This window comes from Arthrobacter sp. ISL-5 (genome assembly GCF_018613835.1).
GTDB lineage: Bacteria > Actinomycetota > Actinomycetes > Actinomycetales > Micrococcaceae > Arthrobacter.
Genome location: NZ_JAGGPM010000035.1, coordinates 1 through 230686 on the forward strand (window position 1 = coordinate 1; position 230686 = coordinate 230686).

Below are 230686 nucleotides of genomic sequence, written 5' to 3' on the forward strand. Positions count from 1 at the left end.
CCAACCACCACACGCTCTCCCAGCACCTGCGACTACTTTCCGGACGCTCTCTCACCACCCGCGGGTTCTGGCGTGACGCTCTCTCACCACCCGCCGCGCAGGACCGCACGCTCTCTCACATCCTGCCGCCCGGAACGTGACGCGCTCCCACCACCCCCAACGCCGGCGCGCCCCCAGACCGGCACCCCGCCGTCGTCACCGGCCAAACCGAGAGAGCGTCCGCGATGATCCCGCAGGGAGTGAGAGAGCGTCCGCGATGATCCCGCAGGGAGTGAGAGAGCTCCCGCGCCAATCCCGCAGGGAGTGAGAGAGCTCCCGCGCTAATCCGGCAGGAAGGGAGAGAGCGTCCGTGATGAACCGGCAGGAAGTGAGAGAGCGTCGCCGTGGGAAGTGCAGGAGGTGAGAGATGGTTCCGACAAGCTCAACCAATGGGCGGTCGCTGATCGAGCTCGTCGAGATCCAGGTACCGGAACACAACGAGGCCTAAGGGCGTTGTCCCTTTGCGGCTGGTTTTGGTTTCGACAGGCTCAACCGGCAGAGCGCATACCAGCCCAAACCAGCGACTCCTATCAAAGGACACACTTCATGCCCCAGCGCACCATCGTCATCACCGGAGCCAGCGACGGCATAGGTGCAGCAGCCGCGCGGAACCTGGCGAAGGCAGGGGAGCGGATCGTCGTCGTCGGGCGTTCCCCGCTGAAGACCGCAGCGGTGGCCGCGGAGCTGGGTGCCGACTCCTTCGTCAGTGATTTCGCCGAGCTGGCGCAGGTGCGCGAGCTGGCTGTGGCGCTGAAGGAAAAGTACCCGCGGATTGATGTCCTGGTGAACAACGCCGGCGGCATCATGGGCGCGCACGAGCTCACTGTGGACGGCTACGAGAAGACTTTCCAGATCAACCATCTGGCACCCTTCCTGCTCACCACCGAGCTGATGGGTATCCTCACGGCAGGCCGCGCCACGGTCATCAACACCGCCAGTGCGGCCAACGGGTTCGGGAGGCTGGAACTGGACGACCTCAATTCGGCCCGGACGTACTCAACCAACCGTGCGTATGGAACTGCCAAGCTGGCGAACATCCTGTTCACCTCGGAGCTGCAGAACCGCTTCGGCGGCGCGGGAATTGCAACGGCGGCCTTCCACCCCGGCGTTGTGGCCACGAACTTCGCGGCCGAGTCCACCAGCTGGATGCGCCACGCATACAAGACGGTCATCAATCGATTCCTGCTGACCCCGGAGCAGGGCGCCGACACGCTGGTGTGGCTCGCGACGTCCCCACCGGGACAGGACTGGGTGCCCGGTGCCTACTACGCGAAGCGCGCCCTGGCCAAGGCCAACAAGCAGGCTTACGACGCTGATCTCGCGCGGGAGCTGTGGGACAGGAGCGAGGAGATGGTGAACGCCGGCGAGCCGGCGGAAAGGCCTGAGCTGGACAACGTCTGACAGGCTCAACCAGCGGAGGCCCTCACCGCTTCAGCCGCAGCTCCTCCAGGGCGTCGATGGCGTCCGCTGAGCGCAGGATGGCCAGCTCCAGCCCGGACTCGGGCTCCGGATGGGAGAACAGATAGCCCTGCAGCGAATCGCACTGCATATCGGTCAGGTAGGCGGCCTGGGCTGCGGTCTCGACGCCCTCCGCCGTGACCCGCAGGCCAAGGCTATGCGCCATGTTGATCATGGAACTGAGGATGGGCAGCTTCTCCGCGCCCGTGCGGACCATCGAAATAAAGGACTGGTCGATCTTCACGGCGTCCACAGGCAGGTCCTGAAGCCGGCCCAGCGATGAATAGCCGGTGCCGAAATCGTCGAGCGCAACCCGCGCGCCGGCGTGACGCAGGCTTTCCAGCTGTCGGGTCACGTGGGCGTCGGGGTCGAGGAAGACACTCTCGGTCACCTCGAGCACGAGTTGCCGAAGATCCATCCCGCACGACTCTGCCAGGTGCAGCACGGAGTCGGCGAAATCGCGCTCCCTCAACTGCACGCCAGAGACGTTCACCGCGACTGAGCGTTCCATACTGCCGGCGAGCCACGGACGCAGCTGGGTGAAACTCTCCCGCATCATGTGCATGCCCATCGTGGAGATCAGCCCGCTGCGCTCCGCCGTCGGAATGAACTGCGACGGCGGGATCCTCTCGCCGTCCCGGTCCCAGCGGGCCAGCGCCTCGAACTGGGTCACCTCACCCAGCCGCGGCGAAACGATCGGCTGGAAATTGACGGTGATCTCGCCGTCGTCGACGGCGAGCCTCAGGCCGGCTTCCATGTCAGTGCGCTGCACGAGCGCGGTCATCATCTCAGGCTGGAAGCGCATGTACCGGTTCTTGCCCGCCGCCTTCGCCGCGTACATCGCCACGTCCGCGCGGCGCAGCAGTTCCGACGCCGCCAAGGCGTCCTCGTTCATCGAGGCAAGCCCCAGGCTCAGGCTGGGCCGCAGCATGGATCCTTCGATCCACACGGGCACATTCAGGGACTCCACAATGCGTTCAGCCACGATCTCCGCATCCGTGGATCCCGTCAGGAGCACCACGAACTCATCACCGCCGAGCCGGGCCACCGTATCGTTGGGCCGGACGCAGGACCTGAGGCGGCGTGCCACTTCGACCAGCATCTGGTCCCCGGCATGGTGGCCCAGGATGTCGTTGACCTCCTTGAAATCGTCCAAGTCCAGGAGGAGGACGTCGACGGCGGCACTGCAGTCGCCGTGGAGCGCTTCCGTCAGCTGGTCGTGGAACAGCTTGCGGTTGGCCAGCCCGGTCAGCGGGTCCTGGAAGGCCATCGCCTTGAGCTGCGCCGCCTGCTCGGCAAGCTCCGCCATCGCCTGCTTGGCCTGCTCCTGGGCCCGGCGCCGCGGCGTGACATCGCGGAAGCTCCAGACCCGGCCCACCACGGTGTCGCCCACCTTCTGCGGCCGCGAGTAACGCTCGAAGGTGCGGCCGTCAATGAAGTCCAGGACGTCGTGGCTCTCCGCGGTGGGATCGGCATACAGCTCTTGAACCTTCTCCAGGAAGCTGGCCGGGTCCGAAAGCTGCCCCAGCACGTAGCCCATGAGGGCGGCGTCGTCGTGCATAGCCAGAAGTTCGCGGGGGATACCCCACATGGAGGTGAACTGATCGTTGAGCCCGGCGATGTTGCCGTCACTGCCGACCACCAGAATGCCGTCCGCCGTCGACTCCAACGTGGCGCTGAGCAGCGACATCGCCTCCCGCAGGCCGGCGTCGGACTCCTGCCGGTGGGTCGTGGCGCGGACTGAAGCCACCACGGAGGTGCCCCGGTCCGAGTGCAGCAGCGAGCAGGCCACTTCGCCCTGGAACTCGGTGCCGTCGCTGCGCAGTCCGTAGGATTCGAACGGGTCCAGCGCTGTGTCATCGCTGCCGGGTACCCGGGCGCGGCGGAGCTTGGCGAGGAGCCGATCAAAACCGTTGCGGTAACCCTCGGCCAGGACCATGCGGTAATCCTGACCAACAAGCTGGTGCCGTTCGTACCCGAACAGCCGTTCCGCGGCGGCATTGACGTGGCTGATGACGCCGGCGTCGCTGACCACCAGGACGGCGTCCGGCAGTGCCTCGAAGAGTGAAGCGCACTCGAAGCCCGTTTCCAACGGCTGACCGGCGCGTGAAGGCGCGGCCATTATCCGACCACCAAATGAGACCACAAACTATTCATTGCACTTCCCCCCTCTGGAAATCATAGAGGTTAGGTGCCGCCGGAACGACCCACGGGGATATGGCAGGCTCGACCAATCGGTGGACTTGGTTTCGGCTGGCTGAACCCGCGGGGTCCGGGTTTCGGCAGGCTCAACCCGCGCAGGCGGGCTCTACCTGCGGACGGTCCGGGTTTCGGCAGGCTCAACCGGCGCGGCAGGCTCAGCCTGCGGAACCTCAGCCAGCGGATTCGTCCCGAGCCCGCGGATCGTCCAGCCTTCCGCCTGCCATGCCGAAGCGTCCAGCACGTTCCGTGCGTCCAGCATCGCCCGCCGTCGTACGAGCCGTCCGACGGCGGCAGGCGACAGATCGCGGTACTCGTCCCATTCGGTGAGCAGCAGCACCAGTTCGGCGCCTTCCAGGGCCCGCTGAGTGGAGGTCTCGAAGCGCAGCTGCGGGTAGCGCATCCACGCGTTGTTGATGGCCTTCGGATCCGTCACCGTCACGTGCGCGCCCGCAGCGGCGAGCTGGAGGGAAACGTCGAGGGCGGGCGAGTCGCGGATGTCGTCAGTGTCCGGCTTGAAGGCGGCGCCCAGCACGGTCACGGTCCGGCCGGCGAGGTAACCTCCGCAGAGCTCCTGGGCCATCTCCACGGTCCGGGCCCGCTGGCCGAGGTTGATCGCGTCCACCACACCCATCCAGTCGTCAACGGACCGGACGTCCAGCGCCTGCGCCTGCGCGCGGAAGCTGCGGATGTCCTTGGGCAGGCAGCCGCCGCCGAAGCCCAGCCCGGCATGCAGGTACCGGTTGCCGATGCGCGGGTCCATGCCCATCGCCTCGCTCAGCTCGGTCACGTCAGCGCCGGAGGCGTCGCACAGTTCCGCCATCGCGTTGATGAAGCTGACCTTCGTGGCAAGGTACGCGTTCGACGCCGACTTGATCAGTTCCGCCGTGGCGAAATTGCACACCAGCCGGGGAATGCCGGCGCGCAGCAGGGGCTCGTAGACGGCGTCGAGCACCGCCGTCACGCCCCGCGCCAGGCCGCTCCCGCGCTCAAAGGCGGCGTCCCTGCCGTCCCGCACGCCGTACACCAGCCGGTCCGGCACCAGCGTGTCCTTTACCGCGGTGCCCTGCCGCAGGAACTCCGGGTTCCAGCCCAGCAGCACGTCCGGACGGGCGGCCAGCATCCCTCCGAGCATGTCCACCGTGCCCACCGGCACCGTTGATTTGCCGACGACGGCGGACCCCCGGCTTAGGTGCGGAAGGAGACTTTCGGTGGCGGTGACCAGGTAGCTGAGGTCGGCGCCGTCGGACGTCTTGGACTGCGGAGTGCCCACGCACAGGAAGTGGATCTGGGCGCGCGCGGCGTCCGCAAAATCCGTGGAGAAGGTGAGACGGCCGGTGGCGCGGCCGTCACGGAGAAGCTCATCCAGGCCTGGTTCGAAGAACGGGGCGAACCCGCGGGCCAGGTGGTCCACCTTGGCGGGATCGACGTCGATCCCCACCACCGGGTGGCCCATGGACGCGAGGGTGGCGGCATGGACGGCGCCGAGGTAGCCGCAGCCGATCACGGAAATCTTCACAGGGGGACTCCTTCGGCGGTGCGGGCTTTGGTTTCGCGGACGGACTCGGTTTCGGCGAGCTCAGCGAGCGGATGTGCGGTGGTGGTTTCGCTCCCCACCGGCACCCTCACCTCGCAAGCTCGGCCAGGGAACCCTGCCGGCGTGGGCCCAGGCTCAACCACCGGGGTTCCGGCGATCACGGCCTTGTAGTGCCGGACCAGCTCCGCGCTCAGGGCCGGCCACGTCCGGCCCTGTACCGAAGCGTGGGCTGCCGCCGCGAACGCCCGGCGCTTGGCGTCGTCGCCCATCAGGTCCATGACGTGTCGGCGAAGGCCGGCCAGGTCACCCGGCTCGTACAGCCACCCGGTGCGGGAGTTCTCCACGAGATCCAGCGGGCCGCCGCGGCCTGTGGCCACCACCGGCACGCCCGATGCCATGGCCTCCTGGATGGTCTGGCAGAAGGTCTCGAACGCGCCCGGATGCACGAAGAGGTCGAAGGACGCCACGGCCCGGGCCAGCTCCTCGCCGCCGAGGAAACCGGCAAACACCGCGTTGGGAAGGGCCTCCTCCAGCGCGGCGCGCTGCGGCCCGTCGCCCACGATCACCAGTCGCGTGCCGGGAACGTCGGCCAGCACGGCCAGGTCCTCCACCTGTTTTTCGATCGCCAGCCGGCCCACATAGCCGATGATCCGCTCACCGCCGGGCGCCACGGAAGCCCGCCAGCCGTCGTCGCGCTTTTCCGGCGAAAAACGCGCGGTGTCCACACCGCGCCGCCACATGTCCACCCGCAGAATGCCGCGGCCGCGCAGCTGGTTCAGCGCGAAAGTGGACGGCACCAGTGTCCGGGAGGCCAGCAGATGGATGTTCTCCACGCGGTTCCAGGCCCAGTTCTCCAGGAACGGCACACCGTACCGTGCGGCGTAGCTGGGAACCTCGGTCTGGTAGATGGCCACGGTGGGGATGCCCAGCTGATGCGCCGCCTGGGCCGCCCGCCAGCCGAGGACGAACGGCGATGCAAGGTGGACCACGTCCGGTGCGTAATCGGCAAGGATTCGCTTGACCCGGTACACACCGCCCATCGCCACCCGCACGTTCGTGTACCCGGCCAGGGGCACGGAGGGGAGCCGGTGCACGAAGGCCCCGTGCACGACGTCCAGAACATCAGTGTCCGACGTCGACGGCGCAATCACCAGCACTTCATCGCCCCGTTCCTGCAGATGCTCCAGCACCCGCAGGATGGAGTGCGTAACCCCGTTCATCAGCGGCAGGAATGATTCAGCAACGATTGCGATCCTCACACCTCCACGGTGTGCCCGCCGTCTGACACTGCGGGGGAGCAGGCGTTACCGGGAGGGGAAGGTTGGGTTAACACGAAGGCGGCGGGGATGGATACGCCGGTCCCCTGTGGTGTCGTCACCGGGCTGAAGCCCCTGGTGGCTCGACCAGCGCGGTCGGTTCGCCTGCTTTCGGCGGGCTCAACCGTCGTCCGGCCGGAGGATGTCCGGCAGCTGATCCACGTAGACGGTCTGGGGCGGTTCGAAGTAGATCACCAGCACCTTTTCTCCGACCGCGAAAACGCTGACTTTGTCGAACGGGTGGGCATGGAAGGCGCTGGTTCCACCCCGGTACGGAAGCATGACCTCGCCGATGGTTCCCGGGCCGATTAAACCGGTGACCCTGCCGATCTTTCCGGTCAGGCTCCGGTCCACATTCCTATGCACCGGGAGTCTTCGGGGGCCGTTTGGCCGGATCCTGCCCGTTCTTGAGCGCGGACGATATGCGGGGCAGGAAGGTGCCGGCCTGGGAGAGGATTCCGCCGACCATGCTGTTGAGGCCATCGGCGCCGTTCAGGACGGTTAGCTGGTCCACATGGCCGAAAGGCTCCGCGGCCGCCGCCACGATGGCCGGCATGTTCTCGGCCAGCTGCTGGGCGATGACGGCATCCTGGTTGCTTTCGAGTGCTTCGCCGCGGGCCTTGATGCCGTCGGCCTCCGCCAGCGCCTTGGCCTTGATCGCGGAGGCGGCGGCATCACCGCGTGCCTTCGTCGCGGCTGCTTCAGCTTCACCTGTCACGCGGGTGGCTCCGGCGATGGCTGCCGCCGCAGTGGCGCTGGCCTGCGCCTCGACTTCCACCCGCCGGGCGTTGGCCTGAGCTTCGAGCTCGGTGCGCTTGGCCCTCGCTTCGGCGGCGCTGATGTCGGCGGCCTTCTGCGCTTCCGCCTCGGTCCGCTGCGCGTAGGCCTTGGCGTCGGCGGGCTTGCGGATGGTGGTCTGGAGTTTTTGCTCCTCACGGTCCGCCTCGAGTTTGGCCACCTCAGTCTCCTGGACCACCACCTGCTGGCGCGCTGTTGCGTCTGCCAGGGGGCCGGCCTGTGCCGCGTTGGCCCGTGCCCGTTCGGCATTGGCCTGCGCCACGGATTGCTTGATGGCGGAGACGCTCTGCGCGTCGGCAATCTGCGCCGCGGCCTCGGCTTCCTTTTCCGCCGCTTCGCGGTTCCTGGTGGCCTCGGCGATGCGGGCCTCCATCTTGACCTGCGCAATGTGCGGCTTGGCGATGTTTTGAATGTATCCGGTGGGATCCTGAAGGTCCTTGATTTGCAGTGAATCAACCACCAGGCCGAGCTTCTCCATTTCCACGCCGCTCGCGCCGCGGACCTGCGACGCCAGTTTGTCGCGCTCGCGGATAATTTCTTCAACTGTCATGCTGCCAATAATTGACCGCAGGTGGCCCTCGAAGACGTTGTACACCTGGCTTTCCATTTTCGGCTGCTGGCCGAGGAATCTTCTCGCTGCATTGGCGATAAAGGCGGGGGCATCCCCGATTTTGTAAATAACCACGCCGTCCACGATTACCTGGATGCCCTGGGACGTGACACAGGAGACTTTGAGTTCCGTCTCATTCAGCGTCAGGGAGAGGGTCCTGACCGTCTGCAGCCCGGGGACCACCAGGGCGCCTTTGCCCGTGACGATCTTGAAGTCCATCCCGTCGGTGTTCTCAAGGGTTCCGCGGGTCAGCCCGGAAATAATGAGTGCTTCGTTTGGTTCAGCCACCTTCCACATCAGCTTTACCGCCAGCCAAACAACCGCAATTCCCCCGAGCACCGCCGCGATGGTGGCAATGAGGGGAAGGAAGGCTGCCAGGTTCTCCATGGCCGTGTCCTTTCAAAGCAATCAAAAAGGCCTAACGGGAGACCCCCAAAGCCGGAAGCTGAATCCTGCGGAATAGAGTGCGGGAACAGCAGCGCTGGTGAACCTCAAGCTGCGGGATTCCCAGCTGTAATAGACAGTTTGAGCAGGTCAGAGCGCAGAAGTCCAGCAATTCGGCCATCCTGAATCCGGGTATGTACCCGGCAGTAGCCTGCGGCGGGGCTCGGCTCGAGCGCGTCCACTTCCCTGTCAGCGGCTGGAACCCGATACTGAGGGGGCGTGTGGGACTAGCCCGTGGCGGCAGCCGGAACGGCGGGCGCGAAAACGGCCGCCCTGCCCGGAGGCGAGGCGGCCGTCGTCGTGGGTGACTCAGGTGTTCCGGACGTGGTCCGTGGCGTCCGTGGCGCTGCCCTTGACGTCGGAGACGGCCGCCTGGCCCTCTCCCTTGACGTGCTCGGCGGCGTCAGCGGCCGTGGCTTTGACGTTTTCCATGGCTTCCTGAGCGGGTTCCTTGAGCCCCTGGGCAACGTCCTTTGCGGCCTCGGTGAGTTGCGTAGTTACCGGTTCGGCCGCGGTCTTCAGGGCGTCGGCGGCCTCCCGCTCCTTCTGGCTCGGCGGGATCAGCGACGAGACGAGAAGCCCGGCGCCAAAGGCGATCAGCCCCGCAGCAAGGGGATTGCCCTGCGTTTTCACGGCTGCCTTGTGCGGCGCATCGCCGATAGCTGAGCCGGCGTCGCTGATGGTTGATCCGGCTGAGCCGGTGGCCGAGTGGACGTTGCCTGAAGCGTGGTCCGCTGCTCCCATGACTTTCTCCTTCACTCCGAAGACGGCTTCCTTGACCTTGTCAGTCTGCCTGTGGACGATGTTGGACGGAGTCACTTTGTCAGCGACGGCGTCCACGTTGGTGCCGAGGCGTTCACGGGTTGCTTCGATGTCGGCGCGGATGGCGTCCGGGTTTTCACTCATCGGTGGTCTCCATTGGGTTTCAGGGTGGGCGGGATTTCCTGGACGGTCTCGACCGTCTGGGGCATGCCCTTGATGGCCTTGAGTTCCTTGCGTCCGATCGACGCCAGAACTGCGGCAATGATGCCCCAGATAGCTGCCACGACGACGGCGGACCAGCCAAGGCCCATCAGCTCGCCCAGCGCGTACCAGAGCGCAACGGACAGGAACAGGAGCACGAAGTGCCCGGCCACGCCGGCGCCGGCGAGCATGCCGCCGCCCTTGCCGGCCTTGGTTGCGGACTCCTTCGCTTCGGCTTTAGCGAGTTCCAGTTCCTGGCGCATCAGCGTGGAGATGTCCCGGGAAACCTCGGCGAGGAGATCGCCCAGGGAGGTGGAGTCCGCCTTGGCATGTGCGGGTGTGGAAGGAATTTCGCTGCTCACAGGTGTCGTCCTTCGCCCTCGGCATGGGGGTCATCATCGCGCAGCGGAACGCCGGATGCGGAGCTCCCCGGCAGAGTCTGGCCAGGCGCCGGACCGGTGCCGCTGGTCCGCCGCGGTTCGCCATAGCCCGGCTCCCCATAGGCCGGCTCGCCAGGTGCGGGTTCGCCCGGGGCGGGTTCGCCGAACGGCGGCTCAGCATAGGCCGGTTCCGCGCTGGCGGGTTCACCGTAAGCGGGGACGGTGTAGGCCGGCTCTCCGAGTTCTGCGTGGTCATACAACGGCTCTCCGGCGCCCGCACCGAGAGTGCCTTCGGCGACGGGCGGCTGGATCGGCTGACGCGGCACGGATGTGCCCGTTGCCGAACCGGTGGCCGGGGCTCCGGCCTGCAGGCTCCTGCCCAGCCGGCCCGCCAGGACGCCCGCGCCGGCAGCGATGAGCAGGAATGCACCGGGGCGCTGGCGCGCAAAGGACTTAACCTCGTCCAGCAGTGATCCCGGGTCCCGGTTGTCCAGCCAGGATGCAATTGCCTGTGAGCGATCGGCGGCCTGGCGAACCAGGTCCGATGCGACACCGGGCTGGTCCGAGGCGCTGGCCATGCTGCTCAGTTCGCCGGAGATGTTCCGGAGTCCCTGGGCGACTTTCTGCTGTTGCGTGCCCGCCTGGCTGGTGAGGTCCGATTTCGCCTGGTACAGAAGATCCCGGGCGTTGGTCTTCACTTCGGATGCAACATTCGCTGCCTCCGCCTTGGCCGTTCCTGCCACGTTCTGGGCGGCCCCTGCTGCCTGGCCGGCCACGATTGCGGCTTCTTCTTTGGCTGTGTCGGTCTTCGAGGCTGACGCCGGGCTCCCGGAGACGCCCGAGCCGTATGCCGTTGAGTTCTGCGTAGCCGGGGGGACCGTGAGGCTCCCGTCCTGCGGCCATTGGTTCTCTGTCATCTTCGCTCTCTTTCCGAAAAGGTCAGCTGCTGTTTCAGGAACCAGCGTTGCTGGCATGCAATAGTAAGCATGATTACTAATAAATAGTAAGCACCCTTTGCAATTTTAGCGAAAAAATCTGGGGGAGGCTTGCCCAGTGGATGGTAAGCATGCTTATGGTGGAGGGAGCCGACACGGACGGCGTCGACGGTACCTGTCGCTGACATCCCAGAACCCCGGCGGTCGAGTCGCTTAGGCTTGCTTCCAAGGTGAAACGGGCGCTTCCCGGCGACCAGTGCCGGGCTCCCGACCGACTCAGACTTGAGAAAGAAGGACGACGCCGATGGTCCCGAACGCTGACGCTGAGCCGTGGGGCCCCCATCAGTTGCTGTCCATGGCCGCCCGCCTCATCCAGCGCCGCCAGGATCAGGCGCTCGCGGACCTGGGGCTCACCCACGCTGCCGTAATCGCCCTTCAGGGGCTCACAGCGGGGCCCCTCAATCAGGAGCATCTGGCCGCCGAGATCAAAGTCCGCAGCCAATCGCTCGGCAGGGTGCTGGCGCGGCTTGAAGGTGCGGGCCTTGTTACCCGCACCTCGAGTTCCCGCGACAGGCGCAGCAATGATGTGGCCATCACGGACGCAGGGCTTGACGCGTTGGCGGCAGCCCGCGAGGTAGAAAAAGATGCACTGCCCTCAAACCTGGCCGAGGGGGCAATCCTGAGCCGCGAGTTGGCACGGGTGATTAGTTATTTTCCGGGTCCGCACAAGGCCCGTGCGGCGGGCAGGGAGAGGTCGGAGACGGTGGCGCCAACGGACGCGGACCGCTCAACGGGCACGGAGAACCCGGGTGACACCGCGCCCACGGGCGCGGCGGAAGAGCACGCTGACGGGACGCCGGACACGACGGACTGAGCCCTCAGGCGCTATGCCTCAAGCGGGTTGACGGAGTTCCACGTTGTGCCCGCGCCGCCGCTGGGCAGCGCGGGTACAGCGTCTTTCGTGTTTGTGATCTGAGTGATTCTGCTTTGCGTGGTCTTGCTCTGCCTGTGTGTGGGTTGCCTAGGACCGCCGGGCCATCGAGTGGGGCCACCAGCCGATGAATCCCGACATGGGATCGGGCCAGTTGCCGATGTGGCCCCGCATGGGATCCGGCCAGTTGCCGATGCCCGACCGGGCCTGGGCTGAGCGGCCGCGAACGGCTCCGGATGATTGCAGGGCAGGACGCGGGGCAGCGGGCAGTTGGGTGTGTGTAGACATGACATTTTCTCCTGACTGAACTTTTGAGCCGTACGCCGATGGCGCAGGTGGTCATTTCTGCTGTGATGAGGGCAGAGCTGACCTGTTCAGTCGGGGGAAGACCCCGGATCGAAGGCAGGGCTGGCAGGAACGGATTGGTTGGCGTCATGGGTCCGTGCACCGGCACCGAGGTGCATGCCGCTCCAAGATCCTGCAACATCGGCAGCCTGGGCGCCGGAGCCTTCCGATCCCGAGGACGACGATCCGGACGGGCCCTTGGCAAGGGACGCGAGGGGTTCCTGATGCGGCGTGGTGTGGGGCAGGCCCACGGGCGCCGCCTGGACCGCTCTGGCTGTCGCGGGGCGATGGGGCGTGGTCATCTGCAGCTGTGCCAGCGACGGGCCGGTCGCATCCAGCGGCTGCCCGCCTGTGGCTCGAGCGAGTGACGTGCCTTCTGATTTATTGTCGGCTCCCAGGGATGGCGCGGCTTGCGCCGGATCTGTTCCTGGGACGGTCACTCCAGGCTGCGGCGTGGGAACGGCCGGAAGCAGCACGCCCGGCACTGATATCACCGGGTGCACAGCGTGGACGGCGCCTTCTACGACGTCAATGACTTTGTCCACCTCGGCCAGCACCGGGGCCGCCGTCTCGGTCACCGTTGTTACGACGGCGTCCGCCTCGCCGATGACGGCATCGGCGGTGCTGGCCACGGTGCCCAGTGTGGCGTTGGTGGTTCCGGTCACTATGCCCGGCGTGGCGTCGGCCGTGCCGGCCGCGGAGTCTGCGTCGCCGGCCGTGGTGGCTGCCACAGTCGAGACGGTGGTGGTGACGGAGGCCGTGAGGTTGGGGATGCTCGGAACAACTCGTGCGGCCAGCAACGGCTTTGTGGCCCGCGATGTTGTGAGGTCTGAAGCGGCGCTGGGAGCACCGGAGGCTGACGCGGTGCCGGCGATTGCGGCGGGTTTGGCGTCCAAAGCCGATGCCTCCGCGGCGGCTGCTCCCCAGATGAGCCATGCCAAGGCAACGATCGCGGGTACCAGAACGGCGCGCACGGCAGCGGAGCAAACGAGACGCATGCTGCTGCCGCCCATTCGATACACCCCCCAGAGGCAATGGAAGACCAGAATATGCCCGGGTCCCGGTTCCGTCCAGACCAAAAATGTTCGAACGCCGTTTGGCCCGCTGATTTATGGCCTGCCGACAGCGATCCGCCGGCTCCTCCGCCGTAAAATTAATACAAGAGGTGTTGGAGGAATGTCCGGTTCGATCGTCCTAGTCCTGGTTATCCTGGCCGTAATTGCCGTTGTGGCCATCGCCGCCACGGTGAGGGAAGTCCTGCGCGAGGGACGCGGCCACGTGCCTGCCGAACCGTCGCAGCGCCCTTGGACGGCGGGCAATCTGCCGAGCCAGCCGTACTCCTTGATCCGCTTCTAGGACGCGTCGAGTGGACGTAGTTCCCGGACAAAGACGCAAAAGCGGATGCCGCCGTCGTGATTAATTCACGACGACGGCATCCGCCTTTTACGTGCCGCCTCCCCAGTTGGGGCTCTGAGGAAGCGGCGGCTCATGGGGTTTCGGCAAGCTCAACCAGCAGCGGTTCCGCCCCTATCACCGCGTGGTCCCGGCCCAAGTTTCCGAGGCCGGCGGCGCCCTGCGGGGAGCCGATCGTTCGCCCTCGTAGATGCAGTCCACGGGGCATTCGTCGATGCACGCCTTGTCCTTCACATCCACGCAGGGCTGCGCGATGACATACGTCACGGCCCTACACACCGGTGTAGACGGTCTTGCCCCAGGTGAAGAAGTCCAGTGCGGAACTGCCGGCTCACCACGGCGTCCATCTTGGCGCCGTCGAGGCCGTCACCGGCGGTGTAGGCGGCGGCTCCCTCGGTGAGGAACGCGGACCGGATGCCGGGGGAGAGGTAGACGCGGGACGTCGCGGTGCAGGCCTGGCCGCAGAGCCAGCCACCTTGGTGGAGCCGGTGAGGTGCCCGTCCGGCACGTCCCGGACACAGAGCTGGTGCAGCTGCCCACGAATCTGCGCGGGTCACCTGCACCAACCGGTAGTACGAATATTCAGATTAGATATCTACTCATTCGCGGCTCCTAGTTCCCGGCGTTCGCGTTCCGGGTTTATTTCCTGTCCTCGGCCAGATGCCGCGAGAACATCCAGCCGGCGGCAATCATCAGTACACCCACCACCAGCAGGGTCCAGCTGTCCGTCATGTTCAGCGACAGGAAATTGGCCGCCGAATCAACTCCGACACTGAGCCCGTAGATGCTGAGGATGATGTACAGCGCACCGGCGCCCATGAGGAACCTGCGCGCACCCATTTCACTGCGGGACATGGCCCAGCCGGTTCCGCCGATAACCAACTGCACAATGTTGAGCAGAATGGATACCTGGAACAGGCCAAACAACATGGCGTGCGAATCAGGCCCAAGGAACATCAGTTCGCCATACCGTGCGGTGATGCCCGGGATAAAAGCCAGTACACCAGCCACCAACGCGACAATACCAACACCCATGCCGACGTTCTGGACATCTGTCCTACCAAAGTGAACGCCATGTGCATGTGGGGATGCGGTAGTCATTTTCTGCCTCCAACCACTGATTGCGGACACCATAATTTTACGTCGGTACTCTCGAAAAAGCGCTGACGGTTGCAGGCCTGGTGGCCGTCCCGATTTCCCTCACCATGCCGTCTTCTCAGGGGATTGAGCCTGTCGGAACGGTCGGGCGAGGCCGCCCGTGGCACGATGGAACACGATGAAACTGCGCGCTGATCAGACCGGAGACCGTGGCCTTCCCATGCCCCTGTGGCTGCAGGGCGGGCTGGAGTCAGCCCAGGCGGCAATAATTTCCGCTCTGGCGGTCATTGCGCCCATCGCGGCAGTGTGGGCAACGTCCGGTTTCCGGGACACTCATCTCGACGTCTTGGCGCGCCTGGCCGGCCAGGCGTGGCTGGTCATCCACGGCGTGCCCCTGTACCTGACCACCGTTGCCGAAGGCGCCGCGGCCCGGCCGGAAACGGGAACGCTCTCGCTCATCCCGCTGGGCCTGACACTCATACCGTTCCTGCTGGCCTGGCGCGCCGGCCGGCGCCTCGCCCGTGCCTCTTATACGGACCAGCTGTGGCAGGCGCTGCTGGGTTCGTGGCTCGTCTATGCAGCTTTCGGCATCAGCACCGGCTTCGTCTGCAGGACGGACGAGGTCGAGGTGTTCCTTTGGTGGGCCGCCCTGCTGCCCCTGGTCCCGTTTGCCCTGGGCATGGTGATCGGCGCACGGCGCGAGGCCGGATCCTGGAGCCGGCTGATCGGCGTCGACGCCGTCGACTGGATTGCCCGCACCAGCCAGCACTCGCGCTGGGCCGGATCCTATCTGGCCTCCTCCGCGAAGGCGGGGTTCGTGGCGGTCATGGCGGCGCTGGCGATTTCCTCGGTGCTGCTGGCGGTGGACCTCCTCATCCACTGGAACCTCGTGGTGGCGGTTTATGAAGGACTCGACGCCGGAGCCATGGGGGGCGCCGTCCTCACCATTGCCCAGCTCGGCTTCATCCCCAACCTGGCCGTGTTCGCGCTCGCCTGGGTGTCCGGCTCGGGCTTTGCGCTCGGCGCAGGATCGCAGGTGGGTCCGCTCGGCACGGCCGTTGGGCCGCTGCCCTCCGTGCCGGTGTTTGCCGCCATCCCCGCCGGGCCGCTGGACTTCGGGTTCGTGGCCCTCGTGGTGCCCGTGCTCGCCGGCGTCCTGGCCGGCTGGTGGTTCCTGCGCGAAGGCGAAAACCACTTCGACGAATGGCTGTCCATCAAGGTCCGCACGCGCTGGTTCACCGCAGCCGCGTCCACGCTGGCCCTGGGCATCATCATCGGCGCGGCAGCAGGCCTGCTGGCGGGAGCCCTGGCCTGGATCGCGCGTGGATCGGCCGGGATCGGCCGCCTCACGGACATCGGCCCCGCCCCGTTGTGGACGGCAGTCTGGCTGGCAGCGGAAGTGGGCATCGGCGTCGTCGTCGGATACGCGGCGGGGCCGTGGCTGGAACGCCGGCAGCAGCAGCGCGAAGCGGACCTCGGGGCCGTGCAGGGCAAGTAGCCCGGCGCAGGGTTAGCGGGACGGCCGCCCGGTGAGGGTTACGGGCGGAACTGGCTGGGCAGCGAGTTCTCCAGCTGGACCCGGCAATCTGTGCTGGCCTTGCTGGTCAGGGCATGCCGGGCGCAATGCTGGTAGTCACGGACCTGGTTATAGAACAGCGCCGAGCTCAGCACGATCAGGACCATCACGGCGGACACCACCAGGCCGGAGATGGTGCCGAAGAGCACCAGCCTGGACTCCTTGAGCTTGATGGCGCGGATGAGCACGATGATTCCCAGGACAATGCCGGCTGCCGTCAGGATGGCCGTGAGCCACAGGTAGGCGATGTCCAGCTGAAAGACGAAGAACGAGCCAATCACCGCCACAATGAACATGCGGAACAGTGTGTGCGTCTTCAGCAGCGACGATTTTGCGGCATCGCTGAGCTGATGCCTGGTCCGCTGGGACCCGCTCGGGCCCGGGGTGGGGTTCATGTTTTCCAGCCTACGCGAGCAGCCGCCTAAGCTGGACCAATGCGCATAGTAGTCCTCGTATCCGGAACCGGCTCCAACCTCCAGGCGGTCATCGACGCCGTGCAAGCCGGGGAACTGGACGTGGAGATCGCCGCGGTGGGCGCGGACCGGCCGGGGACGTTCGGCGTGGACCGTTCCGCCGCCGCCGGAATTCCCACGTTCGTGGTGGACTTCAAGGCCTATGCGGACCGCGCGGAGTGGAACGCGGCGCTGACCGAAGCGGTGCAGGCATACCAGCCGGACGTGGTGGTGTCCTCCGGCTTCATGCGGATTGTGAGCCCGGAATTCATCGACGCGTTCGACGGCAAATACCTCAACACCCACCCTGCCCTCCTGCCTTCCTTCCCCGGTGCCCACGGCGTCCGCGATGCCATGGCCTATGGCGTGAAGGTCACCGGCTGCACCGTGCACTGGGCCGACGCCGGAGTGGACACCGGGCCCATCATCGCCCAGGAGGCGGTGGCCATCGAGGACGGCGACACCGAGGAAACCCTGCACGAACGGATCAAGGTGGTGGAACGCCGGCTGCTGGTGTCCACGCTCGGGTCCCTGGCTGCCGCGCACTCTCCCAACTAGCTCGCATTTAACGTCGTTTTGAGCCCTCAAAACGACCACAACTGCCAGTCAGTTGGGTTCGCTGCGGATTGCCCTGTGGATAACTGCTGAGGCGGGTTCCAGGTTTGCAACGATGGTGCGGTGAAGACCCCTCGACCGCTGCCGGAGCCGTTTGCGTTGGTGCCGTTTACTTGTCAGCAGGCTGTCGACGTCGGAGTCAGCCGACGGCGGCTGCGGCACCGGGCGCTGTACTCGCCCAGCCGGGGCATACGGGCGCCCGGCGTCATCTCGCCGCGCCCGTTCGGCATCAGCCTTCCGGACGAGGTCCGGCCCTTCACACTTGTCACGGAATTTTCGGCCGCCTCACACGCCACGGCCTTCACCTTCTGGTCGTTCCCGGGATTCCTGCCCGGACAGGGCGATGCCCGGATTCACATATCGCGTCCGGACACCATGGCCATTCCTCGCCGTACCGGGGTGGTAGGCCATGTGGGGCAGTTCTCCGAGGACGAGATAGTCTGCGTCGACGGGCTGCTGGTCACCAGCCGTACGCGGACGTGGCTGGATGTCGCCAGGAAAATGAGCGTTGACGAGCTAACCGTCGTGGCGGACCACCTCCTTCGGATTCCCCGGCCGGACTTCGAAGGCAGAGCGGAGCCGCACGCCACGCCCGCACAGCTGGCAGACATGTTGGACAGGCACAAAGGAACACCGGGAATCCGGAAGGCGAGGCTTGCCCTTGAGCTGGCACGCATCGGCGCGGATTCGGCACCGGAAACGCGGCTTCGGCTGGCACTGGAGCGGGCGGGCCTGCCGGAAGCGCAACTCAATGTGCGCACGCAACTGCGGGACGGCGTCGAACGCCAACCTGATCTGGCGTACCCCAAGCACCGCGTGGCGGTGGAATACGACGGCGAAGGCCATTCCGAGGCCGGGCAGATCGTCAGGGACATCGCCCGCGAAGAGGATTTCAGCCGCGCAGGCTGGCTGCTGGTCAGGATCTCGAAGCGACACATGGAGAACGACGCACGGTTGGCCGTGGCAAAGGTCCGTTCCGCGCTCCGAGACCGCGGCTGGACACCCAACTAGCTCGCAATAGGTGTCGTTTTGAGGCCTCAAAACGACATTAAATGCGAGCTAGTTGGGAAGGGAGGGACAGGCGTTACTCGAGGCGGCGCTGACGGGTCTCGGGGGAGAAGAACATCATCCACAGCACGGCCAGCACCACCAGGCCGCCGGCCAGCGCGAAGGACGTTGCCAGCCCGAGCTGGGGCCAGAAGTAGTTCGCGAAGATCAGCGGGCCAAAGCCTGCACCCAGCCGCGAGAACGTTGACGCCCAGCCAAAGCCCGATCCCCTCAGCTCGGTGGGGTAAAGCTCGGACACGTACGTGTACAGGACGGGAATGGCCACCTGCACCACGAACCCGAAGACCAGCAGCCAGAACACGGCCGCCGTCGGAATGTCCACCACGAACGCCACGATCACCAGGATCAGGGCGGACAGCGGTCCGGTAATGGCCAGCAGCCACTTGCGGCCCACGCGCTCCACCAGCAGCGCCGCCGCCACCACGCCAAGTAGCCCGACGGCGGCCATTCCCGCCGTCGTCAGGAACGCCTTGTACTCGGCGAACCCGGCGCCGATCAGGATCCGAGGCATCCACGTGAGTGACAGATAGTAGACCAGCAGGATGCTCAAGAAGAGCGACCAGGACGCCGCCGTGATTTTCCAGTTGAACTGCCAGACGCCGCGCAGCTGCTGCCACGCGCTGCCGGGCGAAAGCCGCGGGACGGCCTGCGGATCGGGCAGGCTGTAGGCGCGCGGCTCTGCTCCCGTGGCCAGGACCAGATCGTCGATCACCTTGGCGGCTTCCTCGCGGCGGCCCTTGCGGATCAGGAACAGCGGAGACTCGGGCACGCTGCGGCGCACCCAGAACACGAGCAGGGCCGGCAGCACCATCACCAGCATGGTGAGGCGCCAGTCAGCGAAGGCCGCCACCAGCCCGGCGGACACGAAGCCGCACAGCGCGGCGCCCACCGGCCACCAGCCGTCCATCGCTGTGAGGACCTTGCCGCGCTGTTTCCTGGGCGTGAATTCACCCACCAGCGCGTAGTCCACCGGGATGCAGCCGCCCAGGCCGAAGCCGGCCACGAACCGGAACACGCAGAACCAGGTGAAATCGGGGGAGAATGCGCCGAGCACCGTGAAGAGCGAGAAGATCAGCAGCGTGGCGGTGAAGGCCTTCTTCCGGCCGATCGTGTCCGCGATGGTGCCCCAGATGAACGCGCCGAGGGCCATGCCGATCAGGTTGGCCGTGCCGATCCAGCCGGCCTCACCGGGGGTGAGCTGCCAGTGGTTCGACAGCAGGGGGATCAGGATGCCGTTGAGGGTCACGTCCCACGCATCGAACATGAATCCCAGGCCGCCGATCACGAAGATCTTGCCCTGCACCTTCCAGCGCCACGGCAATTCCTGGACCACCTGTTCGCCGCTGGGCACAGTGGTGTAAATGTTCATCTCGGCCTCCTGTTTAAACCTTACGTTGCGGCGTGCCCGGGGTGCGCCGCCTTCACACTCCGGCCGGCAGGGGGCCCGCAGGGAGACCAGTGCCGGCGACGCGATAAACTGGCGGTATCCCCACCAGCCGCGGCCCCAACCGTGTACAACGACGGAGACTTTTGTGAGCTTGACTCAGCTTGACCGTGTTCCCATCCGCCGAGCCCTGATCTCGGTCTACGACAAAACCGGTCTGGAGGAGCTCGCGAAGGGCCTGCACGCAGCGGGCGTCAGGATCGTTTCCACCGGTTCCACGGCCAAGAAGATCGCCGCCGCCGGCATCCCGGTCCAGGAAGTCGAGGAAGTCACCGGCTCCCCGGAAATGCTGGACGGCCGCGTCAAGACCCTCCACCCGCGGGTCCACGGCGGCATCCTCGCGGACCGCCGCGTGCCGGCCCACATGGAAACCCTCGCCAGCATGGACATCGAGCCGTTCGACCTCGTCGTGGTGAACCTGTACCCGTTCGTGGAGACCGTGAAATCCGGTGCCGCGCAGGATGACGTGGTGGAACAGATCGACATCGGAGGCCCCGCTATGGTGCGGTCCGCCGCGAAGAACCATGCCGCCGTCGCGATTGTGGTTGACCCGAACTTCTACGGCGAGGTTGTCCGCGCCGCGGCGGAGGGCGGCTTCGACCTGAAGACCCGCCGCAGGCTCGCTGCCCGTGCCTTCGCGCACACGGCCACGTACGACAACGCCGTTGCCACCTGGACCGCGAGCCAGTTCCTCGACGAAGACGGCGATGGCGTGATCGACTGGCCCGCCTACGCCGGCCTGGCGCTGGAACGCTCCGAGGTGCTCCGCTACGGCGAAAACCCGCACCAGCAGGCCGCCCTGTACGTGGACAAGGCCGCCCCCGCGGGCATCGCCCAGGCCGACCAGCTGCACGGCAAGGCCATGAGCTACAACAACTTCGTGGACGCCGACGCCGCCCTGCGTGCCGCCTATGACTTCGCCGAGCCGGCCGTCGCGATCATCAAGCACGCCAACCCGTGCGGTGTGGCCGTGGGCTCCGCCGACGCCGCCGATCCGATCGCGGACGCCCACGCGAAGGCGCACGCCTGTGACCCCGTCTCCGCGTTCGGCGGCGTCATCGCAGCCAACCGCACCGTGACCGCCGACATGGCCCGCACCGTTGCCGGCATCTTCACCGAGGTCGTCATCGGGCCGGGCTTCGAGCCCGAGGCCGTGGAAATCCTCTCCAAGAAGAAGAACATCCGCCTCCTGGCGCTGCCCGAGGGCTACGACCGCTACCCGGCTGAAATCCGCCAGGTCTCCGGCGGCGTGCTCGTCCAGATCTCCGACAAGGTGGACGCCGACGGCGACAACCCGGCCAACTGGACCCTCGCCGCCGGTGAAGCCGCCGACGACGCCACGCTGGCGGACCTCGCCTTCGCCTGGACCGCCTGCCGCGCCGCCAAGTCCAACGCCATCCTGCTGGCCGATCACGGGGCCGCAGTCGGCATCGGCATGGGCCAGGTCAACCGGCTCGATTCCTGCAAGCTGGCCGTCGAGCGCGCCAACACGCTGGGCGTGAACGTGCAGTCCGACGTCGATGGAGCCGGCGGTGCCTCGAATGCCGACGCGAGCGGCGCACCGGAGCGTGCCCGCGGCGCTGTTGCAGCCTCCGACGCGTTCTTCCCGTTCGCCGACGGCCTGCAGATCCTGATCGACGCCGGCGTCCGCGCCGTCGTGCAGCCCGGCGGTTCCGTCCGGGACGAGGAAGTCATCGCCGCAGCCAACGCGGCGGGCATCACCATGTACTTCACCGGAGCGCGCCACTTCTTCCACTAACGAGCAACGCCCGACGGCGGTCGCCCCCCTAAGGGGACGGCCGCCGTCGGGCGTTAACTTGATTCAGTTGTCCTCGGGCTGGCCTTCCGCCTCGGCGTCGCTATCCGCCCCAGGGAGCCGGATCTCCCGAGGCTTTGCCTGGGCCATCCGCTCGGGCGTCCAGTACGCCAGGACCTCCTCCGGCGTCTGGCCCACATCGGAGTGGCTCACGGCTTCATCCCGTTCATCATGGGGCAGCGATTCAGCCGGCCCGGTGCCGTCAGCCGGCGGACGAGGCATTCTTGTAGACCTTCTCTATGGTCTGACCCCAGTACGGTCCGAACATCGTGGTGGACCGCGTGCCGTAGCCGTAGCTGTTGATGGAGTTCTGGTAGCCGTTGGAGTCGCGCTCGGCGTCGGTGGCGCCCTGGATGAACCATGGGCCGCCTGAAGAACCTCCGGTCATGTCGCACGGAATGCCCTGGGTTTTGAACTGGGGATTGATGGCGTCAGTGCCGGCCTTGCCCGTGCAGCTGACCAGGGTCTGTCCCGTGAACGGGACCGCAGCCGGGTATCCGTACGAGGTATAGGTCATCCCGCGCGGCTGGTTGAACTGAACGCCAGACGCGCCTACTACGTCGGCCAGACTCTGGCCGTCGAGCTGGGCGACCACGGCGAATCCCGTGTCGTACTGAATGTTCCCCAACTTGCTCCACTGTGACGGGGCGTAGAGCTTCTTGGCAGGCCATTTTCCGAGTGGCGCTGTACCGTCGACGTAACCCGGAACGAAGACGAAGTTCTTGGCGAAGGCGCCGGGGCCGTCGTTGACGCAGTGGCCGGCCGTGGCGACGGTGCTCTTGTTCTCGGAGACCACCGAATTTCCGGAGCACACGTAATTGGCGCCGGCCATAGTAAAGAAAACCTTGCCGATGTGGTTAATCGGGGCAACGTCGGTGTGCAGCGCCTGCTGCGTGACCATTGCTGGGGTGCCCGCAATCTTTGTGCTGGAGCCCCTTTCCGCGATGTCGGAAGTGGCGGAAAGGCCTGTGTTGATCTGACGGGCAACCGCCTTGTCAGCCAGGACATCGCCGGGAACGGCGGCCCGCATCCGCTCGGGCGTCCAGTATTGGTCCGTCGGTGAATTGGAAACTGCGGTGCTGGTGACCTGCGGCTGGCCGGAGTCCTGCGTCTTTGCAGGAGCAGCGGTTGCGCCGCCGGCTGCGGACAGCGCCAGCATCAAGCCAGTCGACAGGCTCAGGAGGCTGGTCGCCAGAGTCTTCTTCCTCGTCATTGCGGTCCTACCTATCGGGGTGGAAGGCGGGCGGTGGTGGTGCCTGCCGAGTGTAGGGGTGGTGCCGATATTTCCCCGCCGCAAGGGGTTCGCTGGTTACGTTCAGCCGCCGAAGCGGTTTTCCTTCATGAGCTAAAGATAGGGCTCCGCAGGGTTTCGGACAATGGATCAGCCGCCCCAGTAACAGCTGGTGGAGGTCACGGAGGTGATCCGGGCCACCTTCGTAGGGTCCTGCACGGTGTCCTCAGGTAAGTTAGAGGTTGGTGAAATAGACCGGATTCCACATACAGCCGACCTCCAGGGAGACGCCCGAGCATGGCCAAAATTATCTATACCCACACCGACGAAGCGCCGATGCTGGCCACATATTCGTTCCTGCCCATCGTCGAGGCGTTCGCTTCCACCGCAGGCGTGCAGGTGGAAACCCGCGACATTTCCCTGGCCGGCCGCATCATCGCCGTGTTCGGCGACTACCTCACCGAAGAGCAGCGGATCAGCGACGCCCTGGCTGAACTCGGTGAACTGGCGAAGAAGCCGGAAGCCAACATCATCAAGCTGCCCAACATCTCTGCCTCCGTGCCGCAGCTGAAGGCGGCCATTGCGGAGCTGCAGGCCCAGGGCTACAAGCTGCCCGACTACCCGGACAACCCGTCGTCGGACGAAGAGACTGTCATCCGCTCCCGCTACGACAAGATCAAGGGCTCCGCCGTGAACCCCGTCTTGCGCGAGGGCAACTCGGACCGCCGAGCACCGCTGTCCGTGAAGAACTACGCCCGCCAGAACCCGCATTCCATGGGGGCATGGTCCTCAGACTCCAAGACCAACGTGGCGCACATGGACGCCGATGACTTCCGCTCCAACGAAAAGTCCGTGGTGGTCCCGGCCGACGGCACCATCGAAGTCCAGCTGGTCCGCGAAGACGGCACCGTCAAGGTCCTGAAGAAGGCCTTCCCTGTTCTCGCCGGCGAAGTGATCGACGGCACCGTGATGCGCGCCGCAGCGCTGGACGAGTTCCTCGCCGCCCAGGTTGCCCGGGCGAAGGACGAGGGCGTGCTCTTCTCCGCGCACCTGAAGGCCACCATGATGAAGGTCTCGGACCCCATCATCTTCGGCCACGTGGTCAAGGCGTACTTCTCCGAACTGTTCGACACCTACGGCAAGCAGCTTGCCGCTGCCGGCATCAGCCCCAACAACGGCCTCGCCGCCATTGTGAGCGGACTGGACGACCTGCCCGAGGATGTCCGCGAAGGCGTCCAGGCCGCCATCAAGAAGGGCCTGGAAGAAGGCCCCGCCCTGGCCATGGTCGACTCGGACAAGGGCATCACCAGCCTGAACGTCCCGAGCGACATCATCGTGGACGCCTCCATGCCGGCCATGATCCGCAGCTCCGGCCACATGTGGGGCCCGAACGGCAAGGAAGCCGACACCCTCGCGGTGCTTCCGGACAGCTCCTACGCCGGCATCTACCAGGTGGTCGTCGACGACTGCCGCGCCAACGGCGCCTTCGATCCCACCACCATGGGTACCGTGCCGAACGTCGGCCTCATGGCTCAGGCCGCGGAGGAGTACGGCAGCCACGACAAGACCTTCGAAATCCAGGCTCCCGGCAAGGTGCAGATCGTGGATGGCTCCGGTGCTGTCCTGATCGAACACGAAGTGACGCCCGGCGACATCTGGCGTGCCTGCCAGACCAAGGACCTGCCGATCCGCGACTGGGTCAAGCTGGCCGTCACCCGCGCCCGCGCCTCGAAGACTCCTGCCGTGTTCTGGCTTGACGAGACCCGCGCACACGACGCCAAGCTGATCGAAAAGGTCCGCGAATACCTCAAGGAACACGACACCGAGGGCCTGCAGATCGAAATCATGTCCCCGGAGAAGGCCACGGCATTCACCCTGGAGCGCATCCGCAAGGGCGAGGACACCATCTCCGTCACCGGCAACGTGCTCCGCGACTACCTGACGGACCTGTTCCCGATCCTCGAACTCGGCACCAGCGCCAAGATGCTGTCCGTCGTTCCGCTGATCAACGGCGGCGGGCTCTTCGAGACCGGCGCCGGCGGATCCGCCCCCAAACATGTCCAGCAGCTGCTGCAGGAAAACCACCTCCGCTGGGACAGCCTGGGTGAGTTCCTGGCCCTGGCGGTCAGCTTCGAGCACCTCGCCAACACCACGGACAACGCCCGGGCCCAGGTCCTGGCCGACACCCTGGACCGCGCCACCGGCACCTTCCTGCTGGAAAACAAGTCCCCGAAGCGCAAGGTCGGCGAGCTCGACAACCGCGGCAGCCACTACTACCTGGCGCTCTACTGGGCCCAGGAGCTGGCCAAGCAGACCGCGGACGCCGAGCTGGCATCGTCCTTCGCCGAGGTCGCCGAGGCTCTGGCGTCCAACGAAGAGGCTATCGTTTCCGAGCTGCTGGAGGTCCAGGGCTCGCCCGTCGACGTCGGGGGCTACTACCGGCCCGACGCCGCCAAGGCCGCCGCTGTCATGCGGCCGTCGGCAACGCTCAACAAGGTTGTTTCCAGCCTGAGCTGACCCCAGGCAGCTTGCCCTGGTTTGACCACCGAAGCGCCCCGCCACTCGAACGAGTGGCGGGGCGCTTTGGTCTATTTGCCGTCAGCCCGGACGGCAGGATGGCTGCCCGTCCCGGCGGGCTGTTCCTAACGGTCGGGCGTCTCGTCGCGGCGGGTGTCCGTATGCCGAGTATCTATCCGCGGTTCACCTGTTTCCGTGTCGCCGTAGGGCGCGTCGACGGCGAGATCCGGGTCCGCTTCGACGGGCCGTTCGGTGGCGGCGGCGTCGTAGGTGTCGCCCGACTCGTAGGTGCGGCCGGGGACGGCGTCCATGCCGGATCCGGACGCGTAGCCCGTGCCGTCGTCGGCAGCTCCGTAGCCGGTGCCCGCTCCAGCAGTACCGGATACCCCGGCTTGGCCCTCCACGTCGCCCTCGTTGACGCTTTCACGCCAGGCGCCGGTTTCAGAGTCGCGGCTCTCAATGAATTTCTTGAACTTCTTCAGGTCAGACGCAACCTGGCGCGAGTCGAGGCCAACGGCGGCGCCGATTTTCTCCACCGCTGATTCCGGCTCCCAGGTCAGCTCGACGTTCACCTTGGTTTCGTCCGGCCCCAGGGACTCGAACCAGACGGTGCCGGCGTTGCGGGGCTCGTTCAGGCTCTCCCACGTCACGCGCTGGTCGGGTTCCTGAACGGTGATCTGGGCGTCGTATTCGCGCTTGACGCCGGCGATGCTGGTCTCGAAATGAACAGTGGTGTCATCGAGCTGGCGCACGGCGTCGACGCCGCTCATGAAACGTGGGAAGTCCTCGAACTGGGTCCATTGGTTGTAGGCCTGGCGAACCGGGACATTGACGTCGATGGATTCCTGAACAGTTGCCATGCGTAGTTCACTCCTTCAGCGTGCGGGCGGTCAGCCCGTGGTTCTGATACCTGCGTGTTCGGATGGAACACCACCAACGTATCGGGAACCGGACAGCAATTGAAGACAGAAAGTAAGTTTACTGACGAAAACTAACTGAGGCCCACATATCGAATTCCTTTCACCGCTGAAACTAGTCCTTGCCGTTGTCGGAGTCCGCCCCGTACTCGTCGTCCCTGGCATTCCCCTTTCCGGAGTTCCCGGATGCCGGCGCAACAGTCTGCGGTGTGGTCGGAGCAGGAGTTGGTGCTGCCGGCTTCTCGGCTGCCTTCTTGGCCGCAGCCGTGAGGTCGGCACGCACGGCGTTGATGGCCACGGTGATGCTCTGATGCCGCCGGAAGGAAACCTGGCCGGCGGCAGCGGCGGCGTCGAGCTCTGACGCCAGCCCGTCCAGCGACTTGAGGGCCGTGGCGGGGTCGCTGCCGGCGGCAGCACTGGTGACGGCCAGAACGCGCTGCTGGAGCTCGGCCGCCGCGTTCCCCTCCAGCTCCGGGGCCGGCCCCGCGCAGCCGGCGAGCCCCGCGGCGAGGAGGCAGCCCGCCAGAGCGGCAGACGCGCGGATCCCCGGGGCTCGCCGCCGCCCGGCACTGGCGCGCCGGATCACGGCTCCACGCTTTTTTGCAGCTCGACGAGGTGGTCGCCCAGCGTTCCCGTCACGGTGGGGTACGTGACGACGTCGGGCGTTGTAGGCGAAGTCACGGCGGCCGTCACCGCGGCCACTCCGCCGAGCAGCGCCGCCGCGCCCAGCGCCGAAGCCAGCAGGAAGCGCCGGCTGCGCCACTGCACGCCGGCCGGACGTGAGCGGCCCTGCATGTTTGCGGTGCCGGAGTCATCGGCAGGCTGTTGCGCCGCGCTATAACCGGCGGGAAGCACGGAGGACGGCGGCCGCGACGGCAGGGCGGGCAGGACCTTGGTATGTTCCTCGACCAATTCCCCGGGTGCCGATTCCGGTGAAATCAGGGCTTGGCGGAGGGCAATCTCCAACTCGGCGGCCGTCGGCCTGTCCGCCGGTTCGATGACCGTCATGGAGGCCAGGAGATGCGCCCACTCCGCAGGGAGGTCCTCGGGAATTTCCGGCGCGCGGTGCAGGCGGGCCACTGCCGATTCCACAGCGCCGCCGGGGTATTCGACTGTTCCCTTGATGCATTCCAGCAGCACGAGGCCCAGTGAGTAGATGTCCGTGGCCGGTGAGAGCGGCGAGCCCATGGCCTGTTCGGGGCTAAGGTACGCTGCGGTGCCCACCATGGTCCCGGTTGCGGTAAGCCGGGTGGCGTCCACGATGCGGGCGATGCCGAAGTCGGTCAGCTTGGGGCGAAGGGGTTCCCCCGGCCGGACCTGGACGAGGAGGATGTTGGCCGGCTTGATGTCGCGGTGGATGATCCCCAGCCCGTGGACATAGGCGAGGGCGTCGGCGATCCCGGCGCCGATCACCGCGAGCTCGTCGAGTGGGACGCGGCTGTGCCGCAGGCGGCCGCGCAGGTCCTGGCCCTCGACGAGCTCCATGGTGAGGAACGGCCTTGGCTGGTCCGGGATGCGAGTGTCAACGCCGGCGTCGAACAGCGTCACCAGGCTCGGGTGGTTCAGCGTGGCCAGCAGCTCGATCTCGGCTTCCTGCCGCTTGAGTTCATCGGCGTCCGCCGCCTGGGGTGCGAACAGCTTCAGGGCAACGTCCCTGCCGAGGTTCTCATCCCGGGCTGTGTAGACCGAGGACATGCCTCCGCGGCCGATGACTTCTCCGAGCCTGTAGCGTCCGCCCAGTACTTCAACTGTCACCCCGCCGGGCGAATCTTCCAACACTTTGCCGTCCTTATCCGCAGTGGCTCCGGTTGAGGGTAATACGCTCATGCAAGTGCGGAGACCGCCAGCGGATTCGCAGGATGATTCGCGGTGAACATGGCCGTGCCGGCGGCCCGGCTCCGGAGCGTCCAAAGACCAGTCGGAGCCGGACCGTCGACTGCGGTCCTGTGTTCGCCCGGGCCTGAAGCCCGGGCCGTGCCTGTGTGGCTAGGCCTTCTTCCCCCGGAGAACCATCAGCATGCCGGCGGCGAGGAGGACCAGCGCCAGCGGCAACAGATCAGCGTTCGCACCGGTGTTGGCGAGCGACTGCTTGCCGCCTGCCGTCTGGGCCGAGGTCGCCGCCGATGCCGAGGCGCCGGTTGTCATCGAACCTGCGGGCAGAATTGCGATTCCCGAGGCTGCCCCGGAAGCCGTGCCGGTGCCGGTACCGGTCTCGCCGGTGCCCGTCCCGGTTCCGGTTCCGTAGGTGCCGGTACCGGTCTCGCCGGTGCCCGTCCCGGTTCCGGTTCCGTAGGTGCCGGTACCGGTCTCGCCGGTGCCCGTCCCGGTTCCGGTTCCGTCGGTGCCGGTTCCATCCGTGGTGCCGGTTCCGTCAGTCGTGCCCGTTCCGTCGGTGGCTCCGTCACCGGGATCCGTGCCCGTTCCTGTCCCGTCACCGGGATCCGTCGAAGGAGGCGTGACTACGGACCCTCCGCCGAGGCCGACACCCAGATCGATGCCGAGATTGACGGAAGAATCCGTACCGGTGCCGAGCCCCAGGTTGATTGCACCTTCGGCAGCCGCGCCTGCATCATCCAAGAGACCAGAGCCTCCGAGGTTGACGTCGACGACGGCGGACGCGTCGGTGACCGGTGCCGTGGTGGTGCCGGTGCCTGCGTTGTTGCCGAGGTTGACGTCGACGAGGGCGTCGGCGGTTGTGCCGGTTCCTGTGTTGTTGCCGAGGTTGACGTCGACGACGGCGGTCGCGTCGGTTACCGGTGCCGTGGCGGTGCCGCTTCCCGCGGTGTTGCCGAGGTTGACGTCGACGAGGGCCGCGGCGGCGGTGCCGCTTCCCGCGGTGTTGCCAAGGGTGACGTCGACGAGGCCGGCAGCAGTCGTGCCGGTTCCTGTGGTGTTGCCGAGGTTGACGTCGACGACGGCTGCGGCGTTAGTTACCGGTGCCGTGCTGGTGCCTGTTCCTGTGTTGTTGCCGAGGTTGACGTCGACGACGGCGGTCGCGTCGGTTACCGGTGCCGTGGCGGTGCCGCTTCCCGCGGTGTTGCCGAGGTTGACGTCGACGAGGGCGGCGGCGGCGGTGCCGCTTCCCGCGGTGTTGCCAAGGTTGACGTCGACGAGGCCGGCAGCGGTCGTGCCGGTGCCGCTTCCCGCGGTATTGCCGAGGTTGACGTCGACCAGTGCCGTGTCATCAGCACCGGCCAGGGAAGTATTCGACGGCGTTGGGCCACCCAGCAGGCCCAACGACGCCGAAGCAGTGAGGTCCGCCGTGGCGGAATCATGCGCGACCGTGACCGCGCCCGTGATGGTTGTGTCCGCGTTTGCCGCGGTTGCGCCTAGGGCCAAGAGCCCGCCCGCAAACAGGGTGCCCAGTAGGCCCCTGCGAAGATTCTGGTGCATTTTGATGTCTCCTGAAGAGTTGTTGTCAGGCGCTCAAGGCAGCCCGATTGGCCGTATCTCTGCACAAGGAATGGCAGAAAGGGCCCAACTAGTCAGGAGAAGAGCCGGGGTCAATGGCCACCGGCGAGGGGATGTGCTGAAGGGGTCCGCTCACCGGGACAATGCCGGTAAGGGGGAGGTACTCAAAAGGGCTGGTCAGCCAGGCTGCCGATGGCGCCGGGCCGCCCGAGGACTGTCCGCTGCCCGAACCTGAGGGCGCAGCCGGAAGCAGGGCTTCGGGAGACGGCGGGCCTTCGTCCGCTGACGACCCTTTGCCGGCGGGGGGAGCAGTGGAAGACCCCGGACTGTCGCCGGAGCCCGAGGAACCCGAAGCGCCCGAATAAGACGCGGGCGCTCGGCTGGCACCGGTGGCGGCCAAAAGGGAAGCTGCCGGGGAGTATGCCGCGCCAACACCTGTGCCGCCAGTCCTGGCCAGGGGAGCATTCCCGGGAGCAGGCGGTGCCGGAACCCGATCAGTTACCGCCGCGACGTCGTCGAGGACGTCCAGGACGTCGGTAATTGGCGTGACAACGGGAGTAATCAGGGGCGGCGTACCTGTCAGGAGGTCTGAAAGTGGCTCGACCGGCAGGTCAATGGGCAGCGTGTCCGTCACGGGTTGAACAACGGTTTCGGCGATGTCAGCAACCGCTGTGTCCGCCAGGGCAACGACTGGGTCTGTCACGGAAGCCGCGGGGTCCGGGGGAAGGACGCCAGGCGCTGGCAGCTCGCCGAGGACTGTGTCCACCGGCCCGGTGATCTCGGTAACGACTGGCACAAGCACGGTCTCAGGCTTAGCAGTGATGGGCGCCGCCACGGGCTCGGTGTTCACCGGCACGGCGTTCACGGGCTCGGCGTGCGGCGCAGGAACGCGTGCCGGTTGCGGGGCGGCGGAATGGTCCGGGGCATGGGCTGCGGACGCTCCGCCGGCCACGTTGCCCACGGCGTTGCCCACGCCGTTGCCGACGGAGGACACCGTCGAAGCAATTCCGCCAAGAAGGGAAGACTGATCATGCGGATTGTTTGCGTCGGCGGCCGGTGCTGAGAAAGCCAGCCACGCCATGGCGGCGGCTCCAGCCAGGAAGACCGAGCGCAGGGGGCGGAGCGCAGACCAGGACAACCCAGCATTGGCCATGCTCTAACACCCCCCAGTCACCGAATAATTCGACGATCCTTTAGAGCCTAAGCCTGCTGCAAACCGAGAGTCCAGACCCAGAGAGATCAAATCTCTCGAATCGATAAAGCCGCGGCGAGGCCCCCGGAGAGCGTCAGTGGGCATCATTCGGATAACTGACGCCCAGCTGGGCGCGGACGCCGTCGAACAGCCGCATGGTGTTCACGGAGTCTTCCAGCGGCATGACCGGGCTCTCCGTCAGGCCCTGCTGGATGCACCTCGTTACCTCACGAAGTTCGTAGCTGTAGCCTTGGCCGGCAACCTCGAAGTGCTCGGTCCGGGGAGCCTCCCGGCCGATTCCGATCACGAGCTGCCTGGGATTGTTGATGGAGCCGAGCGACTGCAGGTAGCCAAGGCTGCCGGCAACCGTCGCAGCCCGCGGGCCGTACGCCAGCAATGACGACGTGAGCTGCGCCTGTGCGCCGTCATGGTAGCCGAGCGTCAGCGCATTCTGGGCATCGACGCCGTCGTCATTGAGCGTGCCCATGGCACTGACCGCCTGCGGGAACCCCAAGGTGCCCAGTGCCCACAGCAGCGGGTAGACAGTCAGATCGAGGAGTGCCCCGCCGCCGTCCTTGACGGCCCAGAGTCGGGCGGTCGGGGAGTACGGCGCGGGGAACCCCAAGTCGGCAGTGACCCACTGCACGGTCCCCAGTTCGCCGGAACCGGCGATCTCGAATGCCCGCTGCATGCTGGGGAGGAAGCGGCTCCAAACGGCTTCCATGAGGAAGAGATTTTTTTCGCGGGCCACTGCAACCAGATTGGCTGCCTCGCGGGCATTGATGGTGAAGGCCTTCTCGCAAAGGACGTGCTTTCCGGCGTTGAGGGCCGCCAGCACCATCTGGTGGTGTTGGGCGTGGGGGGTGGCCACATAGACGACGTCCACGGAATCGTCGGCGAGGAGCCGCTCGTAACCTTCCCGGCCGCCGTCGTCCCCGTACGCCGTGGTGAAGCCGAACTCGGCGGCGAACGCGTCAGCGGTGTGCTGCTTGCGGGAGCTGACGGCGTAAAGCTCTGCGTCGGCAAGCAGCGCCAGATCCCGTGAAACGAGTGAAGCGATGCGCCCCGTGGCGATGATTCCCCACTTCAGCGGGTCTCCGGTGGCGGCTCGGGGATCCTGATTGGGCTGGCTGAACAGCCACGGCTTGGCGATAGGCGACGTCATGACGCCATCCTCTCACCCGAGTGAGAGAGCGTTGGGGAATTTCCTGTAGGAAGTGAGAGAGCGTCCGAATATTTTCCGCCGGTAGTGAGAGAGCGTTGGGGAATTGCCGGTAGGAAGTGAGAGAGCGTTGGGGAATTGGGCGGCGGGAGGTGCGGGAGGGTTGGGACCTCCCGCACAGCCCGCCGCGTGAACCTACACCGCCGCCGGCACTGCAGCGCGGTTGCGGGCAGGCTCTTCCGTCAGTTTGCCCTGCTGCAGCCTGAACCGGCGGTCCGTCTTGTTGGCGAGCGAGCGGTCGTGCGTGACCACCAGGATGGTGGTGTTGTGGTCCCGGCTGAGCGAACTGAGCAGCTCGATGATGTGCTCGCCGGTCTGCTCGTCCAGGTTGCCCGTGGGCTCATCGGCCAGGATCAGCTTGGGCTCGTTGGCCAGCGCCCGGGCAATGGCGACCCGCTGCTGCTCGCCGCCCGAGAGCCGGTTGATGCGCCGCACGTGCTTGTCCGGGTCGAGCTGCACCTGCTCGAGCAATTCCCGTGCCCGCTGGGCCCGGGCGGACTTCCGCATTCCGGCGAACTCCATCGGAAGCATGACGTTGTCCAGGGCGGACAGGTTGGGGATCAGGTTGAACTGCTGGAACACGAAGCCGATGTCGCGGCGCCGGTATTCGGTCAGCTTGCCGTCCGGCATGCCCGCCAGGCTTACGCCGTTGACGACGACGTCTCCGCTGGTGGGTTTGTCCAGCGCGCCCAAGAGGGACAGCAGGGTACTCTTGCCGCTGCCGCTCTTGCCCACGATGGACGCCAGCGTGCCCTGTTCCAGCTCGAAGCTGACGTCATTGACGGGCTTGATGGTGCGGTCGCCGGACTTGAAGGCGCGGACGAGGTTCTTGACTTCAATCATGGCTATTCTCCTCGGAGGACTTCGATAGGACGGATGCGGGCGGTCAGCAGCGCCGGAACCAGCGCACCGATGATGGCGACGCCGAACACCGCGGCGATGCCGGCGGCAATGACGCCGGGGGACGCACTCGCCGTGACGGAGGTGAGCAGCTGGGAGGCGCCGCCCAAGGGTCCGCCCTGGCCTGGAACGCCGCCGGGGAAGCCGCCGGCAGCGCCAGCGAGTCCGGGGCCGCGCTGGCCGGTGGCGGCCGTCGTCGTGCTGGTGCTCGAGCTGACCAGCGCGGAGGCGATGCCGCCGCTGGCGAATGACGCGATCGCCGCGCCGACGACGCTGCCGAGCGCCACCAGGACCAGGGCCTCGAGCACGAACTGCAGGCCGATGGTCAGGTTCGGTGCGCCGATGGCCTTCAGCACGCCGATTTCGCGGCGGCGCTCGCGGACCAGCATGACCATGATCAGCAGGATGATCAGTCCGGCCGTGCCCAGCGCCGCGACGAACGCAACCAGGGAGATGTTCTTGACGCTGTCCAGCGAGCTGACGGCGGTTTCGAGGTTGCGCTGGCCCTGGGTGACATCGGCTTTGTCGGTGCCGAGCGCGGCCTGGAGGGCGGTCTTGGTGGAGTCGACGTTCTCCATGCTGTTGACCGTGACAATCATGGTGGAGAGCTCGCCGGGCAGCTCGGCCAGGGTCTGGGCCGCCGGGAGGGTGACGTACAGGGCGTTGTTGCCGAACGTGGTTCCGGCGTCGAACAGGCCGGCCACGGTGAAGGTCTTGCTGTTGATGGTGAACGTGGAGCCGACCTTGAGGTTGTTCTTTTCGGCGAGCGTGGTGCCGAGCAGGGCCTTGGTGGAGTCCGCGGTGTAGTCGCCGAGGCCGGTGCCCTCCGTCAGCTCGAGGGCCTTGCCGGCGCTGTCCACTTCAGCGCCGATGCCGGTGGCCGTGATCGGCAGGGTCCGCGCCGGCTGCGTGGTGCCGGTTGCGCCGGTGGTTCCTTCACTGGCCTGGTTGCGGTTGCCGAGGGTTCCGGCGTCGACGGCGGCGGTGAGGCTGGTGGTGAGCGTCGTGGTGGACTGTCCGCCCGGACCGCCCTGGCCGCCGCCCGGGCCGCCTGCCTGGCCGGCTGCCGCCTGCGCGGCCGCTTCGGCGGCGTTGCGGAGACGCAGGGCCTTTGTTCCGACGACGGCGGTCACGTTGGGAACGCCGGCGGCGGTCGCCGCCTGCTCGGAGCTCAGCGGCTCGCCGCCGCCTTCGAATCCCTGGCCGCCGGCCGGGTTGACCGTCAGGACGGTCCCCACCGAAGCGTTCAGCTCCTGGACTTTGGCTCCCACGGCCTGGTTGGCCACGAGCATGGCCAGCGCGAGTCCGATCGCTACGGCCAGCACGGCCACCACGGCCGCCGTTCTGACCTTGTTTCTAAAGGCATTGCCTACACTTCGGGCGAGGACGCTCACTGCACTCCTTGGGATCACGTGCCGGCGGAATGGCCGGCTTCGGATCCCACATTGCTGCCCGCTGCTGTGTAGGAAACCGGCCCAAGCTATGTTTGCGCTGTGAAGGCCCCGGAGAAACAGGCCCCGGAGAAACGCCCCGGAGAAACAGGCCCAAGACGCCAAGAGCCCCGGCCCTCCCTCGCGGGGGAGCCGGGGCTCTTGGATGTTGGCGTCTGGAACGCTACTTGGTGATCGGTCCGAGTACCGGATCGTCCACGTAGGCCGTCTTGACGTTTTCCTTGGTCACGATGACCGGCTCCAGCAGGTAGGCCGGAACGGTCTTGACCTTGTTGTTGTAGGACTTGTCGTCGTTGATCTCAGGCTTCTTGCCGGCCTGGATGTCCTTGACCATGGTGATCGAGTGCTCGACGAGCTTGCGGGTGTCCTTGTTGATGGTGGAGTACTGCTCACCCGCCATGATGGACTTGACCGACTCGACTTCCGAGTCCTGGCCGGTGATCACCGGGACCGGTTTGCCGGCAGCCTTGACTGCGGTCAGGATAGCGCGTGCCAACAGATCATTCGGGGACAGGACGCCGTCCAGCGGAGCGCTGCCATAGGAGCCGCTGAGCAGGGTGTCGGCGCGGCGCTGGGCGTTTTCTGCCTTCCAGCCCTGGGTGACGGCCTGTTCGAATGAGGTCTGGCGTGAGAGCACCTTGAGGGTGTCGTCGTCGATCTTCGGCTGGAGCACCTTCATGGCGCCGTCGAAGAAGACCTTCGCGTTGGCGTCGTCGGGGGAACCGGCGAAGAGTTCGATGTTGTACGGGCCTTCGGGCTTCTTGGCCTTCATGCCCTCGAGGAGTGCCTGGCCCTGAAGCTCGCCCACCTTGAAGTTGTCGTAGGCCACGTAGTAGTCCACGTTCTCGGTGTTCAGCAGGAGACGGTCGTACGCGATGATGGTCGCGCCGGCGTCCTTAGCCTGCTTGAGCTGGGTGCCGAGCTGGGCGCCGTCGATGGCACCTACGATGATGACCTTGGCGCCCTTGGTGATCATGGCGCTGATCTGGTTCTGCTGCTCCGAGACGCCGCCGTTGGCGAACTGAACGTCCGCCTTGAAGCCGGCCTCCTTGAGGCCGTCGTTGAACAGCTTCTCCGCCAGGACCCAGTTTTCGCTGGTCTTCTGGGGGAGTGCGACGCCGATCGAGGAGTCCTTGGGGAATGCCTCGCCGCCCGCGGTGCCACCGCCCGTTGTACCGGAGTCGGTACGGCCGCAGGCTGTCAGCGCCAGTGCCGCAATGGCGGCGATTGCTGCCGCCTTTCCTGCTTTACCAATCATTCGCATTGCTTGGTTCACTTTCTATAGGGGTGGGAAATGCATCCGGGAGAGGTGCGTGCTCAGGACTCCCGGGAGATGGTTGCTTTGGTCGAGGTGACCTCGTCCGGCTGGAGCGGTGTGCCTCCGGTGGGGCGGTTGAAGCTCTGGGTCAGCATGCCGATGATGGACCTCTTGCCCTGGGACTTGTTGTAGACGTCGAAGGCCACGGCGATCAGCAGGACCAGGCCCTTGATGATCTGGGTGAGGTCGGCGCCGACGCCGAGCAGCTGCAGGCCGTTGTTCAGCACGGCCATCACCAGGCCGCCGACGATCGAGCCGATCACGGTGCCCACGCCGCCGGTCACGGCGGCGCCGCCGATGAACACGGCTGCGATGGCGTCCAGTTCCCAGCCCACGCCGTCGAACGGGCCGGAGGCAGTGGACCGGCCGACGAAGATCATGCCGGCCAGGCCGGAAAGGATGGCCATGTTCATCATGACCAGGAAGTTGACCTTCTTGGACTGGACGCCGGAGAGCTCTGCAGCGTGGCGGTTTCCGCCCACTGCATAGACGTGGCGGCCCACGACGGTCTTGGAGGAGATGAAGCCGTAGATCAGGACCAGCACGGCCAGGATGAGGCCGGGGATCGGGAAGGAGGTCCCGGGGCGGCCCGTGGCGAAGAGGTACGTCGCGTAGAGGATGGCGCCGCAGATCAGCACCAGCTTGGTGACGACCACCCACCCCTCGGGAACCTCGGCGCCGAGCGCCTTGGCGGTGCGGCGGGAGCGGAGTTCACTGAAGACCACGAAGGCGACGCCCAGCAGGCCGAGCAGCAGTGTGAGGTTGTTGAAGCCGGTGTTCGGGCCCACCTCGGGAAGGTAGCCGGAGCCGATGTACTGGAAGTCCGCGGGGACGGGGATGGTGTTGGACTTGCCGACGAACTGGTTGAATCCGCGGAACAGCAGCATGCCGGCGAGCGTCACGATGAACGCGGGGATTCCCACGTACGCCGTCCAGAACCCTTGCCAGACGCCGATCAGGGCTCCAAGCGCAAGTCCGAGCAGAATGCCCGCCCACCAGGGGATACCCCAGTCCCTGATGGCCAGCGCCACCGTCACGCCGACGAACGCCGCCACGGAGCCGACCGAGAGGTCGATGTGCCCGGCGATGATGACCAGCACCATGCCGATGGCCAGGATCAGGATGTAGGAGTTGCCGTTGAAGAGGTTGATGACGTTGCCGGGGGTGAGGGTGCGGCCCTCGGTGGCGATTTGGAAGAAAACGATCAGTGCAACCAGGGCGAAGATCATGCCGAATTGGCGGGTGTTGCCGCCAAAGAGCTTCTTGAGCGCGTTCATTGTGTCAGTCCTTGTTCTGGAAGGTTCTGGAGGATTCCAGAGGGTCAGGCGGTTTTTCGGGCGGAAGTCATAAGTTTCATGAGGCTTTCCTGGCTGGCTTCGTCCTTGTCCACGACGCCGGTGATGGCGCCTTCGAAGATGGTGTAGATGCGGTCGGACAGGCCGAGCAGCTCAGGGAGTTCGGAGGAGATGACGATGACGGCCTTGCCCTGGTTGGCCAGCTGCTGGATGATGCCGTAGATCTCGTACTTGGCGCCGACGTCGATGCCGCGGGTGGGTTCGTCCAGGATCAACAGGTCAGGATCCGTGAACATCCACTTGGCCAGGACCACCTTCTGCTGGTTGCCGCCGGAAAGCTTGGCCACGCCTTCCTCCACTGACGGCGTCTTGGTCCGCAGCGACTTGCGGTACTGCTCGGCCACCGTGAATTCCTTGTTGGCATCCACCACGAAGTGCTTGCTGATCTTGTGCAGCGCCGCTGAGACGGTGGTGGTCTTGATGTCATCCAGGAGGTTCAGGCCCAGTGACTTCCGGTCTTCGGTGACGTAGCCGAGGCCGGCGTCGATGGCCTGCTTGACGCTCTTGAGGTGGAGTTCCTTGCCGTTCTTGTAGATGCTGCCGGTGATGAACCGGCCGTAGGAACGGCCGAACACGGAGCGTGCAAGTTCGGTGCGGCCGGCTCCCATGAGCCCGGCGAAGCCCACGATCTCGCCGCGGCGGACGAAGAAGTTGGAGCCTTTGCAGACCAGGCGGTCCTGCACCTGCGGATGCCCGACGGTCCAGTTCTTGACCTCGAACAGCACCTCGCCGATTTTGGGCTCGTGGTCCGGGAACCGGGACTCCAGCGTGCGCCCCACCATGCCCTTGATGATGCGGTCCTCGTCAACGCCGTCGGCCTTCACATCGAGGGTCTCAATGGACTTGCCGTCGCGGATGATGGTGATGGAATCCGCGATCTGTTCGATCTCGTTGAGCTTGTGGGAAATGATGATGGACGTGATGCCGCGGCCCTTGAGCCCCAGCATGAGGTCCAGCAGGTGCTGGGAATCGGATTCGTTGAGGGCGGCCGTGGGCTCGTCCAGAATCAGCAGTTTTACCGACTTGCTCAGTGCCTTGGCGATCTCCACGAGCTGCTGCTTGCCGACGCCGATTTCCTTCACGGGGGTATCCGGGTTCTCCCGCAATCCCACCCGGGCGAGCAGCTCGCGGGTCCGGGTGCGGGCCTCGGCCCAGTCGATCACGCCCCGCTTGACGGGCTCGTTGCCCAGGAAGATGTTCTCGGTGATGGACAGTTCCGGGATCAGCGCGAGTTCCTGGTGGATGATCACGATGCCCGCATGCTCGCTGGCCCGGATGTCCTTGAACTGCTGGACCTCGGCCTGGTACACGATGTCGCCCGTGTAGGTGCCGTACGGGTAGACACCCGAGAGGACCTTCATCAAGGTGGACTTTCCTGCGCCGTTCTCCCCGCAGATCGCGTGGATCTCGCCGGCCTTCACCCGGAGGTTCACATCGGCCAATGCTTTAACGCCGGGGAATTCCTTGGTGATGGAACGCATCTCGAGGATTACCGGATCGCCTTGCGTGTCGAGGGACGTCATTTGCCCTTACGCCTCCAATGCGTGACTTCGTTGTCCGCCCTGCAATCCGCAGGGCCGTCTGATGAAAAAGTAAACTGGATCACAACCCTTGTCGTCAAGTCTTTAACGCAACAGGCACATAACGAAAAGCTTACGAGCGCCGGATTCCGGCATGTTGGAAGACCAGGGCTGCGGCGCCCAGGGCCTCGGCACGGTCGCCCAAAGAGGACATTGTCAGGGTCGTGGTTTCCCCGATGACGGGCACTGCATGCCGCACGAGACCCCGGCGGACGGGGTCCAGCAGAAGCTCGCCCAGTCCGGCAAGCGGACCGCCCACCACGATCACTTCCGGGTTGATCAGGTTGGCCACATTGCCCAGCGCCCGGCCCACCGCCAGCCCGGCGTCATCCACGACACGCAGCGTCGCGGAGTCCCGTGCCAGCGCCTTGCGGACAATGTCCGCGGGCGTCAGCGGCCGTTCCTCGCCCCGGCTCAGCAGTTCGATCATGGTGGTGGTGGAGGCGATGGTCTCGAGGCAGCCCCTGTTGCCGCAGCGGCAGATCAGGCCGTGTTCATGGATTGTGGCGTGGCCGATTTCGCCCGTGATCCCCACGCTGCCGTAGTACGGGGCGCCGTTGAGGATCAGGCCGGCGCCAATGCCCGAACCGATCTTGAGGAACATCAGGTTGCTGACGCCGCTGTGCGGGCCCCACGTGACCTCGGACAGCGCCCCCAGATTGGCGTCATTGTCAATGAATACGGGGAACTGCAGGGTGTTCTCGAGGTGCTCCAGGATGTTGATGCCCACCCACTCGGGGAGGATGGCGCCCTGCGCCACGGTGCCCGTCCGGCGGTCGATGGGCCCGGGAATTCCGACGCCGGCACCCACCACGGCGCTGCGCTCCACGCCGCTGTCGGCGAGCAGTTTGGCCAGCAGCGTGACGGCGGCCTCAATGCCTTGGTCGGCATGGTGCCCGAGCGGAAGCAGGACGGATTCCTCGGCGATGATGTGGTAGCTGAGCGAGGCGAGCACCACGCGGAGGTGCCTGCGGCCGAAGTCGATGCCGACGGCCACGGCGCCGTTGCTGTTCAGGCGGACGTTCAGCGCCCGCCGCCCGGAGCTGGTGATCGGTTCGGTGGACGCCAGGCCGGAGTCCTGCATGATTTTGACGATGTTGGACACCGTTGCAGTGGACAGTCCGGTTTGCCGGGCGAGCTCCGCCTGGGTGGAGGGGCCGTTGAGCAGGCATTCGATGATCCGCTGCTGGTTGAGGTGCCTAAGCGCGGACTGCGATCCGGGGTTTTTGGTTCGGCTCCTCGTTGAGCGCGATGTTGAGGGCATGCTATGAAGATTGCACCATCCGCACCTTGTAGTCAAGAAGTTAACGCAACGGGAGCATGCTTGCGGTTTTGGACTCCCCGGACGATCCGTCCCGCAGGCCGGGCCGGCAGGTGCAAATACACCGGCGCGCCCGGCTGTCACCGCGGATACGCTGAGGAGACGGCCCGGCGTTGGGCGGGCGTTCACGAGGACTCGAGGTGATCATGGTGCTGCTGGCACTGTTGCAGGCAAACGCCGCTGTTTTGGATATCGAACGGAACTGCCGGGCCATTGACGAGGCCGCCCGGAAGGCCGCGGAAGCCGGAGCCGGCGTGCTGCTGACTCCCGAGCTCTTTCCCGTGGGGTATGCGCCGCTGCGGATCCGCACGGAGCTGGATCCGGCCCTCATCCCGGACATCTGCGGCACGTTGGCGGAAATCGCCGCCCGTCACCGGATCGCGCTGGTCTACAGCCTGCCGGCCGTCACGCCCGGTGGGCAGTGGCAGATCACCGCGACGCTTCTCGGCGATCGGGGGGAGGAGCTCCTCACGTACGCCAAGGTCCACTTGTTCGGGCCGGAGGAGCGCAAGGCGTTCAGCCCCGCAGAAGCAGCCCCCGCCGTCGTCGATCTAGGCGGTATCAGGGCGTCGCTGGCCATTTGCTATGACGTGGAATTTCCCGAGATTGTGCGCGCAGCCGCCGCCCGCGGCGCCGAACTGCTCCTGGCTCCCACCGCGCTGGCGCACGGATTCGACGCCGTTCCCCAGGTCCTCCTGCGCGCCCGGGCACTGGAGAGTCAGCTGACGGTGGCCTACGCCAACCATTCGGGCGCGGAGGACGGCTGCCAGTTCCTGGGCGGGAGCGTCATCGCCGCTCCGGACGGGTCGCTGCTGGCGGCAGCGGGCACCGGCCCGGAGCTGCTGTTCGCCGAGGTCAGCGCGGACGCTGCCCGGAACGCCAGGGCGGTTGTGCCCTACCTCGAGGACCGGCGTCCCGCTGTTTACCGGTCCTGGGAAGACGGCCTGGCCGAGGACGGCTCCGCCGGGGGCTGAGCCGCCTCCGGCAGCTCATCCACGTACTGCAGCGCAATCCACAGCTCGGCCCGCACCTGTGCCTCGTTGAGGTCCATGTCCAGCAGCTCAGCCACCGCGTTGATCTGGCGCCGGACGCTGTTGCGGTGCAGCCCGAGGACCTTGGCCGTGGCGTCCCAGTTGCCGTTTTCGCCCAGCCAGGATTTCAGCACCGAGAGCTGGGCGCGGCGGCGGTCGGCGTCCTGGCTGAGCAGCGGCTCCAGGAGCCGGCCCGCCAGCATGGTGCCGGCCTCGCGTCCCAGCAGCCCTGTCACGGTCCAGCTGACTTCGCCCACCCGCGCACTTTTGCCGGTGCTCTGGACGCGGGAGCGCAGGGACGTCACGCGCTGGTAGGCGCCGCTCAGGCCGGCCAGTTCGGTGGCATCGCCGATCACCAGGCGCCAGCCGAGCTTTTCGATTTCGGCCAGCAACGCATCGTCCGCTTTCAGCCTGGTGATGGCCGCGAAGCCGTAGTCGGTGATTTCCACGAGCTTGGTGTCGAACAGCCGCCGCCACTGCAGCAGCTCGCGCACCGGGCTGTCGCCGGCCGGCCACGTTGCCGGGTCCGCCTTGATGCCCTGGACCACCCGAAGCGGGGCCGTGCGGGTGGACGAGGTGCTCTGGGCCAGCAGGTCCCGGAGCCCGTTGATGTGCCGCGTTCCGCCGCTGGCCAGGCTGTCCGGGTGGAGCAGCAGTGCCGTGGCCAGCTGGCTTGGCGCCAGGGAACCGCTGGTCCGCTGCCGTACCAGGAGTTCCAGGAGGCCGACGGCGGATGACACCACGCTGTTCTGCGCCGGAGTCAGCGGTGCGTCGGTACCCAGGACCAGCGCCCCAAGGTTGGCATCGCGGGTGCTGCGCAGCGGATGCCCGAAGACCAGCGCCGACCCCGCGACGTCGAAGGAGTCCATTTCCACCCGGGGCCCGCTCCCGCCCAGAAGGCGGTCCAGGATCGGCTGGAGCGCGGGAAGCTCGACGCCGGAGCCCGCCCGGGCGCGGACCCGTCCGTCCGCGCCCACCAGCACGGCCCACACGGGGACCCGCTGGGTCAGCGCTGCCAGGAGTTCGTGCTCGGGCCGGGCGGACAGGACGGCACGCATCAGCTGCCTGTTGGTGTCCGCCAGGTGCCGGAACAATTTGGCGTTGTCCGACTCCAGGAGCTGGGAGAACTCGAGCCCGATCGCCGCGAACGGAACCGTGCTGGGCACCTCCACGAGGGTCAGGTTGTGCCTGACGCAGGCCTCCACCAAGGTGTCCGGCACGGCGTCGAAGTACGGTTCCAGCCCGAATCCGAGTGCCCCGACCCGGGCCCGGACCAGCCGCCGCACGTAGGCGTCAACCCGGTCCGCGTCGCCGGCCTCGCCCACGAAAGGCAGCCCGGCTGTGAGGAGGAACTCGCCGTCGAGCAGGTAGGGGGTCGGGTCCTCCAGCTCGCTGGGTTCCACCCACCGCAACAGGCCGGAACCGTTGCCGCCGTCGTGAATCACCTTCAACTCCGGCGGCAACTTCGCCAGGAACTGTTCCAGCGTGACGACGCTCAGCCGCTCGGCGCCGGTTGTGGCCTCAGGCGACACGCGGCACACCGTCCCGGGGACCTTCGTAATCCGGGCATTCGTAGGCCCGGGGGAGGCGCGGGGCAATCCTGTTGATGATTTCGTCGCCGTGGCTGCCGATCGCCGCGCCCCATTCGTCCGCGCTGGCCGCACCGGTGCCCGGATCACCGAACAGGACAGCTGTGTCGCCAACGCAGACGCCGCCCGATTCCGGCCCCAGGTCCACCATGAACTGGTCCATGCACACCTTGCCGATCACGGGAACCCGCCTGCCCCCGATCCGGACGATGCTGCGGCCGGAAATGCCCTTCGGAATGCCGTCCGCGTAGCCGAGCGGGATCAGCCCCAGGAACCGCGCCTCGTGGGTGATGGCCTGGTGCTCATAGCTCACCCCGGTTCCCGCCGGGACTTTCTTCACCAGCACCACGGGAGCCGTCACTGTCAGGGCCGGGCGAAGCCCGTAATCCGCCGGATCAAGGTGGTCGGCCGGGGCCAGGCCGTAGATGGCCAGGCCCGCCCGGACCATGTCGAACGCAAATTCGGGGCGGTCCAGGATGTTGGCGGAACTGGAAACATGCCTCAGCTGCGGGTCCAGTCCGGCTTCCCGGGCCTGGCGGACGGCTTCCTCGAACACCGCCACGGCCGCGGCGTTGCCCGGGTGGGCGGGAACATCGGCCCAGGCCAGGTGGGTCCAGACGCCTCTCACGGTAAGGGTTCCGGCAACCTCGGCCACGCGTGCGGCGGCCACGAGGTCCGGCCAGTCCTCGGCCCGTGCGCCGCCCCGGCTCAGGCCGCTGTCCAGCTCGAGGTGGACAGCAGCCGGCCGTCCCAGCGACCGGGCAATGCCCGCCACCACATCCAGCTGGGCGGTGCTGCCGAGCGACATGTCGACGTCGTTGTCCACCGCTTCGCGGATCATGTCGCTGGACGCCGTGGCGAGGTACAGCCAGGACAGAACCGGGGCTGTGATGCCGGCGCGGCGCAAGGCGAGGGCCTCGGTGAGCTGGGCGGTCCCGAGCCAGTCGGCGCCGGCCGCAAGGGCTGCCTGCGCCACGTCCACGAGCCCGTGGCCGTAGGCGTTGCCTTTCACCACGGCCATGAAATGCGCTGCGGAAGTAAGTGCCCGGAGGGCCCGGACATTGTCGGAAATCGCGGACAGATCAACGCTGACCTGGCCGGAAAGCACCGCGCTTGCAGTGCCTGTCTGTTGTGCATTACGTCTCATGCCATAACACTATAGGTCATTTTGCACACCGGTGAGAGGTGGCTCACACGCCTAGTCTGAGGTGAGGGGAATCGACAACTACTCACGAACGGACGTCAACGATGACTGTGCCCACGTACACAGAACAGCGGCCGGCAGCGCCGGCCGGCCGGCCCGGCCTGGCCGCGCAGCTGCTGCGCCGCAAGCCAATCGGACAGATGGTCAATGAAGCCGAAACAGGCCACGGCGGAACCCGCCTGGTCCGCAGCTTCGGCGTCATGCAGCTGACGATGATCAGCGTAGGCGCCACCCTGGGAACCGGCATCCTGGTGATCCTGGGCGAATCGGTTCCGCTGGCCGGGCCCGCCATCTGGATCTCCTTCGCCATCGCCGGCTTCGCGGCCCTGCTCTCCGCGGTGTCCTACGCCGAGATGGCCGGCCTGGTGCCGGTGGCGGGCTCCAGCTATTCCTACAGCTATGCCACCCTGGGTGAGGGCATGGCCTGGATCTGCGGCTGGTGCCTCGTGCTGGAGTACGCCGTCTCGGTGGCGGCCGTCGCCGTCGGGGCCGGACAATACGTCAACGAGACGCTCGCGGTGTTCGGCCAAGTCCTGCCGGATGCCATCTCCCAGCCGCCCGGTGACGGGGGCGGCATCATGAACATCCCGGCCATGGTCATTGTCCTGCTGGCCATGATCCTGCTGGTGCGCGGTGCCAAGGAAAGCGCCTGGGTCAACACCGCCATCGTTGTGGTGAAGGTTGGAATCCTGATCTTCTTCTGCGCCGTGGCCTTCACTGCCTTCAACGCCGGCAACTTCGAGCCTCTCCTGCCCATGGGGGCTGCCGGCGTTTCCGCCGCCGCCTCCAGCGTCTTCTTCTCCTACATCGGCTTCGACGCCGCCTCCACCGCCGGTGAGGAAGCCCGCAACCCCAAGCGGGACCTGCCCCGCGCCATCATGATCTCCATGCTGATCGTCACGACCATCTACGTCCTGGTAGCCGTCGCCGCTGTCGGCGCCCGTCCCTGGGGATGGTTCGACGGCAACGAAGCAGCCCTCGTCAAGATCCTCGAGGAAACCACCGGGCAGCCCTGGATCGCCCTGGTCTTCGCCGTGGGTGCAGTCCTTGCCATCGCCAGCATCGTGCTGACCGTCCTGTACGGGCAGACCCGCATCCTTCTCTCCATGGCCCGCGACGGCCTCATTCCCAAGGTCTTCGGCCGCGTCTCCAAGAGGACCGGCACCCCTGTTGCCGGCACCCTGATCGTCGGCGTGCTCGTGGCCCTGACGGCCGGCCTGGTTCCCCTGGGCGCCCTGGCCGATGCCACGAGCATCGGCACGCTCTTCGCCTTCGCCCTGGTGAACGTCGCCGTCATCTACCTGCGCCGCACCCGCCCGGAACTCAAGCGGACCTTCCGCGTCCCCCTGTTCCCGCTGACCCCCATCCTGGGCGCGCTGATGTGCGCGTACCTGATGGCCAACCTCGGTGCCGACACGTGGGTGACCTTCGGGATCTGGATGCTCGTGGGGCTCGCAGCCTACTTCGGCTACGGGCGCCGCCATTCAAGGGTGGCCGCGCTCAGCCAGGAGGAATACCGTGAACTATCCAGCCGTGAACTTTCCAGCACTCCGTCAGTCCCCGAACCGTCAAAGGCAGACCTTTCATGACCATCGCTACCGAACTTCCGGCCTTCGATCCGTCCAGCACCTCGACTGGACCTTCACCGGCGGCCGCCGGCACGGCGGACCTTGCCCCCATCACCATGCTGAATCCGGACTTCCCGTTCAGCTATGACCATTACCTGTCCCACCCGGACGGGCTGGGTTCCCTTCCGCCGGAACTGTACGGAACCGAAGTCGCGGTGGTGGGTGCGGGTCTGTCCGGGCTGGTCACGGCCTACGAGCTCATGAAGCTGGGGCTGCGGCCTGTCGTCTACGAGGCTGACCAGATCGGCGGCCGCCTGCGCACGGCGAGCTTCCCGTCGGCCCCCGGCGTGGTGGCAGACCTGGGCGGCATGCGTTTCCCGGTATCCGGCAAGGCGTTCTACCACTACGTCGACCTGCTGGGACTCGACACCCAGGAGTTCCCCAACCCGCTGGCGCCCGCAACGTCCAGCACGGTGATCGAGCTCGCCGGGGAGAAACACTACGCGACCACCTCCGCCGACCTTCCGCCGTTCTTCCGCGAAGTGGCCGAAGCCTGGAAGGCTGCCGTGAACGACGGCGCCAGGTTCAGCGAGATGCAGGACGCCATCCGGGCACGGGACACCGCCCGGATCAAGAACCTCTGGAATGAACTCCTGCCGCTGCTGGACGAACAGACGTTCTACGGCTTCATTGCCGGCAGCGAGTCCTTCAAGGAAGCGGGCTTTGCCCACCGCGAGGCGTTCGGCCAGGTGGGCTTCGGCACCGGCGGCTGGGACACGGACTTCCCCAACTCCATCCTTGAGATCCTGCGCGTCGTATATACCGACGCCGATGACCAGCACCGCCTCATCGCCGGGGGAGCGCAACGGCTCCCGGAGGCACTGTGGCACCACGCGCCGTCGGGCATGGCCCACTGGCCGGAAGGGACGTCTCTGGCGTCCCTGCACTCCGGCTCCCCGCGGGGAGCAGTGGACCGGATCAGCCGGGACGCCAACGGCGACCTGCGCCTCCGCGAGCGGTGGGGCCGCGAATCGTCCTACCCGGCAGTGGTCACCACCTGCCAGTCGTGGCTGCTGTCCACGCGAATCCACACCGAGGAGGCGCTGTTCCCCGCGGAGCTGTGGACGGCGATCGAACGCTCGCACTACATGCAGTCCTCCAAGACGTTCGTCATGGTGGACCGGCCGTTCTGGAAGGACATCGACCCGGAAACCGGCCGCGAGGTGCTGTCCATGACCCTGACCGACCGGCTCAACCGCGCCACCTATCTCCTGGATAACGGCCCGGACCAGCCAGCGGTGATCCTGCTGTCCTACACGTGGAACGATGACGCGCTGAAGTGGCTCGCCCTCGACGCCGACCAGCGGGTGGAGCTCATGCTGCACTCGCTCGAGCAGATCTATCCGGGCGTGGACATCGCCAGCCACATCGTGGGCCAGCCCATCACGGTCTCCTGGGAAGCGGACCCCAACTTCATGGGCGCCTTCAAGGCAAACCTGCCCGGGCACTACCGCTACCAGCAGCGCCTCTTCACCCATTTCAAGCAGGACCACCTGCCGGAAGGCCAGCGCGGCATCTTCCTCGCCGGCGACGACGTTTCCTTCACCGCCGGCTGGGCCGAGGGCGCCGTGACCACGGGCCTGAATGCGGTGTGGGGCGTCGTGAACCACCTCGGCGGGTCGTCCGCCGCCGCGAACCCCGGCCCCGGTGACCTGCTCGACGCGCTGGGACCCATCAGTCTGGACTAGGTCAGGCCGCGTGGACCTCGCGGTGTGCCTGCGCGAGCTCGCGGTAGTGTGCCGCGTTGCGCTTCACGCCGTCGAACTCCTCATCGGTGAGTTCCCGGCGCACCTTGGCGGGGACCCCGGCCACGAGGGAGCGCGGCGGAACCACCGTGCCTTCCAGCACGACGGCGCCGGCCGCCACGAGCGAGCCGGCGCCGATCACCGCGCCGTTGAGGATGGTGGCGCTCATGCCGATGAGGCAGTCATCCTCGACGGTGCAGCCGTGCACGACGGCGCTGTGCCCGACGCTGACCCGGGCCCCGACGCTGCAGGGGAAGCCCGGGTCGGCATGCAGCACCACGTTGTCCTGCAGGTTGCTGCCGGCGCCGACGGTGATCGCTGCCGTGTCCGCCCGCACCGAAACACCGTAAAAGGCGCTCGCGTCCTCGGCGAGCGTGGCCCGGCCGATGACGGACGCCGTCGGCGCCACGAAAACTGAGGGATGGATGTCCGGGGTGTCGCCGGCGAAAGAGTAGATGGGAGCCATGCCCCCAAGCCTAGGACACCTCCACCCCCAACTGGGTAGCAGCTCGCGTCGTTTTCAGGGCTCAGAACGGCGCGAGCTGCTACCTAGTTGGGTGGGGCGGACGTCAGGGGAGGACGACGGCGATCGGCGCGCCTGGCTCTGCCACCCGCTCGAGTTCACGCACGACGTCGTCCGCCTCCTCGGCGGTGAGCCCCGCCAATGCCTGCACCGCCCAAACGGCCGGAAAGACATTGTCCGCAAACGGCAGGCGTGCGGGCTCCGCCACCGAGACGCTCAGCCGGCGGGAAACGGCGTAGCGGACGTTCCCGTCGAAAGGATCCACGCCCGTGTAATGGATACCCGCCCGGACGAACCTGATTCCGTCGTCGCCCGGGCCGCAGCACACCTCCAGCACGGCGCGGCGCCCCTGCGCCTTGAGCAGCGCGATGAAAGCTTCCAGCGAGGTTTCCGTGAGCAAGGTCATCGTATTAACCAGTCTCAGTTAATACAGCCCGGGTTGGAAGCCGGTGCGGCAGGGCCGGATCAGATGATGACCGGCTCAGGGGCGGCTCAGTTAAAGACGACGGTCCGGTTGCCGTCCAGCAGCACCCGGTGCTCGGCATGCCACTGCACCGCCTGGGCGAGCGTGCGGCCTTCCACATCGCGGCCCATCTGGACAAACTGCTGCGGAGTGCGCGCGTGGTCCACGCGGATCACTTCCTGCTCGATGATGGGGCCTTCGTCCAGTGCCGCGGTGACGTAATGCGCGGTGGCGCCGATCAGCTTCACTCCGCGGGCGTGGGCCTGGTGGTAGGGCTTCGCACCCTTGAAGGACGGCAGGAAGGAATGGTGGATGTTGATGGCCTTGCCGGTCAGTTCAGCGCACAGATCGTCGGAGATGATCTGCATGTAGCGCGCCAGCACTGTCAGTTCGATGCCTTCCTCAGCGATGATCTTCCGCAGTTGGTCCTCGGCCTGCACCTTCGTGTCCGCGGTGACCGGGATGTAGTGGAACGGAATGCCGTAGAACTCGGCCAGTCCGGCGAGGTCGCGGTGGTTGGAGACGATCGCAGGGACCTCGATGGGCAGGGTGCCGGAGCGCTGCAGGAACAGGAGGTCGTTGAGGCAGTGTGCGGATTTGCTGGCCATGAGCAGCGTGCGGACCTTCTGGCCCACCGGGTGGAGGCTCCACTGCATGCCGAACGCCTCGGCCACCGGCTCCAGGGCGGCCTGGACCTCGGCCCGGGAAGCGGCGGTGGTGGCTTCCACGCGCATGAAGAACGTGCCGGTGGACTGGCTGCCGTACTGCTGCGAGTCCGTAATATTGCAGCCGGCCACCAGCAGGGCGCCGGCCACGGCGTGGACGATCCCGGGGCGGTCGGGGCAGGACAGAGTTACTACGTACGCTTTGGCGAGCTGCTCATCAATCACGAAGAACAGCCTACCCGCGCGCACGCCGGGTATTTGGTAGTCTAAGGGGGTCGCAACTGGCGTTGGGTGGCTAACCACCAGGGAGCGGCATTCACGAAGACCACGGATCGTACGCCTGGGCCGAGGGTCATGTTATGCCGGCAGAGCGCTGCGCTTCCCCAAGTGCGCGTTTCCCCGGTGCGTTGCAGCGCCCTTGCGGACTAGTGTCCGGGACCGGTCCTTGGACTTGTCATCAAGGGGCGGAGCAACGCCCGCAGCCGGTAGCCTGACCTTAGCAGCGCCCATCCCTAGCCAGGAGTTCCTCGTGACTACTTCACCGACTTCCGTCAGCACTTCCTCCACCGTCAGCAACCAGCCGCTGGCTGAGCTCGATCCCGAGATCGCCGCAGTCCTGGACCAGGAGCTCGGCCGCCAGCGCGGCACCCTGGAAATGATCGCCTCCGAAAACTTCGCGCCGCGCGCCGTGATGGAAGCCCAGGGCTCGGTCCTGACCAACAAGTACGCCGAGGGCTACCCGGGCCGCCGCTACTACGGCGGCTGCGAGTACGTCGACATCGCCGAGCAGCTCGCAATCGACCGCGTCAAGGCCCTGTTCGGTGCGGAATACGCCAACGTCCAGCCGCACTCCGGCGCGCAGGCCAACGCCGCCGCACTCTCCGCCATGATCACCCCCGGTGACAAGATCCTCGGCCTGTCCCTCGCGCACGGCGGCCACCTCACCCACGGCATGAAGCTCAACTTCTCCGGCAAGCTCTACAAGGTGGCTGCCTACCAGGTTGAGCAGGACAACTTCCGCATCGACATGGACAAGCTGCGCGAACAGGCCATCGCCGAAAAGCCGCAGGTGATCATCGCCGGCTGGTCCGCCTACCCGCGCCACCTCGACTTCGCCGCCTTCCGCTCCATCGCCGATGAAGTGGGCGCCCTCCTCTGGACCGACATGGCGCACTTCGCCGGCCTCGTGGCAGCAGGCCTGCACCCGAGCCCGGTGCCGCACTCCGACGTCGTCACCTCCACCGTGCACAAGACCCTCGCCGGCCCGCGCTCCGGTGTGATCCTGGCCAAGCAGGAGTGGGCCAAGAAGCTCAACTCCAACGTCTTCCCGGGACAGCAGGGCGGCCCGCTCATGCACGTCATCGCGGCGAAGGCCGTGGCCTTCAAGATCGCCGGCACCGCGGAGTTCAAGGAGCGCCAGGAGCGCGTCCTCGAAGGCGCCAAGATCATCGCCGACCGCCTCAACCAGTCCGATGTTGCCGAGGCCGGCGTCTCCGTCCTCACCGGCGGCACCGACGTGCACCTGGTCCTGGTGGACCTGCGCAACTCGCAGCTGGACGGCCAGCAGGCCGAAGACCTCCTGCACTCCGTGGGCATCACCGTCAACCGCAACGCCGTGCCGTTCGACCCCCGCCCGCCGATGGTCACCTCCGGCCTGCGCATCGGTACCCCTGCGCTGGCTACCCGCGGCTTCGGCGCGCGGGAATTCACCGAGGTCGCGGAGATCATCGCCACCGCGCTGAAGGCCGGCTCCGGCACCGACGTCGAAGCCCTGCAGGCCCGCGTGGACAAGCTCGCCGCCGACTTCCCGCTGTACCCGCAGCACGAGCAGTGGTGAACCCATCCATGGCGCAGACCGCGAAGATCCTTGATGGCAAGGCAGCCGCTGCCGCCATCAAATCCGAGCTGGCTGAGCGTGTCGCGGCCCTAAAGGCCCGCGGCGTCACCCCTGGGATTGCCACCGTGCTCGTGGGCGCAGACCCGGCGTCGCAGCTGTACGTGTCCATGAAGCACAAGCAGTCTGTGGAGATCGGGATGAACTCGATCCAGCGTGAGCTTCCGGCGGATGCCACCCAGGCCCAGGTTGAGGCCCTCATTGACGAACTCAATGCGGACCCCGCCTGCCACGGTTACATCGTGCAGCTGCCGCTGCCCAAGCACCTGGACACCGACGCCATCCTCGAGCGGATCGACCCCGCCAAGGATGCCGACGGCCTGCACCCGACCAACCTTGGCCGGCTGGTGCTCAACGTCAACGGCGAGATCACCTCGCCGCTGCCGTGCACGCCCCGCGGCGTCATCGAGCTCCTGGAGCGCAACGGCTACAGCCTCGCGGGCAAGCACGTCGTGGTGGTCGGCCGCGGCGTCACGATCGGCCGCTCGATCGGCCTGCTGCTCACCCGACGGGCCGTGAACGCCACTGTGACGCTCACTCACACCGGCACCAAGAACCTCTCGGAGCTGCTGCGGCAGGCGGACGTCATTGTGGGCGCGGCGGGTGCCAAGCACATCGTCAAGGCTGCGGACGTGAAGCCCGGCGCTGCCTTGCTCGACGTCGGTGTCACCCGTGAAACGGACCCCGAGACGGGAAAGAGCAAGGTCCAGGGCGACATTGATCCCGCCGCTGCCGAGGTGGCCGGCTGGATTTCGCCGAACCCCGGTGGCGTCGGCCCCATGACCGTGGCGCTGCTTATGACCAACGTGGTCGAAGCCGCGGAACGCAAAGCGGGCCTGGCCTAGGTTGCCCCAAGCTCAACCAGCGACACCGTAGGGCGCCTACTCCTCTGGGAGTAGGCGCCCTACGCCGTTAAGCAGACGACGGCCGGCACCTCCGCGGCTAGGCTCGGACTATGCAGCGCCGTTTCCGTGGACCGCCCACCGCCGTCATCGTGATCGCGGTGGCCATGGTCCAGGTTGTCGGCACGGTCTTCGCCTCCGCGAGGCAGCCGGACCACCGGCCGCTGGACGCCGTGGCATTCGCCCTGCTGCTGCTGGGGCCGGCCGCATTGTCACTCCGGCGGCGTGCCCCGCTGGTCATGCTTCCCACCGCGGCAGCGGCCGTGGCGGCATATCTGGCGTTCGGTTACGCATGGGGTCCGGTGTTCCTGTCGCTGGCGCTGGCCATCGTGTTCTCCGCGGCAGCCGGCAAGCGCTGGCAAACCTGGGCCGTGGCGGGAGCATGTGGGGCGGCGCTGGTGGCCGTGTCATTCTCACGCGGTGACGAGGCCGGGTTGCTCCGGGCCTTCGCCGGCACCGCGTGGCTGGCCATCCTGGTGCTCCTGGGGGAGGGCGCAAGGCTCCGGGGCGAACGCGTGGCCGAACGGCGCCGGCAGCGGGAGGCCCGGGAGCAGGCGGCCCGCGACGAGTACCGCCTCACCCTCGCCCGCGACATCCATGACGTCGTAGCGCATTCGCTGTCCCTGATCAATGTCCGAGCGTCGGTGGCTCTCCATCTGGGCGAGAAGGATCCCGAGCAGTTCCGCCCGGCGCTGGAAGCCATCAAAGCCGCAAGCAAGGATTCGCTCGCCGAGATCCGGCAGCTCCTCGGCGTCCTCCGCGACGACGCCCCGCTCAGCCCGGCGCCTCCGCCGCGGCTGTCGCGGATCCCCGAGCTAACGGACAATGCCCGGCGCGCGGGGCTGGAGGTCAGCCTGAGCCAGCCGGATCCCGAGGTCGCCTCGAAGCTGCCCGACGTGGTCCAGGAGGCGGCCTACCGGATTGTCCAGGAGGCCCTGACGAACGTGGTGCGGCACGCCGGAGCCCGGCAGGCCGCCGTCGTCCTCGCCGTTCAGGCCGCCGCAACAGCGCCGGCCACCGGCGCCGGACTGCTCACCGTGACTATTGACGACGACGGCGCCGGCGCGGCCGGAGTGCCGGACGGCAACGGCGTGACGGGGATGCGCGAACGGACATCCGCTTTGGGCGGCACGCTGGAGCTGGCTCCGCTGGATCCGGGCTGGCGGGTCCGGGCCGTGATCCTGCTGCCGGATGTGAACGCCGCGGAGGCCTCCCGGACCTTGGACGGCCGGCCATGATCCGCATCCTGCTGGCGGACGACCAGACCCTCATCCGCGCCGGCTTCCGCGCCCTGCTGAACGCGGAGCCGGACATGACGGTGGTGGCCGAGTGCGGCACCGGCCGCGATGCCGTGCGGCTGGCGGCCCGTGAGCATCCCGACGTGGTGCTGATGGATATCCGCATGCCGGACGGCGACGGGCTCGAGGCCACACGGCAGATCATGGCCGGCACGGACCTCGCCGGCACGCGGATCATCATCCTGACCACGTTTGAACTCGACGAATACATCGCGGAGGCCGTGCGCGCCGGAGCGGCCGGGTTCCTGGTGAAGGACACCGAGCCCGAGGAGCTGCTCCGTGCCGTGCGGGTGGTCCACGACGGCGACGCGCTGCTGTCGCCGTCGGTCACCCGCCGCATCATGGCCCAGCTCGCGGTGCAGTCGCGGGCGGCGGCACAGCCGGCCTCCCTGGACCAGATCACGGAGCGCGAACGCGAGGTCCTGCGGCTCGTGGGCGAAGGCCTGAACAACGCCGAGATCGCCGAGCGGCTGTTCATCACACCGCTCACGGCCAAGACCCACGTCTCCCGGATCATGACCAAGTTGCTGGTCCGGGACCGGGCGCAGCTGGTGGTGCTGGCCTACGAATCCGGGCTGGTGCGTCCGGGCTGGGCCGGCTGACGGCGGCACCGCCGGAGGGCGCAGGCGCGGGCCTCCCGCCGGAGTACGCGGACCGCCGAAGGTGACTCCCGGCGGCGGACGCCAGGCGGGCGCGGCGCGGCCAGACTCGATGCAGAGCCGAAATACGGCCCTGTACTGAGAGTTTGGACGATTGAAATGCTTACCGACCTTGCCACCACCGTTACGGCAGCGGCCTCCCGGCTTCCTGCCGACCTCGCAGCCCACGGACCTTGGGACGGCGCCGGCGGATTCTCGCCGTGGTTCCTGCTGTTCCCGCTGTTCTGGATCCTGGTCATTGGGCTGTTTATCTTCATAGCCCGGCGTACCTGGCGGCGGAACCACGAATGGGCCACTGCCCGGGGCGGGGAAAGCCTCCTGCGGGAGCGCTACGCACGCGGTGAAATCAATGAATCGGAGTACCGCGAGCGGCTTCAGGTGCTGCGCGGCGACCAAAAATAGGACCGGTTCAGGGGCGCCTGGCGGGGCTACGGACAACGAATGGATTTTTCGAGACCGGGCTATTCCTTTGACCTCCTGCGCGTACTAGCTTAGGGGGGTGCCCGAACTCCATTCCGCTCAAGAAACGTCCAAGAAGCCTGTGCCCGCCAAAGCCGCCGGAGCCGCTCCGCCGCAGTACGTGATCACCGCGGAAAACCTGACCAAGACCTACGGCGACGTCACCGCCGTCGACGGTATTTCCTTCAGCGTTCCCGCGGGGGAGTCGTTCGGGCTGCTCGGCCCGAACGGTGCCGGCAAGTCCACCACCATGAAGATGATCGGCGGGGTGGCCCAGCGCACCTCGGGCAGCCTGACCATCATGGGCCTTGACCCCGAACAGCACGGGCCGGAGGTCCGCGCCCACCTGGGCGTGGTGCCGCAGCAGGACAACCTGGACGAGGAACTCAAGGTCCGGGACAACCTCCTGGTCTACGGGCGCTATTTCGGCCTGCCGATGAGCTACCTCAGGCCCAAGGCGGACGAGCTCCTGGAATTCGCGCAGCTCACGGACAAGGCCAAATCCAAGGTGGACGCGCTGTCCGGCGGCATGAAACGCCGCCTGACCATCGCGCGTTCGCTCATCAACGAGCCCCGCATCCTCCTTCTTGACGAACCCACCACGGGCCTTGACCCGCAGGCGCGGCACATCCTTTGGGACCGCCTGTTCAGGCTCAAGGAACAGGGCGTCACGCTGATCCTCACCACGCACTACATGGACGAGGCCGAGCAGCTCTGCGACCGGCTCATCGTGGTGGACAAGGGCAGGATCATGGCGGAAGGATCGCCGGCCAGCCTGATCCGCGAGTACTCCACCCGCGAGGTCCTCGAGCTGAGGTTCGGCTCCGAGCGCAACGCCAGCATCGCCGCGGAACTCGAAGGCATCGGCGAACGGCTGGAGACCCTTCCCGACCGTGTCCTTATCTACACGAACGACGGCGAGGGGGCCCTGGAGGAAGTCTCCGGCCGCGGCCTGCGCCCGCTCGCCTCGCTGGTGCGCAGGTCGTCGCTGGAGGACGTCTTCCTCCGGCTCACCGGCAGGAGCCTCGTTGACTGAGCCGTCTTTTGCCGAGGACATCACGGGAAGTCCGACGGCGGCACCTCCTTTGCGTGCCCACTCGCCGGAGGTTTCCGCTGCCAAGGCCCGCCGGTGGGGCGCGTTCTACTACGCCGAGCAGGTCCTGCGCGTCATGAAGGGGTACGGCTGGTCCATCTTCCTCTACAGCGTGGGGCAGCCCGCGGCCTACCTGTTTGCCATGGGCGTCGGCCTGGCCACCCTCGTGGACACCAACACAACCGTCTTCGGTGGCGTGAGCTACATCGCCTTCATTGCCCCTGCCCTGCTCATCTCCGCCGCCGTCATGACAGCGGCCACCGAGTTCACCTTCCCGGTGATGGACGGCTTCAGATGGCGCCGGGTCTACTACGCGCCCCATGCCTCCCCGCTGACCCCGGAGCAGATAGCGGGCGGACAGATCATCGCCGTGACCTTCCGCTTCCTGCTGCAGTCCGTCATCTACTTCGTCATCGTGGCGATGTTCGGAGCGTCGCCCAGCGGCTGGGGCTGGGGATCCGTGGTGGTGGCGACACTCGCCGGGCTCTCTTTCGGGCTGCCACTGATGGCCTACGCCGCCAGCATCAAGGAGGACAAAGGCCAGTTCGCCATGGTCATGCGGTTCATCGTGATGCCGCTGTTCCTGTTCTCCGGGACCTTTTTCCCGCTGGATACGCTGCCCGTGGTGGTCCGCTGGATCGGCTGGATCTCGCCCATCTGGCACGGCACCGAGCTGGGCCGTGTCATGACCTACGGCTACGAGGAATCCCCGGTGCTGACCATCGTCCACGTCGTCTTCCTGCTGGGGCTCGCCTGGCTGGGCTGGGTCCTCACCAAGCGCCAATTCGTCAAGAGGATGGGGCAGTGACAGTCCTGACCCAGGGCCACAGCGTCACCGAAGAGGCCCGGAACCGGCGCTTCGGCCCGCTGTACTCGCGCAACGCCAGGGCCGTGATCAGCCGCGGGCTGATGGCCACCAAGAGCAGCAACTGGATGGTCATGCTGTCCGGGTTCTTCGAGCCCGTGCTGTTCCTCCTCTCCATGGGGGTGGGCATGGGCGCCGTGGTGGGCTCCGTCCAAGGGCCGGGCGGCCAGGAGATCAGTTACGCCGCGTACATCGCGCCCGCCCTGCTCGCCGTCTCAGCCATGAACGGGGCGGCGTACGACTCAACGTGGAACGTCTTCTTCAAGATGAACTTCGCCAAGCTCTACCAGGGCATGCTCTACACCTCGCTGGGGCCGCTGGACGTGGCGATGGGGGAGATCTTCCTGGCGCTGCTGCGCGGGCTGTTGTATGCCACGGGGTTCACCGCCGTCATGGGCCTCATGGGACTGATCACCACGCCGTGGGCCCTCCTGATGGTTCCCGCCTCGGTCCTCATCGCCTTCGGCTTTGCCAGCTTCGGCATGGGCATCACCAGCTTCATGAAGACGTTCCAGCAGATGGACTGGATCAACTTCATCATGCTGCCCATGTTCCTGTTCAGCGCCACCTTCTACCCGCTCAGCGTGTACCCGGAGTACATCCAGTGGCTGATCCAGGCGATGCCGCTGTGGCACGGCGTTGAGCTGCTCCGGCAGATCAGCGCGGCCACCTTCACCCCGGCAACCGCGATCCACATCGGCTACTACGTGGTGATGATCGTGCTGGGGCTCATGCTGACCACCGGCAGGCTCAGGAGCCTGTTCCTCAAGTAGCTGTCCGCCCGATGTCCGCAAGGCGTTGTTCGCAAGGCGTTGTTCGCCGGGGGTGTAAGCGTGCGGGGCCGGTCCGCGGGTTTGAGACAATGGGTGCATGCAATCTCTGGGCAGCCCCAAATCTTCGTCCCACCCGGCCAAGGGCGGATTCTCCATGTTCCGCATCAGCGGTCCCGGCCTGATGGTCCTGGTCACGGCGTTCGTGGTGGCCGTCATCTTTGCCGCCAACCAGAACGACGTCGTGGGCTGGGTCGTGGCCGTCATCGCACTGTTCTGGCTGCTGCTGGCATCCTTCGTGGTTTTCAGCATCCAAAAGGCCGCCAAGAAGGCGGGAGCGAAGCTCTCCGAGGCGCACAACGCATTCAACGCGGCTGCCGGGCGTGCGCCGTCAAGCGTGTCCACGGACCAGGGCGGAACCCGGCTCGTGCGCGAACGCGGCGAAGCCGAGGAAATCCGGGATATGAAGCTCGACCACTCCTTCAAGATCGTGCAGGTCCAGGTGCGCGTGGTGGAGCAGGAGCGTGCCAAGGGCGCCGCCGCGGACCAGGACACCATCCGCCGCGCCCTGGAGACCATCGAGATCACGGCCACCAACGCCCGTGACATGATCAAGTCCTCCGGCGACTCCGGTGAGCCCGTGACCGGAACCATCATCGACTAGAGTGGAGCGGGTGAGCTCGGCATTGAAGAAGGACCACCTTCGCATCGCAACAGTCAACGTAAACGGCCTTCGCGCTGCCTACAAGAAGGGCATGGCCGAGTGGCTGGCACCCCGCGAGGTGGACATCCTCACCCTGCAGGAGGTCCGCGCGCCTGACGCGATCGTCCACCAGCTCCTTGGTGAAGGGTGGCACATCCTGCACGCCGAGGCCGAGGCCAAGGGCCGTGCCGGCGTCGCCATTGCCTCCCGGACGGAGCCGGTCGCCACGCGCACGCACATCGGCGATGACTACTTCGCCACGGCCGGACGCTGGGTGGAAGCGGACTTCCGGGTCACGGACGCTGCGGGCAATCCTGCCCAGCTGACCGTGGTGAGCGCCTACGTGCACTCGGGCGAGGCCGACACCCCCAAGCAGGTGGACAAGTACCGTTTCCTGGACGTCATGACCGCCCGCCTGACCGAGCTGTCCAAGCACAGCGACCACGCGCTGGTCACGGGGGACCTGAACGTGGGCCACACCGAGCTGGACATCAAGAACTGGAAGGGCAACGTCAAGCGTGCGGGCTTCCTTCCGGAGGAGCGTGCCTACTTTGACCGCTTCTTCAGCGAGGAAATCGGCTGGAAGGATGTTCACAGGGGCCTGGCGGGTAACGTCAACGGCCCCTACACTTGGTGGTCGCAGCGTGGCCAGGCCTTCGACAACGACTCGGGCTGGCGCATCGACTACCACATGGCCACCCCGGACCTCGCCGCCGCAGCCGTTTCGGCCGTCGTTGACCGGGCTCCCTCGTGGGACACACGTTTCTCTGACCATGCACCGCTGGTAGTGGACTACCAGCTCTAGTCTTAAGGCTTCGACGAATGACCTCCACACCAACCGTGACTGACGCCGCAGCTTCCGAGCAGCCCGAAGCCGGCGCCGGAGTCCAGCAGGACGCCGGAATCAGGCACCGCATCCTGTCGGGAATGCAGCCTTCCGCGGACTCGCTTCACCTCGGCAATTACCTGGGCGCCCTCGTGAACTGGGTGCGGATGCAGGACGAGTACGACGCCATTTTCTTCATCCCTGACCTGCATGCCATCACCGTCCCACAGGATCCGCATGAGCTTGCCCGCCGCACCCGCGTCACCGCGGCCCAGTACATTGCCGGCGGCGTGGACGTGGACAAGTGCACGTTGTTCGTCCAGTCCCAGGTGCCCGAACACGCCCAGCTTGCCTGGGTCCTGAACTGCATCACGGGATTTGGCGAGGCCTCCCGCATGACGCAGTTCAAGGACAAGGCGCTGCGGCAGGGCTCGGACGCCGCCAGCGTGGGGCTGTTCACCTACCCTGTCCTCCAGGCGGCGGACATCCTGCTGTATCAGCCGCACGGCGTGCCCGTGGGCGAGGACCAGCGGCAGCACGTGGAGCTCAGCCGCGACCTCGCGGCCCGGTTCAACACCCGGTTCGGAAAGACGTTCACTGTTCCCGAGCCCTTCATCCAGAAGGAATCGGCGAAGATCTACGACCTGCAGCAGCCCACCTCCAAGATGTCGAAGTCCTCGGAGTCGCCGGCCGGCCTGATCAACCTCCTCGATGACCCCAAGGTCACCGCCAAGCGGATCAAGTCGGCCGTGACGGATGCCGAGACGGAGATCCGGTTCGACCGCGAGACCAAGCCGGGCGTCTCCAACCTGCTGACCATCTACTCCGCCATCACCGGCCAGAGTGTGGAGCAGCTGGTCAAGGCGTACGAAGGCAAGATGTACGGCCACCTGAAGGTGGACCTGGCGGAGGTCGTGACCGAGCACCTGACGCCGATCCGCAGCCGCGCGAACGAACTGCTGGCAGACCCCGCAGAACTGGACCGCCTCCTTGCGCTCGGTGCCGACAAGGCGCGCGTGATTGCGTCGGCGACCCTGCAGGACGTCTATGCCAAGGTCGGATTCCTTCCATACGCCGGAGCCCGCTAGACCGATGCCGGGCATCAGGAGAGTCAGCGACGGAATGAGCCTCGGGGTCATTCTGGGCTTCCCGCCTGAGATCGCGGAGGAACTGCAGCGATGGCGGGCGTCCTTCGGGGACCCCATGGCCACGGTCATTCCGGCGCACATCACCCTCGTCACCACCACCCCCACGCAGGACTGGGAGGCCGCCCGGGACCACGTCCGCGAGGTGGCCCGCACGCAGGCCCCGTTCATGGTCACCATCGCCGGAACGGGCTCCTTCCGGCCCGTTTCGCCTGTTGTGTTCATCAACGTGGAGGAAGGCTTCGGAGCCTGCGTCGAACTCCACGAAAAGCTGCAGACCGGGCCGCTGGAACGCGAGCTGCCGTTTGCCTACCACCCGCATGTGACCATTGCCCACGACGTCGCGCCGGAGAGCCTCGACGAGGCCGAAACGGTGCTGAAGGAATACAGGGCGACCTTCCCCGTGGTTAGCATGGGACTTTACGAGCACGACGCAGACGGTATTTGGCAGCTACGGGAAGAGCTTGACTTTGGTACCGAACCAGACGGCGAACGGGACACCCTCCGAGCAGCAGACGCCGACGGAGCAGCCGCTACCCACTGAGCGTGCCCGCCTCCAGCTCGAGGTCAGCCACAAGCAGATGGAGCTGGGCAAGGCGCGCAGGTCAGGCGCCGGTCCGGTGCCCCAGGCCACGGCCCTGTTCCAGTGGCTGCTCGCCCGGCTGAACGCGTTCCGGCCCATGCGGGCCTGGCAGCACTACACCCTCCAGCACGGCCCGCTGATGAGCGCCGGCAGCGGGTTCAACTTGTTCTTCTCCATCACCGGCCTGCTGACCACCGGATTCTCCATCGGCGGGCTCGTGCTCCGCGGCCAGCCGGTACTTTTGGACCGGATCATCGCCAGCGTCTCGGAAAGTGCGCCGGGCCTGCTCAAGGTCAACGGCGGCGACGGGCTGGTGGACCCGAAGGACCTCCTGAACCCTGATGGCCTTGGCTGGACCGCTGTCATCGCCGCAATCGTCACCGTGATCATGTCACTGGGCTGGATCGCCGGCCTCCGCGAGGGCCTCCGCGGCGTCATGGGGCTGGGGCCGCTGAAACTGAACCTGGTGATCCTGAAACTCCACGACGCCGGCACCCTGCTGCTGCTCGGCGTTGCACTGGTCATCAGCTCCGGTGTGTCGCTCGTGTTCGGAACCGCCGCCGGCTGGGTGATGGAGCAGCTCCGGATGGACCCCGCCGTGGCCGGGCCGCTGGCGGCATTGATCAAGATCGCCGTGCCGCTGCTGCTCAACTGGGTCACTGCAATCATCATGTTCAGGCTGGCAGGGGGACTCAAGCTCTCCCGGCGGGCATTGCTGGAGGGAACCGTCCTCGCCGGAGTCGGAACCACCGTGCTTCAGGTGTTCAGCACCGAACTGCTGGCCGGCGCCGGACGGAACCCCATCCTGGCTCCGTTCGCGATCATCATCGGGCTGCTGATCTGGTTCAACCTCGTCAGCCAGGTGTACCTCGTGTCCGCCGCATGGTCCGCCATCCGCGAGGAAGACCTGAAAGCCGCTCCTGCTGGCAAGACCACCGGCTGGGGATCACGCCAGGTGCAGCCCGGAAAGACGCCCGTGGAGCGGCACCACCCGGCCGAGCACCCGCGCCCGGTGGGGGTTACTGCCCGGCGTCGAGGTACTGATCGGCCCACGCCGCGATAATCTTCGCTGCACGGGCCGCCTGCCCCTTGCCCGTCAGCAGGTGGTCGCTGCCTTCGAGGGAGACGAAGCTGCGAGGGTGGCGTGCCGTCTGGAAGATGGTGCTGGCGTTCTCGATCCCCACCGTGTTGTCCGTGGGGGAGTGCAGCACCATCAGGGGCTTGTGCAGCCGCTTGATGCAGTCGGTGAGGTCGGCGTTTTCCAGGTCCTCCACGAAGTGCCGGCGGATTTCCACGCGCTTGCCGCCGAGGTCGACTTCCGCACTGCCGTCGCGCAGGATCTTGTCCAGCGCGGCGTCAAAAACGTGAGCCACATGCTTCGGCGAAAACGGGGCGCCCACGGTGGCCACGGCGTCGAGCTCCGGGATCTCGCGCGCCGCAGCCAGGACGGCGGCACCGCCGAAGGAATGGCCCACGAGCAGCGAAATCGGCTTGCCCGAGTCGCGCATGAATTCGGCCGCCTTCACGGTGTCCGCCACCTTGTGGCTGAACGAACCCTCCGACCACAGGCCGGCGGATTCGCCGAGCCCGAGATTGTCAAAGCGCAGCATGCCCACCCCGTTGTCCGCCAGCGCCTTGCACATCCGCGAGGCCGAGGGACTGTCCTTGCCCAGGGTGAAGCCGTGAGAGAACACTCCCCAGCCCTTCACCGGCCCGTCGGGCAGGTCCAGGAGGCCGGAGAGCACTTCGCCGGTGGAACCTTCGAAGCTGACTTTTTCGGAACGTGACATGACGCACCCTTTCGTTGGACGGGCTCTGTTGCGCTTATCCGGATACGACGACGGCGTCCCTCACCGTGCGTTTTCCGCACGTGGTGAGGGACGCCGTCGTCCGCGGTGCCTTTTGTTAGATCTTGCGGGCGAGGATCGCCTGCTTGACTTCGGCAATCGCCTGCGTGACCTGGATGCCGCGCGGGCATGCTTCGGAGCAGTTGAAGGTGGTGCGGCAGCGCCACACGCCTTCCTTGTCGTTCAGGATCTCCAGGCGCATGTCGCCGGCGTCATCACGGGAATCGAAGATGAACCGGTGGGCGTTGACGATAGCGGCCGGGCCGAAGTACTGGCCGTCGGTCCAGAACACCGGGCAGGACGACGTGCACGCGGCGCAGAGGATGCACTTGGTGGTGTCGTCGAACCGCTCACGGTCCTCCGCGGACTGGAGGCGCTCCTTGGTGGGCTCGTGGCCCCTGTTGATCAGGAACGGCATGACCTCACGGAAGGACTGGAAGAACGGTTCCATGTCCACGATCAGGTCCTTTTCCACCGGCAGGCCCTTGATGGGCTCAACGGTGATGGGCTTGGTCGTGTCCAGGTCCTTCAGCAGGGTCTTGCAGGCAAGGCGGTTGCGGCCGTTGATGCGCATGGCGTCGGAGCCGCAGACGCCGTGGGCGCAGGAGCGGCGGAAGGAGACGCTGCCGTCCACTTCCCACTTGATCTTGTGCAGGGCGTCCAGCACGCGGTCCGTGCCGTACATGGTCAGCTTGAAGTCATCCCAGCGGGCTTCTTCGGAAACCTCGGGGTCGTAGCGGCGGACGCGCAGCGTGATGTCGAAGGTGGGGATTTCTCCGCCGCCTCCCACATGGGCAGGCAGCTCGATCTTTGAGGCTGGCTCAGCAAGTTCAGCGGACATATTAGTACTTCCTCACCATCGGCTCGTAGCGCGTAAACACAACCGGCTTGGTGCCAAGCCGAATCCCGGCAATGCTCTCCGCGGACCCGTCCGCGGGAGCGTGCTCGTCCTTGTACGCCATGGAGTGCTTCATGAATTTTTCGTCGTCGCGTTCCGGGAAATCCTCGCGGAAGTGGCCGCCGCGCGATTCCTCGCGGTGCAGGGCAGCAACCGTCATGACCTTCGCCAGTTCCAGCAGGAAGCCGAGTTCAACGGCCTCAAGGAGGTCCAGGTTGAAGCGCTTGCCCTTGTCCTGGACGTTGATGCGCTTGTAGCGCTCCTCGAACGAGGCGATGTCCTTCAGGACCTGGTTGAGGGTTTCGGCCGTGCGGAACACCTGCATGTTGGCGTCCATGGTGTCCTGGAGTTCCTTGCGGATCTGGGCCACCTTCTCGTCACCGTTGCCGTTGCGGGCGATGTTGAGGAGCTCAATCGTGTAGGCCTCCGGATCCTCCGGCAGCTCCACGAAGTCCGCCGTCTTGGCGTACTCCGCGGCGGCGATGCCGGCGCGCTTGCCGAACACGTTGATGTCCAGCAGGGAGTTGGTGCCCAGACGGTTGGAGCCGTGCACCGAAACACAGGCCACCTCACCGGCTGCGTAGAGGCCCGGCACCACGGTGTCGTTGTCCTGCAGCACTTCGGTGGTGATGTTGGTGGGGATGCCGCCCATGGCGTAGTGCGCCGTCGGGAACACCGGAACCGGCTCCGTGTACGGCTCAACGCCGAGGTAGGTGCGGGCAAACTCGGTGATGTCCGGCAGCTTCGCGTCGATGTGCGCGGGCTCAAGGTGGGTCAGGTCCAGGAGGACGTAGTCCTTGTTCGGTCCGCAGCCGCGGCCCTCGCGGACTTCGTTGGCCATGGAGCGGGCCACGATGTCACGGGGTGCAAGGTCCTTGATGGTGGGGGCGTAGCGCTCCATGAAGCGCTCACCCTCGGAGTTGCGCAGGATGGCGCCTTCGCCGCGTGCAGCTTCCGAAAGCAGGATGCCCAGGCCTGCAAGGCCCGTCGGGTGGAACTGGAAGAACTCCATGTCCTCCAGGGGGATGCCGCGGCGGAACGCGATGCCCATGCCGTCACCGGTGAGGGTGTGGGCGTTGGACGTGGTCTTGAACACCTTGCCGGCGCCGCCGGAGGCAAACACCACGGACTTGGCCTGGAAAACGTGCAGTTCACCGGAGGCGAGGTCGTAGGAGACCACGCCGGCAACGCGCTTCTGCTTGTACGGCGTGCCATCCTCGCGCACGGCGTCTTCCTCGACGGTGAGGAGGTCCAGTACGTAGTACTCGTTGTAGAACTCAACGTTGTGCTTGACGCAGTTTTGGTACAGCGTCTGCAGGATCATGTGGCCGGTACGGTCGGCTGCATAGCAGGCGCGGCGGACGGGGGCCTTGCCGTGATCGCGGGTGTGGCCGCCGAAGCGGCGCTGGTCGATGCGGCCCTCGGGCGTGCGGTTGAACGGCAGGCCCATCTTCTCGAGGTCCAGCACTGCGTCGATGGCCTCCTTGGCCATGACTTCGGCGGCATCCTGGTCAACCAGGTAGTCGCCGCCCTTGATGGTGTCAAACGTGTGCCATTCCCAGTTGTCTTCTTCGACGTTGGCCAATGCCGCACACATGCCGCCCTGCGCCGCGCCCGTGTGGGAGCGGGTGGGGTAGAGCTTGGTCAGTACTGCTGTTCGTGCGCGCTGACCGGATTCGATCGCGGCGCGCATGCCAGCGCCACCGGCACCGACGATGACGACGTCGTACTTATGGACCTGCATACCAGACGCTCTTTCTCTCAAAATTCGCAATAAAACAACGGGCGGGCTGAAGCCGGCTCCGCAAAACAGAAGCCCGCCGGTCGGGCGGGCAGCCGCGGGTTGCTACGCGGGGCAGAAGCCGCCGGGGAGCTGGACGCCGTCCACCACCGGGCACGGGTTGAAGGTGAAGATCACCAGGGTGCCAAGGATGATGATTACTGCAGCGGCGGCGTAGAGGACCATCTTGAGCCAGAAGCGTGTGGCGTCCTTCTCGGCGTAGTCGTTGATGATGGTGCGGACGCCGTTGGTGCCGTGCAGCATGGCCAGCCAGAGCATGGCGAGGTCCCAGAACTGCCAGAACGGGTCAGCCCACTTGCCGGCCACGAAGCCGAAGTCGATGGCGTGAATGCCCTCGCCCACCAGGAGGTTCACGAAAAGGTGGCCGAAGATCAGGACAACCAGCACTACGCCGGAGAGCCGCATGAAGAGCCACGCCAGCATTTCGAAGTTGCCGCGGGAGCTGCCGGTCCGGCGGTACTGCGGAGCGATGGTGCTGCCGCTGCGCGGGGACGGGATCTGCGTTGCAGTCATGGCTTAGTGACCTCCGAGTGCGAGGGACAGGTGGCGGATGGCGAAGGCCACCATGGTGACGATCCAGAGACCCAGGACTACCCAGAGCATCTGGCGCTGGTATTTGGCACCCTTCTTCCAAAAGTCGACGGCGATGATCCGCAGGCCGTTGAAGGCGTGGAACACGATCGCTGCGACGAGGCCCGTTTCACCCAGGGCCATCAGCGGGTTCTTGTAGGCACCGATCACAGCGGTGTAGGCCTCCGGCGACACCCTCACAAGGGAGGTGTCCAGCACATGGACCAACAAGAAGAAAAAGATCACAACACCGGTAATACGGTGTCCAACCCAGGACCACATGCCTTCACGGCCGCGGTACAAGGTGCCAGCTGGTTTCGTCGGCACTGAATAAACCTCCCTGCAACACAGCGGCGCTGGCGTGGGATCCACGCGGGGGGAACGCCTACTGCGAGAGCACTCGTAGCTCAGGCCTAAATCTAGGCTTCGCTCACAGCTTATTCAATTCAGGTGGTCCTTGGTGACCACGTACTGTACGGTTTTTCGCGGATTTTGAGACGAACGCCACATTCGGTTGCGACTGTGTCCGCGCGGCCAGCGGCGTCACAGGGGACACAACGGGGTCGTCGGCTAAAGTAGGCCGTGATGAGTAAAGATAAAGTGACAAACCAGGATTCACCTCTCAGCCGCTTTATTGCTGTGATTCCTGCGGGCGGTGTGGGGACCCGCCTCTGGCCTCTGTCACGTGCAGCAGCTCCCAAATTCCTTCATGACCTCACCGGCTCGGGGAGCACGCTGCTGCGTGCCACCTACGACCGCCTCGAGCCCCTGGCGGGCAATCGCGTCCTGGTTGTCACCGGAACGGCGCACCGGGCGGCCGTCTGCCGGCAGCTGCCCGAGGTTCAGGACGGCGACCTGGTGCTGGAAAGCGAGCCGAAGGACTCCGGAGCCGCCATCGGCCTGGCCGCGGCCATCCTGCACCAGCGGGATCCGGACATCATCATGGGCTCCTTCGCCGCCGACCAGGTGATCAGCCCGGACGAGCTCTTCCAGGACGCGGTCCGCGAAGCGATTCACACGGCCGCGGCCGGCAAGATCGTCACGATCGGCATCAAGCCGACGCACCCGTCCACGGGATTCGGCTACATCCGGTCCGGCGCATCGCTTCACATCCCCGGAGCGCCCAGCGCCCAGGCCGTGGTGGAGTTCGTCGAAAAGCCGGACGAGGAGGTCGCCCAGCAGTACGTGGACAGCGGCGAATATGTCTGGAACGCCGGCATGTTCGTGGCTCCTGTTGCCCTGATGCTCAAGCATCTGGAAGCAAACCAGCCCGAACTGTTCAACGGCCTGCAGGAAATCGCCGAGGCCTGGGACACGCCGCTTCGTGACGAAGTCACCGCACGCATCTGGCCCACGCTGCCCAAGATCGCCATCGACTATGCGGTGGCCGAGCCCGCAGCGGCCGCCGGGGACGTCGCCGTCGTGCCCGGAACGTTCCGCTGGGACGACGTCGGCGACTTCGCCTCCGTTGGCCGGCTGAACAGCGCCAAGGAGGTGGATGAGGTGACGGTCCTCGGCGAGGGCGCGCGCGTCTTCACCGAAAACGCCAGCGGCGTGGTGGTCTCGGATACCAAACGCGTCATTGCGCTGATCGGGATCAAGGATGTGGTCATCGTGGATACCCCTGATGCGCTGCTGGTCACCACCAAGCAGCATTCCCAGCGGGTGAAGCAGGCCGTGGACGCGCTGAAGGCCAGCGGCGACACCGACGTCCTCTAGCAAATCCGTAACGCGGCGAAGGCGATGCCGCTATTCTTTCGGCCCTCGCTACAGTTGAGGTGTGCGCAATTACACTACTGAAGCTGAGCCCACCGCGCTGGTGGGGCCGTGGCTCGAACCGCTACTGCCGGAACTGATCGACTTTCGCCGGGACCTGCATGCGCACCCCGAACTGTCATTCAAGGAATTCCGGACCACTGACAAGCTCGTGGAACGGCTGGAGGCTGCAGGCCTCGAGCCCCGGCGGCTCGAGGGCACCGGCCTGACCGTGGACATCGGCGAGGGCCCCATCGCCACCGCATTGCGCGGCGACATCGACGCCCTGCCGATCATCGAGGAAACGGGCCTGCCCTTCGCCTCGAAGAACCACGGCGTCACCCATGCCTGCGGTCACGACGTCCACACCACCACCATGCTGGGCATCGCACTGGTGCTGCACCGCATGCACCAGGAAGCCCCGTTGGGCGGTTCTGTCCGGATCATTTTCCAGCCGGCCGAGGAGACCATGCCGGGCGGCGCGCATGCCTGCATCGAGCAGGGCGTCCTGGACGGCGTGCCGCGTATCCTGGCCCTGCACTGCGACCCGCGGATCAACGTCGGCAAGATCGGCACCCGCATCGGTGCCATCACCTCGGCGTCGGACACCATCAAGATCGAACTCAGCGGACGCGGCGGCCATACCTCGCGCCCGCACCTCACCGAGGACCTCGTCTTCGCCCTTGCACAGATCGCGGTGAACGTCCCCGCAGTGCTTTCCCGCCGCGTGGACGTCCGCAGCGGCGTGTCGGTTGTGTGGGGCCAGATCAACGCCGGTTCGGCGCCGAACGCCATTCCGGGAACCGGCTACATGTCCGGGACCATGCGGTGCCTGGACCGCGACGCCTGGCACAGTGCCGGCGAACTCCTCGACGAGGTGGTCCATCAAGTGGCCGAGCACTACGGCGTGGACGTGCACCTGGAACACACCCGCGGCGTGCCGCCGGTGGTCAACTCCGAGCACGAGACCGCACTCATCGAGGCTGCGGCCCGGGCCGAGATCGGCGAGGGCGCCGTGGTCCTGACCCCGCAGTCCATGGGCGGGGAGGACTTCGCCTGGTTCCTCGCCAAGCTGCCGGGTGCCATGATGCGTCTGGGCACCAAGACCCCCGGCGGTGAGGAATACGACCTCCACCGCGGCGACTACATCCTGGACGAGCGTGCCCTGGGCTACGGCATCCAGGTCCTCACGGCGGCGGCCCTCCGCACCATCCGCGACCTCTAAGCTCCTCCCCACGAGCGCGAACTGGCAGCTAATCCCCTTAATCTCCGGATTTGACGGCATCAGCTGCCAGTTCGCGCTCATCTTTTGCCTAGGTAAGTTGTGCGCAATTGAATTGTGGGCTACCGTTGCAGTCATGACCGACGCCCCCCGCCTTGACCGCCAGGTGTGCTTTGCGCTCTACGCAGCGTCCCGGGCGGCCACCGCCGTTTACCGGCCGCTGCTGGACGACCTTGGCCTGACGTACCCGCAGTACCTTGTGATGCTGGTGCTTTGGGAAAACGAACCTCGCGGCGTGCGGGAACTGGGGGAGGAGTTGGGGCTCGATTCCGGCACCCTCTCGCCCCTGCTCAAGCGGCTCGAAGCCATGGGCCTGGTGGAACGCCACCGCTCCGCAGAGGACGAGCGCCGGGTTGCCGTGCATCTGACAGCGGACGGCACGGCCCTCAGCAGCAAGGCTTCCGGCATTCCCCAGCGCCTCGCCGAAGCCGCCGGCCTGAGCTCCCGGGAGCTTGACCAGCTCCGCGAAACCCTGGGCAAGCTCACTGCCGCCCTGCACGATTCACACTGACGCCCCACTCCGGCCTCAATCCGGACCCCTATCGACACCGCACCAGACGGCGGACTGCCGAAACCCATCAGAACGGAACGTATCTTGAAGACTCTTTACACTGCCGAGGCCCTCGCTTCCGGCGAAGGCCGCGACGGCTCCGCACGCACCAAGGACGGCAGGCTGGACGTGACCCTGGCCAGCCCCGTGGAGCTCGGCGGAAATGGCCAGGGCACCAACCCGGAACAGCTCTTCGCCGCCGGCTACGCAGCCTGCTTCCATTCCGCCCTCCGGGTGGTGGGCCGCACGGAACGCGCCGACCTCACCGACTCAGCCGTGGCGGCCAAGATCCACTTCGGCGCCCTCGACGGCGGCGAAGGCTACGGCCTTGCGGCCGAACTCGAGATCGCCCTGCCGGCACTGGACCGGGATGCCGCTGAGGCGCTCATGGCCAAGGCGCACCGGATCTGCACCTACTCAAACGTGACCCGCGGCAACATGGATGTGGCCCTGACCCTCGTGGAGTTCGCAGCGTGAGCGGCACCCAGGACCGGGCCTTGCCCGCAGCAACCCGCGAAATACAGCTGGCGTCGCGCCCCGTGGGCCGCCCGGCCCCGGAGAACTTCCGGCTCGCCGAAAGTCCGCTTCCGGAGCTCCGGGACGGGCAGGTACTGGTCCGGAACCTGTTCATCTCGGTGGATCCGTACATGCGCGGCCGGATGAACGACGTCAAATCCTACTCAGCGCCGTTTGCGCTGGATACTGCGCTCGACGGCGGGGCCGTGGGTGAGGTGATCGCGTCCCGGGCCGCTGACCGCAAGGTGGGGGACGCCGTCGTTCATCATCTCGGCTGGCGGGAGTATGCGGTGGTGGACGCCAGCGCAACTAATCCTGCGCGAACTGATCTGGCCCCGGCGTCCGCTTTCCTCGGCGCGCTGGGCATGACCGGACTCACCGCCTACGCCGGCCTGCTGAAGGTGGCCGATTTCAAGGCCGGCGACGCGGTGTTCATTTCGGGTGCTGCCGGGGCCGTCGGTTCGCTCGCGGGGCAGATCGCCAAGGCCATGGGCGCATCCCGGGTGATCGGCAGCGCCGGCTCTCCGGAGAAGGTGGCGCGCCTCCTGGAGCTCGGCTTTGACTCTGCCTTCAACTACCGCGACGCTCCCGTCCGGGACCAGCTCAAAGCGGCCGCCGGTGAACGCGGGATCGATGTCTACTTCGACAACGTGGGCGGGGACCACCTCGAAGCGGCGTTGTCCGTCCTGAACGTTGGCGGCCGCGTGGCCATGTGCGGCGCCATCGCGCAGTACAACTCGACGGAACCGCCGGCCGCTCCGCGCAACCTTGCCCTGGCGATCGGCAAGCAGCTGACGCTGAGAGGATTCCTCGTCAGCAGCTACCGGCAGTACGCCGGCGAGTTTGCCGAGCACATGGCCGGCTGGCTGGCCGACGGCACCGTCTCCTACGACGAAACCGTGGCGGACGGTCTAGAGAACGCGCCGCAGGCCTTCATTGACCTTCTGGACGGCGCAAACACGGGAAAGATGCTGGTCCGCATCTAGCAGGACTAACAGCGCGAACGAACACTTGAGGCCCCGACGATTCGGGCCTCAAGTGTCCGTTCGCGCTGTATTGGGCGGGGCTGCTGACGGGCTCCGCGGCCCGTGTGGAAGTGCCCGGCTACTGATAGGTAACAAGTTCTCAACAATCTTCGTTTTCGGCCGCCGATGTGTTATCCGGACGTGGCGCAGGCCACTACAGTGGCTTTCATAAGTGCGCTTCGGCGCAGTGCTGCGAAACCATCAGTGAAAACAGAATTTCAGTGTGGAGCATTAGAAACGGACACTCATTGAATCTCCGTCGTGGCGCCTATCTCTTTCTTCCTGGAGGAAATTTGAAGAACTCACTGCGTGCAAACGTCAAGCGCGGTTCACTCGCCGGCGTGGCTTCCGTCGGCGCGGCGGCCCTGCTGCTGACCGGCTGCGGCCCTGCACCCCAAGCAGGCACGCCGACCGCCACCGCCAGCGACTACTCCGGTTGCATCGTGTCCGACTCCGGCGGATTCGACGACCAGTCGTTCAACCAGTCCTCCTACGAGGGCCTCAAGAAGGCTGAGAAGGACCTTGGCATCAAGGTCAACCAGGTCGAATCCAAGTCCAACAACGACTTCGAACCGAACCTTCGGGCCATGGTGTCCGCGGGCTGCGACCTCACCGTGACGGTCGGCTTCCTGCTCGGTGACGCCACGAAGAAGCATGCCGAGGCCAATCCGGACAGCCACTTCGCCATCATCGACTTCGGCTTCGCCAAGCCGATTGCCAACGTCAAGCCGATCATCTACGACACCGCCCAGGCCGCCTTCATGGCCGGCTACCTGGCCGCCGCTTCGACGAAGACCGGCACCGTGGCAACCTTCGGCGGCATCAAGATCCCCACGGTCACCATCTTCATGGACGGCTACGCGGACGGCGTGAAGTACTACAACGAGAAGAAGGGCAAGGACGTCAAGCTCCTCGGCTGGGACAAGGCCAAGCAGGACGGCAGCTTCACCGGCGACTTCGAAAAGCAGGACAAGGGCAAGCAGCTGACCCAGAACTTCCTGGACCAGGGTGCTGACGTGGTCATGCCCGTTGCCGGCCCGGTGGGCAAGGGCGCCGGTGCGGCGCTCAAGGACGCCAAGGCAGCAGGCAAGGACGTCAAGCTCATCTGGGTTGACTCCGACGGCTTCCTCACCGCGCCCGACTACAAGGACATCATGCTGTCCTCGGTCATGAAGCAGATGGGCACGGCCGTTGAGACGGTGGTCAAGGAAGACAAGGAGGGCAAGTTCACCAACGAGCCGTACATCGGCACGCTCGCCAATGAAGGCGTCCAGCTGGCCCCGTTCCACGACCTTGATTCGGCTGTTCCGGCCGAGGTTAAGACGGAGCTGGACCAGATCAAGAAGGACATCGTCGACGGCAAGCTGAAGGTTGAGTCCGCAGCCAGCCCCAAGGCGTAACTTCCTCCGCTAAGCGCCACCGCCCGGATGGTCATTGACTGCACGGGAGGTGGCGCTTTTCGTTGGGCGCGCTACAGACTCACCCATGACTGCAGGCACTAGGCTGGTCCTGCAGCCACATATCCCGTCCGGCCAGCAGTTCCGGACGCAACGAGATTGGTCAGAGTTTTGAAACTTGAACTCAAGGGGATCACCAAAAGCTTCGGCTCCCTGCTCGCCAATGATCACATAGACGTGGTTGTTGAACCCGGACAGATCCATTGTCTACTGGGCGAAAATGGGGCCGGCAAGTCCACCCTGATGAATGTTCTCTACGGGCTGTATGAGCCCACCGACGGCGAAATCCTCATCGATGACGAACCGGTAAGCTTCCGGGGACCCGGTGACGCCATGGCTGCCGGCATCGGCATGGTGCACCAGCACTTCATGCTGGTGCCCGTGTTCACCGTGGCGGAAAACGTGGCGCTCGGCGCCGAGTCCACCAAGGCGGGCGGCTTCCTGAACCTGGATGACACCCGCCGCAAGATCCAGGAGATCTCGGACCGCTACGGGTTCGACGTCGATCCCGACGCCCTCGTGGAGGACCTCCCGGTGGGAGTCCAGCAGCGGGTTGAAATCATCAAGGCGCTCGTGCGCGACGCCAAGGTGCTCATCCTGGATGAGCCGACGGCGGTGCTGACGCCCCAGGAGACCGACGAACTGCTGGACATCATGCGCCAGCTCAAAAGCAGCGGCACGTCCATTGTTTTCATCTCCCACAAGCTGCGGGAGGTGAAGGCGGTCTCGGACATCATCACGGTCATCCGGCGCGGCAAGGTGGTGGGGAGCGCCGATCCCGGCGCCTCAACCACCGAGCTGGCCTCGATGATGGTGGGCCGCGCCGTGAGCCTCACGCTGGACAAGGCACCGGCCAAACCGCAGGAAACCACGTTCGAGGTCAAGGACCTTACCGTGATTGCGCCGAACGGCCACCACACCGTGGACGGCATCAGCTTCAGCATTGCCCGCGGCGAAATCCTCGCCGTCGCAGGAGTCCAGGGCAACGGCCAGACGGAACTCACCGAGGCGATCCTTGGCCTGCAAGAGCGCGTCAGCGGCTCCATCCTGCTCGACGGAAAGGAACTCCTGGGCCGCAGCGTCAAGGAGGTCCTGCACGCGGGCGTCGGCTTCGTGCCGGAAGACCGCAAGGTGGACGGGCTGGTGGGGACGTTCTCGGTGGCCGAAAACCTGGTGCTTGACCTCTACGACAAAGCTCCCTTCGCCAAGGGCATCGGCATGAGCCCGGCGAAGGTCATGGAGAACGCCAACTCCCGGATCGGCGAATTCGACGTCCGCACGCCGTCGGCCGCTGCCGCCGCCGGAACGCTCTCCGGCGGCAACCAGCAGAAGGTGGTGATGGCCCGGGAGCTCTCGCGGCCGCTGCGGCTGTTCATCGCCTCCCAGCCCACCCGCGGCGTCGACGTCGGCTCCATCGAGTTCCTGCACCGCCGCATCGTGGCGGAGCGGGACACGGGCACACCGGTCATGATCGTCTCCACGGAACTGGATGAGGTCATGGAACTCGCCGACCGCATTGCCGTGCTCTACAAGGGCAAGCTCGTGGGCATCGTGCCGGCCGGAACCGGCCGCGACGTCCTGGGCCTCATGATGGCAGGGCTTTCACCCGACGAGGCGCACGCGGACACCGTCCACCACCGCCCTGTTCGCCACAGCGAGCAGGAACCGACGTCCACCTCCCACGCCGAAGGAGGCGACCATGACTGACCAGAACGAGCCGCAGCACCCTGGCGGCCAGCCCACGGACCCCGACGCTGACAAAAACGACGCCGACAAGCATCACGCCGGCAAACACCACCTGCCCACGCCCGCCGAGGAGGAAACCGCCGCGGTGGTGTCGCTGGACACCGCCGGCGGAGCCATGGAACCCTCGGCGGTTCCGGCCACGGCCCAGAGCGGCAAGATCCCGGGCCCGCCGGAAACCCTCGTACGCAGGATCTTCACCGGCAGTGGCATGGTGTCCGTCCTGGCCGTGCTGCTCGCCCTGATCCTCGGCGGCCTGCTGATCGCCCTCACGGACAAGCAGGTCGGCACCACGGCAACGTACCTGCTGGCCCGCCCCACGGATTTCCTGTCGGCGGTCTGGAGTGCCGCCACCCGCTCCTATGTGGCGCTGTTCCAGGGCTCCGTCTTCAACCCGCGCGGCGCAGGCATCGCCGGGCAGATCGCCCCGCTCATGGAAACGCTGACCATCGCCACGCCGCTCATCACCGCCGGCCTCGGTGTCGCCCTGGCCTTCCGTGCCGGGCTGTTCAACATCGGCGCGCAGGGCCAGATCATCATGGCCGGCATCCTGGCCGCGTGGGCCGGTTTCGCCCTGCACCTGCCCCTGGGCCTGCACCTGCTGCTGGTCCTTGTGGCCGGAATCATCGGCGGCGCCTTCTGGGGCGGCCTGGTGGGTTACCTCAAGGCCCGCACCGGAGCCCACGAGGTCATCCTCACCATCATGTTCAACTACATTGCGCTGTACCTGCTCCGGTATCTTCTGAACACGCCGGCGTTCCAGCGGCCGGGGGAAACCAACCCGATCTCCCCGGTCCTGGACGCCAGTGCGGCCTACCCGCAGATTTTCGGCAGCCAGTACCGGCTCCACCTCGGATTCCTCCTGGCCATTGCCGCAACGGTCTTCGTATGGTGGCTCCTCAACCGCTCCACGGTGGGCTTTGAGTTCCGGGCCGTCGGCGCCAACCCCAAGGCAGCGCAGACCGCAGGGATCAACGTCTCCCGGTCAACCATTCTGGTCATGGCCATGGCCGGCGCCCTCGCCGGCCTGTCCGGCGTGGCCCAGGTGGCCGGCACGGAAAAGGTCCTCACCGACGGCGTCGCCGCGACGTACGGCTTTGACGCCATCACCGTTGCCCTGCTGGGACGCTCGACGCCGTGGGGGACTTTCGCCGCCGGCCTCCTGTTTGGCGCCTTCCGCGCCGGAGCCGTCCAGATGCAGATCCAGACCGGCACCCCGATCGACATCGTGCTGGTGGTCCAGTCGCTGATCGTGCTCTTCATCGCGGCTCCGCCGCTGGTTCGGGCGGTCTTCGGGCTCAACCCGCGGCGCAAGAAGCGGCCAACCGCCGGCAAGACCAAGACGGCAGCCACCACCGGAGGTGCAGCATGAGCACAACATCAACGTCGCCCCTTCCGGGGAAGCCGGACGCGCCGCAGCAGGCTGGGGAGCGCCGGCAGGCGGCATCAGCGAAGCCCGTTACCTGGAAGACCCCCGTCCTCCTGACTGCGCTGGGCATCGTGGCCTTCATCTTCTTTGGCCTCATGGGGCCCAACCAGACTGCCCGGTTCGGCCTGTCGTCCAGCGGAGACTTCTTTCAGCTGCCTGCGCTGGAGGTCCCGGCATTCCTGGGCGGGATCATCCTCTCTGTCCTCATGCTTGGCCTGGCCGGCTATGCCGTGTACCTCAAGACGAAGGACCAGGCCGCGCCCCGCTGGGTGCCTGTCACGTTCATCGTCCTCTTCGTGGCCGCCTTCCTCATCTGGGTGGTGGGCGGCGCCCGCACCCCGAGCATCTCCCTTGCCGGCCTCATCGCCGGTTCGGTGACGCTGGCCGTGCCGCTCGTGTTCGGGTCACTCTCCGGCGTGCTGTGCGAGCGGGCGGGCGTCGTGAACATCGCCATCGAGGGCCAGCTGCTCGGCGGAGCCTTCACCGCGGCGTTGGTCGCATCCATAACCAAGAGCCCCTTCATCGGGCTGCTGGCCGCGGCCGTGGCGGGCGCCGTCGTCTCCATGGTGCTGGCGTTGTTCAGCATCAAGTACCTCGTCAACCAGATCATCGTCGGCGTGGTCCTGAACGTGCTGGTCTCCGGCCTGACCGGCTTCCTGTTCAACACCGTGATGCAGGCGGACAAGGCCACGTTCAACTCGCCGGACCAGCTGCCCATCTTCGACATCCCGGTGCTGTCCGGCATCCCGGTCATAGGTCCCGTCCTGTTCAAACAGTCCGTGGTGGGCTACCTCATGTACATCGCCGTCATCGTGGTGTGGGTCGGGCTGTTCAAAACGAAGTGGGGCCTCCGGGTCCGTGCCGTCGGCGAACACCCACTGGCGGCCGACACCATGGGCATCAAGGTGAACGCCACCCGGTTCTGGAACGTCACCCTGGGCGGCGCCATCGCCGGCATCGGCGGATCGTTCTTCACGCTGGTGGCGATCGACAGCTTCACGGAGGAGATTTCCGGCGGGCGCGGCTTCATCGCCATCGCGGCGCTGATCTTCGGGCGCTGGAACCCGGTCGGTGCGTTCTTCGCCTCCCTGCTGTTCGGCTTCGCGGACAACCTGCAGAGCATCGTGACCATCATCGGCACGCCGGTTCCCAGCCAGTTCATGGCCATGCTGCCGTACCTCGTGACCGTCCTGGCAGTGGCCGGCCTCGTCGGCAGATCCCGTCCGCCGGCGGCGGACGGCATTCCGTACGTCAAGGGCTGACGGCCGTGGACATGGTCTCGACAAGCTCCACCACCGGGGGCGGAAAGTCCGACGTCGACTGGCACGCCCTGGAGGCCGCCGCCGTCAGTGCCATGAAGAATGCCTACGCCCCTTATTCCAAGTTCCCGGTGGGGGCGGCGGCCTACACCGCTGACGGCCGGATCGTGAGCGGCTGCAACGTGGAGAACGCCAGCTACGGGCTGACCCTGTGCGCCGAGTGTGCGCTCGTGGGCAACCTGCAGATGACCGGCGGCGGGCTGCTGCGGGCCTTCTACTGCGTGGACGGCGGCGGCAACGTGCTCATGCCCTGCGGGCGCTGCCGCCAACTGCTGTACGAGTTCCGGGCTCCAGGCATGGAGCTCATGACCACTCAGGGAATCAAGACCATGGACCAGGTGCTGCCCGATGCATTTGGTCCCCAACACCTGGAGGAAACCCGGTGACCAGCACTTCAAAGAAAACCGAAGCCTTCGACGCCGTCGACATCATCCGAACGAAGCGCGACAAGGGCGTCCTGAGCCCCGAACAGATCGACTGGACGATCGACGCCTACACGCGCGGCGTCATCGCCGACGAACAGATGGCGGCGCTGAACATGGCCATCCTGCTCAACGGGATGGACAGGTCAGAGATCTCCCGCTGGACCGCGGCCATGATTGCCTCGGGCGAGCGGATGGACTTCTCCGCCCTCCGGCGGCCCGACGGCGGCGTCAAGGCCACGAGCGACAAACACTCCACGGGCGGCGTGGGGGACAAGATCACTCTCCCGCTGGCACCGCTTGTGGCCGTCTTCGGAGTGGCGGTTCCGCAGCTATCCGGCCGCGGGCTCGGCCACACCGGCGGCACGCTGGACAAGCTGGAATCCATCCCGGGCTGGCGCGCCGCCTTGAGCAACGACGAGATGATGGCCCAGCTCCAGGACGTCGGCGCCGTGATCTGTGCCGCCGGTGCCGGCCTCGCCCCGGCGGACAAGAAGCTCTACTCGCTCCGCGACGTCACGGGAACCGTCGAGGCCATTCCGCTGATCGCCTCGTCCATCATGAGCAAGAAGATCGCCGAGGGCACGGGCTCGCTCGTGCTCGACGTCAAGGTGGGCAGCGGCGCGTTCATGAAGGACGAGGCCCGCGCACGGGAGCTGGCCGAGACCATGGTGGCCCTGGGCAAGGACGCCGGCGTGAACACGGTGGCGCTCCTGACCAACATGAACACGCCCCTGGGACTGACCGCGGGGAACGCCATCGAGGTGGAGGAATCCGTCGAGGTCCTGGCCGGCGGCGGCCCGGAGGACGTCGTCGAACTGACCGTCCGGCTCGCGGAGGAGATGCTGGCGTGTGCCGGGATCCGCGACGCCGACCCGGCGGCCGCCCTAAAGGACGGCCGTGCCATGGATGTCTGGAACCGGATGATAGCGGCGCAGGGCGGGGATCCGCGGGCGAAGCTGCCCGTCGCTAAGGAATCGGAGACCGTCTACGCCCCGGCCGACGGCGTCCTCGTGGAACTCGATGCCATGGCAATCGGCGTCGCTGCCTGGCGGCTGGGTGCCGGCCGTGCCCGCAAGGAGGACGCGGTACAGGCAGGCGCAGGAGTCCGCCTGCACGCCAAGCCCGGCGCGGCCGTGCGTGCGGGGGAGCCGCTCATGACCCTGCTGACGGACACGCCCGAGAAGTTCGCCCGGGCCAAGGAGGCACTCGAAAACTCCGTCACCATCGCGCCGGAAGGCACACGCCCGGCCCAGCAGCTCATCATTGACCGGATAGCCTAAGACCTGTGCAGGCCGTCAATGACTTCATCCTTGCAGCCGCCGGGCAGCCCTGGGTCCTGGTGCTTGTCCTCGCCTGCTGCGTCATCGACGGCTTTTTCCCGCCCATTCCCAGCGAATCGGTGGTGGTGGGGCTGGCTGCAGTCGCCGCGACGGCGGACGTCCCCAACCCGTGGCTCCTCATCGCCGTTGCGGCGCTGGGGGCGTTCACCGGGGACAACACGGCCTACCTGATCGGACGCAGCGTCGGCACGAAACGGTGGCGCTGGATGCGCGGGCCGCGCATGCAGCGGGCGTTTCGGTGGGCCGGACGCGAACTCCGGAAGCGGCCGGCATCACTGATCCTTGTGGCCCGGTTTGTTCCGATCGGCAGGGTTGCCGTCAACCTGACGGCCGGCGCGACGCACTTCTCCCGGCCCCGCTTCATCGGGATGACCGTGCTGTCCGCCACCATGTGGGCCTCGTATTCCGTGGCGATCGGGCTGTTTTTCGGGCAGTGGTTCGAGCACAACCACCTGCTCGGGGCGGCCATCGCCATAGTCTGCGCCATCGTCCTGGGGATCCTGGTGGACATTGCGATCGCCCGGCTGCGGGGGCTGGTCCCGGATCCGTCCAGGGAGGGGTAATTTCGTGGGCGGGGCGTAGCGGACTATGCTTCGGCCATGGGACACTAAAGAGCGATTTGCGTCACTAATTGTTTTAGTCATTTTCCGCTAGGAGCAACACCAGCGTGGAGTTTATTAATGAGGCCGTGCTCCATGCAGCGGGTCAGTGGTGGATTTACCCTGTATTGCTCGTGTTCTTTTTCGTGGACGGCTTCGCAATGGTCGTTCCCAGCGAGACGCTCATTGTCGCGCTGGCGGCGTTCTCCCGGCACAGCGGCGAGCCCAACCTCCTGATTCTCGGACTGACCGCGCTCGTGGGTGCCATGGCGGGCGACAACATGGCCTACCTCCTTGGCCGGAAGATCGGCCTGGATCGCTGGAAGTGGATGCGCCGGCCCAAAGTGCAGAAGGCCTTCGGCTGGGCGCGCTACGAGTTGGAGAAGCGCGGAGCCGTGCTGATCTTCACGGCACGCTACATCCCCTGGGGGCGCGTGGCGGTCAATTATGTGGCGGGAACCACGGGCTACCCGCACCGCAGGTTCTTCCTGCTCGACGCGTTCGCCTGTTTCACCTGGGTGGGGTATTCGATTGGCATTGGAATTGTCGCCAGCTCATTTCCGTGGCTGCACCACAATCCGCTTCTTGGCGCGGGCATTGCCGTGGTTTTCGCCATCATCCTGGGAATCTTCATCGACCACGTGCTCCGCTGGTGGCACAGGAGGCTCGGACGCAATGACGCCGTGACGGCGGACATCCTCGCGGAGGAGCCCGAAGGGGACGCTGAAAGCGCCGATGATAAGTCAGGCGACGCCGGTCGCCTGGCCCGCGCCATGCCCGTCGCGGCTGTGGCTGAGGCCGAATCCGGACGCTGAGCCGGGCGCTTAACCGGCACGCGGTACGGCCGCTGGCATTGCAGGCGGTCCAACCCTAGAGTTGGTACGTGACTGAGCCAATCGTTGACGCTGCCCCTGCCCTTGACTTCGACCTGAAGAGCCTTCCCAAGGTTTCCCTTCACGACCACCTGGACGGGGGACTCCGCCCGGCCACCATCATTGAGCTGGCGGAGGCCGCTGGCCACACGCTCCCTTCGACCGATCCCATTGCCCTCGGCGAGTGGTTCCGGGAGTCGGCGGACTCCGGTTCCCTGGTCCGCTACCTCGAGACCTTCGACCACACCGTCGCCGTGATGCAGACCAAGGAAAATCTGGCCCGGGTTGCCAAGGAATTCGTGGAGGACCTTGCGGACGACGGCGTGGTGTACGGCGAGGTCCGCTGGGCGCCGGAGCAGCACCTGCAGAAGGGGCTGACCCTCGACGAAGCCGTCGAGGCCGTGCAGGACGGCCTCGAGGCCGGAGTGGACGCCGTTGCCGAGACCGGTCGTGAGATTCAGGTCGGCCAGCTGATCACCGCCATGCGCCATGCCGACCGCGGCCAGGAGATCGCCGAGCTCGCCGTCCGCCACCGTGACAAGGGCGCGGTCGGCTTCGACATCGCCGGCGCCGAAGACGGCTTCCTTCCCTCGCGTTTCCGCGAGGCATTCACGTTCCTGGCTGAGAACAACTTCCCCGCCACCGTCCACGCGGGCGAGGCAGCGGGCCTTGAGAGCATCCAGTCGGCGCTCGTGGACGGCCGGGCCCTGCGCCTTGGCCACGGCGTCCGTATCGCCGAGGACATCATGGTGGAGTTCGAGGACCGCGAAGACGGCGTTGACGATGACGAAGCCGATGACAACGTCGGCCTCGTGACGCTGGGCAACCTGTCCAGCTGGGTCCGCGACCGTGGCATCGCCCTGGAAATCTGCCCTTCCTCCAACCTGCAGACGGGCGCCATCGCCGGCTTCGGCGAGGGCATCGAAAGCCACCCGCTGGACATGCTTTACCAGCTCGGCTTCAACGTCACCATCAACACGGACAACCGCCTCATGAGCGGTGTGACGCTCACCGACGAGTTCGAGCTGCTCGTGGAGACGTTCGACTACGACCTCGACGACCTCCTGGAGCTCACCCTCAACGCCGCTGAGGCCTCCTTCCTGCCGCTGGAGGAAAGGGAAGCCCTGGTGGAGTACATCAACGACGCCTACGCCAACCTTGGCTGAAACCCCTTCCCAGGAAGTGTCCGCGGAGGAGCCGGTGGGGAAGCTGCTCGGCGTGATCGCCGCCCTCCGCGAGCACTGCCCCTGGATGGGGGCGCTCACCCACGAGTCGCTGGTTGAGTACCTCCTCGAGGAGGCCTATGAGGTGGCCGAGACCATCGAAACAGGCGCCGATGAATTGGAACTCAAAGGCGAGCTGGGTGATGTGCTGCTCCAGGTGGTGCTCCACGCCCGGCTCGCCGAGGAACGCGGCACCTTCGACTTCGGCGACGTCGCCCGCGGCATCACCGCCAAGATGATCCGCCGCAACCCCCATGTCTTCCGGCCTGACGGCTCCCTGCAGGATGTCTTCCCCGCCACGGTGGAGGAGATTGTGCTCAAATGGGACGCGGTCAAGAAAGCCGAAAGGCCCGAACGGCTCAACCATTTTGAGGGCATCCCCGGCGGGTTGCCTGCGCTTGCCCGGGCACACAAGACCCTGGAGCGGGCGGAAAGGGCAGGTCTGACACCGAAAGTTGAGCTTGCCCATCCGCTGGTTGAGCTTGTCGAAACCTGTGACTCCGAGAACCAGCTCGGCGAGCTGCTGCTCGCCGTCGTCGGCTCCGCCCGGACCAGGGGATTCGACGCCGAACGCGCCCTCCGCGGGGCCGTGCGGCGGTACCAGAACACGGAATCACCAGGATCATGACGTCCGGGTGATGGATAGGTTTCCGTAACGTGCACCACTCTCGACTACGCTAGTCCCTGACGAGGACGTCGAGATTTTCCGCTAGTTTCCCAGTAAATCGCTTCACCATAAGGAGCATATTCATGGCGCTTATCGATGCCATCCACGCCCGCGAGATCCTCGATTCCCGTGGCAACCCGACCGTAGAAGTTGAAGTTCTGCTTTCCGACGGCCAGATCGGCCGCGCAGCAGTTCCTTCCGGTGCTTCCACCGGCGAGCACGAGGCCGTTGAACTCCGCGACGGAGACAAGGGCCGTTACCTCGGCAAGGGTGTCCAGAAGGCCGTTGACGCAGTCATCGACCAGATCGCTCCGGCCCTGACCGGCTTCGACGCCACCGACCAGCGCAGCATCGACCAGGCCATGATCGACCTGGACGGCACCGCCAACAAGGGCAAGCTCGGCGCCAACGCCATCCTGGGTGTTTCCCTGGCCGTGGCCAATGCCGCTGCAGCTTCCGCTGACCTGCCGCTATACAAGTACCTGGGCGGCCCGAACGCCCACGTCCTCCCCGTGCCGCTGATGAACATCCTCAACGGTGGCTCGCACGCCGACTCCGACGTGGACATCCAGGAATTCATGATTGTCCCGATCGGCGCCGAGACCTTCTCCGAGGGCCTGCGCTGGGGCGTTGAGGTCTACCACAACCTCAAGTCCGTCCTGCAGGCCAAGGGCCTCTCCACCGGCCTCGGCGACGAAGGCGGCTTCGCCCCGAACCTGCCGTCCAACCGTGCCGCCCTGGACCTGATCCAGGAAGCCATCAAGAACGCCGGCTACACCCCGGGCAGGGACATCGCCCTGGCATTGGACGTCGCCTCCTCCGAGTTCTTCAAGGACGGTGCCTACCAGTTCGAAGGCAAGGCACTTTCCGCCACCGAGATGAGCGCCTACTACGCCGAGCTTGTGGCCGACTACCCGCTGGTTTCCATCGAGGACCCGCTGGATGAAAACGACTGGGAAGGCTGGAAGACCCTCACCGACTCCATCGGCGACAAGGTCCAGCTGGTGGGCGATGACCTCTTCGTCACCAACCCGGCCATCCTGCAGCGCGGCATCGACACCAAGACCGCCAACTCGCTCCTTGTGAAGGTCAACCAGATCGGTTCACTGACGGAGACGCTCGACGCCGTGTCCCTCGCCCAGCGCGCCGGTTACACCACCATCACCTCGCACCGCTCCGGCGAAACCGAGGACACCACCATTGCTGACATCTCCGTTGCCACCAACGCGGGCCAGATCAAGACCGGTGCCCCGGCCCGCTCCGAGCGCGTTGCCAAGTACAACCAGCTGCTGCGCATCGAAGAGGAACTCGACGACGCCGCACGCTACGCCGGCCGCAGCGCCTTCCCGCGTTTCAAGGCCTAGTAGCCCGATAAACAACTGACCGGTGGCTATGGTGGAAAGACCATAGCCACCGGTTGTCGTTTAAGGTGGCTGCCCGTCCAGGCCACAGACAAGCGCCACACGTTTACAGGAGTGTCATGGCTACCCGCCGTCCCAAAGTTCCCCGGGTGACCCCATCAGCACCGCAGCCCCACACCGGCTCCGCCGGAGGCGATGTCATCCAGGCGGACTTCGGCGGCCACCGTCCGGGAGACGGGCACCGCCCGGCGGACACTGCGCACCGTCCGGCGGAAGCAGCCCGGGACAGGGACGCCAGCGCGAAATCCGCCGGCGCGGCGAAGGCAAAAAACACCTCCGGCACTACGGGGGCGGCCAAGGAACAGGCGAAGGAAACCGCCGGGAACAGCCGCGGCAAATCCGGCTCCGCCGGAGCCGCAGCTGGGGACGAGACCCTCGATCCGGTCCCGGCAAAGGCCTTTTCCGGGCGCATGCTGGCGCTGGCCGTCGTCATGATTGCCATCACCATCATGCTGGCGCCCACCGTGAAGATCTTCATTGACAAGCGCGCGGAAATTGCCGCGCTGGAAGCGGACATCGCCGCCAGCAAGGCAGACCAGGACAACCTCAAACGGCAGGTCTCGCGCTGGCAGGATCCGAACTACGTCAAACAGCAGGCCCGGGACCGCATTAACATGGTTATGCCGGGAGAGACCGGCTACTGGGTGTTCGGCAGCGACCTGCCGGCCGGCGCGTCAGGCAGCCAGCCCGGTGCAGCAGCAGCACAAGACCCCGCCAATATGCCGTGGGTGGATTCCCTGTGGGAGTCCATCAGGCGTTCGGCAACAGACTAGGAGCGGCGCCCGCCGCGGGACTGTCTCACAGGAGACAGCCAAAACCGGGCAGGAAGGATGGCCGCGCCAGTGGACGAGAACACGGCAACCGCGCCGGAGGAATCCAGCCAGCCATCGGCACACGATCTTGAGGTCCTCAGCCGCCAGCTCGGGAGGCCCGTCCGCGACGTCGTGGAGATCCCGGCGCGCTGCGTCTGCGGCAACCCCCTCGTGGCAGCCACGGCTCCGCGACTCAGCAGCGGAACGCCTTTCCCCACCACGTTCTACCTGACGCACCCCGTCATTACGTCCGCGGTGTCCCGGCTTGAAGCCGCCGGCCTCATGAACGAGATGAATGACCGGCTGACTGCCGACGGGTCATTGGCTGCCGCCTACCGGTCTGCCCACGAGGCTTACCTGGCGGCCCGCGCCGAGATCGGGGCCCGCTCCGGCATCGGTGAGGTCCCCGAGATCGACGGCGTCTCGGCCGGGGGGATGCCCACCCGCGTCAAGTGCCTGCACGTCCTTGTGGGGCACTCTCTCGCCGCCGGTCACGGCGTCAACCCGCTCGGCGACGAGGCCATCGCAGCCATTGCCGAGTGGTGGACCGCAGACCGCTGCTACTGTGACGGCGCCTGGGACACCGACGGCGAAGCGCCGTCCCGGGACCTCAGCCGCCACGGGCCCCAGGGCCTGCCGGAAATTGTCGGCCGGCCGGCACCCGTCCGGAAGTCCACGGTCCCGAAGTCCGCGACGGAGGCAGGCGAATGACCACGGTTGCAGCCATCGACTGCGGGACCAACTCCATCCGCCTGCTGATCGCCGACGTCGACCGCAGCAACGGGACGACGAAGCTCACCGACCTCGTGCGGGAAATGCGTGTGGTGCGGCTGGGCCAGGGTGTGGATGCCACCGGCGAACTGGCGCCCGAGGCGCTGGAACGGACGTTCGCGGCCACGGCGGAGTACGCCGAGCTGATCCGCCAGTACCGGGCCGTGAAAGTCCGCTTCGTGGCCACCTCCGCCAGCCGGGACGCCCGCAACCGCCAGGTCTTCGTGGACGGCATCCGCGGCCTCCTGGGCGTCGAGCCTGAAGTGATCTCCGGCGAGGAAGAGGCCGCACTCTCCTTCGCTGGAGCCAGCAGCGTCCTGCCGATCGCCAGCGACGACCGCGTGCTGGTGGTGGACCTGGGCGGCGGCAGCACGGAGTTCGTGCTGGGCGACGCAGCCGGCGTGCTGGCCGCCAAGTCCGTGGACATCGGCTGCGTCAGGCTGACGGAACGCCATCTCAAGTCCGATCCGCCCACTGCCGAGCAGATTGCCGCCGCGGAGGCCGACGTCGACGCCGCCATCACCGAAGCGGGACTGGACGTTCCGCTGGAACGCAGCACCGCCGTCGTCGGGGTTGCCGGTTCCATCACCACCATCACCGCGCACGCGCTGAAGCTTCCCGAATACCTGCCGGCAGCCATTCATGGTGCCGAACTCTCCATCGGAACCATCCAGGCGGCAGCCACGGACCTGCTGGAGATGACCAGGGCACAGCGCGCCGACCTGCCCTACATGCACCCCGGCCGGGTTGACGTGATCGGCGCCGGCGCCCTGGTCTGGCGGCGGATCCTCACCAGGATGGGCGAGCTGAGCGGCGGCCGCATCATTACGGCCACCGCCAGCGAGCACGATATTCTTGACGGAATTGCCCTGAGTGTCAGCTAGTCAGGCACCAGCCAACCGAGTATTGGATCTTGAATGACCAGAGCAACAGCCCGGCTCCGCCGGACGGTCTCGGCTCTCCTTTCGGCGACGCTCGCCGGGGGCATCGCCGCTACGGCGATCGCAACAGCCCCTGCGGCGCAGGCCGACACCTGGCGGGACAAGCAGTATTGGCTCAAGGAAGCCGGCATCACCAAGGCGTGGGAGGTTTCCAAGGGAGCCAACGTCAAGGTGGCGGTGATCGACAGCGGCGTGGACGGCAACCATCCGGACCTCAAGGGCGTCCTGGCCGGCGGGCATGACGCCTCCGGGGCGGGAAGCAGCGACGGGCGCAAGAGCATCGGCTCCAAGCCCGAACACGGCACGCTAGTGGCCACCATGCTCGCCGGCCGCGGGCACCAGCCCAAGACGACCGCCGGCGCAAAACCCAGCCCCAGCGCCACGCCGTCCAAGGTCATGCCCGACGGCATCATGGGTGTGGCGCCCGAGGCCCAGATCCTCTCCGTTTCAACGTGGCTCGGATCGGCCAATCCCGGCGGGAAGAGCGATCAGGACCAGATCCCGGAGGCCGTCCGCTGGGCAGTGGACAACGGTGCGAAGGTCATTAACATTTCGCTGGGCAGCACGTCTCCGGAATGGCCGCAGACCTGGGACGCAGCATTCCTGTACGCCGAACAGAAGGACGTCGTGATCGTTGCGGCGGCCGGCAACCGGGTCGGCGGAAACGTGCAGGTGGGGGCGCCGGCCACCATCCCGGGCGTGCTCACCGTGGCCGGGCTTGACCGCAGCGGCGCCGCCAGCACGGACTCCTCCTCCCAGGGCATCAGCATCGGGGTCGCTGCTCCTGCGGAGAAACTCGTCGGAGGGCTTCCGGGCGGCAAGTACGCCGAATGGGCCGGAACGTCGGGCGCCACCCCCATCGTCTCCGGCGTGGCCGCCCTGATCCGGTCCAAGTGGCCGCAGATGAGCGCAGAACAGGTCATCAACAGGATCGTCTCCACGGCCAAGGATGCGGGCGCACCAGGCAAGGATCCGCTGTACGGGTTCGGCGTGCTGAATGCCGAGGCCGCCCTCAAGGACGATGTCGCCGAGACCCAGAGCAACCCGCTCGGGTCAATCTCAGACTGGATCCGCGTCCACCGCCGCGGAAACCTCGCCACGCCCACTCCTGTCCCTCCGGCCGAGGCGCCGAGCGCCCAGGCCACGCTGCCCGAGGCGACCGTACCTGTGGCCGAGCCTCCGTCCCAGCTGGACAGTGCCCTCCCCGCCGCCGTGGTCATTGGTTTCGGCGGCCTCTTCCTGGCCATCATTGCGGCCGCCGCCATCCAGCTGCGCCGGGTGTATCGGGGCTCAGGCGGGAGCCCTGACGACCCCGAAACCGGCGTGCTGGGCAAGGTGGATCCGGGCGGACCGCCTAGTTAGTGAAGATTTTCACAAACTCATGTATTCTTGAAGCATGGCAACCACCACCCCCCAGCTCCAGGACCGTCCCCGGGTGCTCGTCGTCGGCGGCGGGTACGTCGGCCTGTACGTAGCACTGAAACTGCAGAAGAAGATCGCGAACGCCGGTGGCATCGTCACCGTCGTCGATCCACTGCCCTACATGACTTACCAGCCCTTCCTGCCGGAAGTTGCTGGCGGAAACATCGAGGCCCGCCACGCGGTGGTGTCCCACCGCCAGCACCTCAAGCAGACCGAGCTCATCCAGGGCCGCGTCACCTCGATTGACCACGCCAACCGCACGGCCGTGGTTGCCCCGGCTGACGGCGGCGAAAACTTCGAGGTGCCCTACTTCGACGTCGTCCTTGCAGCAGGAGCCATCACCCGCACGTTCCCCATCAAGGGCCTGGCGGACAAGGGGATCGGCCTGAAGACCATCGAGGAAGCCGTTGCGCTGCGCAACAAGGTCCTCGAGCGCATCGAGGTCGGCTCCATCATCACCGACCCCGCCGAGCGTGCCAAGGCACTGACCTTCGTGGTTGTCGGCGGCGGCTTCGCCGGCATCGAGTGCATCACCGAAATGGAAGACCTCGCCCGCGCGGCCGTCAAGAACAACCCGCGCGTCAAGCAGGAGGAAGTCCGCTTCGTCCTCGTCGAGGCCATGGGCCGCATCATGCCCGAGGTCACCGAGAAGCAGGCAGTCTGGGTTGTCGAACACCTCCGCAGCCGCGGCATCGAGGTCCTGCTCAACACCTCGCTGGACAACGCCGAGGGTGCCCTCAAGCTCATCAACCTGCCGGACAAGTCGCTGGCCCAGGAATTCGAAGCCGACACCCTGGTGTGGACTGCCGGTGTCCAGGCCAACCCGATGGTCCGTTCCACCGACTTCCCGCTCGAGCCGCGCGGACGCGTCCGTGCCCTTCCGGACCTGCGCATCGCCGGCGACGAAGGCATCGTCGAGAACGCCTGGGCCGCCGGTGACATTGCCGCGGTCCCGGACCTCACGGGCAGTGGCCTGCCGGACGGCACCTGCGTCCCCAACGCCCAGCACGCGCTGCGCCAGGCCAAGCGCCTCGCCAAGAACCTGTGGGCCTCCCGCTGGGACAAGCCCCTGGTCGACTACAAGCACAAGAACCTTGGTGCCGTGGCCGGCTTCGGCGAATGGAAGGGCGTTGCCAACATCAACCTCCTGGGCCGGATCGGCCTCAAGGGCGGACTCGCCTGGCTGGCCCACCGCGGCTACCACGGCATGGCCATCCCCACGGTGGAGCGCAAGATCCGCGTGATCATGGGCTGGATCCTCGCCTTCTTCATGGGCCGCGACACCACGCAGCTTGAAGACCTGGACAACCCGCGCGGCGCCTTCGTGGCCGCCGCCACCCCGGCTCCCAAGCCGGCTGCTGCCCCCGTCGCTGCGGCCCCGGTGGACAAGCCCGCGGCCGCTCCGCAGGGCGGTTCGAAGGACGCTGTTGCGGCGGAAGCCAAGTAACACGCACTAATTGACGACGGCGGCCGTTCCCTTCCGGGGGAGCGGCCGCTTCGTCGTTTGGCCGCCTGCCGCCTGACCGTGCGCGTCGTGGCCGGGTCCCCGGCAGCGGCGGCCGGGAAGCTTAGACTGGCTGCATGACGGGCGAAAAGAACCTCCAGACCCTGCTGGCCGCAATGCATCCCGCCCTCCGCGAAGGAGAGTATGTTTACGTGCTCTGGCCGCACGGAAAGCCATTGATGGGCGGCATCGAGGCGGCTGTCCGGGAGGCCGAGGGGCTGACGGTGGTGCTGCCCCGCGCGGAGGCGGACAGGCTGGAGCTCCCCTACGACTTTGTGGCTGCCTGGATCACCCTCGAGGTCCATTCGGAGCTGGAAGCCGTGGGCCTGACCGCGGCGGTCAGCAGGGCGCTCACGCAGGCCCGGATCAGCTGCAACGTGCTGGCGGGCTTTCACCACGATCACCTGCTCGTGCCGGTGGGGGACGCCGCCCGGGCCCTGGAGGTCCTGGCGGAGCTCTCGGCCGCCAACGCCCCCGACCCTGAGCCGGTGCGGGAACTGGTGCTCCGGAACGAGAACCCGGAGGACCGCGCAGCAATTCTGAGTCTGACGGCGGACGCCTTCGCTGTGTCTCCGGTGACGGGCCTGCCCGTGGAAGGCCAGCCGGTGGAGGTGGAGCTGCTGCGGCAGCTCTTCGATTCCGAGGAATACCTGCCGGAGTTCAGCGTCGTGGCCGAGCTCGACGGTGAAATCGTCGGGCACGTCATCAGCACCCGGGCCTGGGTGGATGGCCTGGAACTGCTGGGACTCGGCCCCATCGGAGTGACCCCCAGGCTGCAGCGCCACGGCATCGGCTCGGCACTGATGCGCGAAACACTGGTCCGGGCCAACGCGGCGGGGGAGCGCGGCATCGCGCTGCTCGGAAGCACCGAATATTATTCGCGCTTCGGCTTTGTGCCGTCGTCCTCGCTGGGCATCGAGGCTCCGGACAAGAACTGGGGCGACAACTTCCAGTTTCTTCCCCTCGCGCTCTGGCCCGGCGGCGTCCACGGCATCTTTCGCTATGCCGGACCCTTTGCCGCCTTGGAAGGCGATACCATTGACCGGGCGCCCCAGTAGCCCAATTGGCAGAGGCAGCGGACTTAAAATCCGCGTGTTGTGGGTTCGAGTCCCACCTGGGGTACTTCGGGCATGGAAGTGTCCGCTTGTCTGCGGGGCCCGGGGGTCGCCGCTTTGCGCTAGGCGGCTGCGCTCGGCCTTTCTGGAGGGCGTTTCTGTTCTTCGGGTGGTTTGTTAACCTGCTCATCAGGTTTGGGCTGCTCATCGGGCTTCCCCTCGGCGCTTTCTTCGGGCTCCTCGGCGGCGGTCTTCTCCGGCGGCGGTTCCCAGTCAAGGAGCTTGGTCAGAATCTCCGCAGCTTTCTTGCTCCGCTCCTCCTGCGGCAGTTGGTCGAGGATCCGTTCCGCCGCAAGTAGCCTGCCGGTCAGGGAAGGCTCAAGGTAGTAGTGGTTCAACTGTTCCATTGCTTTTTCGTGCCCTTTGAAGAACGTCTTGCCCAGAAAAGCGCTAAGCAACGTCCCTAGGGCAGTAAGCCCGCCAGTGATGTACTTGTTTTCGTCTCCGACACGGAGTGCGAGGATGGACCCGGCGATCAGGATCAGTAGGGCGGCTACTGCCGCGCCCCAGGTCAGCGTGAAAGCGGTCCGCTGCTGTCGTTTCGTCATCTGTTGATATTCATCAAGCTGTCCGCGGTTGAGTTCGAACATCCGCGCAAACTGCACCTTCGGGTTTGCTTTTTCACTTTCCATGGCGTCGCGCAGTTCCCGCAGCGCACGATCGACACGGTATCTGGCACTGGCCCTGGTGCGGGCCGCGAAAGCGCGGCGGGCGGCCCAATAAGGAACGGTCAACAACCGAGCGTGATCAGGCCGGCGACGGCTGATTTGATTCCCCAGATGCGAAGGGGAGACAGGTCTGATTCTTTGAGGGTGACGGTTATGACGAAGACGGGAAAGAGGAGGAGGATGAGCCCGGCCCCGCACCACCGGTGGATGACGGGCCGGCGTTCCATGTACCACGTGCGCTCGGGGCTGGAGGCCCAGGTACTAATAAGCTTCGGATTTAGGCCCTCTCGCCTGAGCATGTACTTGAGCTGATCCGGCGATCCGGGGGCTGATGCAATTCTCTGCGGGTCCTTAGCATCAGGACCGGACGCTGCTACGGCACTCATCCGTCCCACCTCTTTTCGAGTCCATAAAGCCCCGTAAACAGTCCCGTGTCAAGGGGTTTAGGCGACCGTCCGCGCGCTAACGGCCGTACAGTTCTCCGGCCCCATCAGCTCCCTTTGTTGCCTTTGCGGCGTTCCCTTGGCACAGCTGTTTCCATGTGATTAGTCGGCTGCATCGAAGTCAGGCGCCTTAGCACCGGCAGGTGTCCCATATGCAACGAGTGTTATAAGGATGTGACCTTACTCACTTATGTTCGGGCCTGATTTGCATTAGCTTGAAGTTAACTCAGGAACACCTGACCAATCGCATCAAAGGCCGTTCGCACCTTTCGATCGAGGAGACTCTCAATGATTTCACTCCCCCAGGCGGCGCCCCGAGTCGCTAAGCTCACAGCGCTTAGCATCGGCGTCGCCCTTCTGGCTTCGGCTTGTGGTGGCAGCCCCACCCCAGGTTCGACCGAAACCACCGCCGCCGCGGGCGGCATCGCCTGCCCGGCACCCAGTGCGACTGCTGGCGCCACCAGCACCGCGGGCGAGACCGGCGCCGTGCCGGATTCAACGACCATCACCCCGACGCCACTGAAAATTGGATCGCTTCTGCCGACGACGGGGTCGCTGGCGTTCCTGGGCCCACCCGAGATCGCCGGTGTTAATCTCGGCATCAAGGAAGTCAACGATGCGGGCGGCGTGCTCGGCAAGCCCGTCCAGGTGATCCACCGCGACTCCGGCGACACCAAGACGGACATCGCCACGCAGTCCACCACCGCGCTGCTGGGAAGCGGCGTCAGTGCGATCGTCGGTGCCGCTTCCTCGGGCGTTTCCAAGACCGTCATCAACCAGATCACCGGCGCCGGTGTTGTCCAGTTCTCGCCTGCGAACACGTCGCCGGACTTCACCACCTGGAACGACAAGGGCCTCTACTGGCGCACCGCTCCGTCGGACGTCCTTCAGGGCAAGGTGCTGGGCAACTACATGGCCACCTGTGGCGCCCAGACGGTGGGCATGATCGTTCTTAACGACGCCTACGGGACCGGCCTGCAGAAAAACGTCAAGGCCGCCTTTGAGGCAGCCGGCGGCCAGGTTGTGGCCGAGGAACTCTTCAACGAGGGCGACTCCCAGTTCAGCAGCCAGGTGGACAAGGTCATCGCCGCCAAGCCGGACGCCATTGCCCTGATCACCTTCGACCAGGCCAAGAGCATTGTTCCGCTGCTGACCGGCAAGGGTGTCAAGCCCACCCAGCTGTTCATGGTGGACGGCAACACGTCCGACTACTCCAAGGACTTCAAGGCCGGCACGCTCAAGGGCGCCCAGGGAACCATCCCGGGCACGTTCGCCAAGGAGGACTTCAAGAAGAAGCTGCTGGCGATTGACCCGGCGCTGAAGGACTACAGCTACGCCGGCGAGTCCTACGACGCCGTCAACCTGATCGCGCTGGCATCAGAGGCAGCCAAGAGCACCAAGGGCACCGAGATTGCCAAGCAGCTCAAGGCGGTCTCCGAAAACGGCGAGAAGTGCAGCACCTTCCCGTCCTGCGTCACGCTGCTCCGCAACGGCAAGGACATCGACTACGACGGCCAGTCCGGCCCGGTGACGTTCTCCGACGCGGGTGACCCGACGGAGGCCTTCATCGGCATCTACGAGTACCAGGACGACAACAAGTACCAGCCGTCCAAGGAAGAATTCGGCAAGCTGTAAAGCCCCTTTCTCCCAGTCACACAGAAGCCCCCGTCCAGCAGGACGGGGGCTTCTGCGCGCCCGCATGATTTGCACCGGCTCTGGGAGTGGGCGGCTGGGCGAGGCGACCGGAGGTGCCGGTGCCTTGAGCCGGGCCGTAGCCAGGCATGCAAAAGGGCCGCCACCGGATCGGTGACGGCCCTTTTGCTAGGTTGCCCTGGTGCAAGGTTGCCTGCCCTGCGGGTGCTACCTACTTTTCGTGTTCGTCGGCGAGGGTTCCCAGGTACAGCTGGATGACCTTGGGGTCCCTCATGAGCTCCCGGCCGGTGCCCGTGTATGCGTCCTTTCCCTGGTCCAGGACGTAGCCGCGGTCGCAGATCTGCAGGCAGCGGCGTGCGTTCTGCTCCACCATGATGACGGACACGCCTGCGCGGTTGATCTCGTGCACGCGCAGGAAGGTTTCATCCTGCTTCACGGGGGAGAGGCCTGCCGAGGGCTCGTCCAGCAGCAGCACGGCAGGGTCCATCATGAGGGCCCGGCCCATGGCCACCATCTGGCGCTCACCGCCGGATAGCGAACCGGCGCGCTGGGCACGACGCTTGCCGAGCTCGGGGAACAGACTGGTGACAAAGTCGAACCGTTCGGCAAACGCCTTGGGCCGCTGGAACATGCCCATCTGCATGTTCTCCTCGATCGTGAGCGTGGCGAACACGTTATTGTTCTGCGGGACGAATCCCACACCCTGGGTCACCAGCTTGTTGGCCTTGAGGCCGGTCAGGTCCTGGCCTCGGACGACGACGGATCCCGAGTGCACCTTCACGAGGCCGAACATCGCCTTCAGGAGCGTGGATTTGCCCGCACCGTTAGGTCCGATGATTCCGATCAGCTCGCCCTTGCGGGCCTCGATGCTGCAGCTGTTGAGGATGTTGACCCCGGGCAAGTACCCGGCAACCAGATTGGTGACCTTGACGACAGAGTCATCCGATGCTGCGGTGCTTGCGGCCGGGGCCGCACTCGTGGCACTCATGCTTTGTCCTTGTCTGTGCGGGCCTGATCTGTGCCCGCCTGTTCTGTGCGGGTGGCGTCATCGCTGCGGACCTCCCGCAATTCCGGTGCCACGATGTCCACGGCGATGATGCCGGCGTTCTCCGTGCCGACGATCGATTCCTCGTCCGCGACCAGTTCCTTCTCGAGCTCCTTGATGCCTTCGGAGTCGCCAAGGTCGACGTCGTGGTGGGCGCCCAGGTAGGCATCGATTACGGCCGGGTTCTTCATGACTTCGCCGGGGGGTCCCTCAGCCACGATCTTTCCTTCGGCCATGACAACCACCCAGTCTGCGATGTGGCGCACCATGTTCATGTCGTGCTCCACGAAGAGGACCGTCATGCCTTCAGCCTTCAGGTTCTTGATGTGGTCCAGCAGGGACTGGGTCAGCGCAGGATTGACGCCGGCCATGGGCTCGTCCAGCATGACCAGCTTGGGGCTGACCATGAGGGAGCGGGCCATTTCGAGGAGTTTGCGCTGGCCGCCGGAGAGCGATGCCGCGTAGTCGTCCTTCTTCGTGTCCAGCTTGAATTTCTCCAGCAGGACGTTTGCCTGGTCCGTGATTTCCTTTTCGCGGCCGCCCCAGACGCCCTTGAACAGTGCCCTGGACAGACGTTCGCCGGGCTGGTTGGAGCCACCGAGCCGCATGTTTTCCATCACCGTCAGCTTGCCCATGACCTTCGTGAGCTGGAAGGTGCGGACCATGCCCATGCGTGCCACCTTGTAGGAGGAAACGCCGGCAATGCTTTGCCCTTCGAACTGCCATTTGCCGGAATTCGGAATGTCGAATCCGGTGAGCAGGTTGAACAGCGTGGTCTTGCCGGCGCCGTTGGGGCCGATCAGGGCGGTGATCTTGTGACGCGGAATCTCAAGGTAATCGACGTCGACGGCGTTGATGCCGCCGAAACTGCGGGTCACGTTTTCGGCGACGACGATCGGGTCCCGCTTCTTGCAGCCCGGGGTGTTCTCCCCGACGGCTATTGCGCGGGCGTCCGTCATGTAGTCGACGCCGTCTGCAGTGAATTCTTCGCTGTGCTTGCTCATGCGAACGCCAGCTCCTTCTTATTGCCAAAGACGCCCTGCGGCCTGAAGATCATCAACAGCATCAGGGCGATGCCCACCAGGATGTAGCGCAGCTGGCCGGCCTGGACTGTGGTCAGCCAGGTCACTGCGCCGGATTCGATGAGTCCGTAAAGGATCCCCTGGGTGAGGGACAGGACCACCCAGAAGATCATGGCGCCGATAACCGGCCCCAGGACCGTGGCCATGCCGCCGAGCAGGAGGCAGGTCCACAGGAAGAACGTCAGCTCGGTGCCGTAGTTGGCGGGCTGGACCGCGCCGCGGGGGAGCGTGAACACCATGCCGGCCAGCGCCCCGACGATGCCGCCGATGACCAGTGCCTGCATCTTGTACGCGTACACGTTCTTGCCGAGCGAGCGCACCGCGTTCTCATCCTCGCGGATGCCCTTCAGGACACGGCCCCAGGGGCTGCGCATCAGCAGCCAGACGATGACGCAGCAGACAATCACCAGGCCCCAGCCGATGAACCTGATGAAGAAGTCACGGTTGTTCATGCCGAAATAGGAGCCCTCCGGGAAGGGGTTCATGTCGTAGAACCCTCCTTCGAAGGCTGCCAGGCCGTTGGCGGAACCGGTCACGGCGGTGAGCTGGTTGGTGGTGACCACGTAGCGGACAATTTCCGCCGCCGCGATGGTGACGATGGCCAGGTAGTCGGCCCGCAGGCGGAGGGTGGGAATACCCAGGATCAGTGCAAAGAGCACGGAACCGACGACGGCGATCAGGAGCCCCACAAAGAAGGGAACGCCGAAACTGAGGGTGGAGATGGCGAAGCCGTAGGCTCCCACCGCCATGAAGCCGGCCTGGCCGAAGTTCAGCAGGCCCGAGTAGCCGAAGTGGACCGCCAGGCCGAGGGCGGCAAGCGCATATGCGGCAGTCGTCGGGCTGAAAATTTCGCCGGCTGCGCTGGAAAGAATGAATCCGAAGTCCATGGCAGTCTCCTAACCCACGCGCTCGCGTCGGCCCAGGATGCCCTGGGGCCGGAACAAGAGGACAACAATCATGATGAACAGTGCTCCCACGTATTTGAGGTCGGCCGCAAGGCCGAAAACGGTGGTCAGTTCGACGAAAATGCCGACGATGACGGATCCGATGAGGGCGCCGAAAACGGTGCCGAGGCCGCCGAGCGTAACGCCGGCGAAGATGAGCAGCAGAATCTGCGAGCCCATATCGAACGTGACGCCGGGACGGTAGTAGGCCCAGAGGATGCCGCCGAGGGAGGCCAGGACGCCGCCGACGATCCAGACGATCCGGATGACGGAGTCGACGTCGATGCCGGAGGCTGCTGCCAGCGCCGGGTTGTCGGCCACCGCGCGGGTGGCTTTGCCCAGGCGGGTCTTCAGGAGCACGATGCCGATCAGCACGATCACGATTGCGCTGATCACCAGCGACCACAGGTTGTTGGGGGAGATGGAGACCGGGCCGATCTGGATTTCCGTACTCTGGGCGAAGGGCAGCTGCTGGGTGGCGCCGCCGAAGTAGAACTGGATGATGTAGCGGACGGCGAGGGCCAGGCCGATGCTGACGATCATCATGGGCACCAGCCCGGTGCCGCGCCGGCGCAGGGGCCGCCAGAGGCCTGAATCCTGGGCCCAGCCGAACAGTCCTCCGCCAACGAGGGCCAGGATGATGGCCAGCCAGAACGGCAGATTCATCGCGCTGCAGGCAAACACGAGGACGGCGCCGAGCGTCACCATCTCGCCGTGGGCGAAGTTGGTGAGTCCCGTGGTGCCGAAAATCAGGGACAGGCCAACCGACGCGAGGGCCAGCAGGAGGCCGAAGCTGAGGCCGGCCACGAGCCTGTTAAGCAGGTTCTGGCCAAAGTCCTGCTGCTGGATCACGATGCCCTTGCCGAAGGCGAAAATGACCGAAAGGTTCGAAGTCTGGCTAAACGTCACGGTACGGGGGTTTGCCTGCCCCTCGGCGAGCTTGATGCCCTCCGGCAGCGTGGACTCGTCCAGCTCGACTTCGTAGGTGCCCTGTGTGGGAACCCCTATCCTCCAGGATCCGTTGGCACCCGAGGTTGCTGTTCCAGTGAAGTCGCCGCTTTTGGCAGTGATCGTGACACCTTCGAGGGGAGCGCGTGTGTCATCGCGGAGGAAGCCGCTGATGCTGTTCTGGAACTGCTGGTTCGACGGGGGTGGTGTCGGGGAAGGAGTGGTGGCCTGCGATGCTGGTGCGGCGACAAGCAGGATCGCCACGACTGCGGAGGCAATTGCCCCCATGGCCTTGAGCAATCCGGCTGGCCGTCGGCGCGGCAGGCCTCTCGGTGTGCGTCTCAAATTGAAAACCTCCACATGGGGATGGTCTGGGTTGCGTCTTTGCAACCGCTGCGAACGGAGAAGGTGACGGACGGCGGAACGGGTGGTGCAGATGGTGCGATGCGATGCTGATGGCTTGACTTCTTGTGATATCCGTCACCCTACTTCGCCCCATGTTACAGCGAGAGCAGTACAAAGTTTGCCCGGGAAGCCGGCCGCCAGATAGCGATCCGGTAACAACTGTGAAGCTGGCCGTAACCATTAATTCAGCTGAGCTTATGAAAACTTTTGTTGTGTGCGAGTATTCCTTAACAGTCTGCTGAAACCGCTCTGATGTTGCCCGCAGGCGGTGCGTCCGTCCATGTCACGATTCCGTGTCGACGGGACAGTCTGCGGAACTTTACACCCCGCTGACGCGTGGAAATTGGTAGCTTGGACTTGAGGAATCACTACCCACCCCTATTTGGAGGACACCCGCAATGGCACTTGGCGGAAACCCGATCTTCAACGGAAAGAATTTCCGTGAAGCCACCCAGGCACCGCCTGTTCCGCAGGCGTACGGCCAGAACCAGTACGGCCAGAACCAGTACGGACAGGGCGCCTACGGCCAGGCGCCCGTCATGGACGCCCCGAGGGGCTGGGGTTCCCAGCAGCCGAACATGACGGATGACCAGCTGCAGCAGATGTACAACCGGCCGGCCGCCGGGCCGGTCGAAACCGGACGGATGTCTTACGACGACGTCATCGTCAGGACCGCAGCCTGCCTGGGCGTCTTGATGGCCGGAGCTGCCGTCACGTTGTTCCTCAGCATGTCGCTGGCTGGCCTGCTGATGATCGTCGGCGCGCTGGGCGGGTTTGTCCTGGCAATGGTCAACACGTTCAAGAAGCAGCCCTCGCCCGCACTCATCCTGGCTTACGCCGGTCTTGAGGGGCTCTTCCTCGGCGGCCTGACCCGCATCCTTGACGGCTTGTACCCGGGTGTCGGGCTGCAGGCCGTGATCGGCACACTGTCCGTCTTCGCAGTGACCCTCCTGCTCTTCCGGAGCGGCAAGGTCCGTGCCACCCCGAAGGCCATGCGCTTCTTCATGATCGCCATGATCGGTTACGCCGTGTTCGCCCTCGTAAACATGGTCATGGTCTGGACGGGCGCGGTGCAGTCCCCGTTCGGCCTCAGCACGAGCGTCGAGATCTTCGGCATTCCGCTGGGCGTTTTCATCGGCGTCCTCGCCATCGGCCTGGCAGCGTTCTCGCTGATCATGGACTTCACCAGCATCGAAGCCGGCGTCCGGGCCGGGGCACCTGAGCGCTTCGCCTGGACGGCGGCCTTCGGACTCACCGTCACCCTGGTCTGGCTGTACGTGGAAATCATCCGCCTGCTGGCCATCCTCCGCGGCGAGGAATAGAACCAAAGCCGGCATACGCCGTCGTGATTTGATCAAGCCGTGATCTGATCAAGGAGAGGGCCCCGCTTCCGGCGGGGCCCTCTTTGGCATTTCTCTCGCGCGCCCGATTCCGCGCGGCCCCTCAGTGTGGCGCGGCGGCGGGCCGGGTTAGCTGAGGCGTTCCAGAATCACGGCCATGCCCTGTCCGCCGCCCACGCACAGCGTGGCCAGGCCAAGCGATCCGTCCGTCTCCCGAAGTCCGTTGAGCAGCGTGGCGGTCATGCGGGCCCCGGTCATGCCGAAGGGGTGGCCCAGGGCGATGGCGCCGCCGTGGACGTTGAGCTTCGCGGAGTCGATCCCCAGTTCGCGGGCGCTGGCCACCACCTGGACCGCGAAGGCCTCGTTGAGCTCCACGAGGTCGATGTCGCCGATACCCAGCCCGGCGGAAGCCAGCGCCCGCCGCGTGGATTCCACGGGGCCCATCCCCATCAGCTCGGGCGAGAGCGCACTGACGCCGGACGATACGATGCGCGCCAGCGGCTCCAGCCCCAGTTCCTTGGCCCGCGAGTCGCTCATGATGACGACGGCGGCCGCGCCGTCGTTGAGGGGGCAGGCGTTTCCGGCGGTGACGGTGCCGTCCCGCCGGAAGACGGGCTCCAGGGCGCTGACGCCTTCGAGGGTGACGCCGGCGCGCGGCGAGTCGTCCCGGTCCACCACGGTGCCGTCGCGCCGTTGGTAGGGCGTGATTTCCCGGGCGTAGAAACCTGAGGCGATGGCAGCCTCCGCGCGGTTCTGGCTCAGCACGGCCCACGCATCCTGATCGGCGCGGCTGATGCCGTAGGACGTGGCCACGTTCTCGGCCGTCTGTCCCATGGCGATGTAGATGTCCGGCATTCGGCCGCCCAGCCGCGGGTCGGTCCACGGGGTGTTGGAGGCCGCCCGTGCGGCGGTGCGCTGGCGTGCCGGCTCGAAGAGCGGGTTGTGGTTGCCGGCGTCGGTTTCGCCTGCCCCTGCCCAGTTCTGGTAGCGCGACACTGCTTCGACGCCGGCAGCCACGAAGGCCTGCCCTTCGCCGGCCCGGATGGCGTGGAAGGCCATCCGGACGGTCTGCAGGCTCGAGGCACAGAACCTGTTGATGGTGGCGGCGGGCACGTGGTCCAGGCCGGCCAGGATGGTGACCACGCGGGCCATGTTGGAACCGGCTTCGCCGCTGGGTTCGGCACACCCGAGGTACAGGTCGTCCAGTCCGGGCCCGCTGTCCCCGGTGGGGTCGAACGCCGGCAGCTTGGCCAGCGCCGCACGCACCATGGCCGCGGCGAGGTCGTCCGGCCGCTCGTCCTTCAGGGACCCTTTGAAGGCGCGTCCGATCGGGCTCCTGGCGGTTGAAACGATGACTGCTTCCGGCATGCGCCCAGCCTACGCCCGGTGCTATGCCAGCCGCATCGCCCCGGCCGCCGGGGTGACGGTGAAGATGTCAGGCGCGGTGTAGCCCGCGCGGGCAAAGGCCTGCTCGACGGCGGCGCGCACCTGCTGCTCCGCCGTCACCGGCGTCAGGGCGATGGCCGCCCCGCCGAAGCCGCCGCCGGTCATCCTGGCGCCAATGGCGCCGTTCGCCCGGGAGGTTTCGACTGCTAGGTCCAGTTCCGCGCACGAGATTTCAAAGTCGTCGCGCATTGATGCGTGGCTGGCGTCCAGGAGCCCGCCGATGGCTGCGGGACCCTGACGGCCGAGGAGCTCCACGGTCTGCAGCACGCGGTCATTTTCCGTGACGATGTGCCGGACCCTGCGGAACGTGACTTCGTCCAGGAGTCCGCTGGCCTCCTCCAGGTCATCCGGTCCGACGTCGCGCAGCGCCCTGACCCCGAGCACCTCGGCGCCCAGCTCACACGACGCACGGCGTGAGGCGTAACCGCCGTCGGCGTGGGAATGGGAGACCTTGGTGTCGATCACGAGCATGACCAGTCCCGCGCTCTCCGCCTCGAACGGCACCAGCTGCACGCTTTGGTCGCGGCAGTCCAGGAACACGGCATGGCCCTTCGACCCGCGCAGCGACGCGGACTGGTCCATGATGCCGGTGGGGGCGCCCACGAAGTCGTTCTCCGCCCGCTGGGTTGCGAGCACCATCTCCTCAGCACGCAGTCCGGCGTCGGTGAGGTCGTTCAGTGCGGAGATGACGGCGCATTCGATGGCGTGGGACGAGGACAGCCCGGCACCCAGCGGGACGTCGGAATCCAGGAGGAGGTCCAGGCCCGGAACGTCGATTCCGCGTTGCTGCAGGGACCAGATGACGCCGAGCGGGTACTTGGTCCATCCCTTGGCCGCCCGGCCATCGAGCGAGGCGGTGTCCGCCGTCGTCAGGCCCTGGTCCCCATAGGTGGACAGGAGCCTCACGGTTGAATCGGGACGCACGCCGACGGCGACGCGCGCCGTTTTGTCGATGGCGAACGGGAGCACGAAGCCCTCGTTGTAGTCCGTGTGCTCGCCGATCAGGTTGACCCGGCCGGGGGCCTGCCAGACACCATCCGGCAGGCGGCCGAAGGCGGTCTTGAACTGTTCCGCGAGGTCGGTGGTGCTGACGGCGGGGGTCATGCGTGGGCTCCTTCGGTGAGGCCGGGGACTGAGGCGGGAACGGTGACGGCGCGCAGGCGTTCCGCGACCAGCTCCGGGGTGGTGTCGTTGATGAAGGCCCCCATGGCCGCTTCCGATCCTGCCAGGTACTTCAGCTTGTCGGCGGCGCGGCGGGGGGACGTGAGCTGCAGGTGCAGGTAGCCCGCCGGGCGGAGCAGGTCGTCCACCGGGGCCTGGTGCCAGGCGGAGATGTACGGAGTGGGCGTCGGATAGAGGGCGTCCAGGCGTTTGAGGAGGTCGAGGTACACGTGCGCCAGCTCGTCCTTCTCCTCGCCGCCCAGGGCGGCCAGATCGGGGACCTGGCGGTTGGGCACCAGGTGGATTTCCAGCGGCCAGCGAGCGGCGAACGGTACGTAGGCGCTGAAGTTCTCGCTTTCCATGATCATGCGGCTGCCGTCCTCGCGTTCCGCACGCAGCAGTGAGCCGGTCAGCGTCTGCCGTCCGCCGGCGTCGTCATAGAACTTGCGGGCGGCCGCCGCCATCACGCCTGCCCGCGGCGTGATGTAGGGGTAGGCATAGATCTGGCCGTGCGGGTGGTGCAGCGTGACGCCGATCTCGGCGCCGCGGTTTTCGAACGGGAAGACCTGCTTGATGCCGGGCAGTGCGCTGAGGGCTGCGGTGCGGTGTGCCCAGGCCTCCACCACCGTGCGTGCGCGGGTTTCGCTCAGGCCGCTGAACGAACCGGTGTGCTCGGGCGTGAACGTCACCACTTCGCACCGGCCGAAGGCAGGTCCCGTGGTTCCCCAGGCCGGGTTGTCCGGAACGGGACCCACGGCGGGCCCGAGGGAAGGGAAGCGGTTTTCGAACACGGCGACGTCGTAGTCCGGCGCCGGAATCTCCGAGGGGTTGGCGTCCGTGGTGGGGCAGATCGGGCACTGGTCCGCGGGCGGCAGGTGCGTGCGGGTCTGGCGGTGCGCTGCCACGGCCACCCATTCGCCGGTGAGGGCATCGAACCGGACTTCACCGGGTTCGCCCCGGGGCGGAAGGTCCCGGTGGTCCCGGGTGGTTTCCACAGACCGGGACCGGGCGGAGCCGGCGTCGTCGAAATAAAGCAGTTCGCGGCCGTCGGCTAGCTGTGTGCTGGTGATGTGCGTCATGCGTCGTGTCCTTTGTGCGCGGTAACCTGCGGCGTGCGGCCGGCAGGGAGATGGGAAAAGGGTTGTGCCTGTTCGGACCGGGCAGGGAGAGCCGCTATGCGAAGAACGCCGACAGCGTGCCTGAGCACGTCGGCGGCCGCGTGCCCTGCTCCGCGGGCGGTGATTCCGGAGTCGGTAATGAGCATGCCGATGGACGACAGCGGCGCGATTCCTGCAAGGCCGACGACGCCGTACTTCGAGGCATCGGCGAGCACCACCAGCGCTCCCGAGGCTGCAATCATGGCGGCGTTGACCTCGGCTTCCAGAAGATTCGGTGAGGTGATGCCGGCCTCAGGGTCAATGCCGTGGACCCCCATGAAGCAGAGGTCCGCATGGAGGTTTTCCATGGCGTGCATGGTGACCGGTCCCACGAGCGCCTCGGAGGGCGTCCGCTGCCCGCCCAGCACCAGCGTCCGGATGCCGCCGTGCGCGCCTTGGCTCAGCGGGCCGGGGACCAGGGCGTTGGCCACCATGATGGAGTTCGTGGCCACCGTCAGCCCGAGGTCCCGGGGGAGGAGGCGGGCAAACTCGTAGGTGGTGGTGCCACCGGAAATGAGCAGGGTCATGTCCGGCCGGAGCAGGCTCAGCGCTTCCGCGGCAATGGCCCGCTTCGCCTCGGCCTCCTGCGCCGACTTGCTGACGAATTCGGGTTCGATGGCGCTGAATGTCCCGGTCCGGGTGGCCCCGCCGTGGACGCGAAGCAGTTGGCCCTCGGCGTCGAGGGTGTCGATGTCCCGCCGCACCGTCATTTCCGAGACTCCGAGCACGCCGGCAAGGTCCGCCACGCGGACGGTGCCGCTGGCTTGGAGCTCCTGGAGGATCCGGTGCCGCCGCTGGGTTGCGAGCAAGGGGTTCCTCCTTCCTGACGTGTCCGGCATCTGGTGCCGGTCCGTTGCATGCCGCGTGGGACGGTGTATCTGCGCTTATGTGGGGCGTATCACCATTGTGGCACAAAACGATCAAAAACAAATACTTTCTAACAAAAGATAACAATGAGTCTACCGGCCGCATGGCCCCTGAGCGTTGTACGGTAGGTTCCATGACTGCCGCCGCTGCACCCGATTCCAGCGAAAACCCCTCGGAACCCAGGCGTTATGCCTCCGGCCGCCAGTACGAGTTGAGGCGCGGCGACGCGCTCGCGGTAGTGACCGAGCTTGCCGCGGGCCTGCGCTGGTACAGCCGCGGCGGCGTCCAGTTGACCGAGACGTACGGCGACTCGGTCATCCCGCCCGGAGCCACGGGGATCACGCTGGCACCCTGGGCCAACAGGGTCGAGGACGGGGTCTGGCACCTCCACGGCAAGAAGCAGCAGCTGGACATCACGGAGGTTTCGCGGAACAACGCCAGCCACGGGCTCCTGCGCAATGCGTCGTACGCGCTGGTCGCGGAATCGGAGTTCTCGGTGACCCTCGAGGCCCCTGTGTTCCCCCAGCACGGTTATCCGTTCCTGGTGCGGCACCGCGTGGAGTACTCGCTGGCCGATGACCTGGGGCTCGTGGTCCGGCAGACGCTGGTCAACGATTCCCAGGCCGACGCGCCGTTCGTGCTGGGCGCGCACCCGTACCTCCGCCTCGGCGAAACGCCCAGCGAGGAGCTCACCCTGACAGTCAGCGCCGCGACCCGGCTGGTGGCGGATGACAGACTCATTCCCCGCAGCTCCGAACCCGTCAGCGCCGACACCGACCTGCGGGAGGGACGGAAGGTGGAGGACCTCGACGTCGACGTCGCCCTGACTGATCTGCGGTTCGACGGCGGGATCGCCCGCCACACGCTGTCGGCGGCGGACGGCCGAAGCGTCAGCCTGTGGCAGGACGAAACGTGCCCGTTCGTCCATGTGTTTGTGACCCGCGAATTTCCGGGCCGGCCGAAGGCCGTGGCCATGGAACCGATGACCGGTCCGGCGAACGCTTTCAACTCCGGCGACAGCCTGCGGTGGCTGGCGCCCGGCGAATCCTTCACCATGACGTGGGGGATCAGCGCCGCTGTGGATGCCGCCGCCTAGTGCTTCACTGATCCCGTGGGTGCCGGGCCGGCGTCCGGGGCGCAGTATTCCGCCGCCTCCCGTTTCCCATTGCCGCAAGGCTAGGGAATTATTGGGCTATGACGCCAGCTAAGGACGCCGCACCAGAAGAATTCCCCACTGCAACGATCATTCCGCCGCCTGTTGGAGCGGGGCGGCCGGTGAAATCCGACCGGGACCTGGAGCAGGATATTCCGTACGGCGTCCGCATCGCGGCCGCATGGGCGTGGCGGCTTGGCTTGATCCTGCTGATCAGCGGGGCCCTCGTGTGGCTGCTCGCCAAGGTCAGCTTCCTCATCATTCCCGTGATGGTTGCGGCGCTGCTGGCCGGCCTGCTCAACCCGGTGACAAAGTGGCTGCGGAAGCGGCGTTTTCCCAACGGGGCAGCCGTTGCCGCGACGGTCCTTGGCTTCATCGGACTGATCGCCGGGTCGCTGGCGCTCGTCGGGCGGCAGCTGGCGCTGGGCTTCCAGGAGCTGTGGAGCGAAGCGCTGACCGGTGTCCAGCAGGTCCAGGACTGGCTTGCGGAGGGGCCGCTGCACCTCACGGCCGCGCAGATCGACCAATACATCCAGGAAGCAACGGCTGCGTTGCAGAACAACAGCAGCAGCATCCTGAGCGGGGCGCTGTCCTTCGGAAGCACTGCCGGACATTTCGCGGCCGGGCTGGTGCTGGCGCTCTTCATCCTGATTTTCTTCCTCCTGGAAGGGGACCGCATCTGGGGCTTCCTGGTCCGGCTGCTGCCCAGGCGCGCGAGGATCCCCGCCGACGGCGCCGGCCGGCGCGGGTGGGCGTCCATGGTCAGCTACGCTCGGATCCAGATGTTCGTGGCCTTCGTCGATGCCGTGGGCATCGGCGTGGGCGCGGCCATCATCGGCGTCCCCCTGGCGATGCCCCTGGCTGTACTGGTGTTCATCGGCTCGTTCATTCCGGTCGTCGGTGCGCTGGTGACGGGCGCCGTCGCGGTCCTGCTGGCGCTGGTTGCCAACGGCCCCGTGAACGCGCTGATCATGCTGGGGATCGTCCTCCTGGTCCAGCAGCTCGAAAGCCACATCCTCCAGCCGTTGGTGATGGGCAAGGCCGTTGCGCTGCATCCTGTGGCCGTGATCCTGTCTGTCGCCGCCGGTTCCTACCTCGCCGGAATTCCCGGTGCACTGTTCTCCGTCCCGATCCTGGCCGTAGCAAACTCGGCGATTCGGTATATTGCCGGCAGAACGTGGGAACATGAACTTGTGCCGGCTGCCGCGGATGGCAGTGCCATTGCAGGTTCTGCCGGTGCCGGGCTGGATAACACCTTCAAGGAAATCCGGCTGCCGGGCGCCCATCCCGGCCATGGCAAAGATGCACATCGTACAACGGGGGCTCCGGGCAGCAGCGCCGCTCCGGGCTCCGATGTCGAATCCCCCAAAGGAGAATAGTTCGTGAACACCCCTGAAAGCCTTCCCGTCACGCTGGACGATGTCCTTGAGGCGCAGAAGCTGCTTGACGGGATTATTACCCGGACACCGGTGGAATCGTCCCGGGCCCTGGGCAGCATGGTGGGCGGCGAGGTCTTCTTCAAGTGTGAGAACCTCCAGCGCGCGGGTTCCTTCAAGGTGCGCGGCGCCTATGTCCGGATGGCGCGGCTCTCCGAGGCGGAAAAGAGGCGCGGAGTGGTGGCCGCCTCGGCTGGCAACCACGCCCAGGGCGTGGCCGTCGCGGCCAAGAGCCTGGGCATCAAAGCGCGGATCTACATGCCGCTCGGCGTCGCACTTCCCAAGCTCGCTGCCACCCGGAGCCACGGCGCGGAGGTTGTTCTTCACGGCCACAACGTGGACGAGGCACTCGCGGAGGCCCAGCGGTACGCGGACGAGACCGGCGCCGTCTTCGTCCACCCGTTCGATAACGTGGACGTCGTGGCCGGCCAGGGCACGGTGGGCTTGGAAATCCTCGAACAGATCCCCGACGTTGACACCGTCCTCATGGGCGTCGGCGGCGGCGGCCTGCTGGCCGGTGTGGCCGTTGCCATCAAGGCCAGGGCCAAGGAGCTGGGCCGGGAGATCCGGATCATCGGCGTCCAGGCCGAAAACGCCGCCGCGTACCCGCCGTCGCTGGCCGCTGACGCCCTGGTGCCGCTGAAAAAGGTGTCCACCATGGCCGACGGCATCGCCGTCGGCCGTCCCGGGCAGCTACCGTTCAGCATCATCCGAGAACTCGTGGATGATGTGGTCACGGTCAGCGAGGATTCCCTCGCCAGGGCACTCATCTTCCTTCTGGAGCGGGCCAAGATGGTGGTGGAACCGGCCGGCGCCGTAGGCGTCGCCGCGCTCATGGACGGCAAGATCGAAAACCCCGGAACGACGGTGGTGGTCCTGTCGGGCGGCAACATCGACCCCATGCTGATGCTCAAGGTCATTCAGCGCGGTCTGTCCGCGGCCGGCCGCTACATGACCGTTCGCATGATGCTCGATGACCGCCCGGGTTCGCTGGCAACCATTGCCCGCATCATTGCCGAGAACGACGCCAATGTGACCGGCCTGGACCACACGCGGGTGGGCGGTTCGATCAGCATGGGGGACGTCTCCATCACTGTGAACCTGGAAACCAAGGGCCACGAGCACTGCGAACAGGTCCTGGGCGCCCTGCGTGCCGAGGGGTTCCAGCCGATCGTGGTGCACTAGGCGCCGGCATGCTGGACACTCCGGGAGACGCTCCGGCGACGCGGGAAACCCCTGCGGCGCGGGCCAAGGGCGGGTTGCTCGTAGTCGGATCCTTCGTCGTGCTGCTGTTCGCCATCGAGCTGGTGAACATGGTGACGCTGCACGCCCTGAACGGAGTGTTCGGCCTCAGGCCGCGCAGCGCTGACGGCGTCCTGGACATCTTCACCTTCCCCTTGCTGCACGCAAACCTGAACCATGTCCTCTCGAACGCGCTTCCCCTGATCATCTTCGGATTCCTGGTCTTCATGTCCGGATTGCGCGTCTTCCTCACCGCCGTTGCCTGCAGCTGGCTGGGTTCCGGCGCCGCTGTCTGGCTGATCGGCGCCGGGGGAATCACGGTGGGTGCCTCCGGCCTGGTCTTCGGACTGTTCGCGTTCCTCCTGGTGCGGGGCTTCTTCAACCGCAGCTGGTGGCAGATTCTGCTGTCCGTGGTGCTCTTCATGGCCTACGGCAGCATCCTCTTTGGGCTGATTCCCAGCATGGCAGGCTACGTGTCCTGGCAGGCACACCTCGGCGGCGCCGCCGGCGGCGTCCTTGCGGCGGTAGTGCTGAGGGCACGGGCCGCTGCCCGCGCGCGCTAAAGAGGTTAAAGCTAAAGAGGTTAAAGCTCGACGCCGGCCGTCCCCTCGGAGGGGGAGGCCGGCGTCGGGCGTTTATTCAGTACCGCCGGGAGTGGCGGGAAGGCTGGTTAGCCCGCGTACGGCTTGGCGGACAGGATCTCCACGGTGATGTCCTTGCCGTTGGGGGCGGTGTAGCTGAGCTGGTCGCCCTCCTTGTGTCCCATGATGGCGGCACCGAGCGGGGACTTTTCGCTGAAGACGTCGAGATCGGAGTCCCCGGCGATTTCGCGTGAGCCGAGCAGGAACGTTTCTTTGTCGCCGGCGATCCGGGCAACGACGACCATGCCGGGCTCCACGATTCCGTCATCTGCGGGGGCTTCGCCGACGTGGGCGTCGCGGAGCAGGGCGGTGAGCTGGCGGATACGGGCTTCGATCTTGCCCTGTTCCTCCTTGGCAGCGTGGTAACCGCCGTTTTCCTTGAGGTCTCCCTCTTGGCGCGCAGCTTCGATTTTCTGGACGATTTCCGCCCGGCCGGCGCTGGAAAGGTGGTCCAGCTCTGCCTTCAGGCGGTCAAAAGCTTCCTGGGTAAGCCAAGCTGTAGGCGCGCTGTTGGTGGTAGACACGGACTTCTCCTCTAGTGGTCAAAACAAGCAGTCATACAAGCAAAGACCCCGCCACGGTGGCCACTTGTGGAACTCAGTAACCAACTCAGCGGGGCAAAGGTATTGATCCATTGTAGTCAATCCTGTGGACAAAACCCAACGACCGAGCGGCGTGGGTCACATTCCTTCCCTACTTTGCCGCGTCCTCCGCGGCGTCGGGTATCCAGCAGTTGTCCACGACTCCGGACACGGACAACGATTCGGTGCGCAGGACGGCCCGCTGGGCCGTGGTGCGGCCGCCGTCGGCGCCCTGCTGGGATTCCGGCTGTGCAGGGGGAATATCAATTACCTTCCAGCCGACGACGGCGAATTTGGCATCGAGGGCCTTGATGGCGCACTTCACCGCAGTGCCGGGCTCCCGTGTGACCTGGAAGTCCACCTCGGCCTGGGTGGCGTCAACGGTGCTGTAGCCGATGTCCTTAAACGTGACGGACGACGTGGCCGAGGATGTGGAAACCCACGCCATGAAGCCGATCCCGGCCGCCAGGGCGGCAATTCCCGCCCGGCGTTTGGTTTTTGCGGACAGCCCGCGCTTTGGACGGCCATAGCGATTGGCTAGGCTAATGTCTGCAGGCTGGGGAGTGCCCGACTTGTCCTCGGTAGTCACTACTCCAGTTTAGTAGTGATCCGCAGGGGAATTATCCGGCCAACACCGCAACCGGCAACAGTAGAAAGAGGAGCAGTCCCAGATGACAGCGTCCACGAGCCAGTCACCTTCGCTTCGCCTTTTGACCGTCCACGCGCACCCTGATGATGAATCCAGCAAGGGCGCAGCGACCATGGCCATGTACGCGGCCAACGGCGTGGACGTCATGGTTGCGACCTGCACGGACGGCGCCCGCGGCGACATCCAGAATCCTGCGATGGAGGGCGAACCGCACCCGAAGCGGGACATGGCCGGTGCCCGCAGGCTCGAAATGAACCGGGCGGCCAGTATCCTGGGCGTCCGGCAGCGGTGGCTCGGCTTTGTGGATTCCGGGTTGCCTGAGGGCGATCCGCGGCCGCCGCTTCCCGCCGGGTCCTTTGCCCTGCAGCCCTTGGAGCGGGCCGCCGCGCCCCTTGTGCGTCTGGTCCGTGACTTCAAGCCGCACGTGATCGTCAGCTATGACGAAAACGGCGGCTACCCGCATCCTGACCACATCATGGCCCACCGTGTTGCGGTGGAGGCCTTCGACGCGGCGGGGGACCCCGGCAGGTATCCGGGCACCGGGGAGGCCTGGGAGCCCAGCAAGCTCTACTACGACCGCGCCTTCAGCCCCGAGCGCTTCCGCGCCCTGCACTTCGCCCTCGAGGAGGCCGGCCTCCAGTCGCCCTATGCCGAGCGCCTGGCCGCGTGGCTCGAGGCGGACGCCGAGGGGCACACCCCGCCCGCGCCGGCCCATGAGACCACCACGCAGGTGGACTGCGGCGACTACTTCGAAGCCCGCGACGACGCCCTTCGCGCCCACCGCACGCAGGTGGATCCGCTGGGGTTCTTTTTCGCGGTGTCGGCCGACATGCAGCGCCGCGCCTGGCCGTGGGAGGACTACACGCTGATCCGCTCCCGGGTGCCGGCCGAACTCCCTGAGAAGGACCTGTTCGCGGGGCTAAGATAGAGACAAGAGATCATTTCTATCCCTTGTAGAAATGCATGATGTAGAAAAGCATGATGTAGAAAAACGGGTAGATAAAGCGCGGGCACGGAAAATGTGAAAACAGGCGGTGCCTGCCCAGAAATTCAGCCCCGCGCAGTTGTCGAGTGACAGGCTGCGCGGCCAACAAGGCCAGGCGTCCTGCGCCCGGCCCCTGAGAAGGTTCCAACAGTGCACCACTTGCTCATCGCCCTGGCTTCGTCCCCGGCACCCTCGCCGTCGCTGCGTCCCGGCATCTCCGAGGATCAGGTGACCCCTGGCCTGCTCGGATTCCTGCTGACGGCGTTCATTGTGGTGCTCACGGCGCTGCTGATCGTGGACATGGTGCGGCGCATCCGGCGCGTGCGTTACCGCGCCCAGGTGGAGGAAGAACGCATGGCAGCGGCCGAGGCCGCCGACATCGCCCACGACGACGCCGCCGACGGCAATGCAGGCCGAACAGACACCTGACCCCGGCACGGGTGACAACGGCCAGGGGACCAGCCAGCCCGGGGAAACCGGACTGCAGGGACACAATGCGCTCGGCGGGGAACCGTCGGCCTACCTCCGCCAGCACGCCCACAACCCGGTGCACTGGCAGCCGTTCGGCGACCACGCCTTCGCTGACGCCGCCGCCCGGGATGTTCCGGTGTTCCTTTCCGTCGGCTATGCCGCGTGCCACTGGTGCCACGTCATGGCCCACGAATCCTTCGAGGACCAGGCAACCGCCGACTACCTGAACAGTTACTTTGTCGCGGTCAAGGTGGACCGCGAGGAGCGTCCGGACGTCGACGCCGTCTACATGGCCGCCACACAGGCGATCAGCGGCCAGGGCGGCTGGCCCATGTCCGTGTTCCTGACCCCCGACGGGCTCGCGTTTCACGCCGGAACGTACTTCCCGCCCCGGCCGATGCCCGGCCGCCCGTCGTTCGTCCAGGTGCTCGAGGCCGTGCACGACGCGTGGACCGAGCGCCGGGATGCGGTGGAACAGAATGCCCGCTCACTCGCGCGCAACATGGGCCATGCGCAGTTGTCCACCGCGGTGGACCTCTCCGGCCCGCCGGAGCTGATCGACGCCGGGCTGCTGTCCGCAGCCGTCCGCTCGCTGGCCGCAGAGGAGGATTCCGACGGCGGCTTCGGCAACGCCCCCAAGTTCCCGCCGTCGGCCGTTCTGGAGTTCCTGATCAGGCACGCGGCGGTCCCCTCGGAAACAGCCGGGGAGGCCCGGGACATGGCGGGGCGCACGCTGGCGGCCATGGCCCGTTCGGCGCTGTACGACCAGCTCGACGGCGGCTTCGCGCGGTATTCCGTGACCCGTGACTGGTCCGTTCCGCATTTCGAGAAGATGCTTTACGACAACGCGCAGCTGCTGAGGGTCTATGTGCACTGGATCCGGCTCGGCGGAACTGCAGGCTTCCCGGCTGCCGAGGCGGCGGACGTCGCCGGGCGCACCGCCGACTGGATGCTGGCGTCGCTGGGACTGCCGAAGGCAGGGGCCGAATGCGTTGCGCTGGCGTCCTCGCTGGATGCTGATTCGGCGGTGAACGGGGAACACCACGAAGGCGCCAGTTACCTTTGGACGATCGGTGGCCTGGAGCAGGTGCTCGGCGCCGCCGACGCTGCCGCTGTCGCCTGGATCATGAACGTCGGTGCCGCCGGAACCGTCTCCGAACTGGGCTCGCCGCTGCATCCGGGACGGCCGCTGGCCGGGGAAGAAGCCGAGGCCTGGGTCGGCGCGCAGCCCCGGCTGCGGGAGGCCAGGGCGTCCCGGCCCCAGCCGGCCCGCGACGACAAAGTGGTGGCCGGATGGAACGGCCTGGCCGCGGCGGCACTCGCCGAAGCCGGGGCAATCCTGGGGCGCCGGGACCTCGTGGCCGCCGCCGAGCGGATCGCGGCCTACCTCGAGCAGGTCCACTGGCGGGCAGCGGCCGGGAACCCCGCGGAGGGGGAGCTCATACGCGTTTCGCATGACGGTGAAGCCCGGGGGATCGGCGGCCTGCTCGAGGACTACGCGTTCTGCGCCGACGGCTTTTTGACGCTGTACTATGTCACGGGAGATGCCCGCTGGTACGGGCTGTCCGAGGCGGTGATTTCTGCGGCCTGCCGGAGGTTCGTGGCAGGCGGCAGGCTTGCCGACTTCGCCGGTGAATCAAAACAGGTTTCAAACGCCCAGGGCGGCCAGCCGGGCCTGGACCCCTTCGACAATGCGACGCCCAGCGGTGCTGCCGCCTTTGCCGGGGTCTTGCTGAGCTACGCAGCGCTGTCCGGGTCCGCCGAACACCGGACCATGGCCGGAAACATCATGTCGCTGCTGCCGCCCATCGCGGCCCGTGCACCCCGGGTTGCCGGCTGGCTGCTGGCCACCGCACAGGCCGCGCTGGCGGGCCCGGTGGAGGCCGCCGTCGTCGGTCCCTCCGGTCCCGGAAGGGACACGCTGCACAGGGCGTTGCTCCTGGCCCCGAGTCCCGGGCTGGTGGTGGCGGTATCCGGCGCCGGCACGGCTGCCGATGCCCCGGAGCTGCCCGGGGCCGTGCCGCTGTTGCGCGGCAGGACGGCCAGCGCGGACGGGACCCCGCTGGTATATGTGTGCCGCGACATGGTCTGTAACATGCCCGTGGCGACAGTGACCGAGGTGCTGGAGCGGGTCAGCTCAGCACGGCAATGACAATCGCCACGAAGTGGGCAGCGAAGGCGAGCACGGTGAAGGCGTGGAACAGCTCGTGGAAGCCGAAGTGCTCGTAGCTGAAGTTCGGCCTCTTGAGGGCATAGAACACCGCGCCGGCGATGTACAGGGCCCCGCCGACGCAGATGAGCAGGGCGGCCGGGACGCTTGCCGCGAAGAAATCAGGCAGGTAGAAGAGCGAACCGCAGCCCAGCGCGATGTAGATGGGCACATAGAGCCAGCGGGGCGCATGGGTCCACAGGAGCCGGAACAGCACGCCGAGGATGGCGCCGGACCAGATCAGCCACAGCAGCAGCACCGCGGTGGGCCGCTCGAGCAGGCTCCAGGCCAGCGGCGTGTAGCTGCCGGCGATCACCAGCATGATGTTGGTGTGGTCCAGGCGCTTGAGGACGATCTTCACGCCCGGGGACCAGTTGCCGCGGTGGTACACGGCGCTGATGCCGAACAGCAGCACGCCGGTGAGGGCGTAGATGGCGGACGTGACCTTGCGGTCCGGCGTGGGTGCCAGCACAACCAGGATGACCCCCGCGGCCAGGGCCAGCGGCGCCGTGACCGTGTGGATCCAGCCACGCCATTTGGGCTTGATCATCAGCAGTTCGGCAATGCGGACCGCGGCGCCGTCCAGGGCGCTCGACTGTGGTTCCGGGGCGCCGGAGCTTCCGTCCGGGGGGTTGCGCTTCATGCCTCCAGAATAACCTACGCATCAGTAAGTTACTCAGCGGTAACATGCCGTCGGGGCCGGGAGGCGGCCCGCAAATGGCGCCCGCTGCTCCGGTGTGTGCACGCGGCCGCTTCCTCCGGGCGGTAGCCTAGGATTTGCACTGAAGTCATCGAGCCAGGAAGTCAGGTGAATCTCCGGATGGAATTGCCCGGGTTCCTTTATGGCTTCTATGAGCGCCAGCTGCTCCGCTCGCTGGAACCGGAACGCATTCCGAGGCACGTTGGCGTCATGGTGGACGGAAACCGGCGCTGGGCCAGGCAGTTCAACGCGCCCACCAGCCAGGGGCACCAGGCCGGCGCGGACAAGATCCACGAATTCCTCGGCTGGTGCCAGGAGCTGGGGGTCAGGGTGGTCACCCTGTACATGCTCTCCACGGACAACATGAACCGCTCCGGCGAAGAGCTGGACCTGCTCATGGGGATCATCGCGAACACGCTGGACCGCCTGGACGATGCCGCCGACATCTCGGTCCATGCCATGGGGGCGCCGGAACTCCTGCCCGACTACCTGGCTGACCGGCTCACCTCGTTGACGGCCCGGACGCCGGTGCGTGAGAAGCTCCACGTAAACGTGGCAGTCGGCTACGGCGGCCGCCGCGAAATCGTGGACGCCGTGCGTGAGCTGCTGCATGACGCCGTGGCGCGCAAGGCTGACATCAGCGAGCTCGCCGACAGCCTGTCGGTGGATGACATTTCCCGGTTCCTCTACACCCGGGGCCAGCCGGACCCGGACCTGGTGATCAGGACCTCCGGCGAACAGCGGCTGTCGGGCTTCCTGATGTGGCAAAGCGCCTACAGCGAGTTCTACTTCTGCGAGGCCCTCTGGCCCGCGTTCCGGAAGGTCGATTTCCTCCGCGCCCTGCGGGACTATGCCGGCAGGCAGCGGCGGTTCGGAACCTAGTCTCCTGCCGGTCCGCGGTGGCGGCGGGCGTGCCCCGGGTCTGCGGGGAAGCACGCCGGATTCCCAACCCGGTGCGCGCCGTTAATCTTGAATTCACGTGACGGCAACAGGAATCGCCGGACGAAGGCTTTGGAAATTAGTTCGGGGAGATTTACGTTATAACCATCAGCAGGCAAACCGCCGGCTGATCGGGGAGGCCAATACATGGAGCGATTCTTCGCACCGGTTGTATGGGAGGCCGAGTCCGGCCTCAAGGCCGAGCCGCCTCACCAATAACAATTCCGGGCATGCGCCCCGGGGCTGGAGTCGATGTGGCTATTTCTGAACAACTGCCCGAAGTCATCACGGACAAGGGTGAGAAGGCTACCTCTCGCGCCGAGCGAGCTATTTCAAAGACCGGTGCGGCCACGAAAGACGCCGCAGCCGGTCTTGCTGTTTCCGGCCCAAGATCTGAATCCCAGCCCGCCGTCTCCACTTTTGTCATTGATACCTCGGTGTTGCTCTCGGATCCCCGCGCGCTGCTGCGCTTTGCAGAGCACGAGGTCATTGTGCCCATCGTGGTGATCACCGAACTTGAGGGGAAGCGGCACGACCCCGAACTCGGGTACTTCGCCAGGAAGGCGCTCCGGCTCCTCGATGACCTGCGCATCCAGCACGGCGGCCTCAACCGGCCCATTTCCCTGGGAGACGCCGGCGGCACCCTCATGATCGAGATGAACCACATCTCGGCCGAGGTACTCCCGGCCGGATTCCGGGCCGGCGACAACGACAGCCGCATCCTGGCCGTGGCCAAGAACCTGGCCAACGAGGGCCGCAACGTCACCGTGGTGTCCAAGGACCTCCCCATGCGGGTCAAGGCTTCGGCAATGGGCCTGTTGGCTGACGAATACCGCAACGAGCTCGTCAAGGACTCAGGCTGGACAGGCGTCGCGGAAATTGACGCCAGCGAGGAGGAGATCTCAACGCTCTACGGCCACGAGCCGGTCTTCATCCCGGCAGCTGCCGAGATGCCCGTCAACACCGGACTCGTGTTGCTCTCCAACCGGGGATCCGCCTTGGGGCGCGTGGGCGCGGACAAGCAGGTCCGTCTGGTCAAGGGCGACCGCGATGTCTTCGGCCTCCACGGACGCTCCGCCGAACAGCGGCTCGCCATTGACCTGCTCATGGACCCGGCCGTGGGCATTGTGTCCATGGGCGGCCGGGCGGGCACCGGCAAGTCGGCCCTTGCCCTGTGCGCCGGGCTGGAGGCCGTGCTGGAGCGGCGCGAACACCGCAAGGTGATCGTCTTCCGGCCGCTCTACGCCGTCGGCGGCCAGGAATTGGGCTACCTGCCGGGCTCTGAGTCGGAAAAGATGAACCCCTGGGCGCAGGCCGTCTTCGACACCCTCGGCGCACTCGTGAGCCAGGAAGTCGTGGAAGAGGTCATGGACCGCGGCATGTTGGAAGTCATGCCGCTGACCCACATCCGCGGCCGCTCCCTGCATGACGCCTTCGTGATCGTTGACGAGGCCCAATCCCTCGAGAAGAACGTCCTGCTCACCGTCATGAGCCGCATCGGACAGAACTCGAAGATCGTCCTCACGCACGACGTCGCCCAGCGCGACAACCTCCGGGTCGGACGGCACGACGGCGTCGCCGCCGTCGTGGAGACCCTCAAGGGCCACCCGCTCTTCGGCCACATCACCCTCACCCGGTCCGAGCGCTCGCCGATCGCCGCGCTGGTGACGGAGCTGCTGGAAGGGGCGGAGATCTAGGCACAGCGTTCAGTCGGCAGCCGCGTGAGGGTCACCTTCGCGCGGCTGTCGCGTCCCGCCGTCGGGCCGTGGCCGGGTCCGCTGGGCCACGGCCCTTCGCCGTCGCTTAGCGCGAATGTCCCTTCCCAAGGCTCGCAAGCTCGCCCCGGGGCCCTCGGGACGTCGCTTACGACGCATATGGACCCGCTCCGGTCGCTGGGCGACCTCCGCGGGTCCGATGCGCCGCGATGCGCTCCTACGCGAAGAACCGCGTCCCGGCTTGGACTGCTGGTTGAGGTTGTCGAAACCGCTGTGCCCGCCGGCTAGATTCCTAGGAACCTGGCTGTGGGTTCGTGGCCGTCCACCTTTAAGTGCCAGTCGGGGCGGTGGAGGGTTTCCGGGGTCAGGCGGACGCGCTGCACCGTCTCCTGCTTGCCGCCCCACGACATGCGGGTCACGCCGTTCAGTTCGTAGCCCAGGGACCGCGATACGCCCAGGGACTGGGCGTTCCAGGCCGCTGCTTCGGACTCCGCCACTTCTGCGTTGAGCCAGTCGAACGCGTAGAGCGCGACGGCGGCGCGCATCTCCTTGCCGAACCCCCGGCCGTGCGCGCTTGTCCTCAGCCATGATCCGGTGGTGACTGTCCGGAGGGTGGCGAAATCTTTGGCGTCCACGTCCTGGCAGCCGAGGAACGTGTCGCCGTGCCAGATGCCCAGGATGAGTGTCCAGGCCTCCGGCGAGGTGTTGGCCCGGCACCGCCAATACCACCGGGCCATGTTGGGCCCCAGATCTGCAGCAGCCGCCTCGGCCCACGGAGTGCTGAACGGGTTGCGGCCGCGTTCGTGGATGCCGCTGGCAGCAGCTTCCACCGCCGAGGGAATGTCGTCGTCACGGAGCGGCCGCAGGGTCAGCCGGGGCGTCGTCAGGGTGAGGGCGAAGGGAGGCCAAACAGAGGTCAGCTCAGTCATTCCGGAAGCCTAGCCGATGCCCGGGCTGCTAGCCGCCGGTGTGATGCGCAACGCCCAGGGACAGCCGGGTGCCGTCCGGGCCCTTCAGTATCAGGGCAATAGCCTTGTCCGGAAGTTCGAAGACCATGGTGGCATCGAGCGACTCACCCTGGCGGATCTCCGCCTTCGCCAGGGACCTCCACAGCGGCCGCAGATCGCTGCCGCCCGGGCCACTGACGACGAATCCGGACGTATCCAGCAAGATTCCGCCGGCTTCCACGGCGGTGAACTGCACGAGTACTCGGACCCGGTGGGTGCCTGCGGACGGGCCCTCCTCCAGGACCTGCACATGCTCGGGAGGCAGCCAGCCGTCATCCTCCAGGGGAACGATTCCCTTGATCCTCGCTGTCCCGCCCGGGACCACGGCACTCGGCCCGAGTGGCACGCTGGGCTCCGGCTTGGCGGTTAGGAACAGATAGCCGAGAGCCAGGGCCAGGGCACAGACCAGGGCAAGGGGCACCACCATCAACCGGCGGCGCCTGTTTCGTGGAGTGGCCGATGCCGTGGCTGCTGTCGATTCGTCCGGGGCCATCGTGGACATGGCCCGAGTCTGCACGGGCCAGCTTGGGAAAACCCTGCACGGAACCCGGCAGTCACGGAGCCGCCCGGCCCCGCAGCCACGGAGCACAGCGCCCCGGAGCAGAGCAGCCCCGGTGTTTCGTCAGGCGGGGTTGGGCCGCAGCGGCCACTGGATGTGTGCGCGCACATCCGTGAGGTTCATCGGTTCAGCCACGAACAGGTCATCCAGCATGTATTCGTCCACGGCCAGGATGCGGATCCAGTGCCCCGGGCGCCGCGCTTCGCCGTCGAGGGGTTCGCTGGCCACGCAGACCCCGGTTCCGGCGTCAATCCGGACCCGGGTCCTGCCGGGACCGCACAGCGGCGCCTCGGGATCGAGCGGACGGTAGCTGAGGTTTGGTGAAACCACCGTCTCCAGCGCCCGCCGCCCCTCGTGGTCCACCTCATGCACCGGCTCGAGAATCTCCACCGCATTGGCGTTGGGGAACTCCAGCGGCACGGGCGCGTTTCCCGCCAGTTCCACGGGATCGAGGGCGGCCGCGAAGCGGCCGTTTCCGAACGACGGTTCCCCGTACGCAGCCTCCGGGCGGCGCCTGACCAGCCCGCCGTCGTCGTACACGGGAGTGACCAGGTGGGCGGGAAGCAGCCATGACCGCCTCGTGGCGCTAATGTACAGGCCGTCGCGTGAGTCGTTGATGCCGGTGGTGCTGTTCATCAGGGTTCCGTCGGCGGACTCCAGGCGGAGTGCCCCGGGGCGCCGCAGCCACGCTCGTACCGGGCCGGTGCCGGTGACGGCAGCATCGGCATATTCGAAGCGGAGGGACTGCCATTTCCACGGGGACGAACGGCAGAGGTTCCGGAAGGATGCGGCCGAATCCGCGGGCGTGGCGGCCTCGCCGTGTTCCTGCCGGTGCTTGGCGTCCCAGGTCCCCATATCCACAGTTTACGCGCGGGGCCAGCAGCGGGCCGGGCAAATCCAGTAGCATCCGAGGGTGATACGACGACTTGGCGAACTATGGGAAGCAGCTCCGTTCGCGTTCTGGCTGGTGCTGGCGGCGTGCGCCTATTTTGCGGTGATGGCCGTGAGGCTCACGGTGATCGATGTCAGGCACCACCTCCTGCCGAACCGGATCGTATTTCCGTCCTACGCCGTTGCCGGCGTGTTGCTGCTGGGCGCCGTGGTCAGTTTGGCGGTGTGGGCCCCGGCCGGTGGGGGCGTGCCGGATGGCGGTGCGCAGCTGTTCGGGGTTCCTGCGCTGAGGATCGTGGCCGGGGGAGCCGTCCTGTGGCTTTTCTATTTTGTCCTGCGGCTGGTCTATCCGCCGGGGATGGGGTTCGGCGACGTCAAACTCGCCGGGGTGCTGGGCATGTATCTGGGCTACCTGGGGTGGCCGCACGTATTCGCCGGCACCTTCGCCGCCTTCCTGCTCGGCGGCGTGTGGAGCATCGGACTGCTGGCGTTGCGGCGCGGAACGCTGAAGTCGGCCATCCCGTTTGGGCCGTTCATGCTCGCCGGTGCCGCTGCGGCGATGATGCTGCTGCCGGCCTGAGCAAGGAAGCCGGGGCGCCGCAACCTCCAAGGTTGCGGCGCCCCTGCAACTGCTGCGGCCGTTTCCCGACCTTCCCCGGCTGGCGGGGTCAGCGGCGCTGGCCGGCCAGCTCGCCGTCGTCGTTCTTCACGCCGTCCTCCGGCTCACGGTCTGCCGAAGCTGCCGGCGTTTCCGCCGCCGGTCCACTGCCGGTGACGACGGCGGTGCCGCCGTTGCCGCGGCGTGCCGCTTCCAGCCGCTCGGCTTCCTCGCCACCCACTGCCTCGCCGCGTGCCACCATGCCGGCCGTGTCGGAGAGCGGGATCTGCTTCAGGGTCAGGGCCAGCACCAGCGCGACGCCCAGGAACGGCAGCAGGTACCAGAACACGGGTGCCAGCGAGTCCGCGTAGGCGTTCACAATGGCGTCCCGGAGCTGTTCCGGCAGCTGGCTCAGGGCCTGCGGGTCCAGGGTCTGGGTGGACTGGGCAGCCTGGTCGGCGGAGGCGCCGGCCCCGGTGAAGGCGTTGGTCAGGGACTCGGCCAGCCGCGAGGTGAAGATGGAGCCGAACACGGCCACGCCCAGGGACGCTCCCACTTCGCGGAAGTAGTTGTTGGTGCTGGTGGCCGTGCCGATCTGTTCCGCCGGGACGGAGTTCTGCACCACCAGGACGATGACCTGCATGATGGAGCCCAGGCCGGCGCCGAACACGAAGAGCTGGACGCAGATGACCCAGATGGGGGTGTCGGCCGTCAGGGTGGTCAGCCACAGCATGGCGCCCATCGTGAGCGCGGCGCCCATGATGGGGAACCTCTTGTACTTGCCGGTCTTGGAGATCCGGATGCCCGAGTAGATGGCCATGCCCATGAGGCCCGCCATCATGGGCAGCATGAGCAGCCCGGATTCGGCGGCGGAGGTCCCGGAGGACATCTGGAGGAACGTGGGGACGAACGCGATGGCGGCGAACATGCCCAGGCCCAGCGTAAAGCCGATGGCGGTGGAGTTCACGAAGATCCGGTTCTTGAACAGGCCCAGCGGGATGATGGGATCCTCGGCGCGGCGCTCCACGACCACGAAGGCGGCAGCGGCCACCACCAGGCCGGCACCGAACGCCCAGGTCAGCGGCGAATCCCAGCCTTCGTCCTTCTTGCCGCCGAAGTCGGTGAAGAAGATGAGGCACGTGGTGGCCGCGGAAAGCAGCAGGATGCCGAGGATATCGATCCGCTTCTCGGCCTTCTTGTTCGGCAGGGTCAGGGTGAACCATGCGATGGTGAACGCGGCGATGCCGATGGGGATGTTGATGTAGAAGGCCCATTCCCAGGTCAGGTGGTCAACGAAGTAGCCGCCGAGGAGGGGGCCGGCGACGGCGGAGAGGCCGAAGATGGCGCCCAGCGGGCCCATGTACTTGCCGCGGTCCTTGGCCGGGACGATGTCGGCGATGATGGCCTGCGAGAGGATCATAAGGCCGCCGCCGCCCAGGCCCTGGATGGCGCGGAAGATCACGAAGCCCCAGAAATCGGTGGCGAAGGCGCAGCCCACCGAGGCGAGGGTGAACAGTGCAATGGCCACAAGGAACAGGTTGCGGCGGCCCAGGACGTCACCGAACTTGCCGTAGATGGGCATCACGATGGTGGTGGCCAACAGGTAGGCCGTGGTGATCCAGGCCTGGTGCTCCACCCCGCCGAGCTTCCCCACGATGGTGGGCATCGCGGTGGAGACGATGGTCTGGTCCAGGCTGGAGAGGAGCATTCCGGCGATCAGGGCCGAGAAGATGATCCAGATGCGTTTCTGGGTCAGCAGCAGCGGCTCGGCTGCTGCCTTGGGACTGACGGCGGTGCTCATTGGTGTCCTTCTGCGGAGTCTTGTTCAGGGAGGTTGAGGGGCTGTGAGAAGAGCAGCCGCGCCGAGGAGATGTTTTCCAGCAGCAGGTCCTGGTAGGACCGGGCGTTGCCTTCGGAGAAGTAGGCCATGCTGGTGTGCCGGGCAATGCCGCCCATGGCCACGACCGCCATCCGGACCACCGGATGGCCCGGGGCCACACCTTCACGGGCGGCGAGGACACGGGCAAAGTGGGCTTCCCGTTCCTCCGTCGCTCCGATGATTTTGAGCATCAGCTGGGGCTCTTTCTTGATGACGCCGATCAGCTGGCGGGTCTCCTCTTCGGAGGAGCTCATCCGTTCCGACATCTTCAATGCCAGCTCGACCAGGTCCTGGAGGAGGGTGGCGGAGATTTCTCCGGATGGTGAGCCGGCGCCGCCGCGGATGAAGTCGGTGAAGATCTCCTCGGGGAGCTCGTCGTCCACATGGCCGAGGATGGCGTCCTCCTTCGACGGGAAGTAGTTGAAGAACGTCCGGCGGGAAATGCCGGCCTGTTCGCACACTTCCTCGACGGTGTAGCCGTTGAGGCCACGTTCGGCCGTCAGCGACCGCGCGATGGCGCTGATGGAACCGCGCGTGGCTGCCCGCTTGCGCTCCCGAAGGCCGCCGTCACTTATTGCACTATTATTCACAAAGTAAAGTTTTGCACTATTTCTGATTGAGTGCAATTTTGAGCGCGAACGGACACTTCCGGCCCCAACTCCGAGCGCGAACGGACACTTGCGGCCCCAACCCGCCGAGGCTGCCTTAAACGCCAGCGGCCGCCCGCCTTCGCTGGGAAGGTGGGCGGCCGCCGTCGTACTTTTTGGAAGTTAGGCCTTGTGCGGCGGGCGGGTCATGGACATGACGTCCAGGGCCGTGTCCAGCTGCTCTTCGGTCAGCTCGCCGCGCTCCAGGAAGCCCATGGCCACCACGGTTTCGCGGATGGTCAGGCCCTCGGCCACGGCTTTCTTGGCGATCTTCGCGGCGTTCTCGTAGCCGATGTACTTGTTCAGCGGGGTGACGATCGACGGCGATGCCTCGGCGAGGAAGCGTGCGCGCTCGACGTTGGCGGTGATGCCGTCGATCATCTTGTCGGCCATGACGCGGCTGGTGTTGGCCAGCAGGCGCACGGATTCGAGCAGGTTGGCGGCCATGACGGGAATGCCGACGTTCAGTTCGAAGGCGCCGTTGGTGCCGGACCAGGCGATGGCGGTGTCGTTGCCGATGACCTGGGCGCAGACCATGATGGACGCCTCGCAGATGACGGGGTTGACCTTGCCCGGCATGATCGAGGAGCCCGGCTGGAGGTCCGGGATGGCGATTTCGCCGAGGCCGGTGTTGGGGCCGGAGCCCATCCAGCGGAGGTCGTTGTTGATCTTCATGAAGGAGATCGCGATGTTGCGCAGCTGGCTGGAGGCTTCGATGAGGCCGTCGCGGTTGGCCTGGGCCTCGAAGTGGTCGCGTGCTTCGGTCAGCGGCAGGCCGGTGTCGGTGGCGAGCAGCTCGATGACGCGCTCCGGGAAGCCGGCAGGGGTGTTGATGCCGGTGCCCACGGCGGTGCCGCCGAGGGGAACTTCAGCCACGCGGGGGAGGGCGGCGTTGATGCGCTCGATGCCGTAGCGGACCTGTGCGGCGTAGCCGCCGAACTCCTGGCCCAGGGTGACGGGAGTGGCGTCCATGAGGTGGGTGCGGCCGGACTTGACCACGTCCTTGAACTCCACGGCCTTGCGCTCCAGCGACTCGGCGAGGTAGCCGAGGGCCGGGATGAGGTCGTTGATCAGGGCCGATGTGGCCGCAACGTGCACCGACGTGGGGAAAACGTCGTTTGAGGACTGGGAGGCGTTGACGTGGTCGTTGGGGTGGACCACCTTGTCGCTGCCGGCGGCCTTGAGCGCACGGGAGGCAAGTTCGGCGAGGACCTCGTTGGTGTTCATGTTCGAGGACGTGCCGGAACCGGTCTGGAAAACGTCGATGGGGAAGTCGCCGTCGTACTTGCCCGCGGCCACCTCGTCGGCAGCGTCTGCGATCGCCTTGGCCAGCTCGCCGTCGAGCACGCCCAGTTCTGCGTTGGCCTGGGCAGCGGCCTTCTTTACCCGCGCCAGGGCCTCGATGTGGGCACGTTCAAGGGTTTTGCCGGAGATGGGGAAGTTCTCGACTGCACGTTGCGTCTGCGCGCGGTACAGGGCGTTCACGGGGACGCGGACTTCGCCCATCGTGTCATGTTCAATGCGGAACTCTTCAGTGGAAGTCATGGGGCTAGCTTAGGGCGATCGGGGGCCTCATCGAAAACCGTGAACCGCTTGCTACGGGGCTCCCGGCGGGGCCGCGGCAGCGCTGTCTAAAGCTCGCCGATTCCGGAAACCAAGTCCGCGCGGCCCTCTGCCAGGCTGTAGGAAAGCCCGATCACGGCCGCCCGTCCGCTTTCGATTGCGTCGGAAATCACACGTGAGCTGTCCACGAGGCGGTGCGACGTCTGTTTGACGTGCTCCACCACCATGTCATTGACCTCGGTTTCGTTATTGCGCAGGGAGGTCAGGACCGACGGCGTGATCCGCTCCACGAGGTCGCGGATGAATCCAACGGGCATCTGGCCGGTTTCCACGGCAGTCTTGGTGGCGCTGACCGCGCCGCAGCTGTCGTGGCCGAGGACCACGATCAGCGGCACGGCGAGGACGCCGATGCTGTACTCGAGTGAGCCGAGCACGGCGTCGTCGATCACCTGGCCGGCGGTGCGGACCACGAAGGCGTCGCCCAGGCCGAGGTCGAAGATGATCTCGGCGGCGAGCCGGGAGTCCGAGCAGCCGAAGATCACGGCGAACGGGTGCTGGTTTTCCACCAGGGAGGACCTTCGTGAGGCGTCCTGGTTGGGGTGTGAGGATTCGCCGTTGACGAAGCGTTCGTTGCCTTCGCGCAGACGGCGCCAGGCCAGAGCAGGGGTCAGATAGGTTGCCACGGCCCCAACCTTACGGGGCGGGACTCGCCGAAGGGGAAACCGTTACGGCCGGGTTACTGTCCAGGGACTTTACGACGGCGGCGGCCAGGACCGTGAACTCGTCCAGTGGGGCGTTGCCGCTGAGGACGACGGTGGTGCCGCGGCGGTTCAGCACCATGCTTTTTTCACCCTTGCCGGTGTCGCGCAGTTCCCATTCCTGCCCTCCCGCGTTCCGGGTTCCGGTCACGGGTGCATTCTTGGTCTGCTGCAGCAGCCAGGTCGGATTGGCCTTCTTCGTCTGGACCAGGCCGATGAACGCCTCCTTCGGAGTGAGGTAGCCGACTTCCCAGGTGGGCACCCCGGTGCCGGTGCCGGCCTCCCAGCGGGCGTAATTCGGCCGGAATGTGTCGCCCGCCGCGGGGGTCACTGGTGTGAATCCCGCCACACCCGCGGCGTTGCGGGCCACGGCGCTGACGTCGATGTTGGGACGGAAACCGTCGGACTTCGGGGCGGGGTTCATCAGGACGATCGGCAGGAAAGCGGCGATGCTGACCACCAGGGCGATGATCATGCCAATGACGGAGGCGTTGGCCCGCTTGGCGGCAGCGGCGGGGATTACCGGCTTGACTGGCGGTGCCGCCGCGGCGGGGGAGGTGCCGTGGCCGGCGTCGGGGGTCGTGGGGGTGGACTTGTCCTGCGTTTCACTCACACCTCTATAGTCGCCCATGCGGGGGCCGAACTCACATTCGGTGCGCGCGACGGTGAGGGAAATCGTGCGTTACGCAGGTGGGTCATCCCATGACCTTGGTGGTCCACCGCGACTATGATCAGTTACAGAGGAATCACCGCGATGGCCGCCTCAGGCCTTGCGGGTCCAATGATCGCCACTCGAAGAAGAGGTTCACGTGTCACCAGCGTCCATGACCCAGAAGTATTCCACGCTTTCCCCGTCGCTTGCCGTCGGCATCGACGAGCCGGACCGCAACCTTGCACTTGAGCTTGTCCGCGTCACCGAGGCCGCGGCGATCGCCGGCGGCCACTGGGTGGGTTTCGGTGACAAGAACAAGGCCGACGGCGCCGCCGTCGACGCCATGCGGTCGTTCCTCCAGACCGTCCACTTTAACGGCGTTGTGGTCATCGGCGAAGGCGAAAAAGACGAAGCCCCCATGCTCTTCAACGGCGAGCAGGTGGGTGACGGCACCGGTCCCGAGTGCGACGTCGCCGTCGACCCGATTGATGGAACCCGCCTGACGGCGCTGGGGATCAACAACGCCCTGGCCGTCCTCGCGGTGGCCGAGCGCGGCTCCATGTTTGACCCCTCAGCGGTGTTCTACATGGAAAAGCTTGTCACCGGCCCCGAGGCCGCCGACATGGTGGACCTGCGCCTGCCCGTCAAGCAGAACCTGCACCTGATCGCCAAGGCCAAGGGCGTCAAGGTCAACCAGCTCAACGTCATGATCCTGGACCGCGACCGCCACCGCCCGCTGGTGGAGGAAATCCGCGAAGCCGGCGCGCGCACCAAGTTCATCATGGACGGCGACGTCGCCGGCGCCATCGCGGCAGCACGCTCCGGCACCGGCGTGGACGCACTGATGGGCATCGGCGGAACGCCCGAAGGCATCGTCGCCGCGTGCGCCATCAAGTCCCTCGGTGGCGTCATCCAGGGCCGGCTGTGGCCCACGAGCGACGATGAGAAGCAGAAGGCCATCGACGCCGGCCACGACCTCGAGCGGGTCCTCTCCACGAACGACCTCGTCAAGAGCGACAACTGCTACTTCGCCGCCACCGGCATCACCGACGGCGACCTCCTCAAGGGCGTGCGCTACGACAAGGACAAGGTGCTGACGCAGTCGATCGTCATGCGCTCCAAGTCCGGCACCATCCGGTTTGTGGACGGCGAGCACCAGGCCAGCAAGTGGGAAGGCTACGCCCGCCGCTAGCCGCACCCGCCTCCCTGCGCGAACTGGCAGCAAATGACCCCAAATCCACGGTTTGGGGTCATTAGCTGCCAGTTCGCGTTTAAGCGCCGAAGTCACCCTGTGGATAACGCGCCCCACCCTGCGAATCCGGTCCAGAATGAACCATGTCCCGGACCCCGATGCCGCCCCAGTTACCGCATGGTTCGTTTCTTGTTGCCGACGCGGACCTGCTCGGCCTGAGCCGAAAACAGCTGAGCAGGGATGGCATCTTCACGCCGTCCCGCGGCATCAGGCTTGCGTTGAACGGCACAGGAAGCGTGGCTGAGAATGTCCGCGCCTACAGCCGGCTGGACCCGGGCTGCGTGCTGACCCACTCGACCAGCGCCAGAATCTGTTGCATATGCCTACCGGGCTGGCTGGACCAGGACTGGCGCATCCACATTGCCCGGGCCGCAGACGGTTCTAAGCCCCGACGCCGGAATGTGGTGGGGCATCAGTTGTCGTTCAAGGAAGGCGAAGTTCTGATGTTCGACGGCGTGCGCCTCACCTCGCCTGCGCGCACTTGGCTGGACCTTGCTTCCGTGTTGAGCGTGGATGAACTCGTCGCTGCCGGTGACTCGATCGTCGTCGAACACGGAGATGATTTCCCGGTGCCGCGTCAGCCGTTGTCCTCGATCTCCGACCTGCAAGCGATAGTCGGCCAGCATGCGGGAATGCGCGGGGTGAAAAAGGCAAGGTTGGCCCTGGAACTCATCCGAGTGGGAGCGGACTCGGCGCCGGAAACGATGATGAGGCTGGCGCTCGTGCGGGCCGGGCTTCCTGAACCTGCCCTGAATGTCGTGCTGAGAAACGGACTCGGCCATCCGGTGGTCTGGCCTGATGCCGCCTACCCTGACCACCGGATCGCGCTTCAGTATGACGGCGCCCACCATGGCGACCCGGACCAGTACCGCCGCGACATCAAACGGCAGCGCCTGACGGAAAGTCTGGGCTGGCGGGAAGTCCGGGTGCAAAGGAGCGACCTGGACGGGGAACGGCCGTTCGTCGTCGAAAAGGTCAGGGCGCTTCTCGGCGGCTCGTCCGCGTCGATCCGTTGGGCGCGAACTGGCAGCTAATGCCCGCAGAAGACGGATTTGAGGGCATTATCTGCCGGTTCGCGCTCAGGAGGTGGGGCGTTTGAGGGCCGAGCGCAGGGCGTCGCGGAGTTTGCGGGCCACCTGGTACGCCGCGTAGCGTGGGCGGTTGACGGGCAGGTCCCACGTCCCGGGGTAGGCGATTTCGCGGCCGCCGAAGGACTTCTTGAACGCCGTGAAGCCCGCCCACTTGTGATCGGGCTGGTCGGCCGGCGCCACGCCCCAGAGGTCCACGTGCTTGAGGCCTTTGTCCTGGGCATCGGCCATCAGCGTCACCAGCAGGGGAATGCCGGCACTGAGCTTCCGGTGGGTATCGTCCATGGCCGCGTGGGCGTAGGTCCGGGTGTCCGCGGAGTCATAGGCCAGGGCAGCCGCAATGGGCCCGCCGTGGAGCTCGGCGATGAACAGCGTGGCTGCACCGGCGGGCATCAGCGCGGTGGCAACCTGGCTCAGGTATTCGTCACTTTGCGGCTTGAAGCCGTTGCGCCTCGCCGTCATGTGCAGGAAGTTCAGGAGCACGCGGATGTCCTCCGGATCCTGCGACGAGCGGAAGGTGACGCCCTTCTTGTGGATGTTCCGGTAGAGGTTGCGGTTGACCGGCTTCATGTCGGCCAGCACGTCCTTGAAGTCCCGGTCGAGGTCCACAATCCAGCTAAGTTCGGGCTGCTGGTTGACCGGGGCAGGCTGCAGCCCGCGGCTCCGCAGTTCCGCGGGGGCCGTCGTCGGGTCCAGTCCCGCCGTTGCGGGCTCGATCCGGATGAAGACGGCGCCGCAGGACTTTGCCACGTCCCGAAGGGCCGCCAGCGCGGCATCAAATGCCTCGACGGACTCGGCCACGGGACCGTAGGGCGCGTACAGCACCTTGCCGGCCGGGTTCTTTTCCCCGACCGCCAGGAAGCTCCACCCCTGCCCGGAGCCCCGGTGAACCGTCCGGCCCAGCGATCTCTGGAAATCAGCCCATGCCTGGGTCTGCAGGAAGTATTCCACGGCCTCAGGCTTTCAGGGCGGTGGTCACGGCGAAGGCCACGGCAGTGTCCGTGGAACCTGAAACCGGGTGGACGTTGACCGGGGCATCGGCTGCCGGGAGGAAGGCGCTGCCGCCGCGGCCCAGCCGCAAGTCACCCTTGGGCGAGTCAAGGTAGACGGACCCCTCAACCACGATGATCACGGCAGCGCCTGATTGCGCGAGCGGCACGGGGGCGCCGTCCGGCAGCAGCTCGATCCGTTGCAGCTGGAACTCCTGGAAAGGCGGCTGGTACAGTTCCTGGCCGAGTTCGGAAACCTCCGCGCGGAGCATGGGCACTTCCACGGACTCGAAGACGACGGTTTTCAGCAGCTCCGGCACGTCAACAAACTTTGGTGTCAGGCCGCCGCGCAACACATTGTCCGAGGAGGCCATGACTTCCACGCCGAGGCCGTGAAGGTAGGCGTGTACTTTCCCGGCGGGGAGGTACACGGCTTCGCCGGGCTGCAGCGAGAGCCGATTCAGCAACAGGGAAATAAGCACGCCCGGATCACCAGGGTACTCGCTGTCGAGGCTGAGCACGGTGGACAGTTCCGGCTGGTGGGGGGCCATCGGCGCGCCGGACGTCAGCGCCTCGACAACCCTCGCCGTCGCCTCCTGGACGCCCGCTCCGCCCGCGATCAGCCGCTGGAACGCTGTTCGCAGGGCGGCGTCCTCCTCGGGCAGGGAAAGATCATCGATCACCTGGGTCAGGATCTGCGGCACGCCGGAGCCGGAGAGCTCCAGGCATCCCGCCAGGTGAAGGAAGACATCACGTGACTTCGCCGGTTCACGGAAACCGCACAGCGAGTCAAACGGAGTCAGCGCGAAGATCATCTCCGGTTTGTGGTTGTCGTCCCGGTAGTTGCGGTGGGGGGCGTCCGCGGGAACGCCTTGGCCGTTTTCGCGGGCAAAACCGGCCCGGGCCTGTTCAAGGCTCGGGTGCACCTGCAACGACAACGGCTTTGCTGCGGCGAGGACCTTGGCGAGGAAGGGCAGTCGCGGCCCGAACGCGGCCACGGAGGCATCCCCCAGGAAATGGCCGGGGTCCCCGGCGATCAGCTCATCCAGGGGCACCGTTGTTCCGTCAGGGCGCGTGGCAACGGAAGGGGAGTCCGGGTGGGCTCCGATCCACACCTCTGCCTCCGGCCCGCCCGACGCCGGCCTGTCCAACAAGCCCGCGATCGCCGTCGTCGATCCCCAGGCGTACGTCCGGAGGACGTTATCGATTTCGTACACAGCGGGGTGTCCCTCTTTCTCGAAGCAGGTTGTCTGTCACAGGGGAGCGCACTGGCCGTTGGTGGCCACGAGTTCGCGGATGGCCTGCTCGTTCCCCTCGCGCTTGAGCTGGTTCAGCATCTTTTCGGTAATAGGTTCACCTGCCGGCGTGGTGGTCACCGGCGTGAAGTCCGACGACGACGGCGACGGCGCGGGGGTGGTGGCCGGTAGGCCCAGCGGGGGACCGGCTGCCGACAGCCCGTTGCCGCCGCCCGCGTTCCGAGGCTGGAGGACGGCGTCGTCAGTACCGGCCGCGGCCGGCGACGAGGTGGAGCTCTGCGACTCGAGGAGTTTCCGTACCCGTTCGTGGATGACGTCGAAGTCGGGCACCGTGGAGAACGACGCATCAAAGTCCGGCGGACCAATGGTGAGGCGGCCGATCTCCTTGCCCTTGGCCTTCATGGCCAGGTCAACGAAGCTTCCCAGCTGGCTTGCTGAGATGTTGGAGTCGACCACCTTGGTCCCGGCGTTGGCAATGTCTTCGAACTTCGATAGGAGCGTCGCCGGGTCCAGCTGCCTCAGCATGGCCTGCTGGACGCACTGCTGCCGCTGGATCCGTGCGTAGTCGTCAACGAACTCACGGGAACGCCCGTACCACAGCGCATGGAAGCCATCCAGCTTCTGTTCGCCGGCGGGGATCCAGCCGAGGGGCATTCCGTGGATGCCGTTGGCCTCGTCGATCATGTCGCCGCTGATTGGCACCCAGCCGCCAGCCTTGATCCGGATTCCGCCCATGGCGTCGATGAGTTTCGCGAAGCCGTCCATGTCCACCAGGACGTAGGCTTGGACGGTGATCCCCAGGGTTCCGGACACGGCTTCCAGCGTCGCCTGCGCGCCGGGATCGGCCACTCCGGGGTAGAGGTCCTTGTGTTCGTTGGTGACCTCGGTGTTGATGGCGTTGATGAGGCAGTCGTTGCCGCAGTCGTAGCCGTCGGGATACACCTGCAGCATGGGCGAGCCCTCGCTGAATCGTGCGTTCTGCAGGTTGCGGGGAATCGAGATGATTGCCGTCTTGCCGCTTTCCGCGTCCACGCTGAGGACGGACAGGCTGTCCGGTCGCCGGCCGGTGCGGTCAGCTCCCGCGTCGCCGCCCATCATCAGGAAGTTGTACCGGCCGTCCACGGGATCGATCGCCGGACCGTCGGCATTGAAGATGCTGCCGATCGCATTGCGGCTCACGTTGAGCAGATAGGCCGCGTAGCCGAGCGAGCCGCTGCTGAGCACCATCGCGAGGGCAAGCGCAATGCCGACTGCGGGCCGCATGCGCGGCGCCAGCAGCACCGGCCGGATCAGCCGCAGCGTGTTGACGAAGAGCACCAGCCAGCCGACGGCCAAGGCCGCAAGGACGAGGACGATGAGCAGTGAAGCGATCTGGTTGGTGACAATGCTGATGAGCAGGGTCCGGTTGGTGAACAGCGACACCAGGGCAATGATCGCCAGGACCCAGACGCTGAGCGTGACGCGCAGCGCAATGCGGCCAAGCTTGCGGTCTCCGGCCACGATCTGGGCGCTCCCCGGCACGAAGAGCGTCAGGAGGATCAGCAGGAAGGCGCGCCTCGTGCGGACGGGCTCCGGAGCGCTCGCCGGATTCCGGACCGGGTCCGTCAGCAGTCCTTTGGATGGCAGTTCGGTGTTGGACATGACGGATCCCTAACGGCTACCCCGGAGACCGACGTTTTTGTCGGAGAAGACTTCATTGACTTTCTGCCGGAGGTTGGCGCCCTTCCGGCTGGCAACGTCGTTCAGCTCCTGCGCAAAGTCCAGGAGTTCGGCCCGGAGGCGCACGGCGAGGTCGTCCGTCCCCGCGGCCAGCACCCGCACGGCCAGCAGGCCGGCGTTCCGGGCGCCGGCGATGGAGACCGTGGCCACAGGGACTCCGGCGGGCATCTGCACGATGGAGAGCAGCGAATCCATCCCGTCGAGGGTCTTGAGCGGGACAGGCACGCCGATGACAGGCAGCGGAGTGACGGAAGCCAGCATGCCGGGCAGGTGGGCGGCACCGCCGGCGCCGGCGATGATCACGCGGAGGCCGCGCTCATGGGCCGTCTGTCCGTACCGGATCATTTCGGTGGGCATGCGGTGCGCGGAGACGACGTCGGCCTCGAAGGGGATGCCGAACTCGGCCAGGGCATCTGCGGCGGCCTCCATGACGGGCCAGTCTGAATCCGACCCCATGACGAGGCCGACCAGTGGGGCGGGGGCTGTTTCGGGGCTCATGCGTTCTCCTCGGTTGTTGCTGGTCGCGAATCGGCCGGCAACCTGCCGTCACGGATGATGCTGGCCACCGCGGTAGCGCGCTGCCGCAGGGATCCGACGTCCGCAACGGATGCGCCTACCAGGTTGACGTGACCTATCTTCCTGCCTGGCCGCACCGATTTCCCGTAGCAGTGGACCTTTGCGGCGGGTTCCACCGCCAGCGCCGCCGGGTAGGCGGAGAACAGATCCTGGTTGTCGCCGCCCAGGAAGTTCTTCATCACCACAACCTGGCCGAGAACGTCTGTGGCGCCCAGCGGCAGGTTCAGGACGGCCCGGAGATGCTGTTCGAACTGGCTGGTGACGGAGCCGTCCTGGGTCCAGTGCCCCGTGTTGTGCGGGCGCATCGCCAGTTCGTTGATGAGGAAGCCCGCCCCTGTTCCGGGCGTCTCGAAGAGCTCTACAGCCATGACTCCGGTGACGCCGAGTTCGCTGGCGATCCGCAGGGCTGCCTCTTCGGCCGCCGCGGCCACCTCGAGGGGGATGTCCTGGGCGGGTGCGATCACTTCATCGCATACGCCGTCCACCTGGATGGTGTGGACCACCGGCCAGGCCCGGGACGCACCGTCAGGCGTCCGTGCCACGAGGGCAGACAGTTCACGGCTGAACTCCACCTTGGCTTCGGCGAGGAGCGGGCTCATGGCTTCAAACCAGTCCGCGGTTTCTGCGGCGTCCTCGGCGGAGCCGACTATGCGGACGCCCTTGCCGTCATAGCCGCCGCGCGGCATTTTGAGCACCACAGGCCACCCGGTCCGGTCGCCGAAGGTGATGAGTCCGGCCACGTCGTCCACCGAGGCCCATGCCGGGTTGGGAAGCTCGAGACGGTCAATGGCGGCACGCATGACGAGCTTGTCCTGGGCATTGATGAGTGCGTCGGGCCCGGGCTGAACATTCACTCCGGCTTCGATCAGGGCGTAGAGGTGCTCGCCGGGAACATGTTCGTGGTCGAAGGTCATCACGTCCAGGCCCTTGGAGAACTCCAAGAGTGCGTCGAGATCCTTGTAGTCGCCCACCGGTGCGTTCGCCACGGCTGAGACTGCGGAAACGTCTTCGCCTTCAGCGAGAACGCGGAGTTCGAAGCCCAATGCGGTGGCGGCTGGGGCCATCATGCGCGCAAGCTGGCCGCCGCCAACCACGCCGATTACTGGAAAAGTCACATATGCCAGCCTACAGAAAAGGATCGCGGTTACCGGCTTCCACGGCGGCGAAGCTCCCTAAATTGCCCAATATCCATGCTGTCGGCTCCCGCCGGAGCACCAGAGGCGGTGCCTCCGTTGAGGCTGCTCCCGGCAAACCGGGCTAAAATGGGAGCTTGGCCCAACGGCCCCCAGTATTCAAACGGCCACGGAGGGTCATGATTAACACACTTGCAGAGCGCATCCGGGGACTCGCCTCGCTGTTTTGGCGCGAGGTGGCGAAATTCGGTGCCGTGGGCGGTGTGGCGTTCGTCATTGACAACGGACTGACCTACTACCTGATGCATGGTCCCATGACGGACAGCGAGGCCAAGGCCCGGTTCGTGGGAGCCACCGTGGCTACCGTGTTTTCCTGGATCGCCAACCGCCTCTGGACCTTCCGTCACCGCCGCCAGGCCAACATTCTGCGTGAGTTCCTGATGTTCGTCCTGATCAACGGCATCGGAATTGGCATTTCCACCGGCTTTACCGCCCTGGCCAAGTATTCGATGGGCGTCACGGACAAAAACATGCTGTTCGCCGCCGGCATCGTGGGCATCCTGGTGGCAACCGTGGTCCGCTTCTTTGCGTACCGGTTCCTCGTGTTCAACCAGGAACTGGACCAGGAACCGGAATTTTCCCACGACCACGAGCTCATCGAGCACCACCACGCCGCCAAGCCGGCCGTGCGCCGGCCGGAGCCGGCACCGGAGGATCCGGAGGTTTCCGCACGCCAAGAGTGACGCGGCCAGGAGTAGGCGGCCGCGGTGGACGTCAGTCGCCGTGGACGCGTTCCGCCGCGAGCAGTTTGTCCGTGACCTCCACGTCGCCGTGAACCAGCACCACTGACCCGTCGTTCTTCCACACGCCGAGGGCGTTGGCCAGCGCTGCCTCAAGCCCGTCAGCCGCCTTGACCAGCAGCCTGGCGCCGCCCTCGTGTCCGGCGGCGAATCCATCCAGCAGGTCCGCATGGCGCACTGCTGTCCCGCCGGAGCGCCGGACGGCAGGCTGGTCGGGATCCGGATCGTTGTGGGCCATGAAGACGTCACCGTGCGAGCGGACTTCGGCCGCGTAGTCGATAACGCCGCCGGGCAGTTCTCCCGGCCACCGCATGGCAAGGGCCGGCAGCGGCACCGCAATGACGGCGTCGAACCCGTCCCCGGCCTGCGCCGGCTCGGAGGTCGCCAGCAGTTCGGCGCCGTCGCCGTCCAGGATGACCTCCATGCCGAGCTGCCATGCCGCAAGGGCCCAGATCATGGATTTCCAGTGTGCCGGGAGGTCAAGCCGGAGCCGCGTTCCGGGGCCGGCATCGAGTTCATCCTGCAGAAGGTTGCTCGTCTTCGCCACCCAGTTGTCAAGCACCCGGCCGGAGAGCTCCACGCGTTCCGAGTCGGGCCCGTACCAGGTGAGGCGGGGGTATGTGGAGTGGCCCGAGCGCAGGGCCGTCATCAGATCAATGGCCGGGATGTTCATGGCTACATCTTGCCACGCACAGCAGTGGTGTCCACGGGGGGCTCTGCCTGCGCCGGACGGAGCCGGTGCTGCGGATCGCGGGTCGGATCGCTCATCCGGAATCAAGTGATCTCCGACACACCGCTTTTCTAACGTCATTTGCGTTAATGACCCGGATTCGTGTGATTTCCGCGGAATTGCGCTGGAATCTAACGAAACAGTAAGGTTGCTGTCAAATTAAGTGTCGTCCGGATCCGCCATGGGAAAATATTCCCGGGCGTGGCGTGGCTCATGATCAGCGCCGGCATTGATTATTATCCCGGCGACGGCTTGACTCCCCTTACTTACACGCGTGTAATTAGTTATCAAAGCCACCGCGGAGTCTCGGGCACACAAACCTAGTGTCCTGAGCGTCCGGGCAAGGCCGCACTATTTGGGGAGGGGACGCCATGGGGCAAGTTGAGCGTATCCATGAGGAAGCCGTTGTGGCCGGCCAGGCCACGGCAAAATACCGCTCACGCGGTGTGCCGAGTGACTGGTATGTAGATCCGGCCGATCCGGATGCCGCCGAGCGGTACAACCTGGACGCATCTGCGTCATTGCAGGACCAGGCCACTGCTTTCTTGGCAGAGCATGAAGCGCTGCTGGGCGGCCAGCCGGAGCTGGACGAAGACCTTAGTGATCCGCCGATGGAACTGCGGAACCCCGGCGCGGGCACGCTGGCCCAGCCGGTGTGGATCGGGTTGCCGCGGGAGCAGGACTTCGACGACGAAGGCGAGCTCGGCTGGCAGACAGATGCTTTGTGCGCGCAGACTGATCCCGAGGCGTTCTTCCCCGAAAAGGGAGGCTCCACCCGGGACGCCAAGAAGGTCTGCGGAGCGTGCAACGTGCGATCCCAGTGCCTTGAATACGCGTTGGCGAACGATGAGCGATTCGGTATTTGGGGAGGCCTCTCCGAACGTGAGCGCCGTCGGCTGAGGAAGCGAGCAGTCTAATTCTTCAGGAAGTACACGTCACTGCCGTTGTGGTTGCCCATAACGGCAGTGACTATCTCCCCAGGACCCTTGCCGCATTGGCGGACCAGACCCGGCCGGCGGACGTTGCGATCGGGGTGGATACAGGTTCGCAGGATAATTCCGCTGCCCTCCTGGAAGGTGCGCTCGGCAAAGCCAGCGTCACCCGCATCAGTGCAGGCAAAACAGGGATGGGCGCTGCCGTTAGCGCAGGACTTGCAGCCCTGGCCCCGTGGGACCAGGAAGCCCAGGAGGCGGCCTCCGAGTGGATCTGGCTCCTGCATGATGATGCAGCTCCTGCCCCGGAGGCCCTGGCGGAGCTGCTGCAGGCCGTGGAGCGTGCGCCGTCAGTCACGGTGGCGGGCTGCAAGCAGCTGGACTGGGACGTCCAGCGGCGGCTGATCGACGTCGGCCTTTCCACGAGCCGCTGGGCCGAACGGCTCACCCTGATCGAGGCGGATGAGCTCGACCAGGGCCAGTATGACGGCCGCTCCGACACTTTCGCCGTCAACTCCGCAGGAATGCTGGTGCGGCGCGACGTCTGGGAACACCTCAAAGGGTTTGATCGGGCACTCCCCGGCACCGGAGACGACGTGGACTTCTGCTGGCGGAACCGGCTGGCCGGACACCGCGTCGTAGTGGTGCCCAGCGCCAAAATGTTCCACGTTGCGCACCGGCCGCATGCACTGGGCACCGCCTCGGCCGCGCGCCGGGCCCAGGTGCACCTGCGGCTCAAGCATGCACCGCTTTGGATGGTCCCGCTGCACGCCGTGGGGGCGCTGCTGGGGAGCATCTTCAAACTGGTCTTCAGCATCGCCGTGAAGGACCCCGGGCACGGTTTCTCGCAGCTTTTGGCAACACTGGCGGCCCTGGGCAGGCCCGGCGCCGTTTTCCGGGGACGTCGGAATGCCGCCCGCACGCGCCGCGTCCGGCGCTCGGTGGTCAACGCCCTGCAGACCGAACGGCGTGAAGTGTGGGGCCACCGGCGTTCCCTCATGGAATCCTTGGGCGCGGATGACGCGCAGGCCGGCGACAGCGGGAACGATCCGCTGGCGGACCAGCCCAGCGGCGACTCCACGAACGACTTCGCGGCGCTCTCCACCAGCGATCGCGGCTGGGTGGGCAACGGCGCCGTCGCCGCCGTGATTGTTGCCGCGGTGGCTTCCTTCGCCGGCTTGGCCGCGCTCTTCCAGGCCGACGCCGCTGCCGGAGGCGCACTCCTGCCGGCCTCTGCGAGGCTTGAGGACATCTGGCATCACGCCTCCAGCTGGTGGATCGGGCTCGGCGCCGGATTGCCGGGCCACGGTGATCCCTTCGGCTACGTCCTCTGGGTTTTGGGCGTGCTGGGCGGGGGCAACGCGAACGGCGCCCTCATCTGGCTGCTCCTGCTCGCCATGCCATTGGCCGGGCTGGCGGCCTGGTTCGCCTCGGGCGCCTTGACTACCCGACGCCGGTTCCGGCTCGCCGCGGCGCTGGTCTGGGCGGGGGCGCCTGCCTTGCAGATCGCCGTGAACCAAGGACGCGTGGGCGCCCTTGTGGCACACATCATGATGCCTCTCGTCGTGCTTGCGCTGCTGCGTGCCACAGGCTCGGCAATCGGACGCGGCCGCTTTGCCGTGCCCGCTCCGGGCGCACGGCATCAGGCCGACGCGCTTCCGATTAAGCCCGGAGTCAACGGAACACCGTCATGGACAGCGGCAGCAGCGGCAGGGCTCGCCTTGGGCGTGGTCACGGCCGCCGCCCCGTCGCTTCTGGCGCCGTCCGCCGTCGTCGTGGTCCTTTGCGGTCTGCTGCTGCGGGGGAGGGGACGCACCCTGTGGTGGGCCCTCCTGCCGAGCGCCGCGCTGTTCGTCCCCTTCGCCCTGTCCACCCTGGACCGGCCCCGGGCGCTTCTTGCGGATCCCGGACTTCCACTGGACTTCGACGCCGCTCCGCTCTGGCAGCAGATTCTGGGCCAACCCCTCAGCTTCGATTCATTCGGCGGGCTTACCGGCCTGACGCTTTTCGCGGGCGGCCCCGTGCCGTGGGCCCTGGTGCTGGCGCTCCTGATCGGCGCGCCGGTGCTCGCACTGGCGGTGGCTGCGCTGTTGCTTCCCGCACGGCGCGCCCGCGTTGCCAGGGCCCTGTGGGCGGGCGCGCTCGTTGCGCTGGCCGGCGGCTGGCTGGCGGGACACGTCGCCACGGGAGCCACTGCGCAGGCCCTGGTGACGCCGTTCGCCGGGCCCGCGGTGTCCGCTGCCGTATTCGCGTTGCTCGGGGCGGCACTCATCGGCGGTGACGGCCTGCTGTCCCTCGCCGACGCGGACGACGACGCTGCAGCCGCGAAGTCCCCTGACAATGCGCGCAGCGGCAGGCGGGCTATCCTGGTCCGTTCCGCTGCGGCGCTGGCCCTGGCGCTCCTCCTAGCCGGTCCGGCGGCGGGGCTCACTGCCTGGGCGGCCCAGAACGTCCTCCAGCCTGCCGCTACTGCCGGGGCAGCCGCCGACACGCCTGCCCTGGGCACTCCCCGGCTGGTGGCTGCCACGAATCCGCGAAGCCTGCCAGCCACGGCAATCGACCGCGGCGAGGGTCCGGAGCAGTCGCGGACCCTGCTGATCGGCACCGGTGAGGACGGGACGTACGATGCCTCGCTGATGCGCGGTGCCGGCACAACGCTTGACGGCCTTTCCGCCATCGCATCGGCCCGCGACATCCGGGGGAACCCGGGCAGCGAGTCGGTGCGCGAGGACGACGAAGTCACGGCAGCGCTTCGCACCACCGTGGCCACCCTCGTGGCCGGCCGGGGCGTTGACCCGCGGCCCGAACTCGAGCAGCTCGGGGCCGGCTTCGTGGTGCTCCGCGCGTCGGATACCGCGGCGCAGCTTACGGCGAGCCGCATGGACGCCGTTCCCGGGCTCGTGGCCGTGGGCCAAACGGACTCAGGCTGGCTCTGGCGGATCAGCCCGCTGGACCAGTCCGTCCTGCAGCCCGCCGACGTCGCCCACCGCGTGCGCATCATTGACGGCAAGGGAGCCACCATCAGCCTCCTTCCGTCGGGCCTGAACAACGTGGAAACGGCCGTGCCCAAGGGGCCCGAAGGCAGGCTCCTGGTGCTCGCGGAGCGCGCGGATCCGGGCTGGACCGCCTGGCTCGACGGACGCAAGCTCACGTCCACCACATCCGGCTGGTCCCAGGCGTTCACGCTGCCCACGCAGGCGGGGCAGGTCACCGTCCGCTACGAGAGCCCCTGGGCTCCGTGGGCGGGAATCATCCAGGCGGCGGTGATCGGCCTGACAGTCCTGCTGGCGCTGCCCATGCCGGCACGGCGCCCCAATACCGGCCTGTCCAGGGACGAAGGCTCCCTGCGTAAGGAATACCAGAATGCATAAGGCAGAAAACGACGGCGGGACGCCGGCGGTGCCTCCGCACGCACCCGAGTTCCCCGCAGGATCCGCTGAGCGCAGCGAGGAACAGGCGAAGCCTGCGAAAAAGAGCAGGCGTCCCGCGCGCCGCGGCATGGTTACCGGCCTGCTGTCGGCGGCAGCGATTCTGGCGGCCGGGGGAGGGATGGTGGCAGCTGCCTCCCTCGCCCCGCAGCCCTCGACTGGCCGGCAGCTTGAGATCCCGCTGGCCTCCGTCCCCGCAGGAAACAGCCAGGATGTCTGCCCCGGCCCGGCGAAATTGCTCGAAGGAACACCGGTGGGGACGGACCCGCAGTTCAGTCCGGAATCGGCGACGGCCAGGACTTCGGTTTCCGCGGCAGTCGTCAGCGCGGCCGCCGGTTCGCTCCCGGGCAGCAGGCTGTCCGCACTGGGCGGATCGGAACTGCTTCGCATCGCCGACGTTCCCGGCTCCGCAACGGCCCCTCCCGGCGCCTCCGGCCAGCTCGCCGGGGTCATCGCCCAGCGGAGCGTGAAGGACGTCAGCGTGCTCAGTGCCGACGCGCTGGGCAACCGCCAGCCGGCCGCAGCCGCCGTCATGAACTACACGGCAACGGACGGGGATCTTCAAGGATTGGCCGCCGCTGCCTGCCAGACGCCCTCGAACGATCTATGGCTCACGGGGGCCAACACGGCAGTGGGCCGCACCAGCCTCCTAAACCTGACCAACGCCTCAACCACGCCCGCCACAGTGAGCCTGGAGCTCTACGGCAAGAACGGCCAGATCAAGGCCCCCGGCAGCAGGGGGCTGCTCGTTGCCCCGAAATCCACGCGCTCCATTGTGCTGGCAGGCCTGGTCCCTGGCGAAGAGCGGCTAAGCGTCCACGCCCGCAGCACGGGCGGACCGGTGAGCGCCTTCATCCAGCAGAGCGTGCTGCGCGGGCTGACACCGGGCGGTGTCGATTTCATCGCTCCGGGGACCGCTCCCGCGTCCCGCCAGGTCATGACCGGAATCGACATCCAGGACCCCGAAGGGCTCGCAGCACTCACCGCCGCGCCAGGTTTCCTCGACGCCGCACCTTCTCTCCAGATCACCGTTCCGGGGCCGATTGATGCCGTGGTGGAGGTCAAACTCTTCGGTAGCGCCGGGCAGAAGGCGCTGCCCGGCGGGGGCGTCGTCACCGCCAAGGCCGGGACGGTGACAGAAATTCCGCTGGGCGGAGTTCCGGCCGGCCAGTACACCGTGTCAGCGACGTCGGACGTGACCATCGTGGCCGGCGTCCGCGTGAGCCGGGGCCTGAAGGCCAGCCAAAGTCTGGACTTCGGCTGGGCACCGTCGACGGCCCAGCTGGGCAGCCAGCATGTTGTGCCGGTTCCGCAGGACGGCGAACGGCTGATGGTCTTCGGGGCGCTGGAGGACAGGGCCACGATTTCCTACACCCCCATCACGGCGGACGGGAAGCTCCGCCCGGCTGCCAGCGCGAATATCGCCGGAGGCACCACGACGTCCCTGAAGGTGCCGGCAAAGATCGGAAAGTCGCCGGTCGTCGCCTATCTGGTGTCCGCCTCCGGCGGCGCGGCGTACGGCACGGTCCTCGTTGAACGGGCGGGCCGCAACGACGTCTCCACCGTCGCCATTGCTCCGGGCGCCGAGGGACAGGAAAAGGTGGCGGTGACGCTGGGTCAGTAGGTCAGGTCGCGGGTGCGCGGCGCGGCTCAGTAGCGGCGTCGGTAAACAGGGTCCAGGGTTTCCGGCGCCACACCAAGCATTTCAGCGGTATGTTCGACCACAACGTCGTGCACCAGGTCCTGAAGCTCTTCCGGGACCGGGCACGCCTGTTCAACAACCCTGCGGTAGAGGGTAATGACGGGCCCCTCGTCCTCGGTGGGGGGCGTGTAGGAGCCCAGCGGAGCGGGCGATCTGTCAGCCACGAGCTGCTCGAGGTTCGGCGGAATCTCCTCGACGGCGAACCGCACGCCGTCGAGCGGCTTTCCCCAGATGTCGTGGAGTCGCTGGGCGGAGTCCATGACGAATTCGTCGAACCGGTCCGAACGGGTCCGGTAGGCGGGGAGGGTGGGCAGCATCAATTCTCCGCGGAGGCCGCGTCCGTGCCGGTTGCGCCTGCGCTGCGCAAAGCTTCGCGCGGGGACCGAGCCTGTGACGTCCAAGGGAGCGTCGGGGTCAGCCAACCGGACCGTAAAACCCGAATCATGGTGCGATGACTGCATATACAGACTCTAAACCCGCCGGATGATTTGCGCGACATAATCCGCGCCGGGGGCACGGCCGCGGCGCGGGCCGCCGTCAATGTCGGAAAATGTTCGCCACCCGGAGTAGTCTGTGATGTCGTGGGTGCTATCCGTCAATGTTCCAGGTCAGCCTGCCGCCAGTCCGCGGTGGCAACTTTGACGTACGTTTACGCTGATTCCACGGCGGTCCTGGGGCCGCTGGCCACCTACGCCGAGCCGCATTGTTACGACCTCTGCGCGCAGCACGCCGGCTCCCTGACCGTGCCACGGGGCTGGGAGGTCCTGCGCCTGGCGATGCCCTCGCAGCCGCCACAGCCCGGCCCGGATGACTTGCTGGCGCTGGCCGACGCCGTACGCGAGGCGGCTTCCCGGCCGTCGTCGTCAGCCCCCGCCCAGGGGCAGCGCGGCACCCATTCGGCGCTCGAGGCGCCCGCCGGCACAGAGGGTGCCCGCCGTGGCCATCTGCGTGTCCTGCGCGAACCCTCCTGACGCCGAACTGGCGGTAGGCTGGGAGCTGCAAATCCGTCAGCCACAGCGCGCCGCGCCCAGCAGGGAGCATCCATCATGCCAAAGATCAGTCCTGAACTGTTGTCCGTCCTGCGGTGCCCGGTCACCGGATCGGCCCTGACCCAGGAAGGCGAGGAGCTCGTCTCAACGGCCCCGGCGGAGGGTGGCGAACCGTTGCGCTACGCGATTGAAGACGGCATTCCCCTGCTTCTTCCCCCTGAACTCCTCGCCGCAGCCAACGCTGCGCGTTCGGACCAGCACGACGGCCCGGCAGCGGCCGCGCCCACAGCCTAAACTCCAGCCCGCACCGCAGAACGCAAGACGCCGGATACAGCAAAGGACCCACATGACTCTCGATTACAAGGTTGCCGACATCTCCCTGGCCGAGGCCGGACGCCACCAGATCCGCCTCGCCGAGCACGAAATGCCGGGGCTGATGTCCCTTCGCCAGGAATTCGGGCCGAGCCAGCCGCTGAAGGGCGCACGCATCGCGGGTTCGCTGCACATGACGGTGCAGACGGCCGTCCTCATCGAGACCCTGACTGCGCTCGGGGCCGAGGTCCGCTGGGCATCCTGCAACATCTTCTCCACCCAGGACGAGGCCGCGGCCGCCGTCGTGGTCGGCGCCGGGACCGTGGAGGACCCGCAGGGTGTTCCGGTCTTCGCCTGGAAGGGCGAGACCCTCGAGGAATACTGGTGGACTGCCGAGCAGATCCTCACCTGGCCGGGCGCGGACACGAACCCCGAGCTGGGGCCGAACATGATTCTCGACGACGGCGGCGACGCCACGCTGCTGCTGCACCGCGGTGTGGAATTCGAGGCAGCCGGCGCCGTTCCGGCCGCCGGGGCGAACGATCCCGAGGAATATGCCATCGTCCTTGACGTCCTGCGCCGGACCCTGGCTGAGGACCCGAAGAAGTGGACACGGCTCGCCGCCGGAATCCACGGCGTCAGCGAGGAAACGACCACCGGCGTGCACCGCCTCTACCAGCTGGCGGAGCAGGGCAAGCTGCTCTTCCCCGCCATCAACGTCAACGACTCCGTGACCAAGAGCAAGTTCGACAACAAGTACGGGATCCGCCACTCCCTGCCGGACGGCCTCAACCGGGCCACCGACGTCCTGATCGGCGGCAAGGTCGCCGTCGTCTGCGGTTACGGCGACGTTGGAAAGGGCGCCGCCGAGGCGCTCCGCGGCCAGGGCGCCCGCGTGATCGTCACCGAGATCGATCCCATCTGCGCACTGCAGGCGGCCATGGACGGCTACCAGGTGGCAAAGCTTGAGACTGTGCTGGCGCAGGGCGACATCTTCATCACCACCACGGGCAACAAGGACGTCATCATGGCCGAGCACATGGTCGCGATGAAGAACAAGGCCATCGTGGGAAACATCGGCCACTTCGACAACGAGATCGACATGGCCGGCCTGAGCCGGGTTCCCGGCATCAGGAAGGTCGAAATCAAGCCGCAGGTCCACGAGTGGGTCTTCGACGGCGACGCCGCGGACGGTGCCGATGCACGGTCCATCATCGTCCTCTCCGAGGGGCGGCTCCTGAACCTGGGCAACGCGACCGGCCACCCGTCGTTCGTCATGAGCAACTCCTTCGCGAACCAGACGATCGCCCAGATCGAGCTGTTCACGAAGAAGGACCAGCCCGAGGGCGCAAAGGAATACGACAACCAGGTCTATGTCCTGCCGAAGATCCTCGACGAAAAGGTGGCTCGACTCCACCTCGGTGCACTGGGCGTGGAACTGACCGAGCTGTCCAAGGACCAGGCTGACTACCTGGACCTGGACGTGGCAGGTCCGTACAAGCCGGAGCACTACCGCTACTAGGCATCCGGCACGCCGGGTGCCCCGGAGGGCGGCGCCCGGCACGCCGGGTGCCCCGGAGGGCGGCGCCCGGCACGCACGTCCCGTCCGCACGGCGCGGGCGTTGCCCTGCCGTGCGATAAAATTGACTGGTCAGCGTTACTGCTGGGCATACGGACGGACGCCGACTGGCGGCCCGGCGGGGGACATGGAGAATCAGTCATGACGGATAGAAGCACGCGGAAGTTCAGCAAGATCCTCGCCGTCGTGGCGATCTGTGCTGCGGTTGCCGCAGGAGGAATCGGCGTGGCCACCGCGCCCGGCTGGGCCAACCCCGCGCCCGAATCCGAGGCCTCCACGCCCGTCCGCAATGAACCCGGCCTTGCCGCCCCTGTGGTCAAGGCCGTCGAACTGGGCGTCACGCCCACGGACGGCGCCAAGGACGTCAACCCGGCGGTGGCACCCTCAGTGAAGGCTGTCAACGGCCTCGTCAAAGACGTCGTGCTGGCGCCGACCGCGGGCGGCGAGCCGGTCAAGGGCACCGTGAGTGCCGACGGCAGCACGTGGACCACCATGGACCCGCTGCTCTTCAACACGGCCTACAGCTACAGTTTCACGATTGTGGATGAGGCGGGCCGGGAAACCAAGAAGACCCAGACCTTCACCACCGTTGAAAGCGCCAACGAGGCCGATGCCGCCGTCTATCCGTTGAACGGCTCCACCGTCGGAGCCGGGCAGCCCATCGAGATCGTCTTCAGCGAGCCCGTTGCCAACAAGGCCGCCGTGGAGAAGGCGGTCAAGATCACCGTTTCCTCCAAGCAGCCCGTGGCCTGGCACTGGTACTCGGACCAGCGCGTGCGCATCCGGCCGGAGAAGTTCTGGGCTTCCAACAGCCAGGTCACCCTGGACATGAAGCTTTTCGGCGTCGACTTCGGCAACAAGATGATCGGCAACTTCAACGCCAAAGTGCAGTTCAAGGTTGGCACACAGCGCCTGGCCGTCGTGGACGACATCACGAAGACCATGAAGGTCTATTTTGACGGCAAGCTCGTCAAGACTGCTCCCGTCACCCTTGGCAATCCCGAATGGCGGTCGCCCACGGGTTACGCCGTGATCATGGAGCAGGAACGGCGTTCCAAGTTCAACGCCGGCAGCATCGGCCTCAAGCCGGGGGACAAGGGCTACTACCCGCCGCTCACCGTGGAGTACGCCAACAGGCTCACGTCGTCAGGCGTCTACGTCCATCAGGCCCTTGAATCTGCGTGGGGCTACGTGGGGGTCTCCAATGTGTCGCACGGCTGCGTGGGGCTGCTGCCCGCAGACGCCGTGTGGTTCTTCAACAACATGAAGACAGGGGACGTGGTCCAGGTCCTCAATACCGGCGCCCCGGCGGTCGAACCGCTCGAGGGCTACGGTGACTGGAACATTCCCTGGGCACAGTACGCCAAACGCTAGTCCGCGGCGGTGTCCCGGCCGGCGCTGAACGGGAGGCGGTGGAGGCGTTCGCCGATCCTGCCGCTCTGTTTCCTGGCCTCCTCGAGGCGCCGGAGCTCGCGGCTGCGGCGCTCGGCCAGGACTGCCGCAAGGTAATCGTCGGGCGTCGTCCCTGGCGGCGGAGCCGGGGCCACGAAGCCCGCCATCTCCGAGGCAAGGGACGCGGCCATTCCGCTGCGTGACAGCGGGGACATCCGGGGTGCCTGCCGGATGAACTGCGCCGCGCGGCGGCCCAGGGAATCCGGGATCCGGCCGATGTCCGCCGCAGCAGCCCAGGCGTGAAGATACCGCGGGGTGACCGCCACCACCGGCGGTTCCACCGGGACGCGCCGGCGCAGCGAATATGTTCCGGCCACAATGTCACCGAGCCGCCGCGACCTGTCATCGAACAGGGCAACGGCGATGGCGATGCCGCCGAAGGTCAGGTAGATCTCCAGGAAGCCAATCAACGCCCGGATGACCGCGTGGCGGAAGCGGATGGCCCCGCCGTCGTCCCGCACGATCCGCAGCCCGGCGGCCAGCTTCCCGAGCGACAGGCCACGGGTCAGCGTTTCCACGGCCGCGGGAACCAGAACGAGACAGAACACCACGCTGACTAGGACGAGCGCCTGCACCGCAGCTTCGTCCAGTTCATCGCCCGCGGCGGCCACTGCCAGCAGAATCAGCACCAGCAGCGCGGCATGCACCAGGACGTCCAGCAGCAGCCCCAGGGCGCGGGCCGCAAAGGACGCCGGGCGCAGCTCAAGGACAACTGCCTCGCCTGTGATGAGTGGACTCAATTCCTGCCCCGTACCTCGTGCGGCCTACCGGTCGACTAAAGTCTAGTTCGCGGCAGGCTAGGGTAGTGGCGTGGACATGGATGCCTTCTCCGCCGTCAACTCGGACTCGTGGTCGAGACTGCATTTCCTCGCGCACAAGCGGCGGCTCAGCGGCGCTGACGCCGACGAACTGTTGCGCCTCTACCAGGCGACCTCCGCGCATCTTTCCCTGCTGCGCTCCACCGGCCCTGAAAGCGGGCTCTCGGCGTCGCTGTCGGCCACGCTCGCGCAGGCCCGCACGCGGTTCACCGGCGCACGGTCGAACTTCTTGGAGGACCTTGCGAAGTTCTTCGTTGTTGCACTGCCCGCCGCCTTGTTCCGTATCCGCTGGCTGACGCTTGCCTGCGGGATCGTGTTCTGCGTCATCGGCTGCGCCTATGCCTGGTGGATCGGAACGTCTCCCGAGGCCCTGCGCGCCGTCGCGTCGGAGGCAGAGGTCCGGCGGTATGTGGAGGAGGACTTCATCGACTACTACTCGGAGAACCCGGCCGCCTCGTTCGCGGGGGCCGTGTGGACCAACAACGCCTGGATCAGCGCACAGGCCGTGGCGTTGGGCATTACCGGATTCTGGGTCCCCATGATCCTGCTGGCCAATGCGCAGGGGGTGGGAGTGGCTGCCGGGATTTTCGCCGCCGTGGGAAAGGCGGACGTTTTCTTCAGCTACATCCTGCCGCACGGACTGATGGAGCTGACGGCGGTCTTCGTGGCGTGCGCCGCGGGGCTCAGGATCTTCTGGGCGATGGTGTCGCCGGGGGCGCGGACCAGGTCCCGCGCGGTGGCCGCTGAGGGGCGGTCCATGATTACCGTTGCCCTGGGACTGGTCCTGGTGCTGTTCGTATCAGGCCTGGTGGAGGGTTTTGTTACGCCCAGCACACTGCCGGTGTGGGCGAAAGTCAGCATCGGCGCGGGCGTGCTGGCCGCCTTCTTGGCGTACGTGCTCGTCTGCGGCGGCAGGGCATACCGTGCCGGGGCGCGGGGCGACCTTGACGCCCAGGACGCCGGCTACGGAGAAATAGCTGCGTGATTACAGGCGGACGCGGGGTGGCATCTCGCGGTGCCGGAGCGCCTGGCGGTAGGCTCTTCAGGAGATACACAGCGCTGCCTGGCCCCAGACCCGGAGCGCGGACGCCTACGGAAGTGAAGCTGCAGTGAACGACAATACTCCGACCCCGTCCAGACGGCTCGATCCGCAGCTGGATCCGGCCCGTGAGCCGGCCATTGATCCTGCCGACGATTCAGAAGAGCCTGCGTTTGACTGGATGAAGCCGGCCCCCGCAGCCGGGGAGACTGCCGCAGCCCGGGAGACCGCAGCCAAGAGGACCGCCGCAGGCACAGATGGCGCCTCCAATGGCGGGGACGTTGCCGCGGCTGCCCAGCCCGGCAGCCGTGCTGACCGCAAGGCGGCGGAAGCAGCCGCTGCGGACACTGCCGAGGATTCGGCTGCCGCCGGGTCAGCAGATGACACAGCCTCCTCCGTCCCGGCCCGCGGCGCCCACTTCAGCGAACCCCTGCCCACCTCTGCACTGCAGGTGCGTCCGCCGCGCGAGGACGTGGAGCGACGCAACGCCGAACGCGAACAGGCGGCGAATGCCAAGCCTGTACTGCCGCGGATCCTGCAGGTCCTGCTGGCCGTTTTCTACCCGGTGGTCCTCCTTGTCCTGGCTGTGCGCGCCGTGACCAGCCCGCTTTTCCTCTGGGTCGAGTACCACCGGCCGGGCTTCCCGGGTGATGGCTACGGCTTCAACGCCGACGACCGCATGACGTACGGTTCCTACGCCGTGGACTACCTGAGCAACTGGTCTGGTCCGCGCTACCTGGGCGAACTGGTCAACCGCAGCGGCGACAAGCTGTTCAAGGACGGCGAAGTCAGCCACATGGCCGACGTCAAGATCGTGATCCTCTCTGCCTTCGGCGCCGGAGCACTTCTGGCCCTCATCAGCATCGCGGCTGTCATCTACCTGCGCCGCCGCACGCCGGGCGGAGTCCGCCGGGGGCTGTTCGCCGGTTCCATCGTCACCCTGGTCATCATCAGCGGCCTCGGCACACTGGCGGCGCTTGGCTGGCAGCAGTTCTTCACGGAATTCCACCGCATCTTCTTCGCCAGCGGCTCCTGGACGTTTGCCCTGGAAGACACGCTGATCCGGCTCTTCCCGGGACAGTTCTGGATCGATGCGGGCATCGTCATCGCGGCACTCGTCCTCGTCACGGCGGTTGTTACCCTGGTTCTGACCTGGCCTACGCGCCGGCGCCGCGGCCTGCCCAAGCCCGCCAAGAAGGACCGCAAGGACGACGCCGGAGAAGCAGCCACCGAAGCCGGCGCGGACCAGCCCTCCAGGGTGTAAGCCTCAACGGCAGAGCATGAACCTCAGATCCAGGAGGGCATCCACATCCTGACCCGCCAGTCCTGGTACGGGATGATCTCGGCTGTCCAGACCGGATAGAAGAACGCCGAGATCAGCACTGCCCCCACAACAAACAGTGCGACGCCGTACAGCCCTGACCGCCTGCGCCACAGCGGGTCGGTTCTGCGTCCCAGGACCAGGCCCAGGCAGTACACGAGGGCGAGGATCAGGTACGGCTCAAAGGACACGGCGTAGAAGAAGAACATGGTGCGTTCCGGGTAGAGGAACCAGGGCAGGTAGCCGGCACCGACGGCGGCCAGTATGGCACCGGCCCGCCAGTCGCGGCGGCCCGCCCACCAGAACAGCAGGACCACCAGGGAGACGGCCGCGGCCCACCAGATCAGCGGGTTGCCCACGGACAGGATGGCCGACGTGCAGCTGGAAAAATCGCAGCCCGGGGTGCCTTGCTTCGGGGATTCATAGAAGAACGACGTCGGCCTGCCCATGACGAGCCAGCTCCAGGCGCTCGCCTCGTACGGGTGCTCCGAGCTGAGCCCCTGATGGAACTTGTAGGCCTCGAGGTGGTAGTGCGCCAGGGACCGGACCGGGTCCGGCAGCCAGCCCCATTCCGCGCTCGGATTGGAGGCGGCCCACTGCCGGTAGTAGGCATCCGTGGAGCGGAACCAGCCGGTCCAGCTGAGGGCGTACGTTACCGCGGCCACGGGAACGATGCTCACGAACGCCAGGAGGCCGTCCTTGACGATGCCGCCGCTGATCCAGCCGCGGATGCCGGCGATCCGGCGGGCACTCAGGTCCCAGAAGACCGTCAGGAGACCGAAGCCCGCCACGAAGAAGAGAGCCGACCACTTGGTTCCCACGGCCAGGCCAAGGCACACACCCGCCACGATCCGCCACCACCGGATGCCAAGCCAGGGGCCGGACAGCAGCTCGAGCGCCGACGGCCGCCCGGCCGGCGCGGCGGCTGCCTGCCGGGCGAGCCGCAGGGCAAGCCGGCGCCGGCCGTCGTCGCGGTCCATCAGCAGCGCCCCGAAGGCGGCCAGGATCCAGAACATCAGGAAGATATCCAGCAGCGAGGTGCGTGACATCACCAGATGATGCCCGTCGACGGCGAGCAGCAGCCCCGCCAGCGCCCCCAGGATGAGTGAACCGAAGAGCTTCTGGGCGATCAGCGCGAGCAGCGCAATGGACAGCACTCCGGTCATTGCCGCTCCAAACCGCCAGCCCACAGGGTTGTCCGGTCCGAACACCCACATGCCCGGGGCGATCATCCATTTGCCCACGGGAGGGTGGACCACGTACTCGGGCGTGTTCAGCAGCACTCCGGGATTGCCCGCGATGAACGAATCGTTCGCCTTCTCCGGCCAGTTCCGCTCATAGCCGCTCACCAGCAGGGAATAAGCGTCCTTGACGTAGTACGTCTCATCGAACACCAGGCTGCGGGGGGCGTCCAGGCGGACGAACCGGAGGACACCGCCCACCGCGGCGGTCAGGGCAGGAACCAGCCAGAACCAGAGCCTGAGCGACGGCGGGTAGTCCCGCCAGCTGCGGATGCCGCCGAGCAGCCGCTGGATCAGGGCTTCAGTGGTGAACGCTTCCGTGGGGCGGCTGATCCAGCGGGCACCGTCCGGCTTGCCGCCCGGGGGCGGTGCCGAGGCTGAAGCCGATGTGCTGGCTGATCCGGCCCCGTCAGGCCGCACGGAGGTCTGCGTCACCTGCCCATGCTACCTTTTGCCCCGCGCAGTCCTGTGCCGTGATGGTTCCGGCCGGCAGTAGGCTGGACCTGTGGACCAAGACCCGAGCAACTCCCAGATCAGCAGTTCCGAACCGTCAGCAGGCTCGGGGCCGGACGTCACCGCCGGCGGTCCCGGACGAATTGTCCTTGCGGCCACGCCCATCGGCAACGTCGGCGACGCGTCAGCACGGCTCATCGAGCTGCTGTCCTCCGCGGACATCGTTGCCGCCGAGGACACCAGGCGCCTTCACCGGCTGGTGCAGAGCCTGGACGTCACCGTTGGCGGACGCGTCATCAGCTACCACGAGCACAACGAGGCCACCAAGACAGCGGAGCTGCTGGACCAGGTCCGTGCCGGGAAAACGATTGTCATGGTTACCGACGCCGGGATGCCCTCGGTTTCCGATCCCGGCTTCAGGCTCGTCGAAGGGGCCGTAGCCGCGGGGCTCACCGTCACGGCCGTTCCCGGCCCCTCCGCCGTACTCACGGCACTGGCGCTGTCCGGGCTTCCCACCGACCGCTTCTGCTTTGAAGGATTCCTGCCGCGGAAGGCCGGTGAACGCGCATCGCGCCTGGCGGATCTTGACGCCGAACGCCGCACCATGGTCTTTTTCGAGGCGCCGCACCGGCTCGAAGCCATGCTCCGTGCCCTGCACGAGCGCTTCGGGCCGGACCGCAACGCGGCGGTGTGCCGTGAGCTGACCAAGACCTATGAGGAGGTCATCCGCGGGACGCTGCGCGACCTGCTGCAGTGGGCCGAAAGCAACGAGGTCCGCGGAGAGATCGCTGTCGTCGTGGGAGGCGCGCCGGAACGGGCCCCGGGGACCCCTGAGGACAGCGTTGCGGCCGTCAACGAGCTTGTTTCGCAGGGCATCCGGCTCAAGGATGCCGTGGCAGCAGTGGCCGAAGAGGTACGCGTGAGCAAGCGCGAGCTCTACGCCGCAGTGCTCGCTGCCCGGTAATTTCCCGCCGGTTTCCGACAGGCCCGGGCTGTGCAGTTGCACAGCGCATGGTGCCATGTGTAGTGCGTGCATGCGTAGACACTGGCGAGATGCGGGCAGTAGCGTGGCATTAAACCAGCCAAGCATGCAGCAGGCCGCAGGCGGCCAGATGCCGGATGCAGAGCTGCAAAATAACCCGCAAACCCGAATTGCTGACGAGGGAGTCACCGTGTCTGTTGCTACACAGTCCACTGTTACCGCGGAACGCGAAAGCGAACTGCTCGCATCTGTTCCCACCGGCCTGCTCATCAACGGTGAGTGGCGTCCGGCGGCGTCAGGCAAGACCTTCGACGTCGAAGACCCCTCCACCGGCAAAGTGCTGCTGAGCATCGCGGACGCCGGAGCCGAGGACGGCATGGCTGCCCTTGATGCTGCCGCGGCTGCCCAGGATTCCTGGGCCAAGGTTTCCCCGCGGGAGCGCGGCGAAATCCTGCGCCGGGCATTTGAGCTGGTCACCGAGCGCGCCGAAGACTTCGCGCTGCTCATGACACTGGAAATGGGCAAGCCGCTGGCCGAGGCCCGCGGCGAGGTCACCTACGGCGCCGAATTCCTGCGCTGGTTCTCCGAGGAAGCAGTCCGGGCTTTCGGCCGCTACTCGGTTTCCCCGGAAGGCAAGACCCGGCTGCTCGTGCAGAAGAAGCCCGTTGGGCCCTCGCTGCTGATCACCCCGTGGAACTTCCCGCTGGCCATGGCCACGCGCAAGGTCGCCCCTGCCGTGGCAGCCGGCTGCACTATGGTCCTCAAGTCAGCCAACCTCACCCCGCTGACCTCCCAGCTGTTCGCCGCCGTGATGCAGGAAGCCGGCCTGCCCGCCGGTGTCCTGAATGTCATCCCCACGTCCACGGCCGGCGCCACCACCGGGCCGCTGATCAAGGACGCCCGGCTGCGCAAACTGTCCTTCACCGGCTCCACCGAGGTGGGACGCCGCCTGCTCACAGACGCGTCCGAGAACGTGCTGCGGACCTCGATGGAGCTCGGCGGCAACGCCCCGTTCGTCGTGTTCGAGGACGCCGACATCGACGCTGCCGTCGCCGGGGCCATGATCGCGAAGCTCCGCAACATGGGCGAGGCCTGCACCGCGGCAAACCGCTTCATCGTGCACGAATCGGTCGCCGACGAGTTCGCCGAGAAGTTCGCTGCCAAGATGGCGGACATGACCACCGCCCGCGGCACCGAGCCCGAGTCAAAGGTGGGCCCGCTGATCGATGCCAAGAGCCGGGACAAGGTCCACGAGCTCGTTTCGGACGCCTTGGCTTCCGGCGCCACCGCCGTGGTTGGCGGCGCCCCGGTGGACGGGCCGGGCTACTTCTACCAGCCCACCATCCTCAAGGGCGTCACCGAGGGAACCCGGATCCTGTCCGAGGAAATCTTTGGACCCGTCGCGCCGATCATCACCTTCGACACCGAGGACGAAGCGATCCGCCTGGCCAACAACACTGAATACGGCCTGGTCGCCTACGTCTTCACGAGGGACCTCAACCGCGGCATCCGGATGGGCGAACGCCTCGAGACAGGCATGCTCGGCCTGAACGCCGGCGTCGTCTCCAATGCTGCGGCGCCGTTCGGCGGCGTCAAGCAGTCCGGGCTGGGACGTGAAGGCGGCCTCGAAGGCATCGAGGAATACCTCTACACCCAATACATCGGCATCGCCGACCCGTACGCAGGCTAACCTTCGCGCAACCGCCGTGCGCCGTCGCGGACTTTGTCCCAGAGCCCCGCGACGGCACGGCGGACGCGCGCAGCCACGCCGCGCACCGCGCGGAAGGGCGTTCCAGCGATCCAACCCCAGCGGGACATAACGGACGGCGGCAGCCAGTCCGCGCGGAGCCGCGCCATGAGTCCCGCGTTGCGGCGCAGGGCCTCCCGCACCAGGGCGATCTGCTGGGCTGGTGTTTGGTCCCCAGCGGTTGGGTCCCCCTCGCCGTCCGGTCCAGCCTGGCCGGTGCCCGGCCGGCCGTACTCGTGCCGCTCAAAGTCACCGGTCAGGGTGATCACCGCGCGGCGCCCGGCGTCGGTAGGCCCGCCGTCCATGCTCCTGGCCTGAATGCTCCCGGCGGATGCGGCACCTTCCTGCTCCCCGCCGTCGTCCGGGCTAAGGGCCGGCGACCCGCGGAGCCGTGCAGAAAAATTCCGCGGCGTTTCACTGGCCACCGGCGGCACGCCGTAATCCGCGGCGAGGTCCAGCAACTCTGCCCAGGCGAGCGGCACCGCGGCCTGGCCGTTCCTCCCGGAAGCCGGCCTCCGGAGGCGGCGGGCACGGATGCTGCCCCGCACCAGCCGCGGGGAAGCGGCAACCAACACCAGCACCAGAACCGCGGCAGTGCCGTAGAGCAGAGGCGCCAGCTGGCTGCCGGCGTCGCCTTCCCCTGTTCCCGGCAGGGGGAGAGGCGGGGTTTCGGGTGTAGCAGGCGGTGTTGCGCCGTTGGTCGGAATGAGGCCGTCGTTATTCCCGTCGTTCGTGCTGGCGCCGCCGGAGGACGGATCCTGGGCGTAGGGCGGCACCACGCCGCGTGAGGGCGTGGGCTCGAACGGAACCCAGCCCAGGCCCTGGAAGTACAGCTCCGGCCACGCGTGGGCATCCCGGGCATCGACCTCGAACTCGGGGAGTGCGCCTTGGCCGGCAACGGACACCGTTGCCCCGGTCAGCCGGCCCGGGGCGTAGCCCACGGCGATCCTGCTGGGGATGCCCTCGACCCGGGCCATCACGGCCATGGCCGACGCGAAGTGGATGCAGTAGCCGCTCTTCTGGGTCAGGAAGTCGGCCAGCACGGACAGGCCGTTCCCGTCGTAGCCTCCCTGAAGCGGTGATTCCAGGGAATAGGTGAAGTCGCCTGCACGCAGGTACCGCTGGATTGCGATTGCCTTTGCGTAGGCTGTCCCGCTGTTTTGGGTCACCGAATCTGCCGTGGTGCGGACGATTTCCGGGAGATTGGCCGGTGGCCTGATGAACTCTTCCGGGACCCCTTGGACCGGCGCGGAGGACTGGTTCAGCAGCTCCGTTGTCAGCTTGGGGGAGGACGACAGGACGAGGTATTGCTGGTTCCTGGAATTGGTGTCGATGCCTTTGATGGTCAGGGTGGCGGGGTCCCAGCTCCATCGGCCGGTGAGGCCGTTGACGGCTTCGGGCGCGTAGGGCGCGGGGAGATAGGGGCTGGTGAATTCCCCGGTGTTGACAGCCGTTATTTGCCGCAGCTGCTCCGGAGCGAGGATCTCGTGCCCCACGTCCATCCGGCCCGGACCGGCCCGGCGGGTGGACTCGCGGTCGTCCGGGGACCAGGCCTCGCCGTCGAACCGGTCCACCGTGACGGAGCGCAGATACAGGGGCTCCGTGGCATTGGTGGCGTAGGTGATCCGGCCGTCACCTGACGGGCTGCGCAGGCTGTTGCCCAGGCTGATCATGGGATTCAGCCCGTTGGATGAGCCCCAGGGGTTCAGCCGGGAGCCCTGGGGGAAGGTGCCCTGGTTGAAGCCCGGAATGGCGAGCTGCAGCAGCAGGGCCGCCACCAGGGCCACGGATCCTGTGAGGGCCGCTCGTTTGATCTGTCCGGGATTCCGGGCGGTGTCCGCCTGCGTGCGCGCATCGGGTGCGAACCACTGGCTGCAGGCGAGAATGACGAGATATCCGGCCGCCGTCGCCACGAATCCCGCCAGCCCCACACTCTGTGGCTTGATCATGGCGGGCACCACAAGCACAGCCAGCAAGCCCAGGCCACTCGTGGCAGGCATGCCCAAGGGCAGGGCCAGGGCGTCCACAAGGATCACAACGAGGCCCAACGCGGCGCACGTGACCAGAACAATGCCGGCGTTCGGTGCCACCGGAGCGCTTTCAGCCAGCACTGTTTCGCTGGCCCGCCGGAGAAGCCGGCCCAGCGCGGGCATCGTCTTGTCGGAAGGAATGAACCCGGCGATGCTGTCCCGCCGGAAGAAGGTGAAGGTCAGGATCAGCACCAGCGATGCCAGCCCGCCCAAAGGCACCAGCACCGGCTGCGCCCTGACGCTGCGCAGCACCGCCATCGCCAGGGACACCACCATGACGGTGGTGAGGACCGGCAGGAACCAGGCCCATCCCCTGAGGACGCCGTTGAGGGACAGCGCTGCGCCGCAGACCGAGACCGCAACGGCGGCCGCCATGACCCACGGATAGGCGCCGGCGCTGAAGCGATCGGGGCCGCGGGACGGCTCCGTCTGGGGAGGCCGTTCTTCGGCCCTGACCTGGCGCTGGGGCGTGAGGGTCACCGGGCCACCCCCGCACCGCGGCGGACGTCTGCCGCCGCCGTCGAGAGTGCCGCATCGCCTTCATCGAAGTACGTCCAGGCGGCGGGCAGCGAGGTGGCCGGTTCAACCGCCACCGCACGCCAGCCGCCGAGGCGCAGGGCCTCGAGGGCGTCGTGGCACTCCGCGGGCCGGTCGGCGATCACCACGGCGAACGCATTCGCTGCGTAACCGGCCGCCGGCGCCAGGGCCCGGGCCTCCGCCAATGAAATCTTTCCGAGGACGGCCACGACCGGACCGCGCATCCGGTGCGCCGCGAGCTTGCCCATGAGCCGGTCGTCGAACACGGACATGCCGGAGTCAGAGCCCCCTGCGTGCTCGCGGCGGGCTGTGTCGTGCTCCCGGCGCATGTGGTGGGGACCGGAAAGCTGGATGGCGGCAAGGCTCTCGGCAACGGACTGCAGGCCGCCTGCACCGCTGTACTCCTCGGCGTCAGGTTCCGGCGCGGACTGCGAGCGGTGAAAGGCAGGATCGCCCGCCGCGTCAAGGAACCTGAGGGAGTAGTTCCGTTCGGCGAGGTGGGCGCTGACGGACATGGCTGCCGTGACGGCCCACTCGAAGGTGTCGCTCGTGACAAGGTCCTCGCCGTCGTCGCTGCCGAAGACGGAGCCGAAGCCCGTGGCGAAGGAGATGAAGCGCTGGTCCAGGACGATCGTGGCCTCAGGCGTGGTGACCGATTCCTCCTGCCTGACCATCAGCGCGCCGTGGCGGGCTGTGGCGGGCCAATGGACCCGGCGCATCGGGTCGCCATGCCTGTACTCGCGCGTCATGACGTCGTCGTCGCTGGGGTTGGCCCGTGTCCGGGTTGCCGTGATTCCGTCGTTTCCGCGGGCGCCGGCCAGTCCCGTGGCGGGCAGGTCGACGGCGGCCGGCGTCACGGTGAGCGTGTCGCCGTCGTCGATGGAGTGCCTGTGCAGCGAAAGCCCGAACGGATCGGTGAACTCAGCCGTAACCGGTCCGATGGTGAACTGCCCCCGTTTTCCGGAACGCAGATGGTATTCGTAGCGGCTGGTGCCGCCTGAGGCGGACCGCGCGGGGAAGCGGAACGCCGGAGACTCGCCGAACCTCGGCGGCAGGCGCTCCTCCATGATGACCCGGCCGACGCCCGCCCCGGTCCGCGCCACTGCCAGCCGGACGGTGGTGATGGAGGAGGTTTCGACCGTGGAAGGGCTGAACTCGCGGTACACCCGGAACCGCGGCTTGACCACCCTGATGCCGGCGAGCGAAATGAGCGGCAGGAGAACCAGCAGCACGCCGAGCACCAGAAGGTCCCGGCGGCCCATTATTTGGGCGCAGAGCAGGGAAAAGACACCGGCGGCCAGTAGGCCCCAGCCGCGAGTGCTGAAGAGGTGGCGGGGGAGGCTGTCCAGCAGGGCCACGGCAACGATCCTGACTAGCGGCTGTGGCGCAGTTCGGGCGTCTGCCGCCCGGAGCGGGGTGCCGGCTGTCCGGAGCCTGCTGCCCGCCGATGGGCAATGGCTGAATCGGCCATCTCTTGGCTGACGGGCAGCTTGGCCAGTATGCCGCGGATGACGCTCTGCGGGGTCTCACCGGTGCTGGCCGCCTTGCGGTCCAGGATGATCCGGTGCGCCAGCACCGATTCGGCAACGGCAACAACGTCGTCCGGCAGGACGAAATCCCTGCCGTCCAGCGCCGCCGTGGCTTTGGCTGCACGGAGCAGCTGCAGCATGGAGCGCGGGCTGGCGCCGAGGCGGAGCATGGCGCTGTCCCTGGTTGCCCGGCCCACGGCGACGGTGTATTCCTTGACGGCTTCAGAGACGTACACCTGCTGGACCGTGGCGATCATTGCCGCGACGTCTGCCGAGGTGACCACCGCAGTGACACGCTCGAGGGGAGACGTGGCCTGGTGGGTTTCCAGCATCTCGATCTCCGAGTCCTTGTCCGGGTAGCCCATGGAGATCCGTGCCATGAAACGGTCCCGCTGCGCTTCGGGCAGCGGGTACGTCCCCTCCATCTCGATGGGGTTCTGGGTGGCCACCACCATGAACGGCGCGGCGAGCCCGTAGGAGTGCCCGTCCACCGTGACCTGGTGCTCCTCCATGCATTCGAGCAGGGCGGACTGCGTCTTTGCGGAGGCGCGGTTGATTTCGTCCCCGATCACGATGTTCGCAAACACGGCGCCGGGCCTGAACTCGAACTGGCGCGAGGACTGGTTGTAGATGGAGACGCCGGTGACGTCCGAGGGGAGCAGATCAGGGGTGAACTGGATGCGGCTGACGGAACAGTCGATGGTTCGGGCCAGGGTCTTGGCGAGGAGCGTCTTACCCACGCCGGGCACGTCTTCGAGGAGCAGGTGGCCCTGGGCGAGCAGGACCGTCAGTGCCAGCTTCGCGGCTTCCGCCTTGCCGTCGATGACGGTGTTGATGGCCGACAGGATGCGTTCGCTCGCAGTGCGGAAAGCGACGGCATCCAACTCAACCGGCTTGTGGCCGTTGAGCTGGTGTCCGCCGTGCGCAGCACCCCCCGCGAAGCCGTGCCCGCCCTGGAGTACTTCGTTGACCACGGTGCGTCGGTGCGGTTCCATCGGCAACCTTTCAGCCCTGAGTGACGCCCGGAACGGTGCGGCGGAAGTTTGCCGATGCCCGTTGGCGGGCGTTCACATCTTTCCATACCAGCGTACTAAGACAACTGCCGTGGCTAACAGAGGGTTCCGGGTAATTCTGCGCGCTGCCCCGGCCCGGCGGGCCGAGCCCTTTCGGCCGGGCTGTCCGCCGGGCCCTGTCCGCCCGAAGGGCGACGGCGGGGCTGCCGCCGCTAGGCTGGAGGGATGCGCCATTCCCTGACCCCCAGCCCCTATCGAGTGCCCGGAAGCGACGGGTCCGGCAAGCAAGGCTACCCGCCGGCGCCCGAGCCCCTGCCGGTGCCCGTGATGGACAACCACACGCACCTCGATTTCCCCGGCGACGACGTTCGCGTGGAGATTGCCGCCGCGCTGGACGCAGCAGAGGCCGTAGGCGTGCGCGGCGCAGTCCAGATTGGCTGCGACCTCGAATCGTCCCGGTTCACGGTGCAGGCTGTTGATTTGGATGCCCGGCTGCTGGGGGCGGTGGCAATCCACCCCAACGACGCACCCCGCTACGCCCAGTGCGGTGAGCTGGAGGCAGCCCTGGCCGAAATAGAGGAGCTGGCCGCCCACCCGCGGATCCGCGCCATCGGCGAAACCGGCCTCGATTTCTTCCGCACCGAGGGCGAGGGGCTGGCCCACCAGCGGTACTCCTTCCGCCGGCACATCGACATCGCGAAGCGGCTGGACCTGACCCTTCAGATCCACGACCGCGACGCCCACAGCGACGTCGTTCAGGTCCTGCGGGAGGAGGGCACCCCGGAACGGGTGGTGTTCCACTGTTTTTCCGGCGATGAGGACCTCGCCCGCATCTGCAACAGCGAAGGCTGGTTCATGTCGTTCGCCGGCACCCTCACCTTCAAGAACGCCGCCAACCTCCGTGCGGCACTGGCCGTGGCGGACCCGGAACTGGTGCTGGTCGAAACCGACTCACCGTTCCTGACGCCGCATCCGCACCGCGGCCGGCCCAACGCGAGCTACATGGTTCCGTACACCGTCCGGGCCATGGCCAAATTGACAGACTCCGACCTTGCCGGGCTGTGCACCGCCATCAGCCGCAATACCGTGCGGGCGTACGGATCCTGGGACTGATGAGTGAGGTAGCCGCCCATTCGGCGTGCATACCAGGTAGGCAATAATTTTGGCGGCTTTATAACGCTTCGGTTACAGTGAAAAACTATTAGCCGGGGTCGGGGAAGGCCTCCGGATGATGTCACTCACTTCTTTCAGGCAGGGCGCCTTCAGATGTCCTGCCATGTGAGTGTGGCGGCGCACATGCCTGCTGCAGGCTCCGGAACGGTCCGGGGCCCACCCTTCGGGTGATTGCCTCAGGTGCCTCTGTGCGTTTTTCCCCGTGCCCGGACAGCTCAACAGTTACGGGCAATCGTGGTCAACTTCTTCAAGTCGGACGGCAAGTTCAGTTTCGTCAAGGTCGGCACCCAGCTTCTCGTGCTCACGGCACTCGTGCTCGGGCTCGTCGCCTTCGTGGGCAACAACAAGACAGTCACCCTGAATGTTGACGGCAAAGTGAGCTCCGTCCAGACGTTCGGCGGCACCGTGGGCCAGGTGGTCAAGAGCGCCAAAGTGGAGCTGCAGGCCGCCGACCGCGTCTCGCCCTCGGTGGAAGCCCGGATTGAGAACGGCTCGGTCATCAACGTGAACCTGGCCAAGGCCGTGAAGGTGAGCCTGGACGGGGCCGAGAAGACCGTCAGCACCACGGCTCCGGACGTGGGCGGGCTCGTGACGCAGCTTGGCGTGGCCAGCGCTTCCGAGCTGTCCGTGCCGAAGGACGCCCAGTTGTCCGTCGATGGATCATTCGTGGCCATCTCGACCCCCAAGACGGTGAGCATCCTCGCCGATGGCAAGGCAGCCAAGACCACCACCACGGCTCCCAACGTCGGAGAGGTCCTCAAGGACGCCGGGGTCAAGCTGGCCGCGGCAGACCGGACCTCGCAGCCGGCGAACGCCCCGGTGGTCAACAACATGGTGATCAAGGTTTCCCGTGTCGAGACGGGCAAGACCGCAACCACCACCGAAGAAGTCCAGTTCGAAACGTTGAGTACGGACAGCGCCCAGCTGCCCAAGGGCGAGGAAAAAGTCACCCAGGCCGGCGTCCCGGGCGCGGTGACGAAGACGTACAAGCTGGTGCTCGTTGATGGCCGCGAAGCCTCCCGGACGCTGGTCTCCTCGAAGACCACGCGGGAACCGGTCACCGAGAAGGTCACCGTGGGCACCAAGGCAGAAGCGGCGAACACCGGAGCAGCCGCCCCCGCGATGATGAACGAAGCCATGTGGGACAAGATCGCGCAGTGTGAATCGACCGGCAACTGGTCCATCAACAACGGCAACGGCTACTACGGCGGCCTGCAGTTCGACATCCAGACCTGGATCGGCGCCGGCGGCGGAGCTTACGCCCCCAACGCCAGCCTGGCCACGAAGGCGCAGCAGATCGACATCGCCAATCGGGTCTACGCAGAGCGCGGCCTTCAGCCGTGGGGCTGCGGCTGGGCAGCAAGCAGCTAGCCAGAAACACTCAAGCCACCTGGCGCCGCGGCAGCTGACCACAGCTGCGGAGCCACGAAAGGCCGGGTCCGGAAACCTCCGGGCCCGGCCTTTGCCGTACCGCCGTGGTCGGTTCCCGCCGTGTCCGCCGTTTCCAAACGGCACCGCCCGCCGGGATAGGATACCTAGGTGACTGACCCGACTCCCTCCGCCTCCGGTACTGCGCCAGCCCCGCTGTTTGGCGCGTCCGATATCCGCAGGCTGGCCGAGGAAATCGGCGTCCGCCCCACCAAGACCCTTGGCCAGAACTTCGTGATCGACGGCAACACCATCCGCCGGATCGTGGCCGCGGCCGGCATCGGCGCGGAGGAAACCGTCCTCGAGATCGGCCCCGGTCTCGGTTCCCTGACGCTCGGCCTGCTGGACGCCGCGAAGTCCGTGGTCGCCGTCGAGATTGACCCCGTCCTGGCCGCCAAGCTGCCGGAAACGGTCCGGCAGTGGCGGCCCGACGCCGCCGGGGAATTCCACCTGGTGCGCGCCGACGCCATGAAAGTCACCGAGCTCCCCGCGGAGCCCACGTCCCTGGTGGCAAACCTGCCCTACAACGTGGCCGTGCCCGTGGTCCTCCACCTCCTGCAGCACTTCCCGTCGATCGGGCACGGCCTCGTGATGGTGCAGGACGAAGTGGCGGACCGGCTCGCTGCCGGCCCCGGCTCCAAGATCTATGGCGTGCCCTCGGTCAAGGCCGCGTGGTACAGCAGCATGCGCAAGGCCGGGGTCATCGGAATGAATGTGTTCTGGCCGGCCCCCAAGATCCAGTCCGGACTTGTGGCCTTTACGCGCCGCGAACCGCCGGTCACCACAGCCAGCCGCGAGCAGGTTTTCGCCGTGATCGACGCGGCCTTTGCCCAGCGCCGGAAGACGCTTCGCGCCGCCCTCGCAGGATGGGCAGGGAGCGCTGCCGAAGCGGAGCGCTGCCTCGTCGCGGCGGGCGTGGATCCCACCGCGCGCGGCGAAGTCATCGACATCGCGGCGTTCGCCCGGATCGCCGAGGCGCGCCAGGCCGCAGGCGCCTGATGCGGCGAAGCCGGACCGCGGCAACAGTGTCCGCGGACGACGCCGCGCTGCCGGGGCCTTCTTGGAGCCCGGCACCACCATGCCCTAGCTTGGACTCATGAACGCAGTGAGAGGGCGCTTTGCGGCAAGGACCGTCCGGGTCAAGGCTCCGGGCAAGGTGAACGTCTCACTGGATGTGGGCCCTTTGCGTCCGGACGGCTACCATTCCGTGGCCAGCGTGTACCTGGCCGTCTCCCTGTATGAGGAAGTGGCGGCCACCAGCACGGCGAACGACGGCATCACCGTCAGTATCAGTCCCGCCAGCACGCTGGACCTCGACGGCGTGGATATTCCGCTCGACGAGCGCAACCTCGCCTACAAGGCGGCCGCCATCATGGCTGATGTTTCGGAACACTCCACCGGCGTGCATCTGGAAATCACCAAACGGGTGCCGGTGGCCGGCGGCATGGGCGGGGGGTCGGCGGACGCCGCCGCCACCCTTCTGGCCTGCGATGCGTTATGGAACAGCGGCCTGTCCCGGGATGAACTGTCCCACCTCGCCGCCGAACTGGGTGCCGACGTGCCGTTTGCGCTGCTGGGCGGTACGGCAGTGGGGCTGGGCGTGGGCGATGACCTGTCGCCGGCCCTGGCCAAGGCGCAGATGGACTGGGTCCTCGTCACTGCCGAGTTCGGCCTCCCCACCCCGGAGGTGTTCCGGACGCTGGACAGGCTGCGTGATGCCGAGGGGATTGAGGTCGCGGAGCCCACGGCGGTGGACCCTCAGATCCTGCAGGCACTGCGGAGCGGCGACGCCGACGCCCTGAGCCGGGTGCTGGTCAACGACCTTCAACGGGCATCCATCGAACTTGCCCCGAGCCTCCGGGACACCCTGGGCCTTGGCGAGTCATCCGGAGCCATTGCCGGGATCGTCTCCGGCTCCGGCCCCACCGTTGCCTTGCTGGCCCACAGCCCCGAGGCCGCTGAAGGACTTGCCGAGGAGCTGCAGCACAAGGGCCTCAGCGCCATTGCCGTCCATGGCCCGGTGCCCGGCGCCCGCATCATCTCCGATACCCTCCTTTAATACCCTTTCAAGTTTCAGATTCCCCGTTTGCAGAAGAAAGCAGTTCCCCGTGGCACACCTGCTCGGCGGCGAGAACCTCTCGGTCTCGTACGCAACCCGCACCGTTCTCGATGGCGTAACCCTCGGACTCGAAGAGGGCGACCGGATCGGCGTGGTGGGCCGGAACGGCGACGGCAAGTCCACACTGATGCGCCTGCTTTCACTGCGGTCCACCCCTGACTCGGGCCGCGTCACCAAGCGCGGGGACGTCAACGTCGGCTATCTGGACCAGAGCGACGTGCTCGACGGCGACCTCACGGTCGGCGCCGCCATCGTTGGCGACCAGGCCGACTACGAATGGGCCCGCAACCCGCAGATCCGCGAGGTGATGGGCGGCCTGGTGTCCGACGTCGACTGGCACGCCAACGTGCACGCCCTGTCCGGCGGCCAGAAACGGCGCGTTGCGCTGGCAAAGCTCCTCATCGAAGACCACGACGTCATCATGCTCGACGAGCCCACCAACCACCTCGACGTCGAGGGTGTGGCCTGGCTGTCCCGGCACCTGAAGACCCGGTGGCGCGCGAACCAGGGCGCGTTCCTCGTGGTCACCCACGACCGCTGGTTCCTTGACGAAGTCTGCACCAAGACCTGGGAGGTCCACGACGGGATCGTCGACCCGTTCGACGGCGGTTACGCCGCCTATGTGCTGGCCCGCGCCGAGCGCGACCGCGCGGCATCGGTGACGGAAAGCAAGCGGCAGCAGCTCGTGAAGAAGGAACTGGCCTGGCTCCGCAGGGGCGCCCCCGCCCGCACGGCCAAGCCCAAGTTCCGGATCGAGGCCGCCAACGCCCTCATCGCGGACGTGCCCGAACCGCGTGACTCCACGGCGCTGAGCAAGATGGCCACGGCGCGCCTGGGCAAGGACGTCCTGGACCTTGAGCACGTCTCGCTGGACTTCCTGGGCGGCGATCCCGGACAGAAACTCTTCGACAACATCACCCTCCGGCTCGCGCCGGGGGAGCGGCTGGGGCTGGTCGGTGTCAACGGCGCCGGCAAGACCACCCTGCTGAAGCTCCTCAACGGAGAAATTCAGCCCAGCTCCGGCAAGGTCAAGCGCGGCAAGACGGTTGTCACCGCCGTGCTGACCCAGGAGGTCAAAGAGCTCGACGACGTCTCGGACCTGCGCGTCATCGAAGTGATCGAGCGCGAAAAGCGTTCCTTCAACGTCGGAGGCAAGGAATTCAGTGCCGGCCAGCTCGTGGAGCAGCTTGGCTTCACCAACGAGAAGCAGTGGACGCCCGTCCGCGACCTCTCCGGCGGTGAGCGGCGCCGACTGCAGCTCCTGCGCCTGCTCGTGGGGGAGCCTAATGTGCTGATGCTCGACGAACCGACCAACGACCTGGACACCGACACCCTCGCCGCCGTCGAGGACGTCCTCGACGGCTGGCCCGGCACGCTGGTGGTGGTCAGCCACGACCGCTACCTGCTCGAGCGCGTCACGGACCACCAGATGGCCCTTCTGGGCGACGGCAAGATCCGTGCCCTGCCGCGCGGCGTGGACCAGTACCTCGAACTCCGCGAATCCGCCCTCGCCGGCTCCACGGTCACCGGCGGCGGAAACCCGGTCACCTCCGCCAGCTCGGGCCCGGCACAGGCCGTCTCCGGAGCATCCGAAGCGGAGAAGCGCGACGCCCGCAAGGCCAAGAACCGCATCGAGAGGCAACTGGGCAAGATCACCCAGCAAGAAGAAAAGATCCACGCCCAGATGACCACGGCCTCCGCGGACCCCTCCAAGGTTGGCCAGCTTGCGGAACTCAACAAAAAGCTCAAGGACCTCTCCACAGACCGCGAAGCCCTAGAGCTCGAATGGCTCGAGGCGCTCGAAGTCCTGGGCGAGTAGCCTGCCTTCCGGCGCTGGCTGGGTGCCGAAGCCGGCCCTTCCGCGTCGCTTAGACACATCACATAGGGAGCGCTCCGGTCGCTGGGCGACCTGCGCGCTCCGATGTGCTGCGATGCGCTCCTTTCGGAAGAACCGCCTCCGGCGCGGGAAGTCACCTCATCGCCGTGGAACAGTGGGCATCTCGGAACGGAACTATCGCAATAGCGGTGCGGGGGACCTTCGCGTAGGAGCGCATCGCGGCGCATCGGGCTCCGAAGGTCGCTCAGCGACCGTAGGGGCCCATTTGCGTCGTGTCTAAGCGACGGCGAAGGGCCGCTGCACCGCGGACGTGACCACAGACGACGGCGACGGACTAAGGCTCGCTGCGGACGTGATCACAGGCGACGGCGAAGGGCCGCTGCACCGCGTAGGTGACCACAGGCGGCGGAAGGGGACCGTGGCGCCGCGGACGTGACCACAAGCGACGGCGAAGGGCCGTTGCATCGCGGGCGTGACCACGGACGACGGCGAGGGGCTAAGGCTCGCTGCGGAGCTCGGGCTCCTTTTTGAGGCCGGTCAGACCGTTCCAGGCGAGGTTGACGAGGTGGGCTGCGACGGCGCGTTTGTCGGGCTGGCGGCTGTCCTGCCACCACTGGCCGGTCATCGCCACCATCCCCACGAGCATCTGGGCGTACATGGCGCCGTCGGCAGCGCTGAAGCCGCGGCGGGCGAATTCGTCGGACAGTATGTGTTCCACCCGGGCCGTGACGTGCGAGAGCAGCGTGGAAAAGGCGCCTTCGGGCTGGGACGGGGGAGCGTCACGCATGAGGATGCGGAAGCCGTCGGTGCGGTCCTCGATGTACGTCAGCAAGGCCAGGGCGGCACGTTCGACAAGGACCCGCGGTTTGGCTTCGTCGGCCAGGGCGTCGTTGATGGAGGCCAGCAGGATCTTGAACTCAAATTCCACCACCTGGGTGTACAGGCCCTCTTTCGAGCCAAAGTGTTCGTAGATCACGGGCTTTGAGACGCCCGCCGCGGCGGCGATCTCCTCGATGGTGGTGCCGTCCAGGCCGCGCATCGCGAAGAGGCCCCGCCCCACTTCCACCAGTTGGGTACGCCGCTGGGGCCCGGTCATCCGGGACCGCGGAATGCGCGCGGGGACCGCTTCCGGCTTTGCCGTCCGGTTCCCCGCGCCGTCAGTGGTCCCTGTGCTGTTGCTCACCGTCCCATCATGCCTTATGCCAAACGGTGCCCAGCGGTCCGCGGCCAGTCCCGGCGTACTGCCCGGACGGGACCGGCGGCCCGGCGGGCCAGGTCGCACGAGCATCAACGTTCGTGGCAGAATTGGTTCTCGTGCCTCGGCCTTTGAGCCTTGGCATGGTCCGCCCTGGTGTAATGGCAGCACCCCGGCCTTTGGAGCCGTGGAGTATAGGTTCGAATCCTATGGGCGGAACTGCTGCATCAGAGGTGTCCAGTAGGATAAGCCTGTTGCCGGTTCCGGGCACACGCTCGGACGCCGCGCATGTAGTACCGCGCAACCGAACAAGGAGAGCCCGTACGTGAGCCCCGAGAAGTCCGGCCCAGCCGCCGTAATCGTCCTAGCAGCAGGTGCCGGTACCCGGATGAAGTCCCGTACCCCCAAGATTCTCCACGAAATCGGCGGCCGTTCCATGGTCGGCCACGCCTTGCTGGCCGCGCGCAGCATCAACCCCCAGCGGCTCGCCCTCGTAGTCCGCCACGAGCGGGACCGCGTGGCGGCCCACCTCACTGAGCTCGATCCCGAGGCCCTCATCGTGGACCAGGACGATGTTCCGGGCACCGGAAGGGCCGTTGAAGTGGCGCTCGAGGCACTCGACGCCGACGCCCCGGTGGCCGGTACCGTGGTGGTGACCTACGGCGATGTGCCGCTGCTCACGGGTGAGATGCTTGCCGAACTCGTCAACACCCACGAATTCGAGGGCAACGCCGTCACGGTCCTGACCGCGCTCCTTGAGGACGCCGCGGGATACGGCCGCATCCTCCGCGGAGAAGACGGCACGGTCACCGGCATCCGCGAACACAAGGATGCCACCGACGCCGAGCGTGAAATCCGTGAAATCAACTCAGGAATCTACGCGTTCGACGCCGCCGTGCTGAGGGACGCCCTCCGGCACGTCACCACCGACAACTCCCAGGGCGAGAAGTACCTGACCGACGTCCTGGGACTGGCCCGCGAAGCCGGCGGCCGGGTCGCCGCCGTCGTCACCGCGGACCGCTGGCAGGTCGAGGGCGCCAATGATCGCGTGCAGCTTGCCGCCCTCGGCGCCGAGCACAACCGCCGGATCGTGGAGTCATGGATGCGCGCGGGCGTCACCGTGGTGGATCCCGCCACCACGTGGATCGACTCCACCGTCACGCTGGCGGAGGACGTCCGGATCCTGCCCAACACCCAGCTGCACGGCGGCACCACAGTGGCGAGGGACGCCGTCGTCGGCCCCGACTCCACCCTGACCGATGTCCGCATCGGCGAGGGCGCCAAAGTGACGCGCACCCACGGTTCGGGTGCGGAGATCGGGGCGGGCGCGAGCGTCGGACCGTTCACCTACCTGCGCCCCGGCACCATCCTGGGGGAGACCGGCAAGATCGGCGCCTTCTACGAAACCAAGAACGTGAAAATCGGCCGCGGCTCAAAGCTGTCGCACCTGGGCTACGCCGGGGACGCCGAAATCGGCGAGGACACCAACATCGGCTGCGGCAACATCACGGCCAATTACGACGGCGAGAAGAAACACCGCACGGTGATCGGCTCGGGCGTCCGCACCGGTTCCAACACAGTATTCGTCGCACCCGTCACGGTGGGGGACGGTGCCTACAGCGGCGCCGGAGCCGTGATCCGCAAGGACGTACCCGCGGGAGCCCTGGCTCTGTCCGTCGCCGAACAGCGCAATGCCGAGGGCTGGGTCAAGGCCAACCGCCCGGGCACGCTGTCCGCAGAGCTGGCAGAAGCCGCAGCGGCCCGCGAAGCCCGCACAGATTCCCCAAATTCCCCCGTATCTACAGAAGAGGGCACGCAACCATGACCGAAATTACGGCTCGCGGCGAGAAGAAGCTGGTGCTCGCCGCAGGGCGTGCCCACCCGGAGCTTGCCCGGGAAATCGCCAAGGAGCTGGGCACGGAACTGCTGCCTGTCGACGCCTACGATTTTGCCAACGGCGAGATCTACGTCCGCGCCGGCGAGAGCGTCCGCGGAACCGACGCCTTCGTTATCCAGGCCCACCCGGCACCGCTGAACAACTGGCTCATGGAACAGCTGATCATGATCGATTCGCTGAAGAGGGCCTCGGCCAAGCGGATCACCGTGGTCTCGCCGTTCTACCCCTATGCGCGCCAGGACAAGAAGGGCCGCGGCCGCGAGCCCATCTCGGCCCGCCTCGTGGCGGACATGTACAAGACCGCCGGCGCCGACCGCATCATGAGCGTGGACCTGCACACCTCCCAGATCCAGGGCTTCTTCGACGGCCCCGTGGACCACCTCATGGCCATCCCGCTGCTGGCGGACTACATCCGCACCAGGGTCGATGCCGAAAACATCACCGTGGTCTCCCCGGACACTGGACGCGTCCGCGTGGCCGAGCAGTGGGCGGAGCGCCTCGGCGGCGCGCCGCTGGCGTTCGTGCACAAGAGCCGTGACCTCACGGTCCCCAACCAGGCCGTCTCCAAGACCGTCGTGGGCCAGATCGAAGGACGGACCTGCGTCCTCATCGACGACATGATCGACACCGGCGGAACCATCTCCGGCGCCGTCCAGGTGCTCAAGAACGCCGGCGCCAAGGATGTCATCATCGCGGCCACGCATGCGGTCTTCTCCGACCCCGCCGCGCGCCGGCTCTCCGAGTCCGGTGCCCGTGAAGTGGTGGTCACCAACACGCTGCCCATCACGCCGGACAAGCGCTTCCCCGAACTCACGGTCCTCTCGATCGCACCGCTTATCGCACGGGCCATCCGTGAAGTGTTCGACGACGGTTCGGTCACCAGCCTTTTCGACGGCAACGCCTGACCCCGCTGACTGAACAAAGCCGGCCGGCGTTGTGCCCGTTTCAATAATCGGGCACAACGCTGGTAGGATTTTTCCCGATACCTTGGCGAGGGAGAGCACCTCCGGAAAACCGGACTGCTGGTCTCCGTTATCGACTGGGTCTGAATCTCCCTTCTGGAAGGGCTGCCCTCCGGCCGCCCGGCGTTGAAGGTCGCTGCAGACCTCCGCCCTTGCTGAACACAGTTAAAGCCACCAGGAGAAACACATGTCTGAGCAGAAGCTCGCAGCAGAAGTACGCGCCGAATTCGGCAAGGGCTTCGCCCGCCGCGCCCGCATGGCCGGCAAGATCCCGGCTGTCATCTACGGCCACGGTGCAGAGCCCATCCACATCACGCTCCCCGCCAAGGCCACCACGCTGGCCGTGCGCACCGCCAACGCCCTGCTGTCCCTGGACATCAACGGCGAGTCGCACCTTGCCCTTGTCAAGGACATCCAGCGCAACCCGATCAAGCAGATCATCGAGCACATTGACCTCCTGACCGTCCGCCAGGGCGAGAAGGTCACCGTGGATGTTGCCGTTCACGTGTCCGGCGAAACCGCCCCGGGCACCGTCCACAACCTCGAGCTCACCGTTGTCTCCCTCGAGGCAGAGGCAACCCACCTGCCCACCGCCGTCGAGGTCGACATCGAAGGCCGCACGGCCGGCGAGCACATCCACGCTTCCGACCTCGTCCTCCCGAAGGGCTCCGTGCTGCTGACCGACGCCGAGGCCCTGGTCGTCAACATCTCCGAAGCCATTGAGGCCGAAGGAGAAGGCGAGGAAGCGGCCGCCGCTGGCGAAGCTGCCCCGGCCGAAGCTGCCGCCGAGTAAGTACCAAGCTTCACCACGCGGTGCGGTCTCGCGCCGCCCAACAGTGGCCGGGTCCCGTGCGGGCCCGGCCACTGGCGTCCCGTGTTCCCGGCACGCCCGGCGACCACTTTAGGATTGATGCATGACTGACACCTGGCTGATCGTAGGCCTCGGAAACCCCGGACCCGAGTACAGCCGCAACCGGCACAACGTGGGCCAGATGGTCCTCGACGAACTGGCCGCGCGCATCGGCGGGAACTTCAAGGCCCACAAGTCCAGGGCCCAGGTCCTCGAAGGCCGGCTCGGAATCGGAGGCCCGCGCCTGGTGCTGGCGAAACCCAGCACCTACATGAACGTCTCCGGCGGCCCCGTGTCCGCCCTGGCCAGGTTCTACGACGTTGACCCGTCGCGGGTGGTGGCGGTCCATGACGAAATCGACATTCCCTTTAATACGGTGAAACTCAAGATCGGCGGCGGCGAAGGTGGCCACAACGGCCTCCGGGACATTTCCAAGGCGCTGGCCACCAAGGACTACCTTCGCGTCCGGGTGGGGGTCGGCCGGCCGCCGGGCCGGATGGACACCGCAGATTACGTCCTGCGGGACTTCGCCCCTACCGAGAAAAAGGAGCTGCCTTTCCTGCTGGACGATGCCTCAGACGCCGTTGAATTGCTGATCACAGATGGCCTGACTGCCGCACAACAGAGGTTTCATCCCGCGAAAGTCTGAGCCGCCGCCACAACATTATTCGGGAGCTAATATTCCGGGAAATTCATATTCAACCCACCAAATCTCAAGGTCGCATCAAGGTCTGCGAAATGGTGAATCAATGCCCTGTTTTACTGCAGGGGTAACGGGGTAGTCTTCTTCTAAGCGGGGGAGGCGATGGGGCCTTAATCCTGCCAAGCGGGATGTAAGGAAAAGTTCATGTCTATTGAGCCACTGAGCTGGGGACGTGGGTCTACGGCGGGCGTGCTGGCCGGGCCAGGGGCTGCCGGCGGAACGGACCTTCAACGATGGTCGGTTCCGGCGCGCAGTGCAGACCTCGAAGCCATCCGCAATGCGCTGACGGATCCAGACTCCCTGGGGGTAGTCATCACGGGTGCCCGAGGCGTGGGCAAATCCTCACTCGCCCGCACCGCGGTGGCGGAACTTGGCCCGGACATTTGGGCGCTTCAGCTCCGCAGCCCCCTGACCGGTTCCCAGACATCCTACGGCTGCCTCGCCTTCCTGCTCGCCAGGCTTCCGCAATCGGCCATGGGTTCACCCACGGCCATCCTCCAAGGGATCACGTCCCTCATCCGCAGCGACGCCGCAGGCCGGGACTGCATCATCACCCTGGATACCACCGGCATGATCGACGACATGAGCGCCGGCGTCCTCCTGAACATCATGCTCACGCGGACCGCCAGGGTGATCGCCATTGCCCCCGGGACCAGCGACCTTCCCGCAGATTTCCATTGGCTGCTCACAGACCGCCGGCTCACCGAAGTACGGCTGGAGAACCTCAACGAACTGCAGACCCGGCAGGTGCTGCTAACCCTGCTTGGCCACCGTGTGTCAGCGTCGCTCGTGAGCACCTATCACGCCATCGTCGGCGGTAACCCGTTGCTGCTCAAAGCGCTCGTTACGGAGCAGCAGCAGTCAGGCAACCTCGTCCTGTCCGATTCCGTATGGACTTTGCGGGACAAGGTGGTGCTGGACGGCGCAACCGGTCTCGACGACATTGTCCGCTCCCGCTGGTCCCGCGAATCCCCGGAAACCCGCGAGGTCATGGAAATGCTGTCCTGCGCCCGCAGGGTGGCCCTGGCCAGGCTGACCGAAATCTACGGCACCGCCACCGTGGCGGACATGGAGGATGCCGGCCTGCTCACAGTGGGGGACACCGAGGCCCGCTGGGTATCCCTGCGGGAACAGTACCTGGGCGACGTCGTCCGTTCCTGGTTGAGCATTTCGCGGCGGCGGGAGCTCCGGAACCAGCTGCTGAACGGGGCGGAACCCGACCTGTCCAAGCTGTCAACGGAAGAGTGCATCGAATTCGCTGCCTGGACGCGCGAATGCCAGGCAGAACTCAGCCCGGCCCTGGCAGTGGCCGCGGCGGAGGCAGCCGTGCAACTGTTCGACCCGCGGTTTGCGCTCAGCTGCCTCGAGAGCCTCAAGAGGACCGATGCGGAATGGGTCGAAGGGCAGCAGCACAAAGCCTCCGCCTACCTGCTGCTCGATCTGCCGCTGCAGGCCATGGCCGCCCTTGACGACATTTCACAGGCACAGCTGGACCAGCTCGGCGCCGAGGATTTCGCCAACGTTGTGGCAGCCAAGTGCAGGGTCATGGTCTGGCTCCCGGAGCTGAAGGACAAAGTCCCTGCGGAGTTGGAAAAGGCCCGTGCGCGTCTGGGCGTCACTCCCGGCATCGCCACCACCTGGCCCGAGCCCCTTGGTGCCGCAATGAACCACATCACGCTGAGCGAGTTCGAATACAAGACTTTCATCGGCGACTACGCCCCCATGATTGAGGCCCTTGAGGAAGCAGCAGATCCGGGTACAAACAAGGACACGGGCTTCCGCATCCAAGCCGCCATGATCCTCATGCAGGCCCTCTCCGCCGTCGGTAGGGAAATGGATGCGCTCCAGCTGATGAGGAGGGTTGGCGGCCAGCTGTCCGACGCCGGCCCCATGACCGGGCTGCGCGAAAAGTTCGCCCTGACGGCATTCGGCGTACTGTTGCAGGCTGGCCAATGGCAGCGTTGCCTGGACCTGGTCGGGCCGCCGAAGGGCCAGACCGAGCGCCGCCTTGCCCACCGGACGGCAGCCACCGAGCTGGCCACCGGAATAGCCTACGTATATTCCGGCCGCGGCGCTGTTGCACTTGATTCGCTCCTGTCCGCGGTGGCCCAGCTGGAACTGCGCCCGGTCCTGAACCTGCTCCAGGCCGCCTACGCCGCCACGGCCTTCGCGTATGCGCAGATCGGCAATGCCGGGCAGTCCCGCAAGTACCTCGACAAATTGCGCGGCGCGAGGGGCCCGTGCAACTTCGGCACCCAGACCATCACTGATTTCTGCGCTGACATGGCCGGGAGGTGGCTGGGAGACACCGACGCCGTCAAGCGCCTGCTGGAGACGGCACGGGGCGACATCGCCGCCGGCCGGTATACTCTTGCCGGGATCAGCCTGCTGGGTGCCACGGTCAACGGCACCGACGACGACTTCCGACTGCTTGAGGAGGTCGCTGGCCATCGCCAGGGAAAGCTCGCCGAGATCTCGCGCCTGATCGCCGTGGGCAGCCGCACGAAGGACGCCAAAGTGCTCCTGGAGGGCGCGCACCTCTGTGCGGAGCTGGAACTGGATGCGGTGGAGGCGCGGTGCGTTGCGCTCGCTGTGGACTTTGCGCGGCACTCTGGCGATTCCGCCTCAGCCCGCATAGCGCAGGCCCGGCTGGACAACCTCACCGCCACAGTGCCCAGCCTGCCGATCGTCCCGAGCAGCGGCAGCCCCCTCCTTACCGCCCGTGAGCGGCAGATTTCCCGGCTGGCAGGAAAGGGCGTCTCCAACCGGGATATCGCCTTGGAGATGGGCGTCTCCGTCCGCACCGTCGAAGGCCACCTGTATCAGGTGTTCACCAAGCTCGGCGTGACTTCCAGGGGTGATCTGCCTGGACTCGTCTAATGGCCGCGTGAAAGCGGAAGCCGACCAGAGGCAGCTTACGGGCCGCCGGGAAGCGATCGAGCACGTCTGCAGCATTATCCGCAGCCGGGCGAGCCAGGCTGTTTACCTCATGGCGGGGCCCGGCATCGGGAAGTCCTCGGTCACGGATGCCGTCAGCGAGAAGATGGCCGCGGAAATGACCATCCTGCGCATCCATGGCAGCTCCTCGCTCGCCAAAGTCCCGTACGGCGTGCTGGCCCCGTACACGGCTGAACTCCCGGCAGAAGAAGCGGACTCCCCGGTGGCCGTCCTAAGGGCGGTCTGGACGTATTTCCAGCAGCTCAAGGGGGTCAACGACGTGCCCTTGCTGCTTGTCGTGGACGACGCCCACCACCTTGACGACGCCACTGCAAGCCTCGTGGTGGACATGATGTCGGCGGGGTGGGCCAGCGTGCTCGCCGCCGGCCGTCCACGTCCCGGACTGCCGCAGGCACTCAACCAGCTGTGGTACGACGGCCTGGCTGAGCGCGTGGACCTCAGGCCCCTCACCGGGGACCAGGTGACGGAGGTGGTGGAACACACCCTGCAGGGGACTGTCCCGGCCAGCACCGTGCAATCGCTGTGGTCTGCGTCGGGCGGCAATCCCCTTCTCCTGAACAGCCTGCTCAGCGACGCGGTCGCCGACGGGACCCTCGTCAAACGCAACGGGATCTGGCTCCTCCTGGGACCGCTGCCGGCCGACGGGCCCAGGCTCTCCGACGTCGTCGTCAAGGATCTCCTCCGCAGGACGCCGGAGGAACAGGATGCCCTGCGGGTCATCGCCCTCGCCGAACCCGTTCACCGGAGCCTGATCGAAGACGTGTGCGGGGCAGCTGTTGTGCGCTCCCTCCTGGACAACCAGATCGTGAGTGAATCCACCGGCCGGCAAAGCGAACTGCGGCTGTGGCATCCGGTCCTGGGCCAAGCCATGCGGCACCAGGTGTCGGTCTCCAGGAGCCTGCAGCTGCGACAAAAACTGGACGAGTACCTTGACACCCGGAATGCCGGTGCCGAGGGCAGGCTGCGGATGGTCGAATGGTCACTGGAATGCGGCATGGACGTGCCTGATCCTGACCTGCTGGACGCCGCGCTGCTGGCTGTGACCACGTTCAACAATGCCGGGGCACGCCTCATGACGGCGCACGTCCGGACCCCGGAGCTGCTGCCGCACGCGCAGTCCGTCACCGCCAGGGCACTCTTCAACGAAGGCAAATACCGGGAAGCCGCGTCCCTTCTGGACGAGTGCTGGATTGAGCTGGCCGGAGATCCTGGGGCTCCGCACGTTCTCATGCTCAGGGCGTCGGCCCATCTGGCGCTGGGAGAGTCCGCCCAGCTCCTTCGCGCCGAATCCCGGCGCCAACTTGAAAACGCCGGACTCGAGGTGGCCGAGTCCTGGCAGGACCGGATCCACGGGCTCCTCGAGTTGGCTGACGCCGGCGATCACGAAGGGATACGCAAAGTCATTTCCGCAGTCGGGTACGCGGGCGAGGCAACACGGTCCGGGGCAGCGGCCACCGGCGGGGAGACCACATCAGGGCCGGGCAGTGAACGGTCCAGGGCTGACCTCCGCGCCGCGTCCGTCAGCGAGACCACCCACGCGGTGGCTCAGGCCCTGCTGGCCCAAACCTTGGTATCGGCCGGGCTGGCACACCAGGCCCACGCCGCCGCCCTGGCAGCGGCACCTTCGTTGCCGGCGCTGCATGGCGGCCTGTACTTCTTCGATGAGTTCGTCCTGACCCGTCTTGTCGCGGCGTCGCTGGCTGCCGGCAACTGGGAATCGGCCGAGCATGAGCTGTCGACGTACCCGCCCGAGCGGGCCGAAGGGGCCGCCACGTTTGGCGGCGGAATCCAGGTGCTCCGCGGCCTGGCGTTCCTGCGGCAGGGGCAGCTGGAACGCGGCTATCAGGTTCTCCTGCCTGCCGTAGAGGCCCTTCGCGTCAACGATCCGCTCCAGGAGTTCAGGTTCGGCGCGGCGCTGGCCTTCTACGCGGCAGCGCGGCTGGGGGATACCCCGCAGGCCAAGCGGCTCGAACAGGACTTCATCGCCGCAAGGCATGCCAGCGGTCCGGGGTGCGATCTCCTGGCTGAGGCGTACGCGGCGGCTGCAGCGGAGTATCTGGACCGGAAGGGCAGCGGACTGGACAAACTCCGGGAGCTGGCGGCGTCGGACCCTGTTGCCGCCCAGCCGGGTATCAGGATGGAATGCCTGATCCTATGTTCCGATCTTGGGGACCGTTCGGTGATCCAGGAGATTGCTTCGCTGGCCGGTGCCATTGAAGGCCGCTGGGCGGCAGGGTGGAGGCAACTGGCCCAGGCGTGGGCCTCGGAGGATGCTGACCTCATCATGGAGACCGCCGCGGGCCTGGAAGAAGCCGGCCTGATCAACCTGGCGCGTGAGGGGTACGCCCGGGCAGGCGCCCTGCTGGACGGTGCCGGGGAGCGGCGGCGCGCCCGCCAGGCCGTGGCCCACCGGGAGAAGTGCGACGAGGAGCTCGGCGAGCGGTTCAGGGAAAGCCCGTTCATCGCCTCGGTCCCGAGTGTCCACCTGACCCGCCGCGAGCGGGACATCGTGGAGCTGGCAGTGCAGGGGCTGTCCGACCGTGAGATCGCCCAGCAGCTCATGGTGTCGGTCAGGACCGTCGAAGGCCATCTCTACAGAAGCTACGTCAAGCTCGGCGTCCGCCGGCGGGATGAGCTCGCCTTGGCCCTGCCCAAGAAATAGCCCTGCCCAAGAAGCAGCCGGCCCAAGAAGTAGACCTCCCAAGAAGCAGCCGGCCCGCCGCCGACCATCCGGCAGCGAACCCGTGCGCAGACCTGCCCATTCCGCGCCATTCCGGGCGCAGCACGGGCCGCCTGCGCGAACCAGTAGTCGATTTCCTGAAAAAACGAGTACACAGTACTCGTGCCGGAAATGGCCGTTCACGATTAACTGAGAGTGGCAGCAGAAGCGGTGTCCAACTACACCGCCAAAGCTGCCGCCAGGCAGTGCAGGTCTCGATCCGCATACTTCCGGCCATAACGGTCCGGTGAAGACGGGGCCGGCGACGTCAGAGCCTTCTGAGACCGAGGCTCTCCCCCCAGCCGTCGCCGGCCCTTATAAGTGGCAAGCGTGCCGGAGGATTCCGGCGCAGTCAGGGCGGCCTTTCCCGGGGAAGGGCCGCCTGCACTGTGCTGTGGGACAATTGAGACGTACCTCAAGGCACCCCAAGGAGTCCCATTGGCCGTCGTATCAACGCCACCCACGCTCTCGCGTGCCCTCCCCGCCATGGACAACGCCGAGGTCCTGCGGATCCGGAACGACTTTCCCGTGCTGGACCAGCTGGTCAATGGCCGTCCGCTGATCTACCTCGACTCCGGTGCCACATCACAGAATCCGCTGAGCGTCATCGAGGCCGAACAGGAGTTCTACGAGCAGCGGAACGCCGCCGTGCACCGCGGCGCCCACCACCTTGCCGTTGAGGCCACGGAAGTCTTCGAAGACGCCAGGCAGACTGTTGCCGACTTCGTCGGGGCGCAGTTCGAGGAAACAGTCTGGACGTCCAACGCCACCGAGGGCCTGAACCTCATCAGCTACGCGCTCTCCAACGCGAGCCTGTGGGCGGCGCAGGGACGCGGGGACGCGCGGCTGCGGGAACTGGCACTTGGGCCGGGCGACGAGATCGTGGTCACCGAAATGGAGCACCACGCAAACCTGATTCCATGGCAGGAACTGGCATACCGGACCGGCGCCACACTGCGGCACATCCCGATCGACGACTCTGGGTTGCTGCTCATGGACCGGGCCGCGGAAATCGTGGGGGAGCGCACCAGGCTGCTGGCCTTCACCCATGCGTCCAACGTGCTCGGCACGATCAATCCGGTCGCTGAACTCGTGGCCTTGGCGCGCAGCGTAGGTGCGCTGGTGGTGCTGGATGCGTGCCAGTCGGCGCCGCACCTGTCTCTTGACGTCAAGCAGCTGGACGTCGACTTTGCCGTGTTCTCGGGCCACAAGATGCTGGGGCCCACGGGCATCGGTGTGCTGTACGGCAAGCAGGAGCTCCTGGACGTGCTGCCGCCCTACCAGACCGGCGGGTCCATGATCACCACCGTGACCATGGAACGGGCTGAATATCTTCCCGCGCCACAGAGGTTCGAGGCCGGGACGCAGAAGATCTCCCAGGCCGTTGCCCTCGCGGCCGCGGTCAATTACCTGACGGAGACCGGAATTGACCGCGTGCACCGCTGGGAGTCCGAACTGGGCCAGCGCATGGTGGCAGGCCTCGAAGGCATCGACGGTGTCCGGGTGCTCGGCCCGGCCGCCGGCCAAGACCGCATTGGCCTCGCGGCGTTCGACGTTGCCGGCGTCCACGCCCATGACGTCGGCCAGTTCCTGGACTCGCGTGGAATCGCCGTCCGCGTCGGCCACCACTGCGCCCAGCCGCTGCACCGGCGGCTTGGCCTAACGGCCACCACACGGGCCAGCGCCTACTTGTACAACACCACCGACGACGTCGACGAATTCCTGGATGCGGTGTCCGGAGTCCGCGCCTACTTCCGGGCCTAGTGCCCGGCTACACGAAGACAGGTACTTGAGCATGAGCCTCGACCAGCTTTACCAGCAGATCATCCTGGACCATTCCAAGGCCAGGCATGGCAGCGGCCTGTCGGAAACGCCGGCTCCCGACGGCGCGTCCACCGGCCAGTCGCACCAGCTGAATCCCGTCTGCGGCGACGAGGTCACCCTGCGTGTTGCCGTGGACCACGGGACCGTTGCCCAGCTGGCGTGGGACGGCGCCGGCTGCTCCATTTCGATGGCATCCGCGTCCGTACTGAGCGAAATGGCTGAAGGCATGTCCGTGGATGAACTCCGCTCGGTGATCGGCAACTTCCGCGAGGTCCTGCGCTCGCGCGGAAAAGTCCACGCGGATCCCGAAGTCCTGGGCGATGCCGCCGCGTTTGAGGGCGTGGCCCGCTACGCGGCGCGGGTGAAGTGCGCCATGATCTCCTGGGTTGCCGCGGAGGACGCCCTGAACCAGGCGGCGTAGCAAGCTCCCGTCAGCCCTGTCCTGTCCGCTCGAAAACATCCGGCACGCCGTCGCCGTCGTCGTCCCGCTTTTCCTCGAGCTCCACACGGCGGTAGTGCCGGTTGCGGGCCTTAAGCACGACGGCGGCAATCACCGACGCCGTCAGCGAGCCGGCCAGGATGGCCACCTTCGCGTGATCGTCGTGCACCGAACCGGGTCCGAAACTGAGTTCCGCGATGAGCAGGGACACCGTGAAGCCCACCCCCGCGAGGAGCGAAAGGCCGGCAACGTCGATCCACTTCAGCCCGTCGTCGAGCTTTGCCCGGGTGGTTTTGGTGACGACGTAGGTGGCACCGAAAACGCCGACCGCCTTGCCCGCGACCAGGGCAGCCACGATTCCCAAGGCCACGGGGTCGGCGAAGGCGGAGGCGATTCCGGGCCCCCCGCCGATCGCGACGCCGGCGGAGAAGAAGGCGAAGATGGGCACCGCGAATCCGGCCGAGACCGGCCGCAGCACGTGCTCGAGGCGTTCGGCCATGCCCCGGGCCTGGCCGTCGCCATGGCCTTGGCCGGCTGCCCCGGTCCGCATCCGGCGGCGGTCCGCCCGCGAAACGAGGACAGGGACTGTGAACCCGAGCAGGACGCCGGCCACCGTGGCGTGGATCCCGGAGGCATGCACAAGGGCCCACGTGGCCGCCGCCAGCGGCACCAGCAGGTACCAGTGGCTGATGCGTTTCCGGACGAGCAGGGCAAAGAGCCCCAGCGGGACCAGGGCGGCCAGCAGGAAGACGGGCTGCAGGCCTGCGGAGTAGAAGAATGCGATGATGCCGATGGCGATCAGGTCATCCACCACGGCCAGGGTCAGCAGGAAGGTCCTGAGCGCGGCCGGGAGGTGGGTGTTGATGACCGCCAGCACGGCCAAAGCGAACGCGATGTCCGTGGCCGTGGGGATAGCCCAGCCCCTGAGGGCCTCGGCGCCCTGGCTCCAGGTGACTGCGGCGTAAATGATGGCCGGCACAGCGACGCCGCCCACTGCCGCGGCCACCGGAACGATTGCCCTGGACGGTCTGCGGAGTTCGCCGGAAACGAATTCCCTCTTCAGTTCCAGCCCGGCTATGAAGAAGAAGATCGCCAGCAGGCCGTCGGAGGCCCAGTGGCCCACGCTCAGCCGGAGATGCCACGGCTCGAAGCCCAGTTCCAGGTCCCGCAGGCCGAAGTAGGCTCCCGCTTCCGGGGAGTTGGCCCAGATCAGGGCGGCGGCGGTGGCGGCGAGGAGCAGGGCCCCGCCCACGGTCTCCAGCCGGAGGATGGCTGCGATCCGGAGGTATTCCTGATAGGTGGAGCGGCTAAACACCGGATGTGCGCGGGAAGGAAGGGGCGGTCTGGCCACTGGGGGCTCCTTGCTCAGGGGGTCGGCAAACGTATTGCCGACCAGACTTCCCGGCGCACCTTTTGCTGCCAGCTTAGCCGAGGCAGCCCGGCCGCGACAGGCGCCGCGGCCCCGATGAGCAACCTAGCCCCGGCGGCAGAACCCCGGGCCGCGACTGCAGACCCGGGGAACCGTCCTGAGCGGCGCCGCTCAGCCGAGCAGCGCCGCGATACCGATTCCGGCCGTGGCGGCACCCAAAACCATGGATACCGCCACGAGGACCACGTGGACTGTGAGGAACTTCGTGGCCTTGCCGGCGGCGTCCCGCGCCCGTGGGTCCTTCATCACCCGGCGCAGGAACTGCGGCCACACGACGAGCGACCAGAAGCCGGAGATGATCAGGATCCAGGCCAGTACGGCGGGGACGTCCACGGCCTTAGTGGCTTTCGAGCCAGGCCTGGGCCTGCTGGGACTGGATGTTCAGCGCCTTGCCCACCATGGGCTCGGCTGCTTCGGCGATCTTTCCGCCCAGGAACGGGACGGAGGACGTGACGTTGCCCTCAAGCTCCACGCGGGTGCTGCCGCCGTCAGCCACGAGGCGCTGGACTGCCGTGACATCGAGGGGGGCTCCGGCGATCTTGAGGGAGATGTTGCTCTGGCGGGAGCCGTCGGCGGCCGGAGCGTCCCAGTTCTCCACCTGGGTCACCTTGAGCGTTTCGCCCACGAACTTGCGGGCGATTTCCGGCAGGCGGGTGGTGGGGAGGGTGCGTACGGAAGTGGTGCTGAAGGCTCCCGCAACGTCACCGGCCACGGTGAAGGACTCGAGGCTGCCGCCCACGAATTCGCTGGTGTGGCGCTGGAAGTCCTCGTTGGCGAAGACTTCAGCGACCTTGTCGGCGCCGTGGGGAAGGGTAGTGGATGCACTCAGTGCCATGGGTCCTCCGTTGTTGTGGGGTCAGAACGCTTTTTGCTCCCAACATCCTACGGGGTTGCGTGCGTCTCATTTTCACCGGGCGGGTTGTCGCCGGACTTTTCCGCAGCTGCGACCTTCCGTGCCGCGGCGGTGATGTTGCGCGACATGGCCGGAAAGATGAGGCTGTGGAACGGCAGGACGGCCAGCCAGTAGAGCCGGCCGCTGAGTCCCTTGGGGAAGAATAAGGCCCGCTGGCGGTAGCGGCTGCCGGCTCCGTCAGGCTCCACGGACAGCTCAAGCCAGGCGCGTCCCGGAGCGCGCATCTCGGCCCGCAGCCGGAGCAGGCGGCCGCGCTCGATCCGCTCCACGCGCCACCAGTCCACCACTTCGCCGGAGACGAGGTGGTGGGGGTGGCGCCGGCCTCTGAGAAGCCCTGCGCCGCCGGAGAGCTTGTCCAGCCAGCCGCGGACGCTCCACGCCAGGGGCAGGGAATACCAGCCGTTCCTGCCGCCGATGCCCTCGATGATGGTCCACACATGCGCGGGGTCAACGTCGCCGTGGAAGGTCCGCTCATCCACGTAAACCTTGTGGCCGGCCCAGTCGGGGTCGCTCGGCAACGGATCGGCATCCACGCCGGCGTTGGCCCACGTGGTTTCGACCTGTGCGTCGCGTTCCTTGCCGAGGGCAAGGGCGACGGCCTTGCGGTAGCCGGTCAGGCCGCCGTCGGGCTGTTTGATGTAGTTGTCGATGTCATGTTCGGCGGAGACGGCGTCGTGCTGCAGCGACTGCACCAGCGGGACGGACATGGACAGCGGAATCGGGGTCACCAGCGCCACCCACAGGCCGGCAAGCCTGGGCGCCGGGATGGGCAGCGCCAGGACCAGGCGCCGCGGCAGGCCTGCCTCGGCGGCGTATTCCTTCATCATGCCGGCGTAGCTCAGGACGTCCCTGGAACCGATGTCGAAGGTCCGGTTGAGCCGTTCCTGCAGTGCGGCGGCGCCCACCAGGTAATGCAGCACATCGCGGACGGCGATGGCCTCGATCCGGTTCCGCACCCAGCTGGGGGCCGGCATCAGGGGCAGGGTCTCGGAGAGGTGCCGGATCATCTCGAACGATGCCGAGCCGGAGCCGATCACCACGCCGGCCTGGAACACGATGGCGTCCACGGGGCCGGACAGGAAGACCTCACCCACGGCCTCGCGGGAGCGCATGTGCGTGGACAGTTCGCTGTTGTGGGGGTGCAGGCCGCCGAGGTAGACGATCCGCTGCACGTCGGCCGCTGCCGCTGCCGCTGCCTTCGCCACGAGCTCCGCCATGGACTTCTCCCTGGCCTCGAAGCCGGACCCCGCCGCCATCGAGTGGACCAGGTAATACAGGACCTCGACGCCCTTCAGGGCATCCTGGAGGGCAGCGGCGTCGTCGAGGCTGCTGCGCACGACTTCGATGTCATCGATCCACGGCACCCCGGCGATTTTCTCGGGGGACCGGACCAGCACCTTCACGCGATGCCCGGCCTCAAGGAGCCGCGGAACCAGCCGGCCGCCGATATATCCGGTGGCGCCTGTGACCAGCACCGTCCTGCGGTCATTTCCGGGGTGGTCGCTCACGGGAGTCTCCTTAGGATGGCTGCGATGCCGGGCTGAACCTCATTTGCCAAGCAAGCTTAGCAACGGGCCCGCGCGGGCGGCCGGTGGCCGCCACAGGCGGCCGGATGCCGCCCTTCGGCTGGCGGGGGTAGGCTGGGAGCACCCGGTATTCTCGCGAATTTCGGGTATTCGCGTTGCCTGCGTTCGAAGTGAAACCCCAGGAGATCCTTCCATGAGCCCCACCGGCCCGTCCCTCACCGGCCTGCGCCGCGTCCTCGCCGCAGACAAGACTTTCGCCCGCGTTCAGGCCGAGGCAGCCAGGAGCTTCGGCGTCCGCAGCGAGGACTACCAGATCAGCGCCCCCGCGGGCCTGCGCGCCGTGCTGCTGGCCGAGATGGCGGACGGGCTCGCACAGGCTCAGGGCGGGGATGCCGCCCCCGGCGTTGTCCTGGCCGTCACCGCCACGGGACGCGAGGCGGAGGACCTGACGGCGGCACTGCGGGCCTACCTGCCGACCGATTCCGTGGCCGAGTTCCCCAGCTGGGAAACGCTCCCGCACGAGCGGTTGTCACCGCGGTCGGACACCGTGGGCCGCCGGCTTTCCGTGCTGCGCCGGCTGGCGCACCCGGAAAGCACGACGGCGGGACCCCTGCGCGTGGTGGTGGCTCCCGTTCGCGCCGTGGTCCAGCCGATTGTGGCCGGCCTGGGCGAACTGGTGCCCGTGACCCTGAAGGTCGGCCAGGAGGCCCCCTTCAGCAGCGTCGTAAAGAGCCTCGCCGATGCCGCCTACGCCCGGGTGGACATGGTGACCCGCCGCGGCGAGTTCGCCGTCCGCGGCGGCATGCTGGACGTCTTCCCGCCCACCGAGGACCACCCCATCCGGGTGGAGTTCTTCGGCGACGAGGTGGACCAGATGCGCTGGTTCGCCGTCGCCGACCAGCGCTCGCTGACCTCGCCCGGCCTGCACCACCCCACCGAACTGCACGCCCCGCCGTGCCGCGAAATCCTCATCACACCGTCGGTGATGTCCCGGGCAGCCACGCTGAAATCGCAGCTCCCGGCCGCCGCGGACATGCTGGAAAAGATCGCCGGCGGCATCGCCGTGGAGGGCATGGAATCCCTGGCCCCGGTGCTCGTGGACGCCATGGTTCCGTTCATGGAGCAGCTCCCCGCCGGGTCCATTTCGGTGGTGGTTGAACCGGAAAAGGTCCGGACCCGGGCGCACGACCTCGCGGCCACGAATGAGGAATTCCTGGAGGCGGCGTGGTCCACCGCGTCCGACGGCGGAACCGCTCCGCTGGATTTGACGTCACAGGCCTCCGCGGCCCTGCACTCCGCCAGTTTCCGCTCGCTGACCGAGACGCGTTCCGCGGCCTTGGGCCATGACGTGTCCTGGTGGTCCATCACCTCGCTGGCCACCGATGAGGAACTCACCCCGGACATCAACGTGCTGAACCTCCATGCCCGTGAACCCCGGGGCTACCAGGGCGACGTAGCCGAAATGATGGACTTCATCGGTTCCCACGTACGGGACCAGTGGCGGATCGTGGTGGCCACGGAAGGGCCCGGGCCGGCGCAGCGCTTGGCTGAGCTGTTCCACGACGCGGACATCCCGTGCGCGCGGGTGGACTCCCTGGACCACGAACCCCAGGCGGGGATCATCGAGGTGACCACGGCCGCCGTCGGACGCGGTTTTGTCCTGGACGGGCTGAAAACCGGGCTGCTGACGGAAGCCGACCTGCTCGGACGTACCTCGGCGGGCTCCACGAAGGACATGCGCCGCATGCCGTCCAAGCGGCGGAACGCCGTGGACCCGCTGCAGCTGCTGGCAGGGGACCATGTGGTCCACGAACAGCATGGCATCGGCCGTTTCGTCGAGCTGATCCAGCGCAAGGTGGCGGGCGGCGGTGACGGCGTCCGCGAGTATCTGGTGCTGGAGTATGCGCCCTCCAAGCGCGGAGCGCCGGGGGACAGGCTCTTCGTCCCCACCGACCAGCTGGACCAGGTGACGCGCTATGTTGGCGGCGACACTCCCGTGCTGAGCAAGATGGGCGGCTCTGACTGGGCCAGCACCAAGTCCAAGGCGCGCAAGGCGGTCAAGGAAATCGCCGGCGAGCTCATCCGGCTATATTCGGCCCGGATGGCGTCCCGCGGCCATGCCTTCGGCCCGGACACTCCCTGGCAGCGCGAGCTCGAGGAGGCCTTCCCCTATGTGGAGACGCCGGACCAGCTCACCACCATCAACGAGGTCAAAGCCGACATGGAGCGCGAGATCCCCATGGACCGCCTCGTGTCCGGCGACGTCGGCTACGGCAAAACCGAAATTGCGGTGCGCGCCGCGTTCAAGGCCGTGCAGGACGGCAAGCAGGTGGCCGTGCTGGTGCCCACCACCCTGCTGGCGCAGCAGCACTACGAGACGTTCACGGAGCGGTTCTCCGGTTTCCCGCTGAAGGTGAAGCCGCTGTCGCGGTTCCAGGCGTCGAAGGAGGCGAAGGAAACGGTGGAGGGCGTGAAGAACGGGACCGTGGACGTGGTGATCGGCACGCACCGGCTGCTCTCCAAGGACTTCGCCTTCAAGGACCTGGGCCTGGTGATCGTGGACGAAGAGCAGCGCTTCGGCGTGGAGCACAAGGAAGCGCTGAAGAAGATGCGCACCAACGTGGATGTCCTCGCCATGAGCGCCACCCCGATTCCCCGGACCCTGGAGATGTCGCTGACAGGCATCCGGGAAACCTCCACGCTCGCCACGCCGCCGGAGGAACGGCATCCGGTGCTGACCTACGTGGGGCCCTACACGGACAAGCAGACCTCCGCCGCGGTCCGGCGCGAACTCATGCGCGAGGGCCAGGTGTTCTTCGTGCACAACCGCGTCTCCACGATTGAACGGACCGCCGCCAAGATCCGCGAGCTGGTGCCTGAGGCCAGGGTTGAAGTGGCGCACGGGCAGATGTCGGAGAGCCGGCTGGAGCAGATCATCGTGGACTTCTGGGAGAAGCGCTTCGACGTGCTGGTCTGCACCACCATCATCGAAACCGGGCTGGATATTTCCAACGCCAACACGCTGATTGTGGACGGCGCGGACAAGTACGGGCTTTCGCAGCTCCACCAGCTGCGCGGCCGCGTGGGCCGCGGACGCGAGCGGGCCTACGCCTACTTCCTGTATCCCTCGGAGAAGCCCCTGGGCGAAGTGGCGCTCGAACGCCTCAAGGCCGTGGCCACGCACAACGAGCTCGGTGCCGGCATGCAGCTGGCCATGAAGGACCTCGAAATCCGTGGCGCCGGCAATCTTCTGGGCGGTGAACAGTCCGGCCACATCCAGGGGGTGGGCTTCGATCTCTACATCCGGCTGGTGGGTGAGGCCGTGGCGGACTACCGCGGCGAAGCCGAGGAAAAAGCCGCCGAGATGAAGATCGAGCTTCCGGTCAACGCGCACCTGCCCCACGACTACGTTCCGGGCGAGCGCCTCCGGCTGGAGGCCTACCGCAAGCTGGCGTCGGCGCTCACGCACGAAGCGATCGACGAAGTGCTCGCCGAGCTCGTGGACCGCTACGGCGAGCCGCCCCTGCCCGCGCAGAACCTGGTGGCGGTGGCACGCTTCCGGGTGGGTGCCCGGGAAGCCGGACTGTCCGATGTGGCCCTCCAAGGCAACTTCATCAAGTTCTCGCCCGCGCAGCTCCCGGAGTCCAAGACCATGCGGCTGAACCGCATGTACCCGGGTGCACAGTCGAAGCCTGCCCTCGACGCGGTGCTCATCCCCAAGCCGAAGACGGCGAAGATCGGCGGACGGGACCTCCAGGACGCCGAGATCCTGGAATGGGCCAACGGCGTGATCCGCAACATCTTCTCCGACGCGCCTGTATCTGTCTCACCGACGGGGAGTTAGCCGCATGATGGGAGGACATCACGCCGCGTCGGGAGCCGCGGCGTGGGTAGCTGTTGCGTCAACGGGTCCGTACACGCTGGGCTGGTACCCGCTGGACGCCACCGGAATCCTGATCGGCGGCATGGCGACGGCGGGAACGGCGCTGGTGTGCGACTGGGACCACCGCCACAGCACCATCGCGAATTCGCTGCCGCCGCTGTCCAACGTCATTGCCGTGGGCATTGAAAACGCCAGCGGCGGGCACCGGCAGGGCACACACTCGGTGCTCGGGGCGGCCTTTTTCGTGCTGCTGGCGACGATGGCCGGGCAGATCCAGCTGCAGACCGACTGGGGGCTGCTGTCCGTGGGCGCCGGGCTGCTGTGCATGTTCATGATCAACATCGCCGCCAAGGCGCTGAAGCTGTTCCCGAAGTCGGGCTTCATCAGCAACTGGATCTTCGCCCTGGCCATGGCCGGCCTGGTGACTTGGTTCGCGCCTGACCAGTGGACCTGGCTGCCGGTGTCCATGCTGATCGGCGTCGTGGTCCACATTGTGGGTGACATGGTGACCACCGGGGGAGTGCCCCTTCTCTGGCCGCTGGTGATCAGGCCGCCCCGGTTCCTGCGCCGGCTGCCCGTGCTGAGGACGTTCTGGCGGCCCAACGGCGCGCTGTCCATTCCCATCCTGGGCCGGGCCGGCTCCAAACGGGAATGGCTCGTGCTGATCCCCGTGAGCGCCTACGCCATGGTGGGCATGTGCATGGCGGCCTGGTCGCTGGCCGGAGCCCATTTTCCTGCCGCGCTGGCGCTGGCCGCCCGGCTGGCCAACAGCCTGCTCGGCATGCCCTGACGGGGGCGCCCTAACTGCCGTGCACGCTTAAACAGCTGAAGCTCCGGACCGGGTCCGGAGCTTCAGCTGCTCTTACGCTTCTATTGTGACTGCGCTCTGGCTGTGAGTGCAGCCCGCGGCTTAGTTCTCGCCGGCTGAGTCGGAGCGGCCCAGGATGGTCTGCGGGATCCAGAACGCGAGGGCGAACAGGCCCAGGCACACCGCCATCGGCCAAGGGTTGTCCAGCGTCAGGAAGGACAGCGAGTAGATGGCTCCCAGGAACAGTGCCATCATCACTGCGAAGAGAGCAATGCTGGTGACCAGGCTGTTCTCGTTCTGGGGTGTCTGCGTGTCGGTCTTGCTGGACATTCGTTCCTCCTCGGCCCCGCGGGGCTCAAACTGTGGCGGCGCCGGCGGATCAGTAGGCGGACGAACCCTGTTCGCCCTTGACGATCGCAATTCCGGAGCTGGCACCAATACGTGTTGCACCTGCAGCAATCATAGCCTGTGCGTCCGCCAGGGAACGCACCCCGCCGGAGGCCTTGACGCCCAGGTCCGGGCCCACGGTGCGCCGCATGAGGGCGATGTCCTCGGCGGTGGCGCCGCCGCCGTTGAAGCCCGTAGACGTCTTGACGAAGTCGGCACCGGCCTCCACGGCCGCCTCGCACGCGAGGACCTTCTGGTCGTCGTTCAGGAGGGCGGTCTCGATGATGACCTTCAGGATTGCTTCCCCGGCGTGGACGTCATCTGCCACAGCCTTGATGTCATCCACGAGCGTGCCTTTGTCGGAGGCGCGGGCGGCGGCGATGTTGATGACCATGTCCACTTCGTCCGCCCCGTCGAGCACGGCGCCGCGGGCTTCGAAGGCCTTGACGTCGCTGGGGGTGGCGCCCAGCGGGAAGCCGACCACCGAGCACGTCAGCACGCCCGAGCCCCTGAGGGCCTTCTTCACGGTCTTGACCCAGACGGGATTCACGCAGACCGATTTGAACTTGTATTCGACGGCCTCGGCACAGACCTTGAGGATTTCCGCCTCGCTCGCCTCCGGCTTAAGCAGCGTGTGGTCGATGAAGGAGGCGATATTGGACGCTTGGGCACCGGTAGCGGGGGTCCCTGTGGGGCTTGTCGCGGTGCCCGCTCCGGGGCTGGCTTCGTTGCTCATGCTGGTCCTTTCCGTTGGCCTCGTGGGCCGCAGACGCCGCGGTGGTCGCGGTACTTGCGTGACCATCTTGCCACAGCGCCGGGGGACAGTGCCGGGCTTCCGCCGCGGGTTAGGCGGCAGCGGGCAGCCTCCCGGCGGGGACCGCCGCCATGAGCTGCGCAGCGCAGACTCCGGCCGCGGAACCGGAGGCCACCAGCAGCCCCAGCCGCACGCCGTCGAACGACGCCGCGTCACCGATGGCCCAGATGCCCGGCACGGACGAACGGAAGTCCCGGCCGACGACGACACCGCCGGATTCGGCGGTCCTGACCCCCGCGCTGGCGGCCAGGCTGTCCCGCGGGACCCTGTCCTCGGCGAGGACCACGAGGTCGCCGTTCATCCGGCTGCCGTCCTCGAATACGACGCCGGCAGCCGGCAGCACGGAGCCGGCCAGGGTGGGCACCACCGCTGCGGGACGGGCGGTGGTGCGCACGGGGCGGACGCCCCGCGCGCGCAGCACGGCCTCGGCCTGGCCGGCGGCTGGGCCGGTGCCAACAAGGATTCCCAAGGGCCGACGTCCGAGGACCCGGGTGACCTCCTTGACGGCGTGGCCGATCTTCGCGGCGTCATCAATCGTGGAATAGCTCAGGCAGCGGCTGGAGCCGTCAACCGGTGCGTGGACGGGAGCGGAGCCGGTGGCGATGACCAGCTGGTCGTAGCTGAACTCCATGCCGTCGGCCGTGACCACCACGCGGGCGGCGGCGTCGACATGGCTGGCAGGCTGGCCGAAGCGCACGGAGACAAAGGGCAGCGCGGCGAGTTCGAGCAGTTCCTCCGAGGCGTCGTCCCGGCCGCTCAGGACGGTGACGGTTCCGGCAAACCGCGAGGCGGCGAGCTGGCTGACCAGGGCCTGGGCGGCGGGGCCCGCCCCGGCGATGAGGATTTTCGCTGTTGCCTCCGGTGCCGGTTCGGAGGTGCTTGCGGTGGCGACGACGGGAAACTGTGCCGGAGCGGACATGTGCGGGCCCCTTCAAAATGCTGCACCAGGCGGGCCGGATCTCGGGCCCTGTTGTGCTGATGGGACCACTGTAGGCGGGCGGCTTTTCGCTCTTGTTTCCCGTCTGTTGCGGAATTGTCCGTGCCTGTTCGCCAGTTTTTACCGGCCGGTAATACAAGCAAACGCGGGGTCCTTCCGCGCCCGTCCATCAGATGGACTGGGCGCGGAAAGACCCCGCGTTCCGGTCAAAAACCGATTCGCTAGACGCGGATCCGGTAACCGCGCTTGACCACGGTCTCGACCAGGCTGCCGTCCGGCAGGGACGACCGCAGGCGGCTCACTGTCATGTCCAGCGCGTGCACGGAGCCGCGCAGTTCAAGGAGTTCGGAGAGCGACTCACGGGAGAGCACCGCCCCGCCGGCGCCCAGGAGCGCGCGCAGGAGCAGCAGGGGCGCCGGAGCCACCTCCACGAGCTCACCGTCGATCCGCAGCGAGCGGCCGCGCAGCTCCACACTGCCGGAACGGGTGTCCAGGCGGCGGACGTGGTTGAGGGCGAGGTGTTCGCACACGAGCCGGATCAGCGCGCCCATCCGGAACCGCTCCGGAACCAGGGGATGTATCCCGGCGTCCAGCAGCGGCTGCGCGGTCACGGGGCCCACGACGGCGGTGGTGACGGTGGTCTTCAGGCTCTCCACGAGCTGCTTGTACAGTCCCATCTCGTGGGCCGTGCTCCACATGGCGTCCACTGCCGGCGCGCTCGTAAATGTCAGGACGTCCAGGTTGCCGCTGCACGCGGCCTCGATCAGCCGCGGAAGCCGGTCGGCGCCGTCGGGCTTGACCCAGCGGTACGGGGTGACCGTCAGGACGGTGGCGCCGGACATCCGGAGCCGCTCGAGCTGGCGGACGTCCGTGTAGCCGTGCAGCTGGACCGCGACGGTCTTGCCGCGCACGCCCTCGGCCAGCAGCATGTCCACCAGTGTCGCGGTGGTTTCGTCGCTGCTGATGCCGACGTCGGCAAGGCCGGCCGCGCGGACCGCGCCGCGGGCCTTGGGCCCGCGGACGAACATCCGGCAGGCACCCAGCGTTTCCAGCAGCTCCTCGCCGATGCCGGAGGCGTCCGCGGCCTCGCACCAGCGGCGCATGCCGTACGCCGTGGTGGCGATGCACAGATCAGGCTTCGCGGCGATGATCGCCTTGGTGTCCTCAATGAGGCTGATGTCCTCGTTCACCGGCGCGATCTTCAGCGCCGGCGCGTGCAGCACTTCGGCGCCGCGGCGTTCCAGTGCCTCGATGAGGTCGCGGGAACGGCGGTGCGACGTCACGCCGATCCGGAATCCTTCAAGGGGAGCTTCGGCAGTTTCCGGGGCGGCTGCCACCTGCGGCTCCGAGCCGGCGGATCCCGGCGCTGCGGATGACGGGCGGGCGGGTCCGGCCGGAGGTCCGGCCGCCGGGGCAAGGGCGTTCAGTGCGCTCATGTCGATCACGAACCCAACAGCGAGGCCGCCAGGCGGTCAAGATCCGCGGCAGCCTCGGCATGCCCGCGGTTGGCCTCAGCCACGCGCACCACCTCGCCGATCACCAGGACGGCAGGGTTGCTGCAGCCGGCGGCGGCGCTGGCAATGGTGCCCAGCTCCGCGATGGTGGTCCGCTGCCCGGGCCGGTAGCCCCGCTCGACCACGGCCATGGGCATGTCGGCGCGCATGCCGGCACGGCGCAGGCCTGCGGCCAGGTGGTGCAGCGTTCCGATTCCCATGAGGACCACGATAGTGCCGCCCAGACCTGCCAGGTGGGTGAGTTCCTTCTCGGTCAGCGGGGCATGGCCGGAAACAACCGTGAACATGTGGCTGACTTCGCGGTGCGTAACTGGGATTCCGGCGGCTGCCGGAACGGAGATGGCGCTGGTGACGCCGGAGATCACGCGGACGGGCACGCCGGCCGCGACGCAGGAGGCAACTTCCTCGCCGCCGCGGCCGAAGACGTACGGGTCGCCGCCCTTGAGGCGGACCACGTTGTTTCCGGCGAGGGCGCTCTCCACCATGAGCTTCTCGATGTCGCCCTGGCTGACTTTGTGGTGCCCGGGCTTCTTGCCCACATCCACCAGTTCGGCCGAGGTCAGGGAGGGCAGCTCCTGGTAGGGGGCCAGGCGGTCGTAGAACACGACGTCGGCGTCACGCAGGGCCTTGACGGCCGCCACGGTGAGCAGCTCAGTGGTGCCGGGGCCGCCGCCGACGAGCGTGACGTGGCCGACCGGGCCGGCTGCCGGTTCGGCTGCCACCGGAATGCCGGTGGCGCGGCACCTGTCCAGCAGGGCCTCCCAGCCGGGCTGGCCGTCGTCGACTGCTGCGACGAGGAACGGGCGTTCGGGCAGCGGGCCGTCGTGCCCAGCACCCTGCGGGGTGCTGAGGCGGTAGACGACGGCGCCGGCGGCTTCGAAGCGGCGGACGGCCTGGCGGGCGGCGTGGTCCGAGCCGGTGACCAGGACTTCGCGGCCGGTGAGATCAATGCTGAGCTGCATGCTATACCTCGTTCTCATCGCGGGGCCTCATGGGGATGGAAGCCCCGATCAGGACCTTTCCCTTTTCTTCTGCCGTGGCCGGACGCATCTGGCCGCGCTCGTCGGGGACGAAGGTGATGGAGTCGTCCTTCTGGTCGGGAGCGTTGACGAAGGACCGGAACCGGCGCAGGCGCTCGGGATCCTTCAGGGTGTCTGCCCACTCGTCGACGTACGTGTCAACATGCTTGGCCATGGCCGCTTCGAGTTCCGCGGCAATGCCCAGGGTGTCGTTGACCACCACGTCCTCGACGTGCTTGATGCCGCCGTCGAGCTCCTCCTGCCACCGTGCGGTACGCTGCAGCCGGTCGGCGGTGCGGATGTAGTACATGAAGTAGCGGTCGATGTACTTGATCAGCGTTTCGTCGTCGAGGTCCTTGGCCAGCAGTTGGGCGTGGGCCGGGGTGGCGCCGCCGTTGCCGCCGACGTACAGGTTCCAGCCGTCGGCAGTGGCGATCACGCCGACGTCCTTGCCGCGGGCCTCGGCGCATTCGCGGGCACAGCCGGAGACGCCCATTTTGAGCTTGTGCGGGCTGCGGAGGCCGCGGTAGCGCAGTTCCAGCTGGATGGCCATGGCCACCGAGTCCTGGACGCCGAAGCGGCACCAGGTGGAACCGACGCAGGACTTCACTGTGCGCAGGCTCTTGCCGTAGGCCTGGCCGGACTCGAATCCGGCGTCCACGAGTTCCTTCCAGATTTCCGGGAGCTCCTCCAGCCGGGCACCGAACATGTCGATCCGCTGGCCGCCGGTGATCTTGGTGTACAGGCCGTACTTCTCGGCCACGGCGGCGATGACGCCGAGCTTCTTCGGCGTGATTTCACCGCCGGCGATGCGGGGAACTACCGAGTAGGTGCCGTCCTTCTGCATGTTGGCCAGCGCGCGGTCGTTGGTGTCCTGCAGGGTTCCGCGGCCGGCGTCCAGGACGTAGGCGCTGTTCTGGCTGGCGAGGATGTTGGCGATGGTCGGCTTGCAGATGTCGCAGCCTGCGCCGGTGCCGTACTTGGCCATGATCTCTTCGAAGGACGTCAGTTCCAGGACGCGGATCGCGTCGAACAGTTCCTGGCGGGACAGCTCGATGTGCTCGCAGAGCGCCTTCGAAACTTCGACGCCGGACTTGGTCAGTTCGGTTTCCAGCAGCTTCTTGAGCATCGGCACGCAGGAACCGCAGCTGGTTCCGGCGCGGGTGCAGCCCTTCAGCTCGCCCAGTTCCTGGACGGGGGCGTTGCCGTCGCAGGCGCCGCAGCCGTTGACGGTGTCGCGGATGGTTCCCGCGGACACGTTGTTGCAGGAGCACAGGATGGCGTCGTCCGGGAGTTCGGTGTCCGGGGCGTCGCCGCCGCCCGCCGCCGAGAGGTACGCGCCGGGCTCGGCACTGAGTTCGCGGCCCAGGAGCGGACGCAGGCTGGTGTAGGGGGTGGCGTCGCCCACGAAGATGCCGCCCAGGAGGGTCTTGGCATCGTCGGTGGTGACAATCTTCTGGTAGACGCCGCGGGCCGGGTCGGCGTAGACGATTTCAAGGGCGTGCTCGGTCTTGGCGAATGCGTCACCGAAGCTGGCGACATCCACACCGGACAGCTTGAGCTTGGTGGCGGTGTCGAACCCCGGGAAGGTGGCCTCTCCGCCGTGCAGGCGGTCAGCGACGATCTCGGCCATGGTGTTGGCAGGGGCGACCAGGCCCAGGCACATGCCGCCGAAGTTGGCCACTTCACCGATGGCCCAGATTCCGTCGATCTCGGTAGCGCAGTAGTCGTTGATGACCACGCCGCCGCGCTGGCCCAGCGAGAAGATCTGCTCCTCGCCTTCGGCTGCGCGGAAGAGTTCGTCGCGCGGCCGGACGCCGATCGCGACGATCACAAGGTCAGCATCGATGATGCGGCCGTCAGCCATGAGGACACCGGTGACCTGGCCGTCGTCGTCGGACAATACTTCCGAAGGGAAGACGCCGCCGTGGACTTCGAAGCCCTTGCCCTTGATGAGCCGGCCCATTGCCTGGCCCGCGCCTTCATCCAGCTGTGTAGCCATCAGCCACTGCGAACCGTCGATGACGATCGGGTTGGCGCCCAGCTGCTCCGTGCCGGCTGCAGACTCGAGCCCGAGGAGGCCGCCGCCGATGGTGACGGCGTTAACATTGCGGCCGAGCTTTTCGGTGAGTTCGGCAATGGCCTTGTTGATGGCCCAGACGTCCTCAAGCGTGCGGTAGACGTGGGTGTGCTCGGCGCCGGGGATCGGCAGGCGGGCGGCATTCGAACCCGTGGCAACCACGAGGTCGTCGTATTCAAAGACGTTGCCGGCCGCGGTCTCCACGGACTTGGCTTCGTGGTTGATTTTGACGACGCGCTCGCCGGTCTTCAGGGACATGGCCTCGTGGTCCCACATGCTCGCCTCGCCGAGGGTGAGGTCGTAGTCCATTTCCGTCAGGGCCTTGCTGAGCGCCACGCGGTCGTAGGGGAGGTGGGCTTCCTCAGTGAGGACCGTGACATGCCAGCCTTCGAGGCCGCGGGCATGCATTGCGTCCGCAAAACGGTGGGCCGCCGGGCCGCCGCCGGCGACGACGATGCGGCGCGGAGTCTCTGTGCTTGAAGTCTGTTCGGTCACTGTGGGCCTTTCGCTGGGCCGCAGACGGTGCTCTGCAGCTTGTCCATCCAGACTAGGCAAGGGGAATTTCGCTTCAGTTTCCCTTTTGTTTCGTGAACTTAACTTCTGCATCACGAACACATTTCCGGACAGGTGAGGTGTCTTTTACGTTCCGGACACATTGACTGCACGCCTTTGAAACACCTGCCCCCTAGCTTGGATATACGGCCGCATTGGCGGCTGAAGCAGGCGGAATACGCCTCGCGGGAACCGGCCTACCGCCGGGAAGCAGGCAAAGGGAGAGGAGCCGACATGACGGCAACACTGGAACTTGAGGATCTGGCCACCGGGTACGCCACTGGCTGGCACCGGGTTTGCGCCGTGGAGGATCTGGAGATCGCCTGGGGCGAAGCGGCACTCATTGCCGGCCTTCAGGTGGCGCTTTTCCGCACCGCCCCCGGTGAGGTTTTCGCCGTGGCACAGGAGGACCCGGCCACGGGCTCCTTCGTAATGGCACGCGGCATACTCGGATCACGCGGCACGCGCCCCACCATCGCGTCGCCGCTGCACAAGGAGGTCTACGACCTCGAGACCGGCGAGTGCTTCGGCAACCCCGAGCTGCGGCTGGCCACGTTCAACACGCGCGTCGCAGACGGCGTCCTCGAGGTTGAGCTGTAGAAACTGCAGTTGTGCCGTAGGACTGCCCTGATTACAGGCCCAAAGCCTCGCGGACGTCGCCCAGCACCTGGTCCAGGGCCGTCCGCGCGGCCAGCCGGGCCTCGGGTAGTTCGGCAGCCGACCCCACGCTTCGGATGACTTCGAGGTAGCACTTGAGCTTCGGCTCGGTGCCGCTGGGCCGGATGATCACCCGGCTGAGATCGCGGGTCAGGTAGAGCAGCCCGTCCGTCGGCGGCAGCTGTTCGCTTCCCTCGGCCAGGTCAATGAACGTTTCGACGGCGGAGCCGCCGAATGATTCGGGCGGACTGACGCGCAGACGGTTCATCATGGCATCCAGCAGGCCCAGGTCCGCGACGCGGATGTTCAGCTGGTCGCTCGCGTGCAGCCCATGGACCAGATAAAGCTCGTCCAGGGTGTCGAAGATGGTTTTGCCGTCGGCCTTGGCCGTGGCGGCGAGTTCCGCGATCAGCACGGCAGCGGAGATGCCGTCCTTGTCCCGGACCAGGTCCGGGGCCACGCAGTAGCCCAGCGCTTCCTCGTAGCCGTACAGCAGGCCCGGCACCCGGGAGATCCACTTGAATCCCGTCAGGGTTTCCTCGTGCGCATAGCCGGCCGCGGCTGCGATGCGTGCGAGCAGCCGCGAGGAAACGATCGAATTGGCGAACACGCCGTCGGGCCTTTCCTCGCCGGTAGCGGACAGCCGCGCCACCACATGCGCCCCCAGCAGCGCGCCCACTTCATCGCCCCGCAGCATCCGCCACGCGCCCGTATCCGGGTCCTTCGCGGCCACTGCGGCGCGGTCGGCGTCGGGGTCGTTGGCCACGACGATGTCGGCATCGGCCTGCATGGCGGCCCCGAGCGCGAGGTCCAGGGCCCCGGGCTCCTCGGGGTTGGGGAAACTGACAGTGGGGAAGTCCGGGTCCGGTTCGGCCTGCTCGCTGACCACCGTGACGTCAGTGAAGCCGGCAGCGTTGAGGACGGAGACGGCGGTTTCGCCGCCCACGCCGTGCATCGGCGTCAGCACGATCTTGAGGTCGCGGGCCGGAAAGAGTTCGCGGTCGGCGAGGGCCGCGGTGGCGGACTCGTAGTCCCGGGCGATGCCGGCGTCCAGCACCGTCCAGCCGTCGGCGGCCAGCGGGATGGAATCCAGGGAGCCCACTTTGGCGATCTCCGCGGCGATGAGGGCGTCATACGGGGCCACGATCTGCGCGCCGCGGCCGCTGTCCTCGACCGCATGGCGGCCCAGGTAGACCTTGTAGCCGTTGTCCTGCGGCGGGTTATGGCTGGCCGTGACCATCACGCCGCCGTCGCATTCCAGCGCCCGCACGGCGTATGCCAGCAGCGGGGTGGGCAGCGCGCCCGGCATCAGGAAGGTGTCGAACCCGGCCGCGGTGAAGATCGCGGCCGTCTCCTCGGCGAAGATGTCGGAGTTGTAGCGGGCGTCATAACCGACGACGGCGCGCGGCCGGGTGCCGGGGGAGGCCTGGGCCACGGCTCCGGCCAGGAAGCTTGCGAAGCCCGCCGCTGCGCGGCGGACCACTACGCGGTTCATCCGGTTGGGCCCGGGGCCCAGGGCGGCCCGGAGGCCTGCGGTGCCGAACTCCAGCGTTCCGTTGAAACTGTCCGCGAGCTCCTGGCGCGCCGACGGCGTGCCGGCCTCGGTGAGCTTGACGAGCTCCGTCAGCGTGGTGGCGGTCACGGGATCCGGATCCTGCGCGGCCCAGGCACGGGCGTCGTTGAGCAGCTGGAAATCGGCATCGGAGGACGTCATAGGAACCAAACTATCGTCAAAGCGGCGGGGAGCGGTGCCGGACAAGCCATCGGTCCGGTCACAACTTCGCAGGCCCCCGATCCTTGACGGTAGGAATTGCCGTTCCTTGACAGTGAAAATTCAGGACACGTACGGTCGCGGAATGAAGATGAACCAGGGCGTGGAGTGGGCGCTGCACTGCTGCGTGAACATGGCCTGGTTGCCCGGCGATGAGCCAATCAGCAGCGCGCGGCTGGCGGAGCTGTACAAGCTGCCGCCGGCCTACCTGAACAAGCAGCTCCAGGCGCTGGTGCGGGCAGGAGTCCTGGTCTCGGTTTCCGGGCCCAAGGGCGGATTCCAGCTGGCGCGCAGGCCGGACAGGATCACCGTGCTGGACGTCGTGGTGGCCATCGAAGGCAGGGAGATGGCCTTCCGCTGCGACGGCATCCTGAAGAACGGGCCGGGAGGGGAAATGGAAGAGGACTACGCCCGGAGCTGCCTGATCTCCCAGTCCATGCGCCACGCCGAGCTGGCCTGGCGGACCGAACTGGCCCGGCAGACCGTGGCGGGCATCGCGCAGTCCATCGAGCGAAGGTTCCCTGAGGCGCGCCCCAACACCGTCGCCCACCTCCTGGGAACGGACAACGCGGGGTAATCTGCCGCGGTTAGAGCCTGGCGATAATCTCCGCGAGGAGCTTGGAGATCCGCGGGCCGGCAGCCTGGCCGGATTCGATAACTTCCTGGTGGCTCAGCGGTACCGGGCTGATGCCGGCGGCGAGGTTGGTGACCAGCGAAATGCCGAACACCTCCATGCCCGCATGCCGCGCGGCGATGGCCTCCAGCGCCGTGGACATGCCGACGAGGTCGGCGCCAATCCGCTTGGCGTACTGCACTTCGGCCGGCGTTTCGTAGTGGGGTCCGGTGAACTGGGCGTACACGCCCTCGTCCAGGGAGGGATCGACCTCACGGGCCAGGCCGCGGATCCGTGATGAGTAAAGATCTGTCAGATCCACGAAGGTGGCGCCCTCGAGCGGTGATGCCGCGGTGAGGTTGATGTGATCTTTGATGAGCACGGGCGTGCCCGGCGCCCAGTTTTCGTTGAGCCCGCCGCAGCCGTTGGTGACCACGAGGGTCTTGCAGCCGGCGGCGGCCGCCGTGCGCACCCCGTGGACAACCGCGCGGACGCCTTTGCCCTCGTAGTAATGGGTGCGGGCGCCGAGCACCAGCGCACGCTTGCCTTCCCGCGTCAGGACCGAGCGGATGGTGCCCACATGGCCCTCCACCGCCGGTGCGGAAAAGCCCGGCACTTCCGAGGCCATGAGGGTGGCCGTGGTCTCACCGATGAGTTCCGAGGCTTCGCCCCAGCCGGAGCCCAGGACCAGGGCGATGTCGTGCGACTCCACGCCGGTCTCGGTTGCGATGTAGTCGGCGGCGGTGCGGGCTGCCTCGAAGGGGTCAGTGTTCAGGAATTCTGTATTACTCACTGGTACAAGCTATCGTGCAGGCGCCGGTGTGCCCAGCGGAAATCGACCGTAAAGGGCACGTTGCCCGGGTGCGGGAGCAGACCGTGTCTGTTGGTGGTGCGGCAAGGGATGCGCGAGAATGGTTGATTGTGACTATGCATCCTGATTTCAGTGCCCCCCGCATCGCAATTCTCGGCGGAGGCCCGGGCGGTTACGAAGCCGCCATGGTGGCAGCCTCCCTCGGGGCGCAAGTCACCATCATCGAGCGCGCCGGCCTCGGCGGGTCCGCCGTGCTGACCGACGTCGTGCCTTCCAAAACGCTGATCGCGACGGCGGATCTGATGACCCGCGTCGGTGAGGCGGGGGAACTGGGAGTCAAGTTCGACGTCGACGGCGGGGACTTCGCCCCGGTCATGCGCGCGGACCTGAAGCACATCAACGACCGACTGCTGGGCCTCGCGCGGCAGCAGTCGAGGGATATCACGGCGGGCCTGGAGCACCAGAACGTCCGCATCCTGATCGGTTCCGGCAAGCTGGTGGACAACCACACCATCGAGGTCCTGACGGCCGACGGCACCGAAACCGTTGAGGCCGACGCCATCCTGCTGACCGTGGGCGCCCACCCGCGGGAACTGCCCACGGCCCGGCCCGACGGCCAGCGGATCCTGAACTGGGCCCAGATCTACAACCTGGACGAGCTGCCCGAGGAACTGATCGTGGTGGGCTCCGGCGTCACCGGTGCCGAGTTCGCTTCCGCCTACAACGGCCTGGGTTCCAAGGTCACCTTGATCTCCAGCCGCGACCGCGTTCTTCCCGGCTCGGACACCGACGCTGCGGAGGTGCTGGAGGAAGTCTTCGAACGCCGCGGCGTCACGGTGCTTTCCCGCTCCCGTGCCGAGACCGTGGAGCGCACCGACGACGGCGTCGTGGTCACCCTTGGCGACGGCTCCCAGGTGACCGGCAGCCACTGCCTGGTCTGCGTGGGCTCCATCCCCAACACCGCCGGGATCGGACTCGAGGAAGCGGGCGTTGCGCTGACCGAGAGCGGCCACATCAAGGTCGACGGCGTCTCCCGCACCACTGCCCCCAACATCTACGCCGCCGGCGACTGCACCGGCGTTCTCGCGCTCGCGTCCGTTGCGGCCATGCAGGGCAGGATCGCCATTGCGCACTTCCTCGGTGACGGCGTGACCCCCATCAAGCTGCACCAGGTGGCGTCCAACATCTTCACGTCGCCGGAAATCGCGTCCGTGGGCGTGTCCGAGGCCGAGATCGACTCCGGCAAGTACCAGGGCGACATCGTGAAGCTCTCCCTAAAGAGCAACGCCCGCGCCAAGATGCGCAACCACAAGGACGGCTTCGTCAAGATCTTCGCCCGCAAGGGATCGGGCACCGTGATCGGCGGCGTCGTGGTGGGACCGAACGCGTCAGAGCTGATTTTCGCCATTTCCATCGCGGTGACCCAGAAGCTTCACGTCGACGACGTCGCCAGCACCTTTACCGTGTACCCGTCCCTGAGCGGCTCCATCTCCGAAGCAGCCAGGCGCCTGCACGTCCACATGTAGCGTTATTCGCTGGTCGAGCGGGGAGCGAGACCCGGATTTCGACGGGCTCAACCAGCAGGCCAGGCTCAACCAGCAGGCCAGGCTCAATCAGCGGTTGCCTTCAGGTTTCAGGCGGCTGGAGCCGCCTGGAAGTGTTTTTCGATGAGTCCCTTGATGTCCTCGTGGCAGCCGCCGCAGCCGGTGCCGGCGCGGGTAGCTGAGGAGACCTCGGCTACGGTCGAGCAGCCGCCCGTCACAGCCTCCGTGATCTTGCCGCCGCTGACACCGGCACACCGGCACACGGTGCTTTCGGGGTCGTTGGAGGCGCCGGACGGGGCCAGCTGGTCGGGTCCGTCCAGGCGCAGGAGCAGGGAACGGTCCGCGGGCAGTTCTCCGCCGCGTTCGAAGAGCTGCACCAGCTCGCCGGCGGTGCGGGGCATGCCCACGCTGACCAGGCCCTCGAGCACGCCGCCGCGAGTGGTCATCTTCACGTAGCGGCCGTGCTCCGGATCGGCCCACTGGGCGATCTGGAGGCGGGGCCGGCCGTTGACGGCTCCGGCGGTCAGGACGTCCTCGTCCCAGGGCTCCGCCGCGTTGTCCCCGGCCACGGCCATGTTCAGGCCGCGGGCCTTGAGCACAATCACGCCGGGCTTCTCCTGGGGGAGCGCGGGCAGCGAATCCGCGTCCTCCTGGGAGCCCTCGTTCAGCAGCAGCAGGTACTCGGCGAGCCATTCGGCCTGCCGCCAGCCCGGGCCCACCAGGCCGGACGGTCCCCGCGCCGTGCGGCACTCGATGCAGTCCGGTTCCGGGCAACGGACTTCCGCGCAGTCGCCAATGGCGAAGATGTGCGGTTCGTGGTGCGCGCGCAGCCGGTGGTCCACGAGGATGCCCGTCGCCGTGGACAGCCCGCAGCCTTCGGCCAGTTCGGTCCGCGGCCGGACGCCGCACGAGAGGACCAGGAGGTCGCCGTCGATCGCAGAGCCGTCGTCAAGCAGCAGGGCCGAGAACCCGCCGTCGGGGGCGTTGTGTTCCACGCCCGTGGAGCGGGCGTTGCCGGCCATCCGGACGCCGCAGTTGCGCAGGCTGGCGGCGAGCACCGCTCCGCCCCCGCGGTCGATGTTCCGGCCCAGCGGGTGGGGTCCGTTGTGCACCACGGTGACGGTGGCACCTTCCTCGGCGGCGGCCAGGGCCGTCTCCAGCCCCAGCACGCCGCCGCCGAGCACCACCACGCGCTTGCGGCCGGCCACGGCCTTGCGGAGGACCTCTGCGTCGCGAAGGTCGCGCAGCGCGGTGACGCCTGCGGGCAGGACGGGTGCCGCGGGGTCCGGGTTGATCCCCGCGAGGTTGGGGATGACAGGACGGGAGCCGGTGGCGAAGACCAGCCGGTCGTAGTGGGCCGAAGTGCCGTCGGCGAGAAGGACCTGCTGCCGGGCCCGGTCCACGCGCTTGACCTTGACGCCCAGCCGGACGTCAACGCCTTCCGCAATGAGGGCGGCGGCATCAGCCAGGGCGAGGGCCTCGGCGGTGGTCCGGCCGACGCCCAGATCGGCGACCAGCACCCGGTTATAGGCGGCGTCGGCTTCCTGGCCGATGACCGTCAGCCGCACCTGCCCGCCGCGAACCGCCGGGAGCAGTTCGTCGACCAGCCGCGCCGCCACCGGACCAAATCCGACAATTACAATCTGCTCGCTCATGAGGCCTCCGAGGTCTGAAGAACACTGTTGCTTAGTACGTTCGCGGCCAGCCGGACCCATACCTGGTTGAATTTGAATTCGGGCATCCCCGAGATGGGGTCCGTGGCGGCTTCCGTCAGACGGTTCGCGCTTTCCAGCTCCGGGAAGTGGAAGGGCAGGAACACGGTCTCCGGGCGGATGGCCGTGCTGAGCTCCGCCCGGCAGACCACCTCGCCGCGCTCATTCGCCACCGATACCTGTGCACCGTCCGTGATGCCCATGGCGGCCGCGGCTGCGGGGTGGATCTGCAGCTTGGCTTCGGGCTGGGACGCGAGGAGCTCGGACACGCGCCGCGTCTGGGCTCCGGACTGGTAGTGCTCCAGCAGGCGGCCGGTGATGAGGGTCATCGGTTTCGCGGCCGGGTCCGGGTTCGCCATGGGGGTACGACGACGGCGGGGCGTCACCGGGGTCATGACGGCCTTGCCGTCGGCGTGCGCAAACGCGTCCAGGAACATCCGCGGCGTGCCGGTGCTGCCTGCGGGGTACGGCCAGTAGGCGGCTTCGCCGCGGTCCAGCATGGCGTAGTCGATGCCGGAGTAGTCCGCTGCACCGCCGGCGGATGCCAGGCGAAGCTCCTCGAAAACCGTCTCGGGGTCATCGCTGTACGTGGACGGCGCTTCGAGTGCTTCGGCCAGCCTGGCCATGATCCACAGTTCGCTGCGGGCCCCGGCGGGCGGCTGGATAGCCTTGCGGCGGCGCAGGACGCGGCCTTCGAGGTTCGTCAGGGTGCCCTCCTCCTCGGCCCACTGCAGGACCGGCAGGACGAGGTCGGCCTCGGCGGCAGTTTCGGACATGAAGAAGTCGCAGACCACGAGGAAATCCAGGCTGCGGAGCCCGGCGATGACGGAGTTCGCGTCGGGGGACGCCACGGCGATATTGGAGGCGTGCACGAAGAGGCAGCGGACGCCGTCGGGCTGTCCGAGCGATTTGAGCATCTGGACGGCCGGCAGGCCGGGCCCGGGGATCAGCGACTCGGGCACATCCCAGACCTTGGCCATGTGGGCGCGCGCCGCGGGATCGGTGATCTTGCGGTAGCCCGGCAGCTGGTCGGCCTTCTGGCCGTGTTCGCGCCCGCCCTGGCCGTTGCCCTGGCCGGTGAGTGTGCCGTAGCCGCTGCGGGCGGAGCCGGGCAGGCCCAGCAGGAGGCTGAGGTTGATGGCGGCCGTGGCGGTGTCGGTCCCGTCGATGTGCTGTTCGACGCCGCGGCCGGTCAGGATGTAGCTGCCGCCCTTGCGTGCGCCGTCGGCCAGCCTGCGGGCTGTCTCGCGGATGAGCTCGGCGGGTACGCCGGTGAGCGACTGGACGCGTTCCGGCCAGAAGGCGTTGACGCTGCGGACCAGGGCGTCGTAGCCGGTGGTGCGCTCCTGGACGTATCCGGCGTCGACGAGTCCTTCGTGGATGACCACGTGCGACAGGCCGAGCAGGAGGGCGAGGTCGGTGCCCGGCAGGGGCTGGAGGTGGAGGCCGCCGCCGTCGGCAGTGAAGGCCGCCGTGGCCGAACGGCGGGGGTCAACCACGATGAGGCCGCCGGCCGCGCGGACACCCTGCAGGTGCTGGACGAAGGGCGGCATGGTCTCGGCGACGTTGGAGCCGAGCATCAGGATGGTGCTGGCACTGTCAAGTGCCTCAAGCGGGAACGGCAGGCCGCGGTCCAGGCCGAAGGCCCGCATGCCCGCGGCCGCAGCGGATGACATGCAGAACCGGCCGTTGTAGTCGATGCGGGAGGTACCCAGCGCGAGGCGGGCGAACTTTCCCAGCTGGTAGGCCTTCTCGTTGGTGAGGCCGCCACCGCCGAAAACGCCGACGCCGTCGGCTCCGTGCTTCGCGCGGGTGTCTTTGACCGCGGTGGTGATGCGGGCCAGCGCCTCGTCCCAGGTGATGGGGCGGTGGACGCCGTCGGGCCCCTTCAGCAGGGGTTCGGTGACGCGGCCGGGGTGCTGCAGGAGCGAGGCCGAGGTCCACCCCTTGCGGCAGAGGCCGCCGCGGTTCGTGGGGAAGTCGCGGCCGCTGACCTCCAGGGCCGGCGCGGCCGGCACGGGGTCTGACCCCGGCTGGACAGCCGGGGTCAGAGCCGCTGGGGACTTGAGCGTCATGGCGCACTGCAAGGCGCAGTAAGGGCAGTGCGTGTCGGCGCTTTTGGTCATGTTAGACGTGTCCCATCGCATTTCGGTTGGCGTTGCGGATGTAGAAGAACCAGCAGACTGCCAGCATCACAACATAGGCTCCGACGAAGCCGTAGAACGCCGGGGTGTAGGAGCCGCTGGCGGAGTTGGAGGCGTTCAGCACCTGCGGGATCACAAACCCGCCGTAGGCGCCGATCGCCGAGATCAGGCCGAGGGCCGAGGAGGCCAGGCGCTGGGTTGTCACCGAGCTGGCACCCGAGCGGGCGGCCCGGCTGGAGATTGCGAAGATCACCGGGATCATCCGGTAGGTGGCGCCGTTTCCGAAGCCGCTGGCCGTGAAGAGCATCAGGAAGAGGGCCAGGAAGAGCCAGAAGTTCTTCAGCGGCAGGGTCCAGATCATGGTCAGCGTGATCACAGCCATCGAGGCGAAGGCTGCCACGGTCATCCGGGCGCCGCCGAGGCGGTCAGCCATCCGTCCGCCGTACGGGCGGGCCAGCGAGCCGACCAGCGGGCCGAGGAAGGCGAGCGAGAGGGCCACCGTGCCGACTCCGATGGAGGAGAAGGCGGGGAAGTAGTCCTTGATGAGCTTGGGGAAGACGCCGGCGAAGCCGATGAAGGAGCCGAACGTGCCGATGTACAGCAGGGCCATGATCCACAGGTGCGGTTCCTTGAGCGCTGCCAGCGATCCGGCCACGTCACCCTTGGCGCTGGTGAGGTTGTCCATGTACTTCCAGGCGCCGAAGGCGGCGAGGAGGATCAGCGGTACCCACATGAGGCCGGCCATGGGGAGGTTGACGGCGCCGGCGGCCAAAAGCGTGATGGCGATCGGAACGGCGAGCTGTGCGACGGCGGCACCGAGGTTTCCGCCGGCGGCGTTCAGTCCGAGCGCCCAGCCCTTTTCGCGGGCCGGGTAGAAGAAGGTGATGTTCGCCATCGAGCTGGCGAAGTTGCCGCCGCCGAAGCCTGCCAGGGCGGCCACGAACAGCATGACGCCGAACGGTGTTTCCGGGTTGGAGACGCACATGGCCAGTCCGACCGACGGAATCAGGAGGAGCATCGCGGAAACGATGGTCCAGTTCCGGCCGCCGAAGCGCGGGACCATGAACGTGTAGGGGATCCGGAGGGTGGCGCCTACCAGGCTCGGCATGGAGATGAGCCAGAAAATCTCCGAGGTGCTGAAGGTAAAGCCGGCGGCGGGCAGCTGGACCACCACGATGGACCAAAGCTGCCAGACGACGAAACCGAGGAACTCGGCGAAGATGGACCAGTTGAGGTTCCGGCGCGCAATCGTGCGGCCCTGTGTTTCCCACTGGTGCTTGTTCTCGGCGTCCCAGTTGGCGATCCAGCGGCCAGGACGGACTTCAAGGGCAGGTGCGTCGGTAGTGGTCACGGAAGCGGAGCCGCTTCCGTGCCTCGGCTCGGCGGCAAGATCGAGGGAATTGCCGGTGCCGGTTTCTGCGGGGCGGTCAGCAGTCACGGTGTACCTCCTTGGGGGATGTTGTCCTTCCAAGGTAGGGAACCCGCGTTTCATGGACGGTCGCCGTTTGTTAACGTGCTGTGACATTTGCCTATCAGCCCGCTTCCGGCGGCGTTAGGCTATGCGAACGCGCTCATTTTGAGACGGCAGAAAAAGTCCGCATTCTGGACCTTTTGTCCAGTGAGTGGAATTCGCTAAGTAGTATTGAGGTCTCTGTATCCTTCTGCCGGGCAGCCTTTTGGGGGCACCGGCCCGGTTCTCACGAAAGCGTTACTACATGTCATCCACTGCCACAACACCGCAGCCGGGGTCAGCCGAGCAGGTGAACTCGCGCGGGCGCGTGATCGTCGCCAGCCTGATCGGCACCACTGTTGAGTTCTACGACTTCTACGTCTACGCCACGGCTGCGGTACTCGTTTTCCCCCGGCTCTTCTTCCCCGGCCAGAACGAAACCACCCAGCTGCTGAGTTCCTTCGCAGTCTTCGGCGTCGCTTTCATCGCCCGGCCGCTTGGGTCCATCGTCTTTGGCCACTTCGGGGACAAGTTCGGCCGCAAGGGCACCCTGGTGGCGTCGCTGCTGACCATGGGTATTGCCACCTTCCTCATCGGCTGCCTGCCCACGGCCCTCGTCCCGGGCTGGGAATTCTGGGCCCCGGCAATGCTGGTGGTCATGCGGTTCGCCCAGGGCCTTGCCCTCGGCGGCGAATGGAGCGGTGCGGCCCTGCTGGCCACCGAGAACGCTCCGGCGAACAAGCGCGCCATCTACGGTACGTTCCCGCAGCTGGGAGCGCCGATCGGTTTCATCATCGCCAACGTGATCTTCCTCGTGGCCAGCTACGTACTTTCCCCGGCCGCCTTCGAAGCCTGGGGCTGGCGCGTGCCGTTCCTGCTCAGCGCAGTGATGGTCATCATCGGCCTCTACGTCCGCCTCAAGCTGATCGAAACGCCCGCGTTCACCAAAGTGCTCGAATCCAACGAGGTGGCCAAGCTGCCGCTCGCCCGGGTCTTCAAGACCAGCTGGCGCCCGCTGATCCTCGGCACCTTCATCATGCTCGCCACCTACGTGCTCTTCTACCTGATGACCACGTTCACGCTGACCTACGGCACCCGGGCCTCCAGCCTGGATGTGGCCAAGGCCGCAGCCGAAAAGGCCGGCAAGCCGATGACCGAGGCCGCTGCAGCCGCGTTTGTGCCGGGCCTGGGATACACCCGCAACGACTTCCTCTGGATGCTGATCGCCGGCGTCGTGTTCTTCGGCATCTTCACCCTCGTCTCCGGCCCGCTGGCCGAGAAGTGGGGCCGCCGCAAGATGCTGATCGCCGTGACGGCAGGCATCTTCGTCTTCGGCCTGCTGTTCGTCCCGCTCTTCAGCGGCGGCTTCGTCGGCACCATGGCGCTGCTGGTCATCGGCTTCTCGCTGATGGGCCTGACCTTCGGGCCGATGGGCGCCCTGCTGCCGGAACTGTTCCCGACGAACGTCCGGTACACCGGATCGGCCGTCAGCTACAACGTCTCCAGCATCCTGGGTGCAGCAGTGGCACCGTTCATCGCCGTCTGGCTCTGGGAAACGGCGAAGGGCAGCCCCGTGCTGGTCGGCGTCTACCTCACCGTCATGTCGGTGCTGACGCTGATCGCGCTGTTCCTGAGCAAGGAAACCCGCGACCTGGACTACGAAAACAACGTGGCCTAGTCCTTGGCGCTTCCGGACCGCTGGTCCGGCGCATGAAAATGCCCGGTGTGATTCACACCGGGCATTTTTCATGCGTTCTTAGGCCTCGACCGTGTTAGGCCTCGATCGCCTTAGTCCTCGATCGTTGCGATGACGGCGCCCGCGGCCACCGTCTGGCCGGCGGCGGCCAACAGGCCGGTGACGGTGCCGGCACGGTGCGCGGTCAGCGGCTGCTCCATCTTCATCGCCTCCAGCACGACGACGAGATCGCCTTCAGCGACGACGTCGCCGTCGGCCACCGCAACCTTCACGATGGTTCCCTGCATGGGGGAGGTCAGCGAATTGCCGCCGGCCGCCGCGGTGGCCCCGCCCGAGCGGCTGCGCTTCTTGGACTTGGCAGGCTTCGGGCCGGCGCCGGAGGCTGCTCCGCTGAATCCGAGGGATGCGGGGAGTGCCACCTCAAGGCGCTTGCCGCCCACTTCGACCACCACGGTGCGGCGTTCGCCGGCTTCCTCGGCGTCGGGAGCGGCGCCATCTGGAGTCCACGCGGGCAGGTCGTTGACGAACTCGGTCTCGATCCAGCGCGTGTGGACGCTGAAGGGCCCTTCGGCGGGTGCGAAGGCGGGGTCGTTGACCACGGCAAGGTCGAACGGGATGACGGTGGGGATGCCCTCCACCACCATCTCCTCGAGGGCGCGGCGCGAACGCTCCAGGGCCTGGGGGCGGCTGGCGCCGGTGACGATCAGCTTGGACAGCATGGAATCGAAGTTTCCGCTGATGACGTCGCCCTGCTCCACGCCCGAATCGATGCGGATGCCGGGTCCCGTGGGGTTCTTCAGCGTGGTGATGGTCCCCGGGGCGGGCATGAAGTTCCGGCCCGGGTCCTCGCCCGTGATGCGGAATTCGATCGAGTGGCCGCGGACCTCGGGATCGCCGTAGCCCAGTTCCTCGCCGCGGGCCAGCCGGAACTGCTCGCGGACGAGGTCGATTCCGGTGACTTCCTCGGACACGCAATGCTCCACCTGCAGGCGGGTATTGACCTCGAGGAAGGAGATGGTGCCGTCCTGGCCGACCAGGAACTCGCATGTTCCGGCGCCGAGGTACCTGGCCTCCTTGAGGATGGCCTTGGAGGATTCGTAGAGGCGGCGGTTCTGCTCCTCGGTGAGGAAGGGTGCCGGCGCCTCCTCGACGAGTTTCTGGTTGCGCCGCTGCAGGGAGCAGTCGCGGGTGGAAACCACCACGACGTTGCCGTAGGCGTCCGCGAGGCACTGGGTTTCGACGTGGCGGGGGGAATCCAGGAAGCGCTCGATGAAGCATTCGCCGCGGCCGAAGGCAGCGACAGCTTCGCGGACGGCGGAGTCGTAGAGTTCCGGAATTTCCTCGCGGGTGCGCGCCACCTTGATGCCGCGTCCGCCGCCGCCAAAGGCAGCCTTGATGGCCACGGGCAAGCCGAACTTGTCCACGAATTCGAGGATCTCTTCGGCGGACTCCACCGGATCCGCGGTGCCGGGAACCTGCGGTGCGCCCACCTTCTCGGCGATGTGGCGGGCCTGGACCTTGTCGCCGAGGGCCGTGATTGCCTCCGGGGACGGACCGATCCACGTGATGCCGGCGTCGATGACCTTCGCGGCAAACTGGGCGTTCTCGGCCAGGAAGCCGTAGCCGGGGTGGATGGCGTCGGCGCCGGACTGGCGGGCCACCTCGATCAGCTTGTCCATCACGAGGTACGACTCGGCGGCGGTGTTGCCGCCCAGGGAGTAGGCCTCGTCGGCCAGCCGGACGTGCAGGGCGTCGCGGTCGGGGTCGGCATAGACGGCGACGGAGGCGATGCCTTCGTCGCGCGCTGCACGGATGATACGGACTGCGATCTCACCGCGGTTAGCGATCAGGACTTTGGTGAGGTTTGCGTGCACTGGACCTGCGGACTGCTCCGGCTTAACTGACAAGGCGTCTCCTTCTTTCCTTCAGGGAGCCTAGCTTGATTTTGAGGATTCCGCCGATATTACTGGCGGAATCCGCGCGTAGGATGCCTCTGCTTTGTAGGGTTGCTACAAGATGCTGCCAACGGGCTCATTCGGCCCGGACCTCGGCGGGATCGACGGCGCCGCCCGTCCAAAGCTCGGTGACGTCCACCTTGGCCTGGCCCAGCAGGCCGCGGAGGGTGGAGATGGAGAGCCCGACGACGGTGTGGGGGTCGCCGTCGACCTTGCGGATGAAGGCCCCGCCGTAGCCGTCGATCGTGAAGGATCCGGCGCACTGGAGCGGCTCGCCGGTGGCGATGTACGTGTCGATCTCAGCTTCGCTCATGTCCATGAAGTGGACTTCCGCGGAGGACACGGAACCGAGGGTCGCGCCGGAGCCGGCGCGGCCGCCGTCGGAGTCGTCGGTGTCCCGGCAGTCCACCAGCCAGTGGCCGGTGTGCAGGACACCCATGCTGCCGCTCATCCGGAGCATCCGTTCCTTGGCCACCTCTGCGGTGTACGGCTTGCCGTGGGCCTCGCCGTCGAACTCGAAGACCGAATCGCAGCCGATCACCAGGGCGCCGTCGGCCTCGGGCAGGGAAGCCACGGCCTCGGCCTTCGCGCGCGCCAGCAGGAGGGCGGTGTCGTGCGGATCGGTCACGCCGTAGCGGGCCTGGACGGCGTCCTCGTCCACATCGGAAACGAGGACCTCGTGGGCGATGCCGGCGTTGCTGAGCAGTTTGGTGCGGGCGGGGGACTGGGAGGCAAGAATGAGGCGGGTCACCGCTCCAGCCTAGTTGTTTATACATCTAGCCGCGGAAGCCGTTTCGGGTCCTCTGCAAAGGCCCAGCTTTAAATGTCACAGCCCACAGGGACACTTGCATCATCGACGGAATCAGGGACCGGAAGGGGCCTCAGCAATGGCCGGACGCGATGATTACGACCTCCGTGGCTTGCTCACGATCGGCAACCGCGCGCTTCGGGAAATGACTTTGCCCGAGGATTATGCCGCGCCGATCGAACACTGCCGGGGGCTGGACGAGCTGAGCTCTGCACTGAGCACTGTTAGGACGCGTCTTGAAGGGGCGGTTGTCCTCAGCCGCGTGCCGGTGGCTACGTCCGGGATGGGGACCTCCCCGATGGCAGCCGAAGCGGTTGACCGGCTTCGGCGGGCCCCCATTAACGTGATCGCCCTTAATGTCAGAGCCCACCGGGACACTTGAGCTATGGACGGTAATTGGGGGTCCGACCCGGCTCCGGCTGCAGCCGGGTGCGGTTGCGGCTGCAGCTGCAGCTGCGGTCAGGGGGCGGCCACGGACGATGCAGCCTTAGCCCTGAGCGGAGGCACGGCCGAGCAGGACGGTGCCCGCCTGATTGATGAGATCCGGACACTGGAAGACAGAAAGTCTGCCTTGGCTGCCCGTCAGGCCCGGCTGTCCGTCGCATTTGACCGGCTGCAGCGCCGGCAGCAGTCCGACGCCGGCATCCCCGCTGACCGGCTCGGGGAAGGCATTGGAGCACAGATTGCCCTCGCGCGTCGCGAATCCCCGGCCAAGGGAAACCGGTTGTTGGGCCTGGCCAAGGCCTTGGTGATGGAGATGCCGCACACGCTCGCTGCCTTGGAGGCGGGGCAGCTGAACGAGTGGCGGGCCACGTTGCTGGTGCGCGAAACGGCGTGCCTGTCCGCCGCGGACCGGTGCAGCGTCGATGAGGAACTCGCGCCCGACGCAGGAACGCTGACCGGTGTAGGAGACCGGGCACTGGTGGCCGCCGCCCGTACCGCCGCCTATCGCCGCGACCCGCGCTCCGTCACGCAGCGCGCCGCCCACGCCGCCACCGAACGGCACGTCAGTCTCCGTCCCGCTCCGGACACCATGTGCTACCTGACCGCCCTATTGCCCGTCTCGGCCGGAGTGGCCGTGCACGCAGCGCTCAGCCGCCACGCGGACTCCCTCCGCTCCGACGGGGATGAACGGTCCCGGGGCCAGATCATGGCCGACGCCCTGGTCGAACGGACCACCGGCACCCCCGGCGGCATCACGGGGATCGAGATCCAGCTCATCATGACCGACCGCACGCTGTTCCAGGGCGACTCCGAGCCTGCCCGGCTCCCCGGTTACGGTGTCGTTCCTGCGGGCTGGGCCAGGGGTGCCGTCGGGGGAGCCGCTGCAATCGAAGGCGGGACCGCCGCTTCCCACGACGTTGCCGCCTCCGGCGGTGCCTTCGCGGAGGCTGCTTCGGGGAATGCCGCCGTGGATGCGTGGCTGCGACGGCTCTACACCTCACCTGGCGCCGGAGAGCTCGTCGCGATGGACTCCCGCGCCAGGCTCTTCCCGTCGGGGCTGCGCCGCTTCATCCAAGCCCGCGACGACACCTGCCGCACCCCGTACTGCGACGCTCCAGTCCGCCACTTCGACCACATCATCCCTTGGCACCGCGGCGGCACCACCACCGACGGGAACGGTGCCGGGCTCTGCGAAGCGTGCAACCGCACCAAGGAAAGCCCCGGCTGGACGGTGAAGCCTCTTGGGCCCGGTGGCGCCGGCCGGCTGAGGCATACTCTCGAGATCCGGACCCCGACAGGCCACAGCTACCGCTCCACTGCACCCCCTCTGCCTGGAACGCTGAGCGACGCTTCGAACGCGGAAGCCTGCCGGCACAGGCGTGAACTCCGGCGCCATGCGAAGGTTCGTATGCGGGCAAGGGGTGGTGTGCTCGCGGCAGAAGCTCCTCGAGCGGCCTGAGTTGGCAGCGAGCGGCCTGCCGGGTCATGCAGCCGTGCACCTTTATTCGTGCACCTTTATTGTTGCGGCGCGTGCGTGTCCGCGTGCTCGGGTGGCCAGACCACTTGGAAGCGTTCAAAGACGATCTCGTCGTCCTCTGACCATTCACGGCCGGCGGCGGCGGAGACACGCGTCCAGTAGCGGCGGTGTTCACGCTGCCAACTTTCCAGGGTTAAGTCGTCTTCGCCCTCATCACGAGCGAAGGCCGTATCAGCGCTCGTGAAGGGGCCGATACGGAGCTCTGTGCTGCGGATGATGATGCGGGGCAGCCCCTCACCGTCGCAAGCTATCCAATGGGATCCGATGCGGGGCACCTGGTCGCCGCGGGCGATGAAGTCAGCGACGAGTTCCGCTGTCGCGCGCTTTCTTCCGCTGAGGACAACGCCGAGGAGTTCGTTGGCGAGCGGTTTCGAATCACCGAAGTGTTCGACCGTGAAGTCGGGCGATGCGGCGACGGCCTCGGGATGCGCGGCGGCGTAGGCGTCCCACATTCGATCAGCTGCTTGGACATCAGGTGGGGCGACTGGATGAGAATGCACCTCCATATCGTCGCAGGCGCGGAGCGAAAGCTGCCAGCAGCCGCAGAAGAGATCAGCCAGCCGCAACCTCGGCGGGTTCGGGCGCAGAGGCGCTGGCCGCCGTCGTGCTTGGCTTGCGGAGTCTCGCCCCTTCCACATCCACGTCGGGCAGGATGCGGTCCAGCCAGCGCGGCAGCCACCAGGCCTTGTTGCCGAGCAGGTACATCACGGCCGGGACAATCGTCATGCGCACCACGAACGCGTCCACCAGCACGCCGAACGCCATCGCGAAGCCCAGCGGCCGGACCATGTTCAGGTGGGAGAAGATGAAGCCCGAGAACACGCTGACCATGATGATGGCGGCGGCGGTGACCACGGCGGCGGCGTGGCTGAAGCCCGAGCGCACCGCGTGCCTCGCCGACTCGCCGTGCATGAAGGATTCGCGCATGCCCGAGGCAATGAACACCTGGTAGTCCATGGCCAAGCCGAACAGCACGCCGATCAGGATGATGGGCAGGAAGCTCAGCACGGCACCGGGGTTATCGACGCCGAAGACTGTCCCCGGCCAGCCCCACTGGTAGACCGCCACAACGGCGCCGAAGGCGGCGGCCAGCGAGAGCAGGAAGCCGCCCGTGGCCAGCAGCGGCACCACGATCGAGCGGAACACCAGCAGCAGCAGGATCAGCGAGAGTCCCACCACGATCGCCAGGTAGGGCGGCAGGGCGTCGCCGAGCTTCGTGGAGACATCGATGTTGCCGGCGGTCTGGCCGGTGAGGCCGATGCTCACGCCGGTGGATTCCTCGATTGCGGCTTTCTCGGCGCGGATCTGGGAGACCACCTCAACGGTGCTGGCGCTGGCCGGTCCCTCCTTGGGGATGACCTGGAACACCGCGGTACGGCGGTCCTCGCTCAGGGCTACCGGGATGGCGGCCGTCACGTTCTCGGTGCTGCGGAGGACGTCCGCGACGTCGAGCTGCCTGGCCTGGACCTCGGCCTCGTTGAGGCCTTCGGGGAGGTCGCCGACGACGACGATCGGGCCGGTTGTGCCTTCGCCGAAGCTGCGGCTGGTCACGTCGTAGGCCTTGAAGGCCTGGGAATCGACGGGCTCAGAACCGCCGTCCGGCAGGGCGAGCCTCAACTGGCTTGCCGGCAAGGCGACGATGCCGAGCAGCAGGACGCCGGCCAGCGTGGCCATCACCGGGTGCTTGGTGACGAGTCCGCCCCAGCCGTGGCTGCTGCGGTGTTCGTCCTTGGCGCGGTCCGCGGCCTCATGGTCCGGGTCGGCATTGTGCTCCTCGGCCTTGGCCCAGGCCCGCTTCGAGATCAGCTTCCTGCCGACGAGCGAGAGCACCGCGGGCGTCAGCGTCAGGGCGACGACGACGGCGACGGCCACCGTGGCGGCGGCAGACAGGCCCATCACGGCCAGGAACGGCAGCCCCGGAACGACGAGGGCCGCCAGGGCGATGATGACCGTCAGGCCCGCGAACAGCACCGCGTTGCCGGAGGTTCCGGTGGCGAGGGCCACGGATTCTTCGCCGTCCGTGCCGGCCAGCAGCTGGCTGCGGTGGCGGTTGACGATGAACAGGCAGTAGTCGATGCCGACGGCGAGGCCGAGCATGAGCGCCAGCATCGGGGAGATGGAGCTCATGTCGACAACCCCGCTCAGGGCAAAGGAGCCGCCAACGCCGGGTCCACGCCCAGCAGTGCCATGAGGAGGGGCAGGCTGGCGGCGACCAGGGTGCCGAGCATGAGGATCAGGACGAGGGCCGCGACGGCGATGCCGACGATCTCGGCAACGCCAAAGATCTCGGAGACGTCCTCGGTGATTTCCTTGCTGGGCAGGGCCGTTACCCCGGCAGAGGAGACCTCGTTGGCGATGTCCTGGACTTCCTGCCGCACCTCCGGGTCCACGCCGTTGATTGACGTTTTGAACTGGACCTGGGCGATCGCGGCCTTGCCGTCCTCGGAGACGAAGCGCATGCCCCGGGAGGCCTCCAGCTGGCGCTTGCCGAGGGCGAGCTTTTCATTGCCGGCCTCGAGTTCCTTGGTTCCGGCGCCGAGCTTTTCCTGGCCTGCGGCGAGGGCGGCTTTCTGCTGGCCGAGCTGGGCCGCGATGGCTTCCGGCGGAAGTCCCGCGGCGGCCATCTGCTGTTCGGCAGCCTCCAGCTGGGCGTTGCCGGCGGCGAGTTCGGCGGCGGCCTTGTCCAGCTGGGCCTTGCCTGCGGCCGCCTTCTGTTCGCCGGCGGCGACCTCCTCGGCTGCCTTGTCCAGCTGCGCCTGCGTGGCGAACGGGTCCACCGTCCCCTGAACGTCGGGGAGGCTTGAGAGCTTTGTCAGTGCGGCGGACACGGCGTCCCTGCCGGCCTGGCTGAACCGGGCGTCATTGGCTTCGAAGACGATCCCGGCGGAGCCGCCCGAGGCTGAGGGCAGTTCCCTCTTGAGCTTGTCCGCCATCTGCTGGGTCTCTGTGCCAGGGATCTGGAAATTGTTGGACATGGTTCCGTGGAACGCAGCTGCGGAACCGCCGACGGCCACGAGGACCACCAGCCAGAGCGAGATGACGAGCCACCGGTGGCGGTAGGAAAACTTGCCGAGGCGGTAGAGGAGAAGTGCCATGTCAGGACCGTTCTGGTGAGTGCGGGGATGAGGTGTGTGCTTGGGCGGCGAAGCCGGATCCCAGCAGGCCCATCGAATCGATCAGCAGCTGCCGGAGGATGGACAGTGATTCCGCTGAGAGATCGGTGCCGCAGCGGCTGAACCACACTTCCATGGCGGCCTTGCCGCAGGAGATGACAGAGCCGGCAAGGGCGCGGAGGTAGAGCTCGTCCATCTCCGCGGCGGGGTTCTGGGCGGCGCGTTCGCGGGCGGCGGCGATGATCTGCTCGGTGCAGTGGTCCCAGGCCTCGAGCTCGGAGCGGGCCAGCAGGGGACTGGCCTGGGTCAGGCTGAAGAGCTCGGCCATGGGTGCGACGGTCATGGGGTCGGCCAGCTCAACCAGGGCAGCACGGGCCGACTCCAGGATGGGTTCGTCCGCCGGCCGCAGGCGGAACTGCTCCAGGGCGGTGTCCAGGAAGCCGTGCGTGACTGACGCGATGGCGGCCTCTGTGCTGCTGAAGTAGTTGAAGAAGGTGCGTCGCGAGATGCCCGCCGATTCTGCGATGTCCTCCACTGTGAAGTTGCCCGGCCCCTGGCTGCGCAGAAGTTCCAGGGTGGAGTCCGAGATGGCCTGCCGAGTTGCGGCTTTATTGAGTTCACGCCGGGACGGAGGATCGGCAGATGGGACGGCCGCGGGAGAACTGGAAGTAGGCACGCAATTACACTACGTGCATGTTTGCACTCTGCGCAAGAATATTCGGATCACCCAACTAGCTCGCAGTTAACGTCGTTTTGAGCCCCCAAAACGACGTTAACTGCGAGTCAGTTGGGAGACGCTCACAGGTTGGGCGGAGGATTCACATGTAGTTCACAGCCCCTTCATAGGCCCGGTTTATGTCCGCAGTGCAAGCTGGTCCCATGGCCGGCACGGCCAGCGAGGACGGCGCCGTCACCGTGCGGCAGATCCAGGAGAAAGATCATGAAGCGTTCGAAGAAACTGGCACTCAGCCTCAGCGCGGCGGCCGTGGCGCTCGGTGCCGGATTCGGCGTGACGGGGATGGCAGCGGCAACGACGGCCACCCCGACCCCCATACCCAGTTCCAGCAGCCCGTCCGGCAATCCAGCGCCCGACGGGCATCTGCCGGGCGGCCGGCATGGGCACGGCCACGGTGATCGCGGCGCGCAGGCCGCGGCGCTCGCGACCAAGCTGGGCGTCGACGAAGCCAAGGTGGCGGACTCGCTGAGGGCGTTCCGCGATGCCAACCGGCCCACCGGGCCCCGTACGGACGGACAAAAGCCGGACCGCGCGGCGAGGGAGGCGGCGCTGGCCGCGTCCCTGGCAAAGTCCCTCGGAATTGACGAGGCCAAGGTGAAGACCGCCCTGGAAGAACTGCGCACCGAGGCGCAAAAGAGCCGGGCGACAGCGCTGAAGCCGCGCCTCGATCAGGCAGTAAAGGATGGCACCCTGACGCAGGCTGAGGCGGACGCAGTGGCCAAGGCGGCGGAAAAGGGCGTCATTGGCGGCGGGCACTGACTGTTCAGGCTGTGCGGTCCACCGCGGCGAGGATGGCGGCGCCGAGCTCGGCCGGCTTGGTGAACTGCGGCCAGTGCCCGGTGGGCAGGTCCACGAATTCGACGTCGTTGATGCGCGCCAGTTCCGCCACGTACGGATGGCCGGCATCGATCCATTCCGTGAGCAGGGAGGACGGGAACTCGCACGCGATGACCGTGGCCGGGACGTCGTAACGGCGCGTGTCATGCAGGTGCTGTTGGTCGGCGGCCACGCCCCGCGGCTGCGGGATGGCACGTGCGCGGAACGCGGCACGCAGCTCGTCATCGAGGTCCACCAGGTCGGCATCCTCGAAGCCGTCCCACGGCGGCAGCGGCACGTCATCTCCCTCGACCGGCAGTTCGTCGTTGATCACTCCGCCTTCGCCGAGCGGGCCGCTGTCCACATACACGGCGCGGGCCACGCGGTCCGGGCGCGAATCGACGACACCGTGGATGATGGCGCCTCCGCCGGAATGGCCGACAAGGACCACTTGGCCGTCGATGGCGTCGACCGCCTCCACGACTGTGTCAATGTGGGTGCGCAGTCCGATCCCCGCCCGCGGTGCATCGACGGATTCCAGCCCCGGCAGCGTGAGCGGGTGAACGCGGTGTCCTGCCGCAACCAGCGGCGGCGTGACCTCCGACCATGACGACGCATCCAGCCAAAACCCGGGAACCAGAATGATGTCCATGGCGGTACCCTACCCCGCCCCGCCGACGATTTGGGGACGACGATTTGGGTTTAACGAACTGTTCCCCCGGGAAATCCCGGGGGAACAGTTCTCAGTGAGGGCCGCCGTCGCTTGCTCCCGGACGGAACCGGCGGAAGCTGCTGGCTATCCGCGCCTAGGCTTTGGACGCGGCCAGCTCACGGCCTTCCGGCCCGGACTCTGAGCGTGCAGTCTCTGAGCGTGCGGCCTCCGAGGATTCGGCCGCGGGGGCAGCCGCGGTGGAGTCGTCCGCGAACGGGTCGCCGGTGCGGGGCGCGTTGTAGAGCGCCTCGTCGAGGATCCCCTGGCGCTTGGCCACGATGGTGGGGACCAGCGCCTGCCCGGCCACGTTGACCGCCGTGCGGCCCATGTCCAGGATGGGGTCGATCGCCAGCAGGAGTCCGACGCCGGCCAGGGGCAGTCCCAGCGTGGACAGCGTCAGGGTCAGCATGACTACGGCGCCGGTGGTTCCGGCCGTGGCCGCCGATCCGAGGACCGACACGAGGGCGATGAGGAGGTACTGGCTGAGGTCCAGTTGGATGCCGAAGAACTGGGCCACGAAGATGGCGGCGATGGCCGGGTAGATCGCTGCGCAGCCGTCCATCTTGGTGGTGGCGCCCAGCGGAACGGCGAATGAGGCGTAAGCGCGGGGAACGCCGAGGTTCCGTTCAGTAACGCGCTGGGTCAGCGGCAGCGTTCCGATGGAAGAGCGGGACACAAACGCGAGCTGCACGGCCGGCCACACGCCGGAGAAGTACTGCTTCACGGACAACCCGTGGGAGCGCACCAGTGCGGGGTACACACCGAAGATCACCAGGGCCAGGCCGATGTAGATCGCAACGGTGAACTTGCCCAGGGAACCGATGGTGTCCCAGCCGTACACGGTAACCGCGTTGCCGATCAGGCCAACGGTGCCCAGGGGAGCGATGCGGATGATCCACCACAGCACCTTCTGGATGACGGCCAGCGCCGAAGTGTTGAGTGCCAGGAACGGTTCGGCCTGCTTGCCCACCTTTAGGGCGGCAACGCCGACGGCGATCGCGATCACCAGGATCTGGAGCACGCTGAAGCTGACCGCCGTGGCCACGGCGCCCGATTCGGCAACCGTGGTGTTCGCGCCGAGGCCCAGGAAGTTCTTCGGGAAAAGGCCGGTCAGGAACGCCCACCAGTCGCCCGACTTGCCGGCATACTCCTCGCCGTCGCCAGAAATGCCGGTATTGGCGCCGGGCTGCAGCAGCACGCCGAGTCCGATGCCGACCAGCACGGAGACCAGCGCGGTGATGGCAAACCACAGCAGGGTGTTCCAGGCCAGCCGCGCCGCGTTCGAAACTTCACGGAGGTTGGAGATGGAGCTGACCACGGCGGTGAAGATCAGGGGTACGACGGCGGTCTGCAGCAGCGAGACGTAGCTCGATCCGATGGTCTGCAGCGTGGCGCCGAGCCCGTTCGGGCTGGCCTTCGTGCTGCCGGTGTACTTGGCCAGAAGTCCAAGCCCAAGCCCGACAATCAGGGCGGCAACGATCTGGAAGCCGAAGGAGCCCGCCCACCGGGGCAGCTGGAAGCCGGTCTGTCCGGCCGAGGAAGAGGTGCTGGTTTGATTGCTCACCGGAACAACCTAGGCCGCACAAAATACAGCTTCCACCCGACATTGAGAAATATGACGCGCCCCCGCGGCCGGGCATGGCCCGGATGCCCGGAAAATCGACGCCAGACCAACCTTTTGTGAAGTTATTCCCGGGAGGAGTGTGGCAAACGTCTCCCGGCGGAGAGGCCTACCCCAGCATCGCGCGCTTGAGGGTGTCGAGCCCCACGGAGCCGATGTTCAGCGCCTTGGTGTGGAACGCCTTGAGGTCGAAGTTAGGGCGGGCCTCGAGTTCGGTGCGGATCTGCTCCCAGAGCCGCTGGCCCACCTTGTAGGACGGCGCCTGGCCCGGCCAGCCAAGGTAGCGAGCGAATTCGAACTGGAGCTGACCTTCGCTGATGTCCAGGTTGGCCTTGAGGAAGTCGAGACCCTTTTCCGGCGTCCAGGCGCCCGACCCCCAGCGCCGCGGCACCTCGAGTTCGAGGTGGACGCCGATGTCGAACACCACGCGGGCTGCCCGCATCCGCTGCATGTCCAGCATCCCCATGTGGTCGCCCGGATCCTTGAGGTAGCCGAGCTCCTCCATGAGCTTCTCGGCGTACAGCGCCCAGCCCTCGCCGTGACCGGAGGTCCAGCAGACGTTGCGCCGCCAGCTGTTGAGGAGCTCGCGGCGGTAGACGGCGGTGGCGATCTGGAGGTGGTGCCCGGGCACGCCCTCGTGGAACACCGTGGTGGTCTCGGCCCAGGTGGTGAACGTGTCCTCGCCGGCGGGCACGGACCACCACATCCGCCCCGGCCGGCTGAAGTCGTCCGACGGGCCGGTGTAGTAGATGCCGCCGTCGTCCGTGGGGGCAATGCGGCATTCGAGGGTTTTCATGACGTCCGGGATCTCAAAGTGGACGCCGGCCAGCTCCGCCACGGCACGGTCTGAAAGCCCCTGCATCCAGGCCGTCAGGGCGTCGGTGCCCTTGAGCTGGCGTGAGGCGTCGTTGTTCAGGATTTCCTTCGCCTCCGCAACGGTGGCGCCGGGCCGGATTTCCCCGGCCACGGCTTCCTGCGCGGCAATGATCCGATCGAGTTCGCCCACGCCCCACGCGTACGTTTCCTCCAGGTCCACCGTGGCTCCGAGGAAGGACCGCGACGCGAGGGCGTACCGGTCCCGCCCCACGGCGTCCCTGTCCGGCGCCACCGGCAGCAGTTCATCCCGGAGGAACGCGGCAAACCCGGCGTAGGCTGCCCGGGCGGCGGCAGCGCCGCCGTCGAGGTTTTTCTGCAGTGCCTCCGGCAGCGGGCCGTCCGTGGTCCGGGCGCCGGCTGCCAGCTTCGCGAAGAAGCCGTCCTCCGCGGCGTACCTGGTGGTCTGCTCGATCACGATGCCCACCTGGCGCGAGGCGGAGACCCGGCCCGCAGCCTTGGCCGCGCGGAGGGACTCGATGTAGCCGCTGAGTGCGCCGGGAACGTTGTGCGCACGGCCGGCGATGTGTTCCCAGTGCTCCTGGGTGTCCGTCGGCATGAGGTCAAAGATGGAGCGGATGTTCTGCGCCGGGGATTCGATGTTGTTCAGCTCGGCGGCGTCCCAGCCTGTTTCGTGGATTTCCAGCTGGAGCCCGAGGCGCTCGCGCATGGCGTCAAGCGTGACGGCATCCACGTCGTCGGCAGGAGCCAGCCCCGCCAGCGCGTCGAGGGTTCCGCGCGCCGCCGCAGCGAATTCCGCGATCCCGGCAGGGGAGAAGTCCTGGAATTCCGTGTCGTGGCCCGGCACGCCCAAAATCGTGGCGAAGCTCGGATTGAGCCGGATAAGGGTGTCCGTGTAGGCGTCGGCGACGGCGTCAACGGGGGTCTTGGGGCGCGCGGAGGCTGAGGTTTCATGAGTCACCCCATGAGACTAACGGCGCCAGCCCAGTTATGAAAGACTTACTGAACTTTTGCGGATTCCTTGCGGCGCCAGCCGGATTTCAGCCGCGGCTGCGCTTCCAGGCGCCGGGACCGGGCGTCGGGCCGAGCCGAAGCTGCTGACGCCGGACCCAGTGGCGGACGCTGGGCTTCTCAAGGTCAGCCGCTTCGGCTGACTCCAGGGAAAGGACGACGGCGGTCAGCGCCGCCAGCTCCTCGGGCGTCGGTTCTCCTTTGACGACCGAGAAGAGCGGGGTTTCGGCAGGCTCAACCGTCGGGGCGTCGACCAGCGGATCTTTCGGGCTCATAGCGGGATGTTTCCGTGCTTCTTGGTGGGGAGGCTGGCACGCTTGTCGCGGAGCGCCCGGAGTCCCTTGATGATCTGCAGCCTCGTGTCCGAGGGGGCGATGACGGCGTCCACATAGCCGAGCTCCGCAGCCTGGTAGGGGTTCAGCAACTCCTCCTCGTACTGGCGGATGACGTCGGCGCGCTTGGCCTCGATGTCGCCGCCGGCCTCTGCCACGGCAGCCAGGTCGCGGCGGTAGAGGATGTTGACGGCGCCCTGCGCGCCCATGACGCCGATCTGCGCCGTGGGCCAGGCGAGGTTCAGGTCGGCGCCGAGCTTCTTGGAGCCCATGACGATGTAGGCGCCGCCGTAGGCCTTCCGCGTGATCACGGTCAGCTTGGGCACGGTGGCCTCCGCGTAGGCGTACAGGAGCTTGGCGCCGCGACGGATGATGCCCTGGAACTCCTGGTCCTTGCCCGGCAGGAAGCCCGGAACATCCACCAGCGTGATGATGGGAACGTTGAAGGCATCGCAGTGGCGCACGAACCGGGCCGCCTTCTCGGAGGCCGAGATGTCCAGGGTGCCGGCAAACTGCATGGGCTGGTTGGCCACGATGCCCACCGTGTGGCCCTCGACCCGGCCGTAGCCGATGATCACGTTCGGGGCGTACAGCGACTGCATCTCCAGGAAGTGGGCATCGTCGACGACCTGCTCGATGACCTTGCGTATGTCGTACGGCTGGTTGGCGGAGTCCGGGATCAGCGTGTCCAGGGCGAGGTCGTCTTCGTCGACCTCCAGCTCCTGCTGGTGCTCCAGGACCGGCGCCTCGGAAAGGTTGTTGGAGGGGAGGAAGTCCAGCAGTTCCCGCACAAACTCGATCGCATCGGCTTCATCCGACGCCAGGTACGTGGACGTACCGGTGGTCGCATTGTGCTGCCGGGCACCGCCCAGGGTCTCCATGTCCACGTCCTCGCCCGTGACGGTCTTGATGACGTCCGGGCCGGTGATGAACATGTGGGAGGTCTTGTCCACCATCACCACGTAGTCGGTCAGGGCGGGGGAGTAGGCTGCGCCGCCGGCGCAGGGGCCCATGATGAGGGAGATCTGCGGGACGACGCCGGAGGCGTGGACGTTGTTGCGGAAGATATCCGCAAACATGGCCAGCGACGCCACGCCTTCCTGGATACGGGCGCCGCCGCCGTCGTTGATGCCCACCACCGGGCAGCCGTTTCGCAGCGCGAATTCCTGGACCTTGACGATCTTTTCGCCGTTGACCTGGCTCAGCGAACCGCCGTAGACGCTGAAGTCCTGGCTGTAGAGCGCCACGAGCCGTCCGTCCACCGTGCCGTAGCCGGACACCACGCCGTCGCCAAGCGGCTTCTTCTTCTCCATGCCGAACGCCGTGGAGCGGTGCACCGCCAGGGCGTCGAACTCCACGAAGGATCCTTCGTCCACGAGGAGGTCGATGCGCTCGCGGGCCGTGTTCTTGCCGCGGGCATGCTGCTTCTCGATCGCTTCCGGGCCGGAGGGCTGCTCTGCACTGGCCTGGCGGTCGCGGAAATCGGCAATCTTTCCCGCCGTCGTGGTCAGATCGTGGCTCATGAATGTCTCCGGCTCTGTAGCTGATCGGTGCTGTAGCAGCGTAACGCGGGGCGCCTGGCGCAGGCTTAAGTAGCTTCTGCACAAATCCAAGGCCCCGATGGTTAGTCTAGTGACGCTTATTCCCCGCACCGCTGTAGGGATCCTACAATTTTCGCCCGCGGCGTCGGCCAGATGACCGAGGTTACTCACCAGTAACATAAAGCGGCTAGAGTGTCCCTATGACTTCAAGCGACGATGCTTTCCACGCCTCAGCAACGCCCTACCGTGCCGCCGGTTCCCTTCAGGGCCGCACCATCCTGATGTCCGGCGGCAGCCGCGGGATCGGCCTCGCCATCGCCCTGCGCGCCGCGCGCGACGGCGCCAACGTGGTCCTGCTCGCCAAGACGGGACAGCCCCATGCCAAACTCCAGGGCACGGTCTTCAGCGCCGCCGAAGCACTGGAGGCCGCCGGCGGCAGGGCGCTGCCGCTCGTCGGGGACGTCCGCAATGACGAGGACGTCGCGCACGCCGTGGCGGCCGCCGTCGAGCACTTCGGCGGGATCGACATCGTCATCAACAACGCATCGGCGATAGACCTGTCGACGACGGACGCGGTGGACATGAAGCGGTACGACCTCATGCAGGACATCAATGTCCGCGGCACCTTCCTGCTGTCCAAGCTGGCCTTGCCCGCCCTGCGGAAATCCGACGGCGGGCACATCCTCACGCTCTCGCCGCCGCTGAACCTTGATCCAAAATGGGCGGGCAAGCACCTGGCGTACACGATGGCCAAGTACGGCATGAGCCTGACCACGCTGGGCCTCGCGGAGGAGCTCAGGGCCGACGGCATCCGCGTCAACTCGCTCTGGCCCTGCACCCTGATCGATACCGCGGCCATCAGGAACATGCCGGGAGGGGACGCCATTGTCCGGGCAGCCCGCGGACCGGAAATCATGGCCGACGCGGCGCATGCGGTGCTCACCGGCAGCAACCTCGCGGAGGGGGCGGGCAGCCCCACCGGAAACTTCTACACGGACGAACAGGTGCTGTCCGCGGCCGGAGTGGCCGACTTCCGGCCCTACAGCCTGGGCGCGGACGAGGACCGCCTCGTCCCTGACATCTTCCTCTGAATCCCCTGACCGCCTTCCGGATCAGGCCGCTCCTGCCCGGCAACTCGATAGGATTCAACTATGGAAGCCGCACGCCCTGACGATAGCCGTGAACCGCAGGAGAACCTGGCCGGAGACAAGGGGCTGCCCGAGCGGCCCACACTGGACCGGGACGCACTGTCCAATGCAGAATTCCTGTCCGCCAACGGGATCCCGCAGCTGACGGTCGTGGACACCACGGGTTCCACCAACGCCGACCTCCTGCGTGCGGTCACCGTGGAACCGAAGGCCTGGCCGGACCTGGCCGTCCTGACCGCCGAGCACCAGACGGCTGCCCGCGGACGGCTGGACCGGTCGTGGGAGGCGCCCGCCCGCAGCTCGGTCCTGGTCTCCGTGGTGCTGCGCCCCGTCAACGCCGACGGCCGGCCGCTGCCCACCCAGACCTACTCGTGGCTCTCACTCCTGGGCGCGCTGGCACTCCGCGACGCACTGCTGGATACGGCGGGAATCCCTGCCGAGCTCAAGTGGCCGAACGACGTCCTGGTCCGTGGCAGGAAGGTCGCCGGCATCCTGGCCCAGCTGGGGCCGATGGGGGACGGCACCGTGCCGCCGGTCATACTTGGCACGGGCCTGAACGTCACGCTCACGGACGCTGAGCTTCCCGTTCCCACCGCCACGTCCGTACAGCTTGAAGGTGCCGGGACCGTGGACCGCACCGTGCTCCTGAAGAGCTACCTGTCCCGCTTCTGCACGCTCTACCGCAGCTTCTGCAACGCCGACGGCGACCCCACCGCAGGGCTGGCCGGCGGACCGTCGCTCCACAAGCGCGTGGAAGCCGTCATGGTGACACTGGGCAAGCAGGTCCGTGCCCAGCTGCCGGGCGACCATGAAATCATCGGCCATGCCACCCGGCTTGATGATGCGGGCGCACTGCTGGTGGTGGATGCCGCATCCCACGAGCACGTTGTGACGGCCGGAGATGTGGTCCACCTGCGTCCCTGGACCCCGCCGGGGCAGTCCCCCGAAAGCGGCTATGCGTAAAGAACTCCTGCCGGGGGAGCAGGTCATTGTGATGACCCGCCCGCAGCCAAGGATGCTGTTTGTCCCGGCGGTGGTGTTCGTTCTGACACCGGCCCTTGCCGCCTTTGCCAGCGCCTGGATTATCCGGGGCGGATTGTCCGGGCTGGTTCCGGCCGTTTCCGGCGAATGGACGTTCTGGCTGGTTGCGGCCTGTGTTCTGACGGTCGTGTGGGTCCTGTGCGGCTACTGCCTGCCGAGGCTGTTGCGGTGGCACGCCACCCGCTACTTCCTGACCAGCCAGAGGATACTCGCCCGCTATGGCGTGCTCCGGCGCCGGGACCAGCAGGTGTTCCTGGCCTCAGTGCGTAATGTCACGGTCAGCCAGACGATGCTCCAGCGGATGTTGCGCTCCGGGAATATATCCTTGGATGCCGGGCATCAATTCGGCGCCGTGCTGCGGGACGTGCCGGAAGTGGCCACGTTCCACAGGTTCTTGCTGGATGCTATTGATGAGCTCCCGGACGAAGAAAATTTTGGATTTGGTCAGGCGCCGGAGGATTCCGACGCCGGTTTTCCGCGGGACATGAGAGAAGGTGGAAGAGATGAACGATGATGATCCGCGCAGCAGCCAGGAAGCGGGCGCCGGGGAGGTGACCGACGCCGTCGTCGAAGCTCCGCACACCGGAACCCTCTCCGCGGAACGAATCGCGGCAAAATCCCTTGAGGCGCGTCTCCTGGGCGGTGAGCGCAAGCTGCGGCGCCGCGAAGTGGCCGCCGGCGCCGGACTCTCGCTGCTGTCCGCCCGGAAGCTGTGGCGCGCCCTGGGCTTCCCCAACCTCGGCGACGACGACGTCGCCTTCACTGAGCGCGACCTGGCCGCCCTGAACACCGTGGTGGACCAGGTCCGGTCAGGAAAACTCACCGAAGACGCCGCCATCTCGGTCACGCGGGCCATCGGCCAGATGACGGACCGCATGGTGGTCTGGCAGATCGAGGCCCTTGTCGAGGACATGGTCCATGAGCAGGGCCTCACGGATGCCCAGGCCCGCAAGCGCCTGGTGCACGAACTTCCCTCGCTCGTGGATCCCCTCGAACAGATGCTTGTCTACTCGTGGCGGCGCCAGCTCAACGCCGGTGTCCAACGGCTGGCCGTCCGGGCCGAAGCCGGGCTGCAGGCCAGCGAGGAAGGCCGCGAAGGCGACGAGGACGACGCCCCGCTGCCCCTGGCGCGGGCCGTGGGCTTCGCCGACCTGGTGTCCTACACGAGCCTCTCCCGGCGCATGAACGAAAAAACCCTGGCCAAGCTGGTGCAGCGGTTCGAAAACAAATGCGCCGAGATCATCTCCGTGGGCGGCGGACGACTCGTGAAGACGGTGGGCGACGAGGTCCTCTATATCGCCGAGACACCGGCTGCGGGCGCCGAGATTTCCCTGGCGCTGGCCGAGGCCTTCACCAGGGACGAAATCCTCCCCGAGGCCCGGGTGGCCATGGTGTGGGGGCGGATCCTGTCCCGCCTGGGCGACATTTACGGGCCAACCGTCAACCTTGCCGCCCGGCTCACCACGCTGGCTGATCCGGGAAGCGTGCTGGTGGATTCGATGACCGCGGCGGCCCTGGACCAGGACGAGCGGTTCGTGCTGATCCCGCAGGAAGTGGAGAACGTCCGCGGCTTCGGCGAGATCCAGCCGGTGGTGCTGGCCCGGGGCCAGGGCAAGGGCCTGGTCCTGGACTGATCAGGCTCGACTGAACAGGCCTGGACTGAACAGGCCCGGACTGATTCTGCCGGGGGAGTCCTCCCCATCGCGGATCACGGCGCCCATGGGTAGGCTTGCCGGGTAACGGAGAGTCCCGCACCGGGTTCTCCTTGGACAACCCGCCAGCGCCCATGTAATAGTCGAAACTCAGAATTGTTCCGGCGTCTCTATGGGGGAGTGGCGGAATGTCACGGCTCCTGATGAATATCAGGGGCCACCAAGCCGCGCTCAGGCGGCTGTGATTTTCAGGGGAATAATACGCTGTGTCAACTTTGTTCGGCAGGCTGGGGCTCAGGAACCGCCGCAACAAGCTCATCACCGGTACTGCGTTTTCTGCGGCAGCAGTAGCGCTCGTCGCCGGCGCCGTGATCTACCCGGGGTTCAAGACCGCCGAGGTGGACTTGAACGACGGCGGCGTGTGGGTGGTCAGCAAGGCACGCAACGCTGTCGGCCGGCTGAACTACCCCTCACGGGTCCTCGATGGAGCGGTAACCCCGGCAAGCACCACCTTTGACGTCCTGCAGAACGCAGGCAAGGTGTTTGTCGATGATGAGTCCGGCTCCACCCTGAACCAGGTGTCGGCCGCCAACATGAGGCTCGGCGGGGACAAACAGCTCCCGGGCTCGGCACAGGTCAGCTTCGGCAGCGAGGTCATTTCCGTCACGGACCCCGGCGCCGGCAAGATGTGGGCGATGTCGCCCTCTACGGTCAACGCTTTCGACGAGGAATCCAGCGAGCCGGCGGTGGCAGGCTCGCAGGGGCTGGTGTCGGCAGTTGGCTCCGATGACCGGATCTATTCGGCGGATCCGAAAACGGGGCAGGTGACCGTCACCGCCGTGGACGCCAACGGCCAGCCCACCGAGACGGAGTCCAGCACGTGGGAAGGCCTGAAGGGCGCGGGCGACCTCCAGCTGACCGTGGTGGGGGACCAGCCGGTTGTCCTGGATGCCGCTGCCGGCCGGCTGTTCCTCCCGGGCGGCCGCGAGCTGGCGCTGGCGGACGCGGGGGAGGCAAAGCTCCAGCAGCCGGGCCCGGCGTCGGACTCTGTGGCCTTGGCCACGCCCAAGGCGCTCCTGAAGCAGCCACTGAACGGCTCGGCGGCGAAGACCGTCACGGCCGGCGGCGAGGGCGTGCCGGCGGCACCCGTGCAGCTGGGCGGCTGCGTTCACGCCGCGTGGTCCGGCGTGAACAAGTACGTCCGGGACTGCGCCAACGACGCGGACGACAAGAACGTCGCTGTACCCAAGGCCAGTGCCTCGCCGAGCTACGTGTTCCGCGTCAACCGGGACATCGTGGTGCTGAACGACGTGAATTCGGGGAACGTGTGGCTGGTCAACCAGAACATGCAGCTGGTCAATAACTGGGACGACGTTGTTCCGCCGAAGAACCAGGCCGATGACCAGGACGAGGAATCAGCCGACAACAACACCATCAACGTCCTGCCGGACCGCACCAAACCGAACCGCCCGCCGGAAACCAAGCCCGACGTCGTCGGGGTCCGGCCCGGCCGAACGACGGTCCTGAGCGTCCTGGACAACGACTCGGACCCCGACGGCGACGTCCTCACCGCTTCGGTGGGGAGCGAGGGCCCTGAGGCGGGCAGCCTTGAGAGCATTTACGGCGGATCGGCATTCCAGATCACCGTCCCCGCGGACGCCGCGCCCGGAACCGAGACGTTCGACTACAGCGCCGCTGACGGCCGCGGCCTGTCCGCCGGCGGCAAGGTGACCCTGAACGTGGTGGGTCCCGACGAGAACAGGCCACCCGCGTTCAAGCGGAGCGATCCCACCACCCTGCTCGTGGAGCAGGGGAAGACGGTCAGCCAGAATATCCTGACGGATTGGGCAGATCCCGACGGCGACGACCTCGTCCTCATGTCCGCCACCGCCGACAACGAACAGGACCAGGTGAAGGTCCGGCGGGACGGGCTGCTCACCTACCAGGACTCAGGCGCCTCGGCCGGCAAGAAAAGCGTCACGGTGTCCGTCTGGGACGGACAGGCCACTTCCACCGGAAAGGTGGTGGTGAACGTGCAGCCGCCGGGCGCGCTGGCTCCGGTGGTCAACGCCGACCACGTGACCGCCGTCGTCGGCCAGGACCTGGTCATCGCGCCGCTGAAGAACGACGTCGACCCCAACGGGGGCGCCCTGCGCCTCGCCCAGGTGGAAGCCGGCGGGCCCGCCGAGCTTGGTCCGGTCACCGACGGCGGCACGTTCACCTTCCGGAGCCGGACGCCCGGGCCCGTTTACCTGACGTACATTGCGAGCAACGGTCCCCAGAGCAGCCAGGGCCTCATCCGGGTGGATGTCGAATCCGGCAAGGACACGGGAAAGCCTGTTGCAGTCCATGACGTGGCCCTGCTGCCCGTGGGTGGCAGCGTGCTCCTGGACCCGCTGGCCAACGATTCCGACCCGTCGGGCGGCGTCCTGGTGCTCCAGTCCGTCTCGCTGCCGGCAAATGCCACTGCCTCGGTCAGCGTCATTGACCACAGTGTCCTGCGGATCACGGACATCGCCGGCACCAAGGACCCCTTCGTGTTCCGCTACACCATGTCCAACGGCAGGGATTCAGCCACCGGGAGCGTGTCCGTGGTGCCGGTCCCCGCCCCCGCGGTGGTGGAGGCTCCCCAGCCCAAACCCGATGAAGTCAACGTCCGGGTCAATGACGTGGTGACCATCCCCGTTCTGGACAACGACACCCACCCGCAGGGCGAGAAGCTGAGCGTTGACCCGGTCCTCCCGCAGGCCGTGCCCGCGGAGGACGGCAAGAGCTTCGTTTCGGAAAACAGCCTCCGGTTCATCGCGGGCAGCCACCCGAAGACCGTCCGCGCAATCTACAACGCCGTCGACCCGCAGGGCCAGAAGAGCGCGGCCGCCGTCACGATCCACATCCTGCCGCTGGAGGGCGCCGAGAACTCGCGCCCGCAGCCCAGGAACCTCACGGCCAGGGTTGTTGCGGCCGGCACGGTCCGGATCCCGGTGCCCCTGGACGGCATTGACCCCGACGGCGACTCCGTCCAGCTGACCGGAATCGACAGCACGCCCGCCATGGGCACCGCGACGGCCGGAAGCAACTTCATCGACTTTGTCGCGGCCGGTGACGGAGCCGGAACCGATTCCTTCCGGTACAAGGTGGTGGACCGGCAGGGGGCCATGAACACCGGTACGGTGACCGTGGGCATCGCGCCCCGCGGCGACACGAACCAGAAGCCCACGCCCGTGGATGACCAGGTCAAGGTGCGCCCCGGACGGCAGATCGCCGTCGACGCGACCGGAAACGACACCGACCCCGACGGCGACCTGATCCGGATCCTCAGCGACGGCATCGAAGCGGACGCCGCGCTGAAGGCGGAGGTCAGCAACCAAAGCGGGCGCATCATCCTGCAGGCCCCGGCTGCCGAAGGCACCGTGAACGTCCGGTACACCGTCGCCGACGAGCGGGGCGCCTCTGCGCAGGCGGCCATCCGGATGGTGGTGGACAGCACGGTCCCGCTGCAGGGGCCCATCGCCCGGGATGACCGCGTGACCTCGGCCCAGACGCTGGGCAAGACCGCCGTCGACGTTCCCGTCCTGAAGAACGACGAGGATCCTGACGGCGTGGGCGAGAACCTGAAGGTGACCACCGGAGCCGAAACGGCCCGCCCGGGGCCGGACGGCAACATGATCGTCGAACTGACTGAGCAGCCGCAGCTGGTGCCCTACACCGTCGAGGACGTGGACGGCCAGACGTCCACGGCCATCATCTGGGTGCCGGGCGTCGGGCAGCAGCTGCCGACCCTCGCCAAGGATGATGTGCTCGAGGTCGTTGCGGGCCAGTCCGTCGCCGCCGACCTGGCCGAGTGGGTGAAAGTGCGCGAAGGCCGCTCGCCCCGCCTGACCCAGACTGACCGGATCAAGCTGATCGGAGCGGACGGCGCCGATCCGGTGGCGAACGGCGGCACCGCCATCAAGTACACCGCAGGCAAGGACTACGTGGGTCCGGGGTCCATCAGCTTTGAAGTGACGGACGGCTCCGGACCCGATGACCCTGCCGGGCTCAAGTCCACCCTGAGCATCCGCACCAAGGTCCTGCCCGATCCCAGCCGGAACAATCCGCCCACGCTGCTGGGCGGCGCGGTGGACGTGCCGCTGGGAGACTCAGCGGCAACCGACCTGGCAAAGCTGACATCCGACCCCGACGCCGACGACGTCCGGAACATGAAGTACGAGGTGGTCGGCGCAGTTCCGCAGGGTTTCAACGCGGACATTGACGGCGCATCCCTCAGGGTCTCGGCGAAAGACGGCGTGCGTCCCGGCGAGGGCGGCGCTGTGCAGGTCAAGGCGAAGGACCCGCGCGGCCTGGAATCCGTCGCCACCTTCCGCCTCGCAGTGACTGCCTCCAACCGTGCCAAGGCCGTGGCCAACGACGACGTCGAGGCCGACGCCGCAGCCGGCAAGCCCGTGACGGTCAAGGTGCTGGCGAACGACTCCAACCCCTTCCCGGACGTGCCGCTCAAGATCGTCGGCGTGGCGACGGAAACGGGCCAGGGCTCGGCCGCCATCTCAGGGGATTCGGTGACGGTCACGCCGTCGGCCGGTTTTTCCGGAACGCTCATAGTGTCCTACACCGTGGCGGACAAGACCGACGAAGCCTCGCGCTACGCCACGGCCCGGATCCGGCTGACGGTCAAGGACAAGCCGCTGGCGCCCACCACCCCGCAGGCCCAGAGCGTCGGCGACCAGACAGCCCTGCTGAACTGGACCGCGCCCGCGGACCGCGGCTCACCCATCACCAAGTACACGGTCTACGGCGAGGGCGGCTACCGGCAGGACTGCCCGGCCAACTCGTGCACCCTGAACAACCTGGTGAACAACACCAAATACCATTTCCAGGTGACGGCCACGAACGACATCGACGAGTCCGAACGTTCGCCGGTTTCGGCTGAGGTCCGCCCCGACGTCAAGCCCGACACTCCGCTTGCTCCGGCGATGAAGTTCGGCGACAAGCAGCTCAGCGTTACGTGGACGGCACCGGCCAGCAAGGGCTCGCCGGTCAAGTCCTACGATCTTGAGATCTCGCCGGCGCCCAGCGGGCAGAACGCGCAGATCCAGAACCTCACGGCCGCCAGCTACGTCTGGAAGGGCCTTGAAAACGGCGTTGCCTACAAGGTGCGCGTCCTGGCCCGGAACGACGCCAGGGAACCCTCCGAATGGAGCCGCTACTCCGCTGCGGAAACTCCGGCCGGAGTTCCCGTGACACCCGCCGCGCCGACAGTTTCCGGCGCGGGCTCCGTGGGCAACCAAAGCCAGCTGCAGGTGAACTGGACCGCACCAAACAACAACGGCGACGCCGTCTCCGCCTACACGCTGACAACGCTGCGCGGAGGGACCGCCGTCAAGAGCCAGCAGGTGGCCTCCGGAACGTCCCTGAACGTGACGGTGGCGAACTCCGAAACCGACTACACCTTCACCGTGTCGGCCACCAACAAGGCCGGAACCTCCGGGACGAGCGCCCAGTCGGCGGCCATCCGTGCTGCCGGGAAGCCGGGGACGGTGAACAGCGGTACTGTGCGCGCGACGGGCAACAGCGGAGAGCTGGACGTGACATTCACGCCGCTGACCGAAGCCCAGCGCAACGGGTCACAGCCCGACGAAATCCGCTACCGCTGGTCCACCGCGTACGGTTCGGGCCCGATCAATGCCGGCGGGGGATCCATCACGAACCAGCCCAACGGCAGGGATGTGACGGTCAACATCATCGCCACATCGATCAAGAACAACGTCTCCGGTGACGCCAAAGCCATCGGCTCCGGCAACCCCTACGCGCCTCCCAGCGCACCCAACGTCAACGGCGGCAAGTCGTCGCCAGGCGACCCCCAAGTGCACTGGAACTGGAGCCCGCCCGCGACCAACGGGCGGCCCCTGGACCACTACGAGGTCAGCCTCGACGGCGGCGGCTGGACCGGCGTGGGCAAGGCCACCAGGTTCGACGCGTCCGGCGGAGGCTGGAACCAGACCCGCCAGCTCCGGGTGCGCGCCGTGACGATCGTTGCCGGAGCCATCGGGGCGGCGTCGGCGACGTCCGGCAATGATCCCACGCCTCCGCTGACAGAAGTCAGGGTCAAGCAGAGCGATAACAACAGCTGCCCCGGCAAGCCCGGTGTCCCGGACCGGTACAACGCGGCGACGCGCAGCTGCGGTGGCAGCGACGCCAACTGGGTGTCCTATTCGGACGGCTGGATCCCCACGCCGTGCTGGGCGGACATCTATAACAACAACGGCCGCTGGTACCTGATGAACGGCGGGCCGCACCAGGGCTGGTACGTCAAGGCCGCCACGGTGGACGTCAGGGGTCCTGGCGTGGGTCAGTGCTGAACCTGGACAGCCATCCCATGACGAACGAATGAATCGCTCCGGAATTGCCGGAAATAATGTGCCACACAGAAGAGGAACCATCTCATGACCATGACAACCGAGCAGGCCGACTGGTTTGCAGGCACGTTCGAAAAGCTCGTCGCCAATGTGGGCCAGGCCGTCCTGGGCAAGGCACACGTCATCCGCCTGACGTTCACCGCCATGCTGGCCGAAGGCCACGTGCTGTTCGAAGACGCACCCGGGACCGGCAAGACATCGCTGGCGCGCGCGCTGGCCGCCACCGTCCGGGGATCCAACAACCGCATCCAGTTCACGCCGGACCTGCTGCCCTCCGACGTCACCGGCGTGACCATCTATGACCAGAAGACCCAGAAGTTCGAATT

At 66.8% G+C, this 230686-nt stretch carries 194 protein-coding genes, 2 tRNA genes and 4 pseudogenes (1 of these 200 cut by a window edge); 102 read left to right on the plus strand and 98 right to left on the minus strand.

Annotation, left to right across the window (positions count from 1 at the left end):
* Window positions 1-585: 585 nt before the first annotated feature.
* The gene (locus tag J7I89_RS18835; protein WP_214973421.1) at window positions 586-1440 is read left to right on the plus strand and encodes an SDR family NAD(P)-dependent oxidoreductase; all 855 of its coding nucleotides are present in this window, start codon (window positions 586-588) and stop codon (window positions 1438-1440) included.
* A gap of 22 nt (window positions 1441-1462) precedes the next feature.
* On the opposite strand, the gene J7I89_RS18840 is transcribed toward J7I89_RS18835, so the two are convergent.
* The 8 genes from J7I89_RS18840 to J7I89_RS18875 form a co-directional block, all read right to left on the minus strand.
* The gene (locus J7I89_RS18840) at window positions 1463-3619 is read right to left on the minus strand and encodes a bifunctional diguanylate cyclase/phosphodiesterase (RefSeq protein ID WP_214973426.1); all 2157 of its coding nucleotides are present in this window, start codon (window positions 3617-3619) and stop codon (window positions 1463-1465) included.
* A gap of 186 nt (window positions 3620-3805) precedes the next feature.
* On the minus strand, window positions 3806-5215 hold the full coding sequence (locus tag J7I89_RS18845) for a UDP-glucose/GDP-mannose dehydrogenase family protein (protein ID WP_214973428.1): 1410 nt from the start codon (window positions 5213-5215) through the stop codon (window positions 3806-3808).
* A complete protein-coding gene (locus tag J7I89_RS18850) occupies window positions 5212-6492 on the minus strand; it encodes a glycosyltransferase family 1 protein (protein ID WP_308159965.1) in 1281 nt (426 codons plus the stop codon). Before J7I89_RS18850 ends, J7I89_RS18845 begins: the two co-directional genes overlap by 4 nt.
* Before the next feature lie 177 nt (window positions 6493-6669).
* Window positions 6670-6915 (minus strand): hypothetical protein, encoded by a 246-nt coding sequence (locus J7I89_RS18855; RefSeq protein ID WP_214973429.1) that lies wholly within the window; start codon window positions 6913-6915, stop codon window positions 6670-6672.
* A complete protein-coding gene (locus J7I89_RS18860) occupies window positions 6908-8344 on the minus strand; it encodes a flotillin family protein (protein ID WP_214973431.1) in 1437 nt (478 codons plus the stop codon). The genes J7I89_RS18855 and J7I89_RS18860 overlap by 8 nt, the downstream gene beginning before the upstream one ends.
* A gap of 366 nt (window positions 8345-8710) precedes the next feature.
* Window positions 8711-9307, minus strand: a complete 597-nt coding sequence (locus tag J7I89_RS18865; RefSeq protein ID WP_214973433.1) for a DUF3618 domain-containing protein — start codon at window positions 9305-9307, stop codon at window positions 8711-8713.
* Window positions 9304-9726, minus strand: coding sequence for a phage holin family protein (locus J7I89_RS18870; protein ID WP_214973435.1), 423 nt, complete (start codon window positions 9724-9726; stop codon window positions 9304-9306). The genes J7I89_RS18865 and J7I89_RS18870 overlap by 4 nt, the downstream gene beginning before the upstream one ends.
* The gene (locus tag J7I89_RS18875; protein WP_214973437.1) at window positions 9723-10661 is read right to left on the minus strand and encodes a hypothetical protein; all 939 of its coding nucleotides are present in this window, start codon (window positions 10659-10661) and stop codon (window positions 9723-9725) included. Before J7I89_RS18875 ends, J7I89_RS18870 begins: the two co-directional genes overlap by 4 nt.
* A gap of 322 nt (window positions 10662-10983) precedes the next feature.
* Here J7I89_RS18875 and J7I89_RS18880 point away from each other — a divergent pair, with 322 nt between their 5' ends.
* Window positions 10984-11553 carry a MarR family winged helix-turn-helix transcriptional regulator gene (locus J7I89_RS18880; protein ID WP_214973439.1) on the plus strand — a complete coding sequence of 190 codons (570 nt, stop codon included), beginning with the start codon at window positions 10984-10986 and terminating at the stop codon, window positions 11551-11553.
* Between the two features lie 147 nt (window positions 11554-11700).
* Here J7I89_RS18880 and J7I89_RS18885 read toward each other — a convergent pair whose 3' ends face one another.
* Together J7I89_RS18885 and J7I89_RS18890 are read right to left on the minus strand one after the other, a co-directional pair.
* The gene (locus tag J7I89_RS18885; protein ID WP_214973441.1) at window positions 11701-11898 is read right to left on the minus strand and encodes a hypothetical protein; all 198 of its coding nucleotides are present in this window, start codon (window positions 11896-11898) and stop codon (window positions 11701-11703) included.
* Between the two features lie 86 nt (window positions 11899-11984).
* Complete coding sequence (locus J7I89_RS18890) at window positions 11985-12968, minus strand: hypothetical protein (RefSeq protein ID WP_214973443.1); 984 nt, start codon at window positions 12966-12968, stop codon at window positions 11985-11987.
* A 163-nt stretch (window positions 12969-13131) separates the two neighbouring features.
* On the opposite strand from J7I89_RS18890, the gene J7I89_RS18895 reads away from it, so the two are divergent.
* A complete protein-coding gene (locus J7I89_RS18895; RefSeq protein ID WP_214973445.1) occupies window positions 13132-13311 on the plus strand; it encodes a hypothetical protein in 180 nt (59 codons plus the stop codon).
* 228 nt (window positions 13312-13539) lie between these two features.
* On the opposite strand, the pseudogene J7I89_RS25990 reads toward J7I89_RS18895, so the two are convergent.
* Window positions 13540-13635 (minus strand): annotated as a pseudogene (locus J7I89_RS25990) (ferredoxin); the annotation flags it as partial.
* A 372-nt stretch (window positions 13636-14007) separates the two neighbouring features.
* Window positions 14008-14469 carry a DUF4383 domain-containing protein gene (locus J7I89_RS18905; RefSeq protein ID WP_214973447.1) on the minus strand — a complete coding sequence of 154 codons (462 nt, stop codon included), beginning with the start codon at window positions 14467-14469 and terminating at the stop codon, window positions 14008-14010.
* Window positions 14470-14644: 175 nt separating this feature from the next.
* Between J7I89_RS18905 and J7I89_RS18910 the strand changes: the two genes are divergently transcribed.
* Complete coding sequence (locus J7I89_RS18910) at window positions 14645-15964, plus strand: DUF6350 family protein (protein WP_214973449.1); 1320 nt, start codon at window positions 14645-14647, stop codon at window positions 15962-15964.
* Between the two features lie 38 nt (window positions 15965-16002).
* Here the strand turns inward: J7I89_RS18910 and J7I89_RS18915 are convergent, their stop codons facing one another.
* Window positions 16003-16437: a hypothetical protein gene (locus tag J7I89_RS18915; RefSeq protein WP_214973451.1), complete on the minus strand. Its 435-nt coding sequence runs from the start codon at window positions 16435-16437 to the stop codon at window positions 16003-16005.
* A gap of 39 nt (window positions 16438-16476) precedes the next feature.
* On the opposite strand from J7I89_RS18915, the gene purN reads away from it, so the two are divergent.
* Both purN and J7I89_RS18925 read left to right on the plus strand, forming a co-directional pair.
* Window positions 16477-17052 (plus strand): phosphoribosylglycinamide formyltransferase, encoded by a 576-nt coding sequence (gene purN / locus J7I89_RS18920; RefSeq protein WP_214973453.1) that lies wholly within the window; start codon window positions 16477-16479, stop codon window positions 17050-17052.
* 120 nt (window positions 17053-17172) lie between these two features.
* Complete coding sequence (locus tag J7I89_RS18925) at window positions 17173-18120, plus strand: endonuclease domain-containing protein (protein WP_214973455.1); 948 nt, start codon at window positions 17173-17175, stop codon at window positions 18118-18120.
* Window positions 18121-18193: 73 nt separating this feature from the next.
* On the opposite strand, the gene J7I89_RS18930 is transcribed toward J7I89_RS18925, so the two are convergent.
* Window positions 18194-19546, minus strand: a complete 1353-nt coding sequence (locus tag J7I89_RS18930; protein WP_214973457.1) for an MFS transporter — start codon at window positions 19544-19546, stop codon at window positions 18194-18196.
* 163 nt (window positions 19547-19709) lie between these two features.
* Here J7I89_RS18930 and purH point away from each other — a divergent pair, with 163 nt between their 5' ends.
* Window positions 19710-21380 (plus strand): bifunctional phosphoribosylaminoimidazolecarboxamide formyltransferase/IMP cyclohydrolase, encoded by a 1671-nt coding sequence (gene purH, locus J7I89_RS18935; protein ID WP_214973459.1) that lies wholly within the window; start codon window positions 19710-19712, stop codon window positions 21378-21380.
* Window positions 21381-21443: 63 nt separating this feature from the next.
* Here the strand turns inward: purH and J7I89_RS18940 are convergent, their stop codons facing one another.
* A complete protein-coding gene (locus tag J7I89_RS18940) occupies window positions 21444-21590 on the minus strand; it encodes a hypothetical protein (protein WP_214973842.1) in 147 nt (48 codons plus the stop codon).
* 49 nt (window positions 21591-21639) lie between these two features.
* Window positions 21640-22650: a serine protease gene (locus tag J7I89_RS18945; RefSeq protein WP_214973461.1), complete on the minus strand. Its 1011-nt coding sequence runs from the start codon at window positions 22648-22650 to the stop codon at window positions 21640-21642.
* A 315-nt stretch (window positions 22651-22965) separates the two neighbouring features.
* Between J7I89_RS18945 and J7I89_RS18950 the strand changes: the two genes are divergently transcribed.
* Window positions 22966-25185: an NADP-dependent isocitrate dehydrogenase gene (locus J7I89_RS18950; protein ID WP_214973463.1), complete on the plus strand. Its 2220-nt coding sequence runs from the start codon at window positions 22966-22968 to the stop codon at window positions 25183-25185.
* A 125-nt stretch (window positions 25186-25310) separates the two neighbouring features.
* On the opposite strand, the gene J7I89_RS18955 is transcribed toward J7I89_RS18950, so the two are convergent.
* The 12 genes from J7I89_RS18955 to J7I89_RS19010 form a co-directional block, all read right to left on the minus strand.
* Window positions 25311-26045: an SRPBCC family protein gene (locus J7I89_RS18955; protein WP_214973465.1), complete on the minus strand. Its 735-nt coding sequence runs from the start codon at window positions 26043-26045 to the stop codon at window positions 25311-25313.
* Window positions 26046-26217: 172 nt separating this feature from the next.
* Window positions 26218-26688, minus strand: a complete 471-nt coding sequence (locus J7I89_RS18960; protein ID WP_308159967.1) for a mucin-associated surface protein — start codon at window positions 26686-26688, stop codon at window positions 26218-26220.
* The gene (locus J7I89_RS18965; RefSeq protein WP_374102031.1) at window positions 26685-27797 is read right to left on the minus strand and encodes a serine/threonine-protein kinase; all 1113 of its coding nucleotides are present in this window, start codon (window positions 27795-27797) and stop codon (window positions 26685-26687) included. The genes J7I89_RS18960 and J7I89_RS18965 overlap by 4 nt, the downstream gene beginning before the upstream one ends.
* 291 nt (window positions 27798-28088) lie before the next feature.
* Window positions 28089-29495, minus strand: coding sequence for a hypothetical protein (locus J7I89_RS18970; protein WP_214973468.1), 1407 nt, complete (start codon window positions 29493-29495; stop codon window positions 28089-28091).
* Between the two features lie 88 nt (window positions 29496-29583).
* The gene (locus J7I89_RS18975) at window positions 29584-30666 is read right to left on the minus strand and encodes a hypothetical protein (protein WP_214973469.1); all 1083 of its coding nucleotides are present in this window, start codon (window positions 30664-30666) and stop codon (window positions 29584-29586) included.
* A gap of 133 nt (window positions 30667-30799) precedes the next feature.
* The gene (locus tag J7I89_RS18980; RefSeq protein ID WP_214973470.1) at window positions 30800-31870 is read right to left on the minus strand and encodes a Gfo/Idh/MocA family protein; all 1071 of its coding nucleotides are present in this window, start codon (window positions 31868-31870) and stop codon (window positions 30800-30802) included.
* Between the two features lie 192 nt (window positions 31871-32062).
* Entirely contained in the window at window positions 32063-32770 is a 708-nt protein-coding gene (locus J7I89_RS18985; protein WP_214973471.1) for an ABC transporter ATP-binding protein, read from the minus strand.
* A 2-nt stretch (window positions 32771-32772) separates the two neighbouring features.
* Window positions 32773-34221 (minus strand): ABC transporter permease, encoded by a 1449-nt coding sequence (locus J7I89_RS18990; RefSeq protein WP_214973474.1) that lies wholly within the window; start codon window positions 34219-34221, stop codon window positions 32773-32775.
* 220 nt (window positions 34222-34441) lie between these two features.
* The gene (locus tag J7I89_RS18995; RefSeq protein WP_214973475.1) at window positions 34442-35542 is read right to left on the minus strand and encodes a sugar-binding protein; all 1101 of its coding nucleotides are present in this window, start codon (window positions 35540-35542) and stop codon (window positions 34442-34444) included.
* A gap of 53 nt (window positions 35543-35595) precedes the next feature.
* Window positions 35596-36873, minus strand: a complete 1278-nt coding sequence (mmsB, locus tag J7I89_RS19000) for a multiple monosaccharide ABC transporter permease (protein ID WP_214973476.1) — start codon at window positions 36871-36873, stop codon at window positions 35596-35598.
* 44 nt (window positions 36874-36917) lie between these two features.
* Complete coding sequence (gene mmsA, locus J7I89_RS19005) at window positions 36918-38474, minus strand: multiple monosaccharide ABC transporter ATP-binding protein (RefSeq protein WP_214973478.1); 1557 nt, start codon at window positions 38472-38474, stop codon at window positions 36918-36920.
* 130 nt (window positions 38475-38604) lie between these two features.
* Window positions 38605-39795: an ROK family transcriptional regulator gene (locus J7I89_RS19010; RefSeq protein WP_214973480.1), complete on the minus strand. Its 1191-nt coding sequence runs from the start codon at window positions 39793-39795 to the stop codon at window positions 38605-38607.
* 203 nt (window positions 39796-39998) lie between these two features.
* Here J7I89_RS19010 and J7I89_RS19015 point away from each other — a divergent pair, with 203 nt between their 5' ends.
* The gene (locus tag J7I89_RS19015; RefSeq protein WP_214973811.1) at window positions 39999-40826 is read left to right on the plus strand and encodes a nitrilase-related carbon-nitrogen hydrolase; all 828 of its coding nucleotides are present in this window, start codon (window positions 39999-40001) and stop codon (window positions 40824-40826) included.
* Here J7I89_RS19015 and J7I89_RS19020 read toward each other — a convergent pair.
* Together J7I89_RS19020 and alr are read right to left on the minus strand one after the other, a co-directional pair.
* Window positions 40775-42415: a PucR family transcriptional regulator gene (locus J7I89_RS19020; protein WP_214973481.1), complete on the minus strand. Its 1641-nt coding sequence runs from the start codon at window positions 42413-42415 to the stop codon at window positions 40775-40777. The two genes, J7I89_RS19015 and J7I89_RS19020, sit on opposite strands and share 52 nt — an antisense overlap.
* On the minus strand, window positions 42405-43619 hold the full coding sequence (alr, locus tag J7I89_RS19025) for an alanine racemase (RefSeq protein ID WP_214973482.1): 1215 nt from the start codon (window positions 43617-43619) through the stop codon (window positions 42405-42407). The genes J7I89_RS19020 and alr overlap by 11 nt, the downstream gene beginning before the upstream one ends.
* Window positions 43620-43720: 101 nt before the next feature.
* On the opposite strand from alr, the gene J7I89_RS19030 reads away from it, so the two are divergent.
* Complete coding sequence (locus tag J7I89_RS19030) at window positions 43721-45265, plus strand: amino acid permease (protein WP_214973483.1); 1545 nt, start codon at window positions 43721-43723, stop codon at window positions 45263-45265.
* On the plus strand, window positions 45262-46992 hold the full coding sequence (locus tag J7I89_RS19035) for an NAD(P)/FAD-dependent oxidoreductase (RefSeq protein ID WP_214973484.1): 1731 nt from the start codon (window positions 45262-45264) through the stop codon (window positions 46990-46992). Before J7I89_RS19030 ends, J7I89_RS19035 begins: the two co-directional genes overlap by 4 nt.
* Before the next feature lies 1 nt (window position 46993).
* On the opposite strand, the gene J7I89_RS19040 is transcribed toward J7I89_RS19035, so the two are convergent.
* The 3 genes from J7I89_RS19040 to purU all read right to left on the minus strand — a co-directional run bounded on the left by J7I89_RS19040 (window position 46994) and on the right by purU (window position 48925).
* Window positions 46994-47515, minus strand: a complete 522-nt coding sequence (locus J7I89_RS19040; RefSeq protein WP_214973485.1) for a gamma carbonic anhydrase family protein — start codon at window positions 47513-47515, stop codon at window positions 46994-46996.
* A gap of 103 nt (window positions 47516-47618) precedes the next feature.
* On the minus strand, window positions 47619-47978 hold the full coding sequence (locus J7I89_RS19045; protein WP_214973486.1) for a class I SAM-dependent methyltransferase: 360 nt from the start codon (window positions 47976-47978) through the stop codon (window positions 47619-47621).
* An 86-nt stretch (window positions 47979-48064) separates the two neighbouring features.
* Window positions 48065-48925, minus strand: coding sequence for a formyltetrahydrofolate deformylase (purU, locus tag J7I89_RS19050; RefSeq protein WP_214973487.1), 861 nt, complete (start codon window positions 48923-48925; stop codon window positions 48065-48067).
* Between the two features lie 304 nt (window positions 48926-49229).
* Between purU and glyA the strand changes: the two genes are divergently transcribed.
* From glyA to J7I89_RS19115, 13 genes are all read left to right on the plus strand, one after another.
* Window positions 49230-50537: a serine hydroxymethyltransferase gene (gene glyA, locus J7I89_RS19055; RefSeq protein WP_214973488.1), complete on the plus strand. Its 1308-nt coding sequence runs from the start codon at window positions 49230-49232 to the stop codon at window positions 50535-50537.
* An 8-nt stretch (window positions 50538-50545) separates the two neighbouring features.
* A complete protein-coding gene (locus J7I89_RS19060; protein ID WP_214973495.1) occupies window positions 50546-51439 on the plus strand; it encodes a bifunctional methylenetetrahydrofolate dehydrogenase/methenyltetrahydrofolate cyclohydrolase in 894 nt (297 codons plus the stop codon).
* Between the two features lie 110 nt (window positions 51440-51549).
* Complete coding sequence (locus tag J7I89_RS19065) at window positions 51550-52734, plus strand: sensor histidine kinase (RefSeq protein WP_214973497.1); 1185 nt, start codon at window positions 51550-51552, stop codon at window positions 52732-52734.
* A complete protein-coding gene (locus tag J7I89_RS19070) occupies window positions 52731-53396 on the plus strand; it encodes a response regulator transcription factor (RefSeq protein WP_214973498.1) in 666 nt (221 codons plus the stop codon). The genes J7I89_RS19065 and J7I89_RS19070 overlap by 4 nt, the downstream gene beginning before the upstream one ends.
* A 156-nt stretch (window positions 53397-53552) precedes the next feature.
* On the plus strand, window positions 53553-53855 hold the full coding sequence (locus J7I89_RS19075) for an SHOCT domain-containing protein (RefSeq protein WP_214973499.1): 303 nt from the start codon (window positions 53553-53555) through the stop codon (window positions 53853-53855).
* A gap of 139 nt (window positions 53856-53994) precedes the next feature.
* Complete coding sequence (locus tag J7I89_RS19080) at window positions 53995-54948, plus strand: ABC transporter ATP-binding protein (RefSeq protein WP_214973813.1); 954 nt, start codon at window positions 53995-53997, stop codon at window positions 54946-54948.
* Window positions 54941-55813: an ABC transporter permease gene (locus J7I89_RS19085; RefSeq protein ID WP_251045559.1), complete on the plus strand. Its 873-nt coding sequence runs from the start codon at window positions 54941-54943 to the stop codon at window positions 55811-55813. The genes J7I89_RS19080 and J7I89_RS19085 overlap by 8 nt, the downstream gene beginning before the upstream one ends.
* Window positions 55810-56643, plus strand: a complete 834-nt coding sequence (locus J7I89_RS19090) for an ABC transporter permease (RefSeq protein WP_214973500.1) — start codon at window positions 55810-55812, stop codon at window positions 56641-56643. The genes J7I89_RS19085 and J7I89_RS19090 overlap by 4 nt, the downstream gene beginning before the upstream one ends.
* A 97-nt stretch (window positions 56644-56740) precedes the next feature.
* Window positions 56741-57304, plus strand: a complete 564-nt coding sequence (locus J7I89_RS19095; protein ID WP_214973501.1) for a hypothetical protein — start codon at window positions 56741-56743, stop codon at window positions 57302-57304.
* Window positions 57305-57314: 10 nt separating this feature from the next.
* Complete coding sequence (locus J7I89_RS19100) at window positions 57315-58148, plus strand: exodeoxyribonuclease III (protein WP_214973502.1); 834 nt, start codon at window positions 57315-57317, stop codon at window positions 58146-58148.
* 17 nt (window positions 58149-58165) lie between these two features.
* The gene (gene trpS / locus J7I89_RS19105) at window positions 58166-59257 is read left to right on the plus strand and encodes a tryptophan--tRNA ligase (protein WP_214973507.1); all 1092 of its coding nucleotides are present in this window, start codon (window positions 58166-58168) and stop codon (window positions 59255-59257) included.
* Window positions 59258-59261: 4 nt separating this feature from the next.
* Window positions 59262-59858 (plus strand): 2'-5' RNA ligase family protein, encoded by a 597-nt coding sequence (locus J7I89_RS19110; protein ID WP_214973510.1) that lies wholly within the window; start codon window positions 59262-59264, stop codon window positions 59856-59858.
* A gap of 37 nt (window positions 59859-59895) precedes the next feature.
* On the plus strand, window positions 59896-60960 hold the full coding sequence (locus tag J7I89_RS19115) for a YihY/virulence factor BrkB family protein (protein WP_214973817.1): 1065 nt from the start codon (window positions 59896-59898) through the stop codon (window positions 60958-60960).
* Here J7I89_RS19115 and J7I89_RS19120 read toward each other — a convergent pair.
* From J7I89_RS19120 to sdhC, 5 genes are all read right to left on the minus strand, one after another.
* A complete protein-coding gene (locus J7I89_RS19120) occupies window positions 60917-61687 on the minus strand; it encodes a S9 family peptidase (RefSeq protein ID WP_214973511.1) in 771 nt (256 codons plus the stop codon). The two genes, J7I89_RS19115 and J7I89_RS19120, sit on opposite strands and share 44 nt — an antisense overlap.
* 115 nt (window positions 61688-61802) lie before the next feature.
* Entirely contained in the window at window positions 61803-62585 is a 783-nt protein-coding gene (locus J7I89_RS19125) for a succinate dehydrogenase iron-sulfur subunit (protein ID WP_056629193.1), read from the minus strand.
* Window position 62586: 1 nt separating this feature from the next.
* On the minus strand, window positions 62587-64386 hold the full coding sequence (gene sdhA / locus J7I89_RS19130; RefSeq protein WP_214973513.1) for a succinate dehydrogenase flavoprotein subunit: 1800 nt from the start codon (window positions 64384-64386) through the stop codon (window positions 62587-62589).
* 102 nt (window positions 64387-64488) lie between these two features.
* Window positions 64489-64956, minus strand: a complete 468-nt coding sequence (locus J7I89_RS19135) for a succinate dehydrogenase hydrophobic membrane anchor subunit (protein WP_214973514.1) — start codon at window positions 64954-64956, stop codon at window positions 64489-64491.
* Between the two features lie 3 nt (window positions 64957-64959).
* Window positions 64960-65340, minus strand: coding sequence for a succinate dehydrogenase, cytochrome b556 subunit (gene sdhC, locus J7I89_RS19140; protein WP_214973516.1), 381 nt, complete (start codon window positions 65338-65340; stop codon window positions 64960-64962).
* Window positions 65341-65598: 258 nt separating this feature from the next.
* Between sdhC and J7I89_RS19145 the strand changes: the two genes are divergently transcribed.
* The 23 genes from J7I89_RS19145 to J7I89_RS19255 all read left to right on the plus strand — a co-directional run bounded on the left by J7I89_RS19145 (window position 65599) and on the right by J7I89_RS19255 (window position 89208).
* Entirely contained in the window at window positions 65599-66732 is a 1134-nt protein-coding gene (locus J7I89_RS19145; RefSeq protein ID WP_214973519.1) for a mannose-1-phosphate guanylyltransferase, read from the plus strand.
* 61 nt (window positions 66733-66793) lie between these two features.
* Window positions 66794-67993, plus strand: a complete 1200-nt coding sequence (locus J7I89_RS19150; RefSeq protein WP_214973521.1) for an amidohydrolase — start codon at window positions 66794-66796, stop codon at window positions 67991-67993.
* A 133-nt stretch (window positions 67994-68126) separates the two neighbouring features.
* Window positions 68127-68561: a MarR family winged helix-turn-helix transcriptional regulator gene (locus tag J7I89_RS19155; RefSeq protein WP_214973523.1), complete on the plus strand. Its 435-nt coding sequence runs from the start codon at window positions 68127-68129 to the stop codon at window positions 68559-68561.
* Between the two features lie 84 nt (window positions 68562-68645).
* Window positions 68646-69077: an organic hydroperoxide resistance protein gene (locus J7I89_RS19160; RefSeq protein ID WP_214973525.1), complete on the plus strand. Its 432-nt coding sequence runs from the start codon at window positions 68646-68648 to the stop codon at window positions 69075-69077.
* Window positions 69074-70102, plus strand: coding sequence for an NADP-dependent oxidoreductase (locus J7I89_RS19165; protein ID WP_214973527.1), 1029 nt, complete (start codon window positions 69074-69076; stop codon window positions 70100-70102). The genes J7I89_RS19160 and J7I89_RS19165 overlap by 4 nt, the downstream gene beginning before the upstream one ends.
* 332 nt (window positions 70103-70434) lie before the next feature.
* Window positions 70435-71541, plus strand: a complete 1107-nt coding sequence (locus J7I89_RS19170) for a BMP family protein (RefSeq protein WP_214973529.1) — start codon at window positions 70435-70437, stop codon at window positions 71539-71541.
* A gap of 168 nt (window positions 71542-71709) precedes the next feature.
* A complete protein-coding gene (locus J7I89_RS19175; RefSeq protein ID WP_251045560.1) occupies window positions 71710-73305 on the plus strand; it encodes an ABC transporter ATP-binding protein in 1596 nt (531 codons plus the stop codon).
* The gene (locus J7I89_RS19180; RefSeq protein ID WP_214973530.1) at window positions 73298-74713 is read left to right on the plus strand and encodes an ABC transporter permease; all 1416 of its coding nucleotides are present in this window, start codon (window positions 73298-73300) and stop codon (window positions 74711-74713) included. The genes J7I89_RS19175 and J7I89_RS19180 overlap by 8 nt, the downstream gene beginning before the upstream one ends.
* Window positions 74710-76032, plus strand: coding sequence for an ABC transporter permease (locus J7I89_RS19185; RefSeq protein WP_214973532.1), 1323 nt, complete (start codon window positions 74710-74712; stop codon window positions 76030-76032). The genes J7I89_RS19180 and J7I89_RS19185 overlap by 4 nt, the downstream gene beginning before the upstream one ends.
* 11 nt (window positions 76033-76043) lie before the next feature.
* A complete protein-coding gene (locus tag J7I89_RS19190; protein WP_214973534.1) occupies window positions 76044-76475 on the plus strand; it encodes a cytidine deaminase in 432 nt (143 codons plus the stop codon).
* Window positions 76472-77794, plus strand: coding sequence for a thymidine phosphorylase (locus tag J7I89_RS19195; RefSeq protein ID WP_214973536.1), 1323 nt, complete (start codon window positions 76472-76474; stop codon window positions 77792-77794). Before J7I89_RS19190 ends, J7I89_RS19195 begins: the two co-directional genes overlap by 4 nt.
* A 5-nt stretch (window positions 77795-77799) precedes the next feature.
* A complete protein-coding gene (locus J7I89_RS19200; RefSeq protein WP_214973538.1) occupies window positions 77800-78417 on the plus strand; it encodes a DedA family protein in 618 nt (205 codons plus the stop codon).
* A 104-nt stretch (window positions 78418-78521) separates the two neighbouring features.
* Window positions 78522-79268 carry a DedA family protein gene (locus J7I89_RS19205; protein ID WP_308159969.1) on the plus strand — a complete coding sequence of 249 codons (747 nt, stop codon included), beginning with the start codon at window positions 78522-78524 and terminating at the stop codon, window positions 79266-79268.
* A 68-nt stretch (window positions 79269-79336) separates the two neighbouring features.
* Entirely contained in the window at window positions 79337-80491 is a 1155-nt protein-coding gene (locus J7I89_RS19210) for an adenosine deaminase (protein WP_214973539.1), read from the plus strand.
* The gene (locus J7I89_RS19215) at window positions 80484-81176 is read left to right on the plus strand and encodes a MazG nucleotide pyrophosphohydrolase domain-containing protein (RefSeq protein ID WP_374102029.1); all 693 of its coding nucleotides are present in this window, start codon (window positions 80484-80486) and stop codon (window positions 81174-81176) included. Before J7I89_RS19210 ends, J7I89_RS19215 begins: the two co-directional genes overlap by 8 nt.
* A gap of 122 nt (window positions 81177-81298) precedes the next feature.
* Window positions 81299-82579: a phosphopyruvate hydratase gene (gene eno, locus J7I89_RS19220; protein ID WP_214973540.1), complete on the plus strand. Its 1281-nt coding sequence runs from the start codon at window positions 81299-81301 to the stop codon at window positions 82577-82579.
* A gap of 116 nt (window positions 82580-82695) precedes the next feature.
* Window positions 82696-83409, plus strand: a complete 714-nt coding sequence (locus J7I89_RS19225) for a septum formation initiator family protein (RefSeq protein ID WP_214973541.1) — start codon at window positions 82696-82698, stop codon at window positions 83407-83409.
* 69 nt (window positions 83410-83478) lie between these two features.
* Entirely contained in the window at window positions 83479-84159 is a 681-nt protein-coding gene (locus J7I89_RS19230) for a DUF501 domain-containing protein (protein ID WP_214973542.1), read from the plus strand.
* On the plus strand, window positions 84156-85103 hold the full coding sequence (locus J7I89_RS19235) for a Ppx/GppA phosphatase family protein (RefSeq protein WP_214973545.1): 948 nt from the start codon (window positions 84156-84158) through the stop codon (window positions 85101-85103). The genes J7I89_RS19230 and J7I89_RS19235 overlap by 4 nt, the downstream gene beginning before the upstream one ends.
* 33 nt (window positions 85104-85136) lie before the next feature.
* Window positions 85137-86522: a S8 family serine peptidase gene (locus J7I89_RS19240; protein WP_214973546.1), complete on the plus strand. Its 1386-nt coding sequence runs from the start codon at window positions 85137-85139 to the stop codon at window positions 86520-86522.
* Between the two features lie 34 nt (window positions 86523-86556).
* Window positions 86557-88029, plus strand: coding sequence for an NAD(P)/FAD-dependent oxidoreductase (locus J7I89_RS19245; RefSeq protein ID WP_214973548.1), 1473 nt, complete (start codon window positions 86557-86559; stop codon window positions 88027-88029).
* Between the two features lie 134 nt (window positions 88030-88163).
* Complete coding sequence (locus J7I89_RS19250) at window positions 88164-89144, plus strand: N-acetyltransferase (protein ID WP_214973550.1); 981 nt, start codon at window positions 88164-88166, stop codon at window positions 89142-89144.
* Window positions 89135-89208, plus strand: a tRNA-Leu gene (locus J7I89_RS19255). Before J7I89_RS19250 ends, J7I89_RS19255 begins: the two co-directional genes overlap by 10 nt.
* Before the next feature lie 55 nt (window positions 89209-89263).
* On the opposite strand, the gene J7I89_RS19260 is transcribed toward J7I89_RS19255, so the two are convergent.
* Window positions 89264-89935 carry a hypothetical protein gene (locus J7I89_RS19260; protein ID WP_214973552.1) on the minus strand — a complete coding sequence of 224 codons (672 nt, stop codon included), beginning with the start codon at window positions 89933-89935 and terminating at the stop codon, window positions 89264-89266.
* On the minus strand, window positions 89932-90255 hold the full coding sequence (locus J7I89_RS19265; protein ID WP_214973554.1) for a hypothetical protein: 324 nt from the start codon (window positions 90253-90255) through the stop codon (window positions 89932-89934). Before J7I89_RS19265 ends, J7I89_RS19260 begins: the two co-directional genes overlap by 4 nt.
* 345 nt (window positions 90256-90600) lie before the next feature.
* Between J7I89_RS19265 and J7I89_RS19270 the strand changes: the two genes are divergently transcribed.
* Window positions 90601-91947 (plus strand): ABC transporter substrate-binding protein, encoded by a 1347-nt coding sequence (locus tag J7I89_RS19270; protein WP_214973556.1) that lies wholly within the window; start codon window positions 90601-90603, stop codon window positions 91945-91947.
* 229 nt (window positions 91948-92176) lie between these two features.
* On the opposite strand, the gene J7I89_RS19275 is transcribed toward J7I89_RS19270, so the two are convergent.
* From J7I89_RS19275 to J7I89_RS19290, 4 genes are read right to left on the minus strand one after another with little or no spacing between them, the layout of a single operon-like run.
* Window positions 92177-92953, minus strand: a complete 777-nt coding sequence (locus tag J7I89_RS19275; protein ID WP_214973557.1) for an ABC transporter ATP-binding protein — start codon at window positions 92951-92953, stop codon at window positions 92177-92179.
* Window positions 92950-94014, minus strand: a complete 1065-nt coding sequence (locus tag J7I89_RS19280; RefSeq protein ID WP_251045562.1) for an ABC transporter ATP-binding protein — start codon at window positions 94012-94014, stop codon at window positions 92950-92952. The genes J7I89_RS19275 and J7I89_RS19280 overlap by 4 nt, the downstream gene beginning before the upstream one ends.
* On the minus strand, window positions 94011-94979 hold the full coding sequence (locus J7I89_RS19285; protein ID WP_214973559.1) for a branched-chain amino acid ABC transporter permease: 969 nt from the start codon (window positions 94977-94979) through the stop codon (window positions 94011-94013). Before J7I89_RS19285 ends, J7I89_RS19280 begins: the two co-directional genes overlap by 4 nt.
* A gap of 9 nt (window positions 94980-94988) precedes the next feature.
* The gene (locus J7I89_RS19290; RefSeq protein ID WP_214973561.1) at window positions 94989-96272 is read right to left on the minus strand and encodes a branched-chain amino acid ABC transporter permease; all 1284 of its coding nucleotides are present in this window, start codon (window positions 96270-96272) and stop codon (window positions 94989-94991) included.
* Window positions 96273-96787: 515 nt separating this feature from the next.
* On the opposite strand from J7I89_RS19290, the gene J7I89_RS19295 reads away from it, so the two are divergent.
* Window positions 96788-97711, plus strand: coding sequence for a Bax inhibitor-1/YccA family protein (locus tag J7I89_RS19295; RefSeq protein ID WP_214973563.1), 924 nt, complete (start codon window positions 96788-96790; stop codon window positions 97709-97711).
* Window positions 97712-97858: 147 nt separating this feature from the next.
* On the opposite strand, the gene J7I89_RS19300 is transcribed toward J7I89_RS19295, so the two are convergent.
* Genes J7I89_RS19300 through J7I89_RS19315 form a run of 4 tightly spaced genes read right to left on the minus strand, consistent with a single transcriptional unit; the run spans window position 97859 to window position 102302 of the window.
* Entirely contained in the window at window positions 97859-99097 is a 1239-nt protein-coding gene (locus tag J7I89_RS19300; RefSeq protein ID WP_214973565.1) for an acetyl-CoA C-acetyltransferase, read from the minus strand.
* Window positions 99098-99118: 21 nt separating this feature from the next.
* On the minus strand, window positions 99119-100279 hold the full coding sequence (gene galK / locus J7I89_RS19305; protein WP_214973567.1) for a galactokinase: 1161 nt from the start codon (window positions 100277-100279) through the stop codon (window positions 99119-99121).
* Window positions 100276-101415 carry a galactose-1-phosphate uridylyltransferase gene (galT, locus tag J7I89_RS19310; protein WP_214973568.1) on the minus strand — a complete coding sequence of 380 codons (1140 nt, stop codon included), beginning with the start codon at window positions 101413-101415 and terminating at the stop codon, window positions 100276-100278. Before galT ends, galK begins: the two co-directional genes overlap by 4 nt.
* On the minus strand, window positions 101412-102302 hold the full coding sequence (locus J7I89_RS19315) for a DeoR/GlpR family DNA-binding transcription regulator (RefSeq protein ID WP_214973569.1): 891 nt from the start codon (window positions 102300-102302) through the stop codon (window positions 101412-101414). Before J7I89_RS19315 ends, galT begins: the two co-directional genes overlap by 4 nt.
* Before the next feature lie 191 nt (window positions 102303-102493).
* On the opposite strand from J7I89_RS19315, the gene J7I89_RS19320 reads away from it, so the two are divergent.
* From J7I89_RS19320 to J7I89_RS19335, 4 genes are all read left to right on the plus strand, one after another.
* Complete coding sequence (locus tag J7I89_RS19320) at window positions 102494-103456, plus strand: aldose 1-epimerase family protein (RefSeq protein ID WP_214973570.1); 963 nt, start codon at window positions 102494-102496, stop codon at window positions 103454-103456.
* A 98-nt stretch (window positions 103457-103554) separates the two neighbouring features.
* Window positions 103555-104892 carry an AI-2E family transporter gene (locus tag J7I89_RS19325; protein ID WP_214973571.1) on the plus strand — a complete coding sequence of 446 codons (1338 nt, stop codon included), beginning with the start codon at window positions 103555-103557 and terminating at the stop codon, window positions 104890-104892.
* Between the two features lie 3 nt (window positions 104893-104895).
* Window positions 104896-106134 (plus strand): threonine ammonia-lyase, encoded by a 1239-nt coding sequence (ilvA, locus tag J7I89_RS19330; protein WP_214973572.1) that lies wholly within the window; start codon window positions 104896-104898, stop codon window positions 106132-106134.
* Window positions 106135-106142: 8 nt separating this feature from the next.
* Window positions 106143-106754 carry a rhomboid family intramembrane serine protease gene (locus tag J7I89_RS19335; protein WP_214973573.1) on the plus strand — a complete coding sequence of 204 codons (612 nt, stop codon included), beginning with the start codon at window positions 106143-106145 and terminating at the stop codon, window positions 106752-106754.
* Between the two features lie 107 nt (window positions 106755-106861).
* On the opposite strand, the gene greA is transcribed toward J7I89_RS19335, so the two are convergent.
* Together greA and J7I89_RS19345 are read right to left on the minus strand one after the other, a co-directional pair.
* Window positions 106862-107356, minus strand: coding sequence for a transcription elongation factor GreA (gene greA, locus J7I89_RS19340; RefSeq protein ID WP_214973575.1), 495 nt, complete (start codon window positions 107354-107356; stop codon window positions 106862-106864).
* A 169-nt stretch (window positions 107357-107525) separates the two neighbouring features.
* Window positions 107526-108002, minus strand: coding sequence for a DUF4307 domain-containing protein (locus tag J7I89_RS19345; RefSeq protein ID WP_214973576.1), 477 nt, complete (start codon window positions 108000-108002; stop codon window positions 107526-107528).
* Window positions 108003-108084: 82 nt separating this feature from the next.
* Here J7I89_RS19345 and mca point away from each other — a divergent pair, with 82 nt between their 5' ends.
* The 3 genes from mca to J7I89_RS19360 all read left to right on the plus strand — a co-directional run bounded on the left by mca (window position 108085) and on the right by J7I89_RS19360 (window position 111670).
* Window positions 108085-108990 carry a mycothiol conjugate amidase Mca gene (mca, locus tag J7I89_RS19350; protein ID WP_214973577.1) on the plus strand — a complete coding sequence of 302 codons (906 nt, stop codon included), beginning with the start codon at window positions 108085-108087 and terminating at the stop codon, window positions 108988-108990.
* A gap of 207 nt (window positions 108991-109197) precedes the next feature.
* Window positions 109198-109476, plus strand: a complete 279-nt coding sequence (locus J7I89_RS19355; RefSeq protein ID WP_214973578.1) for a hypothetical protein — start codon at window positions 109198-109200, stop codon at window positions 109474-109476.
* Complete coding sequence (locus J7I89_RS19360) at window positions 109454-111670, plus strand: thioredoxin domain-containing protein (protein WP_214973579.1); 2217 nt, start codon at window positions 109454-109456, stop codon at window positions 111668-111670. The genes J7I89_RS19355 and J7I89_RS19360 overlap by 23 nt, the downstream gene beginning before the upstream one ends.
* Here the strand turns inward: J7I89_RS19360 and J7I89_RS19365 are convergent.
* Window positions 111651-112292, minus strand: coding sequence for a hemolysin III family protein (locus tag J7I89_RS19365; protein ID WP_308159974.1), 642 nt, complete (start codon window positions 112290-112292; stop codon window positions 111651-111653). The genes J7I89_RS19360 and J7I89_RS19365 overlap by 20 nt on opposite strands.
* Window positions 112293-112547: 255 nt before the next feature.
* Here J7I89_RS19365 and J7I89_RS19370 point away from each other — a divergent pair, with 255 nt between their 5' ends.
* Both J7I89_RS19370 and J7I89_RS19375 read left to right on the plus strand, forming a co-directional pair.
* Window positions 112548-113309 (plus strand): isoprenyl transferase, encoded by a 762-nt coding sequence (locus J7I89_RS19370; RefSeq protein WP_214973583.1) that lies wholly within the window; start codon window positions 112548-112550, stop codon window positions 113307-113309.
* 311 nt (window positions 113310-113620) lie between these two features.
* On the plus strand, window positions 113621-115063 hold the full coding sequence (locus J7I89_RS19375) for a PhoH family protein (protein WP_214973585.1): 1443 nt from the start codon (window positions 113621-113623) through the stop codon (window positions 115061-115063).
* A gap of 302 nt (window positions 115064-115365) precedes the next feature.
* Here J7I89_RS19375 and J7I89_RS19380 read toward each other — a convergent pair whose 3' ends face one another.
* The 3 genes from J7I89_RS19380 to J7I89_RS19390 form a co-directional block, all read right to left on the minus strand.
* The gene (locus tag J7I89_RS19380) at window positions 115366-116010 is read right to left on the minus strand and encodes a GNAT family N-acetyltransferase (RefSeq protein WP_214973587.1); all 645 of its coding nucleotides are present in this window, start codon (window positions 116008-116010) and stop codon (window positions 115366-115368) included.
* Between the two features lie 28 nt (window positions 116011-116038).
* Window positions 116039-116590, minus strand: a complete 552-nt coding sequence (locus J7I89_RS19385; RefSeq protein ID WP_251045564.1) for a hypothetical protein — start codon at window positions 116588-116590, stop codon at window positions 116039-116041.
* A 120-nt stretch (window positions 116591-116710) separates the two neighbouring features.
* A complete protein-coding gene (locus J7I89_RS19390) occupies window positions 116711-117502 on the minus strand; it encodes a hypothetical protein (protein WP_214973589.1) in 792 nt (263 codons plus the stop codon).
* 58 nt (window positions 117503-117560) lie between these two features.
* Between J7I89_RS19390 and J7I89_RS19395 the strand changes: the two genes are divergently transcribed.
* Window positions 117561-118118, plus strand: a complete 558-nt coding sequence (locus J7I89_RS19395; protein WP_214973591.1) for an A24 family peptidase — start codon at window positions 117561-117563, stop codon at window positions 118116-118118.
* A gap of 88 nt (window positions 118119-118206) precedes the next feature.
* On the opposite strand, the gene J7I89_RS19400 is transcribed toward J7I89_RS19395, so the two are convergent.
* The 5 genes from J7I89_RS19400 to J7I89_RS19420 form a co-directional block, all read right to left on the minus strand.
* Window positions 118207-119937: an MDR family MFS transporter gene (locus tag J7I89_RS19400; protein ID WP_214973592.1), complete on the minus strand. Its 1731-nt coding sequence runs from the start codon at window positions 119935-119937 to the stop codon at window positions 118207-118209.
* Window positions 119934-120605, minus strand: a complete 672-nt coding sequence (locus tag J7I89_RS19405; RefSeq protein WP_214973593.1) for a TetR/AcrR family transcriptional regulator — start codon at window positions 120603-120605, stop codon at window positions 119934-119936. The genes J7I89_RS19400 and J7I89_RS19405 overlap by 4 nt, the downstream gene beginning before the upstream one ends.
* Before the next feature lie 180 nt (window positions 120606-120785).
* The gene (locus tag J7I89_RS19410) at window positions 120786-122207 is read right to left on the minus strand and encodes a class II fumarate hydratase (protein ID WP_214973594.1); all 1422 of its coding nucleotides are present in this window, start codon (window positions 122205-122207) and stop codon (window positions 120786-120788) included.
* A gap of 86 nt (window positions 122208-122293) precedes the next feature.
* Complete coding sequence (locus J7I89_RS19415) at window positions 122294-122908, minus strand: carbonic anhydrase (protein WP_214973595.1); 615 nt, start codon at window positions 122906-122908, stop codon at window positions 122294-122296.
* A gap of 10 nt (window positions 122909-122918) precedes the next feature.
* Window positions 122919-123614 carry a DUF4245 domain-containing protein gene (locus tag J7I89_RS19420; RefSeq protein ID WP_214973596.1) on the minus strand — a complete coding sequence of 232 codons (696 nt, stop codon included), beginning with the start codon at window positions 123612-123614 and terminating at the stop codon, window positions 122919-122921.
* A gap of 193 nt (window positions 123615-123807) precedes the next feature.
* On the opposite strand from J7I89_RS19420, the gene glpX reads away from it, so the two are divergent.
* Window positions 123808-124827, plus strand: a complete 1020-nt coding sequence (glpX, locus tag J7I89_RS19425; RefSeq protein ID WP_214973598.1) for a class II fructose-bisphosphatase — start codon at window positions 123808-123810, stop codon at window positions 124825-124827.
* Between the two features lie 476 nt (window positions 124828-125303).
* Entirely contained in the window at window positions 125304-125921 is a 618-nt protein-coding gene (locus J7I89_RS25365) for an endonuclease domain-containing protein (RefSeq protein ID WP_251045566.1), read from the plus strand.
* A gap of 45 nt (window positions 125922-125966) precedes the next feature.
* Here the strand turns inward: J7I89_RS25365 and J7I89_RS19435 are convergent, their stop codons facing one another.
* From J7I89_RS19435 to J7I89_RS19455, 5 genes are read right to left on the minus strand one after another with little or no spacing between them, the layout of a single operon-like run.
* Entirely contained in the window at window positions 125967-126926 is a 960-nt protein-coding gene (locus J7I89_RS19435) for a peptidoglycan bridge formation glycyltransferase FemA/FemB family protein (RefSeq protein ID WP_214973601.1), read from the minus strand.
* Window positions 126927-126930: 4 nt separating this feature from the next.
* Window positions 126931-128181, minus strand: a complete 1251-nt coding sequence (gene manA / locus J7I89_RS19440; RefSeq protein WP_214973602.1) for a mannose-6-phosphate isomerase, class I — start codon at window positions 128179-128181, stop codon at window positions 126931-126933.
* Between the two features lie 36 nt (window positions 128182-128217).
* On the minus strand, window positions 128218-129861 hold the full coding sequence (locus J7I89_RS19445) for an LCP family protein (RefSeq protein ID WP_214973603.1): 1644 nt from the start codon (window positions 129859-129861) through the stop codon (window positions 128218-128220).
* Between the two features lie 9 nt (window positions 129862-129870).
* Window positions 129871-130437 (minus strand): 5-(carboxyamino)imidazole ribonucleotide mutase, encoded by a 567-nt coding sequence (purE, locus tag J7I89_RS19450; protein WP_214973604.1) that lies wholly within the window; start codon window positions 130435-130437, stop codon window positions 129871-129873.
* Window positions 130434-131630, minus strand: a complete 1197-nt coding sequence (locus tag J7I89_RS19455; protein WP_214973605.1) for a 5-(carboxyamino)imidazole ribonucleotide synthase — start codon at window positions 131628-131630, stop codon at window positions 130434-130436. Before J7I89_RS19455 ends, purE begins: the two co-directional genes overlap by 4 nt.
* A gap of 197 nt (window positions 131631-131827) precedes the next feature.
* On the opposite strand from J7I89_RS19455, the gene J7I89_RS19460 reads away from it, so the two are divergent.
* A complete protein-coding gene (locus J7I89_RS19460; protein WP_214973607.1) occupies window positions 131828-132391 on the plus strand; it encodes a GtrA family protein in 564 nt (187 codons plus the stop codon).
* 31 nt (window positions 132392-132422) lie between these two features.
* Here the strand turns inward: J7I89_RS19460 and J7I89_RS19465 are convergent, their stop codons facing one another.
* Complete coding sequence (locus J7I89_RS19465) at window positions 132423-133121, minus strand: TIGR03089 family protein (protein WP_214973609.1); 699 nt, start codon at window positions 133119-133121, stop codon at window positions 132423-132425.
* Window positions 133122-133549: 428 nt separating this feature from the next.
* Here J7I89_RS19465 and J7I89_RS25370 point away from each other — a divergent pair, with 428 nt between their 5' ends.
* The 3 genes from J7I89_RS25370 to J7I89_RS19480 are packed head-to-tail and all read left to right on the plus strand — an operon-like array spanning window position 133550 to window position 139162.
* On the plus strand, window positions 133550-134095 hold the full coding sequence (locus J7I89_RS25370) for a WhiB family transcriptional regulator (protein WP_251045567.1): 546 nt from the start codon (window positions 133550-133552) through the stop codon (window positions 134093-134095).
* A gap of 29 nt (window positions 134096-134124) precedes the next feature.
* A complete protein-coding gene (locus J7I89_RS19475; RefSeq protein ID WP_214973611.1) occupies window positions 134125-137481 on the plus strand; it encodes a glycosyltransferase family 2 protein in 3357 nt (1118 codons plus the stop codon).
* Window positions 137474-139162 carry a DUF5719 family protein gene (locus J7I89_RS19480; RefSeq protein ID WP_214973613.1) on the plus strand — a complete coding sequence of 563 codons (1689 nt, stop codon included), beginning with the start codon at window positions 137474-137476 and terminating at the stop codon, window positions 139160-139162. The genes J7I89_RS19475 and J7I89_RS19480 overlap by 8 nt, the downstream gene beginning before the upstream one ends.
* 26 nt (window positions 139163-139188) lie before the next feature.
* Here J7I89_RS19480 and J7I89_RS19485 read toward each other — a convergent pair whose 3' ends face one another.
* Window positions 139189-139701, minus strand: coding sequence for a metallopeptidase family protein (locus J7I89_RS19485; RefSeq protein WP_214973614.1), 513 nt, complete (start codon window positions 139699-139701; stop codon window positions 139189-139191).
* 120 nt (window positions 139702-139821) lie between these two features.
* Between J7I89_RS19485 and J7I89_RS19490 the strand changes: the two genes are divergently transcribed.
* The 4 genes and pseudogenes from J7I89_RS19490 to J7I89_RS25995 all read left to right on the plus strand — a co-directional run.
* On the plus strand, window positions 139822-140211 hold the full coding sequence (locus tag J7I89_RS19490) for a DUF3499 domain-containing protein (protein ID WP_214973616.1): 390 nt from the start codon (window positions 139822-139824) through the stop codon (window positions 140209-140211).
* Between the two features lie 75 nt (window positions 140212-140286).
* Window positions 140287-140523 carry a Trm112 family protein gene (locus J7I89_RS19495; protein ID WP_214973617.1) on the plus strand — a complete coding sequence of 79 codons (237 nt, stop codon included), beginning with the start codon at window positions 140287-140289 and terminating at the stop codon, window positions 140521-140523.
* 52 nt (window positions 140524-140575) lie between these two features.
* Window positions 140576-142063, plus strand: a complete 1488-nt coding sequence (gene ahcY / locus J7I89_RS19500) for an adenosylhomocysteinase (protein ID WP_214973619.1) — start codon at window positions 140576-140578, stop codon at window positions 142061-142063.
* A gap of 198 nt (window positions 142064-142261) precedes the next feature.
* Window positions 142262-142957: pseudogene (locus J7I89_RS25995) on the plus strand (Ig-like domain-containing protein); the annotation flags it as partial.
* On the opposite strand, the pseudogene J7I89_RS26000 reads toward J7I89_RS25995, so the two are convergent.
* A pseudogene (locus J7I89_RS26000) lies at window positions 142855-143064 on the minus strand (hypothetical protein); the annotation flags it as partial. The pseudogenes J7I89_RS25995 and J7I89_RS26000 sit on opposite strands and share 103 nt — an antisense overlap.
* Here J7I89_RS26000 and J7I89_RS26005 point away from each other — a divergent pair.
* On the plus strand, window positions 142982-143494 hold the full coding sequence (locus J7I89_RS26005; RefSeq protein WP_374102032.1) for a L,D-transpeptidase: 513 nt from the start codon (window positions 142982-142984) through the stop codon (window positions 143492-143494). The pseudogene J7I89_RS26000 and the gene J7I89_RS26005 sit on opposite strands and share 83 nt — an antisense overlap.
* Here J7I89_RS26005 and J7I89_RS19510 read toward each other — a convergent pair.
* Window positions 143491-144312 carry an RDD family protein gene (locus J7I89_RS19510; protein ID WP_214973622.1) on the minus strand — a complete coding sequence of 274 codons (822 nt, stop codon included), beginning with the start codon at window positions 144310-144312 and terminating at the stop codon, window positions 143491-143493. The two genes, J7I89_RS26005 and J7I89_RS19510, sit on opposite strands and share 4 nt — an antisense overlap.
* Window positions 144313-144382: 70 nt before the next feature.
* Here J7I89_RS19510 and J7I89_RS19515 point away from each other — a divergent pair, with 70 nt between their 5' ends.
* Window positions 144383-145375 (plus strand): stage II sporulation protein M, encoded by a 993-nt coding sequence (locus tag J7I89_RS19515; RefSeq protein ID WP_214973623.1) that lies wholly within the window; start codon window positions 144383-144385, stop codon window positions 145373-145375.
* A 124-nt stretch (window positions 145376-145499) separates the two neighbouring features.
* A complete protein-coding gene (locus J7I89_RS19520) occupies window positions 145500-146693 on the plus strand; it encodes a TIGR01906 family membrane protein (RefSeq protein ID WP_214973625.1) in 1194 nt (397 codons plus the stop codon).
* A 23-nt stretch (window positions 146694-146716) separates the two neighbouring features.
* Here the strand turns inward: J7I89_RS19520 and J7I89_RS19525 are convergent, their stop codons facing one another.
* Complete coding sequence (locus J7I89_RS19525; RefSeq protein ID WP_214973632.1) at window positions 146717-148426, minus strand: dolichyl-phosphate-mannose--protein mannosyltransferase; 1710 nt, start codon at window positions 148424-148426, stop codon at window positions 146717-146719.
* Window positions 148427-148523: 97 nt separating this feature from the next.
* Here J7I89_RS19525 and rsmI point away from each other — a divergent pair, with 97 nt between their 5' ends.
* Window positions 148524-149408 carry a 16S rRNA (cytidine(1402)-2'-O)-methyltransferase gene (gene rsmI / locus J7I89_RS19530; RefSeq protein WP_308159976.1) on the plus strand — a complete coding sequence of 295 codons (885 nt, stop codon included), beginning with the start codon at window positions 148524-148526 and terminating at the stop codon, window positions 149406-149408.
* 148 nt (window positions 149409-149556) lie between these two features.
* On the plus strand, window positions 149557-151116 hold the full coding sequence (locus tag J7I89_RS19535; protein WP_251045605.1) for an NAD-dependent succinate-semialdehyde dehydrogenase: 1560 nt from the start codon (window positions 149557-149559) through the stop codon (window positions 151114-151116).
* Here J7I89_RS19535 and J7I89_RS19540 read toward each other — a convergent pair.
* From J7I89_RS19540 to J7I89_RS19550, 3 genes are read right to left on the minus strand one after another with little or no spacing between them, the layout of a single operon-like run.
* Window positions 151113-153683 carry a DUF3488 and transglutaminase-like domain-containing protein gene (locus J7I89_RS19540; protein WP_308159970.1) on the minus strand — a complete coding sequence of 857 codons (2571 nt, stop codon included), beginning with the start codon at window positions 153681-153683 and terminating at the stop codon, window positions 151113-151115. The two genes, J7I89_RS19535 and J7I89_RS19540, sit on opposite strands and share 4 nt — an antisense overlap.
* A complete protein-coding gene (locus J7I89_RS19545) occupies window positions 153680-155098 on the minus strand; it encodes a DUF58 domain-containing protein (protein WP_214973638.1) in 1419 nt (472 codons plus the stop codon). Before J7I89_RS19545 ends, J7I89_RS19540 begins: the two co-directional genes overlap by 4 nt.
* Window positions 155099-155112: 14 nt before the next feature.
* The gene (locus J7I89_RS19550; RefSeq protein WP_214973640.1) at window positions 155113-156264 is read right to left on the minus strand and encodes a MoxR family ATPase; all 1152 of its coding nucleotides are present in this window, start codon (window positions 156262-156264) and stop codon (window positions 155113-155115) included.
* A gap of 243 nt (window positions 156265-156507) precedes the next feature.
* Here J7I89_RS19550 and J7I89_RS19555 point away from each other — a divergent pair, with 243 nt between their 5' ends.
* The 5 genes from J7I89_RS19555 to J7I89_RS19575 all read left to right on the plus strand — a co-directional run bounded on the left by J7I89_RS19555 (window position 156508) and on the right by J7I89_RS19575 (window position 162821).
* Window positions 156508-157395, plus strand: a complete 888-nt coding sequence (locus J7I89_RS19555; RefSeq protein WP_214973642.1) for a TatD family hydrolase — start codon at window positions 156508-156510, stop codon at window positions 157393-157395.
* Between the two features lie 294 nt (window positions 157396-157689).
* Window positions 157690-158826 (plus strand): resuscitation-promoting factor, encoded by a 1137-nt coding sequence (locus J7I89_RS19560; RefSeq protein WP_214973644.1) that lies wholly within the window; start codon window positions 157690-157692, stop codon window positions 158824-158826.
* Window positions 158827-158994: 168 nt separating this feature from the next.
* Window positions 158995-159882 (plus strand): 16S rRNA (adenine(1518)-N(6)/adenine(1519)-N(6))-dimethyltransferase RsmA, encoded by an 888-nt coding sequence (gene rsmA / locus J7I89_RS19565; RefSeq protein ID WP_214973646.1) that lies wholly within the window; start codon window positions 158995-158997, stop codon window positions 159880-159882.
* 97 nt (window positions 159883-159979) lie between these two features.
* Window positions 159980-160942 (plus strand): 4-(cytidine 5'-diphospho)-2-C-methyl-D-erythritol kinase, encoded by a 963-nt coding sequence (locus J7I89_RS19570; RefSeq protein ID WP_214973648.1) that lies wholly within the window; start codon window positions 159980-159982, stop codon window positions 160940-160942.
* 49 nt (window positions 160943-160991) lie between these two features.
* Window positions 160992-162821: an ABC-F family ATP-binding cassette domain-containing protein gene (locus J7I89_RS19575; RefSeq protein WP_214973651.1), complete on the plus strand. Its 1830-nt coding sequence runs from the start codon at window positions 160992-160994 to the stop codon at window positions 162819-162821.
* Between the two features lie 514 nt (window positions 162822-163335).
* On the opposite strand, the gene J7I89_RS19580 is transcribed toward J7I89_RS19575, so the two are convergent.
* Window positions 163336-163935, minus strand: coding sequence for a TetR/AcrR family transcriptional regulator (locus J7I89_RS19580; protein ID WP_214973833.1), 600 nt, complete (start codon window positions 163933-163935; stop codon window positions 163336-163338).
* A 246-nt stretch (window positions 163936-164181) separates the two neighbouring features.
* Here J7I89_RS19580 and J7I89_RS19585 point away from each other — a divergent pair.
* The 9 genes from J7I89_RS19585 (at window position 164182) to sufU (ending at window position 176368) form a co-directional block, all read left to right on the plus strand.
* Window positions 164182-164253 (plus strand) — tRNA-Gln (locus J7I89_RS19585).
* Between the two features lie 106 nt (window positions 164254-164359).
* Window positions 164360-165859, plus strand: coding sequence for a bifunctional UDP-N-acetylglucosamine diphosphorylase/glucosamine-1-phosphate N-acetyltransferase GlmU (gene glmU, locus J7I89_RS19590; protein WP_214973653.1), 1500 nt, complete (start codon window positions 164360-164362; stop codon window positions 165857-165859).
* On the plus strand, window positions 165856-166836 hold the full coding sequence (locus J7I89_RS19595) for a ribose-phosphate diphosphokinase (protein WP_214973655.1): 981 nt from the start codon (window positions 165856-165858) through the stop codon (window positions 166834-166836). Before glmU ends, J7I89_RS19595 begins: the two co-directional genes overlap by 4 nt.
* Window positions 166837-167080: 244 nt before the next feature.
* The gene (locus J7I89_RS19600; protein ID WP_214973657.1) at window positions 167081-167686 is read left to right on the plus strand and encodes a 50S ribosomal protein L25/general stress protein Ctc; all 606 of its coding nucleotides are present in this window, start codon (window positions 167081-167083) and stop codon (window positions 167684-167686) included.
* 121 nt (window positions 167687-167807) lie between these two features.
* The gene (gene pth / locus J7I89_RS19605; protein WP_214973659.1) at window positions 167808-168392 is read left to right on the plus strand and encodes an aminoacyl-tRNA hydrolase; all 585 of its coding nucleotides are present in this window, start codon (window positions 167808-167810) and stop codon (window positions 168390-168392) included.
* Window positions 168393-168590: 198 nt separating this feature from the next.
* The gene (locus tag J7I89_RS19610; RefSeq protein WP_214973661.1) at window positions 168591-171326 is read left to right on the plus strand and encodes a LuxR C-terminal-related transcriptional regulator; all 2736 of its coding nucleotides are present in this window, start codon (window positions 168591-168593) and stop codon (window positions 171324-171326) included.
* 7 nt (window positions 171327-171333) lie between these two features.
* Window positions 171334-174066, plus strand: a complete 2733-nt coding sequence (locus J7I89_RS19615) for a LuxR C-terminal-related transcriptional regulator (protein ID WP_308159971.1) — start codon at window positions 171334-171336, stop codon at window positions 174064-174066.
* 495 nt (window positions 174067-174561) lie between these two features.
* Window positions 174562-175887: a SufS family cysteine desulfurase gene (locus tag J7I89_RS19620; protein WP_214973663.1), complete on the plus strand. Its 1326-nt coding sequence runs from the start codon at window positions 174562-174564 to the stop codon at window positions 175885-175887.
* Window positions 175888-175918: 31 nt separating this feature from the next.
* Window positions 175919-176368 carry a Fe-S cluster assembly sulfur transfer protein SufU gene (gene sufU, locus J7I89_RS19625; protein ID WP_056629340.1) on the plus strand — a complete coding sequence of 150 codons (450 nt, stop codon included), beginning with the start codon at window positions 175919-175921 and terminating at the stop codon, window positions 176366-176368.
* A 10-nt stretch (window positions 176369-176378) separates the two neighbouring features.
* Here sufU and nhaA read toward each other — a convergent pair whose 3' ends face one another.
* The 4 genes from nhaA to J7I89_RS19645 form a co-directional block, all read right to left on the minus strand.
* The gene (gene nhaA, locus J7I89_RS19630; protein WP_308159972.1) at window positions 176379-177737 is read right to left on the minus strand and encodes a Na+/H+ antiporter NhaA; all 1359 of its coding nucleotides are present in this window, start codon (window positions 177735-177737) and stop codon (window positions 176379-176381) included.
* 189 nt (window positions 177738-177926) lie between these two features.
* On the minus strand, window positions 177927-178148 hold the full coding sequence (locus tag J7I89_RS19635) for an SCO4848 family membrane protein (protein WP_056629344.1): 222 nt from the start codon (window positions 178146-178148) through the stop codon (window positions 177927-177929).
* A 4-nt stretch (window positions 178149-178152) separates the two neighbouring features.
* Window positions 178153-178650 carry a DUF2505 domain-containing protein gene (locus tag J7I89_RS19640; RefSeq protein WP_214973665.1) on the minus strand — a complete coding sequence of 166 codons (498 nt, stop codon included), beginning with the start codon at window positions 178648-178650 and terminating at the stop codon, window positions 178153-178155.
* 47 nt (window positions 178651-178697) lie between these two features.
* Complete coding sequence (locus J7I89_RS19645) at window positions 178698-180236, minus strand: SDR family oxidoreductase (protein ID WP_214973667.1); 1539 nt, start codon at window positions 180234-180236, stop codon at window positions 178698-178700.
* A gap of 211 nt (window positions 180237-180447) precedes the next feature.
* Here J7I89_RS19645 and mfd point away from each other — a divergent pair, with 211 nt between their 5' ends.
* A complete protein-coding gene (gene mfd, locus J7I89_RS19650) occupies window positions 180448-184098 on the plus strand; it encodes a transcription-repair coupling factor (RefSeq protein ID WP_214973668.1) in 3651 nt (1216 codons plus the stop codon).
* Window positions 184099-184102: 4 nt separating this feature from the next.
* Window positions 184103-184927 (plus strand): metal-dependent hydrolase, encoded by an 825-nt coding sequence (locus J7I89_RS19655; RefSeq protein ID WP_214973680.1) that lies wholly within the window; start codon window positions 184103-184105, stop codon window positions 184925-184927.
* 120 nt (window positions 184928-185047) lie between these two features.
* Here J7I89_RS19655 and J7I89_RS19660 read toward each other — a convergent pair whose 3' ends face one another.
* From J7I89_RS19660 to nirB, 6 genes are all read right to left on the minus strand, one after another.
* Window positions 185048-185275, minus strand: coding sequence for a hypothetical protein (locus J7I89_RS19660; protein ID WP_214973682.1), 228 nt, complete (start codon window positions 185273-185275; stop codon window positions 185048-185050).
* A 49-nt stretch (window positions 185276-185324) separates the two neighbouring features.
* On the minus strand, window positions 185325-186068 hold the full coding sequence (gene deoC, locus J7I89_RS19665; RefSeq protein ID WP_214973684.1) for a deoxyribose-phosphate aldolase: 744 nt from the start codon (window positions 186066-186068) through the stop codon (window positions 185325-185327).
* Between the two features lie 109 nt (window positions 186069-186177).
* Window positions 186178-187065, minus strand: coding sequence for an FAD-dependent oxidoreductase (locus J7I89_RS19670; protein ID WP_214973686.1), 888 nt, complete (start codon window positions 187063-187065; stop codon window positions 186178-186180).
* Window positions 187066-187304: 239 nt separating this feature from the next.
* Entirely contained in the window at window positions 187305-188519 is a 1215-nt protein-coding gene (locus J7I89_RS19675) for a uroporphyrinogen-III synthase (protein ID WP_251045569.1), read from the minus strand.
* A gap of 5 nt (window positions 188520-188524) precedes the next feature.
* Complete coding sequence (gene cobA / locus J7I89_RS19680; protein ID WP_214973688.1) at window positions 188525-189559, minus strand: uroporphyrinogen-III C-methyltransferase; 1035 nt, start codon at window positions 189557-189559, stop codon at window positions 188525-188527.
* A 1-nt stretch (window position 189560) separates the two neighbouring features.
* Window positions 189561-192191, minus strand: a complete 2631-nt coding sequence (gene nirB / locus J7I89_RS19685; RefSeq protein WP_214973690.1) for a nitrite reductase large subunit NirB — start codon at window positions 192189-192191, stop codon at window positions 189561-189563.
* Between the two features lie 291 nt (window positions 192192-192482).
* Here nirB and nirD point away from each other — a divergent pair, with 291 nt between their 5' ends.
* Window positions 192483-192848, plus strand: a complete 366-nt coding sequence (gene nirD, locus J7I89_RS19690) for a nitrite reductase small subunit NirD (RefSeq protein ID WP_214973692.1) — start codon at window positions 192483-192485, stop codon at window positions 192846-192848.
* A 31-nt stretch (window positions 192849-192879) separates the two neighbouring features.
* On the opposite strand, the gene J7I89_RS19695 is transcribed toward nirD, so the two are convergent.
* Window positions 192880-194619, minus strand: coding sequence for a phospho-sugar mutase (locus tag J7I89_RS19695; RefSeq protein WP_214973694.1), 1740 nt, complete (start codon window positions 194617-194619; stop codon window positions 192880-192882).
* 142 nt (window positions 194620-194761) lie between these two features.
* Here J7I89_RS19695 and J7I89_RS19700 point away from each other — a divergent pair, with 142 nt between their 5' ends.
* Window positions 194762-195253 carry an Rrf2 family transcriptional regulator gene (locus tag J7I89_RS19700; RefSeq protein WP_214973695.1) on the plus strand — a complete coding sequence of 164 codons (492 nt, stop codon included), beginning with the start codon at window positions 194762-194764 and terminating at the stop codon, window positions 195251-195253.
* Window positions 195254-195263: 10 nt separating this feature from the next.
* Here J7I89_RS19700 and J7I89_RS19705 read toward each other — a convergent pair whose 3' ends face one another.
* Complete coding sequence (locus J7I89_RS19705; RefSeq protein ID WP_214973698.1) at window positions 195264-196082, minus strand: purine-nucleoside phosphorylase; 819 nt, start codon at window positions 196080-196082, stop codon at window positions 195264-195266.
* A gap of 128 nt (window positions 196083-196210) precedes the next feature.
* Here J7I89_RS19705 and J7I89_RS19710 point away from each other — a divergent pair, with 128 nt between their 5' ends.
* Entirely contained in the window at window positions 196211-197626 is a 1416-nt protein-coding gene (locus J7I89_RS19710; protein WP_214973699.1) for an NAD(P)H-quinone dehydrogenase, read from the plus strand.
* A gap of 107 nt (window positions 197627-197733) precedes the next feature.
* On the opposite strand, the gene J7I89_RS19715 is transcribed toward J7I89_RS19710, so the two are convergent.
* Genes J7I89_RS19715 through J7I89_RS19725 form a run of 3 tightly spaced genes read right to left on the minus strand, consistent with a single transcriptional unit; the run spans window position 197734 to window position 202938 of the window.
* Complete coding sequence (locus tag J7I89_RS19715; RefSeq protein WP_214973702.1) at window positions 197734-199299, minus strand: FAD-dependent oxidoreductase; 1566 nt, start codon at window positions 199297-199299, stop codon at window positions 197734-197736.
* Window positions 199296-201482, minus strand: coding sequence for a molybdopterin oxidoreductase family protein (locus J7I89_RS19720; protein WP_214973703.1), 2187 nt, complete (start codon window positions 201480-201482; stop codon window positions 199296-199298). The genes J7I89_RS19715 and J7I89_RS19720 overlap by 4 nt, the downstream gene beginning before the upstream one ends.
* Before the next feature lies 1 nt (window position 201483).
* Window positions 201484-202938: an MFS transporter gene (locus J7I89_RS19725; protein WP_214973705.1), complete on the minus strand. Its 1455-nt coding sequence runs from the start codon at window positions 202936-202938 to the stop codon at window positions 201484-201486.
* 277 nt (window positions 202939-203215) lie between these two features.
* Between J7I89_RS19725 and J7I89_RS19730 the strand changes: the two genes are divergently transcribed.
* Window positions 203216-204628 carry an MFS transporter gene (locus J7I89_RS19730; protein ID WP_214973707.1) on the plus strand — a complete coding sequence of 471 codons (1413 nt, stop codon included), beginning with the start codon at window positions 203216-203218 and terminating at the stop codon, window positions 204626-204628.
* A 110-nt stretch (window positions 204629-204738) separates the two neighbouring features.
* Here the strand turns inward: J7I89_RS19730 and J7I89_RS19735 are convergent, their stop codons facing one another.
* Both J7I89_RS19735 and J7I89_RS19740 read right to left on the minus strand, forming a co-directional pair.
* Complete coding sequence (locus tag J7I89_RS19735) at window positions 204739-206553, minus strand: biotin carboxylase N-terminal domain-containing protein (RefSeq protein WP_214973709.1); 1815 nt, start codon at window positions 206551-206553, stop codon at window positions 204739-204741.
* Between the two features lie 124 nt (window positions 206554-206677).
* The gene (locus J7I89_RS19740; protein ID WP_214973711.1) at window positions 206678-207352 is read right to left on the minus strand and encodes a nucleoside triphosphate pyrophosphatase; all 675 of its coding nucleotides are present in this window, start codon (window positions 207350-207352) and stop codon (window positions 206678-206680) included.
* A 442-nt stretch (window positions 207353-207794) separates the two neighbouring features.
* On the opposite strand from J7I89_RS19740, the gene J7I89_RS19745 reads away from it, so the two are divergent.
* The gene (locus J7I89_RS19745; protein WP_214973713.1) at window positions 207795-209312 is read left to right on the plus strand and encodes an HNH endonuclease; all 1518 of its coding nucleotides are present in this window, start codon (window positions 207795-207797) and stop codon (window positions 209310-209312) included.
* A gap of 56 nt (window positions 209313-209368) precedes the next feature.
* On the opposite strand, the gene J7I89_RS19750 is transcribed toward J7I89_RS19745, so the two are convergent.
* From J7I89_RS19750 to J7I89_RS19760, 3 genes and pseudogenes are all read right to left on the minus strand, one after another.
* Window positions 209369-209842 (minus strand): ASCH domain-containing protein, encoded by a 474-nt coding sequence (locus J7I89_RS19750; protein WP_251045570.1) that lies wholly within the window; start codon window positions 209840-209842, stop codon window positions 209369-209371.
* A gap of 100 nt (window positions 209843-209942) precedes the next feature.
* Window positions 209943-212485: pseudogene (locus J7I89_RS19755) on the minus strand (MMPL family transporter).
* A 1-nt stretch (window position 212486) separates the two neighbouring features.
* Complete coding sequence (locus J7I89_RS19760) at window positions 212487-213179, minus strand: TetR/AcrR family transcriptional regulator (RefSeq protein WP_214973720.1); 693 nt, start codon at window positions 213177-213179, stop codon at window positions 212487-212489.
* Window positions 213180-213443: 264 nt separating this feature from the next.
* Between J7I89_RS19760 and J7I89_RS19765 the strand changes: the two genes are divergently transcribed.
* A complete protein-coding gene (locus J7I89_RS19765; protein ID WP_214973722.1) occupies window positions 213444-213998 on the plus strand; it encodes a hypothetical protein in 555 nt (184 codons plus the stop codon).
* A 4-nt stretch (window positions 213999-214002) separates the two neighbouring features.
* Here the strand turns inward: J7I89_RS19765 and J7I89_RS19770 are convergent, their stop codons facing one another.
* From J7I89_RS19770 to J7I89_RS19790, 5 genes are all read right to left on the minus strand, one after another.
* Window positions 214003-214707, minus strand: a complete 705-nt coding sequence (locus J7I89_RS19770) for an alpha/beta fold hydrolase (protein ID WP_214973724.1) — start codon at window positions 214705-214707, stop codon at window positions 214003-214005.
* Between the two features lie 154 nt (window positions 214708-214861).
* Window positions 214862-216331: a dicarboxylate/amino acid:cation symporter gene (locus J7I89_RS19775; RefSeq protein WP_214973726.1), complete on the minus strand. Its 1470-nt coding sequence runs from the start codon at window positions 216329-216331 to the stop codon at window positions 214862-214864.
* Window positions 216332-216497: 166 nt separating this feature from the next.
* Window positions 216498-218183, minus strand: coding sequence for a DUF885 domain-containing protein (locus J7I89_RS19780; RefSeq protein ID WP_214973728.1), 1686 nt, complete (start codon window positions 218181-218183; stop codon window positions 216498-216500).
* Between the two features lie 79 nt (window positions 218184-218262).
* On the minus strand, window positions 218263-218508 hold the full coding sequence (locus tag J7I89_RS19785; protein WP_214973730.1) for an acyl-CoA carboxylase subunit epsilon: 246 nt from the start codon (window positions 218506-218508) through the stop codon (window positions 218263-218265).
* The gene (locus tag J7I89_RS19790) at window positions 218505-220088 is read right to left on the minus strand and encodes an acyl-CoA carboxylase subunit beta (RefSeq protein WP_214973732.1); all 1584 of its coding nucleotides are present in this window, start codon (window positions 220086-220088) and stop codon (window positions 218505-218507) included. Before J7I89_RS19790 ends, J7I89_RS19785 begins: the two co-directional genes overlap by 4 nt.
* Before the next feature lie 218 nt (window positions 220089-220306).
* Between J7I89_RS19790 and J7I89_RS19795 the strand changes: the two genes are divergently transcribed.
* The 6 genes from J7I89_RS19795 to J7I89_RS19820 all read left to right on the plus strand — a co-directional run.
* Entirely contained in the window at window positions 220307-221197 is an 891-nt protein-coding gene (locus J7I89_RS19795; RefSeq protein WP_214973734.1) for an NAD(P)-dependent oxidoreductase, read from the plus strand.
* A 60-nt stretch (window positions 221198-221257) separates the two neighbouring features.
* A complete protein-coding gene (locus tag J7I89_RS19800) occupies window positions 221258-222217 on the plus strand; it encodes a biotin--[acetyl-CoA-carboxylase] ligase (protein ID WP_214973736.1) in 960 nt (319 codons plus the stop codon).
* Window positions 222210-222809, plus strand: a complete 600-nt coding sequence (locus J7I89_RS19805; RefSeq protein ID WP_214973738.1) for a PH domain-containing protein — start codon at window positions 222210-222212, stop codon at window positions 222807-222809. The genes J7I89_RS19800 and J7I89_RS19805 overlap by 8 nt, the downstream gene beginning before the upstream one ends.
* Window positions 222799-223929 carry an adenylate/guanylate cyclase domain-containing protein gene (locus J7I89_RS19810; RefSeq protein ID WP_214973740.1) on the plus strand — a complete coding sequence of 377 codons (1131 nt, stop codon included), beginning with the start codon at window positions 222799-222801 and terminating at the stop codon, window positions 223927-223929. Before J7I89_RS19805 ends, J7I89_RS19810 begins: the two co-directional genes overlap by 11 nt.
* Before the next feature lie 284 nt (window positions 223930-224213).
* A complete protein-coding gene (locus J7I89_RS19815; protein ID WP_214973742.1) occupies window positions 224214-230303 on the plus strand; it encodes an Ig-like domain-containing protein in 6090 nt (2029 codons plus the stop codon).
* Between the two features lie 84 nt (window positions 230304-230387).
* Window positions 230388-230686 carry the start of a MoxR family ATPase gene (locus J7I89_RS19820; RefSeq protein ID WP_214973744.1) on the plus strand. 673 nt of this gene lie beyond the right edge of the window, so 299 of the gene's 972 nt are visible here — the first part of the coding sequence; its start codon is at window positions 230388-230390; its stop codon lies off the right edge, out of view.

Bases quoted from the DNA above. Each gene is read 5' to 3' on its own strand.
- J7I89_RS19335 (WP_214973573.1), top strand. From the start codon at position 106,143: ATGCTGGACACTCCGGGAGACGCTCCGGCGACGCGGGAAACCCCTGCG.
- J7I89_RS18985 (WP_214973471.1), bottom strand. From the start codon at position 32,770: ATGATTGAAGTCAAGAACCTCGTCCGCGCCTTCAAGTCCGGCGACCGC.
- eno (WP_214973540.1), top strand. From the start codon at position 81,299: ATGGCGCTTATCGATGCCATCCACGCCCGCGAGATCCTCGATTCCCGT.
- galK (WP_214973567.1), bottom strand. From the start codon at position 100,279: ATGACCCCCGCCGTCAGCACCACCGACCTCGCGGAACAGTTCAAGACC.
- J7I89_RS19030 (WP_214973483.1), top strand. From the start codon at position 43,721: ATGACTGTGCCCACGTACACAGAACAGCGGCCGGCAGCGCCGGCCGGC.
- J7I89_RS19715 (WP_214973702.1), bottom strand. From the start codon at position 199,299: ATGAGCGAGCAGATTGTAATTGTCGGATTTGGTCCGGTGGCGGCGCGG.
- mmsB (WP_214973476.1), bottom strand. From the start codon at position 36,873: ATGAACGCGCTCAAGAAGCTCTTTGGCGGCAACACCCGCCAATTCGGC.
- trpS (WP_214973507.1), top strand. From the start codon at position 58,166: ATGACCTCCACACCAACCGTGACTGACGCCGCAGCTTCCGAGCAGCCC.
- J7I89_RS19275 (WP_214973557.1), bottom strand. From the start codon at position 92,953: ATGAGTGCCACGAGTGCGGCCCCGGCCGCAAGCACCGCAGCATCGGAT.
- J7I89_RS19225 (WP_214973541.1), top strand. From the start codon at position 82,696: ATGGCTACCCGCCGTCCCAAAGTTCCCCGGGTGACCCCATCAGCACCG.
- J7I89_RS19360 (WP_214973579.1), top strand. From the start codon at position 109,454: ATGCAGGCCGAACAGACACCTGACCCCGGCACGGGTGACAACGGCCAG.
- J7I89_RS19765 (WP_214973722.1), top strand. From the start codon at position 213,444: ATGAAGCGTTCGAAGAAACTGGCACTCAGCCTCAGCGCGGCGGCCGTG.
- J7I89_RS18890 (WP_214973443.1), bottom strand. From the start codon at position 12,968: ATGGGCGGCAGCAGCATGCGTCTCGTTTGCTCCGCTGCCGTGCGCGCC.
- J7I89_RS19700 (WP_214973695.1), top strand. From the start codon at position 194,762: ATGAAGATGAACCAGGGCGTGGAGTGGGCGCTGCACTGCTGCGTGAAC.
- J7I89_RS18905 (WP_214973447.1), bottom strand. From the start codon at position 14,469: ATGACTACCGCATCCCCACATGCACATGGCGTTCACTTTGGTAGGACA.
- J7I89_RS19670 (WP_214973686.1), bottom strand. From the start codon at position 187,065: ATGTCCGCTCCGGCACAGTTTCCCGTCGTCGCCACCGCAAGCACCTCC.
- J7I89_RS19390 (WP_214973589.1), bottom strand. From the start codon at position 117,502: ATGGGGACCTGGGACGCCAAGCACCGGCAGGAACACGGCGAGGCCGCC.
- J7I89_RS19535 (WP_251045605.1), top strand. From the start codon at position 149,557: ATGCCGGATGCAGAGCTGCAAAATAACCCGCAAACCCGAATTGCTGAC.
- J7I89_RS18975 (WP_214973469.1), bottom strand. From the start codon at position 30,666: ATGGCCAATGCTGGGTTGTCCTGGTCTGCGCTCCGCCCCCTGCGCTCG.
- J7I89_RS19495 (WP_214973617.1), top strand. From the start codon at position 140,287: ATGCCAAAGATCAGTCCTGAACTGTTGTCCGTCCTGCGGTGCCCGGTC.
- J7I89_RS19265 (WP_214973554.1), bottom strand. From the start codon at position 90,255: ATGAGTGCCGTAGCAGCGTCCGGTCCTGATGCTAAGGACCCGCAGAGA.
- J7I89_RS18910 (WP_214973449.1), top strand. From the start codon at position 14,645: ATGAAACTGCGCGCTGATCAGACCGGAGACCGTGGCCTTCCCATGCCC.
- J7I89_RS19125 (WP_056629193.1), bottom strand. From the start codon at position 62,585: ATGTCCGCTGAACTTGCTGAGCCAGCCTCAAAGATCGAGCTGCCTGCC.
- galT (WP_214973568.1), bottom strand. From the start codon at position 101,415: ATGACGCACATCACCAGCACACAGCTAGCCGACGGCCGCGAACTGCTT.
- J7I89_RS19060 (WP_214973495.1), top strand. From the start codon at position 50,546: ATGGCGCAGACCGCGAAGATCCTTGATGGCAAGGCAGCCGCTGCCGCC.
- J7I89_RS19325 (WP_214973571.1), top strand. From the start codon at position 103,555: ATGACGCCAGCTAAGGACGCCGCACCAGAAGAATTCCCCACTGCAACG.
- purN (WP_214973453.1), top strand. From the start codon at position 16,477: ATGCGCATAGTAGTCCTCGTATCCGGAACCGGCTCCAACCTCCAGGCG.
- pth (WP_214973659.1), top strand. From the start codon at position 167,808: ATGACTGACACCTGGCTGATCGTAGGCCTCGGAAACCCCGGACCCGAG.
- J7I89_RS18915 (WP_214973451.1), bottom strand. From the start codon at position 16,437: ATGAACCCCACCCCGGGCCCGAGCGGGTCCCAGCGGACCAGGCATCAG.
- J7I89_RS18835 (WP_214973421.1), top strand. From the start codon at position 586: ATGCCCCAGCGCACCATCGTCATCACCGGAGCCAGCGACGGCATAGGT.
- J7I89_RS19480 (WP_214973613.1), top strand. From the start codon at position 137,474: ATGCATAAGGCAGAAAACGACGGCGGGACGCCGGCGGTGCCTCCGCAC.
- J7I89_RS19550 (WP_214973640.1), bottom strand. From the start codon at position 156,264: ATGGAACCGCACCGACGCACCGTGGTCAACGAAGTACTCCAGGGCGGG.
- J7I89_RS19420 (WP_214973596.1), bottom strand. From the start codon at position 123,614: ATGGGCGACTATAGAGGTGTGAGTGAAACGCAGGACAAGTCCACCCCC.
- J7I89_RS18955 (WP_214973465.1), bottom strand. From the start codon at position 26,045: ATGGCAACTGTTCAGGAATCCATCGACGTCAATGTCCCGGTTCGCCAG.
- J7I89_RS19035 (WP_214973484.1), top strand. From the start codon at position 45,262: ATGACCATCGCTACCGAACTTCCGGCCTTCGATCCGTCCAGCACCTCG.
- J7I89_RS19110 (WP_214973510.1), top strand. From the start codon at position 59,262: ATGCCGGGCATCAGGAGAGTCAGCGACGGAATGAGCCTCGGGGTCATT.
- J7I89_RS19695 (WP_214973694.1), bottom strand. From the start codon at position 194,619: ATGACGTCCTCCGATGCCGATTTCCAGCTGCTCAACGACGCCCGTGCC.
- J7I89_RS18875 (WP_214973437.1), bottom strand. From the start codon at position 10,661: ATGACAGAGAACCAATGGCCGCAGGACGGGAGCCTCACGGTCCCCCCG.
- J7I89_RS19730 (WP_214973707.1), top strand. From the start codon at position 203,216: ATGTCATCCACTGCCACAACACCGCAGCCGGGGTCAGCCGAGCAGGTG.
- J7I89_RS19120 (WP_214973511.1), bottom strand. From the start codon at position 61,687: ATGTCACGTTCCGAAAAAGTCAGCTTCGAAGGTTCCACCGGCGAAGTG.
- J7I89_RS18865 (WP_214973433.1), bottom strand. From the start codon at position 9,307: ATGAGTGAAAACCCGGACGCCATCCGCGCCGACATCGAAGCAACCCGT.
- J7I89_RS19180 (WP_214973530.1), top strand. From the start codon at position 73,298: ATGACTGACCAGAACGAGCCGCAGCACCCTGGCGGCCAGCCCACGGAC.
- J7I89_RS19745 (WP_214973713.1), top strand. From the start codon at position 207,795: ATGGACGGTAATTGGGGGTCCGACCCGGCTCCGGCTGCAGCCGGGTGC.
- sdhA (WP_214973513.1), bottom strand. From the start codon at position 64,386: ATGCAGGTCCATAAGTACGACGTCGTCATCGTCGGTGCCGGTGGCGCT.
- purE (WP_214973604.1), bottom strand. From the start codon at position 130,437: ATGAGCCCCGAAACAGCCCCCGCCCCACTGGTCGGCCTCGTCATGGGG.
- J7I89_RS18880 (WP_214973439.1), top strand. From the start codon at position 10,984: ATGGTCCCGAACGCTGACGCTGAGCCGTGGGGCCCCCATCAGTTGCTG.
- J7I89_RS25370 (WP_251045567.1), top strand. From the start codon at position 133,550: ATGGGGCAAGTTGAGCGTATCCATGAGGAAGCCGTTGTGGCCGGCCAG.
- J7I89_RS19795 (WP_214973734.1), top strand. From the start codon at position 220,307: ATGACTTCAAGCGACGATGCTTTCCACGCCTCAGCAACGCCCTACCGT.
- J7I89_RS19380 (WP_214973587.1), bottom strand. From the start codon at position 116,010: ATGACTGAGCTGACCTCTGTTTGGCCTCCCTTCGCCCTCACCCTGACG.
- J7I89_RS19805 (WP_214973738.1), top strand. From the start codon at position 222,210: ATGCGTAAAGAACTCCTGCCGGGGGAGCAGGTCATTGTGATGACCCGC.
- sufU (WP_056629340.1), top strand. From the start codon at position 175,919: ATGAGCCTCGACCAGCTTTACCAGCAGATCATCCTGGACCATTCCAAG.
- J7I89_RS18995 (WP_214973475.1), bottom strand. From the start codon at position 35,542: ATGCGAATGATTGGTAAAGCAGGAAAGGCGGCAGCAATCGCCGCCATT.
- J7I89_RS19245 (WP_214973548.1), top strand. From the start codon at position 86,557: ATGGCAACCACCACCCCCCAGCTCCAGGACCGTCCCCGGGTGCTCGTC.
- J7I89_RS19290 (WP_214973561.1), bottom strand. From the start codon at position 96,272: ATGGGGGCAATTGCCTCCGCAGTCGTGGCGATCCTGCTTGTCGCCGCA.
- J7I89_RS19600 (WP_214973657.1), top strand. From the start codon at position 167,081: ATGTCTGAGCAGAAGCTCGCAGCAGAAGTACGCGCCGAATTCGGCAAG.
- J7I89_RS19410 (WP_214973594.1), bottom strand. From the start codon at position 122,207: ATGACTTCCACTGAAGAGTTCCGCATTGAACATGACACGATGGGCGAA.
- J7I89_RS19115 (WP_214973817.1), top strand. From the start codon at position 59,896: ATGGAGCTGGGCAAGGCGCGCAGGTCAGGCGCCGGTCCGGTGCCCCAG.
- J7I89_RS18860 (WP_214973431.1), bottom strand. From the start codon at position 8,344: ATGGAGAACCTGGCAGCCTTCCTTCCCCTCATTGCCACCATCGCGGCG.
- J7I89_RS18950 (WP_214973463.1), top strand. From the start codon at position 22,966: ATGGCCAAAATTATCTATACCCACACCGACGAAGCGCCGATGCTGGCC.
- J7I89_RS19465 (WP_214973609.1), bottom strand. From the start codon at position 133,121: ATGAACATCCCGGCCATTGATCTGATGACGGCCCTGCGCTCGGGCCAC.
- J7I89_RS19280 (WP_251045562.1), bottom strand. From the start codon at position 94,014: ATGAGCAAGCACAGCGAAGAATTCACTGCAGACGGCGTCGACTACATG.
- J7I89_RS18930 (WP_214973457.1), bottom strand. From the start codon at position 19,546: ATGAACATTTACACCACTGTGCCCAGCGGCGAACAGGTGGTCCAGGAA.
- J7I89_RS19570 (WP_214973648.1), top strand. From the start codon at position 159,980: ATGAACGCAGTGAGAGGGCGCTTTGCGGCAAGGACCGTCCGGGTCAAG.
- J7I89_RS19750 (WP_251045570.1), bottom strand. From the start codon at position 209,842: ATGTGGGACGCCTACGCCGCCGCGCATCCCGAGGCCGTCGCCGCATCG.
- J7I89_RS19785 (WP_214973730.1), bottom strand. From the start codon at position 218,508: ATGAGCCCGAAAGATCCGCTGGTCGACGCCCCGACGGTTGAGCCTGCC.
- J7I89_RS19010 (WP_214973480.1), bottom strand. From the start codon at position 39,795: ATGCCCTCAACATCGCGCTCAACGAGGAGCCGAACCAAAAACCCCGGA.
- J7I89_RS19095 (WP_214973501.1), top strand. From the start codon at position 56,741: ATGCAATCTCTGGGCAGCCCCAAATCTTCGTCCCACCCGGCCAAGGGC.
- J7I89_RS26005 (WP_374102032.1), top strand. From the start codon at position 142,982: ATGATCGGCAACTTCAACGCCAAAGTGCAGTTCAAGGTTGGCACACAG.
- J7I89_RS19270 (WP_214973556.1), top strand. From the start codon at position 90,601: ATGATTTCACTCCCCCAGGCGGCGCCCCGAGTCGCTAAGCTCACAGCG.
- mmsA (WP_214973478.1), bottom strand. From the start codon at position 38,474: ATGACGTCCCTCGACACGCAAGGCGATCCGGTAATCCTCGAGATGCGT.
- cobA (WP_214973688.1), bottom strand. From the start codon at position 189,559: ATGCAGCTCAGCATTGATCTCACCGGCCGCGAAGTCCTGGTCACCGGC.
- J7I89_RS19370 (WP_214973583.1), top strand. From the start codon at position 112,548: ATGGAATTGCCCGGGTTCCTTTATGGCTTCTATGAGCGCCAGCTGCTC.
- J7I89_RS19385 (WP_251045564.1), bottom strand. From the start codon at position 116,590: ATGTCCACGATGGCCCCGGACGAATCGACAGCAGCCACGGCATCGGCC.
- J7I89_RS19675 (WP_251045569.1), bottom strand. From the start codon at position 188,519: ATGAGCGCACTGAACGCCCTTGCCCCGGCGGCCGGACCTCCGGCCGGA.
- J7I89_RS19790 (WP_214973732.1), bottom strand. From the start codon at position 220,088: ATGAGCCACGATCTGACCACGACGGCGGGAAAGATTGCCGATTTCCGC.
- J7I89_RS19485 (WP_214973614.1), bottom strand. From the start codon at position 139,701: ATGCAGTCATCGCACCATGATTCGGGTTTTACGGTCCGGTTGGCTGAC.
- J7I89_RS18885 (WP_214973441.1), bottom strand. From the start codon at position 11,898: ATGTCTACACACACCCAACTGCCCGCTGCCCCGCGTCCTGCCCTGCAA.
- nirD (WP_214973692.1), top strand. From the start codon at position 192,483: ATGACGGCAACACTGGAACTTGAGGATCTGGCCACCGGGTACGCCACT.
- J7I89_RS19040 (WP_214973485.1), bottom strand. From the start codon at position 47,515: ATGGCTCCCATCTACTCTTTCGCCGGCGACACCCCGGACATCCATCCC.
- J7I89_RS19800 (WP_214973736.1), top strand. From the start codon at position 221,258: ATGGAAGCCGCACGCCCTGACGATAGCCGTGAACCGCAGGAGAACCTG.
- J7I89_RS19720 (WP_214973703.1), bottom strand. From the start codon at position 201,482: ATGACCAAAAGCGCCGACACGCACTGCCCTTACTGCGCCTTGCAGTGC.
- J7I89_RS18840 (WP_214973426.1), bottom strand. From the start codon at position 3,619: ATGGCCGCGCCTTCACGCGCCGGTCAGCCGTTGGAAACGGGCTTCGAG.
- J7I89_RS19300 (WP_214973565.1), bottom strand. From the start codon at position 99,097: ATGCCGGAAGCAGTCATCGTTTCAACCGCCAGGAGCCCGATCGGACGC.
- J7I89_RS19660 (WP_214973682.1), bottom strand. From the start codon at position 185,275: ATGTCCAGCAAGACCGACACGCAGACACCCCAGAACGAGAACAGCCTG.
- J7I89_RS19580 (WP_214973833.1), bottom strand. From the start codon at position 163,935: ATGACCGGGCCCCAGCGGCGTACCCAACTGGTGGAAGTGGGGCGGGGC.
- J7I89_RS18965 (WP_374102031.1), bottom strand. From the start codon at position 27,797: ATGTCCTCGGTCTACACAGCCCGGGATGAGAACCTCGGCAGGGACGTT.
- J7I89_RS19250 (WP_214973550.1), top strand. From the start codon at position 88,164: ATGACGGGCGAAAAGAACCTCCAGACCCTGCTGGCCGCAATGCATCCC.
- J7I89_RS19185 (WP_214973532.1), top strand. From the start codon at position 74,710: ATGAGCACAACATCAACGTCGCCCCTTCCGGGGAAGCCGGACGCGCCG.
- J7I89_RS19295 (WP_214973563.1), top strand. From the start codon at position 96,788: ATGGCACTTGGCGGAAACCCGATCTTCAACGGAAAGAATTTCCGTGAA.
- mfd (WP_214973668.1), top strand. From the start codon at position 180,448: ATGAGCCCCACCGGCCCGTCCCTCACCGGCCTGCGCCGCGTCCTCGCC.
- J7I89_RS19400 (WP_214973592.1), bottom strand. From the start codon at position 119,937: ATGAGCACCGCCGTCAGTCCCAAGGCAGCAGCCGAGCCGCTGCTGCTG.
- J7I89_RS19065 (WP_214973497.1), top strand. From the start codon at position 51,550: ATGCAGCGCCGTTTCCGTGGACCGCCCACCGCCGTCATCGTGATCGCG.
- J7I89_RS18980 (WP_214973470.1), bottom strand. From the start codon at position 31,870: ATGACGTCGCCTATCGCCAAGCCGTGGCTGTTCAGCCAGCCCAATCAG.
- ahcY (WP_214973619.1), top strand. From the start codon at position 140,576: ATGACTCTCGATTACAAGGTTGCCGACATCTCCCTGGCCGAGGCCGGA.
- mca (WP_214973577.1), top strand. From the start codon at position 108,085: ATGACAGCGTCCACGAGCCAGTCACCTTCGCTTCGCCTTTTGACCGTC.
- J7I89_RS19190 (WP_214973534.1), top strand. From the start codon at position 76,044: ATGGTCTCGACAAGCTCCACCACCGGGGGCGGAAAGTCCGACGTCGAC.
- J7I89_RS19320 (WP_214973570.1), top strand. From the start codon at position 102,494: ATGACTGCCGCCGCTGCACCCGATTCCAGCGAAAACCCCTCGGAACCC.
- J7I89_RS19460 (WP_214973607.1), top strand. From the start codon at position 131,828: ATGATTAACACACTTGCAGAGCGCATCCGGGGACTCGCCTCGCTGTTT.
- J7I89_RS18970 (WP_214973468.1), bottom strand. From the start codon at position 29,495: ATGCACCAGAATCTTCGCAGGGGCCTACTGGGCACCCTGTTTGCGGGC.
- J7I89_RS19135 (WP_214973514.1), bottom strand. From the start codon at position 64,956: ATGACTGCAACGCAGATCCCGTCCCCGCGCAGCGGCAGCACCATCGCT.
- J7I89_RS19285 (WP_214973559.1), bottom strand. From the start codon at position 94,979: ATGGACTTCGGATTCATTCTTTCCAGCGCAGCCGGCGAAATTTTCAGC.
- J7I89_RS18895 (WP_214973445.1), top strand. From the start codon at position 13,132: ATGTCCGGTTCGATCGTCCTAGTCCTGGTTATCCTGGCCGTAATTGCC.
- J7I89_RS19445 (WP_214973603.1), bottom strand. From the start codon at position 129,861: ATGTCCAACACCGAACTGCCATCCAAAGGACTGCTGACGGACCCGGTC.
- J7I89_RS19070 (WP_214973498.1), top strand. From the start codon at position 52,731: ATGATCCGCATCCTGCTGGCGGACGACCAGACCCTCATCCGCGCCGGC.
- deoC (WP_214973684.1), bottom strand. From the start codon at position 186,068: ATGAGCAACGAAGCCAGCCCCGGAGCGGGCACCGCGACAAGCCCCACA.
- J7I89_RS19075 (WP_214973499.1), top strand. From the start codon at position 53,553: ATGCTTACCGACCTTGCCACCACCGTTACGGCAGCGGCCTCCCGGCTT.
- J7I89_RS19555 (WP_214973642.1), top strand. From the start codon at position 156,508: ATGCGCCATTCCCTGACCCCCAGCCCCTATCGAGTGCCCGGAAGCGAC.
- alr (WP_214973482.1), bottom strand. From the start codon at position 43,619: ATGAGACGTAATGCACAACAGACAGGCACTGCAAGCGCGGTGCTTTCC.
- J7I89_RS19145 (WP_214973519.1), top strand. From the start codon at position 65,599: ATGAGTAAAGATAAAGTGACAAACCAGGATTCACCTCTCAGCCGCTTT.
- J7I89_RS19045 (WP_214973486.1), bottom strand. From the start codon at position 47,978: ATGACCTTGCTCACGGAAACCTCGCTGGAAGCTTTCATCGCGCTGCTC.
- J7I89_RS19015 (WP_214973811.1), top strand. From the start codon at position 39,999: ATGGTGCTGCTGGCACTGTTGCAGGCAAACGCCGCTGTTTTGGATATC.
- J7I89_RS19610 (WP_214973661.1), top strand. From the start codon at position 168,591: ATGTCTATTGAGCCACTGAGCTGGGGACGTGGGTCTACGGCGGGCGTG.
- J7I89_RS19640 (WP_214973665.1), bottom strand. From the start codon at position 178,650: ATGGCACTGAGTGCATCCACTACCCTTCCCCACGGCGCCGACAAGGTC.
- J7I89_RS19155 (WP_214973523.1), top strand. From the start codon at position 68,127: ATGACCGACGCCCCCCGCCTTGACCGCCAGGTGTGCTTTGCGCTCTAC.
- J7I89_RS19235 (WP_214973545.1), top strand. From the start codon at position 84,156: ATGACCACGGTTGCAGCCATCGACTGCGGGACCAACTCCATCCGCCTG.
- J7I89_RS19240 (WP_214973546.1), top strand. From the start codon at position 85,137: ATGACCAGAGCAACAGCCCGGCTCCGCCGGACGGTCTCGGCTCTCCTT.
- J7I89_RS18945 (WP_214973461.1), bottom strand. From the start codon at position 22,650: ATGACGAGGAAGAAGACTCTGGCGACCAGCCTCCTGAGCCTGTCGACT.
- J7I89_RS19655 (WP_214973680.1), top strand. From the start codon at position 184,103: ATGATGGGAGGACATCACGCCGCGTCGGGAGCCGCGGCGTGGGTAGCT.
- J7I89_RS19810 (WP_214973740.1), top strand. From the start codon at position 222,799: ATGAACGATGATGATCCGCGCAGCAGCCAGGAAGCGGGCGCCGGGGAG.
- glpX (WP_214973598.1), top strand. From the start codon at position 123,808: ATGACCCAGAAGTATTCCACGCTTTCCCCGTCGCTTGCCGTCGGCATC.
- J7I89_RS19595 (WP_214973655.1), top strand. From the start codon at position 165,856: ATGACCGAAATTACGGCTCGCGGCGAGAAGAAGCTGGTGCTCGCCGCA.
- J7I89_RS19770 (WP_214973724.1), bottom strand. From the start codon at position 214,707: ATGGACATCATTCTGGTTCCCGGGTTTTGGCTGGATGCGTCGTCATGG.